219 protein-coding genes, 1 tRNA gene and 1 pseudogene (1 of these 221 cut by a window edge) are annotated in these 225,937 nt (G+C 62.6%); 104 read left to right on the top strand and 117 right to left on the bottom strand.

The genetic code is table 11. From position 1 onward, the window contains the following. Positions 1 to 301, top strand: partial view of a ubiquinone biosynthesis hydroxylase gene (locus tag OHD58_RS04235; protein WP_263801815.1) — the 3' portion only. Its footprint begins 962 nt before the window's first position; the window shows 301 of its 1,263 coding nt (coding positions 963-1,263); its start codon lies off the left edge, out of view; it ends in the stop codon at positions 299 to 301. Positions 302 to 462: 161 nt separating this feature from the next. Next, positions 463 to 1,392, top strand: coding sequence for a nucleotide-binding protein (locus OHD58_RS04230; RefSeq protein WP_263801814.1), 930 nt, complete (start codon positions 463 to 465; stop codon positions 1,390 to 1,392). A 56-nt stretch (positions 1,393 to 1,448) separates the two neighbouring features. Here OHD58_RS04230 and OHD58_RS04225 read toward each other — a convergent pair whose 3' ends face one another. Continuing rightward, on the bottom strand, positions 1,449 to 1,976 hold the full coding sequence (locus OHD58_RS04225) for a hypothetical protein (RefSeq protein WP_263801813.1): 528 nt from the start codon (positions 1,974 to 1,976) through the stop codon (positions 1,449 to 1,451). Between the two features lie 199 nt (positions 1,977 to 2,175). Between OHD58_RS04225 and OHD58_RS04220 the strand changes: the two genes are divergently transcribed. Further along, positions 2,176 to 2,601 (top strand): OsmC family protein, encoded by a 426-nt coding sequence (locus OHD58_RS04220; protein WP_263801812.1) that lies wholly within the window; start codon positions 2,176 to 2,178, stop codon positions 2,599 to 2,601. Positions 2,602 to 2,775: 174 nt separating this feature from the next. Beyond that, positions 2,776 to 3,897 (top strand): Leu/Phe/Val dehydrogenase, encoded by a 1,122-nt coding sequence (locus OHD58_RS04215; RefSeq protein WP_263801811.1) that lies wholly within the window; start codon positions 2,776 to 2,778, stop codon positions 3,895 to 3,897. 37 nt (positions 3,898 to 3,934) lie between these two features. Here OHD58_RS04215 and msrA read toward each other — a convergent pair whose 3' ends face one another. The 4 genes and pseudogenes from msrA to OHD58_RS04195 form a co-directional block, all read right to left on the bottom strand. After that, on the bottom strand, positions 3,935 to 4,549 hold the full coding sequence (gene msrA, locus OHD58_RS04210) for a peptide-methionine (S)-S-oxide reductase MsrA (RefSeq protein WP_263801810.1): 615 nt from the start codon (positions 4,547 to 4,549) through the stop codon (positions 3,935 to 3,937). Between the two features lie 88 nt (positions 4,550 to 4,637). Then, positions 4,638 to 5,267, bottom strand: coding sequence for a YceH family protein (locus tag OHD58_RS04205; RefSeq protein WP_263801809.1), 630 nt, complete (start codon positions 5,265 to 5,267; stop codon positions 4,638 to 4,640). A 109-nt stretch (positions 5,268 to 5,376) separates the two neighbouring features. Then, positions 5,377 to 5,835 (bottom strand): hypothetical protein, encoded by a 459-nt coding sequence (locus tag OHD58_RS04200; protein ID WP_263801808.1) that lies wholly within the window; start codon positions 5,833 to 5,835, stop codon positions 5,377 to 5,379. Between the two features lie 74 nt (positions 5,836 to 5,909). Further along, a pseudogene (locus OHD58_RS04195) lies at positions 5,910 to 6,110 on the bottom strand (succinate dehydrogenase iron-sulfur subunit); the annotation flags it as partial. A gap of 162 nt (positions 6,111 to 6,272) precedes the next feature. Between OHD58_RS04195 and OHD58_RS04190 the strand changes: the two are divergent. Continuing rightward, entirely contained in the window at positions 6,273 to 7,136 is an 864-nt protein-coding gene (locus OHD58_RS04190; RefSeq protein ID WP_263801807.1) for an FRG domain-containing protein, read from the top strand. Positions 7,137 to 7,167: 31 nt separating this feature from the next. On the opposite strand, the gene OHD58_RS04185 is transcribed toward OHD58_RS04190, so the two are convergent. From OHD58_RS04185 to OHD58_RS04160, 6 genes are all read right to left on the bottom strand, one after another. Next, positions 7,168 to 7,947, bottom strand: a complete 780-nt coding sequence (locus tag OHD58_RS04185; protein WP_263801806.1) for a succinate dehydrogenase iron-sulfur subunit — start codon at positions 7,945 to 7,947, stop codon at positions 7,168 to 7,170. Between the two features lie 15 nt (positions 7,948 to 7,962). Further along, positions 7,963 to 9,798: a succinate dehydrogenase flavoprotein subunit gene (sdhA, locus tag OHD58_RS04180; protein WP_263802689.1), complete on the bottom strand. Its 1,836-nt coding sequence runs from the start codon at positions 9,796 to 9,798 to the stop codon at positions 7,963 to 7,965. Further along, positions 9,795 to 10,190 (bottom strand): succinate dehydrogenase, hydrophobic membrane anchor protein, encoded by a 396-nt coding sequence (sdhD, locus tag OHD58_RS04175; RefSeq protein WP_263801805.1) that lies wholly within the window; start codon positions 10,188 to 10,190, stop codon positions 9,795 to 9,797. The genes sdhA and sdhD overlap by 4 nt, the downstream gene beginning before the upstream one ends. 2 nt (positions 10,191 to 10,192) lie before the next feature. Beyond that, complete coding sequence (gene sdhC, locus OHD58_RS04170) at positions 10,193 to 10,597, bottom strand: succinate dehydrogenase, cytochrome b556 subunit (RefSeq protein WP_263801804.1); 405 nt, start codon at positions 10,595 to 10,597, stop codon at positions 10,193 to 10,195. A gap of 254 nt (positions 10,598 to 10,851) precedes the next feature. Next, on the bottom strand, positions 10,852 to 11,181 hold the full coding sequence (locus OHD58_RS04165; protein ID WP_263801803.1) for a hypothetical protein: 330 nt from the start codon (positions 11,179 to 11,181) through the stop codon (positions 10,852 to 10,854). A gap of 138 nt (positions 11,182 to 11,319) precedes the next feature. Continuing rightward, positions 11,320 to 11,781, bottom strand: coding sequence for a GNAT family N-acetyltransferase (locus tag OHD58_RS04160; protein ID WP_263801802.1), 462 nt, complete (start codon positions 11,779 to 11,781; stop codon positions 11,320 to 11,322). 134 nt (positions 11,782 to 11,915) lie between these two features. On the opposite strand from OHD58_RS04160, the gene OHD58_RS04155 reads away from it, so the two are divergent. Next, positions 11,916 to 12,416, top strand: a complete 501-nt coding sequence (locus tag OHD58_RS04155) for a hypothetical protein (RefSeq protein WP_263801801.1) — start codon at positions 11,916 to 11,918, stop codon at positions 12,414 to 12,416. Positions 12,417 to 12,423: 7 nt separating this feature from the next. Here the strand turns inward: OHD58_RS04155 and OHD58_RS04150 are convergent, their stop codons facing one another. The 4 genes from OHD58_RS04150 to OHD58_RS04135 all read right to left on the bottom strand — a co-directional run bounded on the left by OHD58_RS04150 (position 12,424) and on the right by OHD58_RS04135 (position 16,807). Further along, on the bottom strand, positions 12,424 to 13,617 hold the full coding sequence (locus tag OHD58_RS04150) for a sensor domain-containing diguanylate cyclase (RefSeq protein WP_263801800.1): 1,194 nt from the start codon (positions 13,615 to 13,617) through the stop codon (positions 12,424 to 12,426). A 91-nt stretch (positions 13,618 to 13,708) separates the two neighbouring features. Next, a complete protein-coding gene (locus OHD58_RS04145) occupies positions 13,709 to 14,905 on the bottom strand; it encodes a sensor domain-containing diguanylate cyclase (protein WP_263801799.1) in 1,197 nt (398 codons plus the stop codon). A gap of 129 nt (positions 14,906 to 15,034) precedes the next feature. Next, entirely contained in the window at positions 15,035 to 16,447 is a 1,413-nt protein-coding gene (gene leuC, locus OHD58_RS04140) for a 3-isopropylmalate dehydratase large subunit (protein WP_263801798.1), read from the bottom strand. 75 nt (positions 16,448 to 16,522) lie between these two features. After that, positions 16,523 to 16,807 carry a hypothetical protein gene (locus tag OHD58_RS04135; RefSeq protein WP_263802760.1) on the bottom strand — a complete coding sequence of 95 codons (285 nt, stop codon included), beginning with the start codon at positions 16,805 to 16,807 and terminating at the stop codon, positions 16,523 to 16,525. On the opposite strand from OHD58_RS04135, the gene OHD58_RS04130 reads away from it, so the two are divergent. Further along, positions 16,794 to 17,648 (top strand): nickel-binding protein, encoded by an 855-nt coding sequence (locus OHD58_RS04130; RefSeq protein WP_263801797.1) that lies wholly within the window; start codon positions 16,794 to 16,796, stop codon positions 17,646 to 17,648. The two genes, OHD58_RS04135 and OHD58_RS04130, sit on opposite strands and share 14 nt — an antisense overlap. Here the strand turns inward: OHD58_RS04130 and OHD58_RS04125 are convergent. From OHD58_RS04125 to rplS, 9 genes are all read right to left on the bottom strand, one after another. Beyond that, positions 17,645 to 18,241 carry an MgtC/SapB family protein gene (locus tag OHD58_RS04125; protein WP_263801796.1) on the bottom strand — a complete coding sequence of 199 codons (597 nt, stop codon included), beginning with the start codon at positions 18,239 to 18,241 and terminating at the stop codon, positions 17,645 to 17,647. The two genes, OHD58_RS04130 and OHD58_RS04125, sit on opposite strands and share 4 nt — an antisense overlap. Positions 18,242 to 18,310: 69 nt before the next feature. Then, the gene (locus tag OHD58_RS04120) at positions 18,311 to 18,946 is read right to left on the bottom strand and encodes a class I SAM-dependent DNA methyltransferase (RefSeq protein ID WP_263801795.1); all 636 of its coding nucleotides are present in this window, start codon (positions 18,944 to 18,946) and stop codon (positions 18,311 to 18,313) included. Positions 18,947 to 18,966: 20 nt separating this feature from the next. Next, positions 18,967 to 19,785: an amino acid ABC transporter permease gene (locus tag OHD58_RS04115; protein ID WP_263801794.1), complete on the bottom strand. Its 819-nt coding sequence runs from the start codon at positions 19,783 to 19,785 to the stop codon at positions 18,967 to 18,969. A 68-nt stretch (positions 19,786 to 19,853) separates the two neighbouring features. Beyond that, positions 19,854 to 20,651 carry a transporter substrate-binding domain-containing protein gene (locus OHD58_RS04110; RefSeq protein ID WP_263801793.1) on the bottom strand — a complete coding sequence of 266 codons (798 nt, stop codon included), beginning with the start codon at positions 20,649 to 20,651 and terminating at the stop codon, positions 19,854 to 19,856. Positions 20,652 to 20,778: 127 nt separating this feature from the next. After that, complete coding sequence (locus OHD58_RS04105) at positions 20,779 to 21,270, bottom strand: MarR family winged helix-turn-helix transcriptional regulator (RefSeq protein WP_263801792.1); 492 nt, start codon at positions 21,268 to 21,270, stop codon at positions 20,779 to 20,781. Then, the gene (locus OHD58_RS04100; protein ID WP_263801791.1) at positions 21,267 to 21,686 is read right to left on the bottom strand and encodes an organic hydroperoxide resistance protein; all 420 of its coding nucleotides are present in this window, start codon (positions 21,684 to 21,686) and stop codon (positions 21,267 to 21,269) included. Before OHD58_RS04100 ends, OHD58_RS04105 begins: the two co-directional genes overlap by 4 nt. Positions 21,687 to 21,782: 96 nt before the next feature. Further along, on the bottom strand, positions 21,783 to 22,310 hold the full coding sequence (locus OHD58_RS04095) for a GNAT family N-acetyltransferase (RefSeq protein ID WP_263801790.1): 528 nt from the start codon (positions 22,308 to 22,310) through the stop codon (positions 21,783 to 21,785). 11 nt (positions 22,311 to 22,321) lie between these two features. Then, the gene (locus OHD58_RS04090) at positions 22,322 to 23,137 is read right to left on the bottom strand and encodes a class I SAM-dependent methyltransferase (protein WP_263801789.1); all 816 of its coding nucleotides are present in this window, start codon (positions 23,135 to 23,137) and stop codon (positions 22,322 to 22,324) included. Positions 23,138 to 23,379: 242 nt separating this feature from the next. Further along, positions 23,380 to 23,928 carry a 50S ribosomal protein L19 gene (rplS, locus tag OHD58_RS04085; protein WP_263801788.1) on the bottom strand — a complete coding sequence of 183 codons (549 nt, stop codon included), beginning with the start codon at positions 23,926 to 23,928 and terminating at the stop codon, positions 23,380 to 23,382. Positions 23,929 to 24,263: 335 nt separating this feature from the next. Between rplS and OHD58_RS04080 the strand changes: the two genes are divergently transcribed. Further along, a complete protein-coding gene (locus OHD58_RS04080) occupies positions 24,264 to 25,016 on the top strand; it encodes a sulfite exporter TauE/SafE family protein (RefSeq protein WP_263801787.1) in 753 nt (250 codons plus the stop codon). Here OHD58_RS04080 and trmD read toward each other — a convergent pair. After that, entirely contained in the window at positions 24,998 to 25,702 is a 705-nt protein-coding gene (gene trmD / locus OHD58_RS04075) for a tRNA (guanosine(37)-N1)-methyltransferase TrmD (RefSeq protein WP_263801786.1), read from the bottom strand. The genes OHD58_RS04080 and trmD overlap by 19 nt on opposite strands. After that, positions 25,699 to 26,310, bottom strand: coding sequence for a ribosome maturation factor RimM (gene rimM / locus OHD58_RS04070; RefSeq protein WP_263801785.1), 612 nt, complete (start codon positions 26,308 to 26,310; stop codon positions 25,699 to 25,701). The genes trmD and rimM overlap by 4 nt, the downstream gene beginning before the upstream one ends. A gap of 67 nt (positions 26,311 to 26,377) precedes the next feature. On the opposite strand from rimM, the gene OHD58_RS04065 reads away from it, so the two are divergent. After that, positions 26,378 to 27,316 (top strand): tyrosine recombinase XerC, encoded by a 939-nt coding sequence (locus OHD58_RS04065; protein ID WP_263801784.1) that lies wholly within the window; start codon positions 26,378 to 26,380, stop codon positions 27,314 to 27,316. Between the two features lie 72 nt (positions 27,317 to 27,388). Further along, a complete protein-coding gene (locus OHD58_RS04060) occupies positions 27,389 to 28,453 on the top strand; it encodes a TraB/GumN family protein (RefSeq protein WP_263801783.1) in 1,065 nt (354 codons plus the stop codon). On the opposite strand, the gene OHD58_RS04055 is transcribed toward OHD58_RS04060, so the two are convergent. Further along, positions 28,429 to 28,932 (bottom strand): DUF2867 domain-containing protein, encoded by a 504-nt coding sequence (locus OHD58_RS04055; protein WP_263801782.1) that lies wholly within the window; start codon positions 28,930 to 28,932, stop codon positions 28,429 to 28,431. The genes OHD58_RS04060 and OHD58_RS04055 overlap by 25 nt on opposite strands. 168 nt (positions 28,933 to 29,100) lie before the next feature. Between OHD58_RS04055 and OHD58_RS04050 the strand changes: the two genes are divergently transcribed. Both OHD58_RS04050 and OHD58_RS04045 read left to right on the top strand, forming a co-directional pair. Then, entirely contained in the window at positions 29,101 to 29,298 is a 198-nt protein-coding gene (locus tag OHD58_RS04050; RefSeq protein ID WP_263801781.1) for a hypothetical protein, read from the top strand. A gap of 138 nt (positions 29,299 to 29,436) precedes the next feature. Further along, positions 29,437 to 29,949 (top strand): hypothetical protein, encoded by a 513-nt coding sequence (locus tag OHD58_RS04045; RefSeq protein ID WP_263801780.1) that lies wholly within the window; start codon positions 29,437 to 29,439, stop codon positions 29,947 to 29,949. A gap of 78 nt (positions 29,950 to 30,027) precedes the next feature. On the opposite strand, the gene lpdA is transcribed toward OHD58_RS04045, so the two are convergent. The 14 genes from lpdA to OHD58_RS03975 form a co-directional block, all read right to left on the bottom strand. Next, on the bottom strand, positions 30,028 to 31,434 hold the full coding sequence (gene lpdA / locus OHD58_RS04040; protein WP_263801779.1) for a dihydrolipoyl dehydrogenase: 1,407 nt from the start codon (positions 31,432 to 31,434) through the stop codon (positions 30,028 to 30,030). Positions 31,435 to 31,459: 25 nt separating this feature from the next. After that, on the bottom strand, positions 31,460 to 32,215 hold the full coding sequence (locus tag OHD58_RS04035; RefSeq protein WP_263801778.1) for an SDR family oxidoreductase: 756 nt from the start codon (positions 32,213 to 32,215) through the stop codon (positions 31,460 to 31,462). Then, positions 32,212 to 32,685 (bottom strand): hypothetical protein, encoded by a 474-nt coding sequence (locus tag OHD58_RS04030; RefSeq protein ID WP_263801777.1) that lies wholly within the window; start codon positions 32,683 to 32,685, stop codon positions 32,212 to 32,214. The genes OHD58_RS04035 and OHD58_RS04030 overlap by 4 nt, the downstream gene beginning before the upstream one ends. Positions 32,686 to 32,808: 123 nt before the next feature. Continuing rightward, positions 32,809 to 33,213: an MAPEG family protein gene (locus tag OHD58_RS04025; protein WP_263801776.1), complete on the bottom strand. Its 405-nt coding sequence runs from the start codon at positions 33,211 to 33,213 to the stop codon at positions 32,809 to 32,811. Positions 33,214 to 33,249: 36 nt separating this feature from the next. Then, positions 33,250 to 34,560, bottom strand: coding sequence for a 2-oxoglutarate dehydrogenase complex dihydrolipoyllysine-residue succinyltransferase (gene odhB / locus OHD58_RS04020; RefSeq protein WP_263801775.1), 1,311 nt, complete (start codon positions 34,558 to 34,560; stop codon positions 33,250 to 33,252). A 35-nt stretch (positions 34,561 to 34,595) separates the two neighbouring features. Then, positions 34,596 to 37,583 (bottom strand): 2-oxoglutarate dehydrogenase E1 component, encoded by a 2,988-nt coding sequence (locus OHD58_RS04015; protein WP_263801774.1) that lies wholly within the window; start codon positions 37,581 to 37,583, stop codon positions 34,596 to 34,598. A 142-nt stretch (positions 37,584 to 37,725) separates the two neighbouring features. After that, positions 37,726 to 38,622 (bottom strand): succinate--CoA ligase subunit alpha, encoded by an 897-nt coding sequence (sucD, locus tag OHD58_RS04010; RefSeq protein ID WP_263801773.1) that lies wholly within the window; start codon positions 38,620 to 38,622, stop codon positions 37,726 to 37,728. An 8-nt stretch (positions 38,623 to 38,630) separates the two neighbouring features. Then, entirely contained in the window at positions 38,631 to 39,002 is a 372-nt protein-coding gene (locus OHD58_RS04005; RefSeq protein WP_263801772.1) for a cupin domain-containing protein, read from the bottom strand. A 4-nt stretch (positions 39,003 to 39,006) separates the two neighbouring features. After that, entirely contained in the window at positions 39,007 to 40,200 is a 1,194-nt protein-coding gene (gene sucC, locus OHD58_RS04000) for an ADP-forming succinate--CoA ligase subunit beta (RefSeq protein WP_263801771.1), read from the bottom strand. A 12-nt stretch (positions 40,201 to 40,212) separates the two neighbouring features. Continuing rightward, a complete protein-coding gene (gene mdh / locus OHD58_RS03995; RefSeq protein ID WP_263801770.1) occupies positions 40,213 to 41,181 on the bottom strand; it encodes a malate dehydrogenase in 969 nt (322 codons plus the stop codon). 244 nt (positions 41,182 to 41,425) lie between these two features. Further along, on the bottom strand, positions 41,426 to 42,610 hold the full coding sequence (gene zapE / locus OHD58_RS03990; protein ID WP_263801769.1) for a cell division protein ZapE: 1,185 nt from the start codon (positions 42,608 to 42,610) through the stop codon (positions 41,426 to 41,428). Between the two features lie 45 nt (positions 42,611 to 42,655). Then, positions 42,656 to 43,180, bottom strand: a complete 525-nt coding sequence (locus OHD58_RS03985) for a protease inhibitor Inh/omp19 family protein (protein WP_263801768.1) — start codon at positions 43,178 to 43,180, stop codon at positions 42,656 to 42,658. A gap of 143 nt (positions 43,181 to 43,323) precedes the next feature. Then, positions 43,324 to 43,767, bottom strand: a complete 444-nt coding sequence (locus OHD58_RS03980) for a hypothetical protein (protein WP_263801767.1) — start codon at positions 43,765 to 43,767, stop codon at positions 43,324 to 43,326. A gap of 40 nt (positions 43,768 to 43,807) precedes the next feature. Next, positions 43,808 to 45,244, bottom strand: coding sequence for a hypothetical protein (locus OHD58_RS03975; RefSeq protein ID WP_263801766.1), 1,437 nt, complete (start codon positions 45,242 to 45,244; stop codon positions 43,808 to 43,810). 155 nt (positions 45,245 to 45,399) lie between these two features. Here OHD58_RS03975 and OHD58_RS03970 point away from each other — a divergent pair, with 155 nt between their 5' ends. The 9 genes from OHD58_RS03970 (at position 45,400) to OHD58_RS03930 (ending at position 52,811) form a co-directional block, all read left to right on the top strand. Further along, positions 45,400 to 46,428 (top strand): MBL fold metallo-hydrolase, encoded by a 1,029-nt coding sequence (locus tag OHD58_RS03970; protein ID WP_263801765.1) that lies wholly within the window; start codon positions 45,400 to 45,402, stop codon positions 46,426 to 46,428. Between the two features lie 81 nt (positions 46,429 to 46,509). Next, a complete protein-coding gene (locus OHD58_RS03965) occupies positions 46,510 to 46,671 on the top strand; it encodes a DUF1328 domain-containing protein (protein WP_263801764.1) in 162 nt (53 codons plus the stop codon). An 80-nt stretch (positions 46,672 to 46,751) separates the two neighbouring features. Then, on the top strand, positions 46,752 to 47,633 hold the full coding sequence (dapF, locus tag OHD58_RS03960; protein ID WP_263801763.1) for a diaminopimelate epimerase: 882 nt from the start codon (positions 46,752 to 46,754) through the stop codon (positions 47,631 to 47,633). Beyond that, positions 47,633 to 48,916, top strand: a complete 1,284-nt coding sequence (mtaB, locus tag OHD58_RS03955; protein ID WP_263801762.1) for a tRNA (N(6)-L-threonylcarbamoyladenosine(37)-C(2))-methylthiotransferase MtaB — start codon at positions 47,633 to 47,635, stop codon at positions 48,914 to 48,916. The genes dapF and mtaB overlap by 1 nt, the downstream gene beginning before the upstream one ends. 12 nt (positions 48,917 to 48,928) lie before the next feature. Beyond that, positions 48,929 to 50,614, top strand: coding sequence for a signal recognition particle-docking protein FtsY (gene ftsY, locus OHD58_RS03950; protein ID WP_263801761.1), 1,686 nt, complete (start codon positions 48,929 to 48,931; stop codon positions 50,612 to 50,614). Further along, the gene (locus OHD58_RS03945) at positions 50,615 to 51,265 is read left to right on the top strand and encodes a septation protein A (protein WP_263801760.1); all 651 of its coding nucleotides are present in this window, start codon (positions 50,615 to 50,617) and stop codon (positions 51,263 to 51,265) included. Positions 51,266 to 51,286: 21 nt separating this feature from the next. Then, the gene (locus tag OHD58_RS03940) at positions 51,287 to 51,901 is read left to right on the top strand and encodes a pyridoxamine 5'-phosphate oxidase family protein (RefSeq protein WP_263801759.1); all 615 of its coding nucleotides are present in this window, start codon (positions 51,287 to 51,289) and stop codon (positions 51,899 to 51,901) included. Beyond that, on the top strand, positions 51,873 to 52,445 hold the full coding sequence (locus OHD58_RS03935) for an NADPH-dependent FMN reductase (protein WP_263801758.1): 573 nt from the start codon (positions 51,873 to 51,875) through the stop codon (positions 52,443 to 52,445). The genes OHD58_RS03940 and OHD58_RS03935 overlap by 29 nt, the downstream gene beginning before the upstream one ends. Positions 52,446 to 52,643: 198 nt before the next feature. Beyond that, positions 52,644 to 52,811, top strand: a complete 168-nt coding sequence (locus OHD58_RS03930; RefSeq protein ID WP_263801757.1) for a DUF1127 domain-containing protein — start codon at positions 52,644 to 52,646, stop codon at positions 52,809 to 52,811. A 31-nt stretch (positions 52,812 to 52,842) separates the two neighbouring features. On the opposite strand, the gene OHD58_RS03925 is transcribed toward OHD58_RS03930, so the two are convergent. From OHD58_RS03925 to ccmA, 7 genes are all read right to left on the bottom strand, one after another. Beyond that, positions 52,843 to 53,910 carry a DUF2332 domain-containing protein gene (locus OHD58_RS03925; protein WP_263801756.1) on the bottom strand — a complete coding sequence of 356 codons (1,068 nt, stop codon included), beginning with the start codon at positions 53,908 to 53,910 and terminating at the stop codon, positions 52,843 to 52,845. Beyond that, a complete protein-coding gene (locus tag OHD58_RS03920; RefSeq protein WP_263801755.1) occupies positions 53,907 to 54,800 on the bottom strand; it encodes a bile acid:sodium symporter family protein in 894 nt (297 codons plus the stop codon). The genes OHD58_RS03925 and OHD58_RS03920 overlap by 4 nt, the downstream gene beginning before the upstream one ends. Before the next feature lie 125 nt (positions 54,801 to 54,925). After that, positions 54,926 to 55,501: a DsbE family thiol:disulfide interchange protein gene (locus tag OHD58_RS03915; RefSeq protein ID WP_263801754.1), complete on the bottom strand. Its 576-nt coding sequence runs from the start codon at positions 55,499 to 55,501 to the stop codon at positions 54,926 to 54,928. Next, on the bottom strand, positions 55,498 to 55,671 hold the full coding sequence (ccmD, locus tag OHD58_RS03910; RefSeq protein WP_263801753.1) for a heme exporter protein CcmD: 174 nt from the start codon (positions 55,669 to 55,671) through the stop codon (positions 55,498 to 55,500). The genes OHD58_RS03915 and ccmD overlap by 4 nt, the downstream gene beginning before the upstream one ends. Position 55,672: 1 nt before the next feature. Next, positions 55,673 to 56,437, bottom strand: a complete 765-nt coding sequence (locus tag OHD58_RS03905; protein WP_263801752.1) for a heme ABC transporter permease — start codon at positions 56,435 to 56,437, stop codon at positions 55,673 to 55,675. Between the two features lie 111 nt (positions 56,438 to 56,548). Continuing rightward, complete coding sequence (gene ccmB / locus OHD58_RS03900) at positions 56,549 to 57,214, bottom strand: heme exporter protein CcmB (protein WP_263801751.1); 666 nt, start codon at positions 57,212 to 57,214, stop codon at positions 56,549 to 56,551. 225 nt (positions 57,215 to 57,439) lie between these two features. Then, positions 57,440 to 58,054, bottom strand: a complete 615-nt coding sequence (gene ccmA / locus OHD58_RS03895) for a heme ABC exporter ATP-binding protein CcmA (RefSeq protein WP_263802688.1) — start codon at positions 58,052 to 58,054, stop codon at positions 57,440 to 57,442. 288 nt (positions 58,055 to 58,342) lie between these two features. Here ccmA and acnA point away from each other — a divergent pair, with 288 nt between their 5' ends. The 3 genes from acnA to OHD58_RS03880 all read left to right on the top strand — a co-directional run bounded on the left by acnA (position 58,343) and on the right by OHD58_RS03880 (position 62,991). Next, a complete protein-coding gene (acnA, locus tag OHD58_RS03890; protein WP_263801750.1) occupies positions 58,343 to 61,036 on the top strand; it encodes an aconitate hydratase AcnA in 2,694 nt (897 codons plus the stop codon). Positions 61,037 to 61,368: 332 nt separating this feature from the next. Next, entirely contained in the window at positions 61,369 to 62,139 is a 771-nt protein-coding gene (locus OHD58_RS03885) for a DUF1223 domain-containing protein (RefSeq protein WP_263801749.1), read from the top strand. 465 nt (positions 62,140 to 62,604) lie between these two features. Next, positions 62,605 to 62,991 carry a DUF2794 domain-containing protein gene (locus OHD58_RS03880; protein WP_263801748.1) on the top strand — a complete coding sequence of 129 codons (387 nt, stop codon included), beginning with the start codon at positions 62,605 to 62,607 and terminating at the stop codon, positions 62,989 to 62,991. Between the two features lie 5 nt (positions 62,992 to 62,996). Here the strand turns inward: OHD58_RS03880 and OHD58_RS03875 are convergent, their stop codons facing one another. The 4 genes from OHD58_RS03875 to OHD58_RS03860 form a co-directional block, all read right to left on the bottom strand. Further along, positions 62,997 to 63,566, bottom strand: a complete 570-nt coding sequence (locus OHD58_RS03875) for a GNAT family N-acetyltransferase (RefSeq protein WP_263801747.1) — start codon at positions 63,564 to 63,566, stop codon at positions 62,997 to 62,999. Positions 63,567 to 63,669: 103 nt separating this feature from the next. Beyond that, positions 63,670 to 64,449, bottom strand: coding sequence for a Bax inhibitor-1/YccA family protein (locus OHD58_RS03870; RefSeq protein ID WP_263801746.1), 780 nt, complete (start codon positions 64,447 to 64,449; stop codon positions 63,670 to 63,672). A 240-nt stretch (positions 64,450 to 64,689) separates the two neighbouring features. Further along, positions 64,690 to 67,239 carry an ABC transporter permease gene (locus OHD58_RS03865; protein WP_263801745.1) on the bottom strand — a complete coding sequence of 850 codons (2,550 nt, stop codon included), beginning with the start codon at positions 67,237 to 67,239 and terminating at the stop codon, positions 64,690 to 64,692. Positions 67,240 to 67,242: 3 nt separating this feature from the next. After that, the gene (locus tag OHD58_RS03860) at positions 67,243 to 67,941 is read right to left on the bottom strand and encodes an ABC transporter ATP-binding protein (protein ID WP_263801744.1); all 699 of its coding nucleotides are present in this window, start codon (positions 67,939 to 67,941) and stop codon (positions 67,243 to 67,245) included. 64 nt (positions 67,942 to 68,005) lie between these two features. Here OHD58_RS03860 and OHD58_RS03855 point away from each other — a divergent pair, with 64 nt between their 5' ends. Both OHD58_RS03855 and thpR read left to right on the top strand, forming a co-directional pair. Continuing rightward, positions 68,006 to 68,647: an arylesterase gene (locus tag OHD58_RS03855; RefSeq protein WP_263801743.1), complete on the top strand. Its 642-nt coding sequence runs from the start codon at positions 68,006 to 68,008 to the stop codon at positions 68,645 to 68,647. A 148-nt stretch (positions 68,648 to 68,795) separates the two neighbouring features. Further along, a complete protein-coding gene (thpR, locus tag OHD58_RS03850) occupies positions 68,796 to 69,392 on the top strand; it encodes an RNA 2',3'-cyclic phosphodiesterase (protein ID WP_263801742.1) in 597 nt (198 codons plus the stop codon). On the opposite strand, the gene OHD58_RS03845 is transcribed toward thpR, so the two are convergent. After that, a complete protein-coding gene (locus tag OHD58_RS03845) occupies positions 69,296 to 69,811 on the bottom strand; it encodes a low molecular weight protein-tyrosine-phosphatase (protein WP_263801741.1) in 516 nt (171 codons plus the stop codon). The two genes, thpR and OHD58_RS03845, sit on opposite strands and share 97 nt — an antisense overlap. Positions 69,812 to 69,964: 153 nt before the next feature. On the opposite strand from OHD58_RS03845, the gene OHD58_RS03840 reads away from it, so the two are divergent. From OHD58_RS03840 to OHD58_RS03830, 3 genes are all read left to right on the top strand, one after another. Further along, positions 69,965 to 70,330, top strand: a complete 366-nt coding sequence (locus OHD58_RS03840; RefSeq protein ID WP_263801740.1) for a YkvA family protein — start codon at positions 69,965 to 69,967, stop codon at positions 70,328 to 70,330. A gap of 275 nt (positions 70,331 to 70,605) precedes the next feature. Then, entirely contained in the window at positions 70,606 to 71,109 is a 504-nt protein-coding gene (locus OHD58_RS03835) for an invasion associated locus B family protein (RefSeq protein ID WP_263801739.1), read from the top strand. 82 nt (positions 71,110 to 71,191) lie between these two features. Then, the gene (locus tag OHD58_RS03830) at positions 71,192 to 71,671 is read left to right on the top strand and encodes a GNAT family N-acetyltransferase (RefSeq protein ID WP_263801738.1); all 480 of its coding nucleotides are present in this window, start codon (positions 71,192 to 71,194) and stop codon (positions 71,669 to 71,671) included. A 67-nt stretch (positions 71,672 to 71,738) separates the two neighbouring features. Here the strand turns inward: OHD58_RS03830 and OHD58_RS03825 are convergent, their stop codons facing one another. Then, the gene (locus tag OHD58_RS03825; RefSeq protein WP_263801737.1) at positions 71,739 to 73,241 is read right to left on the bottom strand and encodes an argininosuccinate lyase; all 1,503 of its coding nucleotides are present in this window, start codon (positions 73,239 to 73,241) and stop codon (positions 71,739 to 71,741) included. Positions 73,242 to 73,466: 225 nt separating this feature from the next. Between OHD58_RS03825 and rlmN the strand changes: the two genes are divergently transcribed. Both rlmN and OHD58_RS03815 read left to right on the top strand, forming a co-directional pair. Further along, positions 73,467 to 74,702, top strand: a complete 1,236-nt coding sequence (rlmN, locus tag OHD58_RS03820; RefSeq protein ID WP_263801736.1) for a 23S rRNA (adenine(2503)-C(2))-methyltransferase RlmN — start codon at positions 73,467 to 73,469, stop codon at positions 74,700 to 74,702. Positions 74,703 to 74,827: 125 nt separating this feature from the next. After that, positions 74,828 to 75,427, top strand: a complete 600-nt coding sequence (locus OHD58_RS03815) for a hypothetical protein (protein ID WP_263801735.1) — start codon at positions 74,828 to 74,830, stop codon at positions 75,425 to 75,427. Positions 75,428 to 75,519: 92 nt separating this feature from the next. Here OHD58_RS03815 and OHD58_RS03810 read toward each other — a convergent pair whose 3' ends face one another. The 7 genes from OHD58_RS03810 to OHD58_RS03780 all read right to left on the bottom strand — a co-directional run bounded on the left by OHD58_RS03810 (position 75,520) and on the right by OHD58_RS03780 (position 81,197). Continuing rightward, complete coding sequence (locus OHD58_RS03810) at positions 75,520 to 77,115, bottom strand: peptide ABC transporter substrate-binding protein (protein WP_263801734.1); 1,596 nt, start codon at positions 77,113 to 77,115, stop codon at positions 75,520 to 75,522. Positions 77,116 to 77,374: 259 nt separating this feature from the next. Beyond that, positions 77,375 to 77,551 (bottom strand): hypothetical protein, encoded by a 177-nt coding sequence (locus OHD58_RS03805; protein WP_263801733.1) that lies wholly within the window; start codon positions 77,549 to 77,551, stop codon positions 77,375 to 77,377. A 185-nt stretch (positions 77,552 to 77,736) separates the two neighbouring features. Continuing rightward, positions 77,737 to 78,282 carry an inorganic diphosphatase gene (ppa, locus tag OHD58_RS03800; RefSeq protein ID WP_263801732.1) on the bottom strand — a complete coding sequence of 182 codons (546 nt, stop codon included), beginning with the start codon at positions 78,280 to 78,282 and terminating at the stop codon, positions 77,737 to 77,739. A gap of 186 nt (positions 78,283 to 78,468) precedes the next feature. Then, entirely contained in the window at positions 78,469 to 78,975 is a 507-nt protein-coding gene (locus OHD58_RS03795) for a GNAT family N-acetyltransferase (protein ID WP_263801731.1), read from the bottom strand. Between the two features lie 87 nt (positions 78,976 to 79,062). Further along, positions 79,063 to 79,701 carry a TPM domain-containing protein gene (locus OHD58_RS03790; protein WP_263802687.1) on the bottom strand — a complete coding sequence of 213 codons (639 nt, stop codon included), beginning with the start codon at positions 79,699 to 79,701 and terminating at the stop codon, positions 79,063 to 79,065. A 7-nt stretch (positions 79,702 to 79,708) separates the two neighbouring features. Then, complete coding sequence (locus tag OHD58_RS03785) at positions 79,709 to 80,536, bottom strand: TPM domain-containing protein (protein ID WP_263801730.1); 828 nt, start codon at positions 80,534 to 80,536, stop codon at positions 79,709 to 79,711. A gap of 22 nt (positions 80,537 to 80,558) precedes the next feature. Further along, on the bottom strand, positions 80,559 to 81,197 hold the full coding sequence (locus OHD58_RS03780; protein WP_263801729.1) for a LemA family protein: 639 nt from the start codon (positions 81,195 to 81,197) through the stop codon (positions 80,559 to 80,561). A 146-nt stretch (positions 81,198 to 81,343) separates the two neighbouring features. Here OHD58_RS03780 and OHD58_RS03775 point away from each other — a divergent pair, with 146 nt between their 5' ends. The 10 genes from OHD58_RS03775 (at position 81,344) to OHD58_RS03730 (ending at position 90,124) form a co-directional block, all read left to right on the top strand. Then, complete coding sequence (locus tag OHD58_RS03775; RefSeq protein WP_263801728.1) at positions 81,344 to 81,586, top strand: hypothetical protein; 243 nt, start codon at positions 81,344 to 81,346, stop codon at positions 81,584 to 81,586. Positions 81,587 to 81,591: 5 nt separating this feature from the next. Further along, a complete protein-coding gene (gene pdxY, locus OHD58_RS03770; protein ID WP_263801727.1) occupies positions 81,592 to 82,476 on the top strand; it encodes a pyridoxal kinase PdxY in 885 nt (294 codons plus the stop codon). After that, a complete protein-coding gene (locus tag OHD58_RS03765; protein WP_263801726.1) occupies positions 82,476 to 83,234 on the top strand; it encodes a DUF429 domain-containing protein in 759 nt (252 codons plus the stop codon). The genes pdxY and OHD58_RS03765 overlap by 1 nt, the downstream gene beginning before the upstream one ends. Positions 83,235 to 83,273: 39 nt before the next feature. Continuing rightward, positions 83,274 to 83,702 carry an OsmC family protein gene (locus tag OHD58_RS03760; RefSeq protein ID WP_263801725.1) on the top strand — a complete coding sequence of 143 codons (429 nt, stop codon included), beginning with the start codon at positions 83,274 to 83,276 and terminating at the stop codon, positions 83,700 to 83,702. Between the two features lie 86 nt (positions 83,703 to 83,788). Next, on the top strand, positions 83,789 to 84,433 hold the full coding sequence (locus OHD58_RS03755) for a carbonic anhydrase (RefSeq protein WP_263801724.1): 645 nt from the start codon (positions 83,789 to 83,791) through the stop codon (positions 84,431 to 84,433). 67 nt (positions 84,434 to 84,500) lie between these two features. Further along, the gene (locus OHD58_RS03750) at positions 84,501 to 84,905 is read left to right on the top strand and encodes a nuclear transport factor 2 family protein (protein ID WP_263801723.1); all 405 of its coding nucleotides are present in this window, start codon (positions 84,501 to 84,503) and stop codon (positions 84,903 to 84,905) included. Between the two features lie 178 nt (positions 84,906 to 85,083). Next, entirely contained in the window at positions 85,084 to 87,144 is a 2,061-nt protein-coding gene (locus OHD58_RS03745) for a M3 family metallopeptidase (protein ID WP_263801722.1), read from the top strand. A 222-nt stretch (positions 87,145 to 87,366) separates the two neighbouring features. Then, on the top strand, positions 87,367 to 87,762 hold the full coding sequence (locus OHD58_RS03740; RefSeq protein WP_263801721.1) for a hypothetical protein: 396 nt from the start codon (positions 87,367 to 87,369) through the stop codon (positions 87,760 to 87,762). 109 nt (positions 87,763 to 87,871) lie between these two features. Continuing rightward, a complete protein-coding gene (locus tag OHD58_RS03735; RefSeq protein WP_263801720.1) occupies positions 87,872 to 88,042 on the top strand; it encodes a hypothetical protein in 171 nt (56 codons plus the stop codon). 192 nt (positions 88,043 to 88,234) lie between these two features. Further along, positions 88,235 to 90,124 (top strand): MFS transporter, encoded by a 1,890-nt coding sequence (locus OHD58_RS03730; RefSeq protein WP_263801719.1) that lies wholly within the window; start codon positions 88,235 to 88,237, stop codon positions 90,122 to 90,124. Positions 90,125 to 90,208: 84 nt separating this feature from the next. On the opposite strand, the gene OHD58_RS03725 is transcribed toward OHD58_RS03730, so the two are convergent. Then, positions 90,209 to 91,912 carry an adenylate/guanylate cyclase domain-containing protein gene (locus OHD58_RS03725; protein WP_412177176.1) on the bottom strand — a complete coding sequence of 568 codons (1,704 nt, stop codon included), beginning with the start codon at positions 91,910 to 91,912 and terminating at the stop codon, positions 90,209 to 90,211. Positions 91,913 to 92,160: 248 nt separating this feature from the next. Here OHD58_RS03725 and typA point away from each other — a divergent pair, with 248 nt between their 5' ends. Beyond that, positions 92,161 to 93,987 (top strand): translational GTPase TypA, encoded by a 1,827-nt coding sequence (gene typA / locus OHD58_RS03720; RefSeq protein WP_263801717.1) that lies wholly within the window; start codon positions 92,161 to 92,163, stop codon positions 93,985 to 93,987. Positions 93,988 to 94,044: 57 nt separating this feature from the next. Beyond that, positions 94,045 to 94,389 carry a hypothetical protein gene (locus OHD58_RS03715; RefSeq protein ID WP_263801716.1) on the top strand — a complete coding sequence of 115 codons (345 nt, stop codon included), beginning with the start codon at positions 94,045 to 94,047 and terminating at the stop codon, positions 94,387 to 94,389. On the opposite strand, the gene OHD58_RS03710 is transcribed toward OHD58_RS03715, so the two are convergent. Further along, positions 94,343 to 94,993, bottom strand: a complete 651-nt coding sequence (locus OHD58_RS03710; RefSeq protein ID WP_263801715.1) for a DUF1062 domain-containing protein — start codon at positions 94,991 to 94,993, stop codon at positions 94,343 to 94,345. The genes OHD58_RS03715 and OHD58_RS03710 overlap by 47 nt on opposite strands. A 372-nt stretch (positions 94,994 to 95,365) precedes the next feature. Here OHD58_RS03710 and OHD58_RS03705 point away from each other — a divergent pair, with 372 nt between their 5' ends. Beyond that, positions 95,366 to 95,980: a LysE family translocator gene (locus OHD58_RS03705; protein WP_263802686.1), complete on the top strand. Its 615-nt coding sequence runs from the start codon at positions 95,366 to 95,368 to the stop codon at positions 95,978 to 95,980. 2 nt (positions 95,981 to 95,982) lie between these two features. Here OHD58_RS03705 and OHD58_RS03700 read toward each other — a convergent pair whose 3' ends face one another. Next, the gene (locus OHD58_RS03700) at positions 95,983 to 96,549 is read right to left on the bottom strand and encodes a peroxidase-related enzyme (RefSeq protein WP_263801714.1); all 567 of its coding nucleotides are present in this window, start codon (positions 96,547 to 96,549) and stop codon (positions 95,983 to 95,985) included. 114 nt (positions 96,550 to 96,663) lie between these two features. Between OHD58_RS03700 and OHD58_RS03695 the strand changes: the two genes are divergently transcribed. Together OHD58_RS03695 and OHD58_RS03690 are read left to right on the top strand one after the other, a co-directional pair. Further along, positions 96,664 to 101,448 carry an NAD-glutamate dehydrogenase gene (locus OHD58_RS03695; RefSeq protein WP_263801713.1) on the top strand — a complete coding sequence of 1,595 codons (4,785 nt, stop codon included), beginning with the start codon at positions 96,664 to 96,666 and terminating at the stop codon, positions 101,446 to 101,448. A gap of 26 nt (positions 101,449 to 101,474) precedes the next feature. After that, a complete protein-coding gene (locus tag OHD58_RS03690) occupies positions 101,475 to 102,872 on the top strand; it encodes an MFS transporter (protein ID WP_263801712.1) in 1,398 nt (465 codons plus the stop codon). Positions 102,873 to 102,909: 37 nt separating this feature from the next. Here OHD58_RS03690 and purH read toward each other — a convergent pair whose 3' ends face one another. From purH to htpX, 4 genes are all read right to left on the bottom strand, one after another. Further along, positions 102,910 to 104,526: a bifunctional phosphoribosylaminoimidazolecarboxamide formyltransferase/IMP cyclohydrolase gene (gene purH, locus OHD58_RS03685; RefSeq protein ID WP_263801711.1), complete on the bottom strand. Its 1,617-nt coding sequence runs from the start codon at positions 104,524 to 104,526 to the stop codon at positions 102,910 to 102,912. Between the two features lie 61 nt (positions 104,527 to 104,587). After that, on the bottom strand, positions 104,588 to 106,354 hold the full coding sequence (locus OHD58_RS03680) for a heparinase II/III family protein (protein WP_263801710.1): 1,767 nt from the start codon (positions 106,352 to 106,354) through the stop codon (positions 104,588 to 104,590). A gap of 86 nt (positions 106,355 to 106,440) precedes the next feature. After that, positions 106,441 to 107,832 (bottom strand): RsmB/NOP family class I SAM-dependent RNA methyltransferase, encoded by a 1,392-nt coding sequence (locus OHD58_RS03675; protein ID WP_412177157.1) that lies wholly within the window; start codon positions 107,830 to 107,832, stop codon positions 106,441 to 106,443. After that, positions 107,829 to 108,839 carry a zinc metalloprotease HtpX gene (gene htpX / locus OHD58_RS03670; RefSeq protein ID WP_263801708.1) on the bottom strand — a complete coding sequence of 337 codons (1,011 nt, stop codon included), beginning with the start codon at positions 108,837 to 108,839 and terminating at the stop codon, positions 107,829 to 107,831. The genes OHD58_RS03675 and htpX overlap by 4 nt, the downstream gene beginning before the upstream one ends. 91 nt (positions 108,840 to 108,930) lie before the next feature. Here htpX and OHD58_RS03665 point away from each other — a divergent pair, with 91 nt between their 5' ends. From OHD58_RS03665 to OHD58_RS03650, 4 genes are all read left to right on the top strand, one after another. Next, entirely contained in the window at positions 108,931 to 109,146 is a 216-nt protein-coding gene (locus OHD58_RS03665) for a DUF1674 domain-containing protein (RefSeq protein WP_263802685.1), read from the top strand. Positions 109,147 to 109,249: 103 nt separating this feature from the next. Beyond that, positions 109,250 to 110,119, top strand: a complete 870-nt coding sequence (locus OHD58_RS03660; RefSeq protein WP_263801707.1) for a transglutaminase-like domain-containing protein — start codon at positions 109,250 to 109,252, stop codon at positions 110,117 to 110,119. A gap of 105 nt (positions 110,120 to 110,224) precedes the next feature. Further along, positions 110,225 to 110,491: a PepSY domain-containing protein gene (locus OHD58_RS03655; protein WP_263801706.1), complete on the top strand. Its 267-nt coding sequence runs from the start codon at positions 110,225 to 110,227 to the stop codon at positions 110,489 to 110,491. Between the two features lie 179 nt (positions 110,492 to 110,670). Continuing rightward, positions 110,671 to 111,135 (top strand): thermonuclease family protein, encoded by a 465-nt coding sequence (locus tag OHD58_RS03650; protein WP_263801705.1) that lies wholly within the window; start codon positions 110,671 to 110,673, stop codon positions 111,133 to 111,135. A gap of 627 nt (positions 111,136 to 111,762) precedes the next feature. On the opposite strand, the gene acs is transcribed toward OHD58_RS03650, so the two are convergent. Next, a complete protein-coding gene (gene acs / locus OHD58_RS03645; RefSeq protein WP_263801704.1) occupies positions 111,763 to 113,730 on the bottom strand; it encodes an acetate--CoA ligase in 1,968 nt (655 codons plus the stop codon). A gap of 316 nt (positions 113,731 to 114,046) precedes the next feature. On the opposite strand from acs, the gene OHD58_RS03640 reads away from it, so the two are divergent. Both OHD58_RS03640 and OHD58_RS03635 read left to right on the top strand, forming a co-directional pair. Next, positions 114,047 to 114,319, top strand: coding sequence for an usg protein (locus OHD58_RS03640; RefSeq protein ID WP_263801703.1), 273 nt, complete (start codon positions 114,047 to 114,049; stop codon positions 114,317 to 114,319). Positions 114,320 to 114,443: 124 nt separating this feature from the next. Beyond that, complete coding sequence (locus OHD58_RS03635) at positions 114,444 to 115,550, top strand: branched-chain amino acid ABC transporter substrate-binding protein (RefSeq protein ID WP_263801702.1); 1,107 nt, start codon at positions 114,444 to 114,446, stop codon at positions 115,548 to 115,550. A 61-nt stretch (positions 115,551 to 115,611) separates the two neighbouring features. Here OHD58_RS03635 and OHD58_RS03630 read toward each other — a convergent pair whose 3' ends face one another. Together OHD58_RS03630 and OHD58_RS03625 are read right to left on the bottom strand one after the other, a co-directional pair. Next, positions 115,612 to 116,646 (bottom strand): aldo/keto reductase, encoded by a 1,035-nt coding sequence (locus OHD58_RS03630; RefSeq protein ID WP_263801701.1) that lies wholly within the window; start codon positions 116,644 to 116,646, stop codon positions 115,612 to 115,614. A 26-nt stretch (positions 116,647 to 116,672) separates the two neighbouring features. Further along, complete coding sequence (locus OHD58_RS03625) at positions 116,673 to 117,869, bottom strand: MFS transporter (RefSeq protein ID WP_263801700.1); 1,197 nt, start codon at positions 117,867 to 117,869, stop codon at positions 116,673 to 116,675. Between the two features lie 121 nt (positions 117,870 to 117,990). Here OHD58_RS03625 and OHD58_RS03620 point away from each other — a divergent pair, with 121 nt between their 5' ends. Beyond that, positions 117,991 to 118,896, top strand: a complete 906-nt coding sequence (locus tag OHD58_RS03620; RefSeq protein ID WP_263801699.1) for a LysR family transcriptional regulator — start codon at positions 117,991 to 117,993, stop codon at positions 118,894 to 118,896. A 10-nt stretch (positions 118,897 to 118,906) separates the two neighbouring features. On the opposite strand, the gene OHD58_RS03615 is transcribed toward OHD58_RS03620, so the two are convergent. Then, a complete protein-coding gene (locus OHD58_RS03615; protein WP_263801698.1) occupies positions 118,907 to 119,569 on the bottom strand; it encodes a YggS family pyridoxal phosphate-dependent enzyme in 663 nt (220 codons plus the stop codon). A gap of 106 nt (positions 119,570 to 119,675) precedes the next feature. On the opposite strand from OHD58_RS03615, the gene leuS reads away from it, so the two are divergent. The 3 genes from leuS to OHD58_RS03600 all read left to right on the top strand — a co-directional run bounded on the left by leuS (position 119,676) and on the right by OHD58_RS03600 (position 123,884). After that, positions 119,676 to 122,324, top strand: a complete 2,649-nt coding sequence (gene leuS, locus OHD58_RS03610) for a leucine--tRNA ligase (RefSeq protein ID WP_263801697.1) — start codon at positions 119,676 to 119,678, stop codon at positions 122,322 to 122,324. Beyond that, on the top strand, positions 122,311 to 122,865 hold the full coding sequence (locus OHD58_RS03605; RefSeq protein ID WP_263801696.1) for an LPS assembly lipoprotein LptE: 555 nt from the start codon (positions 122,311 to 122,313) through the stop codon (positions 122,863 to 122,865). Before leuS ends, OHD58_RS03605 begins: the two co-directional genes overlap by 14 nt. Before the next feature lie 101 nt (positions 122,866 to 122,966). After that, the gene (locus tag OHD58_RS03600; RefSeq protein ID WP_263801695.1) at positions 122,967 to 123,884 is read left to right on the top strand and encodes a GNAT family N-acetyltransferase; all 918 of its coding nucleotides are present in this window, start codon (positions 122,967 to 122,969) and stop codon (positions 123,882 to 123,884) included. A gap of 50 nt (positions 123,885 to 123,934) precedes the next feature. Here OHD58_RS03600 and OHD58_RS03595 read toward each other — a convergent pair whose 3' ends face one another. The 3 genes from OHD58_RS03595 to fsa all read right to left on the bottom strand — a co-directional run bounded on the left by OHD58_RS03595 (position 123,935) and on the right by fsa (position 125,846). Further along, complete coding sequence (locus tag OHD58_RS03595) at positions 123,935 to 124,138, bottom strand: hypothetical protein (protein WP_263801694.1); 204 nt, start codon at positions 124,136 to 124,138, stop codon at positions 123,935 to 123,937. Between the two features lie 234 nt (positions 124,139 to 124,372). Further along, a complete protein-coding gene (locus tag OHD58_RS03590; protein ID WP_263801693.1) occupies positions 124,373 to 125,188 on the bottom strand; it encodes a 2-keto-4-pentenoate hydratase in 816 nt (271 codons plus the stop codon). Between the two features lie 4 nt (positions 125,189 to 125,192). Beyond that, positions 125,193 to 125,846: a fructose-6-phosphate aldolase gene (gene fsa / locus OHD58_RS03585; protein WP_263801692.1), complete on the bottom strand. Its 654-nt coding sequence runs from the start codon at positions 125,844 to 125,846 to the stop codon at positions 125,193 to 125,195. Positions 125,847 to 125,940: 94 nt separating this feature from the next. On the opposite strand from fsa, the gene OHD58_RS03580 reads away from it, so the two are divergent. The 9 genes from OHD58_RS03580 (at position 125,941) to lepB (ending at position 135,744) form a co-directional block, all read left to right on the top strand. After that, positions 125,941 to 128,142, top strand: a complete 2,202-nt coding sequence (locus OHD58_RS03580; RefSeq protein ID WP_263801691.1) for a primosomal protein N' — start codon at positions 125,941 to 125,943, stop codon at positions 128,140 to 128,142. Between the two features lie 30 nt (positions 128,143 to 128,172). Next, positions 128,173 to 128,868, top strand: coding sequence for an aspartate/glutamate racemase family protein (locus tag OHD58_RS03575; protein WP_263801690.1), 696 nt, complete (start codon positions 128,173 to 128,175; stop codon positions 128,866 to 128,868). 93 nt (positions 128,869 to 128,961) lie between these two features. Continuing rightward, positions 128,962 to 129,357 (top strand): DUF4345 family protein, encoded by a 396-nt coding sequence (locus OHD58_RS03570; RefSeq protein WP_263801689.1) that lies wholly within the window; start codon positions 128,962 to 128,964, stop codon positions 129,355 to 129,357. A gap of 237 nt (positions 129,358 to 129,594) precedes the next feature. After that, positions 129,595 to 130,155: a F0F1 ATP synthase subunit delta gene (locus OHD58_RS03565; protein ID WP_263801688.1), complete on the top strand. Its 561-nt coding sequence runs from the start codon at positions 129,595 to 129,597 to the stop codon at positions 130,153 to 130,155. Continuing rightward, on the top strand, positions 130,155 to 131,684 hold the full coding sequence (gene atpA, locus OHD58_RS03560; protein WP_263801687.1) for a F0F1 ATP synthase subunit alpha: 1,530 nt from the start codon (positions 130,155 to 130,157) through the stop codon (positions 131,682 to 131,684). Before OHD58_RS03565 ends, atpA begins: the two co-directional genes overlap by 1 nt. Positions 131,685 to 131,712: 28 nt before the next feature. Beyond that, positions 131,713 to 132,597 carry a F0F1 ATP synthase subunit gamma gene (locus OHD58_RS03555; RefSeq protein ID WP_263801686.1) on the top strand — a complete coding sequence of 295 codons (885 nt, stop codon included), beginning with the start codon at positions 131,713 to 131,715 and terminating at the stop codon, positions 132,595 to 132,597. A 68-nt stretch (positions 132,598 to 132,665) separates the two neighbouring features. After that, the gene (gene atpD / locus OHD58_RS03550; RefSeq protein ID WP_263801685.1) at positions 132,666 to 134,258 is read left to right on the top strand and encodes a F0F1 ATP synthase subunit beta; all 1,593 of its coding nucleotides are present in this window, start codon (positions 132,666 to 132,668) and stop codon (positions 134,256 to 134,258) included. A 245-nt stretch (positions 134,259 to 134,503) separates the two neighbouring features. After that, on the top strand, positions 134,504 to 134,905 hold the full coding sequence (locus OHD58_RS03545; RefSeq protein WP_263801684.1) for a F0F1 ATP synthase subunit epsilon: 402 nt from the start codon (positions 134,504 to 134,506) through the stop codon (positions 134,903 to 134,905). Between the two features lie 137 nt (positions 134,906 to 135,042). Further along, entirely contained in the window at positions 135,043 to 135,744 is a 702-nt protein-coding gene (lepB, locus tag OHD58_RS03540; RefSeq protein WP_263801683.1) for a signal peptidase I, read from the top strand. 6 nt (positions 135,745 to 135,750) lie between these two features. Here lepB and OHD58_RS03535 read toward each other — a convergent pair whose 3' ends face one another. Next, a complete protein-coding gene (locus OHD58_RS03535; RefSeq protein WP_263801682.1) occupies positions 135,751 to 136,854 on the bottom strand; it encodes an acyltransferase family protein in 1,104 nt (367 codons plus the stop codon). A 437-nt stretch (positions 136,855 to 137,291) separates the two neighbouring features. On the opposite strand from OHD58_RS03535, the gene OHD58_RS03530 reads away from it, so the two are divergent. Together OHD58_RS03530 and OHD58_RS03525 are read left to right on the top strand one after the other, a co-directional pair. Next, on the top strand, positions 137,292 to 137,822 hold the full coding sequence (locus OHD58_RS03530) for a superoxide dismutase family protein (protein WP_263801681.1): 531 nt from the start codon (positions 137,292 to 137,294) through the stop codon (positions 137,820 to 137,822). Between the two features lie 932 nt (positions 137,823 to 138,754). Beyond that, positions 138,755 to 139,033: a hypothetical protein gene (locus OHD58_RS03525; RefSeq protein WP_263801680.1), complete on the top strand. Its 279-nt coding sequence runs from the start codon at positions 138,755 to 138,757 to the stop codon at positions 139,031 to 139,033. A gap of 67 nt (positions 139,034 to 139,100) precedes the next feature. Here OHD58_RS03525 and OHD58_RS03520 read toward each other — a convergent pair whose 3' ends face one another. The 6 genes from OHD58_RS03520 to rsfS all read right to left on the bottom strand — a co-directional run bounded on the left by OHD58_RS03520 (position 139,101) and on the right by rsfS (position 144,581). Beyond that, positions 139,101 to 139,637, bottom strand: a complete 537-nt coding sequence (locus OHD58_RS03520; RefSeq protein WP_263801679.1) for an RNA pyrophosphohydrolase — start codon at positions 139,635 to 139,637, stop codon at positions 139,101 to 139,103. Positions 139,638 to 139,645: 8 nt separating this feature from the next. Continuing rightward, positions 139,646 to 140,812, bottom strand: coding sequence for a divergent polysaccharide deacetylase family protein (locus OHD58_RS03515; RefSeq protein ID WP_263801678.1), 1,167 nt, complete (start codon positions 140,810 to 140,812; stop codon positions 139,646 to 139,648). A gap of 118 nt (positions 140,813 to 140,930) precedes the next feature. Then, a complete protein-coding gene (locus OHD58_RS03510) occupies positions 140,931 to 142,262 on the bottom strand; it encodes a S41 family peptidase (protein ID WP_263801677.1) in 1,332 nt (443 codons plus the stop codon). After that, positions 142,252 to 143,583: a murein hydrolase activator EnvC family protein gene (locus OHD58_RS03505; RefSeq protein ID WP_263801676.1), complete on the bottom strand. Its 1,332-nt coding sequence runs from the start codon at positions 143,581 to 143,583 to the stop codon at positions 142,252 to 142,254. Before OHD58_RS03505 ends, OHD58_RS03510 begins: the two co-directional genes overlap by 11 nt. A 122-nt stretch (positions 143,584 to 143,705) precedes the next feature. Then, a complete protein-coding gene (gene rlmH / locus OHD58_RS03500) occupies positions 143,706 to 144,188 on the bottom strand; it encodes a 23S rRNA (pseudouridine(1915)-N(3))-methyltransferase RlmH (protein WP_263801675.1) in 483 nt (160 codons plus the stop codon). Positions 144,189 to 144,203: 15 nt separating this feature from the next. Continuing rightward, positions 144,204 to 144,581: a ribosome silencing factor gene (gene rsfS / locus OHD58_RS03495; protein ID WP_263801674.1), complete on the bottom strand. Its 378-nt coding sequence runs from the start codon at positions 144,579 to 144,581 to the stop codon at positions 144,204 to 144,206. Positions 144,582 to 144,817: 236 nt separating this feature from the next. Here rsfS and OHD58_RS03490 point away from each other — a divergent pair, with 236 nt between their 5' ends. Beyond that, entirely contained in the window at positions 144,818 to 145,675 is an 858-nt protein-coding gene (locus OHD58_RS03490; protein WP_263801673.1) for a mechanosensitive ion channel family protein, read from the top strand. Here OHD58_RS03490 and OHD58_RS03485 read toward each other — a convergent pair. The 5 genes from OHD58_RS03485 to obgE all read right to left on the bottom strand — a co-directional run bounded on the left by OHD58_RS03485 (position 145,670) and on the right by obgE (position 151,190). Further along, entirely contained in the window at positions 145,670 to 146,968 is a 1,299-nt protein-coding gene (locus OHD58_RS03485) for an MFS transporter (RefSeq protein WP_263801672.1), read from the bottom strand. The two genes, OHD58_RS03490 and OHD58_RS03485, sit on opposite strands and share 6 nt — an antisense overlap. 90 nt (positions 146,969 to 147,058) lie before the next feature. Then, on the bottom strand, positions 147,059 to 147,652 hold the full coding sequence (locus OHD58_RS03480; RefSeq protein ID WP_263802684.1) for a nicotinate-nucleotide adenylyltransferase: 594 nt from the start codon (positions 147,650 to 147,652) through the stop codon (positions 147,059 to 147,061). A 47-nt stretch (positions 147,653 to 147,699) separates the two neighbouring features. Further along, positions 147,700 to 148,986 (bottom strand): glutamate-5-semialdehyde dehydrogenase, encoded by a 1,287-nt coding sequence (locus tag OHD58_RS03475; protein WP_263801671.1) that lies wholly within the window; start codon positions 148,984 to 148,986, stop codon positions 147,700 to 147,702. A 3-nt stretch (positions 148,987 to 148,989) separates the two neighbouring features. Further along, positions 148,990 to 150,150 (bottom strand): glutamate 5-kinase, encoded by a 1,161-nt coding sequence (gene proB, locus OHD58_RS03470; protein ID WP_263801670.1) that lies wholly within the window; start codon positions 150,148 to 150,150, stop codon positions 148,990 to 148,992. Then, positions 150,150 to 151,190 carry a GTPase ObgE gene (gene obgE / locus OHD58_RS03465; protein ID WP_263801669.1) on the bottom strand — a complete coding sequence of 347 codons (1,041 nt, stop codon included), beginning with the start codon at positions 151,188 to 151,190 and terminating at the stop codon, positions 150,150 to 150,152. The genes proB and obgE overlap by 1 nt, the downstream gene beginning before the upstream one ends. Before the next feature lie 111 nt (positions 151,191 to 151,301). Between obgE and OHD58_RS03460 the strand changes: the two genes are divergently transcribed. Further along, the gene (locus tag OHD58_RS03460; RefSeq protein WP_263801668.1) at positions 151,302 to 152,168 is read left to right on the top strand and encodes an endonuclease/exonuclease/phosphatase family protein; all 867 of its coding nucleotides are present in this window, start codon (positions 151,302 to 151,304) and stop codon (positions 152,166 to 152,168) included. Between the two features lie 62 nt (positions 152,169 to 152,230). Here the strand turns inward: OHD58_RS03460 and OHD58_RS03455 are convergent, their stop codons facing one another. The 3 genes from OHD58_RS03455 to OHD58_RS03445 all read right to left on the bottom strand — a co-directional run bounded on the left by OHD58_RS03455 (position 152,231) and on the right by OHD58_RS03445 (position 153,950). Further along, entirely contained in the window at positions 152,231 to 152,821 is a 591-nt protein-coding gene (locus OHD58_RS03455; RefSeq protein WP_263801667.1) for a GNAT family N-acetyltransferase, read from the bottom strand. Between the two features lie 114 nt (positions 152,822 to 152,935). Beyond that, positions 152,936 to 153,205, bottom strand: a complete 270-nt coding sequence (gene rpmA / locus OHD58_RS03450) for a 50S ribosomal protein L27 (RefSeq protein WP_263801666.1) — start codon at positions 153,203 to 153,205, stop codon at positions 152,936 to 152,938. A gap of 76 nt (positions 153,206 to 153,281) precedes the next feature. Beyond that, the gene (locus OHD58_RS03445; RefSeq protein WP_263801665.1) at positions 153,282 to 153,950 is read right to left on the bottom strand and encodes a 50S ribosomal protein L21; all 669 of its coding nucleotides are present in this window, start codon (positions 153,948 to 153,950) and stop codon (positions 153,282 to 153,284) included. Between the two features lie 250 nt (positions 153,951 to 154,200). On the opposite strand from OHD58_RS03445, the gene OHD58_RS03440 reads away from it, so the two are divergent. Both OHD58_RS03440 and arr read left to right on the top strand, forming a co-directional pair. Then, a tRNA-Ser gene (locus OHD58_RS03440) sits at positions 154,201 to 154,290 on the top strand. Between the two features lie 145 nt (positions 154,291 to 154,435). Next, the gene (arr, locus tag OHD58_RS03435; protein ID WP_263801664.1) at positions 154,436 to 154,858 is read left to right on the top strand and encodes an NAD(+)--rifampin ADP-ribosyltransferase; all 423 of its coding nucleotides are present in this window, start codon (positions 154,436 to 154,438) and stop codon (positions 154,856 to 154,858) included. A 152-nt stretch (positions 154,859 to 155,010) separates the two neighbouring features. Here the strand turns inward: arr and OHD58_RS03430 are convergent, their stop codons facing one another. The 5 genes from OHD58_RS03430 to dctP form a co-directional block, all read right to left on the bottom strand. Further along, positions 155,011 to 156,543, bottom strand: a complete 1,533-nt coding sequence (locus tag OHD58_RS03430; RefSeq protein WP_263801663.1) for a malonate--CoA ligase — start codon at positions 156,541 to 156,543, stop codon at positions 155,011 to 155,013. Beyond that, positions 156,540 to 157,934 (bottom strand): malonyl-CoA decarboxylase, encoded by a 1,395-nt coding sequence (locus OHD58_RS03425; RefSeq protein WP_263801662.1) that lies wholly within the window; start codon positions 157,932 to 157,934, stop codon positions 156,540 to 156,542. The genes OHD58_RS03430 and OHD58_RS03425 overlap by 4 nt, the downstream gene beginning before the upstream one ends. Beyond that, positions 157,931 to 159,247 carry a TRAP transporter large permease gene (locus tag OHD58_RS03420; protein ID WP_263801661.1) on the bottom strand — a complete coding sequence of 439 codons (1,317 nt, stop codon included), beginning with the start codon at positions 159,245 to 159,247 and terminating at the stop codon, positions 157,931 to 157,933. Before OHD58_RS03420 ends, OHD58_RS03425 begins: the two co-directional genes overlap by 4 nt. Next, positions 159,244 to 159,804 (bottom strand): TRAP transporter small permease subunit, encoded by a 561-nt coding sequence (locus OHD58_RS03415; RefSeq protein WP_263801660.1) that lies wholly within the window; start codon positions 159,802 to 159,804, stop codon positions 159,244 to 159,246. The genes OHD58_RS03420 and OHD58_RS03415 overlap by 4 nt, the downstream gene beginning before the upstream one ends. Before the next feature lie 64 nt (positions 159,805 to 159,868). Next, complete coding sequence (gene dctP / locus OHD58_RS03410; protein WP_263802683.1) at positions 159,869 to 160,819, bottom strand: TRAP transporter substrate-binding protein DctP; 951 nt, start codon at positions 160,817 to 160,819, stop codon at positions 159,869 to 159,871. A gap of 175 nt (positions 160,820 to 160,994) precedes the next feature. Between dctP and OHD58_RS03405 the strand changes: the two genes are divergently transcribed. Both OHD58_RS03405 and recQ read left to right on the top strand, forming a co-directional pair. After that, positions 160,995 to 161,660: a GntR family transcriptional regulator gene (locus OHD58_RS03405; RefSeq protein WP_263801659.1), complete on the top strand. Its 666-nt coding sequence runs from the start codon at positions 160,995 to 160,997 to the stop codon at positions 161,658 to 161,660. A 109-nt stretch (positions 161,661 to 161,769) separates the two neighbouring features. After that, positions 161,770 to 163,572, top strand: a complete 1,803-nt coding sequence (gene recQ, locus OHD58_RS03400) for a DNA helicase RecQ (RefSeq protein WP_263801658.1) — start codon at positions 161,770 to 161,772, stop codon at positions 163,570 to 163,572. 156 nt (positions 163,573 to 163,728) lie between these two features. Here recQ and OHD58_RS03395 read toward each other — a convergent pair whose 3' ends face one another. The 3 genes from OHD58_RS03395 to OHD58_RS03385 form a co-directional block, all read right to left on the bottom strand. Further along, positions 163,729 to 164,073 carry a YgiW/YdeI family stress tolerance OB fold protein gene (locus tag OHD58_RS03395; protein WP_263801657.1) on the bottom strand — a complete coding sequence of 115 codons (345 nt, stop codon included), beginning with the start codon at positions 164,071 to 164,073 and terminating at the stop codon, positions 163,729 to 163,731. A 226-nt stretch (positions 164,074 to 164,299) separates the two neighbouring features. Further along, positions 164,300 to 166,003 (bottom strand): hypothetical protein, encoded by a 1,704-nt coding sequence (locus OHD58_RS03390; RefSeq protein ID WP_263801656.1) that lies wholly within the window; start codon positions 166,001 to 166,003, stop codon positions 164,300 to 164,302. A 206-nt stretch (positions 166,004 to 166,209) separates the two neighbouring features. Continuing rightward, entirely contained in the window at positions 166,210 to 166,728 is a 519-nt protein-coding gene (locus tag OHD58_RS03385; RefSeq protein WP_263801655.1) for a DUF1269 domain-containing protein, read from the bottom strand. Between the two features lie 367 nt (positions 166,729 to 167,095). On the opposite strand from OHD58_RS03385, the gene OHD58_RS03380 reads away from it, so the two are divergent. After that, entirely contained in the window at positions 167,096 to 168,160 is a 1,065-nt protein-coding gene (locus OHD58_RS03380) for a helix-turn-helix domain-containing protein (protein ID WP_263801654.1), read from the top strand. Between the two features lie 141 nt (positions 168,161 to 168,301). Here OHD58_RS03380 and OHD58_RS03375 read toward each other — a convergent pair whose 3' ends face one another. Beyond that, positions 168,302 to 168,610 carry a hypothetical protein gene (locus tag OHD58_RS03375; RefSeq protein ID WP_263801653.1) on the bottom strand — a complete coding sequence of 103 codons (309 nt, stop codon included), beginning with the start codon at positions 168,608 to 168,610 and terminating at the stop codon, positions 168,302 to 168,304. Between the two features lie 211 nt (positions 168,611 to 168,821). Here OHD58_RS03375 and OHD58_RS03370 point away from each other — a divergent pair, with 211 nt between their 5' ends. The 3 genes from OHD58_RS03370 (at position 168,822) to OHD58_RS03360 (ending at position 171,659) form a co-directional block, all read left to right on the top strand. Beyond that, on the top strand, positions 168,822 to 170,015 hold the full coding sequence (locus tag OHD58_RS03370) for a succinylglutamate desuccinylase/aspartoacylase family protein (RefSeq protein ID WP_263801652.1): 1,194 nt from the start codon (positions 168,822 to 168,824) through the stop codon (positions 170,013 to 170,015). A gap of 115 nt (positions 170,016 to 170,130) precedes the next feature. Then, complete coding sequence (locus OHD58_RS03365; protein ID WP_263801651.1) at positions 170,131 to 170,304, top strand: hypothetical protein; 174 nt, start codon at positions 170,131 to 170,133, stop codon at positions 170,302 to 170,304. Positions 170,305 to 170,525: 221 nt separating this feature from the next. After that, positions 170,526 to 171,659, top strand: a complete 1,134-nt coding sequence (locus OHD58_RS03360; RefSeq protein ID WP_263801650.1) for a transporter substrate-binding domain-containing protein — start codon at positions 170,526 to 170,528, stop codon at positions 171,657 to 171,659. 41 nt (positions 171,660 to 171,700) lie between these two features. On the opposite strand, the gene OHD58_RS03355 is transcribed toward OHD58_RS03360, so the two are convergent. Continuing rightward, positions 171,701 to 172,189 carry an SRPBCC family protein gene (locus OHD58_RS03355; RefSeq protein ID WP_263801649.1) on the bottom strand — a complete coding sequence of 163 codons (489 nt, stop codon included), beginning with the start codon at positions 172,187 to 172,189 and terminating at the stop codon, positions 171,701 to 171,703. A gap of 4 nt (positions 172,190 to 172,193) precedes the next feature. Then, complete coding sequence (locus tag OHD58_RS03350; RefSeq protein WP_263801648.1) at positions 172,194 to 172,520, bottom strand: ArsR/SmtB family transcription factor; 327 nt, start codon at positions 172,518 to 172,520, stop codon at positions 172,194 to 172,196. A gap of 273 nt (positions 172,521 to 172,793) precedes the next feature. On the opposite strand from OHD58_RS03350, the gene alr reads away from it, so the two are divergent. Together alr and OHD58_RS03340 are read left to right on the top strand one after the other, a co-directional pair. Beyond that, a complete protein-coding gene (alr, locus tag OHD58_RS03345) occupies positions 172,794 to 173,924 on the top strand; it encodes an alanine racemase (protein WP_263802682.1) in 1,131 nt (376 codons plus the stop codon). A gap of 207 nt (positions 173,925 to 174,131) precedes the next feature. Beyond that, positions 174,132 to 175,388: a D-amino acid dehydrogenase gene (locus tag OHD58_RS03340; RefSeq protein ID WP_263801647.1), complete on the top strand. Its 1,257-nt coding sequence runs from the start codon at positions 174,132 to 174,134 to the stop codon at positions 175,386 to 175,388. A gap of 2 nt (positions 175,389 to 175,390) precedes the next feature. On the opposite strand, the gene OHD58_RS03335 is transcribed toward OHD58_RS03340, so the two are convergent. Next, entirely contained in the window at positions 175,391 to 175,780 is a 390-nt protein-coding gene (locus tag OHD58_RS03335) for a VOC family protein (RefSeq protein WP_263801646.1), read from the bottom strand. Between the two features lie 3 nt (positions 175,781 to 175,783). After that, entirely contained in the window at positions 175,784 to 175,963 is a 180-nt protein-coding gene (locus OHD58_RS03330) for a hypothetical protein (protein ID WP_263801645.1), read from the bottom strand. Positions 175,964 to 176,102: 139 nt separating this feature from the next. Between OHD58_RS03330 and OHD58_RS03325 the strand changes: the two genes are divergently transcribed. Then, complete coding sequence (locus tag OHD58_RS03325; RefSeq protein ID WP_263801644.1) at positions 176,103 to 176,396, top strand: hypothetical protein; 294 nt, start codon at positions 176,103 to 176,105, stop codon at positions 176,394 to 176,396. A gap of 80 nt (positions 176,397 to 176,476) precedes the next feature. Here OHD58_RS03325 and OHD58_RS03320 read toward each other — a convergent pair whose 3' ends face one another. Next, positions 176,477 to 177,358 carry a LysR family transcriptional regulator gene (locus OHD58_RS03320; protein WP_263801643.1) on the bottom strand — a complete coding sequence of 294 codons (882 nt, stop codon included), beginning with the start codon at positions 177,356 to 177,358 and terminating at the stop codon, positions 176,477 to 176,479. A gap of 186 nt (positions 177,359 to 177,544) precedes the next feature. On the opposite strand from OHD58_RS03320, the gene OHD58_RS03315 reads away from it, so the two are divergent. Beyond that, complete coding sequence (locus tag OHD58_RS03315; protein ID WP_263801642.1) at positions 177,545 to 179,041, top strand: CoA-acylating methylmalonate-semialdehyde dehydrogenase; 1,497 nt, start codon at positions 177,545 to 177,547, stop codon at positions 179,039 to 179,041. A 62-nt stretch (positions 179,042 to 179,103) separates the two neighbouring features. Here OHD58_RS03315 and OHD58_RS03310 read toward each other — a convergent pair whose 3' ends face one another. Then, on the bottom strand, positions 179,104 to 179,490 hold the full coding sequence (locus OHD58_RS03310; RefSeq protein WP_263801641.1) for a DoxX family protein: 387 nt from the start codon (positions 179,488 to 179,490) through the stop codon (positions 179,104 to 179,106). Positions 179,491 to 179,836: 346 nt separating this feature from the next. Here OHD58_RS03310 and OHD58_RS03305 point away from each other — a divergent pair, with 346 nt between their 5' ends. After that, a complete protein-coding gene (locus tag OHD58_RS03305) occupies positions 179,837 to 180,136 on the top strand; it encodes a hypothetical protein (protein WP_263801640.1) in 300 nt (99 codons plus the stop codon). A 115-nt stretch (positions 180,137 to 180,251) separates the two neighbouring features. Here the strand turns inward: OHD58_RS03305 and OHD58_RS03300 are convergent, their stop codons facing one another. Next, positions 180,252 to 180,908, bottom strand: coding sequence for a GntR family transcriptional regulator (locus OHD58_RS03300; RefSeq protein ID WP_263801639.1), 657 nt, complete (start codon positions 180,906 to 180,908; stop codon positions 180,252 to 180,254). A 101-nt stretch (positions 180,909 to 181,009) separates the two neighbouring features. On the opposite strand from OHD58_RS03300, the gene OHD58_RS03295 reads away from it, so the two are divergent. From OHD58_RS03295 to OHD58_RS03245, 11 genes are all read left to right on the top strand, one after another. Further along, positions 181,010 to 181,903, top strand: a complete 894-nt coding sequence (locus OHD58_RS03295; RefSeq protein WP_263801638.1) for a dihydrodipicolinate synthase family protein — start codon at positions 181,010 to 181,012, stop codon at positions 181,901 to 181,903. A gap of 47 nt (positions 181,904 to 181,950) precedes the next feature. After that, positions 181,951 to 183,288: an FAD-dependent oxidoreductase gene (locus OHD58_RS03290; RefSeq protein WP_412177156.1), complete on the top strand. Its 1,338-nt coding sequence runs from the start codon at positions 181,951 to 181,953 to the stop codon at positions 183,286 to 183,288. Positions 183,289 to 183,305: 17 nt separating this feature from the next. Then, positions 183,306 to 184,307, top strand: a complete 1,002-nt coding sequence (locus OHD58_RS03285) for a 4-hydroxyproline epimerase (RefSeq protein WP_263801636.1) — start codon at positions 183,306 to 183,308, stop codon at positions 184,305 to 184,307. Between the two features lie 334 nt (positions 184,308 to 184,641). Then, entirely contained in the window at positions 184,642 to 185,544 is a 903-nt protein-coding gene (locus tag OHD58_RS03280) for a branched-chain amino acid ABC transporter permease (protein ID WP_263801635.1), read from the top strand. A gap of 4 nt (positions 185,545 to 185,548) precedes the next feature. Further along, positions 185,549 to 186,952, top strand: coding sequence for a high-affinity branched-chain amino acid ABC transporter permease LivM (gene livM / locus OHD58_RS03275; RefSeq protein WP_263801634.1), 1,404 nt, complete (start codon positions 185,549 to 185,551; stop codon positions 186,950 to 186,952). 20 nt (positions 186,953 to 186,972) lie between these two features. After that, positions 186,973 to 188,667 carry an ATP-binding cassette domain-containing protein gene (locus OHD58_RS03270; RefSeq protein ID WP_263801633.1) on the top strand — a complete coding sequence of 565 codons (1,695 nt, stop codon included), beginning with the start codon at positions 186,973 to 186,975 and terminating at the stop codon, positions 188,665 to 188,667. Further along, the gene (locus tag OHD58_RS03265) at positions 188,667 to 189,395 is read left to right on the top strand and encodes an ABC transporter ATP-binding protein (protein ID WP_263801632.1); all 729 of its coding nucleotides are present in this window, start codon (positions 188,667 to 188,669) and stop codon (positions 189,393 to 189,395) included. Before OHD58_RS03270 ends, OHD58_RS03265 begins: the two co-directional genes overlap by 1 nt. Positions 189,396 to 189,414: 19 nt before the next feature. Next, positions 189,415 to 189,762, top strand: coding sequence for a DUF6867 family protein (locus tag OHD58_RS03260; RefSeq protein ID WP_263801631.1), 348 nt, complete (start codon positions 189,415 to 189,417; stop codon positions 189,760 to 189,762). A gap of 161 nt (positions 189,763 to 189,923) precedes the next feature. Further along, positions 189,924 to 191,042 carry a branched-chain amino acid ABC transporter substrate-binding protein gene (locus tag OHD58_RS03255; protein WP_263801630.1) on the top strand — a complete coding sequence of 373 codons (1,119 nt, stop codon included), beginning with the start codon at positions 189,924 to 189,926 and terminating at the stop codon, positions 191,040 to 191,042. Between the two features lie 190 nt (positions 191,043 to 191,232). Beyond that, the gene (gene pyc / locus OHD58_RS03250) at positions 191,233 to 194,688 is read left to right on the top strand and encodes a pyruvate carboxylase (RefSeq protein WP_263801629.1); all 3,456 of its coding nucleotides are present in this window, start codon (positions 191,233 to 191,235) and stop codon (positions 194,686 to 194,688) included. Between the two features lie 137 nt (positions 194,689 to 194,825). Beyond that, on the top strand, positions 194,826 to 196,016 hold the full coding sequence (locus tag OHD58_RS03245) for an MFS transporter (protein ID WP_263801628.1): 1,191 nt from the start codon (positions 194,826 to 194,828) through the stop codon (positions 196,014 to 196,016). An 89-nt stretch (positions 196,017 to 196,105) separates the two neighbouring features. Here the strand turns inward: OHD58_RS03245 and OHD58_RS03240 are convergent, their stop codons facing one another. From OHD58_RS03240 to OHD58_RS03215, 6 genes are all read right to left on the bottom strand, one after another. Next, a complete protein-coding gene (locus tag OHD58_RS03240) occupies positions 196,106 to 196,264 on the bottom strand; it encodes a DUF3309 family protein (RefSeq protein ID WP_149759632.1) in 159 nt (52 codons plus the stop codon). Positions 196,265 to 196,372: 108 nt separating this feature from the next. Continuing rightward, a complete protein-coding gene (locus tag OHD58_RS03235; protein ID WP_263801627.1) occupies positions 196,373 to 199,555 on the bottom strand; it encodes an efflux RND transporter permease subunit in 3,183 nt (1,060 codons plus the stop codon). Between the two features lie 21 nt (positions 199,556 to 199,576). Beyond that, on the bottom strand, positions 199,577 to 200,713 hold the full coding sequence (locus tag OHD58_RS03230) for an efflux RND transporter periplasmic adaptor subunit (RefSeq protein WP_263801626.1): 1,137 nt from the start codon (positions 200,711 to 200,713) through the stop codon (positions 199,577 to 199,579). Between the two features lie 233 nt (positions 200,714 to 200,946). Further along, positions 200,947 to 201,546, bottom strand: coding sequence for a hypothetical protein (locus tag OHD58_RS03225; RefSeq protein WP_263801625.1), 600 nt, complete (start codon positions 201,544 to 201,546; stop codon positions 200,947 to 200,949). Continuing rightward, positions 201,543 to 203,819, bottom strand: coding sequence for a xanthine dehydrogenase family protein molybdopterin-binding subunit (locus OHD58_RS03220; protein WP_263801624.1), 2,277 nt, complete (start codon positions 203,817 to 203,819; stop codon positions 201,543 to 201,545). Before OHD58_RS03220 ends, OHD58_RS03225 begins: the two co-directional genes overlap by 4 nt. Positions 203,820 to 203,821: 2 nt before the next feature. After that, positions 203,822 to 204,283: a (2Fe-2S)-binding protein gene (locus tag OHD58_RS03215; protein WP_263801623.1), complete on the bottom strand. Its 462-nt coding sequence runs from the start codon at positions 204,281 to 204,283 to the stop codon at positions 203,822 to 203,824. Positions 204,284 to 204,404: 121 nt separating this feature from the next. Here OHD58_RS03215 and OHD58_RS03210 point away from each other — a divergent pair, with 121 nt between their 5' ends. Further along, complete coding sequence (locus OHD58_RS03210) at positions 204,405 to 205,001, top strand: TetR/AcrR family transcriptional regulator (RefSeq protein WP_263801622.1); 597 nt, start codon at positions 204,405 to 204,407, stop codon at positions 204,999 to 205,001. A gap of 30 nt (positions 205,002 to 205,031) precedes the next feature. On the opposite strand, the gene OHD58_RS03205 is transcribed toward OHD58_RS03210, so the two are convergent. Both OHD58_RS03205 and OHD58_RS03200 read right to left on the bottom strand, forming a co-directional pair. Next, positions 205,032 to 206,156, bottom strand: a complete 1,125-nt coding sequence (locus tag OHD58_RS03205; protein ID WP_263801621.1) for a patatin-like phospholipase family protein — start codon at positions 206,154 to 206,156, stop codon at positions 205,032 to 205,034. 4 nt (positions 206,157 to 206,160) lie between these two features. Next, the gene (locus OHD58_RS03200) at positions 206,161 to 206,946 is read right to left on the bottom strand and encodes a 3-hydroxybutyrate dehydrogenase (protein ID WP_263801620.1); all 786 of its coding nucleotides are present in this window, start codon (positions 206,944 to 206,946) and stop codon (positions 206,161 to 206,163) included. A gap of 917 nt (positions 206,947 to 207,863) precedes the next feature. On the opposite strand from OHD58_RS03200, the gene ispG reads away from it, so the two are divergent. Beyond that, positions 207,864 to 209,117, top strand: coding sequence for a flavodoxin-dependent (E)-4-hydroxy-3-methylbut-2-enyl-diphosphate synthase (ispG, locus tag OHD58_RS03195; RefSeq protein ID WP_263801619.1), 1,254 nt, complete (start codon positions 207,864 to 207,866; stop codon positions 209,115 to 209,117). 2 nt (positions 209,118 to 209,119) lie between these two features. Beyond that, positions 209,120 to 209,974 (top strand): lytic transglycosylase domain-containing protein, encoded by an 855-nt coding sequence (locus OHD58_RS03190; RefSeq protein ID WP_263801618.1) that lies wholly within the window; start codon positions 209,120 to 209,122, stop codon positions 209,972 to 209,974. 19 nt (positions 209,975 to 209,993) lie between these two features. Here OHD58_RS03190 and OHD58_RS03185 read toward each other — a convergent pair whose 3' ends face one another. Then, a complete protein-coding gene (locus OHD58_RS03185) occupies positions 209,994 to 212,339 on the bottom strand; it encodes a response regulator (protein ID WP_263801617.1) in 2,346 nt (781 codons plus the stop codon). 314 nt (positions 212,340 to 212,653) lie between these two features. Between OHD58_RS03185 and OHD58_RS03180 the strand changes: the two genes are divergently transcribed. The 3 genes from OHD58_RS03180 to OHD58_RS03170 all read left to right on the top strand — a co-directional run bounded on the left by OHD58_RS03180 (position 212,654) and on the right by OHD58_RS03170 (position 215,267). Further along, positions 212,654 to 213,517 (top strand): transglutaminase-like cysteine peptidase, encoded by an 864-nt coding sequence (locus OHD58_RS03180; RefSeq protein WP_263801616.1) that lies wholly within the window; start codon positions 212,654 to 212,656, stop codon positions 213,515 to 213,517. Between the two features lie 160 nt (positions 213,518 to 213,677). Further along, on the top strand, positions 213,678 to 214,331 hold the full coding sequence (locus OHD58_RS03175) for a L,D-transpeptidase (RefSeq protein ID WP_263801615.1): 654 nt from the start codon (positions 213,678 to 213,680) through the stop codon (positions 214,329 to 214,331). A 150-nt stretch (positions 214,332 to 214,481) separates the two neighbouring features. Next, the gene (locus tag OHD58_RS03170) at positions 214,482 to 215,267 is read left to right on the top strand and encodes a GGDEF domain-containing protein (protein WP_263801614.1); all 786 of its coding nucleotides are present in this window, start codon (positions 214,482 to 214,484) and stop codon (positions 215,265 to 215,267) included. 122 nt (positions 215,268 to 215,389) lie between these two features. On the opposite strand, the gene OHD58_RS03165 is transcribed toward OHD58_RS03170, so the two are convergent. Continuing rightward, a complete protein-coding gene (locus tag OHD58_RS03165; protein WP_263801613.1) occupies positions 215,390 to 215,887 on the bottom strand; it encodes a hypothetical protein in 498 nt (165 codons plus the stop codon). Between the two features lie 259 nt (positions 215,888 to 216,146). Between OHD58_RS03165 and OHD58_RS03160 the strand changes: the two genes are divergently transcribed. The 4 genes from OHD58_RS03160 (at position 216,147) to OHD58_RS03145 (ending at position 221,788) form a co-directional block, all read left to right on the top strand. Further along, positions 216,147 to 217,634, top strand: a complete 1,488-nt coding sequence (locus OHD58_RS03160; RefSeq protein WP_263801612.1) for a TolC family protein — start codon at positions 216,147 to 216,149, stop codon at positions 217,632 to 217,634. Between the two features lie 29 nt (positions 217,635 to 217,663). Beyond that, positions 217,664 to 219,808, top strand: coding sequence for a type I secretion system permease/ATPase (locus tag OHD58_RS03155; RefSeq protein ID WP_263801611.1), 2,145 nt, complete (start codon positions 217,664 to 217,666; stop codon positions 219,806 to 219,808). A gap of 67 nt (positions 219,809 to 219,875) precedes the next feature. After that, positions 219,876 to 221,156 (top strand): HlyD family type I secretion periplasmic adaptor subunit, encoded by a 1,281-nt coding sequence (locus OHD58_RS03150; protein ID WP_263801610.1) that lies wholly within the window; start codon positions 219,876 to 219,878, stop codon positions 221,154 to 221,156. Further along, positions 221,153 to 221,788, top strand: coding sequence for a ribbon-helix-helix domain-containing protein (locus OHD58_RS03145; protein ID WP_263801609.1), 636 nt, complete (start codon positions 221,153 to 221,155; stop codon positions 221,786 to 221,788). The genes OHD58_RS03150 and OHD58_RS03145 overlap by 4 nt, the downstream gene beginning before the upstream one ends. A 335-nt stretch (positions 221,789 to 222,123) precedes the next feature. On the opposite strand, the gene OHD58_RS30685 is transcribed toward OHD58_RS03145, so the two are convergent. Continuing rightward, positions 222,124 to 223,104, bottom strand: coding sequence for a transglutaminase-like cysteine peptidase (locus tag OHD58_RS30685; protein WP_412177155.1), 981 nt, complete (start codon positions 223,102 to 223,104; stop codon positions 222,124 to 222,126). Positions 223,105 to 223,409: 305 nt separating this feature from the next. On the opposite strand from OHD58_RS30685, the gene OHD58_RS03130 reads away from it, so the two are divergent. Continuing rightward, positions 223,410 to 225,937 (top strand): DUF5801 repeats-in-toxin domain-containing protein (locus OHD58_RS03130; protein ID WP_263802679.1); only part of this gene is annotated, 2,528 nt, incomplete at its 3' end.

Here is a 225,937-nt window from a genome sequence, read left to right as displayed (position 1 = left end):
CAAGGATGTCGCCGCACTGGCCGAAACCGTCGTCGAGGCGGACCGACTCGGCCAGGATATCGGTGCGCTCGACGTGCTGCAGCGCTACGAGCGCTGGCGGCGTTTCGATACGGTGCAGATGGGCGTCACCACCGATATCCTGAACCGCATGTTCTCAAATGATTTCGGTCCACTGAGGGCGATCCGTGACATCGGGCTCGGGCTCGTCGACCGCATGCCGAGGATGAAGGAGTTCTTTATCCGCCAGGCCTCCGGGCTGTCGGGCGAAACGCCGCGCCTGCTGAAGGGCGAGCCGATCTAGGGGTTTGAACCGTGCAACGGTGATCGGACTGGTCCGTGACGGACGCAGGTGCCGGCTGGAGTTGACCGGAGTCCGGATCTGGTGAACTTATCCGCTTTCAGAATCGCGCCCTTTGCGCGAAGACCGCGGCTGGCGCTTCCGGACCCTGCAGGAGGGGACACATGTACAAACCTCGCATATTTCTCGGCTCGTCGGGAAAGCAGGAGAAACTGCTGCAGGCGCTGACGGATGGTCTTGAAGACATCGCGCACGTCGATCCCTGGACAACGTCCTTCAATCCCGGAACCACCACGCTGGAGCGACTCGTCGAACTCGCGCATGAGGTGGACTTCGCGGCATTCGTATTCGCCAGGGACGACTGGACGGCCGTGAACGTGGCCGCATCGCCTTCCCCCGACGCTGGCCAGGCGTCGCCGCGAGACAATGTCGTTTTCGAAGCGGGTCTTTTCGGCGGAGTTCTCGGCATGCGCCGCACCTTTATTCTTCACGCGAGCGGTTCAAAACTTCCGACCGATCTCCTTGGGCTCACCTCCATACGTTACGGCGAAGCGACGACCCAGGAAGAGATCGAAGCCGTCAACCAGAAGCTCCGCAAGGCGATGGAGAATGCGGGGCGCAAAGCTCACATCATCGGATCGTGGTGGCAGTTCTCCCTGACGGAACGTAGCGAGAAGGAGCCTTCCGCCGTCAGCCTTCTTCGGATCGCGCGGAACCGTGATGGCGCTCTCGAACTGAGTGGACGCTCATGGCAATCGGACGGCCGACTGTCGGCGCGGTACTGGAGCGAAGCGGTAAAGGAAAAGAAGGACCCGTCGGGCTTGTTCTACTATTGGAACGGAGAGCGGCCCCTGGATCCGAAGGCGCCGCAACTGTTCGGGACGGGAGAGATCAGGCTCGAGTCCGCCGACCGCGCGACCGGGTACTTCACGACTCGTGCCGACAACCAGCCCAAGGTGAAGGAGCGGACGGCCGGCATCTACGTACGCGCCGAGCCGGGTGACCTCACCACTCTCGACGGCCTCGACAATGCGCAACGCGCGAAGTTGATCGCGGATCGGCTGAGCAATTGGGAAGCGATCAAGAGCACTTGATTTCAAGCGACGGCGGCTGAACGTGCGGCGCGGCGATCTGGCGGAGATGTTTCCTGTCAGTTCGTTTCCAGCCCGAGCTTCTGGCGCAACCTGCGCATACGCGGCTCCAGCGTCGGAAGTCCGGGTCCGGCGGCCGCGGACGAACGGCGGATCATCGCCAAGAGGTCGTGCCGCTCCTCCTCGTTCAGCCTGTCGCGCAGGAACGGCCCGAGCTTATCGATGACGACGGCGGCATCGTCGATCTGGCCACTCGCCCATTTGGCGTAGGTAATCGCCTCGTCCAGTTTGCCGTCCTGAACGATCGGTTCGATTTCCTTGCGGAGCGCGGCTTCGCGTTCCGGCGTCAGCGGCACGTCGTCCGACAGCATTGCGGAAATCAGCGTTGCCGCCGCGACGACGGGATCGTCGACCGCGGTGAGTGGCGACATCTCGTTCTGGCGACGTATCCTCTTACGCCGGATATTGCCTCGCACGCGGCCGATGACGTCGGCCGCGTCGTTGGCGGCTTCGTTCATCATCTTCATGCGATACCACCAGATTCCGACGCCCCCAAGAATGGCGAGCGCGGCAAGAACAATATGCATGTCGGACATCCCTGCAACAGGGGCAGAAAATACGGGAAGTTCAGGCCGCCATCAACGCGCAAAGTTGGGGATCGGGCGTGTGCCGCAATATTTACGGGCGGAGCGTCTTTTCCGAAACTGTCATGGCTTGGCGGCCGGCGGGCGCTATAGTCATGGGTGGCCGCAAGGCGCTCGACATCGCCAACCAAGGAGAACGATCATGGACCGTCACGCAACTGCCGTCTGGAAAGGCAACTTGAAGGAGGGCGCCGGCACGCTCGACAGCCAGAGCGGCGCGCTGAAAGCGCTGCCCTATTCGTTCAAGGCGCGGTTCGAGGACGAGAGCGGCAAGTCGGGTACCAACCCGGAGGAACTGATCGCGGCCGCGCATGCCGGATGCTACGCGATGCAGCTTTCGCATTTCCTCGCCGAAAACGGCACACCGGCCGAAAAACTCGATGCCAAGGCTGTCGTCACGCTTGTGCCCGGCACCGGGATTACCGGCAGCGCGCTGACGCTGGCCGGCACGGTTCCCGGCATCGACGCGGCGAAATTCAAGGAACTGGCCGAGAAAGCCAAGGCGGAATGCCCGGTTTCGAAGGCGCTCGGCGCCATCAACGTGACACTCGACGCAAAGCTTGCCTAGGCGGACCGCGCACTGCGGGCTGGCGGTGATCGTCAGTCCGCAGGTCGCCTCGCATCTTTCCGAAAGCCTGAATCGATTTTAGCGCAATAGAGCACGCCAATACCGGCTCTCTTCGCAACCAAAAAACCCCGTTCTTCGTTACCCTGCCGCCAACCAGCCTAGCGGGAGGAAGCCATGCTGCAGATCACCGAGCCGCGTACCCTGAAGGTTCCGCACGGCGCGAGGACGCTTTCGCTCATCGACATCACCAACGAGGCCGTCGAACTCCAGGCTTTCGACAATCATGAACGGGTCTGGCTCGGACGCGACATCGAGCGCGGGCTGACCGCGATCGTCGCGATCCACAATACCGCGCTGGGCCCGGCATTGGGCGGCACCCGCATCTGGCCGCATGAGAGTCTCGAGGCGACGCTGACCGACGCGCTGCGGCTGTCGCGCGGCATGACCTACAAGGCCGCCGTCACCGGCGTTCCGTTCGGTGGCGGCAAGGCGGTGATCATGACGGATGCAAAGACCGGCAAGACGCGCGCGCTGCTCGACGCCTATGCCGACATGCTCAGTGCGCTGGAGGGCCAATTCTATACCGGCGAGGATGTCGGGCTGTCGCTGGCCGATGCCGACTTCCTGCGCTCGCGGGTGCCGAACGTCACCGGAACCACCGCCGGCGGCAGCGGCAATCCGGCGCCGGTGACCGCGCAAGGCGTGTTCCTGGGGTTGAAGGCGGCGCTGGCGCACAGGAAAGGCACAGAAAGGCTGGCCGGCATTCGCGTCGCGGTGCAGGGCCTGGGCTCGGTCGGCTGGGCGCTTTGCGGGCAACTTCACGCCGAGGGAGCGTTGCTGACCGTGGCCGATATCGACGATGCCAAGGTTGTCGAGGCGAAGGCCGAGTTTGGCGCAAGCGCAGTGGCGGCGGACGCGATCCTCGCCGCCGAGGCGGACGTCTTCGCACCTTGCGCGATGGGCAGCGTGCTGACGGAGGAAACGATCCCGGCGCTGAAGGCAGGGATCGTTGCCGGCTCGGCCAACAACCAGCTTGCAACGCACGCGGATGCGCGGCTTTTGATGCAGCGCGGCGTGCTCTACGCGCCGGACTACGTGATCAATGCGGGCGGGCTGATCAATGTCGCGGCCGAACTGGCCCCCGGCGGCTACGACCGCGTCGCCGCCCTTGCGAAGGTGGCGGAGATACCGGAAACGCTGACAGCGATCTTTCGCCGCGCCGAGGCTGAAAACCGGCCGACCAACGATGTCGCCGCCGCACTTGCGATGGAGCGGATCAGGAAAGCAGGACGCTGAACGCGAATTGGGCCGCATCAAGCGGCCTGCTCGGGGTTCAATGGCTGGCGATGCCCTTGTGGGCAGCGGCACCCCACACTTCATCGATGCGCGCATCGCGGCCGCAGCCGGAGCGGTAGTATTTATAGCGTAGCGGATTTTTCCGGTAATAATCCTGGTGGTAGTCCTCGGCCGGCCAGAATGCCGGCGCGGCTGCGATTTCCGTGATGATCGGCTTGCCGAGCTCGGCTTCGGCCTGCTTCTTCGACTTTTCCGCCGCTGCAAGGTCTTCGGCGCCGACCGCGTAGATCGCCGTGGTGTAGCTGTGGCCGCGGTCGCAGAACTGGCCGTCGCCGTCTGTCGGATCGACCGAATGCCAGAACACATCGAGCAGGGTGGCGTAATTCACTTTGGTCGAATCATACTCGATCCGCACCGCCTCGCGGTGATTGGCCGCGGTGTGATTATAGTAGGTCGGGTTTTCCGTGGTGCCGCCGATATAGCCGGACGTGGTCGAGGTGACGCCGGCAACGCCGTCGAAATCGGATTCGACACACCAGAAGCAGCCACCGGCAAAGATCGCCGTCTTTGTCTCGGCGAGCGCATGTCCGGCCTGCAACGGCAGACCAGCGGCGAAGGCAAGAAGCAGGATAGAGAAAGCTTTGCGCGACATCGGCGTGTCCTCCCGTTCGTTAGACGTACAGAAGATGCGGAAGGTTTCAAATCAAGCTGTTACACGGGTGCGTGATTTACGGGTGCGTTCATGCTTCCTGGTCGCCGAGTTGCGCCCGCAGCCGCGCCATCTGCTCTTCCAGGACCTTCACGCGCGCTTCGAGTTCGGACAGAAGGTTTGGGGGCCTGGCCGGCGCGGCGGCGACCGGCGTAGCCTGAACCTCGCCGCTCAACAAATGCGCGAAACGGTCTTCGCGCTGGCCAGGCGCACGGCCGATCTCCTTGACCAGCGGCGGACGCCGGCCGACCAGCATGTCGAGTTCGGTGCGCACCGCGTCGGCCGAACCGAAATTGGCCATGCGGTCGGTGCGGGTCTGCAGTTCGTTGAGCGTCTGCGGCCCGCGCAACAGCAGCATGGCGAGCAGCGCGCTCTGTGGCGTGGTCAGGCTGAATTTGCGTGACGCCATCTGCTCGTAACGATCGACGCGCGATGCCATCATCCGCCGCGCCAGTCCCTTTTCCTCCAGTGACTTCAGCGTGCGGTTGATGTCGACCGGCTCCAGCGACATCACCGGCTCACGCGAGGTTTTCTGATTGGCAGCCGACTGCAGCGCATTGAGCGTCAGCGGATACACATCCGGCGTCAAAAGCTGCTTTTCCATGAGGCAACCAAGCACGCGGATTTCGATGGCATTGAGGTGAACCAGATTCTCGGACATTGCCATGCTCCTTTTGCCCATAGATACGCAGGCAACCGTCCGCGCGCTAGTGCGCCGGGCGAATGCTTCAAACCTCCCCAGAATTGGGTATCCGGATGCGGGAGCGGCATCAGGACGTGTCGGGCTGCATGACCGGTTCGAGACGTCCCGGAATACAATCGAGCAGCGACCGCAAGGTGCTCATCGTTTGCCGGAGAGCCCGCAGCGGGTTCGCTCCCGCTCGATGCCCGGTAATCAGGGCATCCGCGGCAAGCATCAGAGCGACAAGGCTTTCCAGCGTCAGCGCGAGTGCGCGAAAGCGCCGGGCAAGGCGCATTGCATCGTCGGCGCTGCCGTCAGTCCAGTCCGCGACAAGCAACTCAGGCACAGGTGCGGCAACGTGCTGCGCGTTACGGATCACCATTTCTCGCGCCAAGGATTCGGCGGGTCGCAGAAATAGAAGCACGAGGTGGCGAATGGCCGGAGAACGACCGGCAGCCTGCTCGGCCAGATTGGCAAGAGAATAAAGCATCGCCACGATGCGCCTCAGCATCGCCTCCTTCGCCTCCATCTCTACTGACCAATCCATCGCACCCTCCGATCAACGTCTGGAGGTATTATGCGGCGGCCGGCCGGGAGGTGGATAAATTTTTTTGCGGAGTTTTAGACCCGCCGCTCCACCATCATCTTCTTGATCTCGGCGATCGCCTTGGCGGGGTTGAGACCCTTGGGGCAGGTCTGCGTGCAGTTCATGATGGTGTGGCAGCGGTAGAGCCGGAACGGGTCTTCCAGATTGTCGAGCCGGTCGCCGGTCGCCTCGTCGCGGGAATCGATCAGCCAGCGATAGGCCGTCAGGCACGATGCTAGCTTTTATCTGAATTGCAAATTTTGCTCAACAGAGCTCACTGCCTGACGTCGGTTTGGCGGGCCCGGACTTTACCTAGCCAGTTGCTAACGCCATTTTGTTCGATAGTCTCCGCCTCACCCGCTCTTGAAACAGAAACAAGTTATCGAGGGAGCCTCTTCTTGAGTGTTACAGAATACACCGCAACCAGTTTCGAGGACGCTATTCGCGAACTATACGTTGACGACTGGGACCCCGAGCTATCGCGGTATCGCTCGCCCTACGCATTCCGCGGAATGGTAGATGCGAACTGGGATATGCGAACATCGCTTGTACGGCTAGGCGGGGCTTACAAGACGATAGAGAAGCACCTGCTTCGCAACTTTAAGAAGTACGCACATCGCGATGTGGTGGAACGAGAGTCGTTTTGGCACTGGCTTACGGTCGCCCAACACCACGGTTTGCCGACGCGCCTATTAGACTGGACGTATTCGCCGCTCGTTGCGTTACATTTTGCGACCGATGACCTTGAAAGGATGACCGACGATGGCGTCGTTTGGTCTGCGAAAATTCCGGAAGTTCACTCAAAGTTGCCAAGAAATCTGGGTGCAGAACTGAGAAAGGAGGGCTCCTACGTTTTTACGGTGGACATGTTAGCGCGTCTTGGTTCTACAGATTTCGATGTATTTGGAGTTTCCACCAAAGACCTAAGGAGAGCTGGCCCATTGCCGCCAAGCAGGATCACTACGTTGGATGATTTTGACAGGATGAAAAAATCGCCGTTTGCATTATTCTTTGAGCCACCATCGATAGATGATCGGATCGTCAATCAGTTCGCATTGTTCTCGGTCATCTCTGATGCCGACATGCCCATGAATAAATGGTTAAATGAGAACTCTAGCAAAAGTAAGAAGACCGTTATACCTGCAAAGATTAAGTGGGAGATAAGAGATAAACTCGACCAAGCCAACATAACTGAACGTATAATATACCCCGGACTCGGTGGACTGGCACTGTGGCTTAAGCGGCATTATAGCCCCAGCTAAGACCTAAGCAAAATATCAGTTGACCTATACGTCAAACCCGCCTCTCCACCATCATCTTCTTGATCTCGGCGATCGCCTTGGCGGGGTTGAGGCCTTTGGGGCAGGTCTGCGTGCAGTTCATGATGGTGTGGCAGCGGTAGAGCCGGAACGGGTCTTCCAGATTGTCGAGACGATCGCCGGTCGCCTCGTCGCGGGAATCGATCAGCCAGCGATAGGCCTGCAAAAGCACGGCCGGGCCGAGATATTTCTCGCCATTCCACCAGTAGCTCGGGCACGAGGTCTGGCAGCAGAAGCACAGGATGCATTCGTAAAGCCCGTCGAGCTTCTGGCGATCCTCGTGGCTCTGCAGCCACTCCTTGGCCGGTTCCGGCGACACCGTCTTCAGGTAGGGGTCGATCGAGGTGAGCTGCGCATAGGGCACGGTGAGATCGGGCACCAGGTCCTTGACCACCGGCATGTGCGGCAGCGGGTAGACCTTCACCGCGCCGGAAATGTCGTCCATGCCCTTGGTGCAGGCGAGCGTGTTGGCGCCGTCGATGTTCATGGCGCAGGAGCCGCAGATACCCTCGCGGCAGGAGCGGCGCAAGGTCAGCGTCGGGTCGACCTTGTTCTTGATCCACAACAGCGCGTCGAGCACCATCGGCCCGCAATCGTCCATGTCGACGAAATAGGTGTCGACGCGTGGATTCTCGTCGTCGTCTGGCGACCAGCGGTAGATCCTGTACTCGCGCAGATTGGTGGCGCCTTCCGGCTTCGGCCAGGTCTTGCCCTGCTGGACTTTCGAGTTCTTGGGAAGGGTGAGTTCGACCATCTAACCTGCCTCTGCTCAATACACCCGCGCCTTGGGCGCGATCTTTGCCAGGCTGATGCCGCCGTCCGCTTCCTTGACCAGCGGATCGGTGTGCACCGGACGGTAGGAGAGCTTCACCTTGCCGTCGGGCGACAAATGCGAGAGCGTATGAACCCGCCAGTTGACGTCGTCGCGGGAGGAGAAGTCTTCGCGGGCGTGCGCGCCGCGGCTCTCCTGTCGCGCCACCGCGCCGTAGACCGTGGTGATGGCGTTGGCCATCAGGTTTTCCAGTTCCAGCGTTTCGACCAGATCGGAATTCCAGATCATCGAACGGTCGTAAACCTTGATGTCCTTCAGCTCGCCCCAGATTTCGGAAATGCGCTTGCAGCCGTTTTCCAGCGATTCATGGGTGCGGAACACGGCGGCGTCTTCCTGCATCGCCCGTTGCATCTTTTCGCGCAGAACAGCGGTCGGCGTGCCGCCGTCGGCGAAGCGAAGCCGGTCGAAGCGGTCCATGATCTTGTCGACCGCCTGTTCGTTGACTGCCGGGATCGGCGCTTCGCGGTCGATCACCTCGCCGGCGCGGATCGCGGCAGCACGGCCGAACACGACAAGATCGATCAGTGAGTTGGAGCCGAGCCGGTTGGCGCCGTGCACCGAGGCGCAGCCGGCTTCGCCGACAGCCATCAGGCCGGGCTGCACCGCGTCGGGGTTTTTCTTCGTCGGGTTGAGCACCTCGCCCCAATAATTGGTCGGGATGCCGCCCATGTTGTAATGCACCGTCGGCAGCACCGGGATCGGCTCCTTGGTGACGTCGACGCCGGCGAAGATTTTCGCCGATTCCGAGATGCCGGGCAGCCGTTCGTGCAGCACCGCCGGATCGAGGTGGTCGAGGTGCAGGAAGATGTGGTCCTTGTTCTTGCCGACGCCGCGGCCCTCGCGGATCTCCATCGTCATGCAGCGCGAGACGACGTCGCGCGAGGCCAGATCCTTGGCCGACGGCGCGTAGCGCTCCATGAAGCGCTCACCTTCGGAATTGACGAGATAGCCGCCTTCGCCACGCGCGCCCTCGGTAATCAGGCAGCCTGCGCCATAGATGCCGGTGGGATGGAACTGCACGAATTCCATGTCCTGAAGCGGTAGACCCGCCCGCGCGGCCATGCCGCCGCCATCGCCGGTGCAGGTGTGCGCCGAGGTGGCGGAGAAATAGGCGCGGCCATAACCGCCGGTCGCCAGCACCACCATCTTGGCGGCGAAGCGATGGATGGTGCCGTCGTCGAGATTCCAGGCGACGACACCGGTGCAGACGCCGTCGGTCATGATCAGGTCGAGCGCGAAATATTCGACGAAGAACTGCGCGTTGTGCTTCAGTGACTGGCCGTAAAGCGTGTGCAGGATGGCGTGGCCGGTGCGGTCGGCGGCAGCACAGGTACGCTGCACCGGCGGACCGTCGCCGTAGTTCATCATGTGGCCGCCGAACGGCCGCTGGTAGATCTTGCCCTCTTCCGTGCGCGAGAAGGGCACGCCGTAGTGCTCCAGTTCGTAGACGGCGGCCGGCGCCTCGCGCACCATGTATTCCATGGCGTCGACGTCGCCGAGCCAGTCCGACCCCTTGACGGTGTCGTACATGTGCCATTGCCAACTGTCCGGCCCCATGTTCTGCAACGAGGCCGCGATGCCGCCCTGGGCGGCGACGGTATGCGAGCGGGTCGGGAAAACCTTGGTGATGCAGGCGGTCCTGAGGCCCTGTTCGGCCATGCCGAGCGTCGCGCGCAGGCCGGCGCCGCCGGCGCCCACCACCACCACGTCGAATTTGTGATCGACATAGGTATAGGCCTTGCCGTCCTTCTGCTTTGCGTCAGCCACGCTCAGCTCCCGAATGCCAGTTTGAGAAGTGCAAAGACAGCCGCCACGCCCACCGCGACGGGGAAGAACGTGTTCAGCATGATGAGCGCGAGTTTCATGCCTTCGCCATGGATATAGTCCTCGATGATGACCTGCATGCCGAGCCGCATGTGGTAGAGCCCCGAAAGCAGTACAAGGATCATCACCAGGGCGACGAGCGGGTTGGAAAGCACGGCCCGCACCTCCGCATAGCCGGCCCCGTTCAGCGAGATGAGCAGGCCGACGAAGAACAGCATCAGCGGGACGTTGGCGACGGCCGTCAGCCGCTGGCGCCAAAAGTGCTGGGTGCCTTCGCGGGCGGAGCCGAGGCCGCGCACCCTGTTAAGCGGGGTGCGCATGTCGTTCTTGCCACCGCTCATCGTCATGCCCCCCGCGCCATGTAGCCGGCGACCCAGATCAAAACGGTCAGCACGACCGAGCCGGCGAGCGTGGCCCAGGCAATCCTCGAAGCCGTGTGCTTTTCCAGTCCGGAGCCGGTGTCCCAGACGAAGTGGCGGATGCCGCCCAGCATGTGGTGCATCAGCGCCCATGTGTAGCCGAACAGCACAAGCCGGCCGAACCAGGAGCCGTAAATCCAGTTGACGAAGTCGAAATATTCCTGGGAGATCGCCGCCGCGATCAGCCACCAGGCGACCAGCAGGGTGCCGAAATAGAGCGCGCCGCCGGTGATCCGATGCAGGATCGACATGGTCATGGTGACCGGCCATTTGTAGGCCGTCAGATGTGGCGAAAGCGGTCTTGCTCGGGTGGCTGTGGTTTTGCTCATGGCTCCCCCAGTTCGATGTCCTGGATCATCCGAACGCGGCATCGCCGGCTCGAATTGCGACCTCGGACAGACCGGGTTCTAATGCTCTTTTTGCACTGCGTCAAAGCCGGAAAACCGTTTCCGGGAACCTATTTAGTGTTGGCTGGAGGCTTCAATCGATTTTAGTCCGCACCGCCTGGATCAAGCGCAGAATCAAGCGGTTGGCTCAGGCGCGACCAGCGTGCTGTACCGTTCGAAACAGGGAATCAGCGCTTTCAGCGCCGGCAGGTGAGAGGCTCGTTGCCGCTTTTCATCAACAGCGCCTCGTTGCCCTCCAGTACCAGCGCGTAGGGCGCTTCGCCGAAGCGGGACTGCTGCGTCGGCGGCGCGGCGGGAAGATCGACGCTGGTGCCGTCCGGTTCGGTCAGGTGGACCGAGCTGCGGAAATTCTCCACCGTCAGCGAGCCACCCTCGCCGCAATTGTAGGTGGCAAGGCGCGGCTGGGCGGTGCTGGAGCCGGCGGTGACGTTCGCAGACGTCGCCTTGTCGGCTGGGACGCACGATGCCGCGAGGAATGCTGGAGCGCAAAGAAGCAATGTACGCAACAGCCGATTCGTTTTCTTCGGCTTACTGACCATGGCGCGCAACCTAGCCGCAACCCTGCGGAGAGATCAATGGCCGATCGTCGGCGACCTGAAGCATGTCTTCATTCCGAAACCGAGAACACTTTCGGGCGACATGCATCAGTCGAAGCGGATGACGAAGCTCGTCCAGTCGGCGGGTGCCGCGATTTGTTCATAGAGCTTGCGGCCATCTTCCGGCTGGCGTGGCGCATTGAGCATCAGTTTGGACCAGCCGCGTTCCTCGGCCTGGTCTGCCAATACGTCGACAAGCGCCTTGGCGATGCCCTGGGCACGGAAATCGTGATGCACGTAGATGTGGTCGCAGGCGCCGCAGCGCATGCCCGATACCGGCTCCGGCATATCGGTGAAGATGACGAAGCCGACAAGCCTGCCGTCCACCCGAGCGCCGAGGATTTCGGCGGTGCGGTCCTGCAGAAGCGTCTCGGCGTAGAACTTGTCCGGACGCCGCGGCGCGCCGCGCTTCAGCGCCTGCGCGTAGGCAGCCAGCAAGGGCGCGAATTCCAGAGCGTCCTTCAGCCGGAGCTGGCTTATGTCGATCGTGTGATTGTCGGTGCTGGTCATCCCCTTATCCATGTGGGCATTAACCATCTCTGTCAATTGGACCGGCCGGACAGGCGCCAAGCTCTTAACAAAGGTTAAGAAAAGGTTAATTTAGCGTTCGAGGAGGCGATGTTTCGCTTCAAAGGAGGACGCAGATGCGTTTCCATACCAGTGGCCGGCTGCCGGTCGTCTTTGCTGCCGCCCTCATAGCGGGGGCTTCCGTCGTAAGCCTTCCGGACGGGGCTTTCGCCGGCAATCGCCTGCATGACCACGTCTACGCCGATTCCTTCGGCAACCTGATCGTCCAGAGCCCGTATGGCTACAAGCGCATCATCGTCGGCGAAGGGAACCTTGCAAGAGAGCTGCAGAACTATACGAGCGGCGGCGGACAGGAGGGTTCGTATGAGGAGCCCCTGTACGAACAGCAAGGCTACGACGGCAGCGAATCGGACGAGCCTTATGTCGAGCCGCGATATCAACGGCGCAGCTATTATTATGGCGGCGAACCGGGGCGGGCCTATGCCGCAACACGGTACGAGCGGCAACGCGACTATGTCGACAATTGCTATCGCCCGCCGGTCCTGTGGAAAGGCCGCAGCTACATGTACGGACTGCCGGACGGCGTCATTCCGGTGTCGCCGGGACGTTGCCAGTAGCGCTGAGTCAGCGAATGGTGGTGATGGACAGCCAGGATTGGCCATTCCTCAGTGACACACGCACGCGGTCGCGGCCGCTCTTCTTGGCGTCGTAAAGTGCGGTGTCGGCGCGGCGCATCAGGTCGGTAAGGCGTTCGCCGGGTGCAAGCTCGGCAACGCCGAAACTTGCGGTGAAACGTTTGTCCTGCGGCAAGCCCACCACCGGCAATCCTCCGAAAGCGCTGCGCGCTCCCTCGGCAAACAGGCGCGCGGCGACGATGTTGGTCCCCGGCAGAATGATGGCGAATTCCTCGCCGCCGATGCGCCCGGCCACATGGTGCGAGGTCACGGCAGAGCGCAGGAACTGCGCGAAGGTGACGATCACCGCGTCGCCGGACGCATGGCCGAAATCGTCGTTGATGGATTTGAACTGGTCGAGATCGCAGATCACCAGCGACAGCGGCACGCCCTGCCGTTCGGCATCACGCACGGCGCGGTCGGCGCGCTCCTCGAAGCCGCGGCGGTTCAGCAGGCCGGACAGCGTGTCGGTTTCCGATTTCTGCGTCGCGTCCGTCAGCACGTCGCGCACCAGGATCACCATCAGGAGCAAAGCGGTCGCCATTGCGAACACCGTCGCCATCGATTGCGAGAACAGTGCGTAGTTGCTGCTTATGTAATCCTGCGGTCTGGCGCCCCAGCCGCCAAAGGCATAGGCGAGAAATGGCTTGCTGAGGAACTGCAGGGCGCTGAGGCTGAAAAGGATCATCAACGCACGATCGAGCCGGTCTCGCGCCGCTGCATTCCAGACCAGCCCGACGCTGATCACCATCATGAGGAAGAACGGCGCCTGGTAGAGCGTCATGCGGGTAAAGGAATAACGCGGCAGGTCCTGGATCGCGTAGTTCACCACCAGCGACGCCACGAAAACGGCGCCCATCAATCGCCAGGGCACCGCTACATGATACTTGCGGGCAACACCGACATTGAGAGCGACCATCCCGGCCAACAGGCAGGCGACAGCGGCGACAACGGCCAGCCGCGCATTGCCGAGCGCAGGAATCACTGCCTCAATGGCGAAAAAGCCCATGCCGACCGCATAGCCGAGCGCCAGCCAGCGCGCCGCGACGCGGCTGCGGTCGTAGACGGCGATCATCATGAATGCCGCCGAAAGCAACCCCGCTACAAAGAGGTTGATTGCAAGGATAAATCCGGCTCCGCTCATTTCGGCTCGACATCCAACTGTTATTCACAGAACCACAGGTGGCCAAAAAAGGCGTTAACAACTGCCTCTGATATCCCCGAAAAATCTGAGGTCAAGCGGCGTTGAACATATCAGCCAAAGTGGCCGGCTCCGGACGCTGGTAGGAAAGGCGCACGCTGTCGCGCCCACTCCGCTTGGCTTTGTAAAGCGCGTCGTCGGCGCGGCGCATCAGGGGCGCTATTCCCTCGCCACCCGTTCGCACGGCAATGCCGAAGCTCGCCGTTACGACGGCGTCTCGAGGCAGGCCCGGCATGCGGCTGGCGGCGAAGGAGGTGCGGACGCCTTCGGCGAAGAGCTGCGCGACTGCGAGATCGGCTGCGGGCAGCAACACCGCGAATTCCTCGCCGCCAAGCCGGCCGGCAATGGCACGCCCGCCCGATGCTGCGCGCAGCGTGGCGGCAAAATGGGCGATAACCAAGTCACCACCCTCGTGCCCGTAACGGTCGTTGACTGTTTTGAAGTGGTCGAGATCGGCGAGCACCAGGGCAAGCGGCAAGGATTTGCCGGTTTTGGTGGCAAGCAGGTGTTCGACCTGTTCCTCGAAACCGCGGCGGTTGAGGAGTTTCGACAACGGGTCGGTTCGCGATTCCGCCCTGAGCGCCTTGACCACGTCGAGCGCCGCCGCCGTGAACAGGCAAAGCGCGATGAGCAGCGCCAGCAGCGCGTGCGACAAAAGCGCCGTGGTCCAATAGACGGACTGGTAGAAGCCGTCATACGACGTGAACGGCCCGTGCAGCTTGACCGCGACAAGCGTGCGGACGATGAAATTCAGTCCGGCCAGCACGGACAAGACGAACAGGATCGCCTCCGTAGGACCGTTGCGGCGGACCTCCCGCAATTCCGCCGCCACGACAAGACTGATGGTTCCGAAGGCGAAGTTGATGACGTAGATGCGCCACGTCAGGTCTGGCTGAACGAAGAGAAACCAGCTGAACGCCGCGAAGCCGGCCAGCCCGAGCGCACAGATCACGACGATCGTCGCCTGCCGGCCGTAGCGGGTCACCACAGCGGCCGCAAGCAGGCAGGCGGCAACCGTGAACGCTGCACTGGAGAGCAATTTCGTCGGGGCAAAACCGATCGGCAGTGTGAAATACTGAAGCAGAAAACCCACTGCCGAGCAGGTATAGGCAAGGGCCAGAGCGACCAGATAGGACCGATGCCGCTGGTAGAGCCAAAGCGTCAGGAACGCGGAGCTCAAAGCCAACGCGATCGCCGGATTGAGCAGCGCTATGAATAGGCCCGTGTCCAAACTGCTCTCACCCCCTCCGTCAGGGAAGAAGGTAGACTGCAAGCCCAAACAACGCGTTAAGCCCGGCGCGGATTCTGCCCGACCAGCCTGGATGCCCGGCTGGAGCTCCCAGCCGGGTTCAGATTGCGGTCAGTGCCACTCGCGAATGTCGACGAAGTGGCCGGCGATCGCCGCCGCTGCCGCCATCGCCGGCGACACCAAATGGGTGCGGCCCTTATAGCCCTGTCGGCCCTCGAAATTGCGGTTCGAGGTCGATGCGCAGCGCTCGTGCGGCTTCAGCCGATCGTCATTCATGGCAAGGCACATCGAGCAGCCGGGCTCGCGCCAGTCGAAACCGGCGGCGATGAAGATCTTGTCGAGGCCTTCGGCTTCCGCCTGTTCCTTGACGAGGCCGGAGCCCGGCACGATCATCGCATTGACGCGCGGATTGACCGACTTGCCCTCGACCACCTTGGCGGCCTCGCGCAAATCCTCGATGCGGCCGTTGGTGCAGGAACCGATGAAGACGCGGTCGAGTTCGATATCGACAATCTTCGTACCGGCCGTGAGCCCCATGTAGTCGAGCGCGCGCTGCTTCGAGGTTCGCTTGGTCTCGTCGGCAATTGCTGCCGGGTCAGGAACGATGCCGAGCACGGACACGACGTCTTCCGGGGACGAACCCCAGGACACGATGGGCGGCAGATTGGCGGCGTCGAGCACGACGACCTTGTCGAAATGCGCGCCTTCGTCGGTCTGCAGCGTCTTCCAGTATTCAAGCGCCATGTCCCAGGCCTTACCTTGCGGCGCGCGGGGCTTGTCCTTGACGTAGGCGAACGTCGTCTCGTCGGGCGCGATCAGGCCGGCGCGGGCGCCGCCTTCGATCGACATGTTGCAGATCGTCATGCGGCCTTCCATCGACAAAGCGCGGATCGCCTCGCCGGCATATTCGATGACGTAGCCGGTGCCGCCCGCGGTGCCGATCTCGCCGATGATGGCGAGGATGATATCCTTGGCGGTGACGCCTTCCGGCAGCTTGCCGTCGACACGCACCAGCATGTTCTTGGCCTTGCGCTGGATCAGCGTCTGGGTGGCGAGCACATGCTCGACCTCGGAGGTGCCGATGCCGTGCGCCAGTGCGCCGAAGGCGCCATGCGTCGAGGTGTGGCTGTCGCCGCAGACGATGGTCATTCCCGGAAGCGTGAAGCCCTGCTCCGGACCGATGATGTGAACGATGCCCTGGCGGATATCGTTCTCGGAATAGTATTCGACGCCGAAATCGGCCGCGTTCTTTGCCAGCGCCGCGATCTGGATGCGGCTTTCCTCGTTCTTGTTGATGCCGAGCTTGCGGTCGGCCGAGGTCGGCACGTTGTGGTCGACCACGGCGAGCGTTTTTTCGGGGTGCCGGACCTTGCGGCCGGCCATGCGCAGGCCTTCGAAAGCCTGCGGGCTGGTGACTTCGTGGACGAGGTGGCGGTCGATCCACAAAAGGCAGGTGCCGTCGTCCTGGCGGTCGACCAGATGGTCGTCGAATATCTTGTCGTAGAGGGTGCGCGGTGCGCTCATGTGCGTAAATCCGTCGATATGAACATGGGAAGAACAGGCAGGGGCGCCGGAAGCCCGTCGGCTCGGCGAAACGACCTAGATAAGTCGGCTGGTCAGCGCGCCTGAAATCCGGGCGAAGAACCGCGACGGCAGGCGCTTGTGATCCTGCAGCACGAAACCCTTGTAGGCCGGATTTCCGAAAAGCTCTTCCATAAGCGGGTCAATATCAATCTTTTGGCATTCCGGCAATCGGGACGCTTGGTGGTGGTGTTTCACCGTTTCCGCTCGCATTCCTTGCACAATTGCCCAATGGCACGACAGAGCATAATCTAGCTGCAGATCAAGGGAACGGCCGGGGAGCGCCGCAATGCCCATCTTCATGGACCGGCATGACCTTGCAGGAGCGACTGCTTCGGATGTTGGCGAAGCACACCGCAAGGACCTCGAAATCCAGGACCAGTATGGGGTGAAATTCCTGACATATTGGTTCGATGAACAGCGGGGCACCGCTTTCTGCCTCATCGATGCGCCCGACAAGCACACAGCCCATTGCGTGCATCGTGACGCGCATGGTCTCGTTGCGGATGACATCGTCGAGGTCGCGCTTTCCGCGGTGGAAGCATTTCTCGGCCGGATCCACGACCCCGAACCGCCCTCGGGCCACTCAAGCGCAGATATCGATTCCGGACATCGAGCGATCATGTTCACCGATATCGTCGGCTCGACCAGGATGACGGAACGGCTCGGCGATCGCATGGCCACGGAATTGGTCAGGGCGCACGATTCCATCGTACGCAGGTGCCTGAACAAATCAGGCGGGCGTGAGGTGAAACACACCGGCGACGGCATCATGGCGGCCTTTGCCTCCACCACGGACGCCATCGATTGCGCTGCCACCATTCAGCAGGAATTCCAGCGGTATAACCAAGGAAATCCGGAGCCGATCCATATCCGGATTGGTCTGGATTGCGGAGAACCCGTCGAAGACAGCAACGACCTCTTCGGTTCAACCGTCCAGCTCGCAGCCCGCTTATGCTCGGCTGCTGCGAGTGACCAGATTCTCGTGTCTGAAAATATCCATCAGACGCATGGCAATCGCGAGGCCTTCGTGCCCGCGAAACGGCGGAAGCTGAAAGGATTTTCGCAGCAAATCCGGATGTTTGAGTGCATCTGGGACCGCTCGAAAGGCATTCAGACCGGGAGTGAAGTACCCACCTCCTAACCCTTCTTCGCGGGTTCGGCCTTTTCCGGATCATCCGGCTTCGGCTTGGTCATTCGTCCGGCCGATCCGCCTTGCTTTCCGCCGGGCTTTTCGTCCCGCTTGTCCTCGCTGATGTCGAATTTCACTTCGACGGCATGCAGCAGCCCAAGCACGATCAGCACCAGCAAGGTGCCGAAGCCGGCGATCTGCCAGAAGCCCAGGCCGGCGGCGAGCCCGATCGCGCCGGCGAGCCACATGCCGGCTCCGGTCGTCAGGCCCTGGACCTCGCCGCGCGAGAAAAGGATGGTGCCGGCGGCAAGGAAGGCGATGCCTGCCGTCACCGCCTCGACGACGCGGATCGGGTCGACCTTGACGGCCTCCTTCATCACTTCGGTGGTAAACATCGGGGCATGCACGATCTCGATCGTGAGCAGCGCAAACATCGCCGACGCGACGCAGATCAGGATGTGGGTGCGCAGCCCGGCGGGCCGGTTGCGCCACTCGCGTTCGAAGCCGATGACGGCGCCGAAGATCGTCGCCAGCAGCAGGCGCGCGACAATCACGGGAAACGATGTGTGGGTGGAATGGCCGAATTCTTCGACGAGTTGTTCCATGAGGTCCCCAAGCTGGTTCGGGCACAAACGTTGTCGAGCGGTGCGGGTTCCCGCAAATCCGTTGCCGGCTCAAAGAATCTCGAACACGAACGCCTTTACGAGAGCGTCGGGTTCGGCAATCGCATAACACCTGAACCAAGGGCTTTCTTCGACCGGGCGCCATTTCTTCGTCCGCTCCAGTTCGTCGAACACTGTCTGGAAGCCGGCGCTTTCGAACACCTGGTCGCGGACGGTGAAGATCGCATGGCCGCCCTTCCTGGTGATGCGCGTTAACTCGTGCAGCCCGGAGGCGGGCGCGTGGCCGATGGTGAAGACGCCGGTGGAGAAGAAGGCGCGGAAATGGCCATCCGGCCACGGCAGCGGCCCGCCGAGTGCTGCCTCCTTCAACTCGCCATAGGCGCCGCGGCTGCCGGCAATCCGCAGCATATCGGACGAGAGGTCGAGGCCGGCGATATCGTCGTAGCCGAGCGTCCTGAGCGACGGTCCCGAAAGGCCGGTGCCGCAACCGGCGTCGAGCAGCGGACCTTCTCCGGACGGTACGTAGCGGGCGATCCAGGCGACGATCAGGAACGGCAGCAGGTAGCCGAGCGACGCGGTTTCGGCGTCATAGGTGGCGGCCCACGCCGCGTAGGCGTCCGCCAGCTCTTTCGGGTCTCTGGCCGTGTAGACCGATTCCAGCGCTGCATTCGCATCTTCCTGGCTCATCTTCCCTCCGGTTTCTGGCCTCAGCCTTTCTGGTGACGCCGCATGCGGCGTTCCAGCGCCCTCAGCGCCAGCGACAGGCTGGCGGTGAGCAGAAGGTAGACGTAGGCGACTATCGAATAGGTCTCGAAGAAACGAAAGGAGCCGGCGGCATAGATCTTGCCCATCTGGGTGATGTCGGCGACGCCCAGCACCGAGACAAGCGAAGAGTCCTTGGTGATGGCGATGAAGTCGTTGCCGAGCGGCGGCAGGATGATGCGGATCGCCTGCGGCAGGACGATGAGGCGGAAGCGCTGGGCGCGGGTTAGGCCAAGCGCCTTCGCCGCCTCGATCACGCCTGGATCGACGGCCAGGATGCCGGCGCGGAATATCTCGCCGATGAACGGCGAGTAGCCGATTGCCAGCGCCACGACGGCGCGCCACAGCAACGACACGTCGCGAACGAGCAGTTCAGTCAGGTAGCCGGCATCGCGCAGCGGCGCGGTGATGAAATTCCAGCCAGCAACGAAGGCCGGGACGCCAGCGAAGGCGATCCAGAAAAGAAGCACCAGTACCGGAATGCCGCGGATCAGCTCGGTGTAGAACCGCGCGCCCTGGCGCAGCCAGATCGAGCCGGAGAGACCGGCGAGCGCGATGCCGAGGCCGATTGCGGCAGCGAGCGCGAAGGCGACGACGGCAACGAAGACCGTCATGCCGATGCCTTGCGCAACGATGGTGAAAACCTGCGCGTAAATCGTACTCGACGCGATGGCGATGGCGACCGCCAGCGCGAAGGCGATGCCTGCAACCAGCCAGTAGGGGAAGTCGGGCTTGACGGCCGTCGCCGACGGGGGTGCTGACATGGCTCAGACGACGGGGCGGAAGTGCCCGCCGCCCCGCATGGTCATTTGAGCAGCGAAAGCCGGCGGTCTCACTGCGCCGGCTTGTAATCGACGAACCACTTCTGGGTGATCTTATCCAAGGTGCCGTCGGCCTTCAGCGCGGCGATGCCGGCGTTGATCGGCGCTGTGAGGTCGGAACCCTTGGGGAAGATGAAACCGAAATCCTCGGCCTGCAGCGGGTCGCCGATCAGTTTCAGCTTGCCGCCTGAGGTCGCGACAAGCGCCTTGCCGCCGGCGCTGTCGGTGAGCACGAGGTCGACGTCGCCGGCTTGTAGTGCCGCGACGGAGGCCGCGAAGGTCTCGAACAGCTTGACGCGCGGGTTCTGTTCATTGCCGTCGAGCACGTTGTAGACGGCAACGTAGAAAGGCGAGGTGCCGGCCTGGGCGCCAACCAGCAGCTTTTCGTCGGCGGCGAAAGCCTTGGGTTCGGCGAAGCGGCTCTCGTCGGCGCGCACCAGCATGAAGATTTCCGAACGCATGTACGGATCGGAGAAATCGACCTTCTCCTTGCGGTCGTCCTTTATAGTGATGCCGGTCATGCCCATGTCGTACTGCTTGTCCGAAACGGCCTGGATCATCGCGTCCCAGGATGTGTTCTGGTACTCGATCTTGAAATTGAGCCGCTTGGAAAGCTCCGCCATGGCGTCATATTCCCAGCCGACAGGCTTGCCGCTTGCCGGGTCAACGAATTGCAGCGGGAAATAGGCGTTTTCCGTCACCACGACGACCGACTTGCCGCCGAGATCCGGCAGCGCCTGGGCGAAGGCGGCGACCGGCAAGAGGACGAGGGCCAGCATGGCGGCGAGCGAAAGCTTCAATCTGTTCATGGCGCGCTCCTGAAACGATCTCCCGGACGCCGGGATTTGCCGTCGACTGTAACGGTCCCGAACACGCTTGCAAGCCGGAGGAATGTCCGAAATGGCGGGAGAGCGGAAATCCGTTTCGCCGGTGGGATCAGCCGGCCTGCGCGGACTGATCTTCAGGCTCGCGCAACGCGCGTGTGAGTCTGGTGAGCGTGCCGTGCAGGTCCACGATTTCGTCCTGCGACAGTGGCAACTGGCAAGACAGCGCCTTGGGGATTTCCTTGGCGCGTTCGCGAAGTGCCGCCCCCGCCGCTGTGGGCTCGATCAGCACCCGCCGCTCGTCGGCCGGATCGCGCTTGCGGTTGACCAGGCCGCCGGCTTCCAGCCGCTTCAGGAGCGGCGTCAGCGTGGCCGAGTCGAGGCCCAGTGCCTCACCGAGCGCACCGACTGTTCGCGGCGCCTTTTCCCACAGGACCAGCATGACCAGGTATTGCGGGTAAGTCAGGCCAAGCGGTTCTAGCAAAGGCCGGTAGAGCCGCGTCACCAGGCTGCTTGCCGAATAGAGCGCGAAGCAGAGCTGGCGGTCGAGCCGCAACAGCTCGCCGCCATCCTGTCTTGCTTCCTTGTCGATCGTTGCGGTCATAGAGCCTTTGCCGTCAGCGCCACATCGATATTGCCTTTGATGGCATTCGAATAGGGACATACTTTGTGCGCCGTTGCCACCAGCGCATCCGCGGTTGCCTGGTCGATGCCTTTGGTTTCGACAGCGAGCGCAACGCCCAGCCTGAAGCCGCCCTGGCCGTCGGGGTGAAGTTCCACGGTTGCGTTGATCGCCGAATCCGACAGCGGAGCCTTTTGCTTGCGGGCCACCAGCGCCAGAGCGCTGCCGAAGCAGGCGGCGTAACCCGCGGCAAAAAGCTGCTCCGGATTGGTTGCGCCGCCCTGGCCGCCGAGTTCCTTCGGCATGGCCAGATCGACGCTCAACAGACCGTCGTTGGATTCGGCATGGCCGAGACGGCCGCCGGTGGCGCGGGCTTGAGTGGAATAGAGTGCGGGCATCGGTGTTCTCCAATATTGATTGTTGACGATTAAATCGCATACGATCTTATTTAAGTCAAGCCAGATTTATGCGGGAGGAAAGTTGACGGGGTAGTGTCAGGAAACGGGTCGGAGGTCGATCGCCAGCAGCTCTTCGTCGTAGAACACGCCATCGATGCAGAGCGCGCTGCGTTCCACGCCGTAGGGCACGAAGCCCATCTTATGGTACATGCGCCGCGTTGCTTCCTGGGCGGTGACGACGCTGCACTGCAGGACACGAACATTGCCGGCAGCCTTGTCGATGATCTGCTGCACGAGCTCGCGACCGACGCCCCGGCCACGAAAATCCGCAAGCACGAAGACGCCCCACATATATGCCTTGTGCTTCTCCTTCAGGCGATTGCTGACCGACAGCCCCGCCGTCCCGACCAGCCGGGTGCCTGCGAACGCCCCGAACGTTACGCTCGGGTCCTGCGGTGCGGCACGCGCAACGAAAAATTCCCGTGGCTGGTCGACTTCTTCCTGGTAGCTGGAGCCGAAGGCTTCCGGTGTGTCCTGAAGGGCTGTCAGCCGCAAAGCGCGAAAAGCGTCGGCATCCACTTCAGTCAGCGGCCTGATTTCCATCGCGGCCTTGGCATCTTTCACGACAGCCTCCGTCATTTCCGCTTCGTCGCACCGATCGAATAAGCCATCGGGATCTTCGGGCAATGGTCGGGCAGGCCGAACATGTCGCCGCTTTCCACGGCAAACGGGAAATGCTGCCAGGAAACCACATCGTGCTCGTTGAGGAAATCGATCGCGAGACCGGCCTGGATCAGCGCGTTGACGACATCGGAGAGCGGATGGATCCATTCGTAGTAGCGGACATGCTTCAAGGTGCGGTCGTCGCCGGTGTAGGTGCGCGGTTCGTCCCAGACGAGCGGTCGTCTTGGCGGCGTTCGCCAACCGAGCTGTAATTCCAGCCGCGCGCCCTTGCGGTCGCACTGGAACATCATCGGATGGCCGTCGGCGAGATAGAGCCGGCCACCCGGCCGCAGCAGGCTGGCTACCACACGGCCCCAGCGGAAAATGTCGTCCAGCCAGTTCACCGCACCCCAGCTGACGAAAACCATGTCGTAGACTTGGCCGAGCGCCTCCACGGCATCGTAGACGGAAGCCTCCACGAACCGCACGTCGGCGCCCGCACTGGCGGCGAAACCACGCGCCGCCGCGATCGCCGCGGGCGAAAAGTCGAGCCCGGTGGCGCTTCCCGCGCCAAGATGTTTCAGGCTGATCGTGTCCAGCCCGATATGGCACTGGAGATGGACGATGTCCTTGCCGGAGATGTCGCCGATCTCGCCAGCCTCAAGCAGATAGAGGCTGGAGCCGCCGGCGAGCACTTTTGCGATGCGGTAGCTGCCGGTCGGATCGGTCGCATGCAGTTGAGCCCGATCGTCCCAATTCAAGCGGTTTGCCGCTGAAAATTCTTCCACTTCACTCTCCCCGAGTCCCCCGAAACCTGCCCCAGAAGATGAAGCCGCACTTTAGGAGTGAAGTTTATTTCGCCGCCCGCTCGGTTTCCACTGCAATCCTTAAGGTTTTTCTAAAATTGCTACTTTCGAAACCTGAAGACCTCACCGCGACGCCTCGGGCAAAGCTCGGCTTCTGGGGCCTCGGCCGCGCAACAAAAAAGGCGGCTCGAAAGCCGCCTTTCCATTCGCCTGACAGCGAAATCTTATTCGGACTTTTCAGCCTCGGCCGCAGCCTTTTCGGCTTCGGCGGCAGCAGCAGCCTTGGCTTCGGCGGCATCCTGCGCTGCCTTCTCGGCGGCCAGGGCTTCGGCCGCGGCGATCTTCTCAGCCTCGATGCGGGCCTTCTCGGCATTCAGCGCATCGCGCTCGGCATCGTTGAGCTTGCGGGCGCGCACGCCGGTATTTTCAGTGATGCGGGCCGATTTGCCGCGGCGGTCGCGCAGGTAGTACAGCTTGGCGCGGCGCACCTTGCCGCGGCGCACGATCTCGACGCCCTCGACCATCGGTGAGAACACCGGGAAAACGCGCTCGACGCCTTCGCCGTAGGAAATCTTGCGGACGGTGAAGTTTTCCTGGAAGCCGGCGCCGGAGCGGGCAATGACCACGCCCTCATAGGCCTGCACGCGGGTGCGGCTGCCTTCGGTCACGCGCACGTTGACGCGCACGGTGTCGCCTGGCTGGAATTCGGGGAGCTTGCGCTTGGCTTCGATCTTGGCGGCCTGCTCGGCCTCGATCTGACGGATGATGTCCATCACAAATACCTCTTCTTGCTTCTCGACAGCCAGAGCGCCCGCGCTTGCCTTGCAGTTCAAAGACCGCGCGGCTATGCCTTTTCTTTCCGGAGCGGTCGGAAGAGGCAGGGGCGAATTCACCGTTCTTATTGACGGGTCCGGTCGATTTTTCTTCCGGTTCGGGCGGGCACATACACGTTTCCCCACCGATTGTCACGCGCGGTTGGCGCTTTTTTCATCGAGCCGGCCGGCAACCCTCGAATAACGCCGAGCGTGCGACTGGCCCAGCCATCGCGGCTTGCATCGACGCCAGCCTCTTTCTAAAGGCCTGTGCATCTCCCACGGACTTCAGCCTAATGCCCTTTCTGGACACAATACTTCTTTTCCTCGCCGGCTTCGTGTCCGGAGCCGTCAACGCCGTCGCCGGCGGCGGCACCTTCATCACCTTCGGCGCCATGTCGCTGGCCGGCATCCCGCCGATCGCCGCCAGCGCGACTTCGGCGGTTACGCAACTTCCCGGCTATATCACCTCGACACTTGCCTACTGGAGCGACATCAAGACCTTCTGGCGCGGTGCGCTGCTGCTTTGCGCCATTTCGGCGGTCGGCGCGCTTGCCGGCTCCATGATCCTGCTGGCGCTGGACAACCCGTCGTTCCGCGTCATGGTGCCATGGCTGCTGATCGCGGCTACCGCACTGTTTGCCGCCGGCCCGTGGCTGAAGCCGAAACCCAAATCGGGCAGCGAGGAATCCGTCGGCTCATTTACCGGGTCGCTGGTGCAGTTCATCACCGCCATCTATGGGGGCTTCTTCGGGGCAGGCATGGGCGTCATGATGCTGGCCAGCCTGGGCCTTACCCAGGCCGGCGACTACCACCGCCTCAATGCCTTGAAAAATATGCTCGCCGTGGTCATCGCCACCATCGCCATCACGGTTTTCGCTTCCGGCGGGGTGATCGCCTGGGGACCAGCCCTGGTGATGGTGCCTAGCGGCGCGCTCGGCGGTTATGCTGGTGTTTGGATTGCCAAGCGCGTGCCGCAGAGTGCCGTGCGCGCTTTCGTCGTCGCCACCGGCGTGTTTCTGGCGATCTATTATTTCGCGACGGGCTGAGCAGGTTTCGCCAAAAGGTCCGGTCGCCGCTCGGCGGTCAGTTTCTCGGCCTCGGCATGCCGCCATCTGGCGATTTTTGCGTGGTTGCCGGAAATCAGCACATCGGGGATCGGTCGCCCCTCGAAATCCTGCGGGCGGGTATAATGCGGGTGTTCAAGCAGGCCGTTCTCGAAACTCTCCTCCTCGCCCGACGCCTCGTTGCCCATGACGCCCGGCAAGAGCCGCACCACCGCGTCGAGCAGCACATGCGCTGCAACCTCGCCGCCGGAAAGAATGTAGTCGCCGACCGAAACCTCTTCCAGGGCGCGCGCCTCGATCACCCGCTGGTCGACGCCCTCGAAGCGTCCGCACAGGATCACCGCGCCCGGTCCTGCGGCGAGTTCGCGCACGCGTGCCTGCGTCAGCGGTTTCCCACGCGGGCTCATCAGCAGCCGCGGACGCAAATCCCCGGCGGGCGAAGCTGCATCGATCGCCCTGGCCAGAATATCTGCGCGCATCACCATGCCGGCCCCGCCGCCAGCCGGCGTATCGTCCACCGTGCGGTGCCGATCCGTGGCGAAGTCGCGTATCTGCAACGTTTCCAGCGACCATGTCCCGGCCTCGAGCGCGCGGCCGGCAAGCGACAGGCCGAGTGCGCCCGGAAACATTTCGGGGTAGAGCGTCAGTACCGTTGCGCGGAAACTCACCGGTTGCCTCCGGCGTCGGCGGGACCACGCGGCCGCCGTTTCGAATTGAAGCCTTGTTCGTCCTGCGAGCCGTCAAAACCGTCGTCCTCATCATCATCGACCAACCCGGCGGCAACGGGATCGATGCGGATGAAACCGGCGCTGACAGCAATCTGCGGCACCGCCGCCGCGGTGAAGGGGATCAGCACGCCCCGGCGAGTACCGAGCGTGACTTCGAGAATGTCGCCGCCGCCGAAATTCTGCACGGCGGTCACCTTGCCGAGCGTCTCGCCGGCGTCGTCCTTCACCGCAAGGCCGACGAGGTCGGCATGGTAGAATTCATCGTCATCGAGCGCTTCGGGCAGCGCCGAGCGGTCGACGAACAGTTCCGTGCCGGTCAGCGCTTCCGCCGCGTTGCGGTCGGTGACGCCCTTGAGCCGGACCACGACGACCGTTCCTTGCGGCCTGATATTGGCGATCTCGAAGACACGCCCGTCTTTGGTGTGAAGCGGTCCGTAGTCCGCCAGGGCTAGCGGGTCGGCGGTGAAGGTTTTCACGCGCAGCTCGCCCTTGATGCCGTGGGCGGCGCCGATCACGGCCATCTGGACAGGATTTTTGGGCTTGGTCATTGCAATTTCACTGGTTGCTAAGATCGATCGGTCCATAGTGACTTATTCAATCGGACGGTCGCTGCCAATGCAGGAATTCCTCATCTCCGCCAGACAGGATCTTCTCGACGCCCGTGCCGAGTGGCTGAAGATGCTCGGCCGCGAGCGGCGGCTGGCGGCGCTGACGCTCGAAGCCTACGAGCGAGATACCCGGCAGTTCTTCCAGTTCCTGACCGGCCATTGCGGTGGTGCGCCTGGCATCGCTGATATCAAGGATCTGCGCACCACCGACCTGCGCGCCTATCTGGCCTTCCGGCGTTCGGGGGGCGCCGGTGCCCGGACACTGGGGCGCGGGCTGGCGGGTATCCGTTCCTTCCTGCGGTTTCTCGAAAGGCGCGGGCTTGCCAATGCGGCGGGGGCGGCGGCACTGCGCGCGCCCAAGCAACCGAAATCGCTGCCGAAGCCGCTGACCGCTGGCGATGCCAGACGCGTCGTCTCGACCGGCGAGCAGCTCGCCGAAGAACCATGGATCGCGGCGCGCAACGCCGCCGTGCTGACACTGCTTTACGGTTCCGGACTGCGTATTTCAGAGGCGCTCGGCCTTCCGGGCGGCGAACTTGCCAGCCCGCGCGACACCGTGCTGCGGGTCACCGGCAAGGGTGGCAAGACACGGCTGGTGCCGGTGCTGCCGGTCGCCTTGCAGGCCGTGGCGGAGTATCGCCGCCTGTGCCCCTATCACCTCGATCCGAAAGGCGTGCTGTTCCGCGGCGCCCGAGGCGGCGCGCTGCAGGCTGCGATCATCCAGCGCGAAATGCAGAAAATGCGCTCCGCCCTCAACCTGCCGGCGACGGCGACGCCGCATGCCTTGCGCCATTCCTTCGCCACGCACCTGCTCGGCCGCGGCGGCGACCTGCGCACCATCCAGGAACTGCTCGGGCACGCCAGCCTGTCAACGACGCAGATCTACACCGGCGTCGACACGGCCCGCCTGCTCGAAATCTACGAAGCCGCGCATCCCAGGGCCTGATTTCTGCCAGCCGAGACAATTCTCGGCCGGAGGTTAACGGTTTTGCCGCTTTTTGCGCCTAGGAATCGCGCCATGAAGCGCGCCATGACCATCGCCGACCGTGCGGCCACCCTGTCGCTGAAGCTGCTCGCGGCGGTCAATGTCCTGTTCCTGATCTCCTTCCTCGCCATGATGGCGCTGGCCACCGGCAAGGCACGCGCCGAACTGCCGACCTGCACCGGCAGCGACATGATGGCGGAAATGGCGAAATCCGATCCTGCCGCGCTTGCCGCGATCCGCGCGGACGCCGAAAAGACGCTGAACGGCAAGGGCCTGCTCTGGAAGATCGAGAAGGATGGGCAGACATCCTACCTGTTCGGCACCATGCACATGACAGATCCGCGCGTGACCAGCCTGACGCCGGCGGCACGCGAGGCCTTCGACGCCTCGGCCACCGTGGTAATCGAGACGACGGACGTCCTCGACAAGACCAAGATGATGGCGGCGCTGATGACGAAGCCGGAACTGACCATGTTCACGGACGGTACCACGCTGACGTCGCTGCTGCCGCCGCAGGAGGTCGACGGCGTCAACAAGGCGCTCGACGCGCGCGGCATTCCACCGGCAAGCGTCGCCAAGATGAAGCCGTGGATGCTGTCGGCGATGCTGGCGCTTCCGGCCTGCGAACTGGCCCGCCAGGCCGGCGGCGCGCCGGTGCTGGACGTCAAGATCGCCGACGACGCGAAGGCCGCCGGGAAATCGATCGAGGGGCTGGAAACCGCGATCAGCCAGCTCGAGGCGATGGCTTCGCTGCCGATGGATTTCCATGTGCAGGGCCTGGTCGATACGCTGAAACTCGGCGACCGTATCGACGACGTTATCGAGACGATGATCGTGCTTTACGTCAATGGCGATACCGGCACCTTCTGGCCGCTGTTCAAGGCGGCTCTGCCGAGCGAAAACCAGGACGAGGCCGGTTATGCCGCGTTCGAAGAAACCATGATCAAGGCGCGCAACAAGACGATGGTCGAGCGGGCCGAACCAATCCTTGCCAGGGGCAACGCCTTCATGGCGGTCGGCGCCTTGCATCTGCCGGGGCCGGAAGGGCTGATCGAGCTGTTCCGCAAGGACGGCTACACGGTGACGCCGGCCGGCTGACTATCGTCGCCGGTCAGAACCTGCGCCAGCATCGCCGGCACGATGAGCCGGTGAAACGGCTTCACCACCGCCAGGTAGGCTCTGCCGAGCAGGTTGTGGGTCTTGACCGCCGTCGAAACGGCCACTTCCTGCCGGCCCGCACCAAGCTCGTTCACGTCGACCACGACGCGGAAATCGAGATGCCTGTCATCGAAACCGAGGACGACGCGGCTTGCCGATTTGCCGACGACGGGAAACAGGCCGATGGCGTCGCGGAATGCGGTGCTGCCGAGTTCGGTTTTCAGCCCGAATGGCCGCACGATGACGTTGCGTATCGCCATCAGGACAGTGATCCAGCCGGGTGTCCGGCCCATTACCCGTCGGGTGGCGCTGACGGCATCGAGGTGGAGGCCGTCGGCGATCAGCCAGTAGCTGTCGGCAAATTGTGCGCCGGCAAGTATCCGATCAGGGTTTGGAAAGGGTATGGAGATCGGCCTCATGCGGACATCTTTCCTCGGATTACCGTATCTTCCATCTGGCATGGAAGACGTACAACGTGGCCAAACGTCGCCGTGAGCGCGGGGCTTTGTTCACGCAAAGCGTGATTTGGCGTGACCTCTCCCCTTCTGTTAGCATTCCAATGTTGCAGCAACAGCGAGGAGATGAGCATGACCAGAATTCTTGTTCTTGCCGCCGCTCTTGGCCTTGGCCTTTCGAGCGCATCGGCATGCGAGTTCCAGCGTTCCGCCAAGGTCGACCAGACGGTCGTGGCGAGCATCACCACCAGCGAAATGCAATCCACGCCGGTCACCGTACCAGTACCGGTCGAGCAACCGGCAACCGCTCCGGCCGATCTGGCCGAATAGATACCATCGCGTTTTTGGCGATGCCTGTGTGCTGACGCACGCAGGCATTTGGTTTGGTCCGTTATCTGTTTCGGGCCGAAATGAAACCGTTTTCCGTTTCGCGCGTTGTGGTGGCAGCGTAACAACGGAGAAACCGCAATGGCCAGCCCTGCCCGCAACACGGATCCCCGTGATCCGCTCAATCCTATTCCTCCAGCGGATGCCGATCCGTTGAACCCAAATCCGTATCCGTCAGCAGCCGATCCACGCAGCGACAACCGGACCGTCGTCCAGACATCGTCTGGCGGCAGCACCGGTGTCCTGATCGCCGCCGTCATCGCGGTGCTTGCCGTCGTGGCCTATTTCATGTTCGCCGGCGGTACCACCACGACAACAGACGAAGCGACGCCGCCCGCAACGACCACGGAACCGGCAACGCCGCCCGCAACGACTGAACCTGCGACGCCTCCCGCGGCGACTGAACCCGCGACTCCGCCGGCAGCGACGGAGCCTGCAACGCCGCCGGCCACCGAGCCTGCGACGCCTCCTGCAGCTACGGAGCCCGCAACGCCTCCTGCCGATGCGCCTGCCCCGGCACCGGATGCGACAGCTCCTGCCGAGCCGGCCCCGGCACCCGCTCCTACGGAACCGGCACCGGCACCGGCTCAGTAAGTCGAGTACGCGTATCTGAGTTTGCGTAAAACAAACGGCCCGCATATGCGGGCCGTTTTGCCTTGTCTGAATGGGTGTCTAGATGTGGATCGGCTTTGCGAACGTCGCCAAAGCGGCTTCCTTGACCGCTTCCGACATGGTCGGGTGTGCGTGACAAGTCCGTGCCAGGTCTTCCGACGAGCCGCCGAACTCCATCAGCACCGCAATTTCGTGGATCATCTCGCCGGCGCCGAAGCCGACAATATGCCCGCCCAGCACCCGGTCGGTCGCCTTGTCGGCAAGGATCTTCACGAAACCATCCGTATGCAGCATGGCGCGCGCGCGCCCGTTGGCGCTGAACGGGAACTTGCCGGCCTTGTATTCGACGCCCGCCTTTTTCAGCTCCTCTTCGGTCTTGCCGACCGAAGCGACTTCAGGGCTGGTGTAGACGACGCTCGGAATGACATCGTAGTTCACATGGCCGGCCTGTCCGGCGATGATCTCCGCCACTGCGACGCCTTCGTCCTCGGCCTTGTGGGCGAGCATCGGCCCGGCGATCACGTCGCCGATCGCGTAGATGCCGGCGACGTTGGTCTTGAGGTGCGCGTCGGTCTTCACCCGGCCGCGCTCGTCGAGCTCGACGCCGGCCTCGGTGAGACCCAGCCCTTCCGTGTAAGGCTTGCGGCCGGTCGCGACCAGAACCACATCGGCCTCGACCTTCTCGGCGCCGCCGCCGGCGACCGGCTCGAACGTCACCGTCGCACCCTTCTTCGATTTCTCGACGCCGGTCACCTTGGCGCCGAGCTTGAATTCGATGTTCTGCTTGGCAAGCATGCGCTGGAACTGCTTGGCCACCTCGCCATCCATGCCGCCGAGGATGGTGTCGAGGTATTCAACCACGGTCACCTTGGCGCCGAGGCGCGCCCAGACCGACCCGAGTTCCAGCCCGATGACGCCGCCGCCGACCACCATCATCGTGGCCGGCACTTTCGCGAAGTCGAGCGCGCCGGTCGATGAGACGATCACCTTCTCGTCGAAGGCGACCTCGACGCCCGGAATGCCGGCGACATCGGAGCCGGTGGCGATGACGATGTTCCTGGTCTCGACCTCCTGGCTCTTGCCGTCCTCGCCGGTGACCGAAACCTTGCCGGCGGCAACGATCTTGCCGATACCGCGCAGCACGTCGATCTTGTTCTTCTTCATCAGGAAATCGAGACCCTTGGTGTTCTGATCGACCGTCTGGGTCTTGTGCGCCAACATCTGCTTCAGGTTGAGTTTCGGCTTGCCGACCTCGACACCCAGCGCCTCGAAGGAATGGCCGGCCTCGGCAAATATCTCGGAGGCATGCAGCAAGGCCTTGGACGGGATGCAGCCGACGTTGACGCAGGTGCCGCCGTGGGTCGGGCGCTTCTCGACCACGGCCGTCTTCAGGCCGAGCTGTGCCGCCTTGATGGCGCACACATAGCCGCCAGGGCCGGTTCCGATGACAACGACGTCGTAAGCCATGAGTAAAATCCTTCTTGCCTGGCGGTCAGCGGCCGCCGCTCGCATTCAGCAGGGCACCCGTTATATAGGATGCCTCATTCGACAAAAGCCAAAGGATCGTTCTTGCGATCTCGTCGGCGGTTCCTTCGCGCTTCATGGGCACGAAATCGCGCATCGCGGCGATGCGGTCCGGCTGGCCGCCGGAAGCGTGGATCTCGGTGTCGATAATGCCCGGCCGGACGGCATTGACGCGGATTCCTTCGGTGGCGACCTCCTTGGCAAGGCCTATGGTGAATGTATCGATCGCACCTTTCGAGGCGGCGTAGTCGACATATTCGCCAGGGCCTCCGAGCACGGCCGCGACGGAGGAGACGTTGACGATGGCGCCGCCTTTGCCGCCGTGCTTCGTCGACATGCGCTTGACCGCCTCGCGGGCGCACAGCAGCGAGCCGATGACGTTGATGCGCATCATGCGCTCAAGCCTGGCGAGGCTCATCTCGTCGATGCGCGCCTTGCGGTCGACGACGCCGGCATTGTTGACCAGTGCATCAAGCCCGCCGAACCGGCTGTCGACCGCCGCGAACATCGCCAGCACGTCGGCTTCGCTGCCGACATCGCCCTTGATGGCAAAGGCCTCGCCGCCCTTGGCCTCGATTGCCTGCACAAGCGTGGCGGCAGCCGTTTCATTGGAGGCGTAGTTGACCGCGACACGATAACCCGCCTCGGCGGCAAACCTGCAAACAGCCGCGCCGATGCCGCGCCCGCCGCCGGTCACCAGAATTGTCTTTCCGCCATCGCTCATTCCTGGCAGCCTTTCAACTGGAAGACATCCCACGGCTCCTTGGTGAAGCCGTTCGCGCCGAAGATCGCCGACTGCCTGAGCGCCGGGCCGAGATCCGGGAAGATCAGCCTTTCGGGCGCTGCCTCATCATGCTTCGGGACGAGGCCGATATTGCCCTGGCCGTCGGCGGTGTAAACCACGCCCTGCCAGAGCGTGCAGGCGGCGAGTTCTTCGCCGGTGACGTCGCCCTCCGGGCATTTGTGCATCAGCATGCCGAGCGACCGCGCCGGCTCGTCCGTCCACATCACGATTCCGTCGAGCAGGACTCCGCTGCCAACCCACATCTTGAATGTGTTGGTGACAGTGGCTGCGTCGCCGTTCGGCCGGAAGTCGATGCCCGCAAGTTCGGCGCGCTCGCCGTAAACAGCAAGCGCCATCGGGCAGGCAGCCTGTGCGGGAAAGGCGGCGGCAAGCCCAATGGCCAGCGCCATGCACCCGGCAACCGACGTCACCCCACGGGAAGCGCCCTTTCTTTCGGGTCGCTCACCGTGGATCGGAACATCCGTCAGACACTGATCGCCGGGCCGTCCATCTGGCATGGTTCTGGATCGCGCTCAGGACATCAATCGCACGAGCATCAGCAATAGCCCGATGATCGATGCAAACCAGATCAAAGTCCGTACCACCGGCGTTCCGGTAGCGTAGACGACGACATAAAGGACACGTGCGACAAGCCACAGCACGGCACCGGTTGCAGCGATGCCGCCGGTCTTTCCCGTGACCGCCAGCGCCAGCACCAGGGCGATGAAGGCCGGATAGGTTTCAAGAAGATTGCGCAACGCACGCGACAGCCGTCCGGCGACGATGCTGCGCGAAACGCGACCTTCGTCGCGCGGGCTGAAAAGATATTTTGGTCCCAGATCGTACGTGGCGCACGCCTGAACGATCACCTGCACGATCAGGAGTGCAACACTCCAGCCCAGAACCCAGATTTCCGTCGATGCGGCTGCTGCTTCCATATGAGCCTCCCTCGGCGGCCCCAAGCGGGCCGCGACTCAGAGATCAAGCACCAAACGCTCCGGATCCTCAAGGCTCTCCTTGACCCGGACAAGGAAGGTCACCGCTTCCTTGCCGTCAACGATGCGGTGATCGTAGCTCACTGCAAGGTACATCATCGGCCTGATGACGATCTGGCCGCCGACCACGACCGGGCGCTCCTGGATCTTGTGCATGCCGAGAATGCCGGACTGCGGCGCGTTGAGGATCGGCGTCGACATCAGCGAGCCGTAGACGCCGCCGTTCGAGATGGTGAAGGTGCCGCCCTGCATGTCGGCGACGGTGAGCTTGCCGTCGCGCGCGGCAAGACCCAGCCGGCCGATCTCCTTCTCGATCTCGGCGATCGACATCTGGTCGGCATTGCGCACCACCGGCACGACAAGACCCTTGTCGGTACCGACGGCGACGCCGATATGGGCGTAGTTCTTGTAGATGATGTCGGTGCCGTCGATCTCGGCATTCACCGCCGGCACTTCCTTCAGCGCGTGCGTCACCGCCTTGGTGAAGAAGCCCATGAAGCCGAGCTTCACGCCGTGCTTCTTCTCGAACACATCCTTGTATTTGGTGCGCAGGTCCATCACCGCCTTCATGTCCACCTCGTTGAAGGTGGTCAGCATGGCGGCGGTCGACTGTGCCTCCTTCAGCCGGCGCGCGATGGTCTGGCGCAACTTGGTCATGCGAACGCGTTCCTCGCGTGACGCATCGTCGGCCGATGACGGCGCGCGCGCCGCGACAGGCGCAGACGCTACTGCTTTCGGCGTCTCCGCCGGCTGCGAGGGCGCGCCCTGCGCGATCGCCTGCAGCACGTCGCCCTTCAGCACCTGGCCGCGCTTGCCGGCGCCGGCGACCTGATCGGCGGAAACATTGCTCTCTTCCAGAAGCTTCGCAGCGGCCGGCGCCGGCGGCATCTCCGTCTTGCCGGCCGGCTTCTTCTCCTCGATCGGCGTATCACCTGCGATCTCGCCGGTCTTCTCGACGGCCTCCTTCACCGTCTCCGCACCGGCGCTGCCTGCCGCCTGTGCCACGGCGTCCGGCTTGGCTTCCTTGGCCGCCGGCTTGGCGGCCGCACCGCCACCCTCGCCGATGGTGCCGAGCAGTGCGCCGAGGCCGACGGTCTCGCCTTCCTTGGCCGAAATTTCGGACAGCGTTCCGGCCGCGGGTGCAGGCACTTCCACCGTCACCTTGTCGGTCTCGAGTTCCACCAGCGGCTCGTCGGCGGCGATGGCATCGCCCACCTTCTTGAACCACTTTCCGATGGTTGCCTCGGAGACCGATTCGCCAAGGGTGGGAACGCGGATTTCGGTAGCCATGGGTTCTCTCTGTCCGTTGTTTGTCTACGGTTAGATCATTCGCCGAGCGCGTCGTCGAGGAAAGCCTGCAACTGGGCAAGATGCTTCGACATCAGGCCCGTCGCCGGTGAAGCCGCCGCCGGCCGGCCGGTGTAGCGGACACGCTGGTGCTTGGCATCGATATGGGCGAGCACCCACTCCAGATACGGATCGATGAACGACCAGGCGCCCATGTTCTTGGGCTCCTCCTGGCACCAAACCATCTCCGCGCCACGGAAGCGCGACAGTTCGGTGATCAGCGCCTTGGCAGGGAACGGGTAGAGCTGTTCGACACGCAGCAGGTAGATGTCGTTGATGCCGCGCTTCTCGCGCTCCTCGTAGAGGTCATAATAGACCTTGCCCGAGCAGAGCACGACGCGACGGATCTTCGAATCCTTCACCAGCTTGATGGGCTGGTCCTTGAGCAGTTGCGCGTCGTCCCACAACAGCCGGTGGAATGAACTTTCGCCCGAAATGTCGGCGATCGTCGACACCGCCCGCTTGTGGCGCAGCAGCGACTTCGGCGTCATGACGATCAGCGGCTTGCGGAAATCGCGCTTCAACTGCCGGCGCAGGCTGTGGAAGTAGTTCGCCGGCGTGGTCGGATAGACGACCTGCATGTTGTCTTCGGCGCAGAGCTGCAGGAACCGCTCGAGGCGGGCCGAGGAGTGCTCCGGTCCCTGTCCTTCATAGCCATGCGGCAACAGGCAGACGAGCCCCGACATGCGCAGCCACTTGCGTTCTCCCGACGAGATGAACTGGTCGAACACCACCTGCGCGCCGTTCGCGAAGTCGCCGAACTGCGCCTCCCACAAGGTCAGCGCGTTGGGCTCGGCCAGCGAATAGCCGTATTCGAAGCCGAGCACCGCCTCTTCCGAAAGCATCGAGTTGATGACTTCGAAATTGGCCTGCGCCGCCGAAAGATTGTTGAGCGGGATGTAGCGTCGTTCGTCGCGCTGATCGTAGAGCACCGAATGGCGCTGCGAGAACGTGCCGCGCTCGGAATCCTGTCCCGAAAGCCGGATCGGATTGCCGTCGAGCAGGATCGAGCCGAAGGCCAGCGCTTCGCCGGTCGACCAGTCGATGCCTTCGCCGGACTCGATCATCTTGCGGCGTGTTTCGAGGAAGCGGCCGATCGTCTTGTGGGCCTCGAAATCGCCAGGCACCTCGGTCAGCTTCTTGCCGAGTTCCTTGAGGATCTTCACCGGCACCGCGGTTTTGCCGCGGCGCTGTTCGTCCTGATTATCGGCGGTCCTGAGACCCGACCAGGCGCCGTCCAGCCAGTCGGCCTTGTTGGGCTTGTACTGCTGGCCGACTTCCCATTCCGATTCGAGATGAGCGCGCCAGTCGGCCTTCATCTTTTCGTATTCGCTTTCCGACAGCAGACCTTCGGCGATCAGCTTGTCGGCATAGATCTGTCCCGTCGACCGCTGGGTGCGGATCTTGCGGTACATGATCGGTTGGGTGAATGCCGGTTCGTCGCCTTCGTTGTGGCCGAAGCGGCGGTAGCAGAACATGTCGACGACCACCGGCTTGTGGAACGTCATGCGGAATTCCGTCGCCACCTTGGCAGCGTAGACCACGGCTTCCGGATCGTCGCCGTTGACGTGGAAGATCGGCGCCTCGATCATCTTGGCGACATCCGACGGATAGGGCGACGAGCGCGAGAAACGCGGGTTGGTGGTGAAGCCGATCTGGTTGTTGATGATAAAGTGCAGCGTGCCCGCGACGCGGTGGCCGCGTAGGCCCGACAGGCCCAGAATCTCGGAGATGACGCCCTGGCCGGCGAAGGCGGCATCACCGTGCAGCAGGAGCGGCAGCACTTTTGCACGCTCCTCGAGCGGCACCTGTTCCTCGCGCTTGCGGCCGAAAAGCTGGTCCTGCTTGGCGCGCGCCTTGCCCATCACCACGGGATCGACAATCTCGAGGTGCGAGGGGTTGGCGGTCAGCGACAGGTGCACCTTGTTGCCGTCGAACTCGCGGTCCGAGGAAGCACCCAGATGGTACTTCACGTCGCCCGAGCCTTCGACGTCGTCGGGTGCGTAGGAGCCGCCCTTGAACTCGTGGAAGATGGCGCGATGCGGCTTGGCCATCACCTGGGAAAGCACGTTCAGCCGGCCGCGATGCGCCATGCCGAGCACGATCTCCTTCATGCCCATGGCGCCGCCGCGCTTGATGATCTGCTCGAGCGCGGGGATCAGCGATTCACCGCCGTCGAGGCCGAAACGCTTGGTACCCTTGTACTTCACGTCGATGAACTGCTCGAAGCCTTCGGCCTCGACCAGCTTCTGCAGGATCGCCTTCTTGCCGGGCGCGGTGAAGGCGACGCCCTTGTCCTGCCCTTCGATGCGTTCCTGGATCCAGGCCTTCTCCTTCGGATCGGAGATGTGCATGAATTCGACGCCAAGCGTCGAACAATAGGTTCGCTTCAGGATATCCAGCATCTCGCGGATGGTGGCGTATTCGAGCCCGAGCACCTTGTCGATGAAGATGCGGCGGTCGTAATCCTCCGCCGTGAAGCCATAGGCCTCCGGCGACAGTTCGTTGTAGTCCTCGAGCGGCTTGGCAAGACCGAGCGGATCGAGCGCGGCGTGCAGGTGGCCGCGCATGCGGTAGGCGCGGATCATCATGATGGCGCGTACCGAATCGCGCGTTGCCCGAAGCACATCGGCATCCGAAATGACGGCTACGCCGTTGGTCGCCTTTTCCTTGAGCTTCTTCTCGAAATGCTTCTCGACGCCGCCCCAGTCGCCATCCAGCGCCGAAACCAGTTCGCCATTGGCGACCACCGGCCAGTTGGGCTGCGTCCAGGACGCGCCTTCGGCATTCTTCTTCACATCGGCGGCATCGTCCTGCAACGCGCCGAAGAAATCCTGCCACTCCATGCCGACCGAGGACGCGTCCTCCTTGTAGCGGGCGTAGAGATCCTCGATGTAGTCGGCATTGCCGCCGTAGAGGAAAGAGGTGAGGGAAAACTGGTCGTTGGCCTGATCTTGTCGTGCCATTCTCATGTCGGAGTTTTGGGCTCCGTCTCCTTTATCAGAAAGTGAGTAGCGAATAGGGAGTAGTGAGTAGGGATTGCGTCGCCTTTATGCTCCGCCCTGCCTTCTTCCATTCACTATTCGCTACTCACCATTCCCTATTCGCCTAACCTTTGATCGCCTCGACCAGGGTGGTTCCCAGCCGCGCCGGCGATGGCGAGACGCGGATGCCGGCCGCTTCCATTGCTGCGATCTTGTCTTCCGCGCCGCCCTTGCCGCCCGAGATCACCGCGCCCGCGTGGCCCATCGTGCGGCCGGCCGGAGCCGTGCGCCCGGCAATGAAGCCGGCCATCGGCTTCTTGCGGCCGCGCTTGGCCTCGTCGCGGATGAACTGCGCCGCGTCCTCCTCGGCCGAACCGCCGATCTCGCCGATCATGATGATCGACTTGGTCTCGTCGTCGGCAAGGAACATCTCGAGCATGTCGATGAATTCGGTGCCCTTGACCGGGTCGCCGCCAATGCCGACCGCGGTCGACTGGCCGAGGCCTTCGTTCGTCGTCTGCAACACTGCCTCATAGGTAAGCGTTCCCGAGCGCGAAACAACGCCCACCGAACCCTTGCGGAAGATGTTGCCGGGCATGATGCCTATCTTGCACTGGTCGGGCGTCACGACGCCGGGGCAGTTGGGGCCGATCAGCCGCGACTTAGACTTGTCGAGCTTTGCCTTGACCTTGACCATGTCGAGCACCGGGATGCCCTCGGTGATGCAGACGATCAGCGGGATTTCGGCCTCGATGGCCTCGATGATCGCCGCCGCGGCGCCTGCCGGCGGCACATAGACGACAGACGCGTTCGCCCCTGTCGCAGCCTTGCCCTCGGCGACGGTCGCAAAGATCGGCAGCGGGTGGCTGCCGTCCCACTTCTCGCCACCCTTCTTGGGGTGGATGCCGCCAACCATCTGGGTGCCGTGATAGGCCAGGGCCTGTTCCGTGTGGAAAGAGCCGGTCTTGCCAGTCAGGCCCTGCACGAGAACCTTGGTGTTCTTATCTACGAGAATGGACATGGAGGCTCCTAAAGCCGCTTCAAATCTGTGACGGTGAGATTGCTTTCGGCGTTGCCGGTATTGAGTGTCGTCGCCGGCTCGAACATCAGCACAACCGGTTCGAGCGTCAACGAACGCGGCCGGTGCTCTACGCCGCGCGGCACCACGATGAAGTCGCCTTCACCGAGCTCGACCGGCCCGTCGCGAAAATCGATGGCGATTTTTCCGCGCAGGACGAGGAATGCCTCGTCCTCGTTTTCATGCGCATGCCAGTCGAACACTTCGCCGAACTTGGCGACCTTCGCCTGGCTGTCGTTGACGTCGCCGGCAACATGAGGATCGAAGACCTTCCCGATCGTCCGGTCCGCCGCTTCGACGAGGTTTATCTTGCGCGGAGGCACTCGCTCAGCCCTTCACCGCCGCGACGATCTTCTTGGCGGCGTCGTCGAGGTTGTCGGCCGAAACGACGTTCAGTCCGCTCTCGTTGATGATCTTCTTGCCGAGATCGGCGTTGGTGCCTTCGAGGCGCACCACAAGCGGAACCTTCAGCCCGACCTCCTTCACTGCGGCGATGACGCCTTCGGCAATGACGTCGCACTTCATGATGCCGCCGAAGATGTTGATCAGGATGCCCTTCACGGCCGGATCGGCGGTGATGATCTTGAAGGCCGCCGTGACCTTCTCCTTGCTGGCGCCGCCGCCGACATCGAGGAAGTTCGCCGGCTCGGCGCCGTAGAGCTTGATGATGTCCATCGTCGCCATGGCAAGCCCGGCGCCATTGACCATGCAGCCGATGTTACCGTCGAGCGCCACATAGGCGAGGTCGTATTTCGACGCCTCGATCTCCTTGTCGTCCTCCTCGGAAAGATCGCGGAGTTCGGCGAGTTCGGGATGGCGGAATTCAGCGTTGCCGTCGAACGAGACCTTGGCATCCAGCACCCGCATGCGGCCGTTCTTCATGACGATCAGCGGATTGACTTCCAGCAGGCTCATGTCCTTCTCGACGAAGGCTTTGTAAAGCGTCGGGAAGATCATTTTGGCGTCTTCCGCCGCCGCACCTTCGAGCTTCAGCGCCTTGCCGAGCGTCGCCACATCCTTGTCGGTCACGCCAGCTTCGGGATCGATCGCCAGGGTGACGATCTTTTCCGGGGTGTCATGCGCCACGCCCTCGATGTCCATGCCGCCCTCCGTCGAGACGACGAAGGCGATGCGGCCAACGGTGCGGTCGACGAGAAGCGACAGATAGAGCTCGCGGTCGATGTCAGCGCCGTCCTCGATATAGAGGCGGTTGACCTGCTTGCCGGCCGGCCCGGTCTGCTTGGTGACGAGCGTGTTGCCGAGCATCTCCTTGACGTTGACGACGACGTCCTCGATCGACTTCGCCAGCCGAACGCCGCCCTTGGCATCAGCCCCGAGTTCCTTGAACTTGCCCTTGCCGCGGCCGCCGGCATGGATCTGGCTCTTCACCACATAGAGCGGACCGGGAAGGCTCTTTGCCGCCGCCTCGGCCTCACTGGCCTTGAAGATGGCGACGCCGTCGGCGACCGGCAGTCCGTAGGACTTGAGGAGTTGCTTGCCCTGGTATTCGTGGATGTTCATGAGCGGCCGTCCTTATTTCGAGGCGAGGTTTGGCGCGATCTTGACGCAGGCTTCGCACAGCGTGGCGACCGCGTTGACCGAATTGTCGAACATCTTCTGCTCGGCCTTGTTGAGGTCGATCTCGATGACCCGCTCGATGCCGCCGGCGCCGATCACCGTCGGCACGCCGACATACATGTTCTTGACGCCGTACTGGCCGGAGAGGTGCGCCGCCGCCGGCAGCACACGCTTCTTGTCCTTGAGATAGGCCTCGGCCATCTGGATCGCCGACGAAGCCGGCGCGTAATAGGCGGAACCCGTCTTGAGCAGTGCCACGATCTCACCGCCTCCCTTGCGGGTGCGCTCCACGATCGCGTCGAGTTTCTCCTTCGTGGTCCAGCCCATCTTGATCAAGTCGGGCAGCGGGATGCCGGCGACAGTCGAGTACCGCACCAGCGGCACCATGTCGTCGCCGTGGCCGCCGAGCGTCATCGCCGAAACATCCTCGACCGACACCTTGAACTCCTCGGCAAGGAAATACCGGAAGCGGGCCGAATCCAGCACGCCGGCCATCCCGACGACATGGCTCTTCGGCAGGCCGGAGAATTTTTGCAGCGCCCACACCATAGCGTCGAGCGGGTTGGTAATGCAGATAACGAAGGATTTCGGCGCGTATTTCTTGATGCCGGCGCCCACCTGCTCCATCACCTTGAGGTTGATGCCGAGGAGATCGTCGCGACTCATGCCGGGCTTGCGTGGCACGCCGGCGGTGACGATGCAGACATCCGCACCCTCGATCGCGGCATAGTCGTTGACGCCGGTGTAGCGCGCATCGAAGCCCTCGACAGGGGAGGATTCGGCGATGTCGAGACTCTTGCCCTGCGGTATGCCCTCCGCGATGTCGAACATGACGACGTCGCCGAGTTCCTTGAGGCCGATCAGGTGGGCGAGGGTGCCGCCGATCATGCCGGAGCCGATGAGGGCGATCTTGCTACGTGCCATGTTGGATGTTTTCCCTTATGATCTGTGACCGGGCAATGACGGCGCCGGAGGAGAGTGTTTAGGCCAGAATGGAACAGGGATGCGGCCAGAATTTCGCCGCTCAGTTAGGCCCATGCGGAGAAAAATTCAAACGATTATTTTCGATCTAACTATTTCAATCGGTTAGACCATTCGGGATTTACGTAAACGTCAAAGTTTGGATGAGTGATCTGGCAGGTCAGGATCAGCCGGATGGCAGCTGTCTTCATCCTTCCGGCCGAGAACTCTTGCTGGAATGCCTCGCGGTCCAGGCATCGAGCCAGTCCTTGCTCTGCATCTCCATCAACCGCGATGCCGTACGCTGGAACTCGAAGGCCTCGGTGCCGCGCTTGCCCTGATAGAGCTCCCCGGGAGGCGCATCGGCGCTCATCACCAGGCGGATCTGCCGGTCATAGAGCGTGTCGATAAGCAGGATGAGGCGCTTGGCCTCGTTGCGATGCGCTTCGGACAACACCGGGACGTGATCGATGAAGACCGTATCGTATTGCGCGGCGATCGCCAGGTAGTCGCGCGCCGCAAGCGGCTTTTCGCAGAGATCGGCAAAGGTGAAGCGCGCCGAGGCGCCCGCAGCCCTCGGCACCGGGACATGGCGACCCTTGACGACCACTTCGGCGGCTTGCTCGGTGAAGCCATGGCTGACCGCGTCCCAGGCGTCATCCATCTTGCGGTCGGTGTCAGGGCCGCCGGGCGTCATGTAGACCGGCAGATGGTTGAACCTGTCGAGCCGGTAGTCCTTGCCGGCATCGAGAGCCAGAACGTCGGTGTATCGCTTCAGAAGATCGACGAACGGCAGGAACAGCTTCCGGTTCAGGCCGTCGCGGTAGAGATCGTCAGGCGCGACGTTGGAGGTTGCCACCAGCACGACGCCTTCGGCGAAAAGCACGGAAAACAGCCGCGACAGGATCATCGCGTCGGCGATGTCGGTGACTGAAAACTCGTCGAAGCACAGGACCCAGGCTTCCCTGGCGAGTTCCCTGGCGACGGGCGGGATCGGGTCGTCTTCCTTGACGGTTCCATTCTTCCTTGCCTGCCGGTGCTTCTGGATACGATCCTGCGCATCGGCCATGAAGGCGTTGAAGTGTATGCGCCGCTTGCGGCGGACCGGCACCAGATCGAAATACATGTCCATCAGCATGGTCTTGCCGCGGCCGACACCGCCGTGGATGTAAAGCCCCCTGACCGGTTCTGCCGCACGGTTCTTGCCGAACAGCCAGCCCAGTGCGCTGGACTTTGCCGCGAGCCGCTTGCCGGCGATTTCGCCGATCAGCCGGTCGAGCGCGGCGGCAACGGCCAGTTGCGCCGGATCGCTGGCGATTTCGCCAAGCTCGACGAGATGGCGGTAGCGCTGCGCGACGGAGGGATGCGTCTGGATTCCGTCACGCAGGTGCATTGGTCATTCTTCTGCGTGACGGGCTGGAAATATGGAAGCGATGGCTTAGCGGGAGAGAGAGATCGCCACGCCGCTTTCGGTCTGGCCGTCGAATTTTTCGGGGCCGGACGAGTAGAGCCGCGCCAGCACCGAACCGTTGGCATCGTGCAGCGTCAGCTGCTTGCCGGCTACATTCCACGATTTCACGCCATCGATCGGCGCCGGGCAGCGCAGCGGTCCGGCGCGGAAACCAGCACCGAATTTGGTCTGCGGTGTCGCTACCTTGCAGCTTTGCCCGGAAACGGAGGCCGTCCAGACGCCGGCGACGCCACCCGCGCTGATGTCGGGTGCGGTCGCGGGTGGTGCTGTCATCGGTGGAACCGCGGCGACCTGCTGCTCGGGTGCCGCCGGGAACTGCGAAGGATTGGGAGAAGCCGGCGGCGGCAGCTGATTGCCGGTGACCGTGCCTGCCGGCGCCGCGGGCAACGGCGCTGGACGGCTATCGAGCGACGACATGCGCTCGCTCTGGCATCCGGCCGCAGCGAGTGACAGAAGTGTCACTGCCAAAAGGCCAGTCTTCGAAAAAGCCATGATATCCAACCTCCGTGGTGCGCAAAGCGCGCCGCCCGCCAGTCCCAGCGCCATAAAAGTGGCGATGTTTGGGAGATTTCAACCGGGTGTGGTTAAAATAGAGTTTCCGCCGAAAAATTGTTGCAATTAAGCAACGCAATGGTTCAGCTGTGGATCGCCTTGCTCGGGACGAAGACGTAGCCGCTCGGCCCGACGACATGGCATTCGCGCAGGCCATGCGGCTTGTCAACCGAGGCCGCCAGGACGACATGGTCCCGCTCGCGCGCCCTTGCCTCGATCCTGTCCGGATCGGCGCCGTAGATGCGAATTTCGACACCGATGCCGCGGACGTCGTTTCCCGCCACCACTCCCGTCATCTCGTGATCGAGATACGAGTGGTCGGCATGGAGCATGAATACCGATCCCTGCAACTCGATCGCAGCGAAATCCTCATCCGCATAGATCGTATTGGCGCCAAGCACGGTGCGGCAGAAAATCTCCATCGGCACGATCTCCGGCACCAGGAGATTGATGCCGATGCCGCGCGGCAGAGAGCGGCCGAAGTCGGCCGCCTTCATCCACGGTTCTTTTGTCCGCCTCTTCGCCATCAGGTGGTTTCCAGGATTTCGTATCTCCCAGATGTTTGCCCTAGCGTGGCCCGAACCGATAGAGCGTCTCCGAAAACGGCGCCGGATGGCGGAGCAGTCCACCGCAGCGGCGATCCAGATCGTGAAGCAGCGCATGGGCACGACGTTGTGCGGGCTGCCAGTCGGCATCGGCCTGCAACAACGCCAGCGCTTCCGCCGCGCGGTCGGCGCCGATCAGCAGTTCGGCTGCCACCAGCCGGTCGCCTTCGCCCGATGCAGCACCATCATGGACGGTCTTCGCCACGGAGCCCCACTGGTCCCATGGAAATTCCTTCGTAAGCGATGCCGGGCGCGCCGGCGCTTCGTCTGTAGTGCCAAGCACGAATGGCGCCAGTGCAAGGCGCGCGATTGCCCTGTCAACGACTGCAGCCGCCGTTTCGTTCTGCTCGCCGGCAGCGACAGAGCGGAAGCTCGCCAGTTGCTTCATTCTCGTTTCGGGGCCGAGGACCTTGTCGAGCCTCGCCACCATAGCGGCGAATACCGCGTCGGGTCTGTTCACCGGATCGAGCCTTTCCGCGTCGATCTCGGTCAGCATTTCAGCCGCCAACTCCGTGCCGATGCGCCGTTCGCCTGTCTGGTTGAGCACGGTGAGCAGCATCGTGGCGGGCGGAAACTGCCGGACCAGCGGCCAGAACGGCTGCATCATCGTCTTGTAGCCGCGCTTGGCATCCACCGCTTGAATTTCGGGAGGCTGCTTCGTCATGTCGAGGGCCGGCAACAAGTCGGCCAACGTCAGCGCGAAACGGATTGAGCTCTCGCGTAGCTCGGCCGGCGTGCCGTTCCCGGACGCCGGGTTGCGGTCGATAAATCCAACGAGATCGCTCAAGTCCTGCTTCGTGGCGTAGAGATTGTACGCCAGCATCGCCAATCCGGCTTCCTCGGCACGGTTTGCAAGCTTGGTCTTCGTTTCATCGTCGAGATCGATGATCGCGACAGGAAGTTGCCGATGGATCGGCGACTGGTCGAAGCGCTCGGGATTGGCTGCCTTCCAGCGCTTCAACTCGCCCAACAGCCAGTCGCCGCCATCCTCGACGGCAAGCGCCCGCCACGCCGATTCGCCAAGCAATGGCACCACGGAGCCGATGCTCGGCTGCGGCGAAATTTCGGCGAGCATTGCCGCGCGGTCCGCAGATTTTGCATAAGCGAGCTTGAGTTCGAGGATACGTTGCGGCGGGTGGCTGCGCTTTTCCAGCGACGCGAGCAATTCGGAACCTTCGGCATAAGTCATGCCACCGTAGCGGATTTTCAGGTAGGCCGCGTCATCGCCTGCCCGGTCACGCCAGAAGTTCGGCTTTGTCACCGGTTCGGTCAAAAGGAAATCCGCCACGGTCACGATGGTCGGCGCGTGAACGCAGGCATCGGGTGGCCGGTCCTGCGCCTGTGCGACCGAAATCGATGTCGTCAGTCCGACCGCCGCCAGAAAAGCCAACCAGCGCATGACGTAGCCCCCGTTGATATGGCAGATGATACATGGAAACGCAGGGCTGGCATATCGAGCAACCTGCCGCTTGGCAAAGTGTCCGCCTCTCCTAATTTTACAATATGAGGCTATGGAACGTTGACGACATCCTGGAACCGCTTGGAGTGGCAGCATTGGCCGAGAGTGTTGCGCGGACAAGACGGCCACTGCGGCGCAACTCCTATTTCGATGGGCCGGCTTCGGATCATTTCGACGGACGTGTCTTCTTCAACCCGGACGGCAGGCCGCCAGGCCGTTTCGTCGACCTGCTGAAATGGCAGTTCGGCGGCGGCCGCGCCAAATGGCCCATCGTGTGGCCAAGCCCGTTTCCGCCGGCGAAGCCCAAGCCGCGCGTTTCCGGAAGCGGGCTGCGGGTCACCATGGTTGGCCACGCTTCGACGCTGGTGCAGATCGCCGGGCTGAATATTCTCACCGACCCGGTCTGGTCAGAGCGCGTTTCGCCGCTCTCCTTTGCTGGGCCGAAGCGGGTCAACCCGCCGGGCATCGCTTTCGCCGACCTGCCGCCGATCGACGCGGTGCTGCTCAGCCACAATCACTACGACCATCTCGATCTCGCCACGCTGAAACGGCTCAAACGGGAGCACGATCCGCTGGTGGTGACGCCACTCGGCAATGACAGGATCATCCACGCGGCCATTCCCGATATGCGCATCTCGGTGCACGACTGGGGCGGCAGGGTGAAGCTTGCCGGCGGCGCGATCGTACATATCGAGCCGGTGCACCATTGGTCGGCACGCGGCACAAGGGACCGCCGGATGGCGCTGTGGTGCGGTTTCGTCCTCGAAACCGCCGCCGGGAAGGTTTATTTCGCCGGCGACACCGGGTTCCATGCCGGCTTCAACTACCGACTGATGGCCCGGAAACATCGCCGCTTCCGGCTCGCTATCCTGCCGATCGGCGCCTACGAACCGCGCTGGTTCATGGAGAGCCAGCACCAGAACCCCGACGAAGCGGTGCGCGGCATGCTGCTGTGCCGCGCCGAAAACGCTGCCGGCTGCCATTGGGGCACCTTCCAGCTCACCAACGAGCCGATCGACGAGCCGCGCCAGAAGCTTGTCGAGGCGCTTGCCGCCCATGGCGTGCCGCAGGACCGGTTCCGGCCGATGCAGCCTGGCGAGGTGTGGGACGTACCGGAAGGCTGAACGGCTCGACGGAACCGGAATTCCGGTTTCCGCGTTGCCGATGAAGCGTATTTCGTCAGGCAAGCCGGAGGCATTCATCAGATGATCAAATGGATTCTCATTCTTCTCGTCATCGCGGCAGTGGCGAGCCTGCTCGGCTTCGGGAGGCTGGCCGGCGCTGCGGCAACCGGCGCGCAAATCCTGATCGGCATCGTGCTGATCCTGTTCCTGCTGGTCATCTTCGGCATCGTCGCCATAGCCTGAGCGGCCGCGGCCGCTTCCACTGGTAATTCATGACCGTTTCCGCCATATAGGCGCCAAACGGACATGAGACCTCTGGATCGATGGCAGGCGCGGCACAATTCGCCAAGATGAACGGGCTCGGCAACGAAATCATCGTTGCCGACATGCGTGGTCGTGCCGATCGCGTGTCGCCCGCGGCTGCGGTCACGCTGAATGCCGATCCGGCGACCCGGTTCGACCAGATCATGGCGATCCATGATGCGCGAACGCCGGGCACTTTCAATTATATCGAGATCATCAACTCGGACGGCTCGATGGCGCAGGCCTGCGGCAACGGCATGCGGTGCGTGGTTCAGGCGCTGGCAGCCGAGACCGGGCAGAAGATATTCACTTTCGAGACCATCGCGGGCATCCTGAACGCCGAGGAGCACGCTGACGGTCTGATCTCCGTCGACATGGGGACGCCGCGTTTCGGCTGGCAGGAAATCCCGCTCGCGGAAGAGTTCCGCGATACCCGCATGATCGAACTGCAGATCGGTCCGATCGACGCTCCCGTGCTGCATTCGCCGTCAGCGGTGTCGATGGGCAATCCGCATGCCGTTTTCTGGGTCGACCGCGATGTCTGGTCCTATGAGCTAGACCGTTTCGGCCCGCTGCTCGAAAACCACCCGATCTTTCCGGAGCGCGCCAACATTACCATCGCGCAGGTGACGTCGCGCGACGCGATCACCATCCGCACCTGGGAGCGCGGCGCCGGTCTGACCAAGGCCTGCGGTTCCGCCGCATGCGCGACGGCTGTGAGCGCCGCTCGCACCAACCGCACGGACCGGGCCGTGACCGTGACGGTTCCCGGCGGCCCGCTCAGGGTCGAATGGCGCGACGACGACCACGTCGTCATGACCGGCCCGGCGGAATGGGAGTTTTCCGGCACCTTCGATCCGGCTACCGGCGGCTGGGCACGCGACCGCCAGGACGTCGCCTGATGGCGGTGGAGATCGTCACCTTCGGCTGCCGGCTGAACACCTACGAATCCGAGGTGATGCGCCGTGAAGCCGAGACCGCCGGTCTCGGCGCGCTGAAGAACGGCGCCGTCATCTTCAACACCTGTGCGGTCACCGGCGAAGCCGTGCGGCAGGCCAAGCAGTCGATCCGCAAGGCGCGCCGCGACAATCCCAACGCCCGCATTATCGTCACCGGCTGCGCCGCCCAGACCGATCCGGCCGCCTTCACTGCGATGGATGAGGTCGACCTTGTGCTCGGCAACGAAGAGAAGCTGAAGTCCAACTCCTATCGCGCGCTGCCGGATTTCGGCGTCAACGATACCGAGAAGGCGCGCGTCAACGAAATCATGTCGGTGAAGGAGACCGCGTCGCACATGGTCGACGCGATCGAGGGCCGCGCGCGCGCCTTCGTCCAGGTACAGAACGGCTGCGACCACCGCTGCACCTTCTGCATTATTCCTTACGGCCGCGGCAATTCGCGGTCGGTACCGATGGGCGCTGTCGTTGAGCAGGTGAAGCGGCTGGCCGGCAACGGCTACGCTGAAATCGTACTGACCGGCGTCGACATGACCAGCTACGGCGCCGACCTGCCCGGCGCACCGAAACTCGGCAGACTGGTGAAGACAATCCTCAGGCAGGTTCCCGACGTGCGCCGGCTGCGGCTGTCATCGATCGATTCCATCGAGGCGGACGACGACCTGCTCGACGCCATCGCCACCGAACCGCGCCTGATGCCGCACCTGCATCTGTCGCTGCAGGCCGGCGATGACATGATCCTGAAGCGCATGAAGCGCCGGCATCTGCGTGACGATTCCATTCGCTTCTGCGAGGACGTGCGCAAGCTGCGTCCCGACATCGTCTTCGGTGCCGACATCATTGCCGGTTTCCCCACCGAAACCGAAGAGATGTTCGAGAACTCGCTGAAGATCGTCGAGGAATGCGGGCTGACGCACCTGCACGTCTTCCCGTTCTCGCCGCGCGAGGGCACGCCGGCCGCGCGCATGCCGCAGCTTTCGCGCACCGTCATCAAGGAACGCGCGGCGCGCCTGCGCGCAGCGGGCGAGGCCGCCTACCGGAAACACCTCGGCGGACTCGCAGGCACCCGGCAGCGCATCCTGATCGAGCGTGACGGTCTTGGCCGCACCGAAGGCTTCACCCTCGCCGCGATCGCCGCCGGCGCCCCCGGCGAGATCGTCGAGGCGACGGTGACCGGCCATGACGGGCAACGCCTCATCGCCGCGCCGCTTGCCCTGCAAGCCGCCTAGACGGACCGACGCATGGCATTCGGGTTCATCAAGAAAGTCTTTTCCTTCGGCAAGAAGGAAGTCGTCGAGGAGAAGATCGACGAGACGGCGCCGCTGCCGCCGCTTAATTTCGACGCGCTGAAGGAACTGAAGGCAGAGACGTCGCCGCCGGTCGAGACGCCGCCACAGCCAGCTGAGGTGCCGGTTCCCGCGGAGCCGGTGCAGCCGGCCCCGGTCGAAGAGCCGCAGCCTGAAGCTCCCGAGCCGCTTCCGCCTGAGCCAGCCGAGCCGGAGCCGGAAGAGCCGGCGCCCGAGCCGAGCCCGGCAGTTCCTGAACCTGCACCCGTCGAAATTCCGGCTCCCGCGCCGGAGCCTGTTCGCGAACCGGAACCGCTTCCGCAGGAAATTCCCGCCGAGCCCGAACCTGAGGTTCAGCCGGTCGAGGTCCCGCAGCCGAAGGAACCACCTGTTCCGGAGCCCGCCCCTGTCGAGGTTCCGGTTCCGCCCGCCGAGCCGGTTCGTGAGCCGGAGCCGCTTAAACCGGAGCCGCCGACGCCAGTTGAGGTTCCAGCGCCAGTGCAGCCGGTCGAGCCCGGATTGCCACCGGCGGAAGTTCCGCCACCTGTACGCCAGCCGCCACTGGTCGAGACGCGGCCGGTGCTGCGCGAAACGGCGCCCGAGCCGGACGCCATTCCGCAGTCTCCCGCGGAAGCAGCGCCAAAGCCCACGCCCGGCAAGGTCACCGTATCGAAGGCCGTCGAGAAAAAGGTGGAGCCGCAGAAGGCGCCGGAGCCGGCTCCGAAGACCACATGGTTCCAGCGGCTGAGAGACGGGCTATCGCGGTCGTCGAAGGAGCTGTCCTCGAACATCGCGGGTGTTTTCACCAAGCGCAAGCTCGACGAGGACACGCTGCAGGATCTGGAGGATGTGCTGATCCGCGCCGATCTCGGCATGGAGACGGCGATCCGCATCACCGATGCTCTGGCGTCGGGCCGCTACGGCAAGGATGTGTCGGAGAGTGAGGTCCGCACGATCATGGCGCAGGAGGTGGAGAGGGTGCTCGGCCCGGTCGCGCTGCCGCTCGAACTCGACCTGTCGCACAAGCCGCATGTCATCCTGGTCGTCGGCGTCAACGGCACCGGCAAGACCACCACCATCGGCAAGCTTGCCGCCAAGCTGGTCACCGGCGGCCTGTCGGTGACGCTTGCCGCCGGCGATACGTTCCGCGCAGCCGCTATCGAGCAGCTGAAGATCTGGGGCGAGCGCACCGGCTCGCCGGTGGTCGCTTCGAAGCTCGGCGCCGATGCCGCGGGTCTCGCCTACGACGCCTTCGAAAAAGCCAAGGAAGCCGGCTCCGACGTTTTGATCATCGACACCGCCGGCCGGCTGCAGAACAGAACCGAGCTGATGGCGGAGCTGGAAAAGATCGTCCGCGTGCTCGGCAAACTCGATCCGGAGGCACCGCATACAGTTTTGCAGACGGTCGATGCCACCACCGGCCAGAACGCACTCAACCAGGTCGAGATCTTTCGTAATGTCGCCGGCGTCAACGGGCTGGTGATGACCAAGCTCGACGGCACCGCGCGTGGCGGCATCCTGGTGGCAATCGCCGCCAAGCATAAATTGCCGGTCTATTTCATCGGCGTCGGCGAACAGGTCGACGACCTCGAACCATTTTCCGCAAGCGATTTCGCCAAGGCGATCGCGGGAGTTGCCTGAGTGACGAACGAACCCATCCTCGAACGCGATCCTTCCGACCCAAAAAAGAAAGAGATCAACCCGGTGCTGAAGCTCGCGCTGGAGCTCGGGCCGCTGATGATCTTCTTCTTCGCAAACACGCGCGGTGAGTGGCTGGCAACGAAATTTCCCGCGCTGGCCGAACTCGGCGGGCCGATCTTCATCGCCACCGGACTTTTCATGGCGGCCACCGCGATTGCCCTCGTCGTTTCCTGGGTACTCACCCGCACGCTGCCGATCATGCCGATGGTGTCAGGCGTCGTGGTGTTCATCTTCGGCGCGCTGACGCTCTACCTGCAGGACGACATCTTCATCAAGATGAAGCCGACCATCGTCAACACGCTGTTCGGCGGCGTGCTTTTGGGCGGGCTGTTCTTCGGCAAGTCGCTGCTGGGCTACGTCTTCGATTCGGCATTCAGGCTCGATGCCGAGGGCTGGCGCAAGCTGACCTTCCGCTGGGGTCTGTTTTTCCTGTTCCTGGCCCTTGTCAACGAGATCGTCTGGCGGTCCTTTCCGACCGATACTTGGGTGGCGTTCAAGGTATGGGGCATCATGCCGATCACACTTCTGTTCACCTTCAGCCAGATGCCGCTGATCATGCGCCACTCGCTCGACGAGCGGATCAGGAAATAACGACGACCGGGGAGGGCCTGCATGCAATTCCTTTCGACGCGCGAAGAACTGCGAAGCCTCTACAAGGAGCCGGGCGACGGTGCCGTCCGAAAGGTGCTGGCCAGGCTCGATGGCCACTGCCGTTCCTTCATCTCAAGGAGCCCGTTCGTGCTGATCGGCTCGACCGACGGCAGCGGCAATGCCGATGTGACGCCGAAGGGCGATCGGCCGGGTTTTGTCGAGATCCTCGACGAGACCACGATCGCGATCCCGGACAGGCCGGGCAACAACCGGCTGGACACGCTGGAGAACCTGCTGCTCGACCCGGCAATCGGCCTGCTGTTCCTGATCCCCGGCATGAACGAGACGCTGCGCATCAACGGCGTGGCCAAGATCACCGCCGATCCTGTCCTGCGTGAGCGGCTCGCGCATGACGGCAAGCCACCGATCAGCGTCATCGTCGTCGAGATCAAGGCAGCCTACATGCATTGCGCCAAGGCGTTCATGCGCTCGGAACTGTGGAAACCGGAAAGCTGGCCCGACCGCGCCAGGCTGCCGACGCTCGGGCAGATCCTGAAGGACCAGTTGGCGCTGGACCAGTCGGCCGGCGAGACCGACCGCTGGCTCGATGAATCCTACCAGAAATCGATGTGGTAGCCGCCGGCCCCTCATGAAATTTCTCTGTGTTGCCGGCAGCCTCCGGGCTGCCTCTACAAACCGCGCGCTGCTGCACGCGATGACGGACAACGCACCGCAAGGCATCGATCTCGCAATCTACGACGACCTCGGCGTGCTGCCGATCTTCAATCCAGACGATGAGGGCGAACGAACGCCTGGAATCGTCACGCGGTTGATCGACGCGGCCATCTCCGCCGATGGCATCGTCATCGCCTGCCCGGAATATGCGCATGGCGTGCCGGGCGGCATCAAGAACGCGCTCGACTGGCTGGTGTCGGGCCCGGCAGCGGTCGGCAAGCCGGCAATGCTGGTCCATGCCTCGTCTCGCTCGCTGTTTGCCCGCGAGGCGCTGCGGGAAATCCTCAAGACGATGTCATTCGCGGTCTTCGACGGCGCCGAACTCGAAATTCCGCTGATCGGCAAGAAGCCGGACGAGTGGGCAAGCATCCTTGCCGATCCGGCGCATCGGACAATCATGCGCGAAACGTTTGCAGCATTCGAAGCGTTTGTCCGGCGGCAATAGTGCGATTTCGCGGATCCTGCCTCTAAAGTTACCAAGCTGCCGCTAATTTTCGCATAGCTTCGGTGCAAGCAATGCACTGACTGCAATACTGCGTTGCAACATCAAATATTGCGCCGCAGCAAAACCATGCCAATCTTTCACTGGAACAAGGGAGGTTCACCTCAGCCGTCGACAGACGGCGTCGAAAGGAAGAACGCCATGATTGCCGCGCTCCTCAACCACGCCAGAAGCCGCCTCGCCAAGCGTCTGGAATACAACCGGGTCATCGATGAAATCCAGGCACTGACCAACCGCGATCTCGCCGATATGGGCGCCGACCGGTCCGATATGCTGCGCCGCGCCCATCAGGATTTTTACGGCCGATAACACGAAATCTGAAGCTGATGGGCGCAAGCCGTCAGCTTGTCCATTCGATCCAGCGGCCGTGATAGTCACATCTGGCGAGGCGCCGTGTCTCGCCGCCCGGCCACAGGGTCAGGCTCAGCGTCGCATATGGATCGCGCGTATCCGCGGGCTCCATGCGCAGCCAGGCGACCGGTGAAGCCGCTGATGCCGCGCGGCCCGCTTCGGCCAGCGTTGCCTCGATTGCTTGCTTCGTCGTCTCCGGCATGTATTGCCACATGATGGAATGGAACAGCACGAAGGCTGAGCCCGGCCGCTGCTCGCCAAGTCTCTGTTCCACGAACAGCGCTGCGTCGGCTTTCTCGAGCGAAAAGGGCACTTCGGCCGCCAATTCGATCGCCGCATCCAGCCGCGATAGCCTTTGAGGCTGATCGGGCCAGATGTAGGAGCGCAACCGCAGACGGTCAGCTTCGTTGGCGACGTTTATGGGAGCGATGTCGCTGCCTTGCCGGGACAAAACCTCGAGGGGGCCATCGAGCGGCGGTGCGATTCCGCGTACTTCCGGCGCCAGCCGCACCGGCGAATTCGCATCGCCCCATTCCGCATCGCCGTAATGATAATGGAAACGGTCGAACAGAAGGTTGAGCCCCGCGCTGGAACCGATCTCGTGCAGGGCAAGCGGCAATCCGGTCTCCCGCGCAATGGCGAGGAACCCCGGCAGCAGCATGCCCGAGCGGGCGATTTCATTGGTCTGCGGCGCGCTGCCGAGGGATCGCAGCAGCCGTTCGTCGTTGCGGGCGATCGCGCCGGGAAGCATGCGCGCCAGCGTTTCCTCATCCGCCTCCGCCGGCGGATAGACCGCACTCAGTTCGCCGTCCTGCCCCGACAAGACCAGCGCATGCAGTCCTGCGCAAAGCCGCAGCGACAGCGCGTCATGCCGTGTATGCCCTGGCCAATCGAGCACCCGCCGGCCTGTTGCCGTGCTCCTGTCGAGGCACCGCGACAACGCCCGGCACAGCCGCGCCGTGAAGGGCGAGCCGAGCCCGTCGGAACCCACTGCCTGATGCACGAAGTGATTGCGAATCGCGGCTTCCTTGCCGCTTTCGCCAGCGCTGTCGTTCAATGAGCCGCCTTTCCGGCCGTTGCCATCGCTGCCTGCGACCGCTTCAGCAAATAGCCGAAGATCGCGGCAGTGATGAAAGCGACGAGGCCGTAAATCGCTGCCGGCACAGCCATGGTCGCGTTGTTCAGGAGCAGCGGGCTGAGCGCGATGGCGATCGCCAGCGTGCCGTTGTGTATGCCGATCTCCATGCCGATGGCGGTGGCCTGCCGCTTTTCGACGCCGGCGGCGCGCGGCACGAAGTAGCCGACCCCCAGGCTGATCAGGTTGAAGGCGAGCGTGGCAAGTCCAACCACCGGGCCCCAGATCATCAGCGTCTCCCATTCCTGGATAAGCGCCACCGCGACGACCGCGAACAGGAACAGCATCGAGAACAGCTTGACCGGCTTCGACATGCGCTCGGCGAATGCCGGCAGCTTGTTGCGGATCCACATGCCGATCAGCACCGGCCCAAGCACGATGACGAAGACCTGCAGCACCTTGGCGAACTGTAGCGGAATCGCCTGGTCCCCGGACATGAAATGCGCCAGCGACCAGTTGACGATCAATGGCAGCGTCGCAATCGACAATGCCGAATTGATTGCCGTCAGCGTGATGTTCAGCGCTACATCGCCGCCGGCCAAGTGGCTGTAGAGGTTGGCCGACGTTCCGCCCGGGCTTGCCGCAAGAAGCATCATGCCGACGGCCAGAGCCGGCTCCAGCCCGAAGAAATAGACCACGCCAAGGCAGGCCAACGGCAGGATGACCGTTTGGCAGATGAGCGCGACGATCACGGCCTTGGGTTTTTCCAGGACGTTACGGAAATCCTGTACGGTCAAAGACAGGCCGAGGCCGAGCATGATGACGCCGAGCGCAAGCGGCAGGAAAATGATGAGCGCGGAACTGTCTTCCACGGATGCCTCCCCGATTGCCGCGTGTCGCGCCGATGCGGCGCGCCCTCCTTCGCGGCTATGTATGAGAACGTAGTGGAAAGCGAGGCGATTCGCACGCTCTGGATGCAGGGCATCCATGGCCCGGATTATTGCGCCGCGATGGCCTTTTCGATCTGCGGCAACAACTCGCCGGTGATCGCATCCGGGCTCAGCGGGCCGACATGCTTGTAGACGATCTTGCCATCCTTGCCGACGAGGAAGGTTTCGGGAACGCCGTAGACGCCCCAGTTGATCGCGGTGCGGCCGGCATCGTCTATGCCGATCGCCCTGTACGGATTGCCGAGTTCACCGAGGAAGCGTCGCGCGTTTTCGGGCTTATCCTTGTAGTTCAGCCCGGCGATGGTGAAGCGCTGATCCTGTGACAGCGCCAGCAAAAGCGGGTGCTCTTCGCGGCAGGGCGCGCACCACGACGCCCAGACATTCACCAGCGTCACCTTGCCGGCAAAGGAAGCAGAGTCGAGACCGGGCAGGTCGGTTCCCTCGAGCGGCGGCAATTTCGTCTCGGGCGCGGGCTGCCCGATCAACGCGGACGGGACCGCGGAGATGTCGCGGCCCGACATCAGCTGTGCGAAGAACACCGCCGCGAGGCCGAGAAAAAGCAAAAGCGGCAGCAGGACAAAAATCCGGCGCGGCTTCGGCGCGGTATCCGGCTGCACGCTCATGCCCCCGTTCCGGCCTTGCGCTCGGAGCGGCGGCGCACGCCGCTTGCCTCCAGTTCGGCGGCTTCGCGCTTGCGTGCTCTCTGGTCGAAAAGGATCCAGCCGATCAGGCTGGCGATCGCCAGCGCGGAAATGCCGTAAGCGGCGGTGACGTAGAGCGCGTGCGCCGACATGCTATACGCCTTGCCGCTCGGCGCGGCGCGCCTCGATGCGCTGCATGGCGCTGACGCGGCGGCGCCAGATCTCGTTGCGCATCGCCATCAGGTGCAGCGTGAAGAAGAGCATGGTGAAGCCCAGTGCCATCACAAGCAACGGCCAGAGCAGGCTCGGGTGGATGGTCGGCCCGTCGAGCCGGAACACCGAGGCCGGCTGGTGCAACGTATTCCACCAGTCGACAGAAAACTTGATGATCGGGATGTTGATGAAGCCGACCAGCGTGACGATAGCGGCGGCGCGAGCCGATCGCGCGGGATCGTCGAGCGCCCGGGTCAGCGCGATGATGCCGAGATACATCAGGAATAGCACGAACACCGAAGTCAGCCGGGCATCCCACACCCACCAGGTGCCCCACATCGGCTTGCCCCAGATCGAACCGGTGACCAGCGCCAGCGCGGTGAAGACAGCGCCGATCGGCGCGGCGGCCTTCAAGGCCACGTCAGCCAGCGGGTGCCGCCAGACCAAGGTGCCGAGCGCCGACAAGGCCATCAGAGTGTAGCACATCATGGCAAGCCAGGCGAAAGGCACGTGGATGTACATGATGCGCACGGTGATGCCCTGCTGGAAGTCTTCCGGGGCGGAGAAGCCCAGATAGAGGCCGATCGCCAGCAGGACGACGGCGATGCCGCCGAACCACGGCACAAGCCGGTCGGCCAGCGCCAAAAACCGCGTCGGGTTGGCGAGGTCGGCAAAACTTCTGATCGTCGTGCTGGTTTCGCTCATCGTAGCTCAAAATAGAACGGGGCAGGTCCGCCCGCAATCGAGCAGCCTCGTACAATAGTGCTGCCTTCTCTATCGCATGATCCTTGCCTGAAGGGCCTGCAACTTTCGGTATCAGTCTGCGGCATAGCGCAGCGCCAACGCCGCCGCCACCGGGCCGATGACGGCAAGAAACAGCGTCAGCGCGGCAAGAATAAGGAATGGCGGCAGGAAAGGGTCGGGTTCGGCCACCGCCGCATAGCTCGCTGAAACGCCGAAGATCAGCACCGGGATCACCAGCGGCAGCACCAGCACCGAGATCAGCAGCCCGCCCCGCGGCAGCACCACGGTAACCGCCGCACCCACCGCGCCGATGAAGGTGATTGCCGGTGTGCCGACCAGCAAGGTCAGCGCTGCGGCGCCAATGCCCGCCGGCTCCATGTTCATCAACAGGCCGAAGAAGGGTGCTGCAATCACCAATGGCAGCACGCTGGCGGTCCAGTGGGCCAGGCATTTGACGAACACCGTCAGCGGCAGCATGTGCCGGCTTTCGGCGAGGATGAGCAGATCGAGCGAGCCGTCCTCGCGGTCGGCCTGGAACAGTCGGTCGAGGCCGAGCAATGAGGCCAGCAGCGCGCCGATCCACAGGATCGCCGGCCCGATGCGGCCAAGCAGGTTGAGATCCGGCCCGACACCGAACGGGATCGTGGCGATCACCGCGAGGAAAAAAAGAACGCCGGTCAGCGCCCCACCGCCGGCGCGAACGCCGAGGCGCGCATCGCGGAGGAAGAGCGCTAGCATTGGGAGCCCCCCCTTGGGAGTATCTCACTCCTTTGGACAGGCTTGCACTCTGCGTTGCCCCCCTCTGTCCTGCCGGACATCTCCCCCACAAGGGGGGAGATTGGCCGACCGTAACGCCGCGCTTCGTTCAGCAGCGTTGTTGGTTGGGCGCGAAGTTCTTTGAAAGCGTAATCTCCCTCCTTGTGGGGGAGATGTCCGGCAGGACAGAGGGGGGCGCGAAGGAACTCAGACATTGCCTGGCCTTCCCATCTCCAACGCCTTCGCCCCTCGAAGCCCGAGCGGCAGGTGCGTGGCGGCGATGATGATCCCGCCATCCTCCAGATGCGCCTGCATCAATGCGGCGAACTGCGCTTCGGATGCCTTGTCCAGTCCGGCGGTCGGCTCGTCGAGCAGCCAGACCGGCCGATAGCTGACGAGCAATCTGCCGATCGCGGCACGCCGGCGCTGGCCTGTCGACAATGTGCCGAACGGCAGGTGGCCAAGTCCGTCGAGCCCGACCATCTCCAGCGCCTCGCCGACCGCCAGATGCGGGCTACCCGAAAAATCTTGCCAGAAGCGCAGGTTCTCGGCGACGGTCAGGGCCGTCTTCATGGCGTTCTGGTGACCAACATAGTGACAGGCCGAGGCGACCGTCGGCCATTCCTCGCCGCCGCCGTCGAGCCGGACGGCCCCTTGCGCCATCGGCAAAAGTCCGGCGATCACCCTGAGCAAGGTCGATTTTCCCGCACCGTTCGGACCGGTCACCATCAGGCTTTCGCCTTCGGCCAGATCGAAGCCGAAGCCGGAGAAAATCGTCTCGCCGCCACGTTCGCCGCTCAGATTTTCGGCGATCAGCCGCATGCGTTCCCCGTCATTGATCATCACATGCCGCTCTCGCTCCCGCGTCGCAGCAAATTTGCTTTTTATGTCTCTAGAACTCTTCCAAGAAACTCTTTATATGCGCAACAACCACGCCAGCGGTCGGTGTGGCAAACGAATTTGCGCCGAACCAGCGCACGCGCCGCCTTGAACGGCTCGGGTTGCTTGGGAGCGGACAGCGGAAATGGCCGTACCCGCACCTTTGCGCGTGATTGCATGCCCATCGGAGTCCGTTCCCTTTCAGGCTGAACAGACAAGGATGGATCGCACGTGTCCAAATCACTCGACAGTTTCAATTGCCGTCGCACCCTCAAGGCAGGTGATGCGGAATATGTTTATTACAGCCTGATCGAAGCCGAAAAGAACGGCCTCACCGGCATCGCCCAGTTGCCCTATTCGATGAAGGTTCTGCTGGAGAACCTTCTGCGCAACGAGGATGGCCGTTCGGTCACCAAGGAATCGATCCAGGCGGTCGCCGGTTGGCTGACCGACAAGGGCACGGCGGGCGTCGAGATCGCCTACCGCCCGGCCCGCGTACTGATGCAGGACTTCACCGGCGTTCCCGCCGTCGTCGATCTCGCCGCGATGCGCGACGCCATGGCCTCGCTCGGCGGCGACCCGCAGAAGATCAACCCGCTGGTTCCGGTCGACCTGGTCATCGATCACTCCGTCATTGTCGACGAGTTTGGCACGCCGATGGCGTTTGCCCGAAACGTCGAGCTCGAATACGAGCGCAATGAGGAACGCTACAAATTCCTGAAATGGGGGCAGCAGGCGTTCCGCAATTTTCGTGTCGTGCCGCCCGGCACCGGCATCTGCCACCAGGTCAACCTCGAATATCTGGCGCAGACGGTGTGGACCCTCACCGGTGAGGACGGCGACATCATCGCTTATCCCGACACCTGCGTCGGCACCGATTCGCACACCACGATGGTCAACGGCCTCGGCGTGCTCGGCTGGGGCGTTGGCGGCATCGAGGCCGAAGCCGCGATGCTCGGCCAGCCTGTCTCGATGCTTCTCCCCGAAGTGATCGGCTTCCGCCTCACCGGCGCGCTCAAGGAAGGCGTCACCGCCACCGACCTCGTGCTCACCGTCACCCAGATGCTGCGCAAGAAGGGCGTCGTCGGCAAGTTCGTCGAGTTCTTCGGCCCGGGCCTCTCCAACATGACGCTGGCCGACCGAGCCACTATCGGCAACATGGCGCCGGAGTATGGTGCCACCTGCGGGTTCTTCCCGGTCGATGCCGAGACCATCCGCTATCTCACCATGTCCGGCCGCGCTGAAAACCGCATCGCGCTGGTGGAGGAATATTCAAAGGCGCAAGGCATGTGGCGCGACAAGGGTTCGGCCGATCCGGTCTTCACCGACCTGCTCGAACTCGACCTCGGCGACGTGGTGCCGTCGATGGCCGGCCCGAAGCGTCCGGAAGGACGTATCCCGCTGGAAGGCATCGCTTCCGGCTTCGCCAAGTCGCTGGAGACCGAGTACAAGAAGACCGTAGACACCGCCAAGCGCTATGCCGTCGAAGGCGCCAGCTACGACCTCGGTCATGGCGATGTCGTCATCGCGGCGATCACCTCCTGCACCAACACTTCCAATCCGAGCGTGCTGATGGCTGCCGGCCTTGTCGCCCGCAACGCCAATCGACTCGGCCTCAAGCAGAAGCCCTGGGTGAAAACTTCGCTCGCCCCCGGCAGCCAGGTGGTGGCCGAATATCTGGACAAGTCGGGCCTGCAGAAGGAACTCGACCAGATCGGCTTCAACCTCGTCGGTTTCGGCTGCACCACCTGCATCGGCAACTCCGGTCCGCTGCCGGGGCCGATCTCTAAAGTCATCAACGACAAGGGACTGATCGGTGCTGCCGTGCTTTCCGGCAACCGCAACTTCGAAGGCCGCGTCTCGCCCGATGTACAGGCCAACTACCTGGCTTCACCGCCGCTGGTGGTTGCCTATGCGCTGGCTGGTACCGTCACAAAAGATCTCACGACCGAGCCTCTCGGCGAGGACCGCGACGGCAATCCGGTGTTCCTCAAGGACATCTGGCCATCGAGCCAGGAGATCGATGCCTTCATCGCCGAAAACGTCACCCGCGAACTTTTCGCCCGCAAATATGCCGACGTTTTCAAGGGCGACGAGAACTGGCAGAACGTGCAGGCGCCGGAGGGGCAGACCTACACCTGGGACGACAATTCGACCTATGTGCAGAACCCGCCCTACTTTGTCGGCATGGGCTCCAAGCCAGGCGCTATCGGCAAGATCGAGGGCGCCCGCGTGCTCGGGCTGTTCGGCGACAAGATCACCACGGACCACATTTCGCCGGCCGGTTCGATCAAGGCTGCTTCGCCCGCCGGCAAGTACCTGACCGACCATGGCGTCGGCGTCGCCGATTTCAACCAGTACGGCACGCGCCGTGGCAATCATGAGGTGATGATGCGGGGCACCTTCGCCAACATCCGCATCCGCAACCATATGTTGGGCGAAAACGGCCGCGAAGGCGGCTATACGATCCACTATCCCACCAAGGAAGAAGTGCCGATCTACGACGCCGCCATGGAGTATCGTCAGGAAGGCGTGCCATTGGTCATCTTCGCTGGCGTCGAATACGGCAACGGTTCGTCGCGCGACTGGGCGGCCAAGGGCACCAATCTGCTGGGTGTCCGCGCCGTCATCGCGCAGTCCTTCGAACGCATCCACCGCTCGAACCTGGTCGGAATGGGCGTCATCCCCTTCGTCTTCGAGGAAGGCACCTCATGGGCCTCGCTCGGTCTGAAGGGCGATGAACTGGTGACGATCGAAGGGCTGGAAAACATCAAGCCGCGGCAGAAGATGCTGGCGAAGGTCACGTTCGGCGATGGCACGGTGAAGAATGTGCCGATCCTCTGCCGCATCGATACGCTGGACGAACTCGACTACTTCAAGAATGGCGGCATCCTGCAATATGTGTTGCGCGACCTGGCCGCCTAAAAGCTGACTTCGAACTTCAACGAGAAGCCGCCGGGACGTAGGTTCCGGCGGCTTTTTTATGCCACGGTATGGCTTCGCACACGCTGGCGTCGATCGACCGCAACAGACCGATACCGCGAAAATCGCTGCCGCTGCCAGATTGTACCAGCCGGCCCGAGCCAGCCGTCGCCCACGAACAATCGACCGGCGTCAGGGGGGAATCGAGCTTTCAGGCCTCGAATCACAGCAGCAATTTTTCACCGCAACGTGACTTCCTGTTGAGGGCCGCTTCTGTCAATTATTTTCGCAATGAGAACAAAGCCGGCAATGCCGGCAATAGAGTTGGAACGGCCATGGACTTGGGCAGAATTCTTGGGCTGGCGGCCCTGACGCTGGTCTTGTCGCCGATTGCGGGGCCGAGCATGGCGGAAGACCTGCAAAAGCCTCTCGGCGTCATCGAATTGTTCACCAGCCAGGGATGCAATTCGTGCCCGCCCGCCGATGCGGTGTTTGCCGACTTCGCCCAGGAGGGCGACGTGGTCGCGCTGGCTTATCACGTCAACTACTGGGACTATCTCGGCTGGCAGGACACACTCGGCTCGGTCGAGAGTACGGAGCGCCAGTATGACTATATGAAGTCATTCGGCACCCGCTCGGTCTACACGCCGCAGGCGGTCATCAACGGTCGCGCCCACGTCAACGGCGCTGTTCGTTCCGAAGTAACCGCTGCACTGGACGGCATGTCGAGCGCTGGAAACGGCCTCAAGGTCGGGATCTCCGTCACACGGTCCGGCGACAGTGTCGTCATCGAAACCGACTCGGCGAAGGAAGCTGTCGGAGAGGCGCATGTCGTGCTGGTCTATTATGACCCGGTGCAGCCGGTGGTCATCACGCGCGGCGAAAATACTGGCAAGACGGTCAATTACTGGAACGCCGTAAAGGACATACAGACCGCCGGCATGTGGCATGGCAAGTCGGCCCGCTTCGAGATGCCGGTCAGTGATATGGCCAAGAAGGGCAGTAACTGTGCCGTTCTGCTGCAATCCGCAGGCAAGGATGGCGCGCCCGGACCGATCCTCGGCGCCGCCGTCATCGACATTCCTGAAGCGCGTCGCGCCGAATAGGATTCGGCGGCCGCGCTTCAGGTTCTTTGATCCGATGCATGTCGTTATCCCGAAACCGAGGACACTTTCGGGCGAAATGAATTAGCCGCGGACGGTGGCAAGAAAAAACCGGCGCCAGCAAAGACTGACACCGGTCACAAGGATTTGGGATCGTCGCACCAGGCTTTCCGACGGAAAGCCCAGGTTGGTTCGATCCGACTCAGACCCGTGGGCGGGGGGCTTGGGGTTTACGAGTCAGTGCCGGACCGAACCGTCTCAGGCAACAAGGGGATGTTCGTCAGATATTGAGGCTAAAGCCGGGATTATTTGCGGCAAGATTGTGGCGAAGCCATCACCAATTCCGACACTTTGTCCCGCTTCGTGAGGTATCCTGTAACAATCCGTAACAAAGCGGCGGACTTGCATTTCCGCGACGAACAGGCAAACTCCTCGTGTCGCCAAATTGTCATGGAAAGGCTGCGTTGCATGACCGATCGCGGTGCCGGAGCGGAGGATGGGGACGAATCCGCAATATTGATCCCGCTCCACGAGGCACGGCGCGAACGGCTCAATCTCCCCGTTTCATTCGACCGGCGCGAACTCGATCTGATTCTGAGGCTTTACGGCCGCATGGTCGCGGCCAATGAATGGCGCGACTACGCCATCGACCATCTCCCTGAAAGGGCAGTGTTTTCCGTCTTCCGCCGGACCAGCGAGACGCCGCTTTTCCAGATCATCAAGAACCCCAGGCTTGCGCACAGGCAGGGCGCCTTCTCCGTTGTCGCGGCGTCCGGACATATCCTTAAGCGCGGACACGAACTCGCACGGGTCCTCGGTGTATTCGACAAGGCGCTTCGTCTGGTAGAAGCCTGATTTTCCTATAGTTTTCCCAAGAACCTTCGCTCAGGCAGCGATTCCGGATCAGGATCCTTGTCGGTCCCGCCATTCATCGAAAGCTGCATGAAAACCGTGTCCAGCCAACGGCCATGCTTGTAGCCGGAGCCCTGCAAAGTTCCGGAATGGCGAAAGCCGAGCTTCTCGTGCAACTTGACCGAAGGGCTGTCCGGGCTGCCGTCGCCGATTACCGCGATCATCTGCCGGAAACCACATGATTCGGCTTTCGTTATGAGCTCTTCGAGCAGCAGGCGGCCGATCCCCTGGCCCTTTGCCTCCGGCGCCACATAGATCGAATCCTCCACAATGAAGCGGTAGGCCGGTCGTGGCCGAAATGGGCCCGCATAGGCATACCCCACCAGCACGCCGTTGTTTTCAGCGGCGATGTAAGGGAAGCCGCCATCCTTCAGCGATGCGAATCGGCTGCCCATTTCGGCGCGCGTCGGCGGCTCCAGTTCGTAGCTGGCCGTGCCATTTGTGACCGCATCCGCGTAGATTTCCGTGATCCGATCGAGATCCGACGCCTGCGCGTCGCGGATAACAAGCCTGCTCATATTTTATGCACTTCAGTTTAATGCTCGCAATAACAGCAAACCTCGGCGCAAAAGAAAAGGGCGGCTCGAAGCCGCCCTTTTCAAATCGATTGGTCCAGTTACACTATTCGCGGTTGCCGAGGAACTGCAGCAGGAACGTGAACAGGTTGATGAAGTCGAGATAGAGCGTCAGCGCGCCCATGATCGCCTTGCGGCCCGAGACAAGGGCGTCGTCTCCCTCGAAATACATTTCCTTGATCTTCTGCGTGTCGTAGGCGGTGAGGCCGGAGAAGATCAGCACGCCGATCGCCGAGATGGCGAACTGCAGAGCCGACGACTGCAGGAAGATGTTGACCACCATTGCGATGATCAGGCCGAACACGCCCATGATGAGGAACGACCCCATCGCGGTCAGGTCGCGCTTCGTCGTGTAGCCGTAGAGCGACAGCGCACCGAAAGCGGCGGCGGTCACGAAGAACGTCTGCACGATGCTCTGGCTGGTGAAGACCAGGAAGATCGACGACAGCGAAACGCCGACAAGCGCGGCATAGGCCCAGAAGGTCGCCTGCGCGGCCGACACGCTCATCGAATTGACGCGGTAAGCCAGGAAGAACACGAGTGCCAGCGGAGCCAGCATGACCACCCAGCGGAGCGCCGAACCGTAGACAGCCGCGCCCAGCGCGGTCAGCATCTTGCCGTTGGCGAGCGTTGCGACGGCAGCGGCCGGATCATTGGTGGTGGTCAGCATTATCATGCCGACGGCGGCCACACCGGTGATAACGAGACCGAGCGCCATCAGGTTGTAAACCTTGAGCATGTAGGCGCGCAGGCCCTCGTCGATGGCGGCGTCGGTGCGGGTACCCGCATTCACGGCGCGCGCCTGATAGTTGCGAAGGTCAGCCATGGATTTCCTCTATTGCTTCTGCCCCGTCGGGTGTCGGGATTTTACAACCCAGGCGCCGCTGGCGGGACTCCAGCATGCCTGCGGGCAAATATGATGATTCTTTAAGGCGAGGACAAGACCCGTTACGGCCCGAAACCCGTCGTGAAGGACGATTCTCATACATTTACAAACGCCACGCGCCATCATTCACCTGGATTTTACCACGCGTTAACCAGCAGCGGGAGGCCGGCGAGCCTCGGACTACAGATTTCGCAACACCGGCGCAGCCTTGTGGCCAAGCACCCGCCAGGTGCCGGCGAGCCCAAATCCGACGGTCAGAACAAGCGCAAAGACGATTGTTCCAACCGCCACCTCGGGCAGGAAGTGCGACGGCAGCGTCATGATGCGCGCCACCACGAACCAGGCGGCGATGCCGCCCGCGGCCAGCGCAAAAATGGCGGTCGCCAGGCCGATCAGCATATATTCGAGCGAGAACGCAGCGATCAGGGTGTGTCGGGTCGCGCCCAGCGTTTTCAGAACAACCGCATCGTGGATGCGGGCGCGGTTGCCGGCGGCAAGCGCTCCGGAAAGCACGAGCACCGAGGCGATCAGCGCGACGCTCGCCGCGGCGCGGATCGCGGTGCCGAGCTGGCCGACCAGCCGGTTGACGACGTCGAGTGCATCCTTCACCCGCACCGTGGTGACTGCGGGAAAGGCACGCGTCACCGCGTTGAGGATGCGCGATTCGTCAGCCGCCGTGGCGTCATCGAGAGACAGGGTCGCCAACCATGAGTGCGGCGCGCCGGCAAACGCGTTGGGCGAAAACACCATGACGAAATTGATGCCCATCGTTTCCCATTCGACTTGCCGGAAGCTGGCGATCGTGGCGGTGATGTCGCGGCCAAGCACGTTCACCGTCACCGTGTCGCCGATCTTGAGACCGATCGCCTTGCCTTCCTCGGCGGAGAAGGAAACCAGCGGTTCCCCGGAATAATCCCGCGGCCACCATTTGCCCTCCGAAACGGTGGCGTTCTCGGGAATAGTGTCGGAGTAGGTGATGCCGCGGTCGCCGCGCAGAACCCAGGCGCCCTCCACGGGCACGGTCATTTTCTGCACGTCGACCCCATTCAACGCCACGACACGTCCGCGCAGCATCGGTACCTGCATCAGTTCGCCGCCGGGGGCTTCCTTCTTGATAAGCTGCGTGAAATTCCCGACTTCCGTGCTCTGGATATCGACGAAGAAGAAATTCGGAGCTCGCTCCGGCAGGCTGCCGGTGATCTGCCGGCGCAGGTTGCCGTCGATCAAGGCCAGCGTCACCAGCAGGGTCAGTCCAAGCCCGAGCGACAGCACCACGGATGGTGTCAGCGCACCCGGCCGATGGATATTGCCGATGGCAAGCCGCAGCGCAGTCGAACGCACGCGCGGGCTTTTCCGCGCAATCCACTGGACCAGCCAGCCGACGCTTCTCAGCACGATGAAGGAAAATACCGTGGCCCCGACGAAGATCGAGGCGATCCAGCGGTCGCCGGAAAACAGGATGGCGAGCAGCGCCAATACAGCCGCGAGCGCCAGCGCTAGCGCGACATAGACGAGGTGTGGAAAGCCGCGCCCCTCAAAGCCCATTTCACGAAACAGCGCCGTTGCCGGCACGTCGCGGGCCCGACCGAGCGGCAACAGCGCGAAGGCCAGTGTCACCAACAAGCCAAACAATGCGGCAAGACTGAGCGCGCCTGGATATATGCCGGTTTCCGCCGGTACCGGGATCAGCGATTGCAGTGCCGCACTTGCGGCAAACGGCATCAGCGCGCCAAGAACCAGGCCGGCAACGATGCCGATGGCGGCGATCAGCAGGATCTGCACGAGATAGACTGTAAACACGAACCCGCCCGAAGCGCCCAGGCTCTTGAAGGTGGCAATGACGCCGCGTTTGCCGTCGAGATAGGCCCGCACCGCGTTAGCCACGCCGACACCGCCGACCACCAGCGCGGTCAGCCCGACCAGCGTCAGGAATTGCGAAAACCGCTCGATGTTGGACGACAGCGACGGCGCCGCGTTGCTTCGTGTGCGGATGCTCCACCCGGCTTGCGGATGCTCCACTGCCGCCTGCTCGCGGATGGTGGTCATTTCCGCCTCGGCGGTGCCGGCCGGCAGCCGGACCTTGTAGCCGAACTCGACCAGGCTTCCCGGCTGGACCAGCCCCGAGGCGCGCAATCCCTGCATCGACACCAGCAGCCGCGGCGCGAAGCTGAAGCCGTCGGAGACCGCGTCGGGCTCGGTGATGATCCTGGCGCGCAATTCGAAGGTCGTGCTGCCGACTTTTACGCGGTCGCCGAGTTTCAGCCCCAGCCGCTCGAACAGGAGGTCGGGCGCCGCGGCGCCATGGATGCCGGCCTTTGCGTCGAACAGCGCGTCGTGGCCGAACTGCGGCTCCGTTTCCAGCGTGCCGTAGAGCGGATAGGCGCCGTCGACCGCCTTCAGTTCGACAAGCGTCTGATCGGACCCGTCCTCAAGCCGCACCATCGAGCGCATCGATGCGCTTTCCGCGACTGTGCCCAGTCCGTCGAGGAAGGCGCGTTCCTGCGCTGACGCCTCGCGCTGGTTCAGTTCGAACCGCATGTCGGCGCCAAGCAGCACCTGGCCCTCATTGGCCACACCGGCGGTGATCGCCCGCGCCACCGAATTGACACCGCCGATCGCCGCAACACCAAGGGCGATGCAGGTGAGGAAGATGAGGAACCCGGAGAAGCCGCCGCGCATCTCGCGCAGCGAAAAGCGGATGGCGAGCCTGAGCGTCTTGGAGAACGGCATCTTCTATGCCGGAACCGCTTGCAGCGACGGTGGCGTCTCGATCCGCCCCGACCGCATCGCCACCTGCCGGCTGCAGCGGTTGGCCAGCGCGGGGTCATGCGTCACCAGCACCAGCGTCATGCCGCGCTCCCTGGCCTTGGCAAAAAGCAGATCGGCGATCTGCCTGCCGGTCGCCTGGTCGAGATTTCCGGTCGGTTCGTCGGCGATCAGGATGCGCGGTTCCGGGGCCAGCGCCCTGGCGATCGCCACACGCTGCTGTTCTCCACCCGAGAGTTCGCCGGGATAGTGCGTTACCCGGTCTGCGAGGCCGACGGCGGCAAGTTCCCGCTCGGCAACGCCGAACGGGTCGAGATGGCCGGCCAGCTCCAGCGGCACCGCGACATTTTCGAGCGCTGTCATGTTGGGGATCAGGTGGAACGACTGGAACACGATGCCAATGTTGCGGCCGCGGAATGCGGCGATCCGGTCCTCGCTTTTGCCGTTCAGGGTTTCGCCTGCAATTCGCACCGTGCCCTGATCGACCTTCTCCAGCCCGGCAATCACCATCAGCAGCGTCGACTTGCCGGAACCGGAAGGCCCGACGATGCCGGTCGCCTCGCCGCCGGTCACATCAAGGCTGACGCCTTTCAGGACTTGCACGGACGATGCACCTTCGCCGAGCGTCAGCGACACGTCTTTCAGTTCGATGACGGCTTCTGTCACGGCGGATCGGTCCTATATGGATTAGAAAGGGCTGAAGCGGTTTTCGTCATATGGGTTGCGGTTAATGGCTTTCAAACAATTGGCATTCCTGGCTTTTGGGGCCTTTTTCGCGATCCTCACAGCCTTTCCCGCCGTTGCCGAGCCTTACCGGATCGTCGGTTTCGGCGACAGCCTGATGGCGGGCTATGGCCTCGGCCCTGGCGAAGGTTTTCCCGAAAAGCTCCAGGCAGCGCTACAGAAGAAGGGTCACGATGTCGTGATCACCAATGCCGGCGTCTCCGGCGACACGTCGAGCGGCGGCCTGTCGCGCCTCGACTGGTCGGTGCCGGACGGCACGCAACTGGTCATTCTCGAACTCGGCGCCAACGACATGTTGCGCGGCATCGCACCCGAAGTCACCGAACAGAATCTCGACAAGATGCTCGACCGCCTCAAGGAGCGTGGCATGGCCGTGTTGCTGGTCGGCATGGTCGCCGCCCCCAACCTGGGCCCCGACTACGCCGACGCCTTCAACAGCATTTTCCCGCGGCTTGCCGAAAAATATTCCGTGCAGCTTTATCCGTTCTTTCTGGACGGCGTTGCCGCCGACCGCCAATTTCTGCTGGAGGACGGAATGCATCCCAACGCCGCCGGCATCGACCGGATGGTCGAGCGCCTATTGCCGACGGTCGAGAAATTGCTTGCCGCAAAAGCGGACGATTCATGAGCCAAGGCAGGAAAGAGCCGGACGAAGCGAGGCTGACGGCAATTACGCTGCGGAAACCCGTTCGTTTGCCGTCACCAAACAAACAGCTTGCCCCTGCCAGGCTTCGGTGATTCGCTAGGGGCGACAGTTCGATTCGGGGAGGTTAGCCATGCCGCGACTTTTCACCGCCCTCGAAATTCCGCGTGATGCCGCAATGTCTCTCTCCCTCCTGCGTGGAGGTCTGCCCGGGGCACGCTGGATCGATGTCGAGAACTATCACCTCACGCTACGCTTCATCGGCGACGTCGAAGGTCATGTCGCGGACGAGGTTGCCAACGCACTCGATCGGGTGCGGCGATCGTCCTTTTCGCTGACACTTTCGGGCGTCGGGGCGTTCGGCTCGAAAAAGCCGCATGCCGTCTGGGCGGGCGCCGTGCCGTCACCCGATCTCAACGCCCTGCAGGCCGAAATCGAACGCATCTGCCAGCGCATCGGCATCCCGTCCGATCCGCGCAAGTTCACGCCCCACGTCACGTTGGCGCGTCTCAGGAATTCGAGCCCCGCCGATGTCGCGCACTACCTTTCGGCACGCGGCAATTTTGCGACCCTGCCGTTCAAGGTCGGACGTTTCGTGCTGATGTCGTCGCGCGACTCGGTCGGCGGCGGACCTTACATCATCGAGGAGGCCTGGCCTCTCAACGGCGCCGATGCGCGCCAGCCCAACCTGTCGGCCAGCGCTCCGGAGGCATCCCGGATCATGCGGTAGACGTCGGCGAAGCCGTCCGGGCCGCCGTAATAGGGATCCGGCACCTCGCCGGTTCTGCCATTTGCGTATTCCAGAAAGAGATGCACGCGGTTCTTCGCCTGTGCGGGTGCGAGCGCCCTGAGGTCGTCGGCGTTCGACCGGTCCATGCCGAGGATCAGGTCGAAGCGCTCGAAATCGTCGGGTCGAAATTTACGCGCCTTTTGGCCGGCGATGTCTATGCCATGGCGCGCCGCGATGGCGATCGAACGCGGATCCGGCGCCGAACCTTGATGCCAACCACCGGTGCCGGCCGAATCGACCAGCACCTGGTCGCCGAAACCGCGCGCTTCGATGACCGAACGGAACACGCCCTCCGCTAGGGGCGACCGGCAGATATTGCCGAGGCAGACGAAAAGTACCGAAGCGGGCGCGGCGGACATGCGGTTTCTCCGAAGCTCCATCCCGCGATAGCACGAAACCGCGTGGCAGGAGAGTGGCCCTGTCGTCGCGGCACCGCTTCAAATGCGCCCCTTGCAGATTCCATCTTGCAGCGCCTGCAGAAATTCCCACATTTCCTCGCAAGGAGTTTTGCGATGGCGAAGAACAGGATTTTCGACTTTTTCGGTTTCGGCGGCAGCAATGCCGGCCGCGAGCAGGAAGTGCGTGAAAAGTTCTGGCAGACGGCAAAGAAGGCGGCCCGCCAGGTGCCGTTCATGGAGGATGTCGTCGCCGCCTATTATTGCGCGCTCGACAAGCGCACACCGCTCCGTGCCAAGGGCATCCTGGTTGCCGCACTCGCCTACTTCGTGATGCCGGCGGACACCATTCCCGACGTCATTGTCGGCCTCGGTTTCACCGACGATATCGCTGTGCTGACTGCCGCGATCACCGCGATTCGCGCGCATCTCAAGCCGGCGCACCGGGCCGCGGCAAAACGCTCGCTCACCGAGACATCCTGAGACGCCGCGACGGCAACCTGCCCGGCGGCGTTGACGCACGGTTTCGCCCTGAAACAAAAGTCAAACTCTTGCCGCTTTCGTGGTCTTGATGGCGAAACAGGGACTTAGTGCGATGCCTGTGGCAGGCGGGCGGCGATACTGGAGGAACGAAATCGCCTTTTTGCGAGGTGGTTCACCCTTTGGTAACTCCGATTAATTCAAAATGAAACAAATGGGGCCTGAACAGGGCCAACCCCGTTCTCGCCACAGTGACAGACAGGGATAAATTTGAGACGATGCGCGGATTGATTTCCACTCTCACCGGCCTGGTACTGATCGCGGCGGCCACACCGGCGCTCGCCCAATCGGCCACCAAGATCGGCCAGCACAATGCATGGGGCACCTACAGCTACCAGGCGCAGAACGGCAAGGTCTGCTACGTGCTCACCGTTCCAACGGACAAGCAGCCACCCAATCTCGATCACGGCGATATCTTCTTCTTTGTCAGCCAGAAGCCCGGCCAGAACGTGTCATTCGAACCGCAGTTCATCGCCTCGTATGATTTCCAGGCCAATTCGAAAGTCTCGGTCACCGTCGGCGACAAATCCTTCTCGATGTTCACCCGCGGCAAGTCGGCCTGGATGGAGAACGCCGCCGAGGAGCCGCAGCTGATCGCCGCCATGAAGGCCGGCTCGGACATGAAGGTGGCCGCAAAGTCGGGCCGCGGCAATCCGACGAACTATGCCTTTTCGCTGAAAGGCATCTCGGCGGCGCTCCAGTCGATCACCAGCTGCAAGTAACGCGGGCAAGCCGGTTGGAAGCCGGGCTTCGTGCCCGGCTTTTGCTTGTCGGGGAGAACTTTCTGCCGAGGGGGATCGATCCATGCCCACGATCATCGACGGCACCAGCAGCCATCTCGACACGGCAGCCCAAATATGGGCCGAGGCGACCAGCGCCCGTGACGGCGATGACGATGTGCCACCGCTTGGGATTTCACGGCCGATCATCGTCCGCGTACTGGAAAGTTCCCGGCGTGCATTGCTTCTCGTCATTCTGAACGATGCCGGCGAAGCGGTCGGCTTCGCGGCCATTGCGCCGGTTCCGGGCAATGCGGACATGGCCGAACTTCATTATGTTGGTGTCAGCCCTCGCGCCTGGGGCGGCGGGTTTGGCAAGCAACTGATGGCGGCGGTCCCCGCAGCGCTGAGGAAGCGCGGCTTCACCGCTGCAAAACTTGCGGTCTATGCCGACAACCCGCGCGCGGTGAGGCTCTACGAACATCTCGGCTGGCGCCGTCACGGAGACCCGGAACCGCACCCCCGCTCCAGCAGGCCTGAGCAGGAATACCGACTGTCGATCTGACGGGCTTGCCGCAGGTCCTCTGGATCAGCTCACAACCGGCATATTCGCCCGATGGGCGCGAGCCGAGCTACTCCGAGCTCTTGGCAAGCTTGCCGAAATCTTCATCCAGGCGCTCGAGAGCCGTGGAGACGGCACGCTTCCTTTCCTGCGCCCATTGTTCCTGCATCGCGACTTTCTCGCCGGCTGCCTTGATCATCCGTTCCATTTCCTTGGGCTGTGGACCGCCGACAGTGGCCCTGTTCTTCACGATGGCGACGGGGTCGAGGGTGGCGCGAAATTCCTCTTCGCTCATGGGAAGCTCGCTTGCTGCGTTGGTCTCCTTGACGGCTTCCGAATAGATCTTCCTGGCCTCCGCGTAGGGGAAGTCGAGCGGCTTGATATTGTTGGCCTTGGCGTAGTCGACGACCTCCGAAGCGAAATGGTGTCCGACCCGGAAAGGGAGCTTGTACTTGCGCATCAGCACGTCGGCCAGTTCCTGGGACGCGGTCCAGTCACTGTTCAGTTCCTCCAGCGAGCGGGCGGGATCGATGACGAGCGAGCCGAGGATCTCTTCCCAACCCGCCAACGCCTCGATCGCGCTTTCAACCATCGCGGAGTTGGCATCCACGTCCTTGGCATCCGACATTCCCGGCGTGATGTTGTGGGCCTGGATGATCGGCCCCATGCCCAGGGTCACCGCCGTCGACGCATCTTGCCGGGTCGAGTTCAGGATTCCCGGATTACGCTTCTGCGGCATCGCGCTGGACACATAGGTGTTGTTTCCGCCTTCCTGCAGCAATATCCAGGGGCGCGGCTGCGCATACTGCGTCATGATATCTTCGATGAACTGTCCGGTGTGGAGAGCCACGCTCGTCACGATCGAACCTACCTCGACCGGTTCGTCTACCGATGAGATCTGCGAGGCGTCGTAGGCATTGTCCACGATGCCGCCGAAGCCGAGATAGTCGGCCATGCGATCACGATTGAGAGGCCAACTCGTGCCGTTGAGCACCGTGGTGCCCATGGGAGACCGGTCGATTCGAGCATAGGCCTCACGGATACGCTGGGCGTCGCGTTCAAGCCCCGCCACATGGCCAAGCAGATAGTGGCCGAAACTGTTCGGCTGAGCGGCGACACCATTGGTATAGTTCGGGACGATCGTGTCGATATGGCGCTCCGCAAGGCCGACCATCGCGCTCGTGGTCTTGTTCAGCTGATCCGCGAGCCGGAGGAGATCGTCGCGCAGGATCGCCGCCCTGTACGTCGCGTGCATGTCCTGACTCGAGCGGCCTGCGTGTATCAAGGTGACCTCGGAGCCGGCTGCCTCGATGAGCAAGGGTTCGAAGGTAATCACGCTTGACGGGCGCTTCGCCCCGGGTTGGTCGCCGTCCTCGAGCACCTTCACGAGCCCTGCAGCGATCTTCGGCGTGAGGGCCTTGTCCAGAAGGCCTTCCTCGGAATTGATGACGATCGTCGCCTTGTTGATCTGGCCCAGCCAGAAAAATTCGTCCTTTGCCTTCTCCTCCGCGATAGCCACGGAATTCATTTGAAAAGCCGCAGCCAACGTCAGCACGCCAAGAATTGTTCTCATAGACACCTCCCAACAATGTATGAGGCGTTATGAGTACCCAATTCTCCAACCAGAACAACCTGCGGTCTGTTTGCCGGCCTGCGCTGCGGGGGTGTGCGTGGCGCAAACAGGCCCACTGCGTAACTTGCAGTCGCACCAAGCCAGCGTGACGGCGCCCTGCACCTGTGATATGTGCCGCCGCAATCCTATCTAGCCGGAATTGTTTTTGTCCAAGCCAGACCGATCATGACGCTTTCGTTCGATATCACCGATGACCAGACTCGCTCCTCGCTTGGCGCCCGCGTCGCCATGCCGGCGAAGGAGTCGCTCATCGGCCTGACGCGGTTAGAACTCGGTGAGGCGCTGGTACGCGCCGGCGTGGTGCCGGAACGCCAGGTGAAGATGCGCGTCCAGCAGCTCTGGCACTGGCTTTATGTGCGCGGCGTCGCCGATTTCGCGCATATGTTCAACATATCGAAGGACCTGCGCTCGGCCCTCGACCAGCATTTCACCATTGCCCGGCCAGAAATCGTCGAGGAACAGATCTCGTCCGACGGCACCCGGAAATGGCTGTTCCGCTTTCCGCCACGCGGCGCCGGCCGACCGGTCGAGATCGAGACGGTCTACATTCCGGAGGAAGGCCGCGGCACGCTCTGCATCTCCAGCCAGGTCGGCTGCACGCTCACCTGCTCCTTCTGCCACACCGGCACCCAGAAGCTGGTGCGCAACCTGACGGCCGAGGAAATCCTCACGCAGCTGATGACGGCGCGCGACCGGCTGGGCGACTTCCCCGACCGGGACACGCCAGACGGCGCAATCGTTCCTGCCGAAGGCAGGAAGATCTCCAACATCGTCATGATGGGCATGGGCGAGCCGCTCTACAATTTCGAAGAGGTCAAGAAGGCCCTGCTGATCGCTTCGGATGGTGATGGCCTGTCTCTTTCGAAGCGCCGCATCACGCTGTCGACGTCCGGTGTCGTACCGGAAATCTTCCGCACCGGGGAAGAGATCGGCGTCATGCTGGCGATCTCGCTGCACGCTACCAACGACGATTTGCGCGACCTCCTGGTGCCGATCAACAAGAAATATCCGCTCAAGGACCTGGTTGCCGCCTGCCGCACCTATCCCGGTCTGTCGAATGCGCGCCGCATCACCTTCGAATATGTGATGCTGAAGGACGTCAATGACAGCCTCGACGACGCAAAGGCGCTGGTGAAACTGCTCAAGGGCATCCCCGCCAAGATCAACCTGATCCCGTTCAACCCGTGGCCGGGCACCAACTACCAGTGCTCGGACTGGGAGACGATCGAGAAGTTTGCCGACTACATCAACAATGCCGGCTATGCCTCGCCGATCCGCACGCCGCGCGGCCGCGACATCCTCGCCGCCTGCGGTCAGTTGAAATCGGAATCGGAGCGGTTGAAGAAACACGAGCGCCTGGCGCTCGAAGCCATGATGATCGCCGGGCACGGCGAGGCCTGATCGGCTGCAGTTTCGCTGACGGTCGACAAGCTTCCGTTGGAACGGCAGGCTGCCGAGCCCTCGGACATCTATAGGCTCGCCCGGAAAATCTGTTTAGGATTGGCTGTTCCAACGGAGAAGGTGCGATGCGGAAGTTCCTCGTGATGCTTGCCGTGACGGGTTTCAGCAGCGCCGCGCATGCCGGCGAAATTTCAAGCGCCTATACCGATCTAGTGGCCGAGAAGGATTGCGTGACCTACTCGGCGGCGGGAGACGGCGAGGGCGACTGGGCAAACCTTGCCTGCACAGGTTATCGAGGCTACCCGGTGCTGATCGCTTATGACGATGTGCGCGAGTCCGTGTTCTACGGCTTCCCGCCGGCGGAGGACCTGCCGTGGGAGAGTTTCAGCGCCTTCAATTCCGCCGGCCCCAAGGTCGAGTGGCGAATCGAGACCAATGGCGATCAAAGCGTTCCGTTCGCGACGATTCATCGGTGGTCGGTCAGCGACCCGGAGGACCCGGACAAGAAGATCGAGGTGCTGGTCGTTTCCAAGGTCGGGCAGATGGCCGAACGCGACGGCTGCGTGGTCGGACTGGTGGTCGCCACCGGTAATCCCAAGGCCAACGACACGGCCCGCAAGATCGCCGACGAACAGACCCGGACCTTCGCCTGCGGTGCCGACGAGCGCGTGCAGGTGAGTGGCGACGTCGCGCTACCGGAATTCAGCCGCGCCGAGAACGACTGAGCCTATCCCCACACTCGCCGGTGCACTATTCGCAAGAAAGCGTGAAAAAGCCGCCGCTCCCGTGGGGAACGGCGGCTTGATGTCATCGCGTGCTATTCAGCCTTGCTCATGAAACGTGTCGGATGCACGTCCATGACGTTTGCTTCGTAGCCCTGCAGCTTCGGCGAGACGAGGTTCTTGTAGCTGTAATAGAGCAGCGGGATCTGGCCGACATCGTCGATCAGGGTGCGCTCGGCGTCAGCCAGGTGCTTCATGCGCTCCTCCGGTTTGCTGGCCGAGGCTGCCGCCAGGTTCATCGCTTCCTCGAATTTCGGGCTGTCATAGTTGGAGTAGTTGATGCCGCTTGCCTTGCGGGAAATGCCGAGGAAGTTTTCGGGATCCTTGTAGTCGGCGATCCAGGCGGCACGGGCGAAGTCGTAGTCGCCCTTTTCCTGCAGGTAGGAATAGTGCGTCTTGCCGTCGACATTGAGCAGGCTGACCTCGATGCCGAGCGGCCGCAGTTGCTCCTGTACCGCAACACCGGTGTTCTTGTGGTTTTCACCGGTGTTGTAGCGAATTTCGAGCTTCAGCGGCTTGTCGGGACCATAACCAAGCTCGGTCAGGATCTTCGCGGCCTCTTCCTCGCGGTCGAGCTGCGATTTGTCGGCGAAATCCGCCATCGCGGCGGTATAACCGGCGATACCGGGCGGCACCATCGAATAGGCCGGCAACATCGTACCCTGCCACACTTTCTCGGCCAGGAAGTCGCGATCTATGGCCATCGAAATGGCATAGCGCAGCTTCTGGTTCGTCCACGGCTCCTTGTCGGTCTTGATGGCGAAATAATAGGTGCCGAGATAAGGACCGATTTGGAGCTGATCGCCGAACTTCACTTTCAGGTCGGCAAGCTGCTCGGTCGGCACATCGAAGTTGCTATCGAGTTCGCCTGCCTCGAAGCGTTTCATCGCGGTCGAGCGATCCTCGGTCGGAATGAAGTTCACCGTGTCGATCTTGACGTTGGCCGCGTCATGGAACTTCGGATTCTTGACCAGCTTGATGTGATCGTTCGGCAAGAATTCGGCGAGCGTATAGGCGCCGTTCGACACCATATTGCCCGGCTTCACCCATTCGGCGCCGAGTTTTTCGACCAAGGCCTTGCTGACCGGATACGTCGCCTGGTGGGTCAGCATTTCGAGGAAGTAGGGCGTCGGCGCGTTGAGCGTGACCTCGAATGTCGAAGCATCGACAGCCTTAACGCCGAGATCCTCGGGTTTTGCCTTGCCGGTGTTGAGCGCCTCGCCGTTCTTCACCACGTAGAGCATGGAGGCGTATTGAGCGGCGGTTGCCGGATCCAGCAGGCGGCGGAACGAGTAGACGAAATCTTCTGCCGTCACCGGGGTACCGTCCGACCAGACCGCCCCCTGGCGCAGCTTGAACGTGTAGACGGTGCCGTCGTCGGAAACCGTCCAGCTCTCGGCGGCGCCGGGAATGAGGTCGGCCTTGGCGTCCTGGGCGACGAGACCCTCGAACATGTCGCGAATGATGTTAGCCTCGGCCACCGTCGAGGTCTTGTGCGGATCCAGCGTTTCCGGGTCGGCATCATTGCCGCGGTTGTAGACCACTTCGGCAAAGGCCGGAGTCATGAAGGCTCCGCCCGCCACGACGAGGCTTGTGGCAAGCATCGTGGCACTCAGGAATTTATGCAGCATCGTTCTTTCTCCCATTGGCCCGGCCGATTCCGGGCCGCGACGACATCCGCGCGCGAACAATCACCGGCTCGAAGTTCCATGGAAGCGGGACACGAAGCGGTGATTTTCGACCATTTGCTGTGGATGTTGATGGGCCGACATTACACGGCATTTTTGTGTTTGGGGGGTCGATTCTTGCTGTGGTCCAATCACCTGTCAGATGCCGACAGCAGTGGTGCCGGCGTCGAGTTCATAGCCGAGGACAGCGAAGGAACTCGCGTCAGCCGCCGTTGGGAGTTATCAGCCCGACGAGCTTGGCGTCGCGCTCGACAGCGAGCTTTCGCTCCTTCTCGGAGGCCCCTCTGGGTAACTGCTTGGCATCTCTGGCTCGCCTCCTCGCGGCCTGGCGCTCGCAGGTGCCAAGATACCAGCGCTTTAGATCCATCCACAGCTTCATCGTTCTCTCCTGCTTCTTCCTCCGACGGCCGGATGGCAACAGGAGTAGGACCGCCGAGCCAATCCGGTGCTGTCCCCGGACAACTTTAGCATCCGCTGATTTTAGGGTCGGCGCAAGCGAGGTTTGTCAAATATATAATCGCCGGTCCGAGGTGTGAACGGAGCCAGTCTATGACGGTGTTGGCGTCAGGAGGCGTGGACCTTGGCGTTCTTCGCCCGCTCGATGCCCTCGACGATCATCTTCTTTGCTGCGGCCGAATCGTACCAGCCACCGATCTTGACCCATTTGCCGGGCTCGAGATCCTTATAGTGCTCGAAGAAGTGCTGCACCTGCTGGCGGGTGATCTCCGGCAGGTGGGTGTATTCGGTGACATTTTCATAGCGCAGCGTCAGCTTCGGCGAAGGCACGGCGATGACTTTCTCGTCCTGGCCGGCATTGTCCTCCATGATCAGCACGCCGATAGGACGGACATTGATGACACAACCGGGTACCAGTGCGCGCGTGTTGCAGACCAGCACGTCGACCGGGTCGCCGTCGCCCGAGAGCGTATGCGGCACGAATCCGTAATTGCCGGGGTAGCGCATCGAGGTGTGCAGGAAGCGGTCGACGAACAGCGTGCCGGCTTCCTTGTCCATCTCGTATTTGATCGGCTCGCCACCGATTGGAACCTCGATGATGACGTTGACGTCCTCAGGTGGATTTTTGCCGGTGGCGATGGCGTCGATACGCATGGCTGCCTTTCTTGGCGCAACGACCTTGGACCGGATGGATCGAAAGGTTCTGCGCAGTTCCAAATTCCACAGCGTCCATGCTGCGGGTGCTAATGCATCGAATAGCGATATGGCGCGCCGCGCGCAATGAGCGACCGAAGCGCGTCCTTCACGGTTGGAAACAGCAAGAATTATCGGGAGTGGGGCTCAATCCCAGACGAAGGCGACCTTGCGCAGCGCCTTTTGGTCGAAGACCTCGACGCCTTCCGCGACGTCGCGTCCCCCGGCGCCAGTGTAGAACGCCAGCGCGTTGGAATTGTCTTCGAGCGCCCAGACAACCATGCCCTGCAGCCCGTGAGAGGCGAGCTTCTCCTGCGCTGCTGCAAAGAGGCGGCTGCCAAGGCCGATGCCCTGGCACTCGGGACGTAGGTACAGTTCGTAAATCTCGCCTTGCTGGGGAAGCTCGCGGGCGCGGTTGCGACCGAGCGTGGCGTATCCGGCTACCTTGCCGCCGACCTCGACGACCAGCACCGAAGCGGCACGGCGAATGGCCTGCGCCCACCAGTCGCGTCCGCGCCGGTTGATCATCGCGTTGAGGGCTCGATGCGGGATTATGCCGGCATAGGCGCCGCGCCACGCTTCGTGGTGCACGTCGGCGATCGCGTCCGCGTCCCTCGGTTCAGCCTTGCGAATATCTACCGTCAGCGTGGTCATGATTTGTTAACCATAGCCGCGTCGGGGCGGAAAGCGCAAGACGATCAAGAGTAGCAGACCGCTTTGCTCACAAGCGCTGGATACCGCTCAGATTTCGACCAGATGATCGTCCAGTTCGTTGATGTCGTCGGCCGATACGGGGAAATGCTCGCAGAGCAGTGCGCCCACGGTGGCGATGGCTGTAACAAATCCATCCGCCGGCCGGTTTGCCCTGGCGCCGTCGATCAGCTGGCTGACCACACCATCCCAGGTTTCCTGCGAGACTTTCTGGTTGATGCCGGCATCCGCCACTACTTCGGCATAACGCTCGGCCAGGGAAACAAAGAGCAGGACGCCGGTGCGCGCGGTGGTGAGATGCACGTTGCGGGCGAGGAACTGCTTCACCGCATTGGCATGGGCCTGCCGGTATTTCAGCCGCCGAGGCACCAGCCAGATGCACAGTCGCGGAAACAGTCGCAGCACCAGAAGCGCGCAGGCGAAGGCCAGCAACTGCGCGGCAATGAATACCGGTATCCTCAACTCGTACCACCAGTATTCGATCAGGAACGCGACCACGAGCCCAACGGCAAGCATGGCAAGCGCCAGCATGAGGGCTGCCGGGAAGAAATAGCTGTCGCTGGAACGGGCAACGACACAGTAGATTTCGCCGGCGGTCTTTTCCTCGGCGTCGCGGATCGCCGCGGTGACGCGGTCGTGATCTTCGGAAGACAGGGTTTCGCTGACCATGATCATCCTACCAGCTTCCCGACGAACCGCCGCCGCCCGAGGAACCACCCCCACCTGAGAATCCGCCACCGCCGCCGCCGGACGACCAGCCCCCACCGCCGGAGCCTGAAGACCAGCCGCCGCCCGAGGATGAACGGCCGGAGCTCGTGCTGTAGGTGAAATCCATGCCAAGCCAGCGGTAGCGGCCGGGACCGATCTTGCGACCGAACATCGGCGGCAGGATCGCCATAGCGAAACCACCGAAAAAGATGGTGCCCCAGATCAGCAGGAAGATGATGACCTCGGGTGGCAGGCCGTCGCTATCTTCCCGCTGGTTGCGCTCCGCGCGCGCTTCGAGCTCGGCGGCATTCCCCTCCAGCACCATGATCATGTCATCGACGGCCCGCGAAATACCGCCGGAGAAATCGCCGGCGCGGAAGGCCGGTACCATGGTGTTCTCGATGATCAGCTTGCTGTGCAGGTCGGTCAGCGTGCCTTCAAGGCCGTAACCGACTTCGATGCGCATCTTGCGGTCGCCTTGGGCGACCAACAGCAACACGCCGTTGTCTTCACCGGCCTGGCCGAGACGCCATGCCCTGAACAGACGATTGGCGTAAGGTTCGAGCGCTTCGCCGTCGAGACTGGGAATCGTGGCAACCACGATCTGGTCGGACGATTTCTGCTCGAAGGCTTCGAGCTTCTGGGTAAGGGCGGTTTCTGTTGCCGGGTCAATGATGCCCGCATCATCGACCACGCGGCCGGTGAGGGTCGGAAGTTCGGCGGCAAGGGCGATGACCGAGAAAAGCAGCAATACCGACAAAAATGCCGCCGGGATGTTCCGGAAAATAATCGACACGCCTGCGACCTGCCTGTTGCGCTTACCCGCCCTGCTTGGTGCCGAAATCCACTTTCGGCGTCTCCATCTTGTCTTCGGCGACGGTGAAGTTCTGGAAAGGCTCGTTGCCGGTAAACCAGAACGTCGCCCAGAGAATGGACGGGAAGGTGCGCAGCGTCGTGTTGTAGACGCGCACCGCCTCGATGTAGTCGCGCCGCGCCACAGCGATCCGGTTTTCGGTACCTTCGAGCTGCGCCTGGAGGGCGAGGAAGTTCTGGTTGGCCTTGAGGTCCGGATAGTTCTCGACGACCGCCAGCAGCCGCGACAGTGCGCTGGTCAGGCCGGCCTGGTTGTCCTGGAAGGCCTTGAACGCATCCGGGTTGCTGAGTGTCTCCGGTGTAACCGTCACCTGTGTCGCCTTGGCGCGCGCCTCGACGACGCCTTCCAGTACATCCTTCTCGTGGCTGGCGTAGCCTTTTACCGTTTCGACGAGATTGGGGATGAGGTCGGCGCGGCGCTGATACTGGTTCAGCACTTCGCTCCATGCCGCCTTGGCCTGTTCTTCCGCAGTCGGAATGGTGTTGAAGCCGCAACCGGAAAGCGCCGGCAGGACGAGGATAAGGAACAGCAATGCCGGAAGTACGCGCCAGCCGGAAGGCAAAAGGGCAGTTTGGGCGAACATCGAATATCCCTCGTTATCGTGATCGACGGGAGAGACCATAGTCACAATCGTTGCGCAAGGAAACGGCGACGTTTCCAGCTTCGATGCGCGGCACTGTGATTGGGGAAACGAACGCGCTAAGCTTGCCGACACGGGGATGGACGGAAATGGGCAGCAAGGACAGAGAAACCGAATCGCAGCGCATCCTCGACCGGGTTGCACGGGAGGCCGAAGGCGGCGGATCGCTGATCTCCCGTACGGCACAGCGGGTCCGCGGCCATATGAACGCGCAGGATGCTGACAAAGCCGACTGGGCGGAATATTGGGGAACCCGGATTGGGCGCGGCCTGGGCATATTTTTCGTGGTCGGATTGCTGGTCTGGTTCATCCTGTTTCTCATGCGCGGATAGTTTTCATGGAAATGCAGCAGACCGAAACGCCTCGGGCGGTGATCGTCATATCGAGCCATGTGGCGCGTGGATCAGTCGGCAACCGTGCTGCGGTATTCGCGTTGGAAACACTTGGGTTTCCGGTCTGGGCGGTGCCAACGGTGATCTTGCCCTGGCATCCGGGACACGGCCGGGCCACCCGTATCGTTCCGGATGCGGAACAGTTTGCGTCGCTGCTGGGCGACCTCGAGCGGGCGCCTTGGTTGGGTGAGGTCGCGGCCGTGCTTTCCGGTTATCTGGGCGATGCGCGGCAGGCTGCTGCCGTTGCTTCATTGGTCGGCGCGGTGAAAACGAAGAACCCGAAGGCGCTGTATGTTTGCGACCCCGTGATGGGAGATTTGGGAGGCCTTTACGTCCCGCAGGCAATCGCCGAAGCGATGCGCGACACGCTGCTTCCGATCGCCGACATCGCAACCCCAAACCGTTACGAACTCGCCTGGATGTCAGGCGTGCAACTCGACGACATCAAATCTGTGGTGGGGGCGGCGCTTGTGGCTGGGCCCTCCACCATGTTGGTCACCTCGGCGCCGGCGATGATGGCGGGCGGCACGGGGAATCTTCTCCTGACGGCGTCGGACGCGCTGCTTTCCGAGCATCGGATCATCGAGCGACCGCCCAACGGCCTCGGCGACCTGACGGCGGCGGTCTTTCTCGCCCGGCTGCTTGATGGCCAGCCCTCCGGCAAGGCGCTGCAATCGACGACGGCCTCGGTGTTCGAGATACTGGCGCGCACCGCCAAACGCGGGGCCGATGAATTGACGCTCGAGACCGATGCGCAAAGCCTGTCGCACCCGATGGCGATGGTGCATCTCCGGCATCTGACGCATCCGGGCAAGGATCGCCGCGCCTGATGCGGACCGTCGCAGGGGTGGACGGCTGCAAGGCGGGCTGGATTGCCGCCATCGCGGAGCCAGGAACGCCGGTATTTGCCTGTGTGGCGGCAAGCTTCGCCGAAATCGTCGATCGGCTTGCGGGGGACGCGGTGATCGCGGTCGACATGCCGATCGGCCTGCCGGATTTCACCCGCCACGGCGGGCGCGGCCCGGAAGTGCTGGTCCGGCGCCTGCTCGGCGAGCGTCAATCAAGCGTCTTTTCCATTCCCTCGCGGGCGGCCGTCTATGCCGCCGAGGAGGAATTCTCCACCGTCGAGCGCTGGTATGCCGCGCATCGCGAAGCGAGCCGGATCGCCCGTGAAACCTCGGATCCGCCGCGCGGGGTCTCCATCCAGGCGTTTGGCATCTTTTCCAAGATACGGGAGCTGGACCGATTGCTGATCGCCCGGCCGGAACTGCGTGGCAGGATCGTCGAATCGCACCCCGAGGCGGCATTCCGGCAACTTAACGGCGGCGAGCCGATGGCATTGCCGAAGAAGATCAAGGGTCGGGTGAATCCGGCCGGCATGGACGAACGCAGGATGTTGCTCGGTTCGTATGGCCATGACCTGGCGTTTCTCGCCTCGCCGGCGCCACGGGGTGCGGCGGAGGATGACTTCCTCGATGCCGCTGCGATGATGTTGGTGGCGCGGCGTTTCGCGCACGGCGAAGCGGTGAGTTTTCCCGATCCTCCCGGTGCTGATCGCTTCGGCAATCCGATCGCGATCTGGACCTAGGCTCGGAAATTGTAATTTCGGCAATGAAAGGATGATGCCATGAAGGCGCGCATAAAGTGGGTGGAAGGCCGTACGTTCGTCGGTGAGTCCGGGAGCGGGCACAAGGTGGTTTTCGGCACGGCGTTCGGTGAGGACGGGCAAACACCAGGGCCAAGCCCGATGGAACTGGTGCTGATCGGGACAGGCGGATGCTCGGCTTTCGATGTCGTTCACATCCTGGAGAAGGGCCGCGAAGCGGTCGAGGACTGCGTGGTCGAACTCGACGCGGACCGCGCCGAAAGCGATCCGAAAGTGTTCACCCGCATCCACATGCATTTCGTGGTCAAGGGTAAAAGCCTGGCGCCCGCCAAGGTGCAGCGCGCCATCGACCTTTCGATCGAGAAATACTGCTCGGCATCGGCAATGCTCGCCAAGACGGCGACGATCACGCACGACTTCGAGATATTCGACACGGCTGCGAAGTCGTGACATCCCGACCGGGTAGCGGAAACGAAGAAGGGATTTTTACGATTGCTCATTGATCGGCGGCGGCGTTTGCCGTTAATTGCCGGCCGATGTCCCATCTCCCAGCCCCCCTCCTCGCCGGTTACCGCAACTTCATGAGCGGCCGTTATGTCGCCGAAAGCGGACGCTATCGCGATCTGGCACGTGAGGGGCAGACACCGGAAACCATGGTGATCGCCTGTTGCGATTCGCGCTCCGCTCCCGAGGCCATCTTCGATGCCGGACCGGGCGAATTGTTCGTCTTGCGCAATGTCGGCAACCTCGTGCCGCCCTATGAGCCCGACGGCGAGTTCCATTCCACCTCGGCGGCGCTGGAATTCGCCGTGCAGAGCCTCAAGGTGCGCAACATCGTGGTCATGGGACACGGCCGCTGCGGCGGCATCCGTGCAGCTCTGAACACCGGTTCCGCGCCGCTGTCTCCGGGCGACTTCATCGGCAAATGGATGAGCCTGATCGCGCCGGCGGCGGAAACCGTCTCGGCCAGCACGCTGATGACGGCCAGCGAACGCCAGACGGCGCTGGAGCGCATTTCCATCCGCTATTCGATCGCCAATCTCAGGACCTTTCCTTGCGTGAACATCCTGGAAGGCAAGGGCCGGCTTTCGCTGCACGGGGCCTGGTTCGACATCTCGACGGGCGAGCTTTGGGTGATGAACAAGGATACAGGCGACTTCGAGAAACCGGATGCCGGCTGAGGCATAGAGCCTTCAGCCGTGTATCCGACGCACTCCTGCGCTATAAACGCTGCAGGAGGACGAGAATATGACCTGGATCCGCTTCTTCCTGCTCGCCGGTGTGACGTTGATTGCGACATCGGCCCGCGCCGACAACGCCGTCATCGACCGATGGTACAATGCATTGCTCGCAGTCGATCGCGCCGCCATTTCGAGCCTGCTTGCCGACGATGCCCGCATAAAGCTTGACGATCTCGGCGTCGAGCAGAGCAAGGCCGAATTCATCGCCTCCATGGATGAATGGGAAACGGCGGGTGCCGATGCCACGATCCGGCATCGCGTCGAGAAGACAGAGAGCGGCGTCACCACGGTGATCGCCTGCTACGACTTTCCCGCCAACGACATCCTGATGCGGGAAACCTTCGCCATCGCCGGCGACCTGATCACGGCCAGTTCGCAGGCGGCGGTTGCCGAGACTTGCGACGCCTACTGATCGCCAGCCAGGGTGGCCCGTGGGCAAGCTGGTGGCAGAAGAGGGTTCGGCGAGGCGGACCGGGCCGATTTGCGACCTTGGACCTGCGTCGATATGGTTTGCGATGGCCAAATCCACGCCCTACATCGGTTGCACCATCCTCCCAGCAATCCAAACAGCACAGCACGAAAGAGCCTTCATGTCCGACAACCGGCCAGCCATCGATCTTTCCACCAACCCGCTGACACACTGGACCGGGCCGCTTGGCCTGCCGGATTTTTCAAAGCTTTCAGACGACGCCTTCGGCCCGGTCTTCGAGTCGGCGCTTGCCGCGCACCAGGCCGAGATCGATGCGATCGCCGCCAATGCCGAGGCGCCGACGATCGACAATACGCTGGCCGCGCTGGAATTGTCAGGGCAGCCGCTCGACCATGTTTCCTCGATTTTCTGGTGCCGCGCGGGGGCGCATACCAATGACGAGATCCAGGCAATGGAGCGCGAAATCGCCCCGAAAATGGCCAAGCACGGGTCGGCGATTTCAATGAACGCGGCGCTGTTCGCCAGGATCGACGCGCTTTACCAGAAACGCGAGACGCTGGGCCTCAACGCCGAGACACTGCGGGTATTGGAACAGAGCTGGAAGGGTTTTGTTCGCTCCGGCGCCCGGCTGAACGATGCGGATAAGAAGCGACTTTCCACGATCAATGAAGAACTGGCGTCGCTGGGCGCCAAATTCGGCCAGAATGTGCTGGCAGACGAGAAGGACTGGGCGCTGTTTCTCGACGACGGCGACGATCTTGCCGGCTTGCCGGAATTTCTCAGGAACGCCATGGCGGAGGCTGCCGAATTGCGTGGCCAGAAAGGCAGATATGCCGTCACGCTGTCGCGCTCGATCTACGAACCTTTCACGACATTTTCCGAGCGGCGCGACCTGCGGGAAAAGGCGTTCCGCGGCTTTGCCATGCGTGGCGAGAACGGCGGAGCCACCGACAACCGCGATGTCGTGAAACAGACGCTCTCGCTGCGTGCCGAGAAAGCCAAGCTGCTGGGCTATGAAAGTTACGCCGCGCTGAAGCTCGACGACACGATGGCCAAGACCGCGGATGCGGTGTTCGGCCTGCTCGACCCGGTTTGGGACAAGGCGCGCGAGAAGGCCGCGGAGGATCAGGTCGAGCTCCAGCGGCTGGCGGCCGCTGAAGGCCAAAACCACCAGATCGCAGGCTGGGACTGGCGCCACTATGCCGAAAAGCTGCGGGCCGAGCGCTTCGCTTTCGACGAGGCGGCGCTCAAGCCCTACCTGCAGCTCGAGAGGGTAATCGATGCCTGCTTTGATGTCGCGACGCGACTGTTCGGCATCAGCTTCGAGGAGAAGAAGGGTATCGCAACCTGGCATCCGGATGCGCGTGTCTTCGCGGTGAAGAATCCGGACGGCAGCGTCCGCGGCACCTTCATCGCCGATTATTTCGCGCGGCCGTCGAAACGCTCCGGTGCCTGGATGAGCGCACTGCAGTCCGGCTACAAGCTCGGCGCCGGCGCAAAGCCGGTGATCTACAACATCATGAATTTCGCCAAGCCGCCGGCGGGCGAGCCGGCGCTGCTGTCCGTCGACGAAGCAAAGACGCTGTTTCATGAATTCGGCCACGCGCTGCACGGCACGCTGACCGAGGTGACGTGGCCGTCCGTCTCGGGCACTTCGGTGTCGCGCGACTTTGTGGAGCTGCCGTCGCAACTCTACGAACATTGGCTGACGGTACCTGAAGTGCTTGCCAAACACGCGCTGCACTACAAGACCGGCGAACCGATGCCGAAGGAGCTGATCGACAAGATGCTGGCGGCCCGCACCTTCAACGCCGGTTTCGCGACGGTCGAGTTCGCCTCATCGGCGCTTGTCGACATGGCCTATCATTCACGCCCCGATGCTCCGGAAGACCCGTATCGTTTCGAATCCGAAACATTGAAAAAGCTGGAAATGCCGGAGGCGATCATCATGCGCCACCGCACGCCGCATTTCCTGCACGTGTTTTCAGGAGACGGCTATTCGGCCGGTTATTATTCCTACCTGTGGTCGGAAGTGCTCGACGCGGACGCTTTCAAGGCTTTCGAGGAGACGGGCAACGTCTTCAACTCGGCGCTGGCGGCGAAGCTCAAGAAGCATATCTACTCTGCCGGCGGCTCGGCCGATCCGGAGAAGCTCTACGTCGCCTTCCGTGGCAAGATGCCGTCACCCGACGCGATGATGGAGAAGCGGGGTCTCGTCTAAAGCGCGTCGCGCCGAATAGGATTCGGCGGCCGCGCTTCAGATTCGTTGATTTGATGCATGTCGTTGTCCCGAAACCGAGGACACTTTCGGGCGACATGCATTAGGCAACGGAGGGAACTCGGATGCTGTCCTGGATACGCCTTCGGTCGGTTGACCGGCAAAAGGGGTAGTATTTTGTTCGACAAATGCCGTAAAAGGTAGGAAACCGACAACACCTGATCCATGCCCAACCAGCCGCCGCAACCGACGAAGCAAAAAGCACCCGGATTTTTCCGGCTGCTGGCGCTTCTGCTGCTTGCCTTGGCGATGGTGGAAGTGCCGTTCGGCATAGGCTCGGCTTTTGCCGGCCAAGAGCGGACACCAAATCAATCTTGGGAAATGCGGCAGGCGGGGCATGATTCTCCTGTCGTAACCGCGGTAGAAACGGCGATCGACGGACCTGTTCAGGCCGCCGCCGAACGCCGCTTCGGCGAACTGGATGAACCGGTTGTCGCCGCCACGTACTCCGGCGTCGCGTCGTCAGATCGTTCCGCCACCCGGGGTTCACTGTTCCAGCCCGACCTCGTTCCGGCGCTGGCATGCATATGCTCGGCCCGTGATCCTCCCTGGACGATCTGACCAGCGGCTTCGTCCCGAAGTCAAATCGTACCAAACCAAAGGTTATGCGTGCCACAGAAGACCGCTTCGAGCAGGTCGGGTTACGCGGGCACAGTCAGGAAATCATCAAATGTCGAAGACCCATCCACTCGGATTCCGTATAGAACGCGACATCAAGGAAGCGCTTGTCAGGGCAGCAAAGGACGACCATCGCTCGGTCTCATCACTGGTCGAGCTGGTCATGGCCAGATGGCTTCGCGACAAGGGTTATCTTGAGGACAACAACAGCAAGGCGGCCTAGCCTCCCATCCCGCATCTCATGCCGCAGGTCGACATGCGATGCGGGCCTAATACTAAGGTCATAATCCCAAAGCATCGGTGGTCGTGAGGGGGCCGGCAGAGTTACTACAACTGTCGTGAAGTTGCTCGACTCGAGGATTGGGGTATCTCGGTCCCGAAAGGGCGACTCGATGGGGCCTTGGGAGGACGGACTATGGCAAATGTATCCACCGCCGCCGGCACGCGAAGCCGCGGCATGACGCGAGAAGAGAAGAAGGTCATCTTCGCCTCTTCTCTCGGTACTGTGTTCGAATGGTATGATTTCTATCTCTACGGGTCGCTGGCCGCCTTTATCGGCGCCAACTTCTTCACGCAGTATCCGGAAGCGACGCGCAACATCTTCACCCTGCTTGCGTTCGCCGCCGGCTTCCTGGTGCGCCCGTTCGGTGCGTTGGTTTTCGGCCGCATCGGCGATCTCGTCGGGCGCAAATACACCTTCCTCGTCACCATCCTGATCATGGGCATGTCGACCTTCCTTGTCGGCCTGCTGCCGGGTGCCGCCACGATCGGCATCGCCGCGCCCATCATCCTGATCGTGCTGCGCATGCTGCAGGGCCTGGCGCTCGGTGGCGAGTACGGCGGTGCCGCGACCTACGTCGCCGAACACGCGCCGGACGACCGTCGCGGCTACTACACGTCGTGGATCCAGACGACGGCGACGCTCGGACTGTTCCTGTCACTGATCATCATCCTGGTCATCCAGGCCATGATGAGCAAGGAGGCCTTCGCCGCGTGGGGCTGGCGCATTCCGTTCCTCCTGTCTTTCGTGCTGCTCGGCATCTCGGTCTGGATCCGGCTTTCGCTGAACGAATCGCCGACATTCCAGCGCATGAAGGATGAAGGCAAGGGCTCCAAGGCGCCATTGTCGGAAGCCTTCGGCCAGTGGAAGAACGCCAGGATCGCGCTGCTGGCACTGCTCGGCCTTACCGCCGGCCAGGCCGTCGTGTGGTACTCCGGCCAATTCTACGCGCTGTTCTTCCTGGCCAACGTGCTCAAGGTCGACGCTCAATCCGTCAACATCATGATCGCCATCTCGCTGGCGCTTGGCACGTCCTTCTTCGTCGTGTTCGGCTGGCTGTCCGACAAGATCGGTCGCAAGCCGATCATCATGGCCGGTCTGGCACTGGCGATCGTCACCTACTTCCCGTTGTTCAAGGCATTGACCTGGGCCGCCAACCCGGCGCTGGCCAGCGCGCAGCAGAATGTGCGTGCAACCATCACGGCAGCGCCCGGCGACTGCAATTTCCAGTTCAAGCTGACGGGTACGGAGAAGTTCACGTCGTCCTGCGACATCGCCACGGACTTCCTGGCGAAAAGCTCGGTACCGTACGATATCGTAGCGACGGCCGCGCCTGGCACCGTTGCAACGGTCAAGATCGGAGACGAGACCGTCGAGTCCTATGACGCGGTCGCCGCCGGGGCGGATGCCGCGGCAAAGAACGCGGCCCTGGCCAAGGGCATCAACATCGCACTCCAGGACGGCGGTTATCCGCTCGTCCGCGATCCGGCGAAGGTGGTCGATGCGAAGCTCGATGCGCTGGTCGCGGCCAATCCGAAACTGGCGCTCGACGCGGCAGCGATCCGTGCCGGTGAGAAGGCCACGGTGCCCGTCGAACAGGCGATCAAGGACAAGCTGATCACCGCGGAGGAAGCCGCCGGCGCCACCGAAGTGACCGTTTACACGGTGCCCGGGGCAGGCGCCTTCAAGATGGTCGCGGACCCGGCCGCGGTGAACTGGCCGATGGTCATCGCCATCCTGTTCGTGCTGGTCATCTACGTGACCATGGTTTACGGGCCGATTGCCGCGATCCTGGTCGAGATGTTCCCGACCCGCATCCGCTACACCGGCATGTCGCTGCCCTATCACATCGGCAACGGCTGGTTCGGCGGCCTGCTCCCGGCGACGGTGTTCGCCATGAGCGCGGCCAAGGGCGATATCTACTATGGCCTCTGGTATCCGATCGTGGTCGCAGCCATGTCGTTGGTCATCGGCATGATCTTCGTCAAGGATACGCTCGGCACCGATCTGCACGCCAAGGACTGATCGAGCGGCTGACATTTCGGCACCCGGCGCGGCGACGCGCCGGGTGTTTCTTATTGCAATTCAGGCTTCGGGAGCGAAGGCCGGTCAGGCGGCGCTGACGAACTGCGATTGTCCAGGGATCGCGATTGTCGCGCCCTGCGGCACGGCGCGTATCTGCAGCGGCTGTGCGCGGCCGCGGATGTCGACGTCACGGAGTTCGAAGGCGGAAAGATCGAGGCCGGCCAGACGCACCACCTGTTCGGAGACGACAACCGACGCGTTCAATTCCTTAGCGATCATCTCGAGCCGGCTGGCGACGTTGACGGTGTCACCGATGGCGGTGACGTTCATCACCTCGCGGTAGCCCATCGCACCGACGATCGCAGGGCCGGCATGGATGCCGATCGCCACTCGTAGCGGAGCGTTGATCTCGCCGGCGAGTTCCTCGTTGAGGCGGCCGAGATCCTCGAGGATCGCCGCCGCAGCCGCCAGCGCCTGGCGGCAGGCCTCGACATTGCTGGTTTCCACACCGAACAGCGCCATGGCGCCGTCGCCGATGAACTTGTCCATCCTGCCGCCGGCCTGTTCGACGGCTTTGCCGACCATGGCGAAATAGCGGTTGAGCAGGAAGACGATGTCGAAAGGCAGCCGGTGGTCGGCGAGCGCGGTGAAGCTGCGGATGTCGCAGAACAGGATGGCGATCTCGCGTTCACGGCCGGGCGTCGCCGGCTGGCTGGCCAGCATCAGTGCGCGGCGGCGGTCCGGGATGAGCAGCGGCGTGACGCTGAGGTCGTCCGTCGGGCGCAACTGGCAGGCCAGCCGCACGTCAGGTTCGGCGCCGATCCTCGCCAGCGTCGCCCGTTCGACGGGTTGGATGGCGGGCAAGTCCGCAAGTCCTTCGGAAACCTTGATCCGGCAGGTCGAGCAGCGTCCCTTGCCGCCGCATACCGCATAGTGCGGGATGCCGCCGATGCGGCTCGCCTCCAGCACGCTGTGGCCCTTGGCGACGCGGACGACATTACCGTCGGAATACCGGATCTCGACGAGATTGCGGCGTTCGCGCCGCATGCGCAGCACGCGCAACGCCAGAACCGCGACAAGCATTGCGACGAAGGACAGGTAAATCGCCCGCAGGAGGAGTTCCTTCATTCGAAGGCCGTTCTCGATGACGGACTGGTCGACAGGAGGTGGCACTCGGTCGATCAATCCGACGGCCCTGCCGCCATCGGCGAAGCCCAGCAAGGCCAGCACCGGAACCAGCACAGCGGCAACGAGTAACCAGGGGGCAGCCCGAGGATACCCCTGACGGTAGCGCAGCCAGAAATAGAGGCCTAGGCAGCCATGCACCCAGATCACGATCGTGGCGACCACCTGTTTGAGACCGATGATCGGGGTGTCGATCCACAGCGCCCGCAGGACGAATTGGTAGTCGTCTTCGACGCCGGTCAGGTTGTGGAAAACACGCGTTCCGATAACGTGTTCGGCCACCAGCAACGGAATGGCGAGGCCGAAAAGAACCTGGATAGCCTCGCGGACCGGCATCACCAGCGACCGGCGGCGATACAGGGCCAGCAAAACCAGGACAAGATGAACGATCAGGGCACCATAGAGGATCAGTGTGCCGAGCGGATTTCGCCAGATCAGCAGGAACCATGGACGCGCGGCCTCCGCCGCGGGGAGCGAGACAAGCAGGAGTGCGTGGTTGAGAAGATGCATGGTGACGAACACCATGAGCACGATCCCCGAAACCAGCCTGGCTGTCCGCAGGTTCTTGTCGGACAGCAACCCTTCGCGCGGAGCCTGCGACAATTGCGGTGTGGCCATGTCCGGCCCCTTAGCTCCCTGCGGTGCAAGCCGGCAGGAGATTCTGCCGTTTCGACCAGTAAGCGCCAGCCGCGACATTAGGTCAATCCGCGGTTACCCTCAGTGAAGCCGGGGTACAAGACATCGAGCCCGCGCCAATCCGTCCCCCTTTCGCAACTGCGAAAAAACCTGTATGAGCGCGCCAACGAAATTGGGTGCCATCGTTTTGCGCCCTGAATCTCCCGAGTGAAAACATGAATCTCCGCAATATTGCGATCATCGCACACGTCGACCATGGGAAAACCACCCTTGTCGACCAGCTTCTCAGGCAATCCGGCTCCTTTCGCGACAATCAGCGTGTCGCCGAGCGGGCAATGGATTCCAACGACCTCGAAAAAGAGCGTGGCATCACCATTCTCGCCAAGGCGACTTCGGTCGACTGGAAGGATACCCGTATCAACATCGTCGACACGCCGGGCCACGCCGATTTTGGCGGCGAGGTCGAGCGCATCCTGTCGATGGTGGATTCCGCCATCGTGCTGGTCGATGCCGCCGAAGGACCGATGCCGCAGACCAAGTTCGTGGTCGGCAAGGCGTTGAAAGTTGGCTTGCGACCGATCGTCGTTATCAACAAGATCGACCGGCCCGATGCGCGCCATGTCGAGGTGGTCAACGAGGTGTTCGACCTGTTCGCGGCGCTGGACGCCAACGACGAGCAGCTCGATTTCCCCATTCTTTATGGCTCCGGCCGTGATGGCTGGGTGTCCGAAAATCCCGAAGGTCCGAAGGACCAGGGTCTGGCCCCGCTGTTCGATCTGGTCTTGAAGCACGTGCCGGCGCCGACCGTTCATCCAGGCCCGTTCCGCATGATCGGCACCATCCTGGAGGCGAATCCGTTTCTTGGCCGCATCATCACCGGCCGCATCGAGAGCGGCTCGATAAAGCCAAACCAGGCGGTGAAGGTACTTCACCATGACGGTTCGCTGCTCGAGAGCGGCCGCATTTCGAAAATCCTGGCCTTTCGGGGCCTCGAACGCCAGCCGATCGAAGACGCCCATGCGGGTGACATCGTCGCCATCGCCGGCCTGCAGAAAGGCACCGTTGCCGACACGTTCTGCGACCCGTCGGTGACCGAACCGCTGCACGCGCAGCCGATCGATCCGCCGACCGTAACGATGTCCTTCATCGTCAACGACAGTCCGCTCGCCGGTACCGAAGGCGACAAGGTGACCAGCCGCGTCATCCGCGACCGCCTACTGCGCGAAGCCGAGGGCAACGTCGCTCTGAAGATCGAGGAATCCGCCGACAAGGATTCGTTCTACGTGTCCGGCCGCGGTGAATTGCAGCTTGCGGTGCTGATCGAGACGATGCGCCGCGAAGGTTTTGAAATCGCCGTCTCGCGGCCGCGCGTCGTCATGCAGAAGGGCGAGAATGGCGAATTGCTGGAGCCCGTCGAAGAGGTCGTGATCGACGTCGATGAGGAGCATGCCGGCGTCGTCGTGCAGAAGATGTCGGAGCGCAAGGCCGAGATGGTCGAGTTGCGCCCCTCGGGCGGCAATCGCCAGCGCATCGTGTTCCACGCACCGACGCGCGGCCTGATCGGCTATCAGTCGGAGCTTCTGACCGACACGCGCGGCACCGCGGTGATGAACCGCCTGTTCCACGCTTACGAGCCGTATAAAGGCGAGTTGCCCGGCCGCAGTAACGGCGTCCTGATCTCCAACGAGCAGGGTGAATCGGTGGCCTTTGCGATGTGGAATCTGGAGGACCGGGGCCCGATGGTGATCGATGCCGGCGTCAAGGTCTACCAGGGCATGATCATCGGCATCCATACCCGCGACAACGATCTCGAGGTCAATGTGCTGAAGGGCAAGAAGCTGACCAACATCCGCGCCGCCGGCAAGGACGAGGCCGTTCGCCTGACGCCTCCGGTCCGGATGACGCTGGAACGCGCGCTGGCCTGGATCCAGGACGACGAACTGGTCGAAGTAACGCCGAAGACCATCCGTCTCAGGAAGCTCTATCTCGATCCAAACGAGCGCAAGCGCTTCGAGAAGCAGAAAACCGCCGGAGCGGCCTGACCGGCGCTTCGCCATCCGGACTCGGCGCGTTATATGCTCCCGCAGCGAGGAGCATGCATGCCGAGCCGGACCTACCAGCTTTTTGCCGAGGCCATGACGGCGCGCAAGCCGGTCGTCCTGATGTATGACGGCCATCCGCGCGCCATCTGCCCGATCATCCTCGGTCACTCCGGCGGCGAGGAGAAGGCGCTGACCTTCCAGTTCGACGGGACGGGAAGCCAGGGGCCGGTGCGCGGCGCCTGGCGTTGCCTGGAACTGGCCAAGGTGACGCGGGCCGAGCTCGCCGACGGGCCGTGGCGTTCTGGCGAGAGCCACAGCCAGCCACAAGGCTGCGTCAAGGATGTCGACCTCGACGTCAACCCGGACAGTCCCTACGACCCGAAGCGGCGGCTTCGCAGATAGCTGCCCGCCAGATGACCTCCGCGTCGGCTTCATCCGCAAAGTCGAGCCTTACCCGCCCGCCATCACGGCACCGCCTGTTCAGCGCGCCTGACGCCGATATGCGGCCGGCTTGCGCCATCGCGGCGATGCGGTTGCGGGACAGGCCGAGCTCAGCGGCCAGAAGCCGATCGAGACGCAGTGAGATCGGCACCGGTACGTCCAGCGCTATTTCCAGCGATGGTACGTGCACGGGTGCTTCACCGAGCAATGTCTTCGGCACCGTCACCTCGGCGAATTCCTCGATCCGATGCACCGATTTGCCTAGGGCTGCGAGGTCGAAGGCAAAGCGGCGGACCAGGTTGGCGTCGTTCGCTTCGAGTGCGGCAAGTACCGCCGGTTCGAAATCACGTGCAGCGCGGCGCTCTATCACCGCATGGTTCCAGGTGCCGTCGCACGCCATGCATTTGTAAACCAGCCAGGCGTCGAGGCGCTTGCCGTTGGCGTTGAGGCGAAATTTGCCGCTGCAACGAAACGGTCTTGGTTCGCCGCAGCGGCTGCAGGAGCGCCAGGGTTGAGGGTAGATGGATGGAGTGACGGTCCAGAGGACCGAGAGTGCACGCGACATGCCGGGGCTTCCCATGGGAAGTCCGTCGAAGCGGCGATGTGCGAGGCGCCCCTTTACGAGGCTCGGCGTGGCGGTGGCGGGAAAAACTCAGGCGGATAGGCGCCTGGAATCGCATGGCTTCGGGCTCGGCCAAACCGGTCTCGAACCGCCACGCGACGAACGCAATTCCAAAACGGCGGTGCATTCGCACTGCCTTGCGAAAATCAGGTGGAACTGGCGAGACCGGCGGTTACGATGGCAAAGCAGTGGTCCGGAAAATTGAAGCCGCCCATCTTTTAGCGATGGAGGGCAAGTCCGGCAAGCGTGGAGGCCACGCCTCGACGGAGCACGTCGTTTGTGGCAAAACGCAACTTCATGGGAGGTGTCGCCACCGTGGAACTCACTTCATTGCTCATCTTCGCCGGCGCTCTGCTGGTTGCCGCCGGCTCGCCGGGTCCGTCGATCGCCGCTCTTGTAGCGCGCGTCATTTCCAAGGGCTGGCGCGACGTGCTGCCGTTTCTGGCGGCGATGTGGATCGGCGAAGCGATCTGGCTGTCGCTGGCGGTGTTCGGGCTGGCCTTCGTGGCGCAGAGCTTCCACTACGCCTTCGTCGCCCTGAAATGGGCGGGCGTGGCCTATCTCGTCTATCTCGCCTGGAAGATGTGGACCGCGCCGGTCACGGTGGCGGACGGGGCGTTGCCCGAGAAGGATTCGCCGGCAAAGCTTTTCTTCGCCGGCATGGCCGTTACGCTCGGAAACCCGAAGATCATGATGTTCTACCTGGCGCTCCTGCCGACCATCATCGACCTCGGCTCGGTCACCGTGCTCGGCTGGGCCGAACTGACGGTAACGATGGTGCTGGTGCTGATCGCGGTCGACCTGGCCTGGATCATCGCCGCCGCGCAGGCGCGGCGGCTCTTGAAAAGCGCCCGCGCCATGAAGATAGCCAACCGGATCAGCGCCGCGACGATGGGCGGCGCGGCGGCGGCGATCGCGGCGCGGTCCTGAGCCTACCGCGCCATTGCGTGATATTCGCCGTTCGGCCGCATGTCGATCGCAGCGGCGACGCGATTCGACATGTTGAAGAACGCGGCTGTCGAGGCGATGTCCCAGATATCGCGATCGGAGAAACCCGCATCGCGCAGCGTTGCGCGGTCGGCCTCTTCGATCTTTGCCGGGGTTTCCGTCAGCTTGACGGCGAAATCCAGCATCGCCTTCTGCCTGGGCGGAAGGTCGGCGGCGCGATAATTCATCACCATCATCTCGCCCAGCGCCGGTTCGCCCGAAAGTTGCCTCACTGCCGCGCCATGAGCGGTCAGGCAATAGTAGCAGTGATTCACGGAGGAGACGGCGACCGCGATCATCTCGCGTTCCAGTTTGGAAAGACCTGAATCACCCAGCATCAGATCGTTGTACATGTCGGTGAATGCACGCAGCTTCTTTTCGTCGAAGGCGTAGGAGAGAAGCACGTTGGGAATGAGTCCGAGCTTCTCCCGGCATTTGTCGAAATAGGCCTTTGTGGCGTCGCTCAAATCGCCGGCCGGAGCCAAATCCAATGCGGTTACCTTCTCGCTCACCCGTCATCTCCTCTTCATCTGAAATTTGCACAGTCGCGCGTTGATCGCGTGTCGCCAAACCCGGTTTGTCTGATACGATAACTGCAAAAGCATACGGCGGGAGGGATAAACGCCATGGCTGCCAGAAAATCCATCAAATCCGTGAAGACCGCACTAAAGGCTCCGGAAGCCAAAGGCGACCACGGCTTTGCCGAAACCCTGCTGGCGCGGGCACCGGCCGAGGATGTTTCGACGTATCAGAGCGGTGTGCTCGACAAGGCGGCGGAGTTTGCCAAACGCGCTGTCGCCCGCCACCGCAAGGGCGAAAGCGTCGTGGCTATCGATTCGGGCGCCGGTGTCGAACGCGCGGGACGACCGGTGACGATCATCACCGTCGTCAACGACAACATGCCCTTCCTGTTCGATTCCATTCTCGGCGAGATCACGGAGACAGCCGGCGAGCCGACGCTTGTGCTGCATCCGGTGGTGCTGGTGAAGCACGGCAAGGCCGGCGTCAGCGAAATCCTCGGCGATGCGGGGCAGGCCAAGGGCGATCACGCCGCGGATCGGGTCAGCGTGATCCAGGTGCATGTCGGGCCGCTGTCGGAGGATGCAGCAGCCGGTCTAAGCCAGAGGCTGCAGCGAATCCTGTCGCAGGTGCGCGCCGCCGTTGCCGACTGGAAGCCAATGCTCGCCCGCCTCGACCAGGCCATTTCGGAATTCCGCTACGCGCCGGTGCCGCTCGACAAGGACCATGTCAACGAGGCGATCGCCTTCCTGGAGTGGCTGCGCGACGACAATTTCACCTTCCTTGGTATGCGCGAGTTCAAGTATTCAGGCGGGGAGAAGAGCGGCAACCTCGAGCGCGCCGAAAAACCCGGCCTGGGCATCCTCGACGATCCGGATGTGCTGGTCCTGCGGCGCGGCACCGAGGCGGTGACGACGACGCCGGAGATCCGCGCGTTCCTGCATGGGCCGGAGCCGCTCATCGTCACCAAGGCAAATGCCAAGTCGGTCGTGCACCGGCGTATCTACCTCGATTACATCGGGGTCAAAACCTATGACAAGAAGGGCAAGCTCGCGGGCGAATTGCGCATCGTCGGCCTTTTCACCTCCACGGCCTATACGCGGTCGCTGCTCAAGATCCCTTACCTGCGTTCCAAGGCGCAAACCGTCATTGCCAAATCCGGGTTCAATCCGGGCGATCATTCGGGCAAGGCACTTATCAATGTGCTGGAATCCTATCCGCGCGACGAGCTGTTCCAGGTCGCCGTGCCGACGCTCAGGAAACATGCCGAGGCGATCCTGGCTCTCGGCGAGCGGCCGCGCGTCAGGGCACTGGTGCGCGCCGACCAGTTCGATCGTTTCGTTTCCGTCCTCGTGTTCGTACCGCGCGACCGCTACGATTCCATCGTGCGCGAACGCATCGGCGATTTCCTGAAGAAGAGCTTCGACGGGCGCCTGTCGGCCTATTATCCGGCCTTTCCGGAAGGCAGCCTCGCCAGGGTGCATTTCATCATCGGGCGCTCGGGTGGCAAGACGCCGAAGGTCGACCAGCAGATGCTGGAGGCCGGCATCCGCGATATCGTGCGCACCTGGGAGGACGGGCTGCGCGAAGCCGCGGCAGGCGCCGGCGCCGACAGTGCGCTTGCCGGGATCGCGGGCCGTTTTCCGGAAAGCTATCGCGGCAGTTTCACGCCAGCCGAGGCGCTGAACGACGCCCGTGAGATCGCGTCGCTGGACGCCGGCAATCCAATCGCCATCGACTACTACCGGCAGCCGGATCAGCGTCCGGAGCAGGCGGCGCTGAAGATCTATCATTTCGGGACTCCGGTCGCGCTTTCGCGGCGCGTGCCGATCCTCGAGAACATCGGCTTCCGGGTCATCAGCGAGCGCACCTTTGAAGTCGGCGATCCGGATGGCGACACGGTTTTCGTGCACGACATGGAGCTGGAAAACGCCTTCGGGGAACCGATCGATCTCGCCGATGGGGGCGAGCTCTTCGAAGAGGTGTTCCTTTCGGTCTGGCGCGGCGATCGCGACAATGACGGCTACAATGCCCTGGCGCAGACCGCTTCGATGCGGTCGAGCGAAATCGGCATCCTGCGCGCCTACGGCCGCTATCTGCAGCAAGCCGGCATTCCGCAGAGCCAGGATTTCATCGCAGCCGCCTTGAACCGCTATCCGGAAATCGCGCGGGCGCTGTTCACGCTGTTCATCACGCGCTTCGATCCGGCGCATCAGAAAGAGGCCGACGTCACCGCGAAACATCTGAAGGCCAAGATCAAGGACGAACTCGACGCGGTCCCCAGCATCGACGACGACACCATCATCCGCCGCTACCTCAATCTCATCGAATCGTCACTGCGCACCAATCATTTTGCGCCGGCGACGAAGTCCGAGGGCCGCTCGCTGGCGATCAAGCTCGATTCGCGCAAGATCGACGGGCTGCCGGAGCCGAAACCCTGGCGCGAGATTTTCGTATACGGTCCGGAAGTCGAAGGTGTGCATCTGCGCTTCGGGCCGGTTGCCCGCGGTGGCTTGCGCTGGTCGGACCGGGCGCAGGACTACCGCACCGAGGTGCTCGGCCTGGTCAAAGCGCAGCAGGTCAAGAACGCTGTCATCGTGCCGGTTGGCGCCAAGGGCGGCTTCTTCCCGAAACGCCTGCCCGCCGGTGGCAGTCGCGACGCGGTGTTCGCAGCCGGTACCAAGGCCTATGTGAACTTCGTCTCCAGCCTGTTGTCGATCACCGACAATCTCGACGGCGACAAGGTCGTCCCGCCAGCCAATGTCGTCCGCCGCGACACCGACGATCCCTATTTCGTCGTTGCCGCCGACAAGGGCACGGCGACGTTTTCGGATACGGCCAACAGTATCAGCCAGGCGCATGATTTCTGGCTGGACGACGCCTTCGCGTCGGGCGGCTCCGCCGGCTACGACCACAAGAAGATGGGCATTACCGCCAAGGGTGCCTGGGAGGCGGTGAAACGCCATTTCCGCGAAATCAACCGGGATATCCAGACGACGCCATTCACGGTCGTCGGCGTCGGCGACATGTCGGGCGACGTGTTCGGCAACGGCATGTTGCTCTCCGAGCAGACGCGGCTGATTGCCGCCTTCGACCACCGCGATATCTTCATCGATCCGGATCCGGATATCGCGGCCTCGATGGCCGAACGGCGACGCATGTTCGACCTGCCGCGCTCTTCCTGGCAGGATTACGACAAGACGAAGCTGTCGGCTGGCGGCATTATCGTGTCGCGTGCCCTGAAATCGATCACGCTGCCGGCGGCGGCTGCCGCCGCGATTGGCCTGTCGAAGACGGCGGCCTCGCCGGCCGAGATCATGAACGCCATCCTCAAGGCGCCGGTCGACCTGATGTGGTTCGGCGGCATCGGCACCTATGTGCGCGCCACCGGCGAGAGCAACCAGGAAGTCGGCGACCGCGCCAATGACGGCATCCGGGTGACCGCCGCCGAACTGCGCGTCAAGGTGATCGGCGAGGGCGCCAATCTCGGCGTCACCCAGCGTGCCCGCATCGAATTCGGCATGCTCGGCGGTGCCTGCAATTCCGACGCCATCGACAATTCCGGCGGCGTCAATTCGTCGGACGTCGAAGTCAACATCAAGATCGCGCTGGCGTCGGCGATGCGCAAGGGCTCCCTGACGCGTCCCGCGCGCAACAAGCTGCTGGCCGAGATGACCGACGAGGTCGGCTCCCTGGTCCTCTCCAACAACTACCAGCAGACCCTGGCGCTCTCGCTCGCCCGCAAGCGCGGCATTGGCGACCTGCCTCACCAGGCGCGCTTCATGGCGGCGCTGGAAGCACGCGGCCTGCTCGATCGCGCGGTGGAAACGCTGCCGTCGCCGCAGGCGCTGGCTGAACGCCAGGTGCGCGGCGAGCCGCTGACGCGCGCCGAACTCGGCGTGCTGCTCGCCTATGCCAAGATCGTGCTGTTCAGCGACATCATCGCGAGCAATGTGCCCGACGATCCGCATTTCGACCGGGACCTGCTGGGCTATTTCCCCGACCGCATGGCGAAGAAGTATCAGGCGGAGATCGAGGGGCATCGGCTGCGCCGCGAGATCATCGCGCGCGTGCTTTCAAACGACCTGATCAATCGCGGTGGACCGGCGTTCGTGAGCCGGCTGCAGGACAGCACCGGCCGCGATGCCGGCGACGTGGTGCGTGCCTTCACCGTGGTGCGCGACGGCTTCGGTCTTGCCAGCGTCTATGCCGACATCGACGCGCTGGACAACAAGGTAGACGGACAGGCACAGCTCGATTTCTATCAGACCGCCGGTCGGTTGATTTCCGCCGCCACGGCATGGCTCCTCAAGAACGACCGCGGCGATGCACCGCTTGGAACCCGCATCATTGAACTGCGCGAGGCACGCAAGGTTCTGGAGCCGAAGATAGGAAGCTTGCTGCCAACCTTCATGAAGGAAAAACTGGACGAACGCCGCGAGGCCTTTTTCCGGGCGGGAGCGCCGGAACGATTGGCCGAACAATTGGCCGCGCTGACGGTTGCCGAACTGTTGCCGGACATCGCCTTGGTGGCCCGCAGCGCTGGCGCCGATCTCGTACAGTCGGCGAGAGCCTTCTTTGGCGTCAGTGATGCCTTCCGCATTCCGCGCATCGAGGACGCGGCGCGCTCGATTACGCCGGCCGATTATTATGACGGGCTTGCGCTTTCGCGCGCCATCGACATGATCGGTGCGGCGCGTCGGGGCATCGCGACATCGGCGCTCGCCGGCTATGGCAAGCAGGCCGATCCGGTTGCCGCCTGGCTGGAGGCCGGAGGCGAGCGTATCGCCCGCACCCGCGAGCGGCTGCAGGCACTGACGGAAGGCGGCGATATTACCGTGTCGCGGCTGTCGGTGGCATCGGGATTGATGAGCGACCTGACCGGCCAGTAGACGCTGGCGGCATTCGCGGAGGGGACATGGCTGAAGTGAATGGTGCGGTAGCCGCCGCAGGCACGGAGCGCGCGCCGCGCAGCGGCATCTGGGGCTGGATGCTGTTCGACTGGGCGGCGCAGCCATTCTTCACGGTCGTCACCACCTTCATATTCGGTCCTTATTTTGTGTCGCGCATGGCCAGCGACCCGGCCATGGGACAGGCGGCATGGGGCTACGGCATCGCAGCCGCCGGCTTCATCATCGCGATCCTGTCACCAGTGCTGGGGTCGATCGCGGACCAGACCGGGCCGCGCAAGCCATGGATTGCCGTCTTCGCGGCGATCAAGATATTCAGCCTGTGCATGCTCTGGTACGCGGCACCGGGATCGAGTTTGTTCTGGGCGGTAGGGTTCTTCTCGCTGGCCTCGATCGCGGCTGAGTTCTCGACTGTCTTCAACGATTCCATGATGCCTCGATTGGTCTCGAAACCCGAGATCGGCAAGATTTCCAACATCGCCTGGGGCTTGGGTTATCTCGGCGGCATGATCGCGCTGATCTTTGTCGTCACCATGCTGGCCGGGTCGCCGGAAACGGGCAAGACGATCATCGGCGCCGATCCGCTTTTCGGACTCGATCCCAAGCTTGGCGAGGATGCACGGGCGACCGGTCCGCTGTCGGCGCTGTGGTATTTTGTCTTCATCCTGCCGATGTTTTTCTTCACACCCGACGGCAAGAAGGGCAGCCCGATAGGCCCGGCCGTGCGGGAGGGTCTCGCCGAGCTGAAATCGACGCTGGGGGAAGTGCGGCAGCGCAGCGGTGTATTGCGCTTCCTGATTGCGCGCATGATCTACCAGGACGGGGTCAACGCGCTGCTCGGCCTCGGCGGCGTGTTCGCGGCGGCGATGTTCGGCTGGTCGATCACCGAAATCGGAGTGTTCGGGATCATCCTCAATGTCGTTGCGATTTTTGGTTGCCTTGCCGCGAGCCGGCTCGACACCGGACTTGGCTCCAAGGTGGTGGTGATGATCGCGCTGGTGCTGCTGATTGTTGCCACGATTGGTATCGTCTCGACCGGACCCGGCTTCACGCTGTTCGGCGGGCTGATGCTGCCGGGCGCCGACACGGGTGGCTTGTTCGGAACACCGGCCGAAAAGGCCTACATCGCCTTCGGCCTGCTGATCGGACTGGCCTTTGGTCCGGTGCAGGCATCATCGCGCTCGTATCTGGCGCGCAGCGTAACGGCGGACGAGGCGGGGCGTTACTTCGGGATTTACGCGCTCGCCGGGCGGGCGACGAGCTTCACGGCGCCTTTTCTGGTCGCGACAGTCACCGCGCTCAGCGGTTCGCCACGTCTCGGCATGGCGATGATCCTGCTGTTCCTGCTTGGCGGCATGGCGGTGCTGTGGCTGACGCCTTATCCGGCGGACAGGGTGGAAGATTGAAGCGCATTTCCCTCCCCGTTTTCGGGGAGAAGCGCGTTCAATGCCGGAAATGCCTCACCCCGGTGAACACCATCGCGATGCCATGTTCGTCGGCGGCAGCGATCACCTCGTCGTCGCGCATCGAACCGCCGGGCTGGATGACAGCGGTGGCACCGGCTTCGATGGCTGAAAGCAGGCCGTCGGCGAACGGAAAGAACGCGTCGGACGCCACCACCGAGCCTTTGGTCAGGGATTCAGCAAGACCGGCAGCTTCAGCGGCGTCCTGCGCCTTGCGCGCTGCGATGCGCGAGGAGTCGACACGGCTCATCTGGCCGGCGCCGATGCCGACGGTCGCGCCATCCCGGACGTAGACGATGGCGTTCGACTTGACGTGCTTGGTGATGCGGAAGGCGAATTTCAGGTCTGCCAGTTCCTGGTCCGTGGGAGCCCGCTTCGTCACCACTTTCAGCTCCAGCCCGTCGACCACGGCGTTGTCGCGCGATTGCACAAGCAGGCCGCCGGCAACCGACTTGACCGCGACGCCCGGAGAGCGTGGATCCGGCAGTCCGCCCGTCACCAGAAGGCGAAGATTCTTCTTGGCGGCGATGACCGCCTGCGCTTCCGCGGTCGCGTCGGGCGCGATGATCACTTCGGTGAAGGTCTTGACGATCTCCTCGGCCGCGTCGGCGTCGAGGGTGCGGTTCACGGCGACGATGCCGCCGAAGGCCGACACGGGATCGCAGGCCAGCGCCTTTGCATAGGCCTCCTTCAGCGTCGCCGCCTCGCCGACGCCGCACGGGTTGGCATGTTTGATGATGGCCACGGCGGCACTTGTCTCGGGATTGAATTCACCGACGAGCTCGAAGGCGGCGTCGGTGTCGTTGATGTTGTTGTAGGAGAGCTGCTTGCCCTGCAGCTGGCGCGCGGTCGCGACGCCGGGCCGCTTGTCGCCGTTGACATAGAACCCAGCGGACTGATGCGGATTTTCACCGTAGCGCATCACTGTCTCCAGCCTGCCGCCGAAGGCGCGCCATGCGGGTTCCTCGATCTTCAACGCCTCGGCGAACCAGCCTGAGATTGCTGCATCATAGGCGGCGGTGCGCGCGAACGCCTTGGCCGCCAGCTTTCTCCTGAAATCGAGTGATAGCGATCCGGTGTTCAATTCGAGCGCGTTGAGCACCGCTGCGTAGTCGTCCGGGTCGGTGACGATGGCGACATAGGCGTGGTTCTTCGCGGATGCCCGCACCATGGCGGGGCCGCCGATGTCGATGTTTTCGACGATCGAAGGATAGTCGCCACCCGAGAAGCGGACGTCCTCGAACGGGTAGAGATTGACGACGACGAGGTCGATGCCCTCGATGCCGTGGGCATGCATGGCGGCGACATGTTCGGGATCATCACGCACGGCAAGCAGGCCGCCATGCACCGCCGGGTGCAGGGTCTTGACCCGGCCATCCATGATTTCGGGAAAGCCGGTTACCTCGGAAACGTCGGTCACGGCAATGCCGGCTGCCGCGATGGCCTTTGCCGAGCCTCCGGTGGAGATCAGCGTGACGCCCATTTCCTGGAGCGACCTGGCGAATTCCACCAGTCCCGTCTTGTCGGAAACCGAAAGCAGGGCGCGGCGGATCGGCAACAGGTCGGGCGCGGGGATTTTCTTGGACACGACGGCCATGCGGGTCTCCGAAGACGGCAACTGAGAAACAGGCCGCGCCGTAACACAGGGCTGGGCGGAATCAAACCGGCGTGTCGCCGAAAATCGTCCGCGTGCTGTGGGAGGCCTCGGGCCGAGGTGGTTCCACGACGCGCGTTCGCGTCAATTGCCAGGCGATCTCGGGGATTTCGGAAGCCTTGAATGAGAGCGTGATCTGGCTGGTCCGGCGCGGCCCGCCGAGGCCGGCAAAGAAGATGGATTCCTCGATGTCGGCAGGCATTGCGTCACATGAAAACGCCCAGCTGTCGGCGCCGCCCGCGGCGAGCACCAGACGGCCCTGCCCGTCGCGGTACAGCTGGGTTTCGGGATGAATGTGGAAACGCAAGGTAACGAGATCGCGGCCATTGCTCCTCGGCGTCTCACCACCGGCACGGAAGAAACGATCGACGCCTTCAAGCAGGTTGCCGCCGTCGGAAAGCGTCAGTTCGCGCTCGTGGAAGAGACCGAAACGGGAGACATATCCATCGTGGCTGGCGACGAAACCCTGCGTGCCGTCAGCATCGGTCCGCTGGCTGGGGACATGGCGCGGCCCGGCAACCAGGGGCGTGCGCAGCAGGCCGTTGACGCGTGCGGAGTGGGAGAAGCGCGCCGACGAAGTGTCGTTCAGCGTTGCGGTTGAATGCGCGGCGGTGGCGCGCGCCAGCGGCCGGAAATCATCGGCGCCGAAATCGTCGACGCCGGCGTTGACGACATAGTGCTGGCGGCCGGAAGACAGTTCGAAGGACAGGCAGCCGGCATGGGCGTGGCCCGATACATCTGGCGGCGGCACCATGCCGGTGTCGGCGATCACCGTCGTACCGCCCATCGAAAGCCGCTCGTAACCCGAATGGGGAGCGTGCAGAAGCGGCGCGCCGGCGGTGTCGTCATGGCGCAGCACGGCAGCGATGCGGTCCTGGATCGTGGCGCCCATGCCGTTGAAGCGGGCGAGGCTGCCGTCCTGATGGCGGAAGAAACGCAATGCCGGCAGCATGCGCTCGATGGCGCCGATCAGCGCTTCGGGAGGCGTTTCGCCCTGATTGGCGTATGTGTGGCGGAGCGGCAGAAGATCGGCCAGCAGCTCGAGCACGACAAGCGGGTTGCGTGAGATATGCCCGCCATCGGGCAGAATCTGCCGGTCGAGTTCCTCGGCGAGATTGCGTGTCGCGCTGCGGATCGCCGAGCCTGGCGCCGGCAGCGACAAAGCGGCAAAGGCAAGCGCGATGCGGCCGCGCAGCCGCTCGCTGCCGTCAGGCATCTCCGGCGCCATCGAGCGCAGATAGCGTATCTGCACCGCCAATGAGCGCAGGAACGTCCGGTAGAAGGGAAACTCGGCCCCCTGCAGCACGACGGAGGAATGCTGCAGCCAGGCTATGATGCGCCGTGCCGTCGTCGCCGGGTCCCAGGCCGTGCCGGAGATTTTTCCGCCATGCGTGGCGATCCAGTCGGAAACCAGCGCGCGGGCATTGGCGGCGGCAAGCTCGGTACCGGCCGCACGCATGTGGCGCAGCCAGCGGAAGCCGTGCAGCGCCTTCAGCCAGCCGCGATGTACGACCGGCATCTGGAACGGCGACTGGCCTCCGGTCTCGACCAGGTGGCCGGCGAGCGGAAAACGGCCGTAGTAGATTTCGAGCGCGATCTGGGGATCGGCAAGCCGGAGGTCGGGCGGTGCGATGAGAACGCGTTCCGGCGTGCGGCCGGTATAACGCCAGCGATAGACCGGTCCGGCACGCAGCCTGCGGCGGGTCCGGCGCCAGACCTCCCTCGCAACAAGCGCCCAGAGGCGCGGAGCGTTGCCCGCTGCACTTGCCAAAAACCGAATCCTTGCGTCGCCACCTTCATCCTTATCCATAATTTATGGTTAGCGAATGGTTTAGAAACGCAGGCGTGGCGAACTGTTTAGCCGGCACGGCGGAAACGCGCCGCGAAAAACCCATCGAGACCGGAAATGCCCGGCCTGCCGAGATCGAGATCGGCGGGCGTGGTGCGCAGCAGGCCATTGGCGGTGAGGAACGGTGCGATGCCGTCGATCTCGCCCGCCACGATCGGGTCGAGTGTTGCAAGGGCGGTTTCGCCCAGCATCGCTTCCACCAGCGCTTCACCTTCCAGTGGATCGAGCGAGCAGTTGGAGAAGACCAGCCGACCGCCGGGTTTCACCAGCTGCAGCGCCTTGTCGAGCAGCTTGCGCTGCAGGGCGGCCAGCTTGGCGACGTCTTCCGGCGACTTGGTCCATGGCACATCGGGGTGCCGACGCACGGTTCCGGTGGATGAACAGGGCGCGTCGAGCAGAACGGCGTCGAAAAGCTCCGCCGGCTGATAATCCAGGAGATCGGCCTGGACAATTTCGGCCCGGAGGCCGAGGCGATCGAGGTTGACCGCAAGCCGGGCGAGCCGGTTCTTCGACGCGTCGACGGCGGTAACGTCCGCACCAGCCATGGCAAGTTGCGCAGTCTTGCCCCCGGGCGCGGCGCACAGGTCGGCAACGCGCAGGCCAGCGACATCGCCGAGCAGCCGGGCCGGCAGTGCCGCGGCGGCATCCTGCACCCACCAGGCGCCGTCCCCGTAACCCGGCAAATCGGCGACATTGGCGGCCAAGTGTTCGACACGCACGGTGCCGGTGGGCAAAACGATGCCGCCGAGTTTTTCGGCCCAGCCTTCCGGATCGGATTTCACGGTGAAGTCGACCGGGGCCTCGGTACGGTGCGCGGCAAGGATGGCGTGTGCCTTGTCATCGCCATAGGCAGCGGTCAGCCGCTCGATGAACCAGTCGGGGGCATCGCCGGTGGATGCCAGCATTTTCGGCAACTGATGGTCCTTGGCACGGGCAATGCCACGCAGCAGACCGTTGACCAGCCCGGCGAACCGCGCGGTGCGCGGGTCGGATTTCGCATGCGTGACCGCGAGATCGACCGCCGCGCTGTCGGGAATGTCAAGGAACAGGATTTGCGCCGCCGCGACATGCAGCAGGTGAGACAGTGAATGGGCGTTTCCCGGCAACGGCCGCTCGAGCCGGCGTGCGATCAGCTTGCCGATGGTCACCCGGAAGCGCAGCGCGGTGATGAGGATGGCGCGCACCAGCGAACGGTCGCGCATGTCGAGGGTGCGAAACTGCGGATGGCCATGCTCATGATCGGTCAACCCGTCGAGCGGCGTTTTTGCATCGATCACCGCGGCAAGCAGCTTCGCCGCCGCCTTGCGTGCCGGCAGGCCTGGGATATTCAGGTCGTTCTCCGCTTGAAGATCGGGGCCGCGGGATCTTTGCCGTTTTCCGGAAGCGTTGGCGCCGTTCACGACCTCGGGCCTTTCGGCCCGGTCGGGTTGCGGCCCCATTTGCCGGACTGGCGGGGCGGTTTGGTTTCCGCCGGCTGCTGGCCCCACGGACCGGACGGTGCCGACTGTTCCGGCGCGGGCGCTTGCGGCGCGGCTCGCGTTTCGGGCTGACGCATTCCACCACCCGTGCCGCCTGCCATCTGCTGCAGGGCGGCGATGCGGTTTTCGGTGTTGGGGTGCGTCGAGAAAAGATTGTCCATGCGCTCGCCGGAAAGTGGGTTGATGATGAAAAGATGCGCGGTTGCCGGATTGCGCTCGGCATCCGGATTGTGGATGCGTTCGACGTTGCGCGCGATCTTGTCAAGCGCCGATGCCAGCGAAAGCGGGTCGCCGGAGATTTCGGCGCCGCGGCGGTCGGCTGAATATTCGCGCGTGCGGCTGATCGCCATCTGCACCATCATCGCGGCCAGCGGCGCCACGATCATGGCGACCAGCACGCCGATGAAGCCGAGCGGATTGTTGTTTTCACGGTTGCCGCCAAAGAAAAACGCGAAGTTGCCGAGCATGGAGATGGCACCGGCAAGTGTCGCGGTGATCGTCATGGTCAGCGTGTCGCGGTTCTGCACATGGGCGAGTTCATGCGCCATGACGCCGGCGACTTCCTCGTAGTTCAGCCTTTCAAGCAGACCGGTGGTGGCGGCGACGGCGGCGTTCTCGGGATTGCGGCCGGTGGCGAACGCATTGGGCTGCGGGTTGTCGATCAGGTAGACCTTCGGCATGGGCAGCCCGGCGCGCTGCACCAGTTCGCGCACGATGCCGTAATATTCAGGCGCATTACGCTCGTCGACCTCGACGGCGTTGTGCATGCGCAGCACCATCTTGTCGGCGTTCCAGTAGCTGAACAGGTTCATGCCGGCGGCGATCAGAAACGCGATCATCATGCCGCCCGATCCACCGATCAGGTAGCCGACGCCCATGAAGAGCGCGGTCATGAAGGCCAAAAGCATGGCGGTGCGCATGATGTTCATCGTCAGCTCCGTGTTTGGGGTCGATCCGGTCCAGAACCCAGTCTATATGATGGGAAAGCGATCCCGTCCTTTCAATATTTCGAGCGATTCAATGTCTGAAGCCGAAGATCAGAACAAGGCCGAACTGAAAGTCGAGAAAAGGACTTTGACGCCAGCGGCCAGGCGCGCACTGGCGGAAGCCGAGGCCCGCCGGAAAACCTATCTGGAACAAGAGGCCAGCCTGCCGAAAGAACTCGGCGGTCGCGGCGGCAAGGAACCCGGACGCTATGGCGACTGGGAGGTGAAGGGCCTGACCAGCGATTTCTAGACCGCATGGCAGGCGGCCGGGTTCGAGCACGTGCTTCTCGGAACCAGAAGCCACCGGTGTACGTTGGTGGGAAAGTTCTTCCTCCAACATCGAAGGTGCCGCGATGCTGATCAGGCTCGGTTATGAGATTGCTATCGAGTGCCCGCAACCGATGCCGGTCATTTCACTGCTCGACGTCAATCCGGATCGCCAGCATGACATCAAGCGCCAGACCAGGGTGCTGACCTCGCCGCATGTGCCGAGCACCGTCTACGAGGATGGCTTCGGCAACGCCTGCCGGCGGTTCACGGCGCCGGAAGGCGGCTTTCGCATTCTCTACGATGCCGTGATCGACGACAGCGGCGAGACCGACGAAATCAATACGCTGGCACAGGAAACACCTATACAGGACCTGCCGCATGAAACGCTCGTTTTCCTGCTTGGCAGCCGCTACTGCGAGACCGATCATCTCGGCGATCTGGCATGGCGTCTGTTCGGCCATCTGCCGCAGGGCTGGGTGAGGGTGCAGGCTATCTGCGACTATGTCCACAACCGCCTGTCGTTTGGCTACGGCTATGCGCGGGCGACCCGCACGGCGGCGCAGGCGCATGAGGAGCGCGTCGGCGTCTGCCGCGACTTCGCGCATCTCGCCATCACACTGTGCCGCTGCATGAACATTCCGGCGCGTTACGTGAACGGCTATCTTGGCGACATCGGCGTGCCGCCGGATCCGGCGCCGATGGATTTCAACGCCTGGTTCGAGGCATTCCTCGACGGCAAATGGTATACGTTCGACGCCCGCCACAACGTCCCGCGCATCGGCAGGGTTGTCGTGGCGCGCGGCCGCGACGCCACCGACGTGCCGCTGCTGCACAGCTTTGGCGCCCACAAGCTCACCACCTTCAAGGTGTGGACGTACGAACAGGACAGCCATCCAGCTTGTCCGCCGCAGCAAGGCATCGACCGGACATTGACGACGCCGCTCATCACCTGAACCAGTAGAAGGGCTAGCTGTTGCAGGTAGTAGTCTGCCTGCGGTGGAACCCTGAGGCGAGCCAGCCCGTTCTGATGCTGTCCACACATCACGAAGGAGCCGTCGATGCGAACCGCGATCCCTGGAATTCTTAGCGCGGGGCTGCTTTTTGCGATCCCGGCATGGGCGCAGACCCAGCCGCCGCCTATTCCGCCTGAAAAATCGCTGAAGCTCTCCGAGATCATTACCAAGATCGAACAGCGGGACCAGTTCCGCTATATCGACGAGATCGACTGGGATGAAGACGGATATTATGATGTGGTCTATTACACATCTGACAAGGCCAAGGTGGAGATCAAGATCGATCCGGTCACCGGCGAACCGAGGATGTAAACTCTGCAATCCCACGGCGAGAATAAACGGGCGGCCTCGTGGGTCGCAATGATCTGGCTTGCCGCCGTCATAGCCGGGGGCATGACGATCTGGCTGTTGCTATGATTTGATGGGCACACCACGGCAAATATAGAATATCAAGGCTTGCTTAAGTACCGTGATAGGAATAAATACCTTGCATGAGTTCGAACGCATCTCGTGCAAGGTTGAGGCTCGCGGCCATCCTGGCCGTAGCGGTTTCCGTGCTGTTCGCGGGATCTGGCGAAGCCAAACGGCGCGGCAATTTTGAAGGTCCTGTCGAAGCGACAGTGCTGAACGTGCTCGATGGCGACACGTTCATGGCCGAGGCGCATGTCTGGCCGGGCCAGGTGATTGAAGTCAACATCAGGGTCCGCGGCATCGATGCGCCGGAGATGAAGAGCCGCTGTGAGGCCGAGCACGCCGCGGCACTAAAGGCGCGCAGGGCGCTTGCCGACCTGATCGGTACAAATGTTCGGATCTCCAACATAGGCAGCGCCAAATATTACGGCAGGGTGCTGGCCGACGTGGAAACACAGGCGGGTGAGTTTGTCGCCGACCAGATGCTCGAGCAGGCGCTGGTACGGCCCTACAAAGGCGGACGGCGTGCCGGTTGGTGCGATTAGAAGTACGGTCCACGATCCAAGGCCATGATCGTGGACAAAGGAAAAGGCCGCTTCCCTTTCGAGAAACGGCCTTCCGTGTTTCCGTCCATGGCGCGGCCTCTGGCTATGACCCGAAGGTCACAAGCCGCGCATCTCGCGCCTTAAAGGGAAGACTGCTTCCCGAAAGTGCAATCCGCTGAGGCCACGTTCTGGAAAACGAAATCACTCGACATCGGATCACCTCCTTTCGATCTGTTGAACACGCCCCAAACTTGGGGTGCTTCGCCCGCTTTCGCAAGTGCAAAAAAGCCACACAGGCGATCGCTCTCATGCAGGAGACGAAGAGCGGCGAGGCGATGCAGCCACCGGTTGTGCTATTGCTTCTTGCTGCAGGTGCCGTTGTTTTCTTTCGCCTGACACTCGTTGTCCAACTCGCCTGTAGTAGGCTTGGAGTCGCGTTCGACGTAATCACTAGTCGGCCATTTGCTGCAATTCGTGCAGAAATGCCAAGTGTCACTGCCATTCTTCCGACGGTATTTCATCGCTTGCTCCCCTACAATCCGGACGCCGATCGAGTCGGTCGTCCAGATTGTATCTATGCAAGCTAAAATTGCAATATTTGATTGTGTAAATCAAAGGTTGCAGGACTTACGCTTTCGCCTCTGCCTTCTTGTTCTGCCGGTTGGCGATCAGGTCGTCGACGACAGCCGGATCGGCCAGCGTCGAGGTGTCGCCGAGCGCGCCGAAATCGTCTTCGGCGATCTTGCGCAGGATACGCCGCATGATCTTGCCCGAGCGCGTCTTGGGCAGACTCGGCGCGAATTGCAGCTTGTCGGGCGAAGCGATCGCGCCGATCTCCCTGCGCACATGCGCGATCAGTTCCTTGCGCAGATCGTCGGTCCAGGTCTCGCCGGCCATCAGGGTCACGTAGCAGTAGATACCCTGGCCCTTGATGTCGTGCGGATAGCCGACGACGGCGGCCTCCGACACCTTGTCGTGCGCGACCAGCGCCGATTCGACCTCGGCCGTGCCCATGCGGTGGCCGGAAACGTTGATGACGTCGTCGACGCGGCCGGTGATCCAGTAGTAGCCGTCCTCGTCGCGGCGGCACCCGTCGCCGGTGAAGTACTTGCCCTTGTAGGTCGAAAAATAGGTCTGCACGAAGCGGTCGTGATCACCGTAGACGGTGCGCATCTGACCGGGCCAGGAGTCTATGATGCAGAGATTGCCGGAGACAGCACCCTCCAGCACGTCGCCCTTTTCATCCACCAGTTGCGGTTGCACGCCGAAGAACGGCCTCGTCGCCGAGCCGCCCTTGAGGTCGGTGGCGCCTGGCAGCGGGGTGATCATGATGCCGCCCGTCTCGGTCTGCCACCAGGTATCGACGATCGGTACCTTCTTGTTGCCGACGACGTTGAAATACCATTCCCAGGCTTCCGGGTTGATCGGCTCGCCGACGGAGCCCAGCACGCGCAGGCTCTTGCGCGAGGTCTTCTTCACGTAGCTGTCGCCGGCGCCCATCAGCGCGCGCAGCGCCGTCGGCGCGGTGTAGAAGATGTTGACCTTGTGCTTGTCGATCACTTCCCAGAAGCGCGACTGCGAAGGATAGTTGGGCACGCCCTCGAACATCAGCGTCGTCGCGCCGTTGGCCAGCGGCCCGTAAAGGATATAACTGTGGCCGGTCACCCAGCCGACATCGGCCGTGCACCAGTAGATGTCGCCGTCATGGTAGTCGAAGACATACTGGTGCGTCATCGAGACGTAGACGAGATAGCCGGCGGTGGTGTGCAGCACGCCCTTCGGCTTGCCGGTCGAGCCGGAGGTGTAGAGGATGAACAGCGGGTCTTCCGCCTTCATCTTCTCGGGCTTGCAGTCAGGTTTAACCGTGCCGATCTCGTCATGGTACCAGAGGTCGCGGCCATTGGCCCAGCCGGTCTTGCCGCCGGTGCGGCGCACCACGAGCACGTTCTTGACCATGACATGGTGCTTCGCGGCGATATCGATCGCCTTGTCGGTGTTTTCCTTGAGCGGGATCGGCTTGCCGCCGCGCAGGCCCTCGTCGGCGGTGACGACGAAGGTCGATTCGCAGTCGACGATGCGGCCGGCCAGCGCATCGGGGGAAAAACCGCCGAACACCACCGAATGGATGGCGCCGATGCGCGTGCAGGCAAGCATCGCATAGGCTGCCTCCGGGATCATCGGCATGTAGATGGTGACGCGGTCGCCTTTCTTGACGCCGTGCTTCTTCATTACATTGGCGAGCCGGCAGACATGCTCGTAGAGCTCGTTATAAGTGATCTTCTTGTCGTCGTAGGGGTTGTCGCCCTCCCAGATGATGGCGGTCTGGTTGCCGCGCTTTTTCAGGTGACGGTCGATGCAGGTCACCGAGACATTGGTCTGGCCGTCCTCATACCACTTGATCGAGACCTTGCCGTCGAACGAGGTGTTCTTGACCTTGGTGTAGGGCTTCATCCAGTCGATGCGCTTGCCGTGCTTGGCCCAGAATTTTTCCGGGTTCTTCACGCTCTCCTTGTACCATTTGAGATAGGTCTCGTTGTCGATGAGCGCGTCTTTTTTCCACGCCGGCTGGACACGGTGAACCTGGACCTCGGACATTTTCGGCACTTCCTCCCAAATTTCCAACGGCTGGCGGCTTGAAGCCGCAAACAGACGATCGCCATCGATGATTTCGCCGGCATTATTATCATTTGACCGCCGACCACAATATTAGACGTTGGATTCGCGTGGCGGCATGCCGCACTTCATGCTTGGTTTGGCCGAGCCGGATAATCAGCACTCGCTTGTGCCGGCTGCCAACATCCTGTTTTTGTTGTGGAAACGAGTTGCGGCCGACCGCATTTCAATAGACGATTAACAATCGCGGCGCACACTTCGCGACGTGGAGGAGACAACGGAGCGCTGGAGGACGGCCATGCGTGACAATGCCGAAATGGAACTGATGCTGAAGGGCTACGGCCTCACCACGGCACAAATTCTCTACCACCTGCCGGATCATCCGCATGTGCTGCAGACGTTCATCTGGCAGCACTACGACCTGGCGCCGAAGTTTCCGGCGCTCTATCGGTTCATCGATTTCTGGAAGACCAAGCTCGACGGCCCGCTGCATTCGGTCGCCTACACCCACAAGAAGCTGATCTCGCCAAACGAATGGCGCAACGTCAGCGGCGAACTGGTCCTGCACTGACGTTTGGTGAGCATCCTCGCCGGCTTCTGGCCCAAAGCAATCGCTTTGCCTTGACCGGCGCGGAAGCGTATTCCCCGAGCCTTCAACGGGCCTCAAGCAGGCCCGACGCTCGAGGAGTATGATCATGACCAATAAAATCTGGCTGAGCGCCGCCTTGGCGGCCTCCCTTCTGTCCACCACGACCGCGCGCGCCGATATCGTCATCGGCCTCGTCGCACCGCTGACCGGAGCGGTCGCGGCGTACGGAGATCAGGTCAAGAATGGTGCCGAAGCCGCCGTCGAAACCATCAACAAGAATGGCGGCATCCTTGGCGAAAAGGTGGTGCTGACGCTGGCCGACGACGCAGGCGACCCCAAGCAGGGCGTTTCGGCCGCTAACAAGCTGGTCGGCGACGGCGTGCGATTTGTCGTCGGTCCGGTGACGTCGGGTGTCGCCATCCCCGCCTCGGATGTCTTTGCCGAGAATGGCGTGCTGATGGTGACGCCGACCGCGACCGCCCCTGACCTGACCGCACGCGGCCTGACCAATGTGCTCCGGACTTGCGGCCGCGACGACCAGCAGGCGGAAGTCGCCGCCGCCTATGTGCTGAAGAACCTCAAGGACAAGAAGATCGCCATCATCAACGACAAGGGTACCTATGGCCTGGGCCTCGCCAATGCGTTCAAGGCAGCGCTCAACGCCGGCGGCGTCACCGAAGTGATGGAAAGCTCGCTGACGCCCGGCGAAAAGGATTTTTCAGCGCTCGTCACCCGCATTAAGTCCGAGAACGTCGAGGTGATCTACTTCGGCGGCTACCACCCGGAAGGCGGTCTGCTCGCCCGCCAGCTTCGCGACGTTTCCGTCAATGCGACGATCATCGGCGGCGAAGGTCTCTCCAACAGCGAATTCTGGGCCATCGGCAACGAGGCGGCCGCCGGAACGATCTTTACCAACGCGACCGACGCACTGAAGAACCCGGACTCGGCCGAGGCCGTCAAGGTGCTGGGCGAGAAGGGCATCCCGCCGGAGGCTTTCACGCTCAACGCCTATGCCGCTGTCGAAGTGATCAAGGCCGGTATCGAGAAGGCAGGCAGCGCCGAAGATGCAACAGCGGTGGCCACCGCGCTGAAGGCTGGCGAGCCGGTTGCGACGGCGATCGGCAAGCTGACCTATGGCGAAACGGGCGACCTCAGCTCGCCGAGCTTCTCGCTGTTTAAGTGGGAAGGCGGCAAGATCGTCGCGGTGGAATAAAGCCTCGTCGATATCGACAAAAGGCCGGCGGAGATGCCGGCCTTTTCATTTTCGGCTCTGCCTACACGGCGGGCGGGTTGAGCCGCGCGAAACCCTCCTGCCGGCGGTAGGGGAAATACGGATAGGCAGCCGTCACTTCGCTCGCCTCGTCGAGCTTCTTCACCTGCTCCGGCGTCAGCGCCCAGCCGACGGCGCCGAGATTCTGGCGCAGCTGCTCCTCGTTGCGGGCGCCAATGATGACCGACGACACGGTCGGCCGCCGCAAGAGCCAGTTGATGGCGATTTGCGGCACCGTCTTGCCGGTTTCCCTGGCCACCTCGTCGAGAGCGTCGACGACGCGGTAGAGATGCTCGTCGTCGACCGGCGGTCCGAAGCTCGCGGTATCGTGCAGCCGGCTGCCTTCGGGCAGTGGCTGGCCGCGGCGGATCTTGCCGGTGAGCCGGCCCCAGCCGAGCGGGCTCCACACCAGCGCGCCGACGCCCTGGTCGAGGCCGAGCGGCATCAGCTCCCATTCGTAATCGCGGCCGACCAGCGAATAATAGACCTGGTGCGCGACGTAGCGTTGCCAGCCGTGTTTCTCTGCCGTCGCCAGCGACTTCATCACCTGCCAGCCGGAAAAATTGGAGACGCCGATATAACGCAGCTTGCCCGCCTGCACGAGGTTGTCGAGGGTGGAGAGGACTTCCTCGACCGGCGTGCCGGCGTCGAATGCGTGTAGCTGCAAGAGATCGATGTAGTCGGTGCCGAGTCGCTTCAGGGCGTCTTCGACCGCCTTGATCAGACGCGAGCGGGAGGAGCCATAATCGGCCGGACCGTCGCCCATCGGCAGCGAGGTCTTGGTGGAGATAAGCACCTGGTCGCGGCGACCCCTTATGGCCTCGCCGAGGACCTCTTCCGAAGCGCCGTTCGAATAGACATCGGCGGTGTCGAACAGGTTGACGCCGGCTTCGAGGCAGATATCGACCAGCCGCCGCGCCTCCTCGGCATCGCTGGTGCCCCAATGGCTGAACAGTGGGCCGGAACCGCCGAAGGTTCCCGCACCGAAGCTCAGGGCCGGCACTTTCAGGCCGGATGCGCCAAGACGTCGATATTCCATGGTTCTTCTCCTGATGATTTCGATGGTTACTCTGCAGCGCCGGGACAAGCCACGGCAGGTGCAAGCTGTTCGCTATGCTTCTCGCGGCGCAGTGCCAGGATCGCGACGGCAAGTGCGGCGAGCGGCACCAGGCCGGCAACCCAGGTGATGGCGCCGAGGCCGGGGCCGTGGTCGATGACGAAGCCGCCGAGCCAGGCGCCGATGGCGTTGCCGAGGTTGAAGGCGGCAATATTGAACGACGAAGCGAGGCCCTGGCCGGCACCTTCTGCCTTCTGGAGCACCCAGATCTGCAGCGGTGCGACAGTGGCGAAGGCGGCGGCGCCGAACAGGCCGATGGTGACGACCGCCAGCACCTGGCTGTGGATGGCGAAGGTCATGGCAAACAGCACCAGCGCCAGCGCGACGAGACTGCCCAGCAGGGTCGGCACCAAGCGCTTGTCGGCCAGACGTCCCCCGAGAATGTTGCCGACGATGAGCCCGCCGCCGAACACCATCAGAATCGGTGACACCGCCGCTTCGGAAAAGCCGGTAATCTCAGTCAGGATCGGAGCGATGTAGGTGAAGCCGGCGAAGACGCCTACCCAGGACAGCACCGTGGTCAACAGGCCAAGCTGCACCGCGCGGCGGCCGAGCACGGCAAGCGCGCTGCCGGAGCTTTCCTCCTGGCCGCTCGACGGCTTGTCGCGCGGCACCAGCAGCGCAATCACAGCGATGGCGATCACCCCGACCAGCGTTACGGCCCAGAAGGTCGAACGCCAGCCATAGGCCTGGCCGAGCCAGGTACCGAAAGGAACGCCGAGGATGTTGGCGACGGTCAGGCCGGTGAACATCACGGCGATGGCCGAGGCCTTCTTGTTGGCGGGCACCAGGCCGGTGGCGACGACCGAGCCGACACCGAAGAAGGAAGCATGCGCGAAAGCCGTGAGCACGCGGGCCGCCATCAGCGTCCAGTAGTCGGGCGCCAGCGCACAGGCGAGGTTGCCGGCGGTGAAGACGACCATCAGGGCGATGAGCAGGGTCTTCTTCGACCAGCGGCCGGTTATGGCGCCGAGCAACGGCGCACCAACCACGACGCCCAGCGCATAGCCGGAAATGAGCATACCCGCCGCCGAGATCGAGACGCCGAGGTCGGCGCTGACGTCAAGCAGCAGGCCCATGATGACGAATTCGGTGACGCCGATGCCGAAGGCTCCGGCGGTGAGGGCATAGAGTGCAAGAGGCATGACAGGGTCCCCGAATCATAGATTGGCAAGTCGCATCCGCGGCTGAACCCGTTAGATCGTCATACGGGTGGCTGTGAACCAGCCTTGATCCCGGCACAGTTTTTGTGAAATGAATTCACGAATGGGTCGCATCGACATCAACCGTTCCGGCGAGATCGAAGTTTTTATCCGCGTCGTCGAGGCACAGGGCTTTTCGGCAGCGGCACGAGAACTCAGGATGACGCCATCAGCGGTCAGCAAGCTGATTGCGCGGCTGGAGGATCGCCTTGGCGCGCGGCTGCTGCGTCGCTCAACCCGCAAATTGCAGGTCACGCCGGAAGGTGTCGCCTTCTACGAAAGCGGGTTGCGTATCCTCGCCGAAATCGCCGCCGCCGAACGTGAAGCGGCGCAAGGCGCGGCACCGCGGGGCCGGCTGCGCGTCAATTGCCTGGTGCCGTTCGGCCAGCACAAGCTGATCCCGCTTATTCCGAAATTCCTCGAGCTCAACCCGGAAATATCAGTCGACCTGTCACTCACCGACCGCGTCGTCGACCTTATGGAGGAGCGTGCCGACCTCGCAATCCGCGCCGGGCCGCTCGCCGAATCGAGCCTCGTCGCGCGCAAGCTCGGACAAAGCCGCATGACGGTCGTGGCGTCGCCCTCTTATCTCGCGGCGCATGGCACGCCCAGGACGCCCGCCGACCTGCATCGCCACACCGTGCTGGGCTTCTGCTTCGCACGCCATGTCGAAGGCTGGCATTTCACCGGTCCCGAAGGGGAGAAGGTCAGCGTCATGCCATCCGGCAAGTCGCTGGTCAGCGACGGCGAATCGATGCGGCTGATGGCATTGTCAGGCGGCGGCATCGCGAAGCATGCGCTTTGGCATATCGGGCCGGATATCGCCGCCGGACGGCTGGTGCCCCTGCTCGAGGAGTTCAATCCGGGCGAGGAGGAGCCGGTCCACGCCGTCTATGTCGGCCAGGGCAAATATCTTCCAGCGCGGGTGCGGGCCTTTGTCGACTTCCTGGTGGAGAACTTGAAGTTCTGAGGGAGCGGGCTTACCGGCTGCCGAAAATGGCCGAGCCGACCCGCACCGATGTAGCTCCGAAGCGGACCGCCAGTTCGTAGTCGCCGGACATGCCCATGGAAAGCTTGTCGACGCCAGCCTCCCGCGCCAGCTTTTCGAGCAGCGCGAAGTGAGGCCCGGGATTTTCGTCGGCGGGCGGGATGCACATCAGCCCTTCGATGGCGAGACCATGGACATCGCGGCAGCGCGCTACGAATGCGACTGCCTCGCGGGGCTCGATGCCGGCCTTCTGCGGTTCCGAACCGGTGTTGACCTGTACGTAGAGCTTTGGTGCCTTGGCCTGCTTCTTCATCTCCGCCGCCAGGGCCGCCGCGATTTTTTCGCGGTCCACTGTTTCGATCGCGTCGAATAGAGCGACGGCCTCCTTGGCCTTGTTGGATTGAAGCGGACCGATCAGATGCAGTTCGAGGTCGGGAAATTCCGCTTTCAGCGCCGGCCATTTGCTTGTCGCTTCCTGCACGCGGTTCTCGCCGAAGGTACGCTGCCCGGCCTCGATGACGGGCCGGATATCGTCCGCCGAGAAGGTTTTCGACACTGCGACGAGGATGACGTCGCCCGTTTGTCGCGCTGCTTCCTTTTCGGCCGCGGCGATTCGCTCTCTCACCTGCTGCAATCGCTGGACCGCGTCGCTCATGCCTGAAACCGCCTTAATTTGCATGCACTTCCAGGCCCGCGGTGTTGACGGGTCCGGCAAACCATGGTGAACGTCTCCCGCATTCTTCATAGGCGAAATAACGGGCATGGCAACCGAACGATACAATCCCCGCGCGGCCGAACCGAAATGGCAAAAAGCCTGGGACGAGGCAAAACTCTTCGAGGCGAAGAACGAAGACCCGCGCCCGAAATACTATGTGCTCGAGATGTTTCCCTATCCGTCCGGGCGCATCCATATCGGCCATGTCCGCAACTATGCGATGGGCGATGTCGTCGCGCGCTACAAGCGCGCGCAAGGCTTCAACGTGCTGCACCCGATGGGCTGGGACGCCTTTGGCCTGCCGGCCGAGAACGCCGCGCGTGACAACAAGGTCAATCCACGCGACTGGACCTATGAAAACATCGCCACGATGAAGGGCCAGCTGAAGACGCTCGGCCTGTCGCTCGACTGGAGCAGAGAGATCGCAACCTGCGATCCGAGCTACTACAAGCACCAGCAGAAGATGTTCCTGGATTTCTGGAAGGCCGGCCTGGTCGAGCGGAAATCGGCCAAGGTCAACTGGGACCCGGAAGACATGACGGTGCTCGCCAACGAGCAGGTCATCGATGGCCGCGGCTGGCGCTCGGGCGCCCTGGTCGAAAAGCGCGACCTGACGCAGTGGTTCTTCAAGATCACGTCGATGAGCCAGGAATTGCTCGACAGCCTCGCGACTCTGGACCGGTGGCCGGAAAAGGTGCGGCTGATGCAGGAGAACTGGATCGGCCGGTCGGAAGGCCTGCTGATCCGCTGGCCGATCGCCGAGGGCACGGCGCCGGGCGGTGAATCCGAACTGGAGGTCTACACGACCCGCCCCGACACGATCTTCGGCGCCTCCTTCATGGCGATCGCCGGCGATCATCCGCTGGCGGCGAAGGCAGCCGAGAACAACCCTGCGCTGGCGGCCTTCATCGAGGAGATCCGGCGCGGCGGCACCTCGGCGGTCGAGATCGAGACCGCCGAGAAGAAAGGGATCGACACGGGCATTCGCGTCGTGCACCCCTTTGACGACAGTTGGACACTGCCGGTCTACGTCGCCAATTTCGTGCTGATGGACTACGGCACGGGCGCCATTTTCGGCTGCCCGTCGGGAGACCAGCGCGACCTCGACTTCGCCAATAAATACGGCCTGCCCGTGGTGCCTGTCGTCATGCCGGAAGGCGCTGACGAAAAGACCTTCCAGATCATCGACGAAGCCTATGTCGACGACGGGGTGATGATCAATTCGCGCTTCCTTGACGGCATGAAGCCGAAAGAGGCGTTCGATGAGGTGGCGCAACGGCTTTCCGGTGTCACCGTCGGCAATCGCCCGCAAGGCGAACGCAAGGTGCAGTTCCGGCTGCGCGACTGGCTGATCTCGCGCCAGCGCTGCTGGGGTGCGCCGATCCCGGTGATCTATTGCGATGATTGCGGTGCGGTTCCGGTGCCGGCCAAGGATCTGCCGGTCGAACTGCCGATGGATCTGAGCTTCGACAAGCCGGGTAATCCGCTCGACCACCATCCGACCTGGAAGCACGCCGACTGCCCGCAATGCGGCAAGCCGGCACGGCGCGACACCGATACAATGGATACGTTTGTCGACTCGTCCTGGTATTTCGCCCGCTTCACCGATCCGTGGAACGAGGATGCGCCGACCACGCTCTCGGCGGTCGACGGCCAGAACGGCTGGCTGCCGGTCAGGCAATATATCGGCGGCATCGAGCACGCCATCCTGCACCTGCTCTACTCGCGCTTCTTCACCCGCGCCATGAAGGCGACCGGGCACCTGAATGTGGTCGAAGAGCCTTTCGAGGGGCTGTTTACGCAGGGCATGGTCGTGCACGAGACGTATCGCATCGGTGGTGCCGGGCCAAACGGCACCTGGGTTATGCCGATCGACGTCAAAATCGAGGCCATCGACGGCGACCGCAGGGCGTCCCTCTTATCCGATGGATCGCCGGTCGAGATCGGCCCGATCGAGAAGATGTCGAAGTCGAAGAAGAACGTCGTCGATCCGAACGACATCCTGGCCAGCTACGGCGTCGATACCGCGCGCTTCTTCGTATTGTCCGATTCGCCACCGGAACGTGACGTCGTGTGGACCGAGGCCGGCGTCGAGGGTGCGCACCGCTTCGTCCAGCGTGTCTGGCGCCTGGTATCGGAAACGGCGGCCCCGTTGGACGGCGTTGCGCCCAGGCAGGCCGGTGGCGGCGAGGGCCTGGCCATCTCGCGTATCGCGCACAAGACCGCCCGGCTGGTTGCCGAGGATATCGAGAAGATCGCCTTTAACAAAGGTATCGCGCGGCTCTATGAACTGACCAATGCGATCCAGCCCGCGCTCAATGCCGTTGCGGCTGGAACAGCGGATTCCGAACTCAAGGCGGCCTGCCGCCAGGCGCTGGAATTTCTGATCATCATGGTCGCGCCGATGATGCCGCATCTGGCCGAGGAATGCTGGGCGGCTCTCGGCGGCGAGGGGTTCGTGGCCAACCGCCGCTGGCCGGAATTCGACCCGGCGCTGACGGTTGACAACGACGTAATCTATCCGGTGCAAATCAACGGCAAGAAGCGTGGCGATTTGACAATTGCCCGCGACGCAGACCAAGGTACGGTCGAAAAAGCGGTGCTCGATCTGGACTTCGTGCAGAAGGCGCTGGATGGCAAACAGCCGCGGAAGTTGATTGTCGTCCCGCAGAGAATCGTGAATGTCGTTGTCTGAGCGGAAGTGGAACCAGGTGAGCCGTTTTCTCCGACCGATACTGCTTTCATGCCTGGTCCTGGCGTCGGCCTGCACCGTACGGCCCCTTTATGCTCCGGTGACCTCAACTGGAGCCGGCGCCAGCACAACGGCGGAATTGGCGTCGATCTCGGTCAAGCCAGCCACGACCCGTTACGGCCAGGAAGTGCGCAATCACATGATCTTCCTGCTCAATGGCGGCAAGGGTGAGCCCGCCAGCCCGGCCTACACGCTTGATCTCGGCGTCACGTCGCGAAACGAGGCTGCCGCCATTATCCAGATCGGTGACGAAGACGAGCCAACGGCCGGCACCGTTACGGTTTCTTCGAGCTATACGCTGAGCAAGGGTGGAACCGTCGTCGCAAAGGGCGCACGCCAGGTGGCATCTTCCTATGATGCGCCCCGGCAGGAATTCGCGCGCCTGCGAGCGACGCGTGACGCGGAGAACCGGGCCGCGCGTGAACTTGCCGAGCTTGTCCGTCTGGCTGTCGCCCAGGATCTCGAAAGGCTGGCATCGAAGTAGCGCCGCGCCAGGAACAACATTCGCGGCAAGTTTGTTGTACGCTCTCGTGTCATTACTGCGTCACAGGATTCGGCCAAACAGCGCCCAACGGAGTGGAAACCATGGATTCCCGGACGACGCCGTCCAGCTTCACGGAAACGCTCGGCGCGCGCTGGTTCCGGGGCGTCAGCATTGGCGAAGATGCTCATATCATCGACCAGATGATCGCCGAGCGTTCCACGATGCTGTCGCGTCATCCCTTGTGGCCAATCATGCGGCCGCTGCTTTTGCGCTTCCTCCACTATTATCAAGCTGTCGAAATGGCGGACGATGTCGCCGAGATGTCCGGCTGGGATGCGATGTCCTATCTCAGCGCGCTTCTGTCGCTGGACGTGACGGTACGCGGGGTTGCCAATCTACCGGAAAAAACCGGCTTCATCCTGGCGCCCAGTCATCCGACCGGCATCGCCGATGGCGTCGCGGTGTTCGATGCGCTCAAGAATGTCCGCCCGGACATGGCGATTTTCGCCAATCGTGACGCGCAACGGGTTGCCGCCGGCTTCCGCGATCTGATCATTCCGGTAGAATGGAGGCAGGGCGAGAAATCGCACGCCAAGAGCCGTGACACGCTGGAAATGACGGCACGGGCTTTTGCCTCCAACAAGGCGATCGTGCTGTTTCCGTCAGGCCGCATCGCCTATTGGCATGAAGGTGTGCTGACTGAAAGGCCATGGCAGACCTCGCTGGTATCGCTGGCACGGCGCTATCGCTATCCAGTGGTCCCGGCACGGATCACTGCGCGCAATTCCGGGCTGTTCTATTTTCTTTCGAAATATTCGACCGAACTGCGCGACATGACGGTGTTTCATGAACTTCTGAACAAGAAGGGCCGCGCTTTTTCGATCACCATCGGCAAGCCGATCCTGGCCGATGCACTGGAAGGCGAACCGGCCGACGTTGCCGCGCGGTTGCAGCAGCACACCGTGCATGGGTTGGCGGACGATCCCGATGCGACGTTCACCCCACTGTTGCCGGCCTGACAACAGTGTAGACGGCATTGGCAGGGAAACGCCGGGAAGACGATGCCGGTTTACCGAGCGGCCGCCCGTTTGCCTGGGAATCGGACGATATTGCTGGCAACCGCCGGCTGGCTGTGTTCAGCCGTCAGCACCGCCTCGATCAACAAATCGAGGGCCTCGCGCAACTTGCCGGACTTGTCATCGTCGCCATCGAGAAGCGCTTGAGCGTTTTCAAGCAAGGCGCGTGCGGCGGCAAAGTTCGATTGCATCTTCATCCCTCAACCAAGCAGCCACCCGCCGTGGTCTGATATACTTTAGCGCGGGGTGATGGTAGCCGCTGGGCATAGGCATGGTTCATGACCGCTCTAGCGGCAGCAGAAAATTTACCGAAAAGTTTCATCAAATTTATGCTTGCGGCTGGCCCGGACGAACGACGCGTCCTGTCCATCCCAAGAAAGCCGGCGATCTATTGGCTTTGCGAGGTTCCGCCGGGTCGTCGTGATTTCTCGCTACCCGATCTGGACCGAAAGTCCGGGCAGATCGAAACCGTCAATCGTCGTGGACCAGCGTTCGCCCGGCACAACCGGAAAGGCGCGCGTGAGCGTGCCCGTGGTAATCACTTCGCCCTTGCGGAGCGCAGGATTGAGCCGGTCGTCCGCGAGAACGGTGGCGAGGTGCCCGAGCGCCTGAACCGGTCCGTCGAGCACGTTGGTCCCGACACCGGTGTCTGTGATCTCGCCGTTGCGGGACAGCGAGAGCGTCAGCCACGAAAGCGCCGCGGCCAGGCCTTCGCGCTCGCTGCCGGACACGGCCCGTTGCGGCCCCACGAACAGCCCGCCATGCAGGCCGCCGTCTGCAATGCAATCAGCGACGGTGAACCGCCAGCCAGGATAGATCGATTGCACGATCTCGAAGCCGTGTGCGACCCACGCGATCGAAGCGGCGATTTCGGCCAAGCTCGCCGCCGGCTCTATGTCACGGCCGAGACCGAACACGATCTCCGGCTCGATGCGCGGCTCCGGCAGGTGTGAGACTTTTATCTGTCCGCCGGGGCCAATATCGTGCAGCGTGGTGTCGTAGACATGGCCCCAAAGCGGCCGGTCGACGCCATATTCGGCCCAGATGGTGCGGTTGGTGAAGCCAATTTTGCGGCCGACCGGCGTTTCGCCACGCGCGATGCGCATGTCGCGCAACGCCGCGGTAACCGCATAGGCGTCATCGTTGGCAAAACCCGGGATGCGCGACGAAAAGGGCTCAACCTGGCGGTTTGCGTCGAGGGCGGAGAGAGCCTCCGACGCGATCGCCCCGGGGTTGCCTGCCGCCACCGGATCAGCCGATCTTCTGGCCGGTTTTGGCCCAGTCCGCCAGGAATTGCTCCAGGCCCTTGTCCGTCAGCGGATGCTTGACCAGCGCCTTCAGCGTCGCTGGCGGCACCGTCACCACGTCCGCGCCGATCAGCGCCGCCTGCTTGACGTGGTTCACGGTGCGGATCGACGCCGCGAGGATTTCCGTCTTGAAATCGTAATTGTCGTAGATGGTACGAATTTCCGAAATCAGTTCCATGCCGTCGATACCGATGTCGTCTATGCGGCCGATGAAGGGCGAGATGAAGCTGGCGCCGGCCTTGGCGGCGAGCAGTGCCTGGTTGGCCGAGAAGCACAAGGTGACGTTGACCATGCGACCTTCGGAGCGGATCGCCTTGCAGGCCTTCAATCCGTCGAAGGTCAGCGGCACCTTGATGCAGACATTGTCGGCGATCTTGGCCAGCACCTTGGCTTCCTTCATCATCTCCGAATATTCGGTGGCGGTCACTTCCGCCGAGACCGGGCCTTCGACGATGTCGCAGATCTGTTTCGTCACTTCGGCGATCTTGCCGCCGGACTTCAGGATGAGCGAAGGGTTGGTGGTAACGCCGTCGAGCAGCCCGAGATCGTTGAGCTCCTTGATTTCCTTGATATCCGCCGTGTCGACGAAAAATTTCATGGCTGTCTCCTTCGCGATTTTCGCAGGCGGCCGCAAAAGGCTGCCCCGTGTTCGGCCTTTGATCTAGACGAAGTTCGGGGCAAGGTCACGTCCGATGAAGCAAGATTCGCTACCCTTCAGGCTGGAAGCCGAGCGGCTGTCAGTGCCGGTGCTGGTGCCGATGCCGGCCGAGCGCCCCTACAGCTACGCTGTGCCCGACGGTATGCATGTCGAGCCGGGCTCGATCGTGCGCGTGCCGCTCGGACCGCGCGAGGTGGCCGGCATCGTCTGGGACGGCAGCACCGACGCGGTCGACCCGAAGAAACTGCGGCCGATCTCCGAGGTTTTCGATTGTCCGCCGGTTGACGAAGGCATGCGTCGGCTGGTCGACTGGATCTCGTCCTACACGCTGTCGCCGCCCGGCATGGTGGCACGGATGCTGCTGCGGGCGCCGGAAGCCTTCGATCCGCAGCTATGGACGGAAGGATTGCAGCGCACCGAAAATGAGCCGGACCGCATGACGGCGGCTCGGACGCGCGTCCTGGAGCTTTCGTCCGACGGTCTTGCCTGGACCCGCTCGGGGCTGGCGCATGCCGCCGGCGTGTCGCTTACCGTCATCGACGGATTGAAGGCGCAGGGCGTGTTCGAGCCGGTGATGATCCCGCCGCGGCCGGTGGTGGCGGCACCGGACCCCGGCTATGCGGTGCCGGACCTGACCGACGATCAAAAGGCGGCAGCCGAAATGCTCCGGGGAGGCGTCGCGGCCGGAGAATTCAGCGTCACGCTGGTCGACGGCGTCACCGGCTCCGGCAAGACGGAGGTTTATTTCGAGGCGATCGCGGCCGCGCTCGAAAAGGACAAGCAGGTTCTCATCCTGCTACCCGAGATTGCGCTCACCCAGGCCTTCCTCGAACGGTTCCACGACCGCTTCGGCGCCAAGCCTGCGGAATGGCATTCCGATCTGCCGCCGCGTATGCGCGAAAAGGTCTGGCGCCAGGTGGCCGAGGGAACCGTGCGGGTCGTTGCCGGCGCGCGGTCGGCGCTGTTCCTGCCCTTCAACAACCTTGGCCTCATCGTCGTCGATGAGGAACACGACCCTGCCTACAAGCAGGAGGACCGCGTCTACTATCATGCGCGCGACATGGCTGTGGTGCGCGGCCATATAGGCAGCTTTCCCGTGGTGCTGGCTTCGGCGACGCCGTCGGTCGAAAGCCAGGTCAATGTCCTGCAAGGCCGCTACCGGCGCGCGGCGCTGTCGCAGCGCTTCGCCGATGCCGCCATGCCCGACATCAAGGCGATCGACATGCGCAAGTCGCCGCCGGCGCGGGGCGGATTCCTGTCGCCGGTGCTGGTCGATCATGTCCGCCAGACCCTGGCACGGGGCGAACAGTCGTTGCTTTTCCTCAACCGGCGCGGCTATGCGCCGCTGACGCTCTGCCGGGTCTGCGGCCACCGTTTCCAGTGCCCGGACTGTTCCAGTTGGCTGGTCGAACACCGCTTTCGCGGCCAGCTTGTCTGCCACCATTGCGGCCATCACGAGAAGCGTCCCGATGCCTGCCCGGAATGCGGCACCTTCGATCACCTGGTTGCCTGCGGACCGGGCGTCGAGCGCATCGCCGAAGAGGTCGTCGGGCATTTCCCGGATGCCCGTACCATCGTGCTCTCCTCCGACATCATGGGCGGAGTCAAACGGCTCAGGCTGGAGCTTGAGGCCATCGCCAATGGCGACGCCGACATTGTCATTGGCACGCAACTGGTGGCCAAGGGCCACAATTTTCCCAACATGACGCTGGTCGGCGTGGTCGATGCCGATCTGGGCCTTGCCAACGGCGATCCGCGTGCGGCGGAGCGTACCTTCCAGTTGCTCAGCCAGGTCACCGGCCGCGCCGGCCGCACGGGCAAGAAAAGCCACGGCCTGCTGCAGACCTATCAACCAGACCACCCGGTGATGCGTGCGATCGTCTCCGGCGATGCCGAAGCTTTCTACGAGAAGGAAATCGCCGAACGCGAGCGGTCGCATTTGCCGCCGTTCGGACGGCTGGCCGGTATCATCGTCAGCGCACAGACTCGTGCCGAAGCCGAAAGCCATGCGCGCGGGCTGCGTCGCGCGGCACCGGCGTCCGACGATATCCATGTACTCGGCCCGGCCGAAGCGCCGCTGGCGCTGATCGGCGGCCGCCACCGCTTCCGCCTGCTGGTTCAGGGCGACCGGCGCTCGGATATGCAAGGCTACATCCGTGACATGCTGGCCGCCGGCCCGAAAATACGCGGTTCGGTGCGGGTCAGCGTCGACATCGACCCGCAGAGCTTTTTGTAGGCAGATAATGACCCGCGAGGATCTTCCGTCATGAAAACACTCGGCCTGATCGGCGGCATGAGCTGGGAATCGACGGCGATCTATTATCACCATCTCAACGAGATCGTGCGCGAGCGGCTGGGCGGGCTTCATTCGGCGAAGCTTTTGTTGTGGTCGTTCGATTTCGCCGAGATCGCCGACCGCCAGCATGAAGGCGACTGGCAGGGTGCGGCAGCACTTCTCGCCGACGCGGCGAGGAGGCTGGAGGATGGCGGTGCTGAAGGCCTGCTTATCTGCACCAACACGATGCACCGCATGGCCGACGAGGTGCAGGCGGCGGTTTCGGTTCCTCTCATCCACATTGCCGATGCCACCGCCGGCGTGATGAAGCGCGCCGGCGCAAGCAAGCCAGCGCTTCTGGCTACCGGCTTCACCATGGAGCAGGATTTCTACAAGGGCCGGCTGGCGAAGAAGCACGGCATGGCGCCGGTCGTGCCCGATGCCGAAGGCCGCGCCATGGTCCACCGCGTCATCTACGATGAACTGTGCAAGGGCATCGTCACCGGCGAATCGAAGGATGCCTACATCGCCGAGGTCGCGAAAATACGGCGCGCCAACGACATCGACAGCGTCATCATGGGCTGCACCGAGATCACCATGTTGGTCGGCCAGGACGATTTCGACATCCCCGTCTTCGACACGACCCGCATCCACGCCGAGGCGGCGGTGGATTTCGCGCTGAACTGACCGTGCCCACGGAAAATCCGGGCTGACGACTGGCGCGTCGCCCGACGTTCGCTAGAATGCCCGCATTTTCACGCGGATGTTCGAGGGGACACCATGGAATTCTCGTTTCCCTGGCCGACGAGCCAAGGCGAATGGCTGGCGTGGTCGTCAGCCGTGGTTACGGTGGCATTCGGCCTGATCTTCCTGTTCGCGCCGAGGCTTTCCTTCCGCCTCCTGCGGCTCCAGCCGACCGAAAAACACCCCGAGGCCGTCGGCGAGGCGCGCGCCACCATGTCGGGCTTCTATCTCGGTCTCGGCCTGTGTTGCATTCTGCTGGCGCAACCGATGCTCTATCTGGCGCTCGGCTTCAGTTGGCTGTTCACCGCCTTCGGCCGTATCGTGTCGATGCTGTCGGACGAGGGAAACACCCTCTACAACTGGGTCTGGCTGGTCATCGAAGTGGCTTTGGCGATGCTTCCATTGGCTCTCGCTCTGGGCTTCGTTGCCTGATTCCAGGCCAGGCTCCGCCGGGCTTTCGCCTGCTGCGACAAAACTGCCCGAAAAGCTTGCGTTGTGCCGTGTTGCGGTCGCCAAAAGCCTGTGCTAGACGGCAATCGACTTTTGGCCGGGGGAGGCCGCTCGGAATCCCCTCCAGCCACGAAAATTCAACAAGGTCAAAGATTTAGCCAGAGTCCTGCACTCGCGCCAGAAATCTTGCGGCCTGTCAGACGAGAGAAAAGACGGTCCGTGGCACAGTCTAACTCGCCAATCTCCGGTGTTGCCGAGCGTTATGCAGGTTCGCTGTTCGAACTTGCTGCCCAGGCAAACGCCGTCGCCGAGGTGGAAAAGAATCTCGGACGCTTCGAGGAACTGCTTGACGGCAGCGCCGATCTCGACCGGCTGATGAAGAGCCCGGTCTTCTCCGCCGAGGATCAGCTGAGGGCCATTTCGGCCATCGCCGACAAGGCCAAGATCGGCGGCCTGGTGGGCAATTTCCTGCGCGTCGTCGCCAAGAATCGTCGCCTGTTCGCCGTTCCCGGCATGATCCGTGCCTTCCGCCGCATCGCCGCCGAACAGCGTGGCGAGGTCGCCGCCGAAGTTACCTCGGCGCACGCACTGACGCCGGCCCAGCAGACCGAACTGAAGGCAACGCTGAAGGGCGTCGCCGGCAAGGATGTCTCGATCGCCGTGACGGTCGATCCGTCGCTGCTCGGCGGACTGGTCGTCAAGATGGGCTCGCGCCAGATCGATACGTCGCTAAAAACCAAACTCAATTCGCTCAAGCTTGCACTGAAAGAGGTCGGCTGATGGATATCCGCGCCGCGGAAATTTCCGCAATCCTGAAAGATCAGATCAAGAATTTCGGCAAGGAGGCTGAGGTCTCCGAGGTCGGCCAGGTTTTGTCCGTCGGTGACGGCATTGCCCGCGTCTACGGTCTCGACAACGTCCAGGCGGGCGAGATGGTCGAGTTCCCGGGCGGCATCCGCGGCATGGCGCTCAACCTCGAAGCCGACAACGTCGGTGTCGTCATCTTCGGCAATGACCGCGACATCAAGGAAGGCGATACCGTCAAGCGCACAGGCGCCATCGTCGATGCGCCAGTTGGCCCGGGCCTGCTCGGTCGCGTCGTCGACGCGCTCGGCAACCCGATCGACGGCAAGGGCCCGATCAAGGCCGAGAAGCGCATGCGCGTCGACGTCAAGGCGCCCGGCATCATCCCGCGCAAGTCGGTGCACGAGCCGATGTCGACCGGCCTCAAGGCGATCGACGCGCTGATCCCCGTCGGCCGCGGCCAGCGCGAACTGGTCATCGGCGACCGCCAGACCGGCAAGACCGCCATCATCCTCGACACCATCCTGAACCAGAAGGCCATCCACCAGAGCGGCCCTGATTCGGAAAAGCTCTATTGCGTCTATGTCGCCGTTGGCCAGAAGCGCTCGACCGTCGCGCAGTTCGTGAAGGTGCTCGAGGAGCGCGGCGCGCTCGAATACTCGATCATCGTCGCCGCCACCGCCTCGGACCCGGCGCCGATGCAGTTCCTGGCGCCGTTCACCGCCTGCACCATGGGCGAATATTTCCGCGACAACGGCCAGCACGCGCTGATCGGTTATGACGATCTGTCGAAGCAGGCCGTCGCCTACCGCCAGATGTCGCTGCTGCTGCGCCGCCCGCCGGGCCGCGAAGCCTATCCGGGCGACGTCTTCTATCTCCATTCGCGCCTTCTGGAGCGCGCCGCCAAGCTCAACGACGACAACGGCAACGGTTCGCTGACCGCGCTGCCAGTCATCGAGACGCAGGCCAACGACGTGTCGGCCTATATCCCGACCAACGTGATCTCGATCACCGACGGCCAGATCTTCCTCGAGACCAACCTGTTCTTCCAGGGCATTCGCCCGGCGGTGAACGTCGGCCTCTCGGTGTCGCGCGTTGGTTCGTCGGCGCAGATCAAGGCGATGAAGCAGGTCGCCGGCTCGATCAAGGGCGAGCTCGCGCAGTACCGCGAGATGGCCGCGTTCGCGCAGTTCGGTTCCGACCTCGACGCCGCCACGCAGCGCCTCTTGAACCGCGGCGCCCGCCTGACCGAGCTCCTGAAGCAGCCGCAGTTCTCGCCGCTGAAGGTCGAGGAGCAGGTCGCGGTGATCTTCGCCGGCGTCAACGGCTATCTTGACAAGCTCGCCGTCAACCAGGTCGGCAAGTTCGAGCAGGGGCTGCTTGCCCATATGCGCTCGGAAGGCAAGGCCGTGCTCGACGCGATCCGCAAGGACAAGCAGCTCTCGGACGAGACGCGCGCCAATCTTAAGGCGCAGATCGACGCCTTCGCCAAGAACTTCGCTTGAGGCTGGCGGAACGGATCAGGGTTGAGGCATGGCTTCACTAAAAGACCTTCGTAACCGTATCGCCTCGGTCAAGGCGACGCAGAAGATCACCAAGGCGATGCAGATGGTCGCCGCGGCGAAGCTGCGCCGTGCCCAGGAAGCGGCGGAGGCTGCCCGGCCCTATTCGCAGCGCATGGGCGCCGTGCTTGCCAACATCACCCAGGCTATCGGCGATGGCGGCGAAGCCCCGGCGCTGATGGCCGGCACCGGCAAGGACGACGTGCATCTGCTCGTCGTCTGCACGGCCGAACGCGGCCTGTGCGGCGGCTTCAACTCGCAGATTTCTCGCCTTGCGCGCGAACATGCCCGGCGACTGATCGCTGAAGGCAAGACGGTGAAGATCATCACCGTCGGCAAGAAGGGCTACGACATCCTGCGCCGCGACTACGGCAACCTGATCATCGACCGCGTCGACCTGCGCGAGGTCAAGACGCTCGGCTTCGTCAACGCCGACGCGATCGCCCGCAAGGTTATCCAGCTGTTCAACGAAGGCCAGTTCGACGTCTGCACGCTGTTCTATTCGGAATTCAAGTCGGTGATCAGCCAGGTGCCGACGGCGCAGCAGATCATCCCGGCGGCGGCTTCGGTGGCCGCGGCGGAACCGGAATCGGCTGGCAGCGCGGTCTACGAATACGAGCCGGAGCCGGGCGAAATTCTTGGCGACCTCATCCCGCGCAACATCGCAGTGCAGATTTTCCGGGCGCTGCTCGAAAACGCTGCCGGCGAAATGGGCGCAAAGATGAGCGCGATGGACAATGCGACGCGCAACGCGGGCGAGATGATCAACAAGCTGTCGATCACCTACAACCGTCAGCGGCAGGCGCAGATCACCAAGGAACTGATCGAAATCATTTCGGGCGCCGAGGCGCTCTAGGCGCGATGGCGCGGAAGGCAAGACTTCCGCACAACGCGAGACGAAACGGACGAAAAAGGGTAGATAAAATGGCGAAAGCAGCGACCCCGAAGAAGGCAGCGCCTGCAAAGGCAGCCGCACCGGCCAAGGCGCCGGCAGCAGCAGCGAAGGCACCGGCGGCAAAGAAGGCCGCTCCGGCCAAGGCAGCGGCACCCGCGAAGGCGGCAGCCGCCAAGGCTCCGGCAGCGGCGAAGAAGGCAACCGGCGTGGTCGGCAAGGTCCGCCAGGTCATCGGCGCCGTCGTCGACGTGCAGTTCGATGAAGGCAACCTGCCGGCGATCCTGAATGCGCTGGAAACCGATAACGTCGGCAACCGGCTGGTCCTCGAAGTTGCTCAGCATCTCGGCGAAAACACTGTCCGCACCATCGCCATGGACTCGACCGAAGGTCTGGTCCGCGGCCAGCAGGTTACCGACACCGGTGGACCGATCACCGTGCCGGTCGGCCCGGAAATGCTTGGCCGCATCATCAACGTCATCGGCGAGCCGGTCGACGAAGAAGGGCCGGTCAAGGCGACCGAATTCCGCGCCATCCACCAGCCGGCTCCGACCTATGTCGAGCAGTCCACGGAAGCGCAGATACTGATCACCGGCATCAAAGTGCTGGACCTGCTCGCGCCTTACGCAAAGGGTGGCAAGATCGGCCTGTTCGGCGGCGCCGGCGTCGGCAAGACCGTGCTGATCCAGGAACTGATCAACAACATCGCCAAGGCCCACGGCGGCTACTCGGTGTTCGCCGGCGTCGGCGAGCGCACCCGCGAGGGCAACGACCTCTATCACGAGTTCATCGAATCCGGCGTCAACAAGAAGGGCGGCGGCGAAGGCTCCAAGGCGGCCCTCGTCTACGGCCAGATGAACGAGCCGCCGGGCGCGCGCGCCCGCGTCGGCCTGACCGGCCTGACGGTTGCCGAATATTTCCGCGACCAGGGCCAGGACGTGCTGTTCTTCGTCGACAACATCTTCCGCTTCACCCAGGCGGGCTCGGAAGTGTCGGCGCTTCTCGGCCGCATTCCCTCGGCCGTGGGCTATCAGCCGACGCTCGCCACCGACATGGGCGCGCTGCAGGAACGCATCACCACCACGACCAAGGGTTCGATCACCTCGGTGCAGGCCATCTACGTGCCGGCCGACGACCTGACCGACCCGGCGCCGGCAACATCGTTCGCCCATCTGGACGCGACGACGACGCTCAACCGTTCGATCGCCGAAAAGGGCATCTATCCGGCGGTGGATCCGCTCGATTCGACCTCGCGCATGCTCGACCCGCTGGTCGTCGGCGAAGAGCACTACGCGGTCGCCCGCCAGGTGCAGTCGATCCTCCAGCGCTACAAGTCGCTGCAGGACATCATCGCCATCCTGGGCATGGACGAGCTGTCCGAAGAGGACAAGCTGGCCGTCGCCCGCGCCCGCAAGATCGAGCGCTTCCTGTCGCAGCCGTTCTTCGTCGCCGAAGTGTTCACGGGTTCGCCAGGCAAGCTGGTCGACCTCGCCGACACCATCAAGGGCTTCAAGGGCCTGGCCAACGGCGAATACGATCACCTGCCGGAAGCTGCCTTCTACATGGTCGGCACCATCGAGGAAGCCGTCGAGAAGGCACAGCGTCTGGCGGCTGAAGCGGCTTAAGTGATTGCCGAACCCGCCTTTTCCATTGGACAGCGGGTTCGGCTTCTTCGACTTGACGACGAATTCTATTCGGGACTGGACCCCGAAGATATCGAAGTGTTGAAGACCCTTGTCGGTCGAGTATGGATTGTCGAGGGATTTCACAACGAAATCAGCATGGTTGAACTGCGCTACCCTCGGAAAAGTGGCGATTCCCCGCTTAGATGGATTACAGTGCCGCTTGGCTGGATTGAACGGAAATAGAGATGGCTGCTTTCAAGTTTGAGCTGGTTTCACCGGAGCGTCTGCTTGTCTCGGAAGAGGTCCAGCATGTCGTCATTCCGGGTGCCGAGGGCGAGATGACCGTCATGGCCAACCACGCGCCGGTGATGACCACCATCAAGCCGGGCGTCGTGACCGTGAAGCCGGTCTCCGGTTCCGACGAGCGCTACGTGGTATTCGGCGGTTTTGCCGACATCCTTCCAGAAGGGTGCACGCTGCTTGCCGAATCGGCGGTTGCAGTCGGCGATATCGACCGCACCGACCTCGCCCGCCGTATCCAGGAGGCGAAAGAAGACGTCGCCGACGCCAAGGACGATCAGGCCAGGACCAGGGCCGAGCAGTTCCTGGCGCAGCTCACCACGCTGGAGGCCGCACTGGCGGCTTAAGCTTGGCCGGCGCCGAGGATTGACGAGAGCGAGGCTTGCCTCGCTCTTTTTGTTTGCTCAGTATCCAAGGGTCTCAGATCGAGGGGTGCCATATGTCGGCTCGGAGGCGCGTGCCTTCCTGGATACGCAACGCGTGGATGGTTCCAGCCCTGTTCGGGGTGTTTGTCTTTATCGGTGGCTTTGCCTTCCTCTTCCGCTCGCTCGCGTTCCAGCCCTTTTCAATTCCGGCGAACAGCATGGCTCCCAACGTCCCGGAAGGGGACTTCGTCTTCGCCGCGAAATTCGCCTACGGCTACAGCCGCTACAGCTTCGCATTCGGCCTCTTCCCCACCGACGACGGACGTATCTGGGGTAAGGAGCCGCGGCGTGGCGACATTGTCATATTCAAATATCCGCCGAATCCGGAAACCGACTACATAAAACGTGTCATCGGACTACCCGGCGAGAAAATCCAGATGATCGGCGGTGTCCTGCATATCAATGACGAGCCGGTGACCCTGACCGAAGTCGAACCGTACGAAATGGACGGCACCCCGGCCACATTGCAAATGGAAACGCTACCCGAAGGGAAAGCTTATTACGTGCTGAACATCACGGAGCAGGCTTTCGGGGACGAAACACGAGCGTTCATCGTTCCTGCCGGTCATTATTTCATGCTTGGCGATAACCGTGACAACTCCTCCGATAGTCGCTTCGACGTTGGCTTCGTTGTAGTTTGTCACCGGGTATTGGAGTGGCCGGGCTTAGGCGGGAATGGCGAAGGGCTGGTTCTAAGGGCAGCCGTCGTCGATATAATCGAATTTCCTGCCGGCCACCTTTGTTTGCAGCGTTACACCTGAGCGGGTTTATCCGGCCGCAGGCACCGGCCATCGAAAGCCTCGCTTCGCGAGATCGATGACTGGCCGCTCGATTGCATGCCATGATAAGGCGGCGGTGCCGATCGTTAGAAGTATGACACCAACAAACACCCAAGTCCCTGACCATCCGAGCGCTTGGGCGGTCGCTACGAACAACATATGGTAAAGGTAGATGCCGTAGCTGAAATCGTGGCGTACCAACGCTGACGACCTCAGCCATGGCGACATGCCGAGTGCGATAGCAAACAAACAAACGAGAGCAGCTTTGGCAACTCCAACGAAGTCGGGGTTCACCTTGTAGTCGATGCCTGAAAATCCGCTTGCAAAGAAAACCAGAGCTAGAATGACGCCCACCGCGATAGGAAGAATGCGAATGGCGGCGATTTCGACGATCCAAAGGCGGGCGAGCATGCCAATAGCGAACAGCCAAAAATATGGCGCGGCCGTTATGAACAGCACAGGTGGTTTTTTGTTGCCTGCGAAATAAAAGAGCAGGAAAAGCGATGCGGCCGCACTCACCGCCAGCACCACAGTGCCGGCCCTGCGAAAGTGCATAAACGGCCCGAGGAAGAGCATGGCGACATAAAAGCTCAATTCGACTGTGAGAGTCCACAAAACGCCACTCGGGTATCGTTCCCAGAACCCCAAATCGGGCACGTTCCATCTTGGGCCGGAACCGCTGATGCGAAAGCCCAACAGCTCGGATGCCGTGGCTATGTACGCCAGTTCGTAGCCTAAGACGCCAGCAAGGGACATTCCAGCAAAGGTCATTCCGCCGCCTAGCCAAAAGGCAGTTTCGATCACCGCGACGTTCAAAGCGAGACCCGGATAGATGCGCGCCGCTCGGGATTTCAGGTAAGCCAACGCCGAGCGAGAACGCAAAAAACTATCCAGCACGAGGAATCCGCTCGCGGCGAAGAAGATAGGCACGCCAGGAAACTGCGAAGCGAGACGGAATATTGGGCCCGCCGAAAGGCCGAGATGGCCGTATGAATGCATGTAGACCACTTGCAGTGCGGCAAGCAGCCTGATCGCGTGAAAACTGTTCCGGTAAGGATTAAGTGCGTCCGGCCGCACTGCGGATGCCTGCATTGAGGCGCCTTATAGCGCCCCATCCATCTCCTGAAAACTACAAATATGCACACAGCGGAGACGCAGAGAAGTAACCCGGAAGCCGACGGCTCTGTGGCGGCGGCGGTCAATGCACCGGCCAGAAACCAGCGCCAGCCGTGAGGGGTAGGAGCGGTCAACCGGCCCATCTCACTGATCTGTTCCTACACCTCCTGTGAGACCCCTTCGAAGCCCACTCGAATGGCCCTTGAGGTTCGCGCCGCTAGAGGGTCAGTGCTCTAAAACCGGTGTCAAAAACTCAAAACCGCGCGACCGGCTACATTCGTTCCGTTCGAGAATTTGGTAGGCCGTGTGGATAAATAAAGGAGCGGAGTGGGATTCTCCGGGTAGATTGCAACGAAGTCGAGCCAGCCCCGTTCCCACTCCATGGAGGGCCCTCCAGCCTTAGGGAGAAGACGATGCTTGCTTTGAGAGTTGCCACTGTCGCGATAATTGCGGCGCTTCCGATGACGCCGGCGCACGCCCAGGACGCCACGACGGTCACCGCCACCGCGAAAATGATGGACAAGGACGGCAAGGAGGTCGGCACCGTCACCTTCAAGGAAACGCCGTCAGGCAAGATCTGGGGCATTGCCGAGATCACCGGCGTGCCGGCGGGCCCGCACGGGTTCCACATTCACGAGACCGGTAAATGCGACGGCGCCGATGGGTTCAAATCGGCAGGTGGTCATTACACGGGCGAGATGAAGCACGGTGTGATGGCCGAAGGCGGGCCGCATGCCGGCGACCTGCCGAATGTCCACGCAGCGGCGGAGGGCGTGGTCAAGGCCGAGTTCTTCACCGACGGGTTCACGCTCGGCGAAGGCGGCAAGAACCCGCTCAAGGACGCCGACGGTTCGGCCGTCGTGCTGCATGCCCAGCCCGACGACTACACCACCCAGCCCACCGGCGACGCCGGCGACCGGCTGGCATGCGGGGTCGTGGAATAAGGTTGGGCAGCAACAGTCGCCTAATGTCTCCTCACCGAGCTTCTCGAACGGTCGGAGAAGGTAGCGTCGCCCGCATCCAGACGAGGATTTCGCCCACGCCCATTCTCTACCAAAAAGATTCTTCGCAGCGATTTGAATAGCTTGCACGATTATTGAAAAATCCTGCGTTCCCCTCTATCCCCACCCCTCCAGCCGCCCCGCATAATCCTCCTCGTCAACTTGGAAGGAACGGCGATGGACTGGAACTTGGCGATCGAGAGGAACACGGAGGCGCTGAAGCGCATCCTGGCCGCGCTCGCCGCCATGGCGGGGCTCGCCGCCACTGGCCTTCCCTTCTCCCCTTGTGGGAGAAGGTGTCGAGGCGAAGCCGAGACGGATGAGGGGTACCTGCGCGGCGCAAAAACCCTTCCCCGCCATCTCCACCGCGCCGTGCTGCGTCTGCTCCGCCCTGCCGAGTCTGCCGTGCGGCGGCTGATCATCGTGGCGGCGCGTGGCGTTGTCGTCCCGCCGTCGCGCTGGCGCAAGGCGAAGCCTGCGCCGACGATCCTGCGCAACGGCATCGGAACCGGCATCCTGATGCCGCCCGGACCCCCACCCCTTACCCCTTACCCCTCCCCACAAGGGGGAGGGAGGCGTCCTCGCCGCACCAGGTCCAGCAGCGAATGCGTCAAGCGCAAATGTTCCAAAATCCCCCTCCCCCCTGAGGGGAGGGGTAAGGGGTGGGGGTAAGAGCGCATCTACCCCCACGCTCACGCTGCCGCTTTTCGATCGGCTGCCGCGCTGGGAAAGTCGCCCCCGCCGCCCTGCCGCAACCAGCGTGCCGCGCATCTCGGTGCCCGGCTACACCGTACCGTCTCCCATCGTGCCCCGCCGCCTGCCATCGCCCGACGATCCGGTCGACGCCACCCGCCTCGGCCTGCGGTTCGCAGCCCTTGCCGCCGCCCTCGACGACCTGCCGCACCAGGCAAACCGCCCGCTGGCGGGCGCGTCGCCACGCGATCATTGCTCAGGAAAGAAACGGCGACCTCGCCGCGCCAACCGGAGAACCGCGCCGCCGGAAGCCGCACCGCATATGGCCGCTGCGCCCCGGCCGGCCGCCCGGCCAGCACCCGAGGCGGGGCCGGAAAAAATCCACGCATGAGGTCCACGAAATCCTGAAAGACCTGCACGGCCTCGCCTTCGACGTGCTTGAGCGCCGCGATACGTCGTGAAAGGCAATTTCCAGCAAACGTGCGCAGCGGTTTGCGTCCACCTGATGCCCTGCCGGGCAGCGGGCGGCTACAAGCGCCCGCCGTCCGCTACCAGATGCCGGAACGCCACCACCACCTGGTCGTAAACGGCGCGCTTGAACGGCACGATCAGATCCGGCAGTTCAGTCATCGGTTTCCACGCCCACCGATCGAACTCCGGTTCATGGCCGCCGGGCGGTGGATTGATGGCGATCTCGCTCTCGCCGCCTTCGAACCGGAAGGCGAACCATTTTTGGGTTTGGCCGCGATATCTGCCCTTCAGCGCGATGCCAAGAAGGTGAGGCGGCAATTCGTAATTGATCCATCCGGGCGCCTCGGCCAGCAGCGAGACCGAGCGCATGCCGGTCTCCTCGTAGAGTTCGCGGATCGCTGCCGGCAGCGGGTCTTCGCCCTTGTCGATGCCGCCCTGCGGCATCTGCCAGAGCTGCTCGGCGCCCTCCATCTCGCCGTTCTCGACGACGATTCGATGGCCGGCCCAGACCAGGCCCTGCCGGTTGAGCACCATGATGCCGACGCATGGCCGGTAGGGCAGGGTTTCAGGGTCGACGGTTCTGTTCCTGGTCATGCTTCCGGTTACCCGCGCTCGGGGTCGCTGGCAACCGCTGAAACAGGCACGATCTCGATGCCGCGCTTCTTGGCCTCGTTCACCCAGGCGGCAACGGCGTCGACGGTCACGTCGAAGGCCGAACCGGTACCGATCGCAAAACCCTTGGCGCGAGCAGTCCGCTCGAGTTCATCGAGCTTTTTCAGGATTTCGCCCCGTTCGCGCACGGCGTCGATCGTCGTATCGCCCTCGGCGAATGGCACGCCGCTTTTAAGCGCCTCGCCTGAAGCAGCGCTGCGGGCCACGGAGCCATCGTCGAGATACATCAGTCCACGCTTGCCGAGTTCGGCCATCATCGGCGCCATGGCGGCCGCATCGGCGGAAAAGCGCGCACCCATGTAGTTCATCACGCCGGTGTAGTTGGTCGTGCGCCCCAGCGTCCAGAGAAGGCTTTCGGTGTTTTCTTCCGGGCTGGCTTCGACAGTCAGGGTGCTGCGGCCGGGGTTGACGTTGGGGTAGTCGAACGGCTCGAGCGGCACCTGCATCATGATCTCGTGACCTTTGCGCCGCGCCGCCTGCATCCAGCGACCAATGCTGTTGCCCTGCGAGGCGAAGGCGAGCGTCACCTCGGAAGGCAGTTTCTCGATCGCCTGCTGGGTGCCGGTCTGTGACACCGCGAGCCCACCGATCACGATTGCCACCCGGGCGCCGCGCGCGCCCGACCATGGCGCTGCATAGACATCGAACGGCCGTCGCCCATCCGCGGCACGGATCGGCAGTGGTCCGTTTTCCGACTGTTCGATCAGTGCCCTGTCCGGCAGATGCGCTACGCGCAGATTCTGGCCGACGGCAGACGGGTCGCGGACGATGACGACGCTACTGCCCGAGCCCTGATTTTCGGGATCGACGCGGATGATCGACGGACCGGGTTGGCTGGACGCGGAAGCGGGCGGTGGGGTCTGCGCCGCCTCAGGCTTGGCGGGCTCGGCTATTTCAGGCGCGGCCACCGCGACAACGGCGGGCGCACGGAACGGTTTGTCGCGGAACGCGATCGCGCTTGAAACCGCGAGGAGAAGGATCGCAACGGAGGTTGTGCCGAAGGAACGGCCGCTGATCACAAAACGCCGGCCATCCCGCCGCTTGGGCGGTTTGGCCAATCCGAGCGGCTGTTCGATTTCCTTGATCGCTGGCGACAAGCCCGCTTCCCCTGCCTGCGGGACGCTTTTGGCAAAACTGCCGGGATCAATCGAATCCCGGCAGTTTATCGTCTACGCCGCAACCGGACCCCCGTCTGTCCGACCGCGAAAACGCTTACTACTGTTGCTGGTTCAGCACGGCCTTCTGCGGATTGGGCGGGAAGGCCGGATCGGTCTTGGTGCCGCGCAGAAGATCGAGCGCATAGTTCAGCTGGATGTCGTCCTTGGCCTCCGGCGGAACATAGGCTGCGGAACCCGAACCCTGGTCGCCTTCCTCGGCGCCCTTGATGTGGCCCTTCAGATCCGACTCGCCGCGGGTGATGTCGCGGTCCTTCAGTTCTTCCGGCAGCGGCTGCTCGACCTTGATGTCGGGCGTGATGCCCTTGCCCTGGATCGACTTGCCGGCCGGCGTGTAATAGAGCGCCGTCGTCAGCCGCAGAGCACCATTCTCGGCCAACGGGATGATGGTCTGCACCGACCCCTTGCCGAAGGACTGCGTGCCAAGCACCGTGGCGCGGCGATGATCCTGCAACGCGCCGGCAACGATCTCCGAGGCACTCGCCGAACCGCCGTTGACCAGAACGATCATCGGCTTGCCGTCGACCAGATCGCCCGGACGGGAATCGAAGCGTGAAATATCCTTCGGGTCGCGGCCGCGGGTCGAAACGATCTCGCCGCGGTCGAGGAAAGTATCGGAGACGCTGACCGCCTGGTCGAGCAGACCGCCGGGATTGAGCCGGAGGTCAAGTACATAACCCTTGAGCTTGTCGTTCGGAATCTTCGACTTGATGTCGTCGATCGCTGCCTGCAGATCGTCGAAGGTCTTCTCGGTGAACGAGGTGATCTTCATGTAGCCGACGTCGTTTTCGACGCGATACTTCACTGCCTTCACCTTAATGATATCGCGAACGATCGTCAGCTTCAGCGGCTTGTCGGTGCCTTCGCGAACGATGGTGAGTTCGATCGGGGTGTTGACTAGGCCGCGCATCTTCTCGACGGCGTCGTTCAAGGTCAGCCCACGGACTTCCTCGCCATCGATCTCGGCGATGAAGTCGCCGGCACGGACACCGGCGCGCGCGGCCGGCGTGTCGTCGATCGGGGTGATTACCTTGACCAGTTCGTTTTCCATCGTGACCTCGATGCCGAGGCCACCGAATTCGCCCTTGGTCTGGACACGCATGTCCTTGGCGGCATCGGGATTGAGGTAGGATGAATGCGGATCAAGGGAGGTCAGCATGCCGTTGATGGCGTTTTCGACCAATGCCTTGTCGTCCGGAGGCGTCACATACTGGCCGCGCACGCGTTCGAAAATGTCGCCGAAAATCGCCAGCTGACGATAGGTTTCCGATCCCGCTGCGTTTGCCGACGAGCTTGGCGCACCGTAGACCAGGCTCATCGCGGAAGCGCCCATCAGCGCACCGGCAAACAGAAGCGACAATTTACGTATCATTTCCTGTCCTTCCAGAAAAACGCGCTGCCCACCATGGAGCAGGGTCGACGGGCTTTCCGTCTTTTCGGAACTCTACATAGAGTTCCGGTCCGGCGCCACCAATTCCATTCGCCGAGGCGCTTGCCACCCTGGCTTCTCCCATCGCGCCGACCGGTTCACCCGCCAAAACGGATTGGCCCGTCGTCACACTGATTCGACCCATTCCGGCCAGAACGACATGATAGCCATCGCCGGCGTTCAGGATCAAGAGTTGCCCGTAAGACCTGAATGGCCCCGCATAAAGTACGCTTCCGTCGGCAGGCGCGGTGACGATGGCGCCCGATTGTGTCGCAACCATGTCGCCAAGCATCACACCGCCGTTACTGTCGTCGCGGCCGAAGCGACGCGCCACACGGCCTGCAACCGGCAGTGCCAGCTTGCCTCTCATACGCGAAAACGGTGCGGTTTCGACCAGCCTGTTGCTCTCCGGCACAGGCATCGCCGAAAGGGCGGCCTCGCGTCTCTGGCGTTCGATTTCCGCCCTGCGTGCCTTCTCCTCGGCCGACCTTGCGCCGATGATTTCCTTTTCGAGCGAGGCGATCAGATCCTTCATGCTGCCCGCCTTGGAGGCCAGCTCTTCCGATTTCTGCTGTTCGCTGGCGAGGGCTGCTTCCGATTCATCCTGGAGCCGGCTCTTTTCGGTGAGCAAGAGGGCGAGCCGTTCCTTCTCGGCAATCTGTTCGCCCACCGTCGCCGCCAGACGCTGGCGCTCGGCTTCGATCGAGGCGGTGACGCGGTTGAGTTCGTTGAGATCGGCCAGCAGGATTTCGGTTTCGGACCGGAGTTCCGGCACGACGGCGCCAAGCAGGATGGCGCTCCGTACCGACGACAGCGCATCCTCGGGTTTGACCAGAAGAGCCGGTGGCGGGTTTAGTCCCATGCGCTGCAGCGCGCCGAGCACCTCGGCGAGCACGTCGCGCCTGGCTTTGAGCGACTCGCGAATGCCAGCCTGCTGATCCTTCAGGCCCTGGAGCCGATCGTTGATGTCTTCGATGTCCTGACCGAGCTTCTTTTCAGTCTTGGCGGCCTGGATCAGCGCGGCGGTGATGGTCGCATGGTCCTTTTTGACGGCTGCTATTTCGGTCGCAAGCTTGTCGAGCCTTTCCGTCGAAAGCGCCATTTCACCGGAAATTCGATCATATTCCGCGCGGCTTTCGGCCTGCCGGGCCTCGATTGCGGCTGAGTCCGCTTCCTGCGCGGCGGCGGCAGGTACCGCGGCCAGAGCAAGTGCCAGCACGCAAAGCCGCGCGAATCCATTTGCCGCTCGAGGAATGCCCGTCATGAGAATTTTCGCTTCAGGATGTCCAACCCTACGGGGGAGTTCATTAACGGACCGTCAACCACACTGGCTGGTTTGCCACGCAGACGCCGACTGCCTCCCATGCACGGTACACCAAAATGCCGTCAGGCGCGATGATAGGGATGACCGGAAAGGATCGTTGCGGCGCGATAGAGCTGTTCGGCGAGCATGATGCGCACCAATTGATGCGGCCAGGTGAGCGCGCCGAAGGACAGGATAAGGGTGGCTGCCTGATGCAGGGCCGGATCGTGACCGTCTGGGCCGCCTATGGCGATGCTCAGGTTGCGCTGGCCGCCATCGCGAAGGCCGGCGATCTTTTCCGCGAAGGCTTCCGAAGACATGTTCTTCCCGCGTTCGTCGAGCAGGAAAAGCACCGCACTGGGCGTCAGTTGCACCTGAAGTTTCTGCGATTCCTCCCGCCGTCGCTCCGCGGCGCCCTGAGCACGGCTTTCCGGCAGTTCGCTTATGCCCGAGAACTCGAGGCCGATTGCGGGGCCGCTTTTGGCGAACCGGTCGAAATAGCGGTCCGCCAATTCCTTCTCGGGGCCAGCCTTCATCCGGCCCACGGCATGTACCGCAATCTTCATCCTGTCAGTAACGGTTCAGTGAACCGTCTCTTCCTCGAGGTCGGGCGCCTGCCACATCTTTTCGATGTTGTAGAATTCCCGAACTTCCGGACGAAAGACATGGACGATGATGTCGCCCGCATCGACGAGCACCCAGTCCGCGCCGGCCAGACCCTCGACGCGCGCGCTGCCGAGACCGGCTTCCTTGAGCGTCCTGATGAGGTGATCGGCCACCGCCGCGACATGACGGTGCGACCGGCCCGAAGCGACCACCATGTAGTCGCCGAGGCTCGATTTACCCTGAATGTCGATGGAGACGATGTTTTCGGCCTTGGAGTCTTCCAGACTGGCAAGGACTGTCTTGATGGCGCGGGACAATTCGTCGTTTCGGCTTATCCCGGCTGGCGAAGGCATCACGGATGCCTTCCTCTGGATTGCTGTTCGCAGTGTCTTCCCTTTCGAAACAGGAACAACCAAATCGCCAAAACAAATCAGGCGACACCACTTAGATAGGCAGAGATCGGTAACAGTTTCAAGACGTCGACTTTTTAGCTTGATCGAGAAGGCATCCACTACATTACGGCACATGAATATCGGAACCTGCCGCGCTGTTGCGGGTTACCCGTCTGTCGACCAATGGATTGCCTTCGATGGAACTAGACCCGCAAAGTGCCCTCCTCACCATAGAGGCGGGGCTAGCGCAACTCAGCACTCTCTTCGTCTCGTATTCTTTCTCGGCCATCGGCGCCGTCATCCTGCTGATTGTCGGCTACATAGTCGCCGGTTTGGCCGAGCGTTCGATTTTCGCCGGGCTGAAACATGTTCGCGGATTCGACCTGACGCTTTGCCAGTTCTTCTCGAAAATGGCGCGCTATGCGATCCTGGCCCTGGTCATCGTCATGGTGCTCGGGCAGTTCGGTGTTCAAACGGCGTCAATCATTGCCGCCATAGGCGCCATCGGCTTGGCCGTGGGACTGGCTTTGCAAGGCACGCTGCAGAACATAGCCGCAGGCATCATGCTGCTCGCGCTGAGGCCGTTCCGCGTCGGTGAATATGTCGAAATCGGCGCGGTTGCCGGCACTGCCGAGGAAATAGGCCTGTTCGCAACCCGTCTGCGCACCATCGACGGCGTCTACATCCTTGCGCCCAATTCGACGCTGTGGAACCAGCCGGTTCGCAATTTCACCCGCAACGGCGTGCGTCGCAACGACATCACAATCGGCATCGGTTACGAAGACGACATCGACCTCGCGCATAAAACCCTGCTCGGCCTCGCCACAGCCGACAAGCGGGTCAACAAGGAACCTGCGCCGACAGCCTTCGTTGCGGCCCTCGGTGACAGCGCGGTCAGCGTGACGCTGCGCTACTGGACGTCGGCGTCCGACTTCCTCTCCGCCAAGCTCGACCTCACCAAGCGGGCCAAGCTGGCTTTCGACGATGAAGGCATTTCCATCCCGTTCCCGCAGCAGGAAGTGGTCTATCGCGAGGTCCAGTCAGCCAAGTCATGACTGCTGTTTCGGCTCGTCTTCCTCGGCCGGGAAGGCAAGATCGACCGGCAAGGGCGCTTGCGCCGTCATTGGCGAGAAACTGCCGGTCTCATCGGCTGGAACCCGCTTTGCCTCGACAATGCGCCAGATCACGAAACCTGTGTAGGCCGTGGCGATCGCGATGGCCACATACATGAACGACTGTGTTCCGTAGACGGCGGTCAGCGTGGTCACGATCCCGGGCACGACAAATCCCGAGAACGACCACGCAAACAGCAGCGAACTCGACAATGCCACGAGATCATCCTTGCCGGCGCGGTCGTTCGCATGGGCGCTGGCCAGCGAGTAGATGGTTTCGCTGGCGCCATCCCAAAAGATGTAGATGACGACCAGGATGGCGAGCGTGCTTCCGTCAAAGCCGACCGCCAGCAAGCCGGAGACGACGGCCAGCAGCGAAACGGCAACCAGGACGAAGCGGCGGTCGGTGCGGTCGGAGATCCAGCCGAAAGGTATCTGCAGCAGCAGGGTGCCGAGCGGCATCGCCGAAAGCAGCAGCGCGACGTCCTGCTGGCTGTAGCCCTTGGCCGTCGCGTGGATCGGTGCGAAGCCGGTAATGCTCATCGAGAGGCCGCCGACGGCGAGCATTCCGGCCAGGCCGACCGGCGAGATGCGCCAGGCGCGGCGAAGCGCAACGGACGCAGCCTGCGGCGGTGGCGGCTGGCGCAGGCGCGTCAGGCCGACCGGAAGGATCGACAGCGCGGTGAAGGCGATGCCGATCAGCGATGCCTCGGCGCTGGCGATGTCGACCAGCGCGAGTGTGTAATAGCCGATGCCCAGCCCGGCGATGTAAGCGACGTAGAAGATCGCCATGACGCGGCCGCGGATCGCGTTGCCGACAACGTCGTTGAGCCAGCTCTGGGCGACGACGAACAGGCCGCAGATGGCGAGGCCGTAAAGGGTTCGGGCGGCCAGCCAAAGCAGGGGATATGTTCCCGCGCCCACCGCGGCGTTGGAAAGGGCAATGAGGGCCGAAAGCACCATGAAGGCGCGGGCATGGCCGACGCGGCGCACCAGCGGTCCGGTTAGGATGCAGCCGGCCAGCCCGCCCGCCGAAAGTCCTGTCACGATCAACCCGGACCATGTCGGCGAAAAGCCTTCGGCGCCGAGACGCACCGGGATGTAGGCGAACATCAGGCCATTGCCGATTGCCACCAGAGCCATCGACAGAATGACGCTGGTGATGGCGATCGTCGGCGTCGCCGGCGATTTTTCGCCTTCCGGGTCTCTGCTCTCGATTGTTGCCGCTTGCGCCATGGATATCCAGACTGCCAACTGGCCGGATCGGAGGAAGCCGCAAAAACGACATGCGATGGTTAGACGATGCCGTTCGTGGTCGTCCCGACGCTAGCCTTCCGGCCGGGCGGCCTTGCGCAACGCGGTCGACGAGAGTGAAGAGCGCGGCCCGTGGATGAACGTCCAGGCCGGCGCCTTCATCCGCGCCAGTCGGGGCGCGTCGCCCTCGTCGACGCGTGCATAGTCGAACGTCTTTGCCACCACCGAGGACAGGAAGGAGAGCGTCGAGCCGGGCCGGTCTATCACCGCGATCGGAAAGGTCATCGCGATCTGGCGCCAGCGCTGCCAGCGGTGGAAATCCTTCAGATTGTCGGCGCCCATGATCCAGACGAAGTCGACGCCCGGGTTGCGCGCCTTTACAAGCGCCAGCGTATCGGCGGTGTAACGCACATGATGGCGGAGTTCGAAAGCCGTGACCTTGATGCGGGGATCCCGGGCGATTTCCTCCGATTGCCGCAGGCGTTCCGACAATGACGCGAGTTCGCGTGTGTTTTTCAGCGGGTTGCCCGGCGTCACCATCCACCAGAGCTGATCCAATGCCAGCCTTCTCAGTGCGATCTCGGCGACGAGCGCGTGACCGCCATGCGGCGGATTGAAGGAGCCGCCGAACAGGCCGACCTGCATGCCTTTTTCGACATGCGGCATGCGAAGGTAGCTCTGCACGACGTCCGGATGGAGTGCCGAGAGATCGCTCAAGGCCGGATCTGGCCGGAGCCGCGCACGCGGTACTTGAAAGAGGTCAGTTGCTCGACGCCTACTGGGCCGCGCGCATGCATCTTGCCGGTGGCGATGCCGATCTCGGCGCCCATGCCGAACTCGCCGCCATCGGCGAATTGCGTCGAGGCGTTGTGAAGAAGGATCGCGGAATCGATCTCGTTGAAGAACCTCTCGACGGCCTTCGCATCCTCGGTGACGATCGCCTCGGTGTGATGCGAGGAATGGGTTTCGATGTGGTCGATGGCGTCGGAAATCCCGTCGACCAGTTTCACCGAGATGACGGCATCGAGATATTCGGTGTTCCAGTCGGCTTCCACCGCCTTTTTTGCCGAAGGAAACGCCCTGACGACCGCTGCATCGCCGCGGATTTCGCAACCGGCCTCCGCGAGCGCGGTGAGCATCGGAAGGAGATGCGTATCCGCCGCCGTCTTGTCGACCAGCAGGGTCTCGGCCGCGCCGCAGATGCCGGTCCGCCGCATCTTTGCGTTCACGGCGATTTCAACCGCCATGTCGAGTTTCGCCGAGCGATCGACGTAGAGATGACAGATGCCTTCGAGATGCGCGAAGACAGGCACGCGCGCCTCGTTCTGCACGCGTTCGACGAGGCTGCGGCCGCCGCGGGGAATGATGACGTCGAGATTGCCGCCGAGACCCTTCAGCATTTCGCCGACAGCGGCACGGTCGGTCGTCGGCACAAGCTGGATCGCTTCCTCGGGCAGCTTCGCCGCCTTCAGCCCCTCGACCAGGCAGGCATGGATCGCGGCGGAGGAATTGAGCGAATCCGAGCCGCCACGCAGGATTATCGCGTTGCCCGCCTTCAGGCAGAGTGCACCGGCGTCCGCGGTCACGTTCGGACGGCTCTCGTAGATGACGCCGACGACGCCGAGCGGCGTGCGGACACGTTCGATGTGGAGGCCGTTGGGCCGGTCCCATTCGGCGATGACTTCGCCGACCGGATCGCGCAGTTCCGCTATGGCGCGAATGCCCTCGGCCATGTCGCGGATGCGGGCAGGAGTCAGCTTCAGCCGGTCCATCAGGGCCGAAGACAATCTGGCGTCCTCGCCGTTCTTCATGTCGACCGCGTTGGCGTCCAGGATTTCATCCTGCCGGCGGATCAATGCTTCGGCCATGCCGATCAGCGCCGCGTGCTTGCGCTCGGCCGAAGCGATCGCCAGAGGCCGCGCCGCGGCGCGCGCATTGCGGCCGAGTTCGGCCATCAGCGATGCGATGTCGTCGTTGGACTTCTCTTTCAGCTTCAGCATGGCCTAACCTTCCGCCTGCTCGGGTATCGCGGTCTCAATCGCATGGCTCATCACCAGATCGTCCCGATGCACCATGGCGGAACGCGCCTGGTAGCCGAGCACACCGGGAATCTCAGCACTTTTCAATCCGGCGATTCTTACGGCATCGGTGGCGTCATAGGCAACAAGACCGCGCGCGATCTCGCGTCCCTCTGGCGAAAGGATCGCCACGGTGTCGCCGCGCGAGAAATTGCCGCTGACCAGTTTTACGCCGGCCGGCAGCAAAGATTTCCCTGAGAGCAAAGCACCAATGGCACCGGTATCGACGGTCAGCCGGCCCGCGGGATCCAACTGCCCGGCGATCCAGGTCTTATAGCCTTTCACGGGCTGGATGCCGGGTCGGAAGAATGTAGCCCGCTCGCCGCGTTCGATCGCGGAAAGGGGATTGAGCCGTGTGCCGGCTGTTATGATCATCGCCGTGCCCGCCGCGGTGGCGATCTTGCCGGCGTCGAGCTTGGTGCGCATGCCGCCGCGCGACAGTTCGGATGCGGCGGCGCCAGCCATCGCCTCGATCTCCGGTGTGATGCGATCGACGACTGGAATGAATTTCGCCCCGGGATCGCGTGCCGGCGGTGCCGTGTAGAGGCCGTCTATGTCGGAAAGCAGCACGAGAAGGTCGGCGCCCATCATGGTGGCGACACGCGCCGCCAGGCGGTCGTTGTCGCCATAGCGGATCTCGGAAGTGGCGACCGTGTCGTTCTCGTTGATCACGGGCACGGCGTTCATCTTGATCAGCGTCGAGATTGTGGCGCGGACGTTCAGATAGCGGCGGCGCTCCTCCGTGTCGCCAAGGGTCACCAGGATCTGTCCCGATTTCAGTTTGCACCGAGCAAGCTCTTCCGACCATGCGCCGGCGAGCGCGATCTGGCCTACCGCTGCTGCCGCCTGGCTTTCCTCAAGCTTGAGGATGCGTTTGCCGAGGCCGAGGATAGTGCGTCCGAGGGCGATCGCGCCAGACGAAACCACCAGCACGTCGGCGCCGTCCGCGACAAGCGAAGCGATGTCATCGGCCAGCGAGGCCAGCCATTCGCGCTTCAAGCCGGCCGACCGATCGACAAGCAACGCCGATCCGATCTTTACGGTGATGCGGCGGTATTTTTTCAGGGAGAGCGATCCCGTCGCCATCAGCTCTTTTCCCAGCGCGATTCCGATTTGACCGAGACCGGGCGCTCCGCGCGCGATTGTTCGACGATGGCGATCAGAGCGCGGAGCACTGCTTCGACACCCTCGCCGGAAACGGCGGAGAGCAGCATGGGCTGATGACCCGCGGCGCGTTTCAGTGACGCGAGTTTTTTCTTGCGTGTGTCGGCATCCAGCGTGTCGGCCTGGCTCAACGCCACGATCTCCGGTTTGTCCGACAGGCCCTGGCCATAAGCTTCGAGTTCCCCGCGCACAGTCTTGTAGGCCTTGCCGGGATTTTCCTCCTGCGCCGAGACCAGGTGCAAAAGCACGCGCGTCCGCTCGACATGGCCGAGGAAGCGGTCGCCGATGCCGACGCCTTCATGGGCGCCTTCGATCAGCCCCGGAATGTCGGCGATGACGAATTCCCGGGCATCGACACGGGCGACGCCGAGATTTGGATGCAGCGTCGTGAAGGGATAGTCGGCGATCTTCGGCTTGGCGGCGGTGACGGCCGCCAGGAACGTCGACTTGCCGGCATTGGGCAGACCGACGAGGCCGGCGTCGGCGATCAGCTTCAACCGAAGCCAGATTGTCAGTTCCTCGCCCGGCAGGCCGGGATTGGCGCGGCGCGGCGCCTGGTTCGTCGATGTCTTGAAATGCTGGTTGCCGAACCCGCCATTGCCGCCGGCGGCGAGCCGGAAACGCTGGCCGACCTCGGTCAGGTCGAAGATCAGCGTTTCGTTGTCCTCTTCGAAAATCTGGGTTCCGGCGGGAACCTTCATCACGACATCGGCGCCCTTGGCGCCGGTGCGGTTGCGGCCCATGCCGTGGATGCCGGTCTTGGCGCGAAAATGCTGCTGGTAGCGGTAGTCGATCAGGGTGTTCAGCCCGTCGACGGCCTCCACCCAGACGTCGCCGCCGCGGCCGCCGTCGCCGCCGTCGGGTCCGCCGAACTCGATGAATTTCTCGCGCCGGAACGAAACGCTGCCGGCGCCGCCGTCACCGGAGCGGATGTAGACTTTTGCTTGATCGAGAAATTTCATCGGGCGGACAACAAATTAGGCTGCTAATGGGAAATGGCGACCTGCTCTAGCGCAAAGACGCCGTGAGCGCGAGGGCGGGTTTGCTGGAAACGCCGGGAACCGCAGAGAACCATGAAACTCGTCTCCTACAATATCCAGTACGGCATCGGGCTCGATGGCGTATACGACATCAACCGTATCGTCGATGCTGTGCGCGGCGCCGATGTGATAGCGTTGCAGGAAGTCACCCGCAACAATCCCAAGAACCAGGGCCACGACATGGTGGCGGAGCTGCGCGAGGCGCTGCCCGACTATTTTTCCGTTTACGGACCGAATTTCGAGATCGACGTCGGTTCGCATGTGAAGGATGGGAAGGCGGTGGATCTTCGTTTCCAGTTCGGCAACATGCTTTTGTCGCGGATACCGATCCTGTCGTCGCGCAATCTGCTCCTGCCGCGCGGCCGCTCCTTCGACAAGCTCAATCTCCAGCGCGGCGCAGTCGAAGCGCTGATCGCGACGCCTTTCGGGCCTGTCCGTTTCTATTCCACGCATCTCGATCATCGCAGTCCGGACGAACGCGGCGAACAGTTGCGTTTCCTGCTGGCGCGGGTGCTCGCCTATCCGCTCGAAGGCGGCGCGCTTACCGGCGTTTCCGAGATAGGTTTCCCGGAGCCTCCGCTGCCGGAAGCCTTCGTGCTGATGGGCGATTTCAACATGCTGCCCGGCTCTGTCGAATATGTCGGGCTCGTTGGCCGTGTCGACCACGAGTTCGGCATGCCCCTGGTTGCCTCGCGTCCGGTCGACGCGGCTGCCCTCGCAACGAGCGGCGAGGCCGCGACGACCTGGGCCGATCCCAACCGGCCGAAGGACGAGAGCCGCTGGAAGCGCATCGACTACGGTTTCGTCAACGCAGGCATGGCCAGCCGCGTCAAAGCCTCTTGGGTGGATTCGGCTGCTGTCGGTTCGGACCATCTGCCGGTGTGGATCGAACTGGCGTAGCCGCCGGGACGACGTTCGGCTGGCCGGACGCCGAGCCCGACGGGCCCCGACAGGTGTGCGTGTCAGCCCCGTGCCCATGTCTTCAGGCTGACCCAAGTCTTGCGGTCGAGATGATAACGCTCGACCGGAACCTGGCCGACCACGATCGAATTCAGCATGCCCTGCCCGGCATACTGGAATCCGCATTTGTGGATGACACGGCGCGAAGACGGATTGATGACCCGGCAGGAGACATGCAGCACGTCGATCGTGCTTGCCCGGAAGGCGAGGTCGACGAGCGCGTGCGCGGCTTCCGTGGCATAGCCGTGTCTCCAGTACGGCTCGCCGATCCAGTAGCCGAGTTCCAGCCCGCCGTCGGTGGCGTTGAGCCCGGCGCTGCCGATGAAGGCGCCGCTTTCGGCCAGCGTCACCGCGTAGGTGCAGCCGGCGGTCCGCTTTTGCTGCGACATCGAGAGGAATGCACGCGCTTCGGTTTCGCCGTACGGGTGCGGCATGCGGGCCAGCATCTCGGCAATGCGCCGGTTGTTGGCAAGCTGCGCCAGTTCCGGAATGTCATCGACATGCGGCGGTCTCAGCAACAACCGCTCGGTGACGAGAATGGGGCAATCTATCGCCAGACTCTCGTCTTCCAGTGCTTCCTTCTCGGCAACCATGACGTCCTCCAGGCATGAAAAAGGGGAGATGGCGACCCATCTCCCCTGATCCTTTCTGGACTGTCCAGACACCGGTTCCCGAGATGGGGCGCCGGTGTTGTGTCGCGGAACCGGCTACTCCGCTGCTTCGGTAATCGGGTTGACCGATACGTAGGTACGGCCATTGGCTTTCTTGCGGAACGCGACGGCGCCCTGGTCAAGGGCGAAGAGCGTGTGGTCCTTGCCGATGCCGACATTGGTACCGGGATGCCACTTGGTGCCGCGTTGACGGATGATGATGTTACCGGCGACAACCTTCTCGCCGCCGAACTTCTTCACGCCAAGGCGCTTGGATTCCGAATCGCGACCGTTGCGCGACGAACCGCCAGCTTTCTTGTGTGCCATTTCATAACTCCTTTGCGTCGCTGGGACGCTTGAAAAGCCTTATGAACGCGTTCGCGTTCCGTTTCAAGTCCGGCGCTTACTTCTTCGCCAGCGCCTTCGCCTGTTCCTGCCAATCCTTGATCTGGTCGGCGCTGAACGGCATGTTTTCGTCGATCTTGGCGATGTCGGCCTCGGTCAGCCCGGCAAGTTGGGCAAACGTCGTGATGCCCTGCTCCTTGAGCTGGCCTGCGGCGACCGGGCCGATGCCCTTGATCTCCACCAGGTCGTCCGGCTCGCCTTTCGGCGCGGTGAACAGCGGCGCGGCGGCCGCAACGGTCTCGGTAGACTTGGCTTCCTTCTTCGCCGCCTTTGGAGCGGCCTCGGCCTTGGCTTCCTTCTTGTCGGCCTTTTCGGCGACAGGCTTGGCAGCTGCCTTCTTCGACGGCTTGGCACCACCGGTGAGGATCTCGGAGATGCGGACGGTGGTCAGCAACTGGCGATGGCCGCGCGTGCGGCGCGAATTCTGGCGGCGGCGCTTCTTGAACGCTATGACCGTCGGGGCCTTGCCCTGCTCGACGACTTCGGCGGCAACCGATGCGCCGTCGACGAACGGCGAACCGATCGTCACCTTATCGCCTTCGCCATAGGCCAGCACATGGCCGATTTCCACGATGTCGCCGACATTGCCGGCAACCTTTTCGATCTTCAGGACGTCTTCGGCGGCAACGCGATACTGCTTGCCACCCGTTTTAATGACTGCGAACATTTTTAGCCTTTCGCTGTTCGGTCCGGCTTTATGGGCTGCTGGACAAGCAGCCCGGCCGTCTTTTTGTCAGTCTGCGGGGTTTAAAACACGACCGGCGCAGACGGAATCCGCGCCGGAAGCGTGCGGTGCTTTATCGCAAGGTCTCCGTGGAGTCAACGCGGCGCGGCGAATTGACTGCGATTGGGCCTTGCGGGCGGGCACCGCAGCCGTTATCTAGTGCGCCGCGCCGGAAACGGCCGACCGCGCATCCGGAGAGGTGGCAGAGTGGTCGAATGCACCGCACTCGAAATGCGGCATGGGTGCAAGCCCATCGGGGGTTCGAATCCCTCCCTCTCCGCCAAACACCGCTACTGCTTCCTATGGCGCGACAGTACCGCCGAACACCGCATCACCGACAAGCGGCCACAATCACCGCCAATCGCGGACGTTGGCACCGCTTAGCTCGCTGAGACTACAAGCAGACTCACAAGATAAGGACGATGACGATGACCGAAGTGCTGGACGGGGGACCGTTCTTTCACGGCACGATCGCGGATTTGCGCGTGGGTGATTTCCTCAACGCAGGATACCGGTCGAACTATCGTCCTGAAGTGGTGATGAACCACATCTACTTCACTGCCATTGTGGACGGTGCCGGGCTTGCCGCTGAAATCGCGGCGGAACTCACCGAAGGCGACGCAGTCCCGCGTGTTTATGTCGTAGAGCCGACCGGGACATTCGAGAACGACCCGAACGTGACCGACAAGAAATTTCCCGGCAACCCCACTCGGTCGTATCGCAGCAGCGCACCGCTCAAGGTCACTGGCGAAATCACGCATTGGACCAGATTGACGCCCGAAGCACTGCAGGTGTGGAGAGAACGACTGACCGCACTGCTCTCAGACGAACGAGGCGAGATCATCAACTGATGCGCGGCGACACGCATCTTATGCTCATTGCGCGATCGAATCGCTAAAAGAAGACGGTCTGCAGGCCACCCATTCTCGCCGTTCGTTCGTGCCTCAATTTTTGGAGGGCTATCGGGACGCAATCGGCAGCCTTGTTCCGGTTCGCCGAACTCTCAATCGCGGGTTTGCGGAACCAGCGCATAGAGGTCCGCATAATCGTCCCGCAATATTTTCTTCTGGACCTTGCCCATCGTGTTGCGAGGCAGTTCGTCGACGAAGATCACCCGTTTGGGCTGCTTGAAGCGGGCCAGTCGTCCGTCGAGGGCGGCGATCACCGCCTGCTCATCAATCCCGGCGCCGTCTTCCTTGACGACGATAGCAGTGACGCTTTCGCCGAAATCGGGATGGGGCACGCCGATGATGGCGCTTTCCACGACGCCGGGAAGCTGGTCGATCTCGACCTCCACTTCTTTCGGATAGATGTTGTAGCCGCCTGAAATCACGAGATCCTTGCCGCGCCCGACGATCGAGACGTAGCCGCGGTCGTCCACCTGGCCGAGATCGCCGGTGACGAAGAAGCCGTCGTCGCGGAACTCGGCCCGGGTTTTTTCGGGCATGCGCCAATAGCCCTTGAAGACGTTCGGCCCCTTCACCTCGATCATGCCGGTGGCTCCCCGCGGCAGTTCGCTGCCCGTGTCGGGGTCGACCACCCGAAGCTCCACGCCCGGCAGCGGGAAGCCGACCGTGCCGGCGATCCGATCGCCTTCATAGGGGTTGGACGTGTTCATATTCGTCTCGGTCATGCCGTAGCGTTCGAGGATGGCGTGGCCGGTGTGCTCGCGAAAGGCGCGATGGGTATCGGCCAGAAGCGGGGCCGAACCAGAGATGAAAAGCCGCATGCCGGCCGCCGCCTCGCGGGTGAGGCCGGGGTGCTGCAGCAGCCGGACATAGAAGGTCGGCACGCCCATCATCGCGGTCGCCCGTCCCATCAATGCCAATATCCGGTCGGGGTCGAATTTCGGCAGAAACAGCATCGATGCGCCGGCAACGAGGATCGTGTTGGTCGCCACGAACAGGCCGTGCGTGTGGAAGATCGGCAAAGCGTGGATCAGCCGGTCGTCGGCTGTAAAGCGCCAGTAGTCCTTCAGCGTCAAGGCGTTCGACAGGAGGTTGTCGTGTGTCAGCATAGCGCCCTTCGAACGGCCTGTGGTGCCGGAGGTGTAAAGGATCGCGGCAAGATCGCCCGCAGCGCGTGCGACATCCGTGAATTCCGCATTCGCGCTGGAAGTCTTCTCCATCAGCGAACCGCCACCCAGATCGTCCAGCGTTTCGACCGTTCCGCCATGCGCCTTTGCGATCCCGCTTATGCCGGCCTCGGCGGCCGGCGCGCAAATGACGAGGCGTGGCTCCGCGTCGCCGATGAAATAGTCGAGTTCGGCCAGCGTGTAGGCGATGTTGAGTGGCAGATAGACGGCCCCGGCGCGCAGGCAGGCGAGATAAAGCATCAGCGCCTCGACGCTCTTTTCGACCTGGACCGCGACACGATCGCCCGGCTTTACGCCCGAGTCTTTCAGGACGTTGGCGATACGGCCGGAGAGATCGAGCATATCGCCATAGGTCCAGACGCGTCCCTCGGAGGTTTCGATGAAGGGCGCCTTCGTTGATGTGATCGCCGCGCGGACCGCATCGAACATATGGTTGCTCACGATGTCGTTTCCCTCTCTTGGCTATTGCCGGCGATCTGCAGTGCAACCCGTGGCGCCGAGCGATCGTTGCGCAATAGCCGTTTCACGGCCGTGGCCGCAACAACCTCGCCGCGTTCGATGAAGGCCTCGTGGTTGGCCTCGATGTCGTCGAGCTTGTAGAGGTAGTTGACCATGACGCCCTGCGACTGGCGCAGGGCGCGCCGCGACGGATCGGCGAGGAAGTTGACCCGTTCGAGCCGCGCGCCATTGCCGAGATGGAAACGGGCGACCGGATCGGTCGGCAGGCCGCGCTGGTTGCGGGTGCGCAGGAGATAATGCGCGGCCGCCGGCAGGATCGCCGCTTCGATCGCCGCCCGCGTTTTCGGGTCGCCGGGCCACTCCGGATGTTCGAGAAGGGTCAACGAATTGTGGTCGGCGTCGGTCAATGCGCCCGAGGGCGTTTCCATCTCCGAAGCCAGCCAGCGGGAAAAACCTGGCAGCGGCGACAGCGTCACGAAGGTTTCCAGCTTCGGCAGGTCGCGGCGCAATTCCTCCACCACCTGCTTGATGAGAAAATTGCCGAAGGAGATGCCGCGCAGGCCCTCCTGGCAATTGGAGATGGAGTAGAACACGGCCGTCGTGGCGTCCTCCGCCCGGATCGGCGCCCGGCCCTCGCCGAGCAGTTCGGAAATCGAGCCGGAAATCGACTTCGTGAGCGCGACCTCGACGAAGATCAGCGGCTCGTCGACAAGCTGCGGATGAAAGAAGGCGAAGCAGCGGCGGTCTTCGGGGTCGAGCCGGCGGCGCAATTCGTTCCAGTCGCCAATCTCGTGCACGGCCTCGTACCGTATGATCTTTTCCAGCACATTGGCCGGCGCGGACCAGTCGATCGGCGTCAACACCAGAAAGCCGCGGTTGAACCACGATCCGAAAAGATGGCTGAAATCGGCGTCCACGGCTTCCAGATCCGGGTCGACGGCCTTCTGGTCGAGGAGCGCCTCGCGCATCTGGACCAGCGTCGCGATACCGTTGGGCGCCAGGTTCAGCCGGCGGATCAGCTCCTGCCGCCTCGGTTCGGCGGCAACGTGCAGTTCACGCAGCGTCCGAGGCGAGCGCTCCTCGCGATAGGCTTCGATCGCCCGCTCCAGACGTTCGGGATCGGGGCCGAATTTTTCGAGCAGCATTGCCATGAACGCGCGGCGATCGTCATCGTCCGAACGCCGCCAGCGCTCCAGTATATCGCCCGCCAGCGCCATGCCGGAGGCTTCGCCCCGCCGCGAAATCAGGTTCTCGCATGCCCTTTCCAGGTCCCCGACGCCCGCAGGCAGCGGTTGCCGGCCGAGGGACAGAAGCCTGCGCCCCCTTTCGGCTATCGTCTGCAGCATGTCGCCGAAGATCGACGAGGTGTTCATATTCCGGCTCCGAGCATGTGGTTGGGCAGCCAGGTGACGATACCGGGGAAGACGCACAGAATTACGATGGCGAGCAGCATGACGAGCACATAAGGCAGCGCGCCCCACAGGATCTCCCGGGTGGGGATATCGGGCGCGATGGCGTTGATGACGAACAAATTAAGTCCGATCGGCGGCGAGATCAGCCCGATCTCCATGTTGATGGTGAGTATGATTGCGAACCAGTAGGGGTCAAATCCCGCCTGCATGATGATCGGAAACAGCAGCGGCGCCGACATCACGATGATCGCTACCGGCGGCAGGAACATGCCTGCCACCAGCAGGAACAGATTTATGACCGCCATCAGCATCCACCGGTTGACCTCCATCTCGGCGATCGCGCCGGCGATCGTCTGGGTGATGAACAGCGACGACAGGGCGAAGGCGAACAGTTCCGCCGCCGCCAGGATCATCATGATCATCACGCTTTCGCGCATGGCGGTGGTGAAGATGTTCGAGACCGGACGGAACTTGAACAGCCGGTAGGCGGCGACAACAACAACGATAGTAAGGAACGCGCCCGCGCCCGCGGCCTCCGACGGCGTGGCGATGCCGCCGTACAACACGTAGAGCGTTCCCGCTATTATCAGCAGGAAAGGCAGCACGCGCGGCAGGTTCGACAGCTTTTCCTTGATGGTATAGCGCACCGCGCGACCGGCGAAGTCGTAGCCTTTCCGCTTGCAGTCGTAGAGCGCCCACACCATGAACATGGCCGTCAGCATGAGACCGGGAATGACGCCCGCCATGAACAACCGGCCGATCGAGGTCTCGGTCGAGATGCCGTAGACGATCAACGTCACCGACGGCGGGATCAGAATGCCGAGCGTGCCGCCGGCCGCGATCGAGCCCGCCGCGACCGAGGACGGATAGCCGCGCTTGGTCATCTCGGGAATTCCCATCTTGCCGATCGCCGCGGCGGTCGCCGGCGATGAACCGGTCATGCCGGCAAAGATGGCGCAGGCACCGATGTTGGAAAGCACCAGCCCTCCGGGAACACGGTTCAGCCAGCGGTCGAGAGCCTGGTAGAGGTCTCCGCCCGCGGGCGAAGAGGCGACGGCCGCCCCCATCAGCACGAACATCGGGATAGAGACGAAGGCGAGGTTGGCGATGCCGGCATACATTGTCTCGGACATCACGTAGAACATGCCAATGCCGCCATCCAGAAGCAGCGCGCTTACCGCGGCCAAGCCAAGCGCGAAGGCGATCGGCATGCCGGTGCCGAGCAGCATGAAAAGGCCGGCGATGAGGAGCAGCCCGGCTGCGGTAGGGCTCATGATGGTGTTCCTTTGCTCGGCTCGATGTCCTTGAACGCCGAAATCTCCGGGTCGGGTTCGAGAGCCGCGGCGCTATCATCGGTGTGAAGTCTCAGGATTTCAGCGACATATTGCAGGCACAGCATCGCGAAACCGACCGGCACGGCGGAGTATGGAATCCAGAGCGGCGGAGCCCATACGGTCGGCGATGTCCACCCGTTCACCCAGGCTTCGTGAAAATTGATCCAGCCGGCGACCAGCATGATCGCGCAGAAGACCAGGCCGAGCCAGCACCCCGCCAGCCGCAGCTTGAGCCGCATAGCGTCGCCGACCAGATGCTCGATCACGTCGACGCCCACATGCCCCTTCTTCAGGAGCACGTAAGGCGCGCCGACGAAAATCGCGGCGGTCGCTGAATAGACGACGAAGTCGTTCTGCCAGATCGTCGCCTCGCGCAATATATAACGCACGAAGATCATCTGGCAGACCGCCAGCATAGCCAGCGCGAGCAGAAACGTGGCAAGTGCCCCCAGCGCCCGCGAGACGGTGCTCACGGCGCGGATATAGCTTTTGATCATTGTCGTACCGCTTTCGGGGATGACGGCGGCGCGGCTGGTCGTGACCCGCGGCCGCCGGAGGGGCTCACTTCACCGCGAGCGCCTTCTGGATCAATTCCTCGCCGCCTTCGACCTTCTCGGCGAAGTTCTTGTAGGAAGACTCCTTGGCAATCGCGAGCCAGGCGTCGTAATCCGCCTTGGACATCTCGACGACCTCGACGCCGGCCTTCTTGAAGGTATCGACCATGATCTGGTCGCCCTTCTTGATCTCCTCGCTGAAATAGGCTTCCGCCTTTTCGGCAGCGGCAAGGATTGAGTCCTGCTGCTCCTTGGTCAGGCCTTCATAGACCTGCTTCGACATGAGGATCGGCTCGTACATGAACCAAAGCGCGTTTTCGCCAGGGGCCGTCAGGCATTTGACCTGTTCGTAAAGCCTGTAGGAGACGAAACTCGCCGAGGACGTGTTGGTCGCGTCGAGCACGCCTGTTTGCATGCCAGTGTAGATTTCGGAGGAAGGCATCGAAGTGATCGACGCGCCAGCCGAGGCAAGCATCTCCTCGAATGCAGGCCCGGCCGCGCGGATGACCTGACCCTTGATCGTATCGGGGGCGGTGATACAGCCCTTCGTCGATGCGAAGGCGCCCGACAGCCAGGCGTCGGCGATGACGACGACGCCGGCTTCGTCGATCACCTTTTTGATCTCGCTCATGAATTCGGAATCGTTCAGCCGTTCTGCGCGGTCCAGGCTGCCGACCAGGCCCGGCATCAGCGTCGCCGAGAATACCGGGTGACGGCCGGACGCGTAGTCGAGCGGAAATGACGACATTGCGAGCAAGCCGCGCGTCATGGCATTCCATTGTTCGTTGGGCTTGTAGAGCGATGCGCCGGGATAGACCTGTATCTCCAGTCCGACATTGGCCGCAGCGACTTCCTTGGCGATGATCTGCACCATCTCGTCGCGGGGGTCGCCCTTGCCGCCTGGAAACTGGTGCGAGGCCTTGAGTACGGTCTGGGCCTGTGCGGCGCCGGCGACCATGCATCCGGCGGCGAGCGCCGTCGCCAGCCCGAGAATCTTCACAAAATTTTTCACTTATTCTCCTCCCTATTTTCCGGCCCTCCAGCCGATTGTGATGATTGACGCCAATCTTGCGTGCAGAGTCAATAGTCATGTATACAAGAAATCTGAAATTGCATAAAAGCGGGAAACATCCTTGACCACCAGCACGTTCCACAAACTGCGCGACGAGATCGAAAACGGTATCGTCACCGGAACTCTCGCGCCTGGATCGCGGCTTGACGAAGTGCAACTCGCCAGCCGGTTTGGCGTTTCGCGCACCCCGATCCGGGAAGCATTGATGCAATTGGGCGCCATCGGGCTTGTAGAGATAAGGCCACGACGCGGCGCGGTCGTGGTGGATCCCGGCCCGAACCGCATCTACGAGATGTTCGAGGTTATGGCCGAACTGGAGGGAATGGCTGGCTCACTGGCGGCGCGACGCTACACCGAGGAGGATCGGGCGAAGCTGCTTGCAGCGCATGCCAAATGCGAACTGTCGGCGACAAGCGGCGATACCGACGCCTACTATTACGACAACGAGATATTCCATCACGCAATCTATGAAGCCAGCCACAGCGGCTTTCTCTTCGATCAATGCAGCGCGTTGCACCGTCGTCTGCGACCCTATCGTCGGCTGCAGCTGCGCGTTCGCAACCGCATGAAGGTGTCGTACGGCGAGCATGACGGCATCATCGAAGCCATCCTCGCCGGAGAGGCGGAAAAAGCCCGCGGATTGCTGCGGAGCCACATCGCCGTCCAGGGAGACCGGTTTGGCGACCTCATCGCCTCCCTGGCCAGCAGCGGTCAAAATATGCTCTAACGGGCCGTTGTGCCAAGCTCGGCAATCTTGCTGACAGCGTTCAGGAGGTCGCTGTCGTAGCGAAGCTGCTATGAGGGATCTTTTCTCTGATTCTTGATGCAGACGCCGAATGATCGCCACCGCCCTCGAAATCCTCAAGACTGTCTACGGCTATGACGCCTTCCGGGGCGCGCAGGCGTCCGTCGTCGAGCACGTCGTCGCCGGCAACAACGCCTTCGTCCTGATGCCGACTGGCGGTGGCAAGTCGCTCTGCTACCAGATTCCCGCCATCATCAGGCCCGGAATGGGGCTCGTGGTGTCGCCGCTGCTAGCGCTGATGGCCGATCAGGTGGCGGCGCTACGGCAGGCAGGCGTGCGTGCGGCGGCGCTCAATTCCGACCTTCTGCCCGACGAGCGGCGCGCGCTATGGAGCGACGTCCACGTCGGCAATCTCGACCTGCTCTACGTCGCGCCCGAAACGCTGCTGCGCCCGGATATCCTAGAGCGGCTGGACGGCGTGAAGCTGTCGCTGATCGCTATTGATGAGGCGCACTGCCTATCGCAGTGGGGGCATGATTTCCGCCCCTCCTACCGGCAGCTCGACGCAATCGTCACGCGCTTCGCCGGCACGCCGCGCATGGCGCTGACGGCCACGGCCGACGAGCCGACGCGCGCCGAGATCCTGTCGCATCTCGACATCGCCAAGCAGGATGCCTTCATCGCCGGCTTCGATAGGCCCAACATTCGCTACGCCATCGAGGAAAAGGACAATCCGCGCGCGCAACTGAAGGATTTCCTGAAGCGGCATCAGGATGAAAGCGGCATCGTCTACTGCCTGTCGAAGCGAAAAACCGACGAGACCGCCGCCTGGCTGCGCGATCAGGGCTACGACGCGCTCGCCTATCACGCCGGCATGGACAAGACGGCGCGCGAGGCCAACCAGACGCGCTTCCAGCGCGGCGAGGCGGTCGTCATGGTCGCCACCATCGCCTTCGGCATGGGCATCGACAAGCCGGACGTGCGCTTTGTCGTCCATATCGACCTGCCTGCTAGCATCGAGGCCTATTATCAGGAGACCGGCCGTGCCGGGCGCGACGGCTTGGCCGCAGACACGCTGATGCTCTACGGCTCCGAGGATATCGCGCTGCGCAGCCGCTTCATCGAGGAATCGGACGCGCCGGACCAACGCAAGCGCATGGAGCGCCAGAAGCTGGACGCGTTACTGGGGCTTGCCGAGACGGCGGGCTGCCGCCGGCGGGTGCTCTTGTCCTATTTCGGTGACCATGGCGAGCCATGCGGCAATTGCGACACCTGCGCCGAGCCGCCGAAACTGTTCGACGGCACGATCGCCGCGCAGAAGGCGCTGTCATGCATCTACCGCACCGGCGAGCGTTTTGGGCAGGCCTATATCGTCGACGTACTGCTCGGCCTCGAGAGCGACCGCATCGCCCAGTTCGGCCACGACCGCATCTCCACCTACGGCATCGGCACCGAGCACGACAACCGGACGTGGCGGGCGATCCTGCGCCAGATGATCGCGCTGCGCTTCGTCGACGTCGATCTGGCCGGCCATGGCGGCCTGTCGATCGCGGCGGCCGGCCGCGACTTCCTGCGCGACAAGCCGACCCTGATGCTGCGCGCGCCAGGAGCCCCGCGCGCGCGACGCCATAAGGTCACGCACAGCGCAGTGCAGTCTACCGTCGCCGATGGGGACCGTGACCTGTTCCAGGCGCTACGGCAGAAGCGCACGGAAATTGCGCGCGCGCAGAACCTGCCGCCCTATGTCATTTTTCACGACAAGACGCTGATCGAATTGGCGGCGGCCCGACCTGCCTCGCGTGCCGAAATGGCGGATGTCCCCGGTATCGGTGAAGCAAAGCTCGACCGCTACGGCCCAGCCTTCTTGGCGGTGATCGCCGAGCACGTATCATAAGGTGGCCACAGGACGACCTGGGTCGCGAGCAGAGCGTGGCGCTCCCCGTGGTGAACCTAGCCCATAGTGCATCCTCCATCATCAGAAAGATTGCACCATCAAAATGCAGGATCAAACGGCTAACCGTGGCAGGTCACTGCCAGTGCCCCAGCCAACCTATTCTGGAATTTCCAGGCGAACGGCTCTGACGTAGAGTTCCCGGACATCGCGGTCCACCTTGCCGATAAGCCTTATCGGGGTTTTGGATGTCACCTTGCGATTTCGCCAGAGATGCCGATTGATTTCAGTGCGCATCTCGCCGGTTGCGTCGCGAAAGATGTAATAGGTGCCGCGAAGGTGTTTGACGACGTAGCCCTCGAGGGTAACGTCCTGGCCCCGCCGCGCCGTCCGTGCCTGTTCAACCGTGCTGAGATGCTTGGAACTGCTTGGCCCCACGAACTGCGCGGATGCACTGGTGGCGAGAAAAGCTGACAGGAAAAGCGTTACAAGAATTCTCTTCATTGCCGATGCTCCAATGTACCGAGAGGCACGTATACGGCGTCGAGCGGCATTTTACACCTCTAAGTTACCGCGTAGCTCAATCTGTTCGGCCATATGCACGGGCGTCAAAATGGCGCCTCTTCGGCATCGACTGCATCGCCCGGATCGGCCGAATCCAACCCTGTCGGCCGACGGGTGCCGGTAACCCAGCCGACAGACAGAGTTTGTTGCAAACGGTTTCCAAACTTCACGGCGATTTCACGAGACCTGAAAATCCGGCAATGGCCAGCAGGCTCAATGCCCACCCGATTACCGATTGGAAGTAAAAGTAGTTGATCGCCAAAGTCCCTCCGGGTTTGGGAGGGTCGGGCCGCCAGAATGCCTTTTGCCCTATTTCGATGACGGGCAGGAGCGTGTCCAAAGAGTACATCCATGCGTTGAATTCGGGATAGCTGGAAACTTCCCACTGTTCTCGAAAGCAGGCCAATTGCGACTGACCGGCCTCGGCTCTGCCGTTTGCAAGCTGTTGGGTTACGGTCAGAAAACGTTGCTCCGAACGGTCAACCCCGCAAAGGGTCCATTCCGGCGAACGCAGAACTACTGCACTGTTGGGTTTGAGAGCGCCTAGCCGGTCGGCGTTGGCATAAACCGCGACGCCGGCCGCCCAGAAAAGGCAAAGCCAGACAAATGCGAGCAGCGGTTGGCGTCCGTACGCAACCGTCGCGGCGAGAACGACGTCCTGTACGAGCAATATCGCCCGCAATATCGGGTTTGATGCGCGCGAACGCCGGGCACGGCGCTGCAAGCGCTCTTTGACGATGAGCACCGCTCGCGCGTCTTCGACATGCCCCATCTCGCGAAAGACAGACGCCAGTTGTTCATAGGGTTGCGGCCAGAAATCCTCTCCCCATCGTTCGGGCGTTTGGCGCGACAGCCAGTCTAGCCGGCTGCGGGCATCGACCGGACTGTTGATAAAGCCGCCATAGCGACAACGGTTCAAGAGGAGATCTCCCTTGCGTGGCCAGCAGGCCTCCTTGTCATGTATCGTGCCGATGGAAGCGCCGGTCAGAACCAATGCGCCACTCGGTCTCGCATCGCCGTCCAGAAAGAAAGCACCTTTGATTTCCATGCGGCTCATATCGAGAGCGTTGCCGCCTGGATTGTTCAGAACCGCATCGGTGCAATCGAGGTCTCCCTCGATCCTGGAGGCAGTGAACTTCGTCTCTCCGTCGATATGCACTTTCTTGAGTATTATTCCGCCGCGGTTTTCCATCTCCGCAGCGGCGATCGCAGTCCCATCTGTCCGCGAAATTGCTGCTCCGGTGCAGTCGAAGTCGGCAACCAGCTTGGCGCCGGACAGATTGATCCCGCCATCGAGCGTGCTGCCCCGCGCAAAGATGCTTCGCACCTCGATCGCTTCGGCATTCAGCGCATAGCCACCGGTGACGCGAACGGTGACGCCATCGCATTCCAGGTTGCCGCCCAACCGCGCCTCTGGAATGCGGATTTCGCCAAGAACCTGCGCTCCACGCAGATAAACCCCGCCTCGAGCTTCCATCCGTTCCGCCTCAAGTCCGGGGAGGGAGGAGCCATCCAGAAACAGACGATTGATGATGGCTGCCCGGAGCACCGGTGGTGCCTCGAAGTGACAATTGCTGAGGCCGATGTCGCGGGTGATCAGGCAGGCTTCTAGATCGAGAACGTCGGTGATCCAGGCGCCGCTGATCCGGACGCCTTTCTCGTGGGGCCGACATCCATCTTCGCCGCCAAGCATAAGGAAGCGCAGAAAAGCTGCCCGGACCACGCGGCTCGGATCTGGCTTGGCGGGACATGAGCCGTCGCCGAGCCTGTCAACGGCGCCGGTGAGAAGCCGGGCAACAACATCTTCCTCCGCCGTCAAAAGGGGTTGGAAGTTAGCCAGGCGCATTGTGCCGAAGGCCCAAAAGCTCATCCGATCCAGGTGTGCTGTTGTGTCCTTTCATGCGCCAATCCATTTCTGATTCAGACATTAGATCGCCGGCACGCCTGGTCGAAGCACTTCGGATGCCGGAACAGGATCTCGAATATCTTCCAAGCATTCCGGCCGCTCACGGTTCTTCGGTCGGGGACATCCATCACTTTCTCCTGGAGTTGGAGAGCGGAAACGGCAATGCCGTTCTACGCCGCGGGTGTCGAATCGCTTGCCTCCTCCGACGCACGCTGAAGAGCATCGCGCAGAACCTGCTCCTTGGCTTCGTCGAGCGACGTCTTGAGGACAACACCGCCAAAGCCCTGGATCTGTTTCAGAACCTTGTCCGAAGTCATCTCCTGAACGAGCAGGAAGAGCGCGCCATTGCCCGGCTCTATGCTGGCGGACAGGTCTTTCATGAAAGCATCGTTTATGCCGACATCGGTCAATGCGCCGCCGAGCGCACCCGAGGTGGCGCCAACCGCTACACCCACAAGCGGATTGAGGAAGAGAACCCCGATCAACAATCCCCAGAAGCTGCCGGAAACGGCCCCTGTTGCCGTGGTATTTATAAGCTGGTTCAGCTTTATTTTCCCCGCTTCGGTTTTGGTGGCGATAACGGCGTCGCCGAGCTTGATCACATATTCCTTTTGCAGTCCGAGCAGAGTTTGGCGGACTTCTTCGGCCTTCGATTCGGTTGGGTAAACGATCACGATCAGGTCGGACATGGAGGCTCCTGCGGAAGGCAGCCATCAGGGCTGCGTAAGGGTGCCCCGTATTTTAGGGCGTCGAGCGCCCGAAGAAATCAGCCCGGAATCCTGCTGGTGTGCTCCATGTCTCTTTTTTGACCCGGCGGCGCCGGGATTTCGATTGATGGACCTTGTCGATGGCACAAACTGCATAGCAATCACCCATGGACGGACTAACCTGCCCTCGCTATCGGGAAGAAATTCATGGATTTTCCGGTTAGCGCTCGGATTGTCGGTTTTCACGGCAGGGTTTAAACATCGGCGACTCTAAATAAAATAATTGCAAAATTCCAGTACATTAGGAATTGGAATTAATTGGGTCGACTGTTTATATGGAACATTCCTAATGTATCAGGAATCTGCCTTACAGCCGTATAACGAACACCTGAGACAAAATTCTCAACTTAAGCAATCTCTATTCTTTACTACGCTCATATTTCCCGCTGAAGATCAATTCGATGCCTTCCGTTCTTCCTACCGAGAAGTGATGGACATATCGTTTGTCGACGGTGAGGCCGAACGCTTTCCCGCAAGTCAAATGGTTTGGGACCTGGGTAGAATGGTGTTCACGCGAACCAAGCTTCCTGGCAAAGGATATGCCCACCGCCGGAAGCACTTGAACAAACGCGCGCTTGATCATTGGTATATCGATTTGCCATTTCGCCCGTCGGTGCCAGACCGTGGGCATAACGGGGCCATGCCCGAATTGCACTGTCTGGCCACCTCATTGGAAACTGAAGTCGACGATGACGGCATGCTTATGCTTTTCATCCCTTATGACCTGTTCACCTCGACTGTCGTGCTCGATCGGATGTTGGACGTCCAATTCGAGGGAGGCCTTGGGAAGTTGCTTGCAGACTATCTGTTCCTCCTAGACCGCTCACTGCCGCAATTGCAGACAGCGGAGGTTCCCCATGTCGTCGAGGCCACCCGTAGCCTTGTCGCTGCGTGTCTTGCGCCATCACGAGATCGGTTAGCGGAGGCCCAGGGCCCGATCGATGCGACACTGTTGGGACGTGCGCGTCGATTGATCGACGGCAAACTTACGAGCCCAGAGCTTAATTCGGATATGCTGTGCGCTGACCTTGGCGTGTCGCGCTCCCGCCTCTACAGGCTGTTTGAGCCCCTCGGCGGGATCGCTTCGTATATTCGAAGGCAAAGGTTGCTCCGCATACGTGCCGCACTGTCCGACAGCATGGATGGACGATCCATATCCCGGATAGCCGGACAGTGGGGGTTCGTCGACGCGTCGGCTTTCAGCCGAACGTTCAGGCACGAATTTGGTATCTCGCCGAAAGAAGCCAGGGATATCGGATGGGCAAGCGACGGCTTTGCCGTCGCTCGCGAAAGTCTGGAGCGATCTGAAAGCCCGCAAACACTTGGCCAAGTGCTCCGTATGCTCACCGCGTAGACAGTGCGTCCAATTTTTAGCGCAAGGGAGGTGGGGTAGGTCGACCCGTCAGGGCTCTCCCAAGCGGGCCACAACCTTACCCGCCGCATCGAGAAGCGCCAATTCTCCATTCTGAACGGCGGCAGGATCATATCGAACACATCATCTTCGGATGCGACGCACATCGACGACACGGCCATTGTGCGCGCTCACCGCAATCTCGAACCGGCTGCCGCCGCGCCAGGCCCGATAGATGAGGAACCGGCCGCGGCAATCGATGCGCCGGATATCCCGAAAGCCACGATTGCGCAGGATTCTCTCGCCACCCCGACAGGTGATCGCCCGGCCATTGTTCAGGCTGGTGCCGATAGTCAGGTTGATCGTGACTGCTTGCGCTGGCGTCGACAGCGTCATGGGCAGCATGGCAAGAGTGAGACCGAAACCCAGGCAAGCGAACAACCGACGATGCATCATATCCTCCATGACGCGTTTGTGTGAAATCAAGTCGTCAAGGCGACGGTTGTCAAGGAAATGCCGGGGCTCGCTTCAAAGTCGGGACAGACTGCCCAGGATTTGGATTCTGTGCCCATGACTCTTTCGCGTCGAGGGCTAAGTTGACCGCCAAGGTGGTATTCTAGGCGGGTCTCGGTACCCGTTGTCACCCCTGTGGAGAACGCTTGTCATGCCTGACGAACCCAAGGGCGGCCTTGCTCGCCGCGATTTCATGATTGCATCGTTTGCCACGGTCGGCGCTTCGGTTGCACTGGCCGCTGGTTCGAAGGAGGTGAATGCCCAGGAGACCTCGGCGCCCCCAGCCGATGCGTCATCGGGAACGACCTACACCGGCGAGGTGATCCAGGGGAAAAAGGTCGTCAGCGCGCTCGACGTCAACGACCTGGAACCGGGGCAGAAACACTTTTTGTATTTTCAGGGCGTTCAGATGCCCACCGGGCAGTTTTGGTATGTGTCCGTGATGGTCGCCAAGGGGGCGAAGCCGGGCAAGCGCTGCGTCCTGACCAGTGGTGTGCATGGCGATGAGATGAGTTCCATCCATACGGTCCAGACGGTGATGAACCAGCTCGATCCGGCTGAGATGTCGGGCACGGTGATGGCCGTTACCGATGTGTCGCGCCCGGCCCTCGAAAGCATGCAGCGCCGATGGCCCAATCAGGGCAGGGGCATCGACCTGGTCGACATGAATCGGGTGTGGCCCGGCAACGAGAACGACATCACCGCGCCCAGCCGGCACGCCGGGCTGCTGTTCAACCGGCTGCTGCGGCCGAACGCCGACTTCGCGATCGACTTCCATACCGGAACGACCGGATTCGAGGTCGCCGCATTCAATATTGCCGAGATGGACGTGCCCGAGATCAAGGCGATGGCGGACCTCTACCCTGTCGGCCAGATCTTCAACAACCCTACATATCCCAGTGTTCTCCATAACGCGTTTAACGCCGCGGGCATCCCGTCCTTTTGCCCGGAGATCGGGGCTGCCCGCCACCTGGACCTCGAGATGATCGCGCTGTTCGTGGAAGGCACGACGAACGTGCTCAAGCATCACGGCATCATCGCCGGGCCAATGGGCCGCACGGGCAAGGACGTTACCGTCTTTGTCGGCAACAGTGCGTTCCCGATCCTGGCAACTGAGGGCGGGATCGTTGAGCATCTGGTCAAGCTCAACGACAAGGTCGAGGCCGGACAGAAGGTGGCCATCCAGCGCAACAGTTTTGGCGAAGTGGTTGCAGAATATACGAGCGGCGTGACCGGAGAGGTGACGGGCCAACGCAGCGACGTCATGTCCGAGCCCGGCAACCCGCTGGTATTCATCCTTTTCAACCAGCAGGGGCCGGACGACGCGGAGACGTATCCCGAATGAGATTGCGCGGAAGATTATTGCCGGATTTAGGCTGTTGAGTTCATCAATGTCGAGGGGGCAGCGAGTTCCGGCACTCTTTGCCTGACGCATCGCAATCCAAACCCGATAGAGCTTTTTGCCCAGCCGAAACCTCGATCGCTGGGGCGTTGGTTATTTCCGCTATTCGCTCAGTTCGGACCTGCGAGACGGCCTTGCCTCGATCGGCGCCGGGCTGCGCGACGGACAGGGCATTGAGGCTTTCCATAACGTGGCGGTCACGCCGTGGTTTTCTGCGGCAGGCGATCTATAGGTAGTGCGACCGGTTGTAGTCGATGCATCGACTGCTGTGACCGCCGCGATCCGTACAAGATTGAGATTCCAATCTAAGTCACAGAAACCAAGAACGACGATGTCGAGTGTCCGCTGTCAGAGGTTTGGGGATTTGTGGCCGCCTGATTTTGTGGGCGCGATTTCGATCGATCCATTTTCCTCATTTGCATTCTCTGCCACCTTGCCGCTCTTGAAAACTTGATGGGGTATTTGCGGCGCGATCGTGAGGGCCGCGACAATCAGGAACTCTTCATGTCAAAGAATGCTCTCCACCTGGCCATGCTGTTCAGCCTTCTGGCCGTCGGCAGTTCGGTTGCACAAGAATCGCCTCAAGCCAAACAACCGGTCAGGGTCGGGCTTTATCTGAGCCCGCCATTTGTCGCCCAAGAGCAAGGCCATTTCACGGGGATGGCGGTCGAGCTTTGGGAGTCGCTCGCAGAAGCGCAAGGCCTTCAGACCGAATACCGCACGCTCCCGACGGTCCGTGCTCTGATCGACGCTGCTGCGAACGGCGACATCGATGTCGCCGTCACCAATCTCACCATCACGCAAGGCCGGGCGCAACGCATCGATTTCACCTATCCATGGTTCGATGCCGGACTGAGGATAATGGTCAACGAACGTCAAGGCACAGGATTTTTGGAGGTCCTGGCGGGATTGAGGGACTCAGGATTCCTTCGCGCCTACGCATGGCTTGCCTTTGTCGTCGCGGCAGCGACCGTGCTGCTGACCGTCTTCGACCGAAAGTTTGACCCCAACTTTCCGCGCCGATGGCGTGATGGCGTGGCGGAGAGCTTCTTCTCCGTCATGTCGATTGTCGCAGGCAAATCATCCGGCCGAAGGAATATCCTTGGTTGGGTGGGGCGGGTATGGCAGGGTTTGTGGCTGGTATGCGGGATTGCCGTACTTGCATTTGTCACCTCATCCGTGGCGAGCGTGATGACGACCCTCTCGCTGACCAACCAGATCAACAGTCTTGACGATCTTCCAGGCAAGGCTGTCGGGGTATTCACCGGGAGCGTGTCGGAAGATTTTGCCCGCGGTTCGGGGCTCGACTTGCAATCCTTCCCGAACATTGACGAAGCCGTGAGGGCTTTGCTGGACGGCGACATCGCGGCGATCATCGGCGATGCCCCGGTGCTCGAGTATTATGCTCATACGCACGCCGAACAACGTGTCGACGTCATCGGAGGCGTCTTCGAGCCGGATAAGTACGGCTTTGGACTTCCTCTCAACAGTCCCTTGACCAGGCGGCTAACTGTCGAACTCATAGGCGCACATGAACGTGGTCTCGTGGAAGAGTTGCACACCAAATATTTTGGCGAGTCGCCATGAGCGGGGCGGTGATGACGGGATAGCACCGAGCGGCCAAGGGTTCAGCCGTCCAGCCAGGCGGCGAGGCCGTCCAGTGTCTGCAGCCCGTATTCCACCGCGCCGAAGCCGATGACCGCTTGACGCCGCTTGGCGCTGGGGTGGAGTTGGCGCATGGTTAGCACGGTCTTGCCGTCAGCCTGTTCGTCGAATGTAATCGTCATGTGGAAGCGCTCGGGATCATCAGGCTCCGGGGTGCCGTAGTCCACCACGATCAGTTCGTCAGGGACGATCTTGAGGAAGCGCATCATATTGGGGAAGCGCTGCTCCTTGCCCTCGAACATGCCCACCATGTCGAAGCGCCATACTCCGCCTTCGCGAATATCGGCCTCATGGTTCTCGATGGCGAGGCCGGCCGGGCCATACCATTGGGCGAGCGCCTTGGGGTCCATCCAGGCGGCGAAGACCTTGCTGCGCGGGTGCTTCAGCAGCTTGACCAGAACGATCTCGCGGTCGAGCGACCAGGTCTCAAACAGGTTTGCCATATCCTTCATCATCCTATTCCGTCTTGTCCAGGTAGACTTCCAGCCGATCCAGCCGCTCGGCCCAACGCCGGCGCTCCGCTTCCATCCAGTCAGCCGCCTCGTCGAAGCGCGTCGGCACCAGCCGGCACCAGCGGCTGCGTCCGCGCTTCTCGCTGGCGATCAACCCGCAATCTTCCAGCACCTTGAGATGCTGGGCGAAGGAGGGCAGCGCCATGTCGAAAGGCTCGGCCAGGGCGCTGACCGGCACCTCGCCCTCAGCCAGCCGCGACACCACCGCGCGGCGGGTCGGGTCGCTGAGAGCGTGAAAGGCGAGGTCGAGGGGGGTGGAATGGTAAGGCATATGCCTTAGTAAGGTGAGTCGGAGCGCTCGTCAAGAAGATTAAGGCACTTGCCTTAGTATGCGCAGAGGGGCCGCCTCCCGACTGGCAACTCCAGACCCCAGTTCGGCAATGCGGCTTGGTCGCGCCTGGCGCGTGCCGTTTTCGGCAAGCCTGTTGCGGGGGCGTGGGCGCGGGGCTACTGATTGGCTGGCCGAAACGATGACCAATCCGACGTGAAGACATTTCCCGATGTTCCCGACGGTGCCGGTGGCCGGCACGGCTCCGAAACGGAGATCGCGTCCGGCGTGAGGATTCCGGACACGGCCGAGATATCCGAAGCGGCGGCAGGCGCGGTCCTGACCATCGATCTCGGCGCCATCCGCGAAAACTATCGCCGGCTGAAGGCGCTGCTCGGCGGGGCCGAATGCGCTGGCGTGGTGAAGGCCGATGCCTATGGGCTGGGGGCCGCGCGGGTGGCGCGCGCGCTGGCCAGGGAAGGCTGCGACACGTTCTTCGTCGCGCATGTCGCCGAGGGCATCGCGCTGCGCTGCGCGCTCGGGGCGGGACCTTCGATCTACGTCCTGAACGGCATCCCGCCCGGCGCCGAAACGGATTGCGCAGCGCACGGCCTCGTGCCGGTCATCAACAGCCTGGAGCAGCTTGCGGCCTGGCGGCGGATGGCGACCGCGCGCGGCGACAGGCTGCCGGCGGCAATCCAGGTCGACAGCGGCATGTCGCGGCTAGGCATGACGCCGGCCGAGGTCGATATGCTGGCCGCCGATCCCCATGCCCTCGACGGCATTTCCGTCGACCTGGTGATGAGTCACCTGGCTTGCGCCGACGAGCCGGACAATCCGGCCAATGCGTTGCAGCGGCGGAATTTCGACAGCCTGCGGGCAAAGTTGCCGCCGGTGCGGGCTTCGCTCGCCAATTCGTCGGGCGACTTTCTCGGCAACGACTACCACTACGATCTCGCCCGCCCAGGCGTGGCGCTCTATGGCGTCAACCCGACGCCGGGACGCAGCAACCCGATGCTGCCGGTCGTCAGCCTTCACGCGAAAGTCATCCAGACCCGCGACGTGGCCGCCGACATCGGTGTCGGCTATGGATACAGTTTCCGCACATCCAATCCGCTGGCGCTGGCGACGATTTCGCTGGGCTATGCCGACGGCTGGCATCGGCGCGCTTCCGGCGCCGCTTTCTTCAACGGCGTGCGGCTGCCGTTTGCCGGGCGGGTGTCGATGGACAGCATCATCCTCGACATTTCCGCGCTGCCAACGGGCTCGTTGAATGCCGGCGACCTGGTCGAGATGATCGGCGAACACCAGACAGTAGACAATGTCGCGGCTTTTTCCGGCACCATCGGCTATGAGGTGCTGACCAGCCTAGGGCGGCGCTTTCACCGGCGGTATGTGGGTGGATGACAATTCGGCGGTACCATACCCGGATCTCGACCTAAGACCTGTACCCGCAAGCGGTTGCACTGCGCTTCTCAACCCCAAGAGGAGAAGGTGTCTCGCAGGCCCGTGTCATCAAGCCTCACCATCTCGATTCGGCATTGACCGGCGCCGGGCGGGACCGCCTATTGTGCGGCGAAGCGAAACCATGCGGCTTCGGCAGGGGCAGGCACCATGAAAATTCTCATTCTCGGCAGCGGCGTGATCGGCACCACTACGGCCCATTATCTGGCCGAGGCAGGTCATGAGGTGGAGGTCGTCGACCGGCAGAAGGGGGCCGCGTTCGAAACAAGCTTCGCCAATGCCGGCGAAGTTTCGCCCGGTTATTCGTCGCCGTGGGCGGGTCCGGGCATCCCGGTGAAGGCGATCAAATGGCTTTTGATGACGCATGGCCCGCTGAAGATCCAGCCGGTGCTCGACAGCCATCTGTGGACCTGGATCCTGTCGATGCTGCGCAACTGCACGTCGGCGCGCTACGCGGTGAACAAGGCGCGCATGGTGCCGATCGCCGAGTACAGCCGCGACTGCCTGCGGGCGCTCAGGCAATCCACCGGCATCACCTATGACGAGCGCAGCCAGGGCACGCTGCAACTCTTCCGCACGCAGAAACAGGTCGACGGCACCGGCGGCGACATCGAGGTGCTGAAACAGTTCGGGGTGCCATACGAGGTGCTCGATCCGGCCGGCTGCATCGCCGCCGAGCCGGCGCTCGTTTCGGTGCGGGAAAAGTTCAAGGGCGGGCTGAGACTGCCGGGCGACGAGACCGGCGACTGCCAGATGTTCACCACCAAGCTGGCGGAACATGCGGCGGCGCGTGGGGTGACGTTCCGCTTCGACACCAAGATAGACGGGATCGTCCTGGAGGCGGGCAGGATTGCCGGTGTCTCCACCAGCGCCGGGCTGCTGACGGCGGACGCCTATGTGGTGGCACTCGGAAGCTATTCGCCGAAGATATTGCGGCCGCTCGGGCTTTCGATCCCGGTCTATCCGATCAAGGGGTATTCCATCACGGTGCCGATTACCGACCCCGACGGCGCTCCCGAGTCGACCATCATGGACGAGAGCTACAAGGTGGCGATCACCCGGCTCGGAAACCGCATCCGCGTCGGCGGCACGGCGGAAATCTCCGGCTACGACCTGCAACTGCGCCAGGCGCGTCGGGACACGCTGGAACATTCGGTTGGCGACCTGTTCCCGAAAGGTGGCGACCTGTCCAAGGCGAGCTTCTGGTGCGGGCTGCGGCCGATGACGCCGGACGGCCCGCCGATCATCGGTCCGACGAAATTCCCGAACCTCTATCTCAACACCGGCCATGGCACGCTTGGCTGGACCATGGCCTGCGGCTCGGGAAAGGTGCTGGCCGACATCATTTCCGGCAAGAAGCCGGAGATCGATACGCGCGAACTGGGATTGAGCCGGTACGGCCGCTGAAGCTATTTCAGCGAGCGCGGCTTTTCCTCCGACTGATACATCGAGACAGTGTGGCCATCCGGGTCGGCGATCTCGGCCGACCAGCCGCCGGGAGCGTGGCTGACCGGCGTGACGATGGTCGCGCTTTTCTCGGCGAGACCGGAAACGATGTCGTCGATGCCGCCATCATCGATACTGAAGACGATGATCGGCGAATTGCCGGGCCGCGAATCCTGCTGGAAGAAGATGAGTTCGATTTCATTCACCGTGCGGGCCATCAGCCAGGCGTGGCCGTCGCCGTCATCCTCCATGCGCTCGACGTCGAGGCCGAGGACGTCACGATAGAATTTTTCGGTCCTGGCGATGTCGGACACGTAGTAGCAGACGGCGCCGAGTTGGGATTTGCCGAACATTTTTCACTCCTGATGATTGGTACGCTTCCCCGTTGCCGCGGCTGTGGGTTTTGTGAGCCCACCGATGACAAAAAGATGCCCGTCGGGATCGTGGCTGGCGAGGACTGCCTGTCCGTGACGAACGGCGGCCAGAAGCGATTGCCTGATGCGGCCGAATTCCAGCGTGCCGGAAAGGCCGGACATGCCGGCAATATCGCCGCCGCCAAAGGCATGCCAGCGCCGGCGAATGTCGGCGAGCCGCTGGCGGAACGCGGTGTCCGGCAGGCGCTGAAGCCAGACGATCTCCTGCCTCGTATGGCCGGTAAGGGCGAGGAGCGCGGTGGTGCGCAGCGACGGCGGCAGGGAAGCGACGAAGCGCCGGGGGAAATCCGGCGACTCGGCCTGCCGGGCGTCTCTCTCGGACCAGTGCGTTTCGCGCTGCCGCCTGCGGGCGGCGGAGCGGGCATCGAAGGCTGCCCGCTTCCTCAGCGCGCCCTGCAGCCAGCGGCGGACAGGACAGGTCCGCGCGGCCCGCCTCGACCGCGGCGAGCAGGATGGTCTGAAGCAGGTCCTCGGCCTCGTCGGCGCGCCGCGCCATGCAGCGCGCCTGCCGCAGCAGTTCGACGTAAGGACGTGACAGCAACTCCGCCCTCTCGCTGCAATGCTTGGGACGATAGCAAAAAACTCATGCCGGCCGAAAGGCGCCGATCGCGGCCGTCACAAGAACAGGCTGCGTTCTCGTTCCACCGTCTTGGCGATGAAACCCGCGACAGTCTGGATGCGGCGCAGCGGGCGGACGCTCTCATGGTAGACCAGCCAGTAGGCACGGCGAATCTGCGGGATCGCGACCACTGGAACGAGGTCGGCGTGCGCACGCGCGATAAAAGCATGCAGGATGCCGATGCCGGCGCCGGCGCGCACCGCTTCGACCTGGCCGAGCGCCGACGATATCGAGAACCCGGCATGCCAATCCGCGCTGAAGTCGGCGGCGTAGTCGAGCGACGGGCTGATCACCAGGTCCGGCACGTAGCCGACGAGCCTGTGCGCCGGCAGGTCGGCAGTGGATTGTGGCAGGCCGTGCTTGTCCACATAGGCGCGCGAGGCATAGAGGCCGAGCGCGTAGTCGACCAGCTTGGCGGCGACCAGCCTGCCTTCGGTGGGGCGCTCGACCGTAATCGCGATGTCGGCCTCGCGCCGCGACAGCGAAAACGAGCGCGGCACCGGCACGAGCTGGATGGCAAGGTCGGGATACTGGGCGGTGAGTTCGCCGAGTCTGGGCGCCAGGAAGGCGACGCCGAAGCCATCCGGCGCGCCGATACGCACGGTGCCCGACACATCGTCGCCATCGCCCGACACCTCGGCGCGCGCCGCGATCATGTCGACCTCCATGCGCTCGGCGATGCCGAGGAACCGCTCGCCGGCCGGCGTCAACTCGCTGCCCGTGGTGAGCCGGCGGAAGAGCTTCGTGTTGAGCGCCTGCTCGAGTGCCGCGACGCGGCGGGAGACGGTGGCGTGGTTGAGGTCGAGTCGCCTTGCGGCGCCGAGGATCTGGCCGGCACGCGCGACGGCGAGGAAGATGCGGACGTCGTCCCAGTTCATTGAAGCAGCCTCCGTTCCCCTCCCCTCAAGGGGGAGGGAGACGCGACTGCGACCTTTGCACTAAATCGCGTCTGCTGCAATCTGGTATCGATTCTTCGCACAACGGGTGCTTTTCCGCTCGCGTTGCCATTTCCTTGCGGAAGCGGGACAATGGGCCATCAAACAATCAGGATCAGGGAGAGAACGATGGTCGAGTACGGTCATTTCATCGGCGGCAAGAATGTCGCCGGCGCCAGCGGGCGCAAGCAGGACGTGATGCAGCCGATGGACGGTTCGGTGCGCGGCACGGTCGCGCTGGCCTCCGCCAAGGAGCTCGGCGAGGCGGTCGCCAATGCCAAGGCGGCGCAGCCCGCCTGGGCGGCAACCAACCCGCAGCGCCGCGTGCGCGTGCTGATGAAGTTCCTCGAACTGGCCGCGCGCGAGAACGACGCGCTGGCCGACATCCTGGCGCGCGAGCACGGCAAGACCATCGCCGACGCCAAGGGCGACATCCAGCGCGGCCTCGAAGTGGTGGAGGTGTGCATCGGCGCGCCGCACATGATGAAGGGCGAGTTCACCGACGGCGCCGGTCCGGGCATCGACGTCTATTCGATGCGCCAGCCGCTCGGCGTGGTCGCCGGCATCACCCCGTTCAATTTCCCGGCAATGATCCCGCTGTGGAAGATCGCGCCTGCGATCGCCTGCGGCAATGCCTTTATCCTGAAGCCTTCGGAGCGCGACCCGGGCGTGCCGCTGAAGATCGCCGAACTGTTCCTCGAGGCGGGGCTGCCGGCAGGCATTCTCAACGTCGTCAACGGCGACAAGGAAGTGGTCGACGCCATCCTCGACCATCCCGACATCAAGGCGGTAGGCTTCGTCGGCTCGACGCCGATCGCGCAGTACATCTATTCGCGCGCCTCGGCCAACGGCAAGCGCGCGCAGTGCTTCGGCGGCGCCAAGAACCACATGATCATCATGCCGGACGCCGACATGGACCAGACCGTCGACGCCCTCATCGGCGCCGGCTATGGCTCGGCTGGCGAGCGCTGCATGGCGATCTCCGTGGCGGTGCCGGTCGGCAAGGAGACCGCCGACAGGCTGATCGAGAGATTGATCCCGCGCGTCGAGAGCCTGAAGGTCGGTCCGTCGACCGATTCCTCGGCCGATTTCGGCCCGCTGGTGACGAAGCAGGCGCTGGAGCGCGTCAAGGGTTACGTCGACATCGGCGTCAAGGAAGGTGCCAAGCTGGTCGTCGATGGCCGCGGCTTTACCATGCAGGGCTACGAGAACGGCTACTACATGGGCGGCTGTTTGTTCGACGAGGTGACGCCGGAGATGCGCATCTATCAGGAAGAGATCTTCGGGCCGGTGCTTTCGGTGGTGCGGGCGCCGGCCTACGAGAACGCGATCCAGCTCGCCAACGACCACGAGATGGGCAACGGCGTCGCCATCTTCACCCGCGACGGCGACGCCGCCCGCGACTTCGCATCACGTGTCCAGGTTGGCATGGTCGGCGTCAACGTGCCGATCCCGGTGCCGATCGCCTACTACACGTTCGGCGGCTGGAAGGGCTCGGGCTTCGGCGACCTGAACCAGCACGGCCCGGACGCCTTCCGCTTCTACACCAAGACGAAGACGGTGACTTCGCGCTGGCCGTCGGGCATCAAAGACGGTGCGGAGTTCGTCATTCCGACGATGAACTGAATCTGGCTTCAGGCCTGGACAGAAAAAGGAGCGGCTCTTGCTGCTCCTTTGTTTTCGCGGGACTATCGCCGCCACGGGAATATTGCACGCAATGCCGGATCGCGCAGCCACAGGCCACCCCACATGAACAGGCCGAGATAGATCGAGAACAGCGTGTGGCTGAACAGCGGGCTGCCGGCCCTCATCTGCGTCGCCATCGCCCCGCCGAACAATCCCATGAACAGGACCGCGCCAAGCACGTTGGTGCGGGGATAGATGTAAAGCAGCGTCAGGATCAGCTCCAGGATCCCGATCGGCAATGCATAGCCGGCAGGCCAGCCGAGAGTAGCCATGATCTCTTCGGCGACGGGCATGCCGAGCAATTTCGGCGACACCGAGGCGCCGAGCATGAACAGGACAAAAAGCCCGGACAGCGCGTAGCCGATCCGTGTCATCGTTGTTTCACTCATCTCAAAATTCCCTCCAAGGTTGACGAGATGCCACGAAGGACGTGCGTGGCGGTTCTGTTCCGACATCGAGCGACAAAAAATTTGAAGGCCGGTTGCGAATGCGGACAAGGATACACGCGGCGAACGGTCGTCGCTCGCCCCGTTCAGCGATTGGCGGCTGCCCTGTCGCGCTGACGGCCACGAAAGACGCCGATGTTCGATGGAACCAATTCGACGCGTTGCGCTTTGATTGATATCGGCGTGCGGCTGGGGACTGCCTGCCGGAAACTGGAAACATGCTTGAGCGCGGTGTCTGCGGTGCGATTGTCGCCGGGGTGCCGTTTGCGCGGGCTACAGGAGGTGTCGCATGACACGCAAGTTCCTCGCATGCGCGACCGCGGTCGCGATGTTGCCGCTCTTTTCCAGCGCCGCATTCGCCGCCGTTCCGTGCGGCTCCCGCGATGAGATCGTCAAAAAACTCTCCGAAGAGTTCAAGGAAACCCCACAATCCGTGGGGGTCGTCAACCAGGACGCGGTGGTCGAAGTCTTCGTGTCGGAGAACGGCACCTGGACGATCATCGCAAGCGACACCGACGGCAAGAGTTGCGTACTGTCGTCGGGCGAAGGCTGGGAAACCAACGTGCTGGCGGCGCTGCCGGACGCCTGAAACGCGTCGCGCCGAACAGGGTTTCGACGGCCGCGCTTCAGATTCCTTGATTTGATGCATGTCGTTATCCGGAAACCGAGGATACTTTCGGGCGACATGCATCAGGCGCTCGACCCTAGCGCAAGGCCGCTTCCGCGTTCGATCGCAGCATCGTGATGAGGCGTCCGGCGGCTTCTCCGGCACCGTCTTCGTCGCCGCCCAGAATGGCGCCAACCAGGCCGATGTGGTGTCCGGCGGATTCCGCCAGGCCGGTATCGGCCTTGTAGCGGAACCAGAAACGCCGGCTGTGCGTCTGCAGCGGAGCGGCAAGGCGGGCAGCGAAAGCATTGTCGGAAGCGAGCGCCAGCGCGTCGTCGAGCGCCTTGTCGGCTTCGAGGAAGGCGACGACATTGCCGCTGGCCGCCGCCTCCTGCATCGCGTTGCCGGCCTGCTTGAACAGTTCGGCGGCGCCCTGCGTGACGAAACGGGCGGCGGAGCGGGCAAGGATGGTCTCGACGCCCAGCCGCGCGTCAAGCACACGCAGCCAGTCGCCGGCGTGCAGCGGGGCGATGGCGATGCCGGCACGGGGCCGCACCTCGAGCAGCCCTTCCCACGCCAGCCGCTGGATGGCCTCGCGCACCGGCGTGCGGCCAAGGCCGAGCCGTTCGATCAACGCGCCTTCCGTGGTCGTGGTGGACGGCGCCAGCTCAAGCGTCACGATTAGCCGCTCCAGCACACGATACGCCTTTGCGGTGACTGGCTCGACCGCCGCCCTTTCAGCTTCGTCCCGCATTCGGCCTCCAATGATATATTTTTGATATATCACGCGGCTTCGGCGATTGACAGTCGCTTCGATCTTGTAATATATCATTGATATATCAGATGGAGAGAGCCATGTGGAGCGGAGTTTTTCCGGCAGTCACGACCAAGTTCACCGAGGATGACCGCCTCGACCATGCGGAGATGGAGCGCTGCTTCGCGCTGCAGATCGAAGCGGGATGCGACGGCATCATCGTCTGCGGCTCATTGGGTGAAGGCCCGATGCTCTCGCATGACGAGAAGATCGAGGTGCTGAAGACGGCGCAAAAGGTGGCCGGCAAGAGGCCGGTGCTGCTCACCGTCAACGAGCCTGGGACACGCGAGGCGGCGGCAATCGCCAAGCGCGCCGCCAAGGAAGGCGCCAACGGCCTGATGGTGGTGCCGAGCCCGATCTACCACACCAATCCGGAAGAGACGGTGGCTGCCCTTTCCGCCGTCGCGCAAGCGGGCGACCTGCCGGTGATGATCTATTCCAACCGTCTCGCCTACCGTGTCGACGTCACCTGCGACGACATGGAGAAACTGGCCAGGGATTCGCGATTCGTCGCCATCAAGGAATCATCGGACGACATTCGCCGCTCGACCGAGATCATCAATCGTTTCGGCGACCGTTTCGACTTGTTCACCGGCGTCGACAATCTCGCTTTCGAGGCGCTGTCGGTCGGCGCCATCGGCTGGGTGGCAGGTCTGGTCACGGCATTCCCGCGCGAGACGGTCGCCATCTACCAGTTGATGAAACAGGGCCGCCGCGACGAGGCGCTGGCAATCTATCGCTGGTTCCGGCCGCTGCTCGACCTCGACGTCTCGACCTATCTGGTGCAGAACATCAAGCTGGCTGAAGTGCACGCCATCGACACCAACGACCGGGTGCGCATGCCGCGCCAGCCGCTTTCAGGCGAGCGCCGCAAGGCTGTCGAGAAAATCGTCAAGGATGCGCTTGCGGTCAGGCTGAAGCTGCCTGCATTCTGATCCTGGATTCTTCTCCCCGCTCACGGGGAGAAGATGGCGGCAGCCAGATGAGGGACAGCGTCTCGATGGCAGTATCAAATGCAGGTGCCGGGACACGCCCCTCATCCGCCCTTCGGGCACCTTCTCCCCGTGAACAGGGAGAAGGGAGCACCTTGGACATCGCTGTCATCGGCGGCGGTATCGTCGGCATTTGCGTGGCGGCGCAGCTTGCGGAAACCGGACGGCAGGTGACGGTGATCGACCGCACCGGCATCTGCGAGGAAACCAGTTCCGGCAATGCTGCGGCACTCGCCTTCTCCGACATCCTGCCGCTCGCGCACAAGGGCATGATGGCGAACGTGCCGAAATGGCTGGCCGACCCGCTCGGACCATTGTCCATCCCGCCCGGCTATTTTCCGAAACTTGTACCTTGGCTATACCGTTTCTGGCGGGCCGGAAATTTCAAAAAATTCGAGGCAAGCCTTGCGGCGCAAGCCTCGATGATGAAGCTCGCGGAATGCGAGTGGATGGCGCTGATGGAGCGCTCCGGCACCTTGCCGATGCTGCGCGAGGACGGATCGCTGGAACTTTATGAGGGCGACGCCGAGTTCCAGGCTTCGCTGCCGGGCTGGGCGGCGCGCGACCGCTTCGGCATCGGCTACCGCCATCTCGATCGGGCGGAACTCTCCGGCTATCAGCCAGGACTGTCCGACCGGTTCACGGCGGCGACCTTCGTGCCCGGCTGGAAGACGGTGAGCGACCCCAAGGATTTCGGCAAGGCGATATGGGCGCATGCGGAACGCCAAGGCGCCGGTTTCGTCCACGGCGATGTCGGGCTGATCCTGCCGCGCGGCGACACGGTGGCGATCCAGCTGCGCCAGGGCCGGACACTGTCGGCGCGGCATCTGGTGATTGCCGCTGGCGCATGGTCGCATCTGCTTGCGCGGCAATTGGGCGAGAAGATCCCGCTCGAAACCGAACGCGGTTACAACACCACGCTGCCGCCCGGCGCCTTCGACATCAAACGCCAGCTCATATTTTCCGGCCACGGCTTCGTCGTCACGCCGCTCGCCACCGGCATTCGTGTCGGGGGAGCCGTCGAGTTGGGCGGCATCCACCGGCCGCCGAATTATGCCCGGTCGAAGGCGATGCTCGAAAAGGCAAAACAGTTCCTGCCCGGCCTGAAGACCGGAGGCGGCCGCGAATGGATGGGATACCGCCCGTCATTGCCGGACTCGCTGCCGGTGATCGGACGGTCGAAACGCAATGCCAACATCCTCTATGCCTTCGGGCACGGACATCTCGGCCTGACGCAATCGGCGGCGACCGGAAGCCTGGTGCGCGACCTGGTCCTGGACCAGGCTCCGGCAATCGACCTCTCACCCTTTTCCCCACAACGGTTCTGATCCGGAGCATCGGCGCGATGGCGCGGCATTCCTTCCACTGCATAGACGGGCATACATGCGGCAATCCGGTGCGGCTGGTCGCCGGCGGCGGACCGCTGCTCAACGGCGCGACGATGATGGAACGGCGGGCGCATTTCCTCGCAGAGTACGACTGGATCCGCACCGGGCTGATGTTCGAGCCACGCGGACATGACATGATGTCCGGTTCGATCCTCTACCCGCCGACGCGCGCGGACTGCGACATCGGCATCCTGTTCATCGAGACGTCGGGATGCCTGCCGATGTGCGGCCACGGCACCATCGGCACGGTGACCTTCGCGATCGAACACGGGCTGGTGAAGCCGAAGACGCCGGGCGTGCTGAGGCTCGACACGCCGGCCGGCCTGGTCGTCGCCGAATACAAACAAGTTGGCGAGTATGTCGAAGAGGTGCGCATCACCAATGTGCCGTCCTTCCTCTATGCCGAAGGCTTGGCCGTGGAGTGCCCGGTCCTCGGGCCGCTCACCGTCGATGTCGCCTATGGCGGAAATTTCTACGCCATCGTCGACCCGCAGGAAAACTATCGCGACATGGCCGACCATTCCGCCGGCGAGCTAATTGCCTGGAGTCCGGTGCTACGCCAGCGGCTCAACGACGCCTACAGCTTCGTCCACCCGGAAAACCCCGGCATCAACCGGTTGTCGCATATCCTGTGGACGGGCTCGCCGACGCAGCCCGAGGCCGCCGCCCGCAACGCGGTGTTCTATGGCGACAAGGCCATAGACCGGTCGCCTTGCGGCACCGGCACCTCGGCGCGCATGGCGCAGCTTCATGCCAAGGGCAGGCTGAAGGCGGGCGATGCTTTCGTGCATGAATCGATCATCGGGTCGCTGTTCAAAGGCAGGGTAGAAAGCGAGACCAGCGTCGCCGGCCGGACCGCTATCATCCCGTCCGTCGGCGGCTGGGCCAGGCTGACCGGCTACAACACGATCTTCATCGACGACCGCGATCCGTTCGCGCACGGATTCGTCGTCGGTTGATCGCCATGGAGGAAAAAGATTGCCGACCAGAGGTTGGAAGAGTCGTTTCTGGAACGCAAGAATCCGTCACAATCCGTCGGCGTAACGCGAATTTGTTCGGTCGGGTCCACAAAAATCTGCCGATTAGTCAAAGACATTGCGTTGTGCCAGTGCTAGCTTCCGCGTGGTCCAATTGGGAGATCGGACAAAAAGCAATGCGTTTCAGAACGGCACCAGCGACGCCGTCCGTGACGCAAAAGGACATTGCAATCCAGTCTCCACGCTTTAGGACTAGGGGAAAGATCAAAAGGAATGCGACCCCGCAGGGGCGACATTCCCGGGGAGCCGCGTTCATATGGAATATTTCGTCCAGCAGCTTATCAACGGGCTGACGCTGGGGTCCATCTATGGCCTGATCGCAATCGGCTACACGATGGTCTACGGCATCATCGGCATGATCAATTTCGCCCATGGCGATATTTTCATGGTCGGTGCCTTCGGTGCCCTCATCACCTTCCTCGTGCTCGTCGGGCTGTTCTATTCGGTGCCGGTGGTGGTGGCGCTGTTGGTGATGATGATCGTCGCGATGCTGCTCACCAGCCTCTACAACTGGACCATCGAGAAGGTGGCTTACAGGCCGCTGCGCGGTTCGTTCCGGCTGGCGCCGCTGATTACCGCGATCGGCATGTCGATCGCCCTGTCGAATTTCGTGCAGGTGACGCAGGGCCCGCGCAACAAGCCGATCCCGCCGATGATCTCCAAGGTCTATGACGTGTTCGGCATCTCGATTTCGGCCAAGCAGATCGTCATCGTCGTCGTCACCACCGCCCTGCTCGTCATCTTCTGGTATCTCGTCAACAAGACCTCGCTCGGACGCGCGCAGCGGGCCTGCGAGCAGGACCGCAAGATGGCGGCGCTGCTCGGCATCGACGTCGACAAGACGATCTCGATCACCTTCATCATGGGCGCCTCGCTCGCCGCCGTCGCCGGCACGCTCTACCTCATGTATTACGGCGTCGTCGTCTTTTCGGATGGGTTCGTTCCCGGCGTGAAGGCCTTCACCGCGGCGGTGCTCGGCGGCATCGGATCGATCCCCGGCGCCGTGCTCGGAGGGCTGCTGATCGGTTTCATCGAAAGCATGTGGTCGGCCTATTTCTCGATCGACTACAAGGATGTCGCCGCCTTCTCGATCCTGGCGATCGTGCTCATCTTCCTACCGTCCGGCCTGATGGGCCGGCCGGAAGTCGAAAAGGTTTAAGCCGATGGCCGTCAACACCACCGGCTCGGAAAAAGCCGCCAATGCCACCAGCAATGTGTTCAACAATGCCATCCGCGAAGGGCTTTATGCTGGCCTGATCGCCTTCGGCCTGTTCGTGCTCCTGGTCGGGCTGAAGACCGACCAGAACATCCGCAACGAACTCGTGATCGTGCAGCGTTGGGGCCTGCTGGCGATCATGGTCGCCATCGCCGCCGTCGGACGCTTCGCCTACATCGCCTATTTGGTGCCGGAGATCGAACGGAGGCGGAGGGCTAAAGCTGCCGCGCCGGTCGCTGTGTCGGACGAAGAGTCGTTCCTTAAGCGCAACCTGAATACGATCGGGCTGGTCTTCCTGTTCCTGTTTCCGGTGATCGTCGTGATGACCAGCGGCCTGCAGGGCTCGCTGAAATGGATCGACAATTTCGGCATCCAGATCCTGATCTATGTGATGCTGGCCTGGGGGCTGAACATCGTTGTCGGTCTCGCCGGCCTGCTCGATCTCGGTTATGTCGCCTTCTATGCGGTCGGCGCCTATTGCTACGCGCTGCTCGGCACCGAGTTCGGCTGGTCGTTCTGGATCCTGCTGCCTGCCGCCGGTGCGATGGCGGCCATGTGGGGCATCATTCTTGGTTTCCCGGTGCTCCGGCTGCGCGGCGACTATCTGGCGATCGTCACGCTTGCCTTCGGCGAGATCATCCGCCTGGTGCTCATCAACTGGCGGGAAGTGACCAACGGCGTCTCCGGCATTTCGGGCATCCCCAAGGTCAGCTTCTTCGGCCTGTTCACCTTCAACGTCTCGGACCCGAACTACATCGCCAAGGTCTTCGATATCCCGACGTCGGGCGTCTACTACAAGATCTTCCTGTACTACCTGATCCTGCTGCTTTGCCTGCTGACCGCCTTTGTGACGATGCGGCTGCGCCGCATGCCCGTCGGGCGCGCCTGGGAAGCCTTGCGCGAGGACGAGATCGCCTGCCGTTCGCTTGGCATCAACACGACGAACACCAAGCTGACCGCCTTTGCGATCGGCGCGATGTTCGGTGGCTTCGCCGGCTCGTTCTTTGCGGCGCGGCAAGGCTTCGTCAGCCCGGAATCGTTCATCTTCCTGGAATCGGCGGTCATCCTTGCCATCGTCGTGCTCGGCGGCATGGGGTCGCTGACCGGCATCGCGATCGCGGCCGCGGTGATGATCGGCGGCACCGAGATCCTGCGCGAAATGCAGTTCCTCAAGCTGGTGTTCGGACCAAGCTTCACGCCGGAACTCTACCGCATGCTGCTGTTCGGTCTCGCCATGGTGGTCGTCATGGTCTGGAAGCCGCGCGGCTTCGTCGGCAGCCGTGAACCCACCGCATTCCTCTACAAGCGAAAGGCCGTCTCCAGTGCCTTCACCAAGGAAGGGCACGGCTGATGGACGAGGCGGCGCACTCCATGAACGACCCGATCCTCAAGGTCGAGCACCTGTCGATGAAGTTCGGCGGTCTGGTTGCTATCGGCGACCTCTCCTTCGAGGCCAGGCGCGGCGAGATCACGGCGCTGATCGGCCCCAACGGCGCCGGCAAGACGACGGTGTTCAACTGCATCACCGGCTTCTACAAACCATCCGAGGGCATGATCACGCTGACCCGCAAGGGCGGCGAGCAGCTGCTGCTGGAGCGGATGCCGGACTTCCGCATCACCGCCAAGGCGAAGGTCGCGCGCACATTCCAGAACATCCGCCTGTTCTCGGGCATGACGGTACTGGAGAACCTGCTGGTCGCGCAGCACAACAAGCTGATGCTGGCCTCCGGCTTCACCGTGCTCGGCCTGCTTGGCCTCGGCACCTACAAGGCGGCGTCGGCCGAATCGATCGAACTGGCGAAGTTCTGGCTGGAAAAGGCCAACCTCGTCGACCGTGCCGACGACCCGGCGGGCGACCTCTCCTACGGCGCGCAACGGCGGCTGGAAATCGCGCGCGCCATGTGCACCGAGCCGGAGCTTCTCTGCCTCGACGAGCCGGCGGCGGGCCTCAACCCGCGCGAATCCGCCGCCCTCAACCTGATGCTGAACGACATCAAGGAAAACAGCGGCGCGTCGATCCTGCTGATCGAGCACGACATGTCGGTGGTCATGCAGATCTCCGACCACGTCGTCGTGCTCGAATACGGCCGCAAGATTTCGGACGGTGACCCGATTTCGGTGAAAGCCGACCCGCGCGTTATCGCCGCTTACCTCGGCGTCGACGACGAGGAGGTCGAGGAAGTCCTCGTCGAGGTCGGCGACGAACAGGTGATCGAGCAACTGGATGCCGAACCCGACAGGGCGCATGGCCCCAGCGATTCGTCGTCGATGATGGCAGGCTCGGTTTCCGACACGATCAGCCACAGCGACGATTACGGCGAGCGGATCACCGTTTCGCGCAGTGCCTCGAAGGCCGATCAGGTCGACCGGCGCGCCGCCAAGGCCGCTTCGACGCCGCCGGTTACGGCTGAACCCGTGAAGGTGGCGAAGGCACCTGGCAAGGCGAAAACGGTGAAACCGGCAGCCTCGGCGAAGCCGGCGACCAACGTATCGAGGCCGACCGCGGCGGAAAAGACCAGGCCTGCGACAAAGGCCGCGCCGGCCTATGGGCTGACGGGAACGGTGACTTCAGGCAAGCCCGCTCCGGCCGCGAAGTCTGGCAAGGCTGCCGCCGCGAAACCCAGCGTAGCCCAGGCTGCCCCGGCGAAGCCGAAGGCCTCAGCGAAGCCAGCAGCGGCAAAGAGCGTCGCCGGGAAGCCGGCCGCCGCCAAGCCCGCAGCCCCCAAGGCTGCTGCGGCAAAGCCGAAGGCGGATGCGAAGAAACCGGCCGCCGCGAAGAAGGCGCCGGCGCTTTCCAACACGCTGAAGGCGCCGCGCGGCGGCAAGGCCGACCGGCTGATCCTCATCAAGGGCATCGGGCCGGTGAACGAGAAGAAGCTGAACCAGCACGGCATCTACCATTTCGACCAGATCGCGGCATGGAAGAAGGCCGACATCGAAGCCGCCGAGGCCTACCTTGCCTTCGACGGCCGGATAGAACGGGAAGACTGGATGAGGCAGGCGAAGGAGCTGGCGAAGCAGGGCGCAACGAAGCCCGCCGCGGCGAAGCGCGGGGGGCGTAAATAATGGCCGCGAAAGCGCTGCTCCAGGTCCAGGGCGTCGAAACCTACTACGGCAACATCCGGGCCTTGAACGGCGTCGATGTCGCCGTCAACGAAGGCGAGATCGTCGCCCTTATCGGCGCCAACGGCGCCGGCAAGTCGACGCTGATGATGACCATCTTCGGCACGCCGCGCGCGCGCAGCGGCAAGATCGTCTTCGCCGGCACCGACATCACCCAGATGCCGACGCACGAGATCGCGCGCCTGCGCATCGCGCAGTCGCCGGAAGGCCGCCGCATCTTCCCGCGCATGACGGTCAAGGAAAACCTGCAGATGGGCGCCAGCCTAGACAATCTGCAGTATTTCGATGAGGACGTCGAAAAGGTCTTCACGCTGTTCCCGCGGCTCAAGGAACGTATCGCCCAGCGCGGCGGTACGCTGTCCGGCGGCGAGCAGCAGATGCTGTCGATCGCCCGCGCCCTGATGGCGCGGCCGAAGCTGCTGTTGCTGGACGAGCCGTCGCTTGGACTTGCGCCGCTGATCGTCAAGCAGATCTTCGACGCCATCCGCGAACTGAACCGCACGCAGGGCCTGACCGTGTTCCTGGTCGAGCAGAATGCCTTCGGCGCCCTCAAGCTCGCCAACCGCGGCTATGTGATGGTCAACGGCAATGTGACGATGAGCGGCACCGGCAAGGAGCTGCTCGCCGACCCCGAGGTGCGCGCGGCGTATCTCGAGGGCGGCCGTCACTGAAAGTTGGGAGACAACGACAATGCAGGGAATTCTCTACGAAGAACCCTCGATCCTGCAGTTCTTCTTCGTTACCTGCCTGCTCGGCGGCTGGGCCGCGTGGATGACCGGCCGGGCCTGCGCGCAGACCTGGCGTCCCTATGCGGGGCTTGTCGTCTACCTGCTTCTGCTCGGGATCGCGGTGCGCTTTATCCATCATGCGCTGTTCGACGGCACGATGTTCACCCTGCAGTATTACGTGGTCGACACGATCATACTGCTCATCATCGGCACGCTCGGCTACCGCTACACGCGGGCCAACCAGATGGTGACCCAGTACAGCTGGCTCTATGAGCGGGCCTCGCTGCTGACGTGGAAGCCGAAGGCCTGAGCACGAACTTGCCCGCGGCTTGCCCGCATTCACCATTCACGCCGATTTGGGGACAAATCGGCGTGACAACTGCCGTAAAATCGGCAATCTATCCCGTCTGCGCTATGGGTGGGTCGCAAGAACGGGTTGTCCAAACTCACCCTGTTTAATGGGAGTTATCAATGAAGAAGTCACTGTTGTCCGCAGTTGCTCTGACCGCGCTCGTCGCGTTCAGCGGCAGCGCCTGGGCGGATATCATCATCGGTGTCGCCGGCCCCGTCACGGGTCCGAATGCCGCTTTCGGAGCCCAGCTCCAGAAGGGCGCCGAGCAGGCCGCAGCCGACATCAATGCCGCCGGCGGCATCAACGGCGAGCAGGTCAAGGTCGTCGTCGGTGACGACGTTTCGGATCCGAAGCAGGGCATCTCGGTTGCCAACAAGTTCGTCGCGGACGGCGTCAAGTTCGTCGTCGGCCACTTCAACTCGGGCGTCTCGATCCCGGCCTCGGAAGTCTACGCCGAGAACGGCATTCTCGAGATCACGCCTGCCGCGACCAACCCGACCTTCACCGAGCGCGGCCTGTGGAACACGTTCCGCACCTGCGGCCGTGACGACCAGCAGGGCGGCATTGCCGGTGCGTACCTGGCTGAAAACTTCAAGGACGCCAAGATCGCCGTCGTGCACGACAAGACCACCTACGGTCAGGGCCTTGCCGACGAGACCAAGAAGGCCATGAACGCCGCTGGTGTCACGGAAGCCATGTATGAAGGCGTCAATGTCGGCGACAAGGACTTCTCGGCCCTCATCGCCAAGATGAAGGAAGCCGGCGTCTCGATCGTCTATTGGGGCGGCTTGCACACCGAAGCCGGCCTGATCATCCGCCAGCTGGCCGACCAGGGCCTGAAGGCGACGCTGATCTCCGGCGACGGCATCGTGTCGAACGAGCTCGCCTCGATCGCCGGTGACGCGGTTGCCGGTACGCTGAACACCTTCGGTCCCGATCCGCGCCTGAACCCGGCCAACAAGGATCTGGTGGAGAAGTTCCGCGCCGCCGGCTTCGAGCCGGAAGCCTACACGCTCTACTCCTACGCTGCGATGCAGGTGATCGCCGCGGCTGCCAAGGCGGCCGGCTCGGTCGATCCGCAGGAAGTCGCCAAGGCGATGAAGGAAAAGGGTCCGTTCCCGACCGCGCTCGGCGACATGGGCTTCGACGAGAAGGGCGACCCGAAGCTTCCAGGCTACGTCATGTACGAATGGAAGAAGGGCGACGACGGCAAGTACACCTACGTCCCGAAGTCCTGATCTCTCTTCAGTGTAGACAAGTCAGTGCCCGGCGCCTCGCGCCGGGCATTTTCTTTGGCAGGACGGGTTTCAGTCTTGCTCCATTGTCCTATTTAAATCGATTGAGTTTCGTTGCTTATTAGTTTGCACTGCAGCATTTTCTGGCTATTGATTAGCCGACCCCTGCCAAAACAGTAGCTGGAGTGTGTTTGTGCCGATTGCCAAGATCCTCGTCGCCAACCGTTCAGAGATTGCGATCCGCGTTTTTCGCGCCGCCAACGAACTCGGCATCAAGACGGTTGCCATCTGGGCGGAGGAAGACAAATACGCGCTGCACCGCTTCAAGGCGGACGAAAGCTACCAGGTCGGACGCGGCCCGCATCTGTCGAAGGACCTGGGTCCGATCGAAAGCTACCTGTCGATCGACGAGGTGATCCGCGCGGCAAAGCTCTCCGGAGCGGATGCGGTCCATCCCGGCTATGGCCTGTTGTCCGAAAGCCCGGAATTCGCCGAGGCCTGCGCCGAGAACGGCATCACCTTCATCGGTCCGAAGCCGGAGACGATGCGGCGACTGGGCAACAAGGTCGCGGCTCGGAACCTGGCCGTCGAAGTGGGCGTGCCGGTCATTCCGGCGACCGATCCGCTGCCGGACGACATGGGTGAAGTGAAGAAGCTGGCGGCGGAAGTCGGCTACCCGCTGATGCTCAAGGCGTCGTGGGGCGGCGGCGGCCGCGGCATGCGCGTCATCCGCTCCGAGGCCGACCTAGCGCGTGAGGTGGTGGAAGGCAAGCGCGAGGCCAAGGCAGCCTTCGGCAAGGACGAGGTGTACCTGGAGAAGCTGGTCGAGCGTGCCCGCCACGTCGAAGTGCAGGTGCTGGGCGACACCCACGGCAACGCCGTGCATCTGTTCGAACGCGACTGCTCGATCCAGCGCCGCAACCAGAAGGTCGTGGAGCGCGCGCCGGCGCCTTATCTCAGCGAGGAATTGCGCCAGGAACTGTGCGGCTATGCGCTGAAGATCGCCCGCGAGACGAGCTATATCGGCGCCGGCACGGTCGAGTTTCTGCAGGACGCGGACACAGGCAAGTTCTACTTCATCGAAGTGAACCCGCGCATCCAGGTCGAGCATACGGTCACCGAGCAGGTGACCGGCATCGACATCGTCAAGGCGCAAATCCACATCCTCGACGGCGAGGCGATCGGTGCCGCCGCCTCCGGCGTGCCGGCGCAGGCCGACATCAGGCTGAACGGCCACGCGCTGCAGTGCCGTATCACTACGGAAGACCCCGAGCAGAACTTCATTCCGGACTACGGCCGCATCACCGCCTATCGCGGCGCCACCGGCTTCGGCATAAGGCTGGACGGCGGCACCGCCTATTCGGGCGCGGTCATCACCCGGTTCTACGATCCGCTGCTGGAGAAGGTGACGGCGTGGGCGCCGACGCCGCAGGAGGCGATATCGCGCATGCATCGCGCCTTGCGCGAGTTCCGCATCCGCGGCGTGGCGACGAACCTCACCTTCCTCGAGGCGATCATCACGCACCAGAGTTTCCGCGACAATTCCTACACGACCAAATTCATCGACTCGACGCCCGAACTGTTCGAGCAGGTGAAGCGGCAGGACCGCGCCACCAAGCTCTTGAACTATCTCGCGGACGTTACGGTGAACGGCCACCCGGAAACGCGCGGCCGGCCGAAGCCGAACCACGAGGCGGCGGCGCCGACGGTTCCTCATGTAAACGGTGCGGTACCGCCCGGCAGCAAGCAGTTGCTCGACGATCTCGGGCCGAAGAAATTCGCCGGCTGGATGCGCGATCAAAACCGCGTGCTGGTCACCGATACGACGATGCGCGATGGCCATCAGTCGCTGCTGGCGACCCGCATGCGCACGCATGACATCGCCGGCATCGCGGGCACCTATGCGCGCACGCTGCCCGACCTCTTCTCACTCGAATGCTGGGGCGGGGCGACATTCGACGTATCCATGCGCTTCCTCACCGAGGATCCGTGGGAACGGCTGGCGCTGGTGCGCCAGGGCGCGCCGAACATCCTCTTGCAGATGCTGCTGCGCGGCGCCAACGGCGTCGGCTACACCAATTATCCCGACAATGTGGTCAGGCACTTCGTCAAGCAGGCCGCAGTCGGCGGCATCGATCTGTTCCGGGTGTTCGACTGCCTGAATTGGGTGGAGAACATGCGTGTCTCCATGGATGCGGTGCTCGAGGAAAACAAGCTCTGCGAAGCGGCGATCTGCTACACCGGCAACATCCTCGATCCCGACCGCGCCAAATACGACCTCAATTATTATGTCGGCCTGACCAGGGAACTGGAGGCGGCCGGCGCCCATATCATTTCCCTCAAGGACATGGCGGGACTGTTGAGGCCGGGTGCGGCACGGGTGCTGTTCAAGGCGCTGCGCGAGGCGACCGACCTGCCGATCCATTTTCACACGCACGATACGTCGGGCGTCGCCGCAGCCTCGGTGCTGGCGGCGGTGGAGAACGGCGTCGACGCTATCGACGCGGCGATGGACGCCGTTTCGGGCAATACCTCGCAACCCTGCCTGGGCTCGATCGTCGAAGCGCTGCGCGGCCACGAGCGCGACCCCGGCCTCGACCCGGAATGGATCAGGAGAATCTCGTTCTACTGGGAGGCGGTGCGCAACCAGTATTCGGCGTTCGAGAGCGACCTGAAGGGGCCGGCCTCCGAAGTCTACCTGCACGAGATGCCGGGCGGGCAGTTCACCAACCTGAAGGAGCAGGCACGTTCGCTCGGGCTGGAAACGCGCTGGCACGAAGTGGCGCAGGCCTATCACGACGTGAACCTGATGTTCGGCGATATCGTCAAGGTGACGCCGTCGTCGAAGGTCGTCGGCGACATGGCGCTGATGATGGTGAGCCAGGACCTGAGCGTGGCCGACGTCGAGGATCCGGCCAAGGACATCGCCTTCCCGGAATCGGTGGTGTCGATGCTGCGCGGCGACCTCGGCCAATCGCCCGGCGGCTGGCCGGAAAAACTGCAGAAGAAGGCATTGAAGGGCGAGAAGCCGATTACCGCCCGCCCGGGCTCGCTGCTCAAGCAGGCCGACCTCAAGGGGAGCCGCGCCGAGATCGAGGCGAAGCTGGAGCGCAAGCTCACCGAGTTCGAGTTTGCGTCCTGGCTGATGTATCCAAAGGTCTTCACCGACTTCGTCGGCGTGCAGGATATCTATGGCCCGGTCAGCGTGTTGCCGACGCCGGTCTATTTCTACGGCATGAAGCCGCAGGACGAGATCTTCGTCGATCTCGAGCGCGGCAAGACGCTGGTCATCCGCTGCTTTGCCGTCGGCGAGGTCGACGACAAGGGCATGGTGACGGTGTTCTTCGAACTCAACGGGCAGCCGCGCCGGGTGAAGGTGCCGGACCGCGCGCATGGCGGCTCCGCCAAGGCGCGGCGCAAGGCGGAAGCCGCCAACGAGGCGCATGTCGGCGCGCCGATGCCTGGTGTCGTCTCGACGCTGGCGGTGTCGGCAGGGCAGGCGGTCAAGGCCGGCGACGTGCTTTTGTCGATCGAGGCGATGAAGATGGAGACCGCGCTTCACGCCGAGCGCGACGGCACCATCGCCGAAGTGCTGGTGACGGCTGGCGACCAGATCGACGCGAAGGATCTGCTGGTGGTGTTCGGCTGACGGAAGATTTCCCCCTGCGACACGAAGTGTCCCGCAGGAGAAGCTGGCTCAACGGAATCCGCGGCAGCGGCGATTGACTACGGATTCAATCGATTTAGTTGTTTGCTACCAGTTATTTCGTGTCAGGATTTCTGTCCATGGATGCCACCAATGCCACTCAAGCGGCCATCCGCGGCCGCTGGGCCGTCGCCGCGATGTTTTTCATCAACGGCTTCATTCTCGGCAGCTGGGCGCCGCAGATTCCCGAATTCGCCACGCGGCTCGCCATCAGCGAGTTCACGCTCGGCCTCCTGATCCTGTGCTTCGGCCTCGGCGCGGTCGTCGCCATGGTTGCGGCCGGCCATCTCATCGCCCGCTACGGTTCGCAGACCACGCTGCGGATATTCGCCATCGTGGCGATCTTCGGCCTTTTGATCGTCGCGCTGGCCCCCACCGTTCCGGTGGCGGCGGTGGCGCTCTTCCTGTTCGGCGGATCGATCGGCGCGATGGACGTTTCAATGAACTCCAATGCCGTCGTGGTGGAGCGCAAGCTGGCGCGCGCCGTGATGTCGTCCTCGCACGGCTTCTGGAGCCTTGGCGGCTTCGCCGGCGGCGGCATGGGCGGCATCCTGATCCAGAATTTCGGCCACCTCAACCATGCATTCCTTGTCACGCTGATCGCGCTGGTCGGCATCGGCGTGGCCTTCCGCCATGTGATCGCCGACGACCAGCCCGCAGTCCAGGAGCAGCAGAAATTCTCGCTGCCGCGCGACCCGATGATCTATGTCCTCGGCTTCATGGCGCTGCTTTGCATGAACTCGGAAGGCGCGGTGCTGGATTGGGCGGCACTCTACCTGCGCCAGGAACTCGGCACGGATATCGCGACGGCGGGCTTTGCATTCGCGTTTTTTTCCGGCGCGATGGCGATCATGCGCTTCGCCGGCGACGGCATCCGCAACCGTTACGGCGCGGTCAAGACGTTCCGGGTCTCGGCCATCATCTCGGCCGCCGGCATGCTGGTGGCGGGGCTCACGCCGTGGCCGTGGCTGTCGATCGCGGCGTTCGCGTTCTGCGGGCTTGGCATCGCCAACATGGTGCCGATCCTGTTTTCGGCGGCCGGCAACCATCCGGGCGTGTCTTCAGGCACCGGCATGAGCGTGGTCACGACAATGGGCTATTCCGGTATCCTGGTGGCACCGTCGCTGATCGGTTTCGTCGGCGGCAAGGTCGGCTTCTCGCCCGTCTACGTCGCGGTGGCGCTGCTCCTGGGCCTCGTGTTCCTGATGTCGGGGCTGACGCGCGCCGCCGATCTCAACCACGATACGGTGAAGGATCCGGTGCCGATCTGATTTCGGAAAACCGCGACTCACTTCGAACAAGTCCCTTGAAAAAACGCGCCGCTTTTGGCGGCGCGTTTCGTGAAGGCATCGAGCCTTCGTCAGATTCGGCCCATCAAGACCAGGATGAGCAGAACGACCAGGATCACGCCGACGATGCCGGACGGTCCATAACCCCAGCCAGCCGAATGCGGCCAGGCGGGAATGGCGCCAAGCAGGATCAGAATGAGAATGATGATCAGGATGGTACCGAGCGTCATCGAAATTCCCCTTGAAAACAGTTTTTCAATACTCCGACAATGCACAAAGCCCGCGGGAAGTTCCCGCGGGCTCTGTCATTTCGCCGCCTGCCGGCGTTTTGCCGGCTTCTATTCGGCGGCTTTCGGATAGGCGATCGCCGGCTCGGGCGGACCTTGAGGATCGAGCACCGGCTCGTCCTTTGTGCCGCGCCGGAACAGCCGGTTCTTCAACCGGCCCAGCCAACCGACATGGCCCGGCTTGCGCTTGTCGCGGGTGAATACCATCAGCATCGACGGCGTCACGATCAGCGTCAGCACGGTGGCGAAGGACAGGCCGAAGACGATTGCCGACGAGAGCGCGATCCACCACTGCGTCGACGGCGCGTTGATCGTCGTCTCCTGGTGGAAGATTTCCAGCCCAAGGCCGAAGGCGATCGGCAGCACGCCGAGGATGGCGGAGACGGCGGTCAGCACCACCGGGCGGGCACGCTCGCGGCAGGTCTGCAGCACCGCGTCGTATTTGTTCCAGCCCTCCTCGCGCAGCCGGTCGTAGGTGTCGATCAGCACGATGTTGTTGTTCACGACGACACCCGCCAGCGCGATGAACCCGATGCCGGACATGACGATGACGAATGTCTGGCCGGTGAGCAGCATGCCCAGCAGGGCCCCGACGATGGCCATCACCACGCAGGTGAGCACGAGTATGACGCTGGTGAACTTGTTGAACTGCGCGAGCAGAACGATGAAGATCAGGAACATGGCCGCACCAAAGGCATTGGTCAGGAAGGCGGCCGCCTCGGCACTGTCCTCGTTGGAGCCGGCCAGCTTCCAGTCGACTCCCGGCTTGGCCATCTCGCCGACGACCTTGGAGACCGCCGCCTGGACCTCTGCGACCTGGAAACCGTTGGCGACGTTGGCCTGGATGGTGATGGTGCGCTTGCCGTCGATGCGGTTGAGGATACCGACGGTGCGTTCAGGCGTTCGGGTGACAAAGTTCGAGATCGGCACCGAGCCTTCCGCCGTCTCGACACGCAACTGGTCGAGCGCGGCCAGCGTGCGCCGGTCCTGCGGCAGGCGAAGCCGGATGTCGACCGCGTCGTCGGCGCCAGCCGGCCGATACTCGGTAAGCTTGAGACCGGTGGTCACCAGCTGCACGACGGTGCCGACAGCCAACGGGCTAACGCCGTATTGGGCGGCCTTCGAGCGGTCGACCTCCAGCGCCCAGTCGACACCGGGCGGCGGCAGGCCATCCGAGAGGTCGATGACACCGGGCACCTTGGCGACCGCGTTGGCCACCTGCTTGGCATAATCGTTCAAGCCGGCGGGATCGGCGGCGGCAAGCTGGACCTGGATCGCCTTGCCGGTGGGGGGACCTGCATCCGGCACGCGAACCTCGACGTCGACTCCCGGAATGCCGGCCATGGCGACACGCAGATCGTCGAGAATATCGTGCGCCGACTTGCGCTCGCGCCAATCGATGAATTCGTAGTTGATGACGCCGACCACGTCTTCCGGAATGTCCTGGCCGCCACGCGTCTTTCCAACGCGCGTGTAGACCGACTTGATGCCCGGCCAACCGAGGATGCGGCGTTCCGCTTCGCGCGTGGCGACATCCATCTCTTCGAGCGAAAGATTGCCGCGGGCATGGACGTAGAGCAGGCCGTAGTCCGGCTCGACGGTGGGGAAGAACTCGACGCCGTTGCCGTATTGCACATAGGCGTAGAAACCGCCGCCGAGCAGCGCCAAGGTTAGCATGAGAGCCGTGATCGGATAGTGCACGGCCTTCTTCACCACGGCCATATAAAGGCCGTCGCGGCGGTCTTCTTCCGTATGCAGCGGCGCCTTGCCGATGATCGCCCCGATCGACGGCGCAAAGATCAGCGCATAGGCCATCGACGCGGCCAGCGTGACGATCAGGGTGATCGGCAGGTATTTCATGAAGTCGCCGACGATGCCGGGCCAGAACAGCAGCGGCGAGAAGGCTGCGATGCGGGTCAGCGTCGCGGCGATGACCGGGCCGGCCATGCGTTTGGCGGCTTCCTCGAACGCCTGCTCCTTGGGCATGCCTTCCGACATCCGCCGCTCGGCATACTCGGTGACGATGATCGCGTCGTCGACCAGCATGCCAACCGCCAGGATCAGCGAGAACAGCACGATCATGTTGATGGTGTAGCCCATCATCGCGAGCGCCAGGATGCCCATCAGGAAGGATGCCGGGATCGCCAGGCCAATCAGCATCGAGGCGCGGCCCGACAGCGCGTAGAGGATGACGATGAAGACCAGGATGACCGCGATGAGGACGTGGTTCTGCAAGTCGTTCAGCAGCTGGTTGACGAAGGTCGACTTGTCCTGGGTGTAGGTCACCTTCAAGTCGGGCAGGGTTTTCTTGCTGTCGGCGACGAACTGATCCGCGACCTTCTTTGCGCCTTCGATCGTCTCGACGACATTGGCGCCGATGCGCTTCTTGACCTCCAGGACGATGGCCGGCTTGCCGTCGAGGCGGGCGATCGTCTCGGCATCCTCGAAGGTCGAGCGCACGGTGGCCAGATCCTGGACGCGCACCACGGCATTCGGTCCGGCGACCACGGGAAGGTTGGCGACATCCTCAGGCGTTTCGATCAGTGCCGGCACCTTGATGGCGTATTTGCCCGCGGAGCCTTCGATCGAACCGGCCGCGACGAGATTGTTCGAAGCACCGATGCCATTGATGAGCTGATCGAGGCGCATGTTGTAGGAGGCGAGCTTCATCGGGTCGATCACGGCCTCGACCATTTCGTCGCGCGCACCCTGGATCGGGGCCTCCAGCACGCCCGGCACCTCCTCGACGCGGTCCTGAAGCTCCTTGGCGGCGGCGGTCAGGGCGCGTTCGGGGATTTCGCCCGACAAGGTCACGAACACCACCGGGAACTCGGACAGGTTCACTTCATTGACGGTGGGTTCCTCGACGCCGGTCGGCAGATCACGCTTGGCGTCCTGCACCTTGTTGCGTGTCTCGATGAGCGCGTCGCCCAGATCCACGGAAGGGTCGAATTCGACGATGACGTTCGCGCCGCCCTGGAAGGCGTTCGACTTCATCTCCTTGAGGCCCTTGAGATTCTTGAGCTGCTGCTCGACCGGCCGCAGCAGAAGACGCTCGGCGTCCTCCGGCGAGATGCCATCATAGATCAGCGAAACGTACATGATCGGAATGGCGACGTCCGGCTCAGCCTCCTTCGGCACTGCCTGGTACGCCAGTGCCCCGGCGATAAGCAGGAACAGCAGCACCGACAGCGTCAGGCGCGCATTGTTGATTGCAAGCTTGACGATATCCATGACAGACCCGTTTTGGAGTTCTTAGTTGATGCCGCTGGCGGCTTCGCCCGCGAGCTTCTTGACCAACTCGGCGTCGGCGGGAACAGGGTTCACCTCGTCGCCTTCCTTGACCAGATCCTGACCGGCGACGATCACCCGGGCATCGGCCGGTATGCCGCCAAGCACCAGCCCGCTCGGCAGGTCTTCGACGAGGTCGATTGGGAAAAACGCCACCTTGTTGCTGGAATCGACGGCGCGGATGCCGAGATCGCCATCATCGCTCAGCGTCACGACCGAACGCGGCAGCGCCACGGCGTCGACTGGTGCCGAGCGCAGCGTGATCTCTGCCGTCATGCCGGCGGGGATGCGGTTGTCCGGATTGGGAATGGCGATCTCGATGCGGAAGGTCCGGGTCGTCGCCGAAGCCTCGCGGCTAATATAGCGTACCGTTCCCTCGACCTTGCCGCCATTGACCAGCAGCGCCTCGGCGCTGTCGCCGGTCCTGATGTGGGTCAGGTCGCGCTCGCTGATTTCGCCGCGCACCAGAACCGGGTCGAGGCTGAGCAATGTCGCCACCTCGCCGCCTTGCATGACGGAACTGCCGAGCTCCACGGGAACCTTGTCGACGACGCCGTTGAACGGCGCGAAGATGCGGGTCCGGTCGAGCTCAGCCTGCGCCAGTTCGAGCTGCGATTTGGCCAACGCGACGGCGGATACGGCGGTATCGAGCTGCAGGGTCGCGAGGTTGCCGCTCTTGGCCAGCCGCTGGGCGGCGACAAGCTCGGCCTCGCGCTGCTTGACCACTTGCTTGGCGGTTTCAACGGCGGCAGGCTTGTCTTCGGCATTCAGCGCGAGGATCAGGTCGCCCTGTTTTACGTGGTCGCCCTGCTTCACGGGCAGTTCGGCGATGATCCCCGCCGCGCGCGTCGCCAGCACAGCGCGCTTGTCGGCCTCGGTCTGTCCCGAGACGCGGATGGCGCGCGCGTGCTGGATGCGTGGCGGCGCCAGCACCGCGACGGTGCGCGCCGGTGCCTTTGGCTGTTCGGCCGCTTCCGCCGGCTTAGCCTCGGTCTCGGCCGACGCACTGCCAACAGAGGAGAATGTGCCGGTGCCCATCCATGCGGCAAAAGCGACGAACACAACCAAAGCGGCAAGCTTGTGGAACCTAATCCGTGGCATAGTTTCTATCCATGTAGGTCCGGCATGATCCGCTGCCGTGCGTCGGGCGCGAAGTCGATATGGGGGCGAGTGATGCCGGATTCAATCGTTTAGCCTGCCGAATATCGGCCCGGCGGGGGTTTCTATACTAAGTTCGCCTTGCGAAACAGTCATAATTTTTCATGTATCGGCCAATCCTGACAATGGTTTGTCAGGAGCAGCGACACATTGCCCGGGGGCGGTTTCGATCGTTCTCAAGGACATGGTGCTCCCGCGGCCGCCCAACGCTGGATTGCAAGAAATGTCTGTTCGGCTGAACCCGGCGCCGGCTGCCGGCCTGGCCCCGGATCCCAGCCCCAGCCGACCAGGCCGTCGTCGCGAACATGGGTGGCGATCTCCTCAAGCGTGCGGTCGCCATTGCGCTCGGGATCCTTGGTCTGTGCGCAGATTTCCGCCGATGACTTGCCGAACCAGACCATCTCCGGCGGCGCCAGATGCCAGCTTTCCGCTCCCGGCGGGCCGTGGCGCATCGGCGAGTTGGTTGCGAAATGGCAGGTCGTGCAGCGCAGTCCCGGATTGCCGAAGCCGGAGCCGTCGGCGCCGCCCTGCACGTTGAAACCATGCACCTTCGCCATCGGAAATTCCGGACCCGACCAGCGCGGCCGATTGTCATCGACATGGCAATTGGCGCAGCGCGGATGCGAAAAGACGGCGTAGACCTTCTCCCATTCGGGCAGGCCCGTGGCTGTGTCGACGGCGAGCGCCGGCGCCGGCTGCGTCTCCTGGGAATGCGCGATGGCGGCGGCCGCGACGACCAGCATAATCGACGCCGCGACAAGGGCAGGTCCTCTCATGCGAACGAGACCTCCTTGTTCAGAGGCAGCTTGCGGATGCGCTTGCCGGTGAGGGCGAAGACTGCGTTGGCGAGCGCGGGGGGCGCCGGGGGCGTGCCGACTTCGCCGACGCCGCCCATCTTGTGGTAGTTCTCGAGGATCGCCACCTCGAATTGCGGGCACTGGAAGATGCGCATCGCGTCGTAGTCGTGAAAATTCGACTGTTCGACCATGCCGTCGGCGAAGGTGATTTCCTGGCCTATCGCCGCCGAAAGCCCGTAGACGGCGCCCGAGGTCAACTGCGCCTCGATGATGCCGGGGTCGAGCGCGGTGCCGACGTCGGCGGCGATCCACATCTTTTCGAGGCGGATGCCGGACGGCGTGTCGGCGACCTGGATGATTTCCCCGACCCAGCTGCCGAAGGACAGCGTGAAGGCGAAACCCTTCGCCTTGCCGGCCGGCAGCGGCTCGCCCCATTTCGCCATTTCGGCGACCTTCTCGACCACCTTCACCGCGGCGGGATAGGCGGCCATAAGCTTTTTCCGCATCTCGACAGGATCGATTTTCCCGGCAGCGGCAATCTCGTCCATGAAGCTTTCGTGGAAGAAGCCGTTGTAGGAATTGCCGACCGAGCGCCAGAAACCGACCGGGATCGACAGCGCCGCCGGGATCGCCGTCACCCGATAGTCGGGGATCGTGTACGGCTGGTCGAACGAGCCTTCGATGATGCTCTTGTCGGGACCCAGGGGCGAAATCGACGGGAACGTCCGCCGCAACGTGCTGGCGATGACCGATGGGGAGGCGATCGCCATGTCGACAGCGACGGGCAGGCCGTCGTCGCCGATGCGGGCGCGGAAGCGGCCCGCCGCCGCCGGACGGTAGGTGTCGTGGCGGGTGTCCTCCTCGCGCGTCCAGATCACCTTGACCGGGCGTCCACCCGTCTCCTTGGCAAGCACAGCCGCGAACATCGAAAAATCCATCTCGCCGCGGCGGCCGAAACCGCCGCCCAGATAGGTCGTGTGGACGTTGACACTGTCCTGCTCGACGCCCGCGACACTGGCGCAAAGCTGACGGGTGATGGTCGGCATCTGGTTCGGCGACCAGATGTCCAGCACACCATCCCTGAGGCGCGCCGTGGCGTTCATCGGCTCCATGCAGGTATGGGCGAGATAGGGTACTTCGTAATCCGCCTTGACCAGCCTTTCGCGCGGTATGTCGGCAAAAGCGGTGTCGACATCGCCGTCGTCGCGGAGCGCCGAACCGTCGGGCGAGGCGAGTGCGTCCTGCAAGGCTTTGAAGATGGCGGCGGTGTCGGCCGGATATTCGGGATCGCTCCATTCCACCTCGATCGCCTCGGCGGCCTTGAACGCCGCCCATGTGTTCTCGGCGATGACGCCGAAGCCGTGGCCGTAGCTGGTGTCGATCGGCACGATCTTGACGACGCCGGGCATCTTCTCAGCCTTGGAAAGATCGGCCTTCACCGGCTTCGACCAGAAGCGCAGGCTCATTTTGACGGTGCCGTAAAGCATCTCCGGCAGGCTGACATCGGCGCCGAAGATGGGCGCGCCGGTCACCTTGGCGAGCATGTCGGTCCGCATCTGCGGCTTGCCGAGCAACACCCAGTCGGCCTTGTCCTTCAGCCGCAGTTCGGAAGGCGGGGCGGAGGCCGCAGCATCGGCGGCAACCTCGCCATAGGTCAGCGATTTTCCTGTGGTCTTGTGGACGATCGTCGCGTCCTGGGTGTCGAGTTCGCTGGCCGGCACTCCAAGCCTGACTGCGGCGGCGGCAATCAGCATGTGCCGCGCGGCGGCGCCGGCCTGACGCATCTTGTCGAAGCCGTCGCGCGTGGAAGACGAGCCGCCGGTACCCTGGAAGCCGAGGACCTTGCCCACAGCGCCCATGGCGGTGCGCATGGATTCCGCGACGACGCCTTCATTGTAGAAGGCGAAGGGACCACCTTCAGAAAGCATCTCCGAATTGTAATAGGCGTAGGCGGCCGGCCCATGCTCGACCTTGATTTTGTCGAGGGGAACGTCGAGTTCCTCGGCGACCAAGGCGGCAAGCGTCGTCGCCACGCCCTGGCCCATTTCGGCGCGCGGGGCGATGACGGTGATCGTACTGTCGGCGGCGATCTTCACATAGGGATTGAAGGTGGCGTCGCCGTCGGCCAGTTCGTCTTCGAGCGGATTGGGATAGGGCTTGCGGTAATAATAATAGCCGACGGCGACGCCGCCGGCGATTGCAACCGCGCCGATGAGGAACGTGCGGCGGGCGATCTTGCCGATGCTGGCCATGGTCAGATCCCCGCCGTCTTGAGCGCGGCGGCCCGCTTGATGGCCGAGCGGATCCTCGGATAGGTGCCGCAGCGGCAGAGATTGCCGCCCATCGCGTTGTCGATGTCCTCGTCTGTGGGGTTCGCAATCTCGTCGAGCAGGGCGACCGCGCTCATGATCTGCCCGGCCTGGCAGTAGCCGCATTGCGCCACCTGCTCCTCCAGCCATGCCTGCTGCACGGGATGCAGCTTGCCGTCCGTGGCGAGGCCGTCGATGGTCAGGATATCGCCATCGACTTCGCCGACCGGCAGCGCGCAAGAACGCACCGGCGTGCCGTCGATATGCACTGTACAGGCGCCGCAGGCGGCGATGCCGCAGCCGAATTTCGGGCCAAGCACCCCGGCGAGATCGCGCAGCGCCCACAAAAGCGGCATGTCGGGATCGGCGTCAATATCAATGGCGTTGCCGTTGACGGTGAGGCGCATGGGGATACCCTTCGTTGTCGTCCATTGCCCGACGATGATGGGTCACGCTCAACATGACCTTAAGACATATTGACAAATTCTGTTATTTTGTCAATTGAGGATCGGAGAACGAGTCCGGACCGTGAACGATACGCCGCAGACACAGGAAGAGCAGAAGCGCGCCCGCATTCTCGAAGGCGCCATGAAGCTGGCGCTTGCCTACGGGTATTCCCGCACCACGATGGACGATATCGCGCGGGCGTCGGAAATATCGCGGCCAGCGCTTTACCTGCTGTTCAAGAACAAGGCGGACATCTTTCGCGCCATCGCCGAGATGTTCCTGAAAAACTCGGTGGAGAGAGCCCGCAGCGCCCTGTCGGCCGACGGACCGCTGGCTGCACGCCTGGAAACGGCGATCGAGACGGCGCTGATTTCGATGATGCGGCAGATTTCGGAATCGCCGCACGGCGCCGAACTGCTCGACATGAAGAACAGCCTTGCCGGCGATATCGCGCTGGTGTGGCGCAACGATCTGGTCGCGGTACTGGCGGAGGCGATCGCCACCGAAGCCGCCGGCGCCGGCGTCGACCTGGCGGCGAGGGGCCTCTCGGCCACCGGACTCGCCAACCTGCTGCTCGACGGGCTGGAGGGGATGAAGATGCGGGTGCGCGATGCGGAAGGCCAACGGGCCGGCGCCCGCGAACTGATCCGCGTCATCGACATGGTGCTGAAGCCGTAGCTTCCGGGGCCGTCGGTCGGTGGCATTCGCCTACCGCTTTCTGGCCGCCACCGGTTTCGAGCGGTTGGCCAGAAATTCGCGGACGCGGCTGCCGGCGCCGTGCGGACGTTTCGGCAGCATGCCCGGTACCAGCATGTCGGAGAGGTCGAGCGAAGGCTCCCTGCCGACCTTGTCGTAGTTCTCGTCCAGCCAATCGCCGGCGGCCGAACGGCCGAGGTCGCGCAGATATTCGAGGAAGGCCCATTCGGCGTTGACCTTCGACGACGCCGAAAGATCCTTGAACGCCTCGTCGGCATCGATGCGGTGCATGCGGATATCGCGGTATTCGCCATGCGGAATGCGGCCCGAGGCGATCAACTCCTTGACGAAGGCGATGGCGCGGAACTCGCGCAGCAAGGCGGCATTGAAGGTGATCTCGTCGATGCGATTCTGGATCTCGTTGGCGGTCTTCGGCACGCCTTCGCGGACCACCGGGTTGATCTGGACGAGCAGCACGTCCTCGGCGGCATTGACATAGAAGAATGGATAAAGCGCCGGATTGCCGCCGTAGCCGCCGTCCCAGTAGGGCGCGCCATCGATCTCGACAGCCTGGAAGATCAGTGGCAGGCAGGCCGACGCCATCACCACATCCTCGTTGATTTCGCCGGTCTCGAAGACGCGCAACTGGCCGGTCTCGACATTGGTGGCTGACAGGAACAGCTTCAGCGCCCTGCAGGCCCGCACATTGTCGAAGTCGATCTCGGCGCGGACCACATCGCGTAGCGGATTGATGTTGTAGGGGTTGGCGAGATAGGGCGACAGAAGCCGCGAGATGGAATCGAACCAGAGATAACCCGGCGTATTCTCGACCGACCAGTTGCCCCATAGCACGTCCCAGGGCGAACGCTGCACCGGGCTGAACCGGCCGGTGCGGCCGACTGCCCGCCAGAAATCGGCAAGCTTCCGCCGTGCTCCGTCTGGGCCGCCGCGCACCCAGCCGTCGGCCATGGCGACCGCGTTCATGGCGCCGGCGCTGGTACCGGAAACCGCCGCGAAATCGAGGCGGCCATCTTCGAGCAGCCGGTCGAGCACGCCCCAGGTGAAGGCGCCATGCGAGCCGCCGCCCTGCAGCGCGATGTTGACTGGTTTCTTGTCACGCTTGCCGTTGGTCGTCATGAGATCACTGCGCGGTCCAGCCGCCGTCGACCGAGATCGGCGTGCCGGTGATCGACGCGGCATTTTCGGAGCAGAGGAACACGGTTGTGGCGCCGATCTGTTCGACGGTGGCGAACTGCCTGGTCGGCTGGCGGTCGAGCATGACCTCGCGGATGACGGTGTCGCGGTCCATGTTGTGGGCCTTCATCTGGTCCGGGATCTGCGCCTCGACCAGCGGCGTCAGCACGTAGCCGGGGCAGATGGTGTTGCAGGTGATGCCTTGTTCCGCGACTTCCAGCGCCACCGTCTTGGTAAGGCCGAGGATGCCATGCTTGGCGGCGACATAGGCCGACTTGAACGGCGAGGCACGCAGGCCGTGTGCCGAGGCGATGTTGACGATGCGGCCCCATTTCTTCGCCTTCATCAACGGCAGGGCGGCAGCGGTGGTGTGAAAAGCCGAGGTGAGGTTGATGGCGATGATGCGGTCCCACTGCTCGACCGGGAACTCGTCGACGGGCGCCACGTGCTGGATGCCGGCATTGTTGACCAGGATGTCGACGGTGCCGAACTTTTCGGCGGCCTTCCCCACCAGCGCCCGGCAATCATCACCCTTCGACATGTCGGCCTGGACATAGACCGCCTCGACCTTGTGTTTCGCGGCGATCTCCTTGGCGACGGCATGATCCGTGTCGGTGTTCGAAAACGAATTGACGACGACGTTGCAGCCTTCGGCGGCCAGAGCGTGGGCAATCGCCAGGCCGATTCCCGAGGTCGATCCGGTGACGATGGCGGTCTTTTTCCCTGTTGTCATGGTCGCTGGTCCTTTCGCAGTCTTTGTTGCAGTGCAATATATGTACTGCTTTGCAGCAGAAATGCGAAGGGCGTCCCGTACTGCCGATGCGGCCCCACCCGGCGGGCTTCGCCCGCCACCCTCCCCTCAGGGGGAGGGATAGCCATGCTTCTCCGTTGCCACGCTGCGGAAATCCGCCCTGGCCATTGGGAGGCTGTCTTGCCTCCCGTGTAAAAAATGTGGGGGAGGCGGTGCGCGCCTGCCGGACGGACCGACAGCGCTGTTTTCAGTAACGATGCCCGAAAGACGCGCACCGCCGGCGTTGCTGCCCCGCCCGGCTCGCCCTGTGCCAGAAGGCCGTAGGCTCACCGTACGTCGAGGGCCGGAACCTTGGAGCATGACCTCCAACCTCGCCAATCCGGAGCGAGGCCAGTCCCGACGCCGCTGTTCTCCCTGGTCAACCCGGTGGCCACCCAGACCCCCACAGAGAACAACACGGTCATTATGCGGGAGGCCGCGAAGGGTGTGGACAGACGATTTTTTTTCAACAATCGTACAAGCCATTGAAATTGCTATGAAGAATCTTTGATTGAGGTGGAGAAGGGCGGGAAATCGGGTGATTCTATCCACACCTCAGCGGGGCGGCACGGACGGGACTCACCTTCCCCCGAAGGGGGAGAAGGTGCCTGAGCGCAGCGAAGGCGGATGAGGGTGTTGGAAGAAACGCAATGCTTCCCCAAGCCTCCCCGCTTCGTGCTGCATTTCAGCAAGATAACGCTTCGTCGAACACCCCTCATCCGTCTCGGCGCTTCGAGCCGATCCACCTCCCCCACAAAGGGAGAAGGTCAGGCGCCATCTGCTTCGCTGCGCCGCCTTGACATCGCCTTGCTCCTCCGCCACCTGAAAGCCGGATCATTCGGCCAGAAAGGCACCCGGCGATGACCGGATATTTTTCCTCTCCCTTCGACCGCCGCCATTCGGTCGGCGTCGATGTCGGCGGCGTGATGGTGGGCGGCAATGCCCCGGTCGTCGTGCAGTCGATGACCAACACCGACACCGCCGACGTCGACCAGACGGTGGCGCAGGTGGCCGCTCTGGCGAAGGCCGGCTCCGAGATCGTGCGCATCACCGTCGACCGCGACGAGAGCGCTGCCGCCGTTGCCGGCATCCGCGAGCGGCTCGATCGGCTCGGCATCAACGTGCCGCTGGTGGGCGACTTCCATTACATCGGCCACAAGCTTCTGGCCGACCATCCGTCCTGCGCCGAGGCGCTGGCGAAATACCGCATCAATCCCGGCAATGTCGGCTTCAAGGAAAAGAAGGACAAGCAGTTCGGCGCCATCGTCGAAATGGCGATCCGCTACAACAAGCCGGTGCGGATCGGTGTCAACTGGGGCTCGCTCGACCAGGAGCTGCTGACCCGGCTGATGGACGACAACCAGAAGCAGGGATCTCCGCTGACCGCTAACCAGGTGATGCGCGAGGCGATCGTGCAGTCGGCGCTGCTGTCGGCGGCGGCCGCCGAAGAGATCGGCCTGCCGCGTGAAAAAATCATTCTCTCCGCCAAGGTGAGCCAGGTGCAGGACCTGATCGCGGTCTATGCGGAACTTGCCAAACGCTCCGACCACGCCTTGCATCTCGGCCTGACGGAAGCGGGCATGGGTTCGAAAGGCATCGTGGCGTCTTCGGCGGCGATGGGCATCCTGCTGCAGCAGGGCATTGGCGACACGATCCGCGTTTCGCTGACGCCGGAACCGAACGGCGATCGCACCCGCGAGGTTCAGGTGGCGCAGGAACTGCTGCAGACGATGGGCTTCCGGCAATTCGTGCCGATCGTGGCGGCCTGTCCCGGCTGCGGGCGCACTACCTCGACGGTTTTCCAGGAACTGGCTCAGAACATCCAGAACGATCTGCGCAAGAACATGCCGGTCTGGCGCGAGCAATATCCGGGTGTCGAGGAACTGAAGGTCGCGGTGATGGGCTGCATCGTCAACGGGCCGGGCGAATCGAAACATGCCGATATCGGCATCTCGCTGCCCGGCACGGGCGAGACGCCGACGGCGCCGGTGTTCATCGACGGCAAGAAGGCGGCGACGCTGCGCGGTCCGGATATCGCCGAGGAATTCGAGAGGATGGTCGCCGCCTATATCGAGCAGCGGTTCGGCCGCGGCGGCAGGCAAGCGGCGGAATAGCGATGCCGGCGTTCCGGAAAGCGGCGCTGCTGCTTTGCGGGCTTGCCTGGTACGGGCCTGCGCTGGCCGATCCGCCCGGCCGAAGCGAGAGGCCGGTCACCATCGGCCGCATCTGCCATCTGATCGAGACGCAGGCCGACGTGCACCAATTGCCGCGCGATTTCTTCGCCCGGCTGATCTGGAAGGAAAGCCGCTTCGACCCCGGCGCCGAAAGTCCGGTCGGCGCCGAGGGCATTGCGCAGTTCATGCCGGGAACGGCGAAGATGCGCGGGCTGGCCGATCCTTTCGACGTTGAGCAGGCGCTGCCCGCTTCGGCGAAATATCTCGGCGAGCTGAAACGCGGCTTCGGCAATCTCGGACTGGCGGCCGCGGCCTACAATGCCGGCGAAAGCCGCGTGTCGCGCTGGCTTTCGTCGGGCGGGTTCCTGCCGCTGGAAACGGAAGACTACGTGCTCGACATCATGGGCGAGCCGGCGGACAGTTTCTCCACCGCCAGCTACCAGGGAACCGTGCAGCCGCTCGATGCGAAACTCGATTTTCGCAAGGCCTGCCGCAAGCTGCCGGTGATCATGGCGGCCACGGTGCCGATGGCGCGCATCAATGTGAAGCCGTGGGGCGTCCAGGTGGCCGGCAGTTTCCGCCGCGCCGCCGCATTCCGGCAATGGCAGCGGGCGAGGGCACGGTTCCCGGCACTGCTTTCAAGCCATGAGCCGGTGGTGAGCCGGGTGCGGACGCCGAGGGGCCGGCGCGGTATCTATGCGGTCAGGATCGGTGCCGATTCACGCAAGGAAGCCGATGTCATCTGCCAGAAGTTGCGCGGCGCCGGCGGCGCCTGCGTCGTGCTTCGCAACCGGTAAGTGGCCTGCCGAATGGCCGCTATGCCGACCGGGCCAATTCCTTTTCCGGCAGCGCCGTTTCACTCAGCCAATTGCCGATCTTGGCACTGAGGCGGTCCGGCGAGATCGGCTTCGACAGGTAGTCATCCATGCCCGCCTCGATGCATTTTTCGCGGTCGCCCTTCAGCGCATGGGCGGTAACGCCGATGATCGGCGTGTGGCCGCCGGCGGAGCGCTCGGCGGCACGGATGGCGCGCGTCGCCTCGTAGCCGTTCATTTCGGGCATCGACACATCCATCAGGATCAGCCGCGGCTTCAGCGAGCGGTGCATCTCGACGGCGGTGCGGCCGTTGGCGGCGATGCGGTAGGAAAGATCGAGGCCGTTGAGGATCTGGCCGAAAACCAGCTGGTTCACCTCGTTGTCCTCGGCGATGAGGATGTCGAGCGGTGCGTTCGCCTGCGGTGCGGCAGCCTCGCGCTCGGCAGCGATGGCGGGCTGTACGGGGCGCCGTCTTTCCGGTTGCGGCAAGGTGAGAGCCTGCGGCTCACGGGCGAATTCGACACGCAAGGCAGCGGCGCGGGCCTTCTGGATGACGGCGATGACGGTGCCGAGCAAGACCGCCGAGCGCGCCGGCTTGGTCAGATGCGCGGCGATACCGTAGTCGATCACCATGCGGCCGAAGTCGATCTGGTCGACCGAGGTGAGCAGGATGACCGGGATGTGCGTGGTGCGCTGGTCCGAGCACATCGCCTTGGCGACGTCGGCGCCGTTCATGCCGGGCATCTGGTAGTCGAGGATGACGCAATCGACCGAGGCGCCGAGCTGGGCAGCGCGGTCGAGGAAGGCGAGGCCGACGGCGCCGCTTTCGGCGGCGGCGCAGTCGAAACCCCAGCTCTTCAGCTGTTCGAGCAGGATCTCGCGATTGACCGGGTTGTCGTCGATGACCAGAACGCGGGCACCGGTGACGTCGACCGGAACCGGGGTGCTCGGCGCTTCCGAGGAATGAACCGGCAGCGGCGCGGTGAACCAAAACACCGAGCCGCGGCCGAGTTCGGATTCGACGCCGATGTTGCCGCCCATCAAGTCGATGAGGCGGGCGCCGATGGCAAGGCCGAGGCCGGTGCCTTCGTGACGGCGGGTGGAACTGCCGTCGACCTGGGCGAATTTCTCGAAAACGTTCTGCAGTTTCTCGGCGGGAATGCCGATGCCGGTATCCTCGACGCGGATGTGGAGATGCGCGACGTCGTCCTTTACCTCGCCGGCGACATCGATCAGTACATGACCGCGTTCGGTGAATTTCACGGCATTGCCGAGCAGATTGGTGATGATCTGGCGGAAGCGGCCGACGTCGCCGACCACATATTCGGGCAGACGCGGATCGACGCGGACGATCAGTTCGAGGTTCTTCTCGGCGACGCGAGCGGAGACCAGGGTTGCGACATCCTCGACCGCTTCCGCGAGGCGGAAAGGAGCGGGATCGAGCGTCAGCTGGCCGGCATTGATCTTCGAGAAGTCCAGGATGTCGTTGATGATGGTGAGCAGCGCGTTGCCCGACTTCACGATGACATCGGTGAAGGTCTTCTGGCGTGCCGTAAGTTCGGTCTTGGACAGAAGCTCGGCCATGCCGAGCACGCCGTTCATCGGGGTGCGGATCTCGTGGCTCATGTTGGCGAGAAATTCCGACTTGGCGCGGTCCGCCGCTTCGGCCTGCTTGAGCGAGGCTTCAGATGCGTCGAACGCGCGGCGGATCGCCTTCTCCATCGGCCGAAAGATCCAGAAGGCGACGATCGCCAGAACGAGGAGCATGACGCCACCGGCGCCGATCAACAGCCGGTCGCCGGTCACTTCGGCGATGCGCCGTTCGTTTTCCAGCGCGGTGCGGGCGCGCACCAGCAATGGCTGCGCGAAGAGGTCGTTCTGGTTCTGGATCTCGCGGTAGCTCCACTCGTCGATCTTCTGGGCCTTGGCGAGGACGCCGAGGTTGCGGATGATGTCGCGCACCGACCAGAAGAGATCGCCGTTGATCGACACGGTGTCGATCTCGTCGGCATTGGCCCGCTGCAGGCGCGGCTTGATGTCGGCATAGGCGCGCGCCAGGGCTTCCGTTGCCGTGGCGAGGCGGTCGGCATGGCCGCGCGCGGCCGACGTCAATTCCTCGCGGGTTTCCTCCCGCCAGGCGGTGGTGGTCTGTTCGGCGAAACTGGTGGCGTTGCGCAAGTCACGCAGCAGAACAATGGTGTCGGCGGCGGCGGCGTCGAGCTGGCGGCGGTATGTGTTGACGCTGCTCATCGCGAACATGATGGCTGCCGCGGCAACGGCGATCATCATCAAGCCGGACAGGTAGCGAATCCGGATCGACCGGATGAAGGACAGATACTGTGGCACGCGAACCCCCGAACACGCAGAAACCATGCCGGGCAATTTCGCCATAGCCTCATTACCCGCATTTTAGCAATCGCGATTACGCCTTATTTACATTAAGAAAATGTGTGCGATCCGGTGCCTAGACCTCCTGAGCGCGCGGTTGGCAGAGATGCCTACTCGTTTGTTTCTCAGCTATAGCCAATTCTACCAGGCGCCTACCCCCGACCATACCGCCGGACTTTCATCTGCCTGTTTCCAAACGCAAAATCGTGCTCATTCACTAAATTTCAATTCAGCGCACTTACGCTTCGGCAGACGCTGGATGTTTGTGAACAATGAGTTTTTGGTTTGTGGGCCAGAACCGGTGGGGCTGCCGGCATTTCCCGATACGACAGATCGTAAAAGGGCTTCAGGTTCTCGCCATCGCAGCCGGGCCAGCGGGGTGTGTCACCAGTACGCCCCCAAGCCCATTCACCACCGGATCGATAGCGACCGTTGATGGCTTGCGAGGCTCGATCGATCCGCAAGCAATGCCAAGGGTGACGCTCGATCTCGCAGCCAACGAACCCGTAGCCCATGAAACGCGGGCCGCTTTTTTCAACGCGGTGGCACTTCCTCTCTCATCGCCCGTGCAAGGCCGTTCCTGGGACAGGGTACGAAGCCCGGAGGCAATGGCGCAATTCAACGCTTGTTTGGAGCGCCATTTGTGCCCCAATAAAACCATCCGTTCGGCGGCAGCGCTGATTGAACAGGCCGCCGGTGAGGGCGTCGCGTCGCAAATCGGTCTGGTGAATTCAGGGATAAACGGGTTGGTAAATTACGTCGCCGATGAGCAACTCTACCGCAAGCCGGACCACTGGGCCGACCTTGATCAGACGCTGGCGATCGGTGCCGGCGATTGCGAGGATCTTGCCATAGCGAAGATGCTCCTGCTGCAAAAGCTCGGCTTCGACACGCGTGACCTCACCCTCCTCCTGTTGAGGGACGAACGCCGACAGGTCTTCCACGCGGTGTTGATCGTGCGGACAGACGCGCGAAACGTTGTACTGGACAGCGTGACAAATGTGATCCGGGAGGATCGCGAGGTTGCCGATTATTTGCCGCTGGTTTCTTTTAGCAACGACCGATCCTGGATCTACGGATCGCGAATATCAAAGCAAACCGGCAGATCGGTACATAATGGAAGCAATTCCATCTAAATTCGGGACTGTCCTAGGAGATTGAGACTTCTAGGACAGTCCCAAAAATCAGCGCCTGCGGCTTCCATTGTCGAACAGCCACTTCGTCCGGTAGAATCGGGTTTCACGATGAGTGCGTGTCGCAGCAGCGCTACGCTCTGGGATGAACTCGGAGGCGGGAATGTCATCAAACATGGGTCTGAACCATCGGAAGTCGCGCCTCAAGTCAGGAGTGTTGCTGCTTCTGGTGGCGTTAAGCTTGCCTGTCTGGTCAACGCCGGCAACGAGTGCCTCACAAACAGTCCGGCAATTCGATCCCGCAACCGGCAAATGGGTAAAACGAAGCGTTGCAATCAAACCCAGAGCCCTGCGCTCGAACGCCTCGCCAATTGTGCCAGCGATCGTCCCATTCTCCGAAAACCTGTCCGCTGGCACGATCGTCGTAGATACGGACGCAAGGAGGCTTTATCGCGTCTTGGGAAACGGAACCGCAATCCGCTACGGGATAGGCGTCGGTAGAGAAGGGTTTACCTGGCGCGGTGCGGAACGGATTTCGCGAAAGGCAGAATGGCCCGGCTGGACGCCGCCTCCCGAGATGATTGACAGGGAAGCGGCCAACGGGCGCACCCTGCCCAGCTACGTGGAAGGTGGCCCAGACAATCCACTTGGCGCGCGCGCGCTTTATCTTGGGTCAACCCTGTTTAGAATACATGGAACGAATCAGCCATGGTCGATCGGTCAGGCTGTGTCCTCCGGCTGCATCCGCATGGCGAACGATGATATCGTTGAGCTTTTCAACCAAGTCCAGATTGGAACAAAAGTGATTGTTCGGTAGTCGAAGCTTGATGCGGTCACGTCTCCGGTCATTCCGGACGGAAGTGAAATTCGACTTCGGGCCGGATCATTCAAATGCATGGGTTTGGCGCAACGCTCGTTTCATACGAAACCGATACGTCATATCTGCTTTTCAAATCGGGGCAGATGCATGATCAACGTTTTGCAATTCCTCCGCAGCGATCGTTTGCACGGCGTGCTTTTCGTTGTCGCGGGAACAGCCGCCTGCCTGGCCGTTTCGGTCCTCGCGCATTACCTCCTGTTCTTCCGCGAAGACGTCAATCCGTTTCGCCAAAGCTTGATCAGCGCCATCCTGGTGCCGATTGTTCTTGGCGTTCCGCTCTTTTCGGCGATTACCTTGGCAACACGCAAGATCGCGCGGCTCAAACAGCAACTCAACCGAGCCGTGTCGCTCGACAGCCTGACATCGACCCTCAACAGCACTGCCTTCGCAACGTTTGTCGAGGATTTCAGCAAGCGCGAGCGCAGGGGGATTCGGACGGGGGGAGCGCTTGTTGTGCTCGACGCCGACGGTCTGAAGGCGATCAATAAAAGCTTCGGGCACGAATGGGGAAATGAGGCCCTGCGAATCATCGCCAGCGCTATCCGGTCATCGGTACGACTGGGTGACATCGTCGGCCGCATCAGCGGTAACGAGTTCGCTGTATTCCTTCCCGGAGCAAGCGTAGAGAACGCCAAGGATGTGACCGAACGGATACGCCGTGCCGTGACCGGGGTTGTATTTGAACCCGAGGGTAATCCCGTGACGCTCACAATCAGCGGCGGAGTGGCGTTCTTCGAGCATCCCGTTGCATTCGACAAGCTCATCATGGCTGCCGATCACCAACTGGATGAAGCAAAGCTCAGCGGAGGCGACCGCATCGAGTACGATGCCGCTCCGGTCAGCCAGGTTACGGGGTCCGCCGGACTGCATTGACGATGGGGATGCGACACGGCGCGGGGTCAAGTGCGCGGGCCCTTTGCGTCAGGTTCTTTCCAAGATGGAAGTTGGCCGGAACCGTCAGCCCTGAGTATCCCAGCACGGTTGCAGCTACCGCCTCAAGCGCGGATTTTTTGATCTCTGCGAGCGGCAGACAGGACAACGACGTGCGAGTACAGAGATCCGGCAATTCCAGTCACCAGCACGACGACTTGAGGGAGATTGAGGTGAAAATCCAAGGCAAAGAACACTGAATCAGGTGTCTGCCCCGCCACGTCAAAACTTGCCACCATGAAGTTGTTGGCAATCAGAGTTGCAAATGCCCCTGCAAGCACCAGCACATGATTGGCCAGGAAGCAGACGGCCGGGCCCCGTTTTGTTTGCGCGACAAGAAAGAGCGAGAGAAACAGCGCGCTTATGAAAACGATTTGAATCCACAACGTATAGCCGCTGAGAAGATCGAGACGATTTGAAAACTCCCCGTACAGGGCCCGCAATTCCAGCGAGGCGCGCCACAGGAATGGGCTTGCCGGGTACAGCGCGAGCGCGTGGGTAGCCAGCCTTTCTGTAAGAAAGAGAGCCAAGAAGAATCCCGGAAACGCAAGAAGCATTGCCATTCGGCGGACGGAATGTTCCATGCGCCCAGAATACTTGGATCGTATTAATCTGGGCTTAATGCGCCAGCTGCCGATATTGGCCTAAAACTGCGACGCGGTATTTCAGATAGCTGGGCTGTTGCCCATCTGCAACAAGCTCGAATAAAGCTGCTTCTTCTCCATACCATCCCCTGATCGCGACCATTGTTTTACGAAAAGTATGGATTCGGGGCTGCAACTTGGCATATTAAGAATTCCAGAATATTAGGTTTCTTGGTATATGAAGGCGGCCAAGAAGAAAATGGGGCTTGTAATGGTGGGATGGGGCATGAGCAAACAGCGTTTGCTGCAGTCAGCATGTCTAACGGTTGGAATAATAACCGCGCCGCAGATCGCCTCTGCTTTGACACTCAAGGAGGCGCTTGCCGTCACAGTTGAGGCGAACCCGGAAATCGGCCAGGCCGTGGAGAACCGGGAAGCGATTGAATTTGAATTGCGTCAGGCGCGGGGTCTTTATCTTCCCAGTGTTGACCTAGAGGGTTCGGTCGGAGCGCGTGGTCTCGACAATCTGAGCCGTCGCGCCATCGGCATAGAGGACGACCCGCTTTATCCGACGGACATCGGCGTCAGCGTGACGCAAAAATTGTTCGACGGGGGAGGTCGCCGCGCTGAACTCGAGCGTCAAGCGTCGCGGGTTGACGGTGCGTCGTTCCGTATATTGGAACGTTCGGAGGCGATCGGCCTTCAGGTTGTGCGCGAGTATCTCGAGTTCATGCTGCAGGCGGAAATCGTCGCGGAGTCTCGCCGCAACGTCAGTGCTCACCAAAAGATCGCAAATGACATCGGATCGCTGATCGCCGGCGGAACCCTGACGGAAGCCGACCGCCTACAGGCGCAGGAGCGGCTTCTGGCCGCCAATGCTCGACTCGAGGAAGCGACCGAAGAGATCGAAGCAGCCCGGATTCGTTTTTACAAGTTGGTCGGCAAGCCGCTGACCGATCCACAGATGCCGGCATCCGTGCTGTCGCGGTTGCCGGACTCGCTGGACCAGGCAATTGGAATTGCCCGCCAAAACAATCCACGGATTCATGTGGCAAACGCTGACATCGATGCGGCCGATTCACAGGTCGATGCCGCCCGTTCCAGCTATTTCCCGGAAGTGTTCGCGGAAGGACGCGCGAAGGTCGGCAACGACATTGACGGTTCCATCGGTCGAACCAACGATTTCGAGGCGCGGTTGGTTGCCCGCTGGAACCTTTATCGCGGTGGAATAGACGTCGCGAACGAGCAGGAACAGATTCGGCGTGCGAGTGAACAGCGTCTTGTGCTGCATCAGATGTACCGGGAGGTCGAGGAAGCGGTGCGTATTTCCTGGGACCGCCGGATCAAGCAGGCCGACCTTGCACAGACGTTTCGTGCCCAGGCGAATGCAAATGCCGGATTGGTCAGCTCCTACCAGGAACAGATGGTGGTCGGCCAACGGTCGTTGCTCGACGTGCTTGGTGCGCAAAACACTCGCTACAACGTCAATGTGCTGGCCAAGACATCCCAGTATGCGTCACGCTTTGCGGAGTACCGCATACTTGCAGCAACCGGTCAGCTCCTGAGCACCTTCAATCTGGAGGGGCCAAAACAGAGCAAGGCGTATGCGCGCACGGAATTCGACGTACCCGAAACGGCTCCGACGGAGACATACCGGCGCCTGCCGACCAGGCAGACCAACGAACTGCCGCTCGATCTGCTTGCGCCGATAAGGAAAAAGAACTGAGGGCTATCTAAGCGAACTGGTGGGGTTTGGTGGGTTATTCAGAAGCGCGGCGCGGTGGCGGGCCGGCTGTTGAAGATTTCAAGTCAGCATTCCAGAAGATAGCGGTCTTCCTTGGGCGCCCGAGTTCGCCCACAGCGCTTTTTTCAGGCGTGCCGTTCGATGAAACGGCCGTGACAATCGAAGACGTCAGTCATCTGGCTGACAAGATTGGATTGGACACGCGGCAACAGCGCATCAACGACATGGTCACGGGCCGCCTGGTGCTGCCGGCACTCCTGTTGCTTGCGGATGGATACGCGATCGCGCTTCTCGATCGAACCGAGCACGGGTCTTTTGTTACGCTGCTCGATTCGCCGGAAAAGGCGAACATTGCCGATCTTCTCAGATTGGACATCCGAGCCGTCCTGTCGTTTTCCGTTGTTTACCTGAATGTGGGCGATGGTGCTGTGTCAGGCACGGCGCCGCAGATCGAGCGGCGGCACTGGCTTGTCGATACGTTGGTACCGTTCTGGCGAACCTATCTCCAGGTGGCGCTCGCGGCATTGTTCATCAATCTGCTGGCGCTGGCATCGCCGCTCTTCACGATGAACGTGTATGATCGGGTGCTGCCCAACAAGGCCGTCTCAACGCTATGGGTGCTGGCGAGCGGCGTGGCGCTGGCCATCCTGTTTGACCTCCTGCTCAAGACTGCCCGTGCGGCGCTGATCGACTATGCAGGCCGCCAAGCCGACTTGAGATTGTCCTATTTGTTGTTTGAGAAAGTCCTCAACACCTCGCTCAGCGCACGGCCCATGTCGACCGGAGAATACGCCAGCAGGGTGACCCAGTATGAATTTGTTCGGGAGTTTTTCACCTCGAATACTATTTCCGTGCTGATCGACACCTTCTTTGTGTTCATATTTCTAATCGTCATTTACGTTCTGGCGGGCTGGCTGGTTGCCATTCCCGCCGTCGCCTTTTTGGTTTCGTTGTTTATCGGGTTGATCGCGCAGTTCAGGATTGGGCGCCGCGTCGCCGCGGCCGCCAACGAGGCAGCGCAAAGACAATCGCTACTTGTTGAAACGATTTCGACGATCGAGACCGTCAAGGCGTTGCGTGCTGAGGCGCAGTTGCTCCGACGCTGGCGGGAACTATCCAAAAACGCCGCGCGCACCTCCGAAGACATAAAGCAGCTATCGTCCAGTGCCGGGAACTGGACGCAGCTGGTCCAGCAGCTGGTGGCGGTGGGAATTGTCGTTGGGGGCGCATATGAATTTTCGGAAGGCAACCTTTCGACCGGGGCGATCATCGCCTCCGTCATGCTTGCCAGCCGGGCGGTGGCGCCGCTGGGGCAGATCGCTCTGACGTTGGCTCGCCTGCGACAGGCAAATCTCTCCCTGCGCATCCTCAATGGCATCATGGCACAGCCCGAGGACCGGCCGAACACCGTCGGCTTCGTCAACCGAGAGATCACCGCAGGAAGTTTTGGCTTCAGAGGCGTCGATTTTGTCTATCCGGGTTCCGATTACAAGGTCCTCAACGGTCTGAACTTTTCGGTATCGCCCGGCGAACGCGTTGGCATCATCGGCCGCATTGGGTCGGGAAAGACAACCATCGGCCGCCTGCTCGGCGGGCTTTATCCAGCAACCGGCGGGATGCTTACAATCGACGGCATCGATGCCAGGCAATATCACCCTGCCGTCATCCGTGCAGCGGTGGCCGTTGCTGGACAGTCAACCGACCTCTTTTCGGGTACGGTCAAAGAAAATCTGCTTATGGGTCGAAGCGGGGCAAGCGACAGCGAGATCGTTGAGGCAGCCAGAGCGACGGGCGTCGACGATTTTGTATCGCGGCACCCGCGAGGCTATGACATGCCGGTCGGTGAACGGGGGAACAACCTTTCAGGTGGACAAAAACAGGCCGTCACCATTGCCAGACTGCTGCTTGCCAATCCCAAGATCGTGTTTCTTGATGAGCCGTCCGGCGCGATGGACCTGGCGAGCGAAAAGGCGTTGATTGGAAAGCTTTCACAAGCTTTCGACCGCACCACCACGGTGGTAATTTCCACGCATCGATACAGCATGCTTGAGCTTGTCGACCGCCTCATCGTCATCGACCAAGGACGAGTGGTTGCTGACGGCCCCAAAAGGACGGTGATCGAGGAACTTCAGAAGAAAGTGATGGCTACAAGCTGATGTCGCAGCCGCGATCGTTTGACACATTTCGGTCATTGCCTGCCGGCCATGACGACGGAGGTCTCCTATGATTGAGAGGCCTCCGCTCTTTGCGAGGCTCGCCCTCGCGGTGATTATCCTCCTCATTGGTTCTTTCATCGCCTGGTCTGCCGTTACGGAGATAGATGAAATAACCCGTGGGGACGGCAAGGTGATTCCGGTCTCGAAAACACAGATCGTTCAGTCGACCGAGCCTGGTGTAGTCCAGGAGATCGCCGTTCAAGTGGGGCAAGTGGTGAGCAAGGGCGACCTGATCATCAGGCTCGATGATACCTCCACAACGGCGTCGCTAGGGGAATCGGTTGCCCGCTCGCGCGCGCTCCAGACGCAGATTGCCCGGCTCGAAATCGAGATGGCGGGAGATTTCAAGTCCGACCTCGATTGCCCTGAAGCCATTGCCAAGACGTCACCGCAGATATGTGAGAACGAAAATCAGTTGCTGCGTGCCCGGCGCGACAATTTCCGCAACAAGCTGTCCGTGCTTGAGGAGCGGCGCCAGCAGCGCATGAAAGAACTCGACGAAGCCCATGCCAATATTTCACGCCTGGAGGAGAACCTTAAAATCGCGCAGCGCGAAGAGGATCTGATTGCGCCGATGGCCAAACGCAAGCTTGTGGCTCAGACAGACCTCATTCGTGTGCAGAAGGAATTGACTGAGGTAACCGGTCAACTTCAGCTCGCAAAGGAGTCCATCGATCGCATCAAAGCGGCCATAAGCGAAGCCTCTCTGCAGGTGGACGAACTGGGGCTGCAGCTTCAGCAGGAAGCGCTGGCCGAGAAAACCCAGGCGCTTTCAGAACTTTCCGTCATCGAGGAAACCATCCGCGGCGCCTCGGACCGCGTGGCGAGAACCGATATTCGATCACCGGTGGATGGTGTCATCAACACGCTCGACGTGAACACCATTGGCGCCTATGTGCAGCCCGGCTCGGTGATCGGCGGCGTTGTGCCCACGTCCGAAACCTTGCTGGTCGAGGCCCGGGTTTCGCCGCGTGACATTGCCTTCGTGCGGCCAGGGCAGCCGGCGCTGGTCAAGATCAGCGCATATGACTTCTCCATCTATGGTGGCATCGAAGGAGAAGTGTCGAACATTACGGCCGACAGTCTTGTCGACCAGAACTCGGGCGAAACGTTCTATCAGGTCCGCGTTAAAACCGCGAAATCGGAACTGGTCAAAGATGGCCGCACCTATGCGATAATTCCGGGAATGATCGCCTCGGTCGACATTATGACCGGACACAAGACGATCCTTCATTATCTGCTGAAACCGATCAACAAGGCAAAAGACGAGGCCCTGCGCGAACGATGACCGTCCTGCCTGAGACCTCGTCCGACGTGGGCGGCTCTGATCAAGCCCGAGTCGGTGACTACACGCCTATCTTTCGAGCGGTTAAGGTTGGGCCGGATCGACGCGGTATCAGGCTCGAAAAGATCTACTGGAACGTGCTGAAGGAACTTAGCGTCGCCGAAGGGCGAACGCTTGGTGATATTGTCCATCAATCGGAGGCCGAGTTTCGAGAAGGCGCCAACATCACATCCGTTCTGCGCGTCCTGTGCCTGCAATGGCTGCGCGCGCAACTCGACGCAGCTCAAAGTCAGCTGGGCGTCCACGTCATCGATAGCCTCGTTCAGGTATCGCCCGTGCCGACATTTGCTCTCACTGAAGACAAGCGGATTCTTTATTCCAACCAGCCGTTTCTGCTTTTCATTCAGTCGAAATTTCCAAGAGTGAGTGCAGGCACGATGGGCCCGGGACTGCGGCTTTCGCTGGAGGTTCAAATTCAAGAACTTGTTCGAACCCTCAAAGAGAATGGGAACCGGCCCATATCGACCGGCTTTATCCTGGCAGTGGAAGACCAAAGGGTTCGCGGCCGCCTGAACGCCGTCATCGCACCATCGAAAGCTCAGACGATCATACTGGGATACGTTTCGTCGAGTTGATCGATGGCGGGAAGTGTGTCCATGGTCGCCGCGGTTGCTGCAACGTGCCCTGTTGCAACGGTGTCCCGGCATTGTGGTCGGATTACAGATAGGTATCCAGGCAGTCGAGGCTATCGTCCAACTGGAAGCTATACTCAATGGTGGTACCGCCTGCGCGGAGGCGCGCCTATATGTCCGACGCAGCTTTGAGACGAACAAGCCCGTTCCGATGGCTTTGGTGCACAGATCGTTCGGCGGTCATGGTGCAGGCGAGCGGCAATCTCAAACCCGACGGCATGATCGCCAGCTTCCACCGGACGGACCTGTCCATGTTCTTGCCGATAGCAGCACCGGCCTTAAGGTCTGCGGTGTGGGGCAGGGCTCTCCGCCGCAGCACCTGTTCCGGGCGCTACCGACACGAAGTCCATCTTGCCGGCAACGGTTAGGCTCGAGCCTTTCTTGACCCCGTGGATCCACGCCCGATCCTCGCTCATCGAAAAGAGCGGTTGATAATCCGCAAACTCGGTGTCCATCGCGACGGTGTTACGAAGATTATCGAGCACGAAGCGGCCTTTATCGGTGCTTACCAACAAAATAGCGTGAAAGAGGTTACGCTGGCGGTCCAAGAGCACAACCATCGACATACTTTTGACCGGCACGCCGGCGGCCCGCAGGGCGGCCATTTTCAAAATAGCGTAGTCTTCGCAGTCTCCCCGGCCCCTGGCCAACGTTTCACCTGGCCCGGCCCAGTGATCGGCAACCCGATAAGCGGAATAGTCGGATTCATATTGAATCAGCTGATTGACCTTTGCATTTATGATGGCAAGGCGCTGCGCGAAGCCGACCCCTTTCGCCATCGCTATAGCGGCGGCGAGGCGCCGTTCGATAAGTGAACAGCCATTGGCCTGCGAACAGGTATCTACCGGGCTGATTGCGACTTGTTCAGAAATCGGGCCCCACCGACCTAGGGTGGGCGGACTGGCGATGCGGAGCAGGACCGATCCGAACGGTCCGGCTGTCGAGGTGTTTGTTTGTATCCGTTCTTGCCGGGCGGTGGCAGATGTGGCGTCACTCAAATGATGACTAAGCGTGACATAGCGCCAGAGAGCGGGCGTTGGGTTTGCTGAATCGTCATCGGGGCTTGAGACGTGGTCGGGATGAATGGTTGGCAACGACCAGGATGCCGGCCAGAACTGGACATCGATGTGCGGATCGACGGTGCCCTGCGCCGGTCCAGCATGTCCTACCACCACCATGGCAAGTAATGCCACGAAGATTGAGCAGGAATTCGCGACTATTTGTTCGCAGTATTTTCGGCTTATTTTAAAAATACTCACCGCACACGATCTCCCTTGACTAAGGGAAATTCTAATATATCGGTCTGAAATATCGCTTAAATGACTTGATTTACTTACAGTTACCTTTTCTTCTAAAATTTTAGAAACTGTACTTTCTGACCCTCTATTTCGGAGCCGCATGGCTACAAGGGAAGATAGGCATATCTGATTATATGCTTATATTAACCATTTATAAAAAACTGGGACGCCCGAATATCCAGTTATATGAACGTCGTTAACAAAGACTTGATAATGTCAGAGTTTGAGGGCTTGGATCCCATCATCGGGAATGGGGCTTGAAATCCATGGCAATGGAAGATTTTGACGTCGCAGGCAACGCCGCGAGCGAAGCGATGAACGCTGCAGAGGTGGTGCAGCCGGATGCGGCACCTGCAGCGGTGATCGTGGCACAGGACAACAGCGAACCCGCTCCCGTCGATGCGGGCACTGGCCAACAACTCGGCGAAGGCGCTGCCAGTTCGGCCGCGCCGCAGCCTGTGAAGATTGCCATCGTCGGAGAGGGCAATGCCGTTCACCTTCCTGAAGGTGTATCGATCGAAAAGATCAAGATTGAAGGCCGCGACCTGGTGCTTGAGCAGCCCGATGGTTCGGTCGTTATCGTCAAGAACGCGGCGCTCAACATTCCAACCTTCTGGATCGACGACGTCGAAATTCCCCAGATCGCCTTGACCGCAGCACTCGAAGCAAACGGCATTAATGTTGCAGCAGGTCCCGACGGTATTCTTGTGGCGGTCGCTGGTGAAGCCCAGAGCAACGGCGGCAATTTTGGCAATCCAAATCCCGGCATTGGCGACGCAGGCCCAATCCTTGGTCTGCTGCCGCCGACAGCTCTTGCCTTTGGCAGGCTGGACGAACCTGAACTGTACCCCGATCTCCGCAATGATTTCCCGAAGATCGACGTCGAGGTTATTCGGGATGGCGTCATCCTGGACGCTGACGAAGGCATCGTTAACGAGTCGGCCTTGAAAACCCCGACCTCAATCGGCTCGGGCGGCGGTAGCACCACCGCAGCGGGGGTCATTGATGTTAGTCCCGGCGACGATGGGATTGCTTCTATCACCATTCGCAACGAAGCTGGAGATATTGTCGACATCACCAATGGCGGCATCATTCAGGGTCTCTATGGAACACTGATCATCACGCGGAGCGGTGCCGACGGCGAACTCCACTTTGAGTATGTGTTGACCTCCAACACCAACGATCACGAGAACCCGGGGGTGACCGGCGTTGCTGATCCGGTGTTCGACAATTTCATCGTGACAGTGATCGATGGCAACGGTGATACCGCGAGCGACGATTTCTCCATTCTTATCAGCGATGACGGTCCGGTTGCCGTCCATGACCTTAACAGCGTTACGGAAGACGGTCCGCTGACCGCCATCGGCTCGGTCATGACCAATGACACCGCTGGCGCCGATGGTGCGTCCGTGACAGGGGTTGTGGCTGGGACTACGACGGGCGCCAATGGAAACATCGGCGCCTCCGTCACGGGCGTCTATGGGATGCTGATCCTGCAATCGAATGGCAGCTATCAGTATGTCCTTGGCAACGATCCCCGCGTCCAGGGTCTAAGCGCTGGCGAACAGCTGACCGATGTCTTTACATATACTTTGACGGATGGCGACGGCGATACATCGACGACAACGCTGACGATTACGATCCTCGGCGCTGATGATGGCGTGACCATTACTGGTCTTGATGTGGTCGGCGGCGAGCTGAGAGTCGATGAGGATAATCTTGCCGAAGGCTCTTCACCCGACGCAGCAGCGCTCACTCAATCTGGAACCTTCACGCTCTCGACCGTCGACGGGCTGGATACGATAACGATCGACGGTGTCACGGTCGTCGTGGGTGGGGTTCTTGTTGGTGGCACAATCAGCACACCAACGGGTATTCTCACGATCACAAGCTTCACGCCGGTGATCGCGGCTGGCGAGGTTGTCGGCGGCACCGTCGGCTACTCCTATCATCTGACCGATAACACATTGGCACATGGGCCGGCCAACAATGGCGAGAACGGTGGCGTCTTCGATACGTTTGCAGTCGTCGTAACGGATGAGGATGGCTCCAGCGCCACCGCAACTTTGGACGTCGAAATCATCGATGATGTGCCGAACGCCACGGCTGTCGCGGGTGTCACGGCATCGGCGCTGCTTGATGAATCGAATGCCGGGCTTGGCGGCGACGGCGATGGCCTCAATCCGGCGATCATCTCGGCGGCTGCGATCGCCGGGCTGTTTGCAGCGCCTGCCTTCGGCGCCGACGGTGCCGGTTCGGTCGGCTACACGCTGTCAGCGACGGCTGGTGCGGCGACCGGCCTGTGGCTGACCGGCCAGTCGGGCGCGGCCAACGAGATCCTGCTGGTGCAGGTGTCGGCGACGGTGTTCGAAGGCCGCGCCGGCGGCGCCGGCGGCACGCTCGCCTTCACCATCTCGATCAACGCGGCGACCGGCCAGGTGACGGTGACGCAGGCGGCGACGCTGGAGCATGGGGTCGACGGTCCCGAGGGTGGAGCGCATGACGACGCGCTGACGCTGTCGGCGGCGGCGGCGATCCGGGTGGTGCAGACGGTGACCGACGGCGACGGCGACACCGACACGGCGACCAGCGTCAACGGGCTGGCGATCAGCTTCGAGGACGACGGCCCGAACGCGACGGCTGTTGCCGGGGTGACGGCATCGGCGCTGCTTGATGAATCGAATGCCGGGCTTGGCGGCGACGGCGATGGCCTCAATCCGGCGATCATCTCGGCGGCTGCGATCGCCGGGCTGTTTGCAGCGCCTGCCTTCGGCGCCGACGGTGCCGGTTCGGT

It is taken from the genome of Mesorhizobium sp. ZC-5, from assembly GCF_025753855.1.
Classification (GTDB): domain Bacteria; phylum Pseudomonadota; class Alphaproteobacteria; order Rhizobiales; family Rhizobiaceae; genus Neomesorhizobium.
The sequence above is the reverse complement of the archived record's forward strand: the minus strand, read 5'-3'. Positions and strand labels throughout refer to the sequence as shown.

Excerpts from the sequence above, each read along its gene's own strand:
- OHD58_RS03535 (WP_263801682.1), bottom strand. The coding sequence starts at position 136,854 with ATGCAGGCATCCGCAGTGCGGCCGGACGCACTTAATCCTTACCGGAAC.
- OHD58_RS03625 (WP_263801700.1), bottom strand. The coding sequence starts at position 117,869 with ATGCCTCTTGCACTCTATGCCCTCACCGCCGGAGCCTTCGGCATCGGC.
- OHD58_RS03870 (WP_263801746.1), bottom strand. The coding sequence starts at position 64,449 with ATGGCTGACCTTCGCAACTATCAGGCGCGCGCCGTGAATGCGGGTACC.
- OHD58_RS03875 (WP_263801747.1), bottom strand. The coding sequence starts at position 63,566 with ATGAGCAGGCTTGTTATCCGCGACGCGCAGGCGTCGGATCTCGATCGG.
- OHD58_RS03215 (WP_263801623.1), bottom strand. The coding sequence starts at position 204,283 with ATGCGCCTCACCGTCAACGGCAACGCCATTGATATTGACGCCGATCCC.
- OHD58_RS03745 (WP_263801722.1), top strand. The coding sequence starts at position 85,084 with ATGTCCGACAACCGGCCAGCCATCGATCTTTCCACCAACCCGCTGACA.
- OHD58_RS03570 (WP_263801689.1), top strand. The coding sequence starts at position 128,962 with ATGGAATTCTCGTTTCCCTGGCCGACGAGCCAAGGCGAATGGCTGGCG.
- OHD58_RS03665 (WP_263802685.1), top strand. The coding sequence starts at position 108,931 with ATGTCTGAAGCCGAAGATCAGAACAAGGCCGAACTGAAAGTCGAGAAA.
- OHD58_RS03150 (WP_263801610.1), top strand. The coding sequence starts at position 219,876 with ATGATTGAGAGGCCTCCGCTCTTTGCGAGGCTCGCCCTCGCGGTGATT.
- rlmH (WP_263801675.1), bottom strand. The coding sequence starts at position 144,188 with ATGAAGATTGCGGTACATGCCGTGGGCCGGATGAAGGCTGGCCCCGAG.
- OHD58_RS04060 (WP_263801783.1), top strand. The coding sequence starts at position 27,389 with ATGAAGCGCGCCATGACCATCGCCGACCGTGCGGCCACCCTGTCGCTG.
- livM (WP_263801634.1), top strand. The coding sequence starts at position 185,549 with ATGGCCGTCAACACCACCGGCTCGGAAAAAGCCGCCAATGCCACCAGC.
- OHD58_RS03915 (WP_263801754.1), bottom strand. The coding sequence starts at position 55,501 with ATGAGCGTGCAGCCGGATACCGCGCCGAAGCCGCGCCGGATTTTTGTC.
- OHD58_RS04220 (WP_263801812.1), top strand. The coding sequence starts at position 2,176 with ATGGACCGTCACGCAACTGCCGTCTGGAAAGGCAACTTGAAGGAGGGC.
- ftsY (WP_263801761.1), top strand. The coding sequence starts at position 48,929 with ATGGCATTCGGGTTCATCAAGAAAGTCTTTTCCTTCGGCAAGAAGGAA.
- OHD58_RS03375 (WP_263801653.1), bottom strand. The coding sequence starts at position 168,610 with ATGCATCGTCGGTTGTTCGCTTGCCTGGGTTTCGGTCTCACTCTTGCC.
- obgE (WP_263801669.1), bottom strand. The coding sequence starts at position 151,190 with ATGAAATTTCTCGATCAAGCAAAAGTCTACATCCGCTCCGGTGACGGC.
- OHD58_RS03285 (WP_263801636.1), top strand. The coding sequence starts at position 183,306 with ATGGCGCGGCATTCCTTCCACTGCATAGACGGGCATACATGCGGCAAT.
- OHD58_RS03220 (WP_263801624.1), bottom strand. The coding sequence starts at position 203,819 with ATGGCCAGCATCGGCAAGATCGCCCGCCGCACGTTCCTCATCGGCGCG.
- ppa (WP_263801732.1), bottom strand. The coding sequence starts at position 78,282 with ATGCGTATCGACGCCATCGCCACCGGCAAAAATCCACCTGAGGACGTC.
- OHD58_RS03865 (WP_263801745.1), bottom strand. The coding sequence starts at position 67,239 with ATGCCGTTCTCCAAGACGCTCAGGCTCGCCATCCGCTTTTCGCTGCGC.
- OHD58_RS03395 (WP_263801657.1), bottom strand. The coding sequence starts at position 164,073 with ATGAAGAGAATTCTTGTAACGCTTTTCCTGTCAGCTTTTCTCGCCACC.
- ccmD (WP_263801753.1), bottom strand. The coding sequence starts at position 55,671 with ATGTCGGCGCACGCGCTCTACGTCACCGCCGCTTACGGCATTTCCGCG.
- htpX (WP_263801708.1), bottom strand. The coding sequence starts at position 108,839 with ATGAACATCATGCGCACCGCCATGCTTTTGGCCTTCATGACCGCGCTC.
- OHD58_RS04080 (WP_263801787.1), top strand. The coding sequence starts at position 24,264 with ATGCCCTTTCTGGACACAATACTTCTTTTCCTCGCCGGCTTCGTGTCC.
- OHD58_RS03795 (WP_263801731.1), bottom strand. The coding sequence starts at position 78,975 with ATGACCACGCTGACGGTAGATATTCGCAAGGCTGAACCGAGGGACGCG.
- rpmA (WP_263801666.1), bottom strand. The coding sequence starts at position 153,205 with ATGGCACACAAGAAAGCTGGCGGTTCGTCGCGCAACGGTCGCGATTCG.
- sdhC (WP_263801804.1), bottom strand. The coding sequence starts at position 10,597 with ATGAGCAAAACCACAGCCACCCGAGCAAGACCGCTTTCGCCACATCTG.
- OHD58_RS03710 (WP_263801715.1), bottom strand. The coding sequence starts at position 94,993 with ATGTCGCGTGCACTCTCGGTCCTCTGGACCGTCACTCCATCCATCTAC.
- OHD58_RS03230 (WP_263801626.1), bottom strand. The coding sequence starts at position 200,713 with ATGCCACGGATTAGGTTCCACAAGCTTGCCGCTTTGGTTGTGTTCGTC.
- lepB (WP_263801683.1), top strand. The coding sequence starts at position 135,043 with ATGGTTCCAGCCCTGTTCGGGGTGTTTGTCTTTATCGGTGGCTTTGCC.
- OHD58_RS03620 (WP_263801699.1), top strand. The coding sequence starts at position 117,991 with ATGGGTCGCATCGACATCAACCGTTCCGGCGAGATCGAAGTTTTTATC.
- atpA (WP_263801687.1), top strand. The coding sequence starts at position 130,155 with ATGGATATCCGCGCCGCGGAAATTTCCGCAATCCTGAAAGATCAGATC.
- OHD58_RS03690 (WP_263801712.1), top strand. The coding sequence starts at position 101,475 with ATGGCTGAAGTGAATGGTGCGGTAGCCGCCGCAGGCACGGAGCGCGCG.
- OHD58_RS03980 (WP_263801767.1), bottom strand. The coding sequence starts at position 43,767 with ATGGCGAAGAGGCGGACAAAAGAACCGTGGATGAAGGCGGCCGACTTC.
- OHD58_RS03760 (WP_263801725.1), top strand. The coding sequence starts at position 83,274 with ATGAAGGCGCGCATAAAGTGGGTGGAAGGCCGTACGTTCGTCGGTGAG.
- OHD58_RS03840 (WP_263801740.1), top strand. The coding sequence starts at position 69,965 with ATGGCGAAGAACAGGATTTTCGACTTTTTCGGTTTCGGCGGCAGCAAT.
- recQ (WP_263801658.1), top strand. The coding sequence starts at position 161,770 with ATGATCGCCACCGCCCTCGAAATCCTCAAGACTGTCTACGGCTATGAC.
- sdhD (WP_263801805.1), bottom strand. The coding sequence starts at position 10,190 with ATGAGCGGTGGCAAGAACGACATGCGCACCCCGCTTAACAGGGTGCGC.
- thpR (WP_263801742.1), top strand. The coding sequence starts at position 68,796 with ATGCCGCGACTTTTCACCGCCCTCGAAATTCCGCGTGATGCCGCAATG.
- OHD58_RS03290 (WP_412177156.1), top strand. The coding sequence starts at position 181,951 with ATGAGGGACAGCGTCTCGATGGCAGTATCAAATGCAGGTGCCGGGACA.
- OHD58_RS04045 (WP_263801780.1), top strand. The coding sequence starts at position 29,437 with ATGGCCAGCCCTGCCCGCAACACGGATCCCCGTGATCCGCTCAATCCT.
- OHD58_RS03330 (WP_263801645.1), bottom strand. The coding sequence starts at position 175,963 with ATGTCCGGCCTTTCCGGCACGCTGGAATTCGGCCGCATCAGGCAATCG.
- OHD58_RS03750 (WP_263801723.1), top strand. The coding sequence starts at position 84,501 with ATGACCTGGATCCGCTTCTTCCTGCTCGCCGGTGTGACGTTGATTGCG.
- OHD58_RS04205 (WP_263801809.1), bottom strand. The coding sequence starts at position 5,267 with ATGTCCGAGAATCTGGTTCACCTCAATGCCATCGAAATCCGCGTGCTT.
- OHD58_RS03635 (WP_263801702.1), top strand. The coding sequence starts at position 114,444 with ATGACCAATAAAATCTGGCTGAGCGCCGCCTTGGCGGCCTCCCTTCTG.
- OHD58_RS03310 (WP_263801641.1), bottom strand. The coding sequence starts at position 179,490 with ATGAGTGAAACAACGATGACACGGATCGGCTACGCGCTGTCCGGGCTT.
- OHD58_RS03830 (WP_263801738.1), top strand. The coding sequence starts at position 71,192 with ATGCCCACGATCATCGACGGCACCAGCAGCCATCTCGACACGGCAGCC.
- OHD58_RS04025 (WP_263801776.1), bottom strand. The coding sequence starts at position 33,213 with ATGGAAGCAGCAGCCGCATCGACGGAAATCTGGGTTCTGGGCTGGAGT.
- atpD (WP_263801685.1), top strand. The coding sequence starts at position 132,666 with ATGGCGAAAGCAGCGACCCCGAAGAAGGCAGCGCCTGCAAAGGCAGCC.
- OHD58_RS03930 (WP_263801757.1), top strand. The coding sequence starts at position 52,644 with ATGATTGCCGCGCTCCTCAACCACGCCAGAAGCCGCCTCGCCAAGCGT.
- OHD58_RS03475 (WP_263801671.1), bottom strand. The coding sequence starts at position 148,986 with ATGCTGAAGCTGAAAGAGAAGTCCAACGACGACATCGCATCGCTGATG.
- OHD58_RS04115 (WP_263801794.1), bottom strand. The coding sequence starts at position 19,785 with ATGTCAGCACCCCCGTCGGCGACGGCCGTCAAGCCCGACTTCCCCTAC.
- OHD58_RS04105 (WP_263801792.1), bottom strand. The coding sequence starts at position 21,270 with ATGACCGCAACGATCGACAAGGAAGCAAGACAGGATGGCGGCGAGCTG.
- OHD58_RS03225 (WP_263801625.1), bottom strand. The coding sequence starts at position 201,546 with ATGAGAGGACCTGCCCTTGTCGCGGCGTCGATTATGCTGGTCGTCGCG.
- OHD58_RS04200 (WP_263801808.1), bottom strand. The coding sequence starts at position 5,835 with ATGGATTGGTCAGTAGAGATGGAGGCGAAGGAGGCGATGCTGAGGCGC.
- OHD58_RS03905 (WP_263801752.1), bottom strand. The coding sequence starts at position 56,437 with ATGAGCGAAACCAGCACGACGATCAGAAGTTTTGCCGACCTCGCCAAC.
- OHD58_RS03755 (WP_263801724.1), top strand. The coding sequence starts at position 83,789 with ATGTCCCATCTCCCAGCCCCCCTCCTCGCCGGTTACCGCAACTTCATG.
- OHD58_RS03485 (WP_263801672.1), bottom strand. The coding sequence starts at position 146,968 with ATGGCGCAAGCGGCAACAATCGAGAGCAGAGACCCGGAAGGCGAAAAA.
- OHD58_RS03180 (WP_263801616.1), top strand. The coding sequence starts at position 212,654 with ATGAGTTTTTGGTTTGTGGGCCAGAACCGGTGGGGCTGCCGGCATTTC.
- OHD58_RS03735 (WP_263801720.1), top strand. The coding sequence starts at position 87,872 with ATGTCGAAGACCCATCCACTCGGATTCCGTATAGAACGCGACATCAAG.
- odhB (WP_263801775.1), bottom strand. The coding sequence starts at position 34,560 with ATGGCTACCGAAATCCGCGTTCCCACCCTTGGCGAATCGGTCTCCGAG.
- fsa (WP_263801692.1), bottom strand. The coding sequence starts at position 125,846 with ATGAAATTTTTCGTCGACACGGCGGATATCAAGGAAATCAAGGAGCTC.
- OHD58_RS03335 (WP_263801646.1), bottom strand. The coding sequence starts at position 175,780 with ATGTTCGGCAAATCCCAACTCGGCGCCGTCTGCTACTACGTGTCCGAC.
- purH (WP_263801711.1), bottom strand. The coding sequence starts at position 104,526 with ATGGCCGTCGTGTCCAAGAAAATCCCCGCGCCCGACCTGTTGCCGATC.
- OHD58_RS03810 (WP_263801734.1), bottom strand. The coding sequence starts at position 77,115 with ATGCTGCATAAATTCCTGAGTGCCACGATGCTTGCCACAAGCCTCGTC.
- OHD58_RS03580 (WP_263801691.1), top strand. The coding sequence starts at position 125,941 with ATGAAGCAAGATTCGCTACCCTTCAGGCTGGAAGCCGAGCGGCTGTCA.
- OHD58_RS03280 (WP_263801635.1), top strand. The coding sequence starts at position 184,642 with ATGGAATATTTCGTCCAGCAGCTTATCAACGGGCTGACGCTGGGGTCC.
- OHD58_RS03390 (WP_263801656.1), bottom strand. The coding sequence starts at position 166,003 with ATGAGCTTTTGGGCCTTCGGCACAATGCGCCTGGCTAACTTCCAACCC.
- mdh (WP_263801770.1), bottom strand. The coding sequence starts at position 41,181 with ATGGCACGTAGCAAGATCGCCCTCATCGGCTCCGGCATGATCGGCGGC.
- OHD58_RS04155 (WP_263801801.1), top strand. The coding sequence starts at position 11,916 with ATGCGTTTCCATACCAGTGGCCGGCTGCCGGTCGTCTTTGCTGCCGCC.
- OHD58_RS04160 (WP_263801802.1), bottom strand. The coding sequence starts at position 11,781 with ATGACCAGCACCGACAATCACACGATCGACATAAGCCAGCTCCGGCTG.
- OHD58_RS03555 (WP_263801686.1), top strand. The coding sequence starts at position 131,713 with ATGGCTTCACTAAAAGACCTTCGTAACCGTATCGCCTCGGTCAAGGCG.
- OHD58_RS03255 (WP_263801630.1), top strand. The coding sequence starts at position 189,924 with ATGAAGAAGTCACTGTTGTCCGCAGTTGCTCTGACCGCGCTCGTCGCG.
- OHD58_RS03595 (WP_263801694.1), bottom strand. The coding sequence starts at position 124,138 with ATGAAGATGCAATCGAACTTTGCCGCCGCACGCGCCTTGCTTGAAAAC.
- pdxY (WP_263801727.1), top strand. The coding sequence starts at position 81,592 with ATGGAAATGCAGCAGACCGAAACGCCTCGGGCGGTGATCGTCATATCG.
- OHD58_RS03260 (WP_263801631.1), top strand. The coding sequence starts at position 189,415 with ATGCAGGGAATTCTCTACGAAGAACCCTCGATCCTGCAGTTCTTCTTC.
- OHD58_RS04035 (WP_263801778.1), bottom strand. The coding sequence starts at position 32,215 with ATGAGCGATGGCGGAAAGACAATTCTGGTGACCGGCGGCGGGCGCGGC.
- OHD58_RS03190 (WP_263801618.1), top strand. The coding sequence starts at position 209,120 with ATGCCGGCGTTCCGGAAAGCGGCGCTGCTGCTTTGCGGGCTTGCCTGG.
- lpdA (WP_263801779.1), bottom strand. The coding sequence starts at position 31,434 with ATGGCTTACGACGTCGTTGTCATCGGAACCGGCCCTGGCGGCTATGTG.
- OHD58_RS04185 (WP_263801806.1), bottom strand. The coding sequence starts at position 7,947 with ATGGTCGAACTCACCCTTCCCAAGAACTCGAAAGTCCAGCAGGGCAAG.
- OHD58_RS03295 (WP_263801638.1), top strand. The coding sequence starts at position 181,010 with ATGTGGAGCGGAGTTTTTCCGGCAGTCACGACCAAGTTCACCGAGGAT.
- OHD58_RS03360 (WP_263801650.1), top strand. The coding sequence starts at position 170,526 with ATGGGGTATTTGCGGCGCGATCGTGAGGGCCGCGACAATCAGGAACTC.
- OHD58_RS04110 (WP_263801793.1), bottom strand. The coding sequence starts at position 20,651 with ATGAACAGATTGAAGCTTTCGCTCGCCGCCATGCTGGCCCTCGTCCTC.
- OHD58_RS04100 (WP_263801791.1), bottom strand. The coding sequence starts at position 21,686 with ATGCCCGCACTCTATTCCACTCAAGCCCGCGCCACCGGCGGCCGTCTC.
- OHD58_RS03765 (WP_263801726.1), top strand. The coding sequence starts at position 82,476 with ATGCGGACCGTCGCAGGGGTGGACGGCTGCAAGGCGGGCTGGATTGCC.
- OHD58_RS03600 (WP_263801695.1), top strand. The coding sequence starts at position 122,967 with ATGGATTCCCGGACGACGCCGTCCAGCTTCACGGAAACGCTCGGCGCG.
- OHD58_RS03425 (WP_263801662.1), bottom strand. The coding sequence starts at position 157,934 with ATGAACACCTCGTCGATCTTCGGCGACATGCTGCAGACGATAGCCGAA.
- OHD58_RS03415 (WP_263801660.1), bottom strand. The coding sequence starts at position 159,804 with ATGATCAAAAGCTATATCCGCGCCGTGAGCACCGTCTCGCGGGCGCTG.
- OHD58_RS03505 (WP_263801676.1), bottom strand. The coding sequence starts at position 143,583 with ATGACGGGCATTCCTCGAGCGGCAAATGGATTCGCGCGGCTTTGCGTG.
- OHD58_RS03575 (WP_263801690.1), top strand. The coding sequence starts at position 128,173 with ATGAAAACACTCGGCCTGATCGGCGGCATGAGCTGGGAATCGACGGCG.
- ccmB (WP_263801751.1), bottom strand. The coding sequence starts at position 57,214 with ATGCTAGCGCTCTTCCTCCGCGATGCGCGCCTCGGCGTTCGCGCCGGC.
- OHD58_RS03340 (WP_263801647.1), top strand. The coding sequence starts at position 174,132 with ATGAAAATTCTCATTCTCGGCAGCGGCGTGATCGGCACCACTACGGCC.
- sucC (WP_263801771.1), bottom strand. The coding sequence starts at position 40,200 with ATGAACATCCACGAATACCAGGGCAAGCAACTCCTCAAGTCCTACGGA.
- OHD58_RS04050 (WP_263801781.1), top strand. The coding sequence starts at position 29,101 with ATGACCAGAATTCTTGTTCTTGCCGCCGCTCTTGGCCTTGGCCTTTCG.
- rlmN (WP_263801736.1), top strand. The coding sequence starts at position 73,467 with ATGACGCTTTCGTTCGATATCACCGATGACCAGACTCGCTCCTCGCTT.
- OHD58_RS03205 (WP_263801621.1), bottom strand. The coding sequence starts at position 206,156 with ATGACGACCAACGGCAAGCGTGACAAGAAACCAGTCAACATCGCGCTG.
- OHD58_RS03320 (WP_263801643.1), bottom strand. The coding sequence starts at position 177,358 with ATGAACTGGGACGACGTCCGCATCTTCCTCGCCGTCGCGCGTGCCGGC.
- OHD58_RS04225 (WP_263801813.1), bottom strand. The coding sequence starts at position 1,976 with ATGCATATTGTTCTTGCCGCGCTCGCCATTCTTGGGGGCGTCGGAATC.
- OHD58_RS03240 (WP_149759632.1), bottom strand. The coding sequence starts at position 196,264 with ATGACGCTCGGTACCATCCTGATCATCATTCTCATTCTGATCCTGCTT.
- rplS (WP_263801788.1), bottom strand. The coding sequence starts at position 23,928 with ATGGACATCATCCGTCAGATCGAGGCCGAGCAGGCCGCCAAGATCGAA.
- OHD58_RS03300 (WP_263801639.1), bottom strand. The coding sequence starts at position 180,908 with ATGCGGGACGAAGCTGAAAGGGCGGCGGTCGAGCCAGTCACCGCAAAG.
- OHD58_RS04125 (WP_263801796.1), bottom strand. The coding sequence starts at position 18,241 with ATGGAACAACTCGTCGAAGAATTCGGCCATTCCACCCACACATCGTTT.
- OHD58_RS03815 (WP_263801735.1), top strand. The coding sequence starts at position 74,828 with ATGCGGAAGTTCCTCGTGATGCTTGCCGTGACGGGTTTCAGCAGCGCC.
- OHD58_RS03380 (WP_263801654.1), top strand. The coding sequence starts at position 167,096 with ATGTATCAGGAATCTGCCTTACAGCCGTATAACGAACACCTGAGACAA.
- OHD58_RS03660 (WP_263801707.1), top strand. The coding sequence starts at position 109,250 with ATGCTGATCAGGCTCGGTTATGAGATTGCTATCGAGTGCCCGCAACCG.
- OHD58_RS03490 (WP_263801673.1), top strand. The coding sequence starts at position 144,818 with ATGGAACTAGACCCGCAAAGTGCCCTCCTCACCATAGAGGCGGGGCTA.
- OHD58_RS03445 (WP_263801665.1), bottom strand. The coding sequence starts at position 153,950 with ATGTTCGCAGTCATTAAAACGGGTGGCAAGCAGTATCGCGTTGCCGCC.
- OHD58_RS03315 (WP_263801642.1), top strand. The coding sequence starts at position 177,545 with ATGGTCGAGTACGGTCATTTCATCGGCGGCAAGAATGTCGCCGGCGCC.
- OHD58_RS03170 (WP_263801614.1), top strand. The coding sequence starts at position 214,482 with ATGATCAACGTTTTGCAATTCCTCCGCAGCGATCGTTTGCACGGCGTG.
- OHD58_RS03630 (WP_263801701.1), bottom strand. The coding sequence starts at position 116,646 with ATGGAATATCGACGTCTTGGCGCATCCGGCCTGAAAGTGCCGGCCCTG.
- OHD58_RS03480 (WP_263802684.1), bottom strand. The coding sequence starts at position 147,652 with ATGCCGCATGTCGAAAAAGGCATGCAGGTCGGCCTGTTCGGCGGCTCC.
- OHD58_RS03235 (WP_263801627.1), bottom strand. The coding sequence starts at position 199,555 with ATGGATATCGTCAAGCTTGCAATCAACAATGCGCGCCTGACGCTGTCG.
- OHD58_RS04030 (WP_263801777.1), bottom strand. The coding sequence starts at position 32,685 with ATGGCGCTGGCCATTGGGCTTGCCGCCGCCTTTCCCGCACAGGCTGCC.
- OHD58_RS03265 (WP_263801632.1), top strand. The coding sequence starts at position 188,667 with ATGGCCGCGAAAGCGCTGCTCCAGGTCCAGGGCGTCGAAACCTACTAC.
- typA (WP_263801717.1), top strand. The coding sequence starts at position 92,161 with ATGAATCTCCGCAATATTGCGATCATCGCACACGTCGACCATGGGAAA.
- OHD58_RS03655 (WP_263801706.1), top strand. The coding sequence starts at position 110,225 with ATGCGAACCGCGATCCCTGGAATTCTTAGCGCGGGGCTGCTTTTTGCG.
- OHD58_RS04130 (WP_263801797.1), top strand. The coding sequence starts at position 16,794 with ATGCCCATCTTCATGGACCGGCATGACCTTGCAGGAGCGACTGCTTCG.
- OHD58_RS04015 (WP_263801774.1), bottom strand. The coding sequence starts at position 37,583 with ATGGCACGACAAGATCAGGCCAACGACCAGTTTTCCCTCACCTCTTTC.
- OHD58_RS03350 (WP_263801648.1), bottom strand. The coding sequence starts at position 172,520 with ATGCCTTACCATTCCACCCCCCTCGACCTCGCCTTTCACGCTCTCAGC.
- OHD58_RS03200 (WP_263801620.1), bottom strand. The coding sequence starts at position 206,946 with ATGACAACAGGGAAAAAGACCGCCATCGTCACCGGATCGACCTCGGGA.
- dctP (WP_263802683.1), bottom strand. The coding sequence starts at position 160,819 with ATGGTCGCCGGCGCCGCACAGGCCCAGACCGTACTCAAGGCCTCGCAC.
- OHD58_RS03305 (WP_263801640.1), top strand. The coding sequence starts at position 179,837 with ATGACACGCAAGTTCCTCGCATGCGCGACCGCGGTCGCGATGTTGCCG.
- OHD58_RS03775 (WP_263801728.1), top strand. The coding sequence starts at position 81,344 with ATGGGCAGCAAGGACAGAGAAACCGAATCGCAGCGCATCCTCGACCGG.
- OHD58_RS03965 (WP_263801764.1), top strand. The coding sequence starts at position 46,510 with ATGATCAAATGGATTCTCATTCTTCTCGTCATCGCGGCAGTGGCGAGC.
- OHD58_RS03245 (WP_263801628.1), top strand. The coding sequence starts at position 194,826 with ATGGATGCCACCAATGCCACTCAAGCGGCCATCCGCGGCCGCTGGGCC.
- acs (WP_263801704.1), bottom strand. The coding sequence starts at position 113,730 with ATGTCCGAGGTCCAGGTTCACCGTGTCCAGCCGGCGTGGAAAAAAGAC.
- OHD58_RS03650 (WP_263801705.1), top strand. The coding sequence starts at position 110,671 with ATGAGTTCGAACGCATCTCGTGCAAGGTTGAGGCTCGCGGCCATCCTG.
- OHD58_RS03270 (WP_263801633.1), top strand. The coding sequence starts at position 186,973 with ATGAACGACCCGATCCTCAAGGTCGAGCACCTGTCGATGAAGTTCGGC.
- zapE (WP_263801769.1), bottom strand. The coding sequence starts at position 42,610 with ATGCACCTGCGTGACGGAATCCAGACGCATCCCTCCGTCGCGCAGCGC.
- OHD58_RS03545 (WP_263801684.1), top strand. The coding sequence starts at position 134,504 with ATGGCTGCTTTCAAGTTTGAGCTGGTTTCACCGGAGCGTCTGCTTGTC.
- proB (WP_263801670.1), bottom strand. The coding sequence starts at position 150,150 with ATGGCGACGGGATCGCTCTCCCTGAAAAAATACCGCCGCATCACCGTA.
- OHD58_RS04135 (WP_263802760.1), bottom strand. The coding sequence starts at position 16,807 with ATGAAGATGGGCATTGCGGCGCTCCCCGGCCGTTCCCTTGATCTGCAG.
- OHD58_RS04120 (WP_263801795.1), bottom strand. The coding sequence starts at position 18,946 with ATGAGCCAGGAAGATGCGAATGCAGCGCTGGAATCGGTCTACACGGCC.
- OHD58_RS03825 (WP_263801737.1), bottom strand. The coding sequence starts at position 73,241 with ATGAGAACAATTCTTGGCGTGCTGACGTTGGCTGCGGCTTTTCAAATG.
- OHD58_RS03740 (WP_263801721.1), top strand. The coding sequence starts at position 87,367 with ATGCCCAACCAGCCGCCGCAACCGACGAAGCAAAAAGCACCCGGATTT.
- OHD58_RS03975 (WP_263801766.1), bottom strand. The coding sequence starts at position 45,244 with ATGCGCTGGTTGGCTTTTCTGGCGGCGGTCGGACTGACGACATCGATT.
- ispG (WP_263801619.1), top strand. The coding sequence starts at position 207,864 with ATGACCGGATATTTTTCCTCTCCCTTCGACCGCCGCCATTCGGTCGGC.
- OHD58_RS03790 (WP_263802687.1), bottom strand. The coding sequence starts at position 79,701 with ATGGTCAGCGAAACCCTGTCTTCCGAAGATCACGACCGCGTCACCGCG.
- OHD58_RS03165 (WP_263801613.1), bottom strand. The coding sequence starts at position 215,887 with ATGGCAATGCTTCTTGCGTTTCCGGGATTCTTCTTGGCTCTCTTTCTT.
- OHD58_RS03460 (WP_263801668.1), top strand. The coding sequence starts at position 151,302 with ATGAAACTCGTCTCCTACAATATCCAGTACGGCATCGGGCTCGATGGC.
- OHD58_RS03510 (WP_263801677.1), bottom strand. The coding sequence starts at position 142,262 with ATGATACGTAAATTGTCGCTTCTGTTTGCCGGTGCGCTGATGGGCGCT.
- OHD58_RS03935 (WP_263801758.1), top strand. The coding sequence starts at position 51,873 with ATGAATCCTACCAGAAATCGATGTGGTAGCCGCCGGCCCCTCATGAAA.
- ccmA (WP_263802688.1), bottom strand. The coding sequence starts at position 58,054 with ATGCGGCTGATCGCCGAAAATCTGAGCGGCGAACGTGGCGGCGAGACG.
- OHD58_RS03985 (WP_263801768.1), bottom strand. The coding sequence starts at position 43,180 with ATGGCTTTTTCGAAGACTGGCCTTTTGGCAGTGACACTTCTGTCACTC.
- OHD58_RS03835 (WP_263801739.1), top strand. The coding sequence starts at position 70,606 with ATGCGCGGATTGATTTCCACTCTCACCGGCCTGGTACTGATCGCGGCG.
- OHD58_RS03370 (WP_263801652.1), top strand. The coding sequence starts at position 168,822 with ATGCCTGACGAACCCAAGGGCGGCCTTGCTCGCCGCGATTTCATGATT.
- OHD58_RS04150 (WP_263801800.1), bottom strand. The coding sequence starts at position 13,617 with ATGAGCGGAGCCGGATTTATCCTTGCAATCAACCTCTTTGTAGCGGGG.
- arr (WP_263801664.1), top strand. The coding sequence starts at position 154,436 with ATGACCGAAGTGCTGGACGGGGGACCGTTCTTTCACGGCACGATCGCG.
- OHD58_RS03780 (WP_263801729.1), bottom strand. The coding sequence starts at position 81,197 with ATGTTCGCCCAAACTGCCCTTTTGCCTTCCGGCTGGCGCGTACTTCCG.
- OHD58_RS03730 (WP_263801719.1), top strand. The coding sequence starts at position 88,235 with ATGGCAAATGTATCCACCGCCGCCGGCACGCGAAGCCGCGGCATGACG.
- OHD58_RS03615 (WP_263801698.1), bottom strand. The coding sequence starts at position 119,569 with ATGAGCGACGCGGTCCAGCGATTGCAGCAGGTGAGAGAGCGAATCGCC.
- OHD58_RS03805 (WP_263801733.1), bottom strand. The coding sequence starts at position 77,551 with ATGAAGCTGTGGATGGATCTAAAGCGCTGGTATCTTGGCACCTGCGAG.
- OHD58_RS04065 (WP_263801784.1), top strand. The coding sequence starts at position 26,378 with ATGCAGGAATTCCTCATCTCCGCCAGACAGGATCTTCTCGACGCCCGT.
- mtaB (WP_263801762.1), top strand. The coding sequence starts at position 47,633 with ATGGCGGTGGAGATCGTCACCTTCGGCTGCCGGCTGAACACCTACGAA.
- OHD58_RS03885 (WP_263801749.1), top strand. The coding sequence starts at position 61,369 with ATGGACTTGGGCAGAATTCTTGGGCTGGCGGCCCTGACGCTGGTCTTG.
- OHD58_RS04055 (WP_263801782.1), bottom strand. The coding sequence starts at position 28,932 with ATGAGGCCGATCTCCATACCCTTTCCAAACCCTGATCGGATACTTGCC.
- OHD58_RS04215 (WP_263801811.1), top strand. The coding sequence starts at position 2,776 with ATGCTGCAGATCACCGAGCCGCGTACCCTGAAGGTTCCGCACGGCGCG.
- OHD58_RS03715 (WP_263801716.1), top strand. The coding sequence starts at position 94,045 with ATGCCGAGCCGGACCTACCAGCTTTTTGCCGAGGCCATGACGGCGCGC.
- OHD58_RS03640 (WP_263801703.1), top strand. The coding sequence starts at position 114,047 with ATGCGTGACAATGCCGAAATGGAACTGATGCTGAAGGGCTACGGCCTC.
- msrA (WP_263801810.1), bottom strand. The coding sequence starts at position 4,549 with ATGTCGCGCAAAGCTTTCTCTATCCTGCTTCTTGCCTTCGCCGCTGGT.
- OHD58_RS03160 (WP_263801612.1), top strand. The coding sequence starts at position 216,147 with ATGAAGGCGGCCAAGAAGAAAATGGGGCTTGTAATGGTGGGATGGGGC.
- OHD58_RS03530 (WP_263801681.1), top strand. The coding sequence starts at position 137,292 with ATGCTTGCTTTGAGAGTTGCCACTGTCGCGATAATTGCGGCGCTTCCG.
- OHD58_RS03145 (WP_263801609.1), top strand. The coding sequence starts at position 221,153 with ATGACCGTCCTGCCTGAGACCTCGTCCGACGTGGGCGGCTCTGATCAA.
- OHD58_RS03855 (WP_263801743.1), top strand. The coding sequence starts at position 68,006 with ATGGCTTTCAAACAATTGGCATTCCTGGCTTTTGGGGCCTTTTTCGCG.
- OHD58_RS04230 (WP_263801814.1), top strand. The coding sequence starts at position 463 with ATGTACAAACCTCGCATATTTCTCGGCTCGTCGGGAAAGCAGGAGAAA.
- OHD58_RS03880 (WP_263801748.1), top strand. The coding sequence starts at position 62,605 with ATGACCGATCGCGGTGCCGGAGCGGAGGATGGGGACGAATCCGCAATA.
- dapF (WP_263801763.1), top strand. The coding sequence starts at position 46,752 with ATGGCAGGCGCGGCACAATTCGCCAAGATGAACGGGCTCGGCAACGAA.
- OHD58_RS03605 (WP_263801696.1), top strand. The coding sequence starts at position 122,311 with ATGTCGTTGTCTGAGCGGAAGTGGAACCAGGTGAGCCGTTTTCTCCGA.
- sucD (WP_263801773.1), bottom strand. The coding sequence starts at position 38,622 with ATGTCCATTCTCGTAGATAAGAACACCAAGGTTCTCGTGCAGGGCCTG.
- rsfS (WP_263801674.1), bottom strand. The coding sequence starts at position 144,581 with ATGCCTTCGCCAGCCGGGATAAGCCGAAACGACGAATTGTCCCGCGCC.
- OHD58_RS03175 (WP_263801615.1), top strand. The coding sequence starts at position 213,678 with ATGTCATCAAACATGGGTCTGAACCATCGGAAGTCGCGCCTCAAGTCA.
- leuS (WP_263801697.1), top strand. The coding sequence starts at position 119,676 with ATGGCAACCGAACGATACAATCCCCGCGCGGCCGAACCGAAATGGCAA.
- OHD58_RS03520 (WP_263801679.1), bottom strand. The coding sequence starts at position 139,637 with ATGACCAGGAACAGAACCGTCGACCCTGAAACCCTGCCCTACCGGCCA.
- OHD58_RS03385 (WP_263801655.1), bottom strand. The coding sequence starts at position 166,728 with ATGTCCGACCTGATCGTGATCGTTTACCCAACCGAATCGAAGGCCGAA.
- leuC (WP_263801798.1), bottom strand. The coding sequence starts at position 16,447 with ATGAGCGCACCGCGCACCCTCTACGACAAGATATTCGACGACCATCTG.
- OHD58_RS03940 (WP_263801759.1), top strand. The coding sequence starts at position 51,287 with ATGCAATTCCTTTCGACGCGCGAAGAACTGCGAAGCCTCTACAAGGAG.
- rimM (WP_263801785.1), bottom strand. The coding sequence starts at position 26,310 with ATGACCAAGCCCAAAAATCCTGTCCAGATGGCCGTGATCGGCGCCGCC.
- OHD58_RS03845 (WP_263801741.1), bottom strand. The coding sequence starts at position 69,811 with ATGTCCGCCGCGCCCGCTTCGGTACTTTTCGTCTGCCTCGGCAATATC.
- OHD58_RS03355 (WP_263801649.1), bottom strand. The coding sequence starts at position 172,189 with ATGAAGGATATGGCAAACCTGTTTGAGACCTGGTCGCTCGACCGCGAG.
- OHD58_RS03420 (WP_263801661.1), bottom strand. The coding sequence starts at position 159,247 with ATGAGCCCTACCGCAGCCGGGCTGCTCCTCATCGCCGGCCTTTTCATG.
- OHD58_RS03455 (WP_263801667.1), bottom strand. The coding sequence starts at position 152,821 with ATGGTTGCCGAGAAGGAAGCACTGGAAGACGAGAGTCTGGCGATAGAT.
- OHD58_RS03695 (WP_263801713.1), top strand. The coding sequence starts at position 96,664 with ATGGCTGCCAGAAAATCCATCAAATCCGTGAAGACCGCACTAAAGGCT.